The following is a 230,686-nucleotide window of genomic DNA, read 5'->3' on the forward strand; positions in this document are numbered from 1 at the left end:
TTGTCCAGCAGGTTGATGATCACCTGTTCGAGCCGGTCGGGATCGCCGACCACGAACGCCTCGTCGACCTCGATCTCGACGCTGAGGGTCACGCCGCGATCCTCCTGCAGGCGATGTACTGCATCCACGCTGTGTCGGGCCAGGGCGGCCAGGTCCAGGCGCTGCGGAGAGAGGGTGAGACGGCCGCTCTCGAGGCGGGCCAGGTCGAGGATCTCCTCGATCAGCCGCGACAGCCGCTGGCTCTCCAGCACTACCACTTCAAGGAAATGCACGCGCTTATCTTCGGGTAGGTCCTTGCCGTCGCGCAGGATCTCGGCAAAAGCCCGGATCGAGGTGAGCGGCGTGCGCAGCTCATGGCTGACCATGGCCACGAACTCGTCCTTGAGGCGATCGAGTTCGCGCAGCCGCTCGTTGGCCGCACGCAGCTCCTCGCCGATTCGGGCCAGCTCGTTGGACTTCTGCTCCAGGCGCCGGTTGTACTCCAGCGTCTGCGAGGTGGTATCGAGGATGCTGAGGATCGACTCCAGGTCCAGCGCCTCGCCGCGTACCACCGAGTTGATCAGTACCCGCGCCGAGGCGCTGCCCAGTGCGCCGGAGAGGGCCTGCTCGGCGCGGGCGATCAGTGCCGGGGGGGCAGGGTCCTCGTCGGCCAGGTGCACCTCCTGGTCGGCCAGGATGCGCGCCGTGGCGGCGGCACCCAGGTAGCGGTTGAGCAGGCTCTGCAGCTCGCCGCGGGTGGTCTGGCCACGCCACAGCGAGGTGTGCTGCAGGCTGGGGTTCATGGCTTCGGTGAACAGAGCCGCCTGGGTCTGCTCGACCGGGGTCTGGCGGGTGAACAATGAGACGCCAAGCAGCAGGCCGACATTGGCCAGCAGGCTCCACAGCAGGGCGTGGCTGTAGATGTCCCAGCCCTCCAACCCGAACAGCGCATAGGGCCGCAGCCAGGCGATGCCCCATGGACCCTGGGCCAGGAAGGCGGCGTCCAGCCAGCCGGACTGAGCGAAACCCGGCAGCAGCAGCGTGTAGACCCAGATGGCGAAGCCGGCCAACAGCCCCAGCGAAGCCCCAGCCCGGGTTGCGCCGCGCCAGTACATGCCGATCAGCAGGGCGGGGGCAAACTGGGAGGCGCCGACAAAGGAGACCAGGCCGATGGTCACCAGGCTGTAGGAGTCGCCGATCAGGGCGTGATAGAGATAGCCAAGCAGCAGGATCAACACGATCGCCACCCGGCGTATGCCCAGCAGCCAGCCGGCCAGCTCCCCTTGGGAACTGAGGTGCAGGCGCTTGGAGCGCAGCAGCAGCGGCATCACCAGCTGGTTGCTGACCATGGTCGAGAGCGCGATGGTTTCCACGATGACCATGCCGGTGGCCGCCGAGAGCCCGCCGATGAACACCAGCAGCGGGATGCCCTCGAGCCCTGCCGAAAGCGGCAGCGTCAGCACGAAGCTGTCCGGGTCGCTGTTGCCGACCGGCAGCAGCAGCCCGGCCATGGCGATGGGGATGACGAAGATATTGATGGCCACCAGGTAGAGCGGGAATAGCCAGCTGGCGCGGTTCAGGTGGCGCTCGTCGACGTTCTCGACCACCAGTACCTGAAACTGCCGCGGCAGGGTGAGAAATGCCAGGAAGGCCAGTACCAGCGTGCCCACCCAGCCGGTGGCGCCTCCCGGCACGGCGTCCAGCCCCAGCGCACCGCTCAGTTCGGGGGTGGCCGCGACCTGGCGGAACAGATCGAAGGGGCCGTTGAACAGCACGAAGACCACGAAGACGCCGACGGTCAGGAAGGCCAGCAGCTTGACCAGCGATTCGAAGGCGATCGCGGCGACCATGCCTTCATGGCGCTCGCTGGCGTCTAGGTGGCGGGTGCCGAACAGAATGATGAAGACGGCCAGCACCAGCGCCACCCAGAACGACTTGTCGACCCAGAAGCTCTCTTCGGCCAGGCGCAGCTCCGCCGCTTCGGGATAGTTGACCAGCACGGCATGGCTGAGGGTGATGGCCTTGAGCTGCAGGGCGATGTAGGGCGTGATGCCAATCAGCGCGATCAACGCCACCAGGGCGCCAAGGCTCGAGCTCTTGCCGTAGCGGGCGCTGATGAAGTCGGCAATGGAGGTGATGCGCTGGGCGCTGGCGATACGCACCATCTTGCGGATCATGAATGGGGCCATCAGCATGGCCAGGGTCGGTCCCAGGTAGATCAGCAGAAAGCTGGGGCCGAATTCGGCGGCACGACCGACGCTGCCATAGAAGGTCCAGGCCGTGCAGTAGACGGCGATGGAGAGGGCGTACACGGTGGGCGAGCCGATCACCGAGCGGCCGCGTTCCGCGCGGCGATCGCCCCAGGCGGCGATCACGAACAGTAGCGCCAGGTAGCCGAAGGCTACCGTCAGCACCACCGGATCGGTTCTCATGGCTCAGCCGTCCTCTCGCCAATGCTCCAGTAACCAGGCGGCAAGCCCCAACACCAGCCCCCAGGCGGCGAACAGGTAGAGCGGCAGCCAGGACAGCCCGCCGTTGGCGCGGTCGAAGACCAGCACCATTGGCGGCGTGAACAGCAGCAGCGCCAGGGCGACCAGGGCGACCAGCCGAGCCTGGCGGGTGGCCTCGTTCATGTGCAGGCGTCCTCCTTGTCGAAGGCGCTGGCCTGAAGCGCCAGGGCGCGCTCCAGGGTGTCGATGCCACGTGCCTCGAGCCGCGGCAGCAGTGCCAGCCACAGCTCGGCCGTCACCCGGGCGTCACCCAACGCCGTGTGGCGCGTGCCGGGAGGGAAGCTGAGGTCGTAGCGTTCCGCCAGGGTGTCGAGGTCGTGGCCGTCGAGACTCTCGTCCAGCGCGCGTGACAGCAGCAGGGTGTCCAGCACCGGCATGTCGAGGGTGACGCTGGCCCCGGGCGGCTGCAAGGCAAGGAGATCGAAGGCGGCATTGTGCGCCAGAATCACCGCATCGCCGATGTAGTCGCGAAAGCGCGGCAGGATCACCGGCAGCGGGGGGGCGCCCATCACATCGTCGTCGGTGAGCCCGTGGATGGCGGTGCTGGCCGGCGGGATCGGCTTGCCGGGATCGACGCGAACGTCGAACACCTCGCTGGCCAGCAGCCGGGCGTTGACGATGCGGCAGGCGCCGATGCTGATCACGGTATCGCCGCGGCGCAGCTCCAGCCCCGTGGTCTCGGTATCGAAGGCCACCACTTCCAGGGCGCGCAGCGGGCACCTGGCCAGTTCGGCGTCCGGCGGCGGCAGGTCGGCAATGCCGAAATCGTGGAATTCCGGGCGCGGCGGCAATGCTTCGCGCGGGGCGCCGACGCGTTCCACCGAAGGCAGCGGCAGGCGCAGCCGCGCGTGAATGCCGTCGGCATCGGCGAGGCTCCAGGTGTCGCTGGCATGCTGGCGCAGCAGGTCGCCGACCCGCGGAGACAGCGGCAGGGAGTCGAGCCGCCGCTCGCTCCAGGCGGCCAGCTCCCGCTGGGCCAGCGGCGTGCCGCGCCATACCAGGTCGAGGTAGACGCGGCGGTTGCCCAGCAGCATCTCGCCTTCGAAGGTGGTATGGCCGGTATGCTGACGCAGCTGTGCCAGCAGCGACTCCAGCAGTGCCAGCAGCGCCGGGGCGTCGCCCTTGAACCAGGCCGGCATGCCGATGGGCACGACCTGGAGCGGGTCGTCGCCCAGGCGCTCGTTGAGCGACTGCCAGAGATCGTTCGACCACAGCGGCACCAGCCGCTCGCCCTGCTGCTGCATGTCCTCGATCAGCCGACCGAGCCCCTCCAGCGCCTGGCCCAAGGCGCGGCTCTCCTCTTCGATCACCGTTTCCAGGCGGGCGCGTAGGGCATCGTCGCCGCGCCCCGCATGGCGGGCGCTGCCGAGCGCCTCGGCGGCGCTGCTCAGGCTGGCGCCATGGCGGCGCAGCGGCGGCAGGCGCTCGGCCAGCTCGGCGCGGGCGCCCATCTCGCTGTTCCAGGCGGCGGTGGCATCGGTCAGAGTCAGCAGCGTCTCCCCATTGCTGAGGGGGACGCGACGCAGCACCGCGTGCAGCCAGCGTTCGTCGCAGGGGATCAGCAGCTCGCGGGGCGAGCCGTCCTCAGGCAGCTGGCCGATGGCATCCTGTAGGCTGGTCACAGGCAGCAGGGTGTCCAGGCGTTTGCCCAGCCCGAGCCCGGGGTTCTCCTCGAACAGGCTCTCGGCAGCCTGGTTGAACAGCAGCAGCCGGCGGTGGTGGTCGCACAGCAGCAGCGGGGTGTCGAGCACTTGCAGCAGGGTTTCGAGCTCCTGGCGGATCCGGGCGGCGCTGCGGGCGCCTTCGGCATGAGCGGTAGCCAGGCGACGGCGATCGGAGCGCCACGCTTCGCGCACGCGCACCAGGTCGGGGCCCAGCCCGCGCAGCCAGCCTTCGGGGGGATAGTCGTCGCGGGCGTCGGGATTGGCCACCAGCCGGGCCAATTGGACCTGCAGGTGACGCAGCGGGGTGAACAGCATGCGCTCGAGTAGCAGGCCGCAGAGGAAGATCGTGCCGCCGCCGGAAAAGCAGCCCAGCCACAGCACCAGGCGGGGGAAACCCTGAGGCTGGAACAGACTATCGAGCCAGGCGGCGAAAATCGCGCCGCCCATGATGCTGATGCCGCTGAGCAGCAGCCAGAGGCCGATCAGCCGCTGGCGCTTGGGCAGCCTGCCCTTGTTCATCAGGCATCCTCGGCCAGCAGGCGCTTGACCTTCTCGACCAGGGCCTGGGTGGAAAACGGCTTGGTCACGTAGTCGTCGGCACCCAGCGCCAAGCCCTTCTCACGTTCGACCTCGCGCCCGTGGGCGGTGAGCATGATGATCGGCAGGTTCGCATGTCGCGGGTCCTGGCGCAGCTGTTCCAGTACGTCGAAACCGCTGATGCCGGGCAGGCTGATGTCGAGCAGGATCAGATCCGGTGGGGAATCCTCAACGCTGGTCAGCGCCCCCTCGCCGTCTTCCGCCGTGACCACGTCGAAGCCGGCTTGCTGCATCAGGAATTCCAGCGACAGCACGATGTTGGGTTCATCGTCCACCACCAGTACCTTGGCCATTCACCACTCCTTAACGAGCTACTTTTATGTGTTGTTAGCCTCAGTCTAGTGGGGGCGTGCAGGCCGGCAAAGACGACCTTGGCAGAAGATGAGAGCCGGCGGCGGCCGCAGTGACTCGCCGCCGCGGCTGCCACCGAGAGCGAGGCGCGTCAGCGACGCGGTTCGCCCTTGGTTTCGAGCGGCTTGATCTTGGGGCCCAGCGGGCCGAGCCATAGCCATACCTGCAGCACGACGAGCAGCGGCAAGAGCCACGCTGGGGCGCCGGTGGTGGAGGCCAGCACGTGGAAGATCATGTAGGCGGTGATGCCGGCCAGCAGGCCGACCAAGGGAAACATGAAGGGTCGGTTGTACCCGGGGCGGCGCGTCAGGCGAAACAGCGAGCCGGTGAAGGCGCCGAAAGTGGCAGCCATGGCCAGGGGAAGCAGGATCTCTTGCATCGACAATGTCGCTCTCGGGAAGGCGGGTACCTCAGCCTAACGCGACGCCGCCCGGCGGGCTTTAAGACCTTGGGTGCAGCCGCTGCGCGCACCTGAAGCGGGAAAACCGCCTGCATTGGGTCGGGTGACCCTCTTCGACTTTAGGCGTAATCGCATGTGTGGGCAGGGGCACGGGTTGGACTTCACCGGCCCGGCTGGCCATCCTAGCCGTGCGGCGCCACGCTTGCCGCACGATAACTCTCGCCAAAAAGGTGAGCGTACAAGAAGAAAACCATGTCCTTACCAAGGAGCTGACCTATGAGCGCCATTGTCTTGCTGCTGCTAGGTCTTGGCGGAATGGCGGCGGGGTACTTCCTGTATTCGCGCTTCATTGCCGACAAGATCTATCGTCTGGACCCTGACTTTCGAACCCCGGCGCACGAGTTCGAGGACGGCGTCGACTACGTGCCGACCAACCGTTTCGTGCTGTGGGGGCACCACTTCACCTCGGTGGCCGGGGCCGCGCCCATCGTCGGGCCTGCCATCGCAGTGATCTGGGGCTGGCTGCCCGCCTTCCTGTGGGTCGTGCTGGGCACCATCTTCTTCGCCGGGGTCCACGATTCCGGTGCCATCTGGGCCAGCGTGCGCAACAAGGCGAAATCGGTCGGCGCCCTGACCGGCGACGTGGTGGGCAAGCGCGCCCGCAGCATCTTCATGATCGTCATCTTCCTGGTGCTGCTGATGGTGAACGCGGTGTTCGCCGTGGTCATCGCCGGGCTGATGATGAATTTCTCCACCGCCGTGGTGCCGGTATGGGGCGCGATCCTGGTGGCGCTGATCATCGGTCAGCTGATTTATCGCCGCATCCTCAGCCTGCCGGTGGTGTCGATCCTCGGCGTGATCGCGCTCTATGGGCTTATCTTCATCGGCCCGTCGGTGCCGATCCAGATGCCCGCTGAAGTGGGCGCGCTCTCCGGCAACGCGGTATGGATCCTGATCCTGTTCGGCTATGCCGCCATCGCCTCGCTGCTGCCCGTCTGGGTGCTGCTGCAGCCGCGCGACTACATCAACGGCCTGCAGCTCTTCATCGGGCTGATCGTGCTCTATGGCGCCATCCTGTTCCTCAACCCGTCCCTGGTGGCCCCGGCGATCAACACCGACGTGCCGCCGGGCACGCCGTCGCTGCTGCCACTGCTGTTCGTCACCATCGCCTGCGGTGCCATTTCCGGTTTCCACGGTCTGGTCTCGTCGGGCACCACCTCCAAGCAGCTCAACAAGGAGACCGATGCGCGCTTCGTCGGCTACTTCGGTGCCGTAGGCGAGGGCATGCTGGCGCTGGCCGCCATCCTGGCCGCCACGGCGGGCTTCGCCACCTTCGCTGACTGGCAGGCCATGTACACTGCCTTCGGCCAGGGTGGGGTGAACGCCTTCGTCCAAGGCGGCGCCTACATGATCCACAACGGCCTGGGTCTCGATGAAGTGACCGCCGCCACGCTGCTCACGGTAATGGCCGCGCTGTTCGCCGGCACCACCATGGATACCGGCCTGCGCCTGCAGCGCTACATCTTCCAGGAGTGGGGCGAGATCTATCACCAGCCGTGGATGAAGAAGAGTGCACCGGCCACCCTGCTGGCGGTGGGCAGCTGCCTGCTGCTGGCCTTCGGCGCAGGCGGTGCGGGCGGCACCGGGGGAATGATCATCTGGCCGCTGTTCGGTACCACCAACCAGTTGCTGGCTGGCCTTACCCTGCTGGTGATCACCGTCATGCTGGTGCGCCTGCGTCGGCCGATGTGGTACACCCTGGCCCCGCTGTGCTTCCTCCTGGTGATGACCATTGCGGCCCTGCTGATCCAGCTGCGCTCCTTCTACGAACAGGGCAACTGGTTCCTGCTGATCCTCGACGTCGTGGTGCTGGTGGCGGCGATCCTGGTGGCCATGGAGTGCGCCTCGGCGCTCAAGCGGTCGCGCGCCGAGATGGCACGGCAGGAGTGACCGCACGGAGGCACGATGAAAGACGATCATGACAAGCGCCATGATCCTCGTCTCGAGCGGATGCGGGCCTGGCTTGGCCAGGCCCGCTTCTTTGCCGAGGAGGTCTACTCGGCGCGCTACCGTGGAGCGATCGCCCGGGCGCGACGCGACGAGGACGATCTGTTCATGCTGCTGGTGTTCTCAGAAATGATGGGCGTGCCCAACCCGGCGGCCTACTACACGCTGGAGCTGCAGCCGCTGCTGCTGGAACGCTTCCACGACTGGCACCGGCGCATGGGCATGGAACACTCTCCTCTCGACCACTTCCGGTGTTGCTGACCATGAACGAACTGCTGAACAAGCGCCTTCTGTGGGTGGGCGGCAAGGGCGGGGTGGGCAAGACTACGGTGTCGGCGGCGCTAGCGGTGCTGGCGGCGCGGCGCGGCCGCCGCGTGCTGGTGGTGTCCACGGACCCGGCCCACAGTCTGGGCGATGTGTTCGACCGCGAACTGGGTGATGCGCCCAGGCGCCTGCTGCCCAGCCTCGATGCCATGGAGATCGACCCGGACGCCGAGGTGGAGGCGCACCTGGCGCGTGTCACCGAACAGATGCGCCGCTTCGCCGCGCCCGAAATGATGAAGGAGCTGGAGCGCCAGATGCGCCTGACCCGGCAGTCGCCGGGTACCCAGGAAGCCGCGCTGCTGGAGCGTTTGGCCCGGCTCGTTACCGCCGATGACCTCGGCTATGACCTGATCATCTTCGATACCGCGCCCACCGGGCATACCCTTCGGCTGCTGACCCTGCCCGAGGCGATGGCGGCCTGGACCGATGGACTGCTGGCACACAACCGCCGCTCAGAGTCGCTGGGCAAGGTGCTGGGGCACCTGACTCCCAAGCGCGGGCGCGACGTGGCCACGCCTTTCGACGACCCCGAGGAGGACCCGCTGAGCGATCTCGATGATCGTACCCGCGAGGTGGCGCGTACGCTGCTGCAACGCCGCCGCCTGTTCCACCGCGCCCGGCGGCAGATTGAGAACGCCGAGACTACCGGCTTCCTGTTCGTGCTGACACCCGAGCGGCTGCCGATCCTCGAGACCGTGCGGGCAGTCGAGGCGCTCGAGGCAGTCAAAGTGCCGGTTGCCGGCACGCTGATCAATCGGGTCCTTCCCGAGGAGGCCGACGGCGAGTTCCTGCGTGCGCGGCGCGAGCAGGAGGCGACCTACCTGGCGCGCATCGACGCCGAGCTGGCCAGGTGGCCGCGGCCGCGGCTGCCCTGGTTGCCGACCGACGTGCAGGGCATCGAAGTGCTGGAGGAGCTGGCCACGCGGCTGGAGGCGCTGGGGTTCTAGCCGGCGCGCTCAGCCGGCAAGCAGCTCCAGGCGGCGGCTCTGCCAGTGCACCACGGCGGTACGCGAGAGCATCTTGCGTGCCAACTGCGGGTGCTCGCGATGTATCACCTCGGCGGCGAAGTCGGCCAGGAAGCGTGATTTCATCTCGGCGCGGGCACGGTCGACGCCGATCGTTTCGAACGGTGTCGAGGCCAGCAGCAGGAAGCCGTCGTCCGGAATCCGCCCGGCCTGCATGTTGGATGCGATGATTGCCGCGGCGGTGCCGATCGGCTGCGACAGGTCGGGGCTGTAGGGGCCAACGATCAGGGCGGTATTCGGCAGGTGCAGGAAGTCGAACCCGCGCCCGACGCAGATCACCCATTCACGGTGCTCCAGGTCGAGTTCGCGAGGTGTTCCGCGCAGCGCTTCCACGTGCGCCAGGTTGCCGATGAGCAAGGGCAGCAGGTCGCGGCGGATATCGGCCGGCATGTCGGGGCATAGGGTGGCGACGCGATGGTCCAGGCTGTCGGCGGCGCCTGGGTCGAGCGTGCTGAGGTCGAGGATGTCGCCACTGTCGCCGTGCAGCACCAGGGCATCCTGATCGGTTTCGAAGCCGCACACCAGCGGGTAGACGTGGCGCTGCTCGCGGCCGAAGATCCGCTCGGCCTGGTGGCGAATCTCGTGGGCGTGGGCCAGCGCAGCCTCGGCGTTGCAGGCGAAGCCAGCGCAGCCACGCCGGCGGTCGCCGCGCGAGAAGTGGTAGCTGATCAGCATTAGCACGCCGTGGCCGGTATGGATGGCCTGTTCGACCGCGTCGGTGAGGATCTCGCCCAGGTAGGGCCAGCCTAGGTGGAAGATGCCGCCAAGGTTGCGAAACGGCGTGATGATGCCGAGCGGCGTGCGGGTCGCGTGGGGCAGGTGGATGCGCCCGTCCATGCACTTCATGGCCAGGATGCGGGTCGGGTGGGCGGCCAGGTAGCGTTCGCGGGCCAGCCAGGCCGAGGGGCTGCAGAAGGTGTCGGCGTGCTCGCGCGACAGCGCCAGTAGCGCCTCGATCCGCTGTTCGATGGGGCGGTCGTGAAGTGACATGGGGGGCTCAAGTAGCGTTGTTATCGGGTTATCGTCACCGACTCGGGCGCGAGATGCAAAACGCCCTTGGTCGCACGAGTGGTTTTTCACGCCTTGGCCCACCCGATACGCCTCAACCGATGTCGACCTTTTCCTTGTACTCGCACAGATCCTCGATCACGCAGCTGCCGCAGCGCGGGCGGCGTGCCACGCAGGTGTAGCGGCCATGCAGGATCAGCCAGTGGTGGGCGTCGTGCAGAAACTCCTTCGGTACATGGCGCAGCAGTTTCTGTTCGACCTCGACCACGTTCTTGCCCGGGGCGATACGGGTGCGGTTGGAGACCCGAAAAATGTGCGTGTCCACCGCCATGGTGGGTTGCCCGAAGGCGGTGTTGAGGATCACGTTGGCCGTCTTGCGCCCCACGCCGGGGAGCGCCTCGAGTTCGGCGCGGGTGTCGGGTACCTCTCCGCCGTGCCGCTCGACCAGGATGCGGCAGGTCTTCATCAGGTTCTCGGCCTTGGTGTTGTACAGGCCGATGGTCTTGATGTGTCCCTTGAGCGCGTCGAGCCCTAGCTCGAGGATGGCCTGAGGGGTGTTGGCCACCGGAAACAGCCGTGCGGTCGCCTTGTTCACGCCCACATCGGTGGCCTGGGCCGAGAGCAGCACGGCGGTGAGCAGCTCGAAGGGGCTCTGCCAGTCCAGCTCGGTAGTGGGATGGGGGTTGTGTTCCCGCAGGCGGGCGAAGATTTCGTAGCGTTTCTGGGCGTTCATGCGGCATTCGCTTATCGCGGTTGGGTGGCCAGCAGGGCGTCGCGGGCCTCGGTGAGCAGGCGGGTCGCCTGGTCGAGCTGCGCCTCGGCCAGGTGCATGGCCTCGTCGTCCTGGCGGCGCTTGGCGCTGTCGTACTGCTGGCGCGCCCGCTTGAGCGCCTGCTCGGCGGCCTTCACCGCCATCTGGCGCTGCCGCTGCTCGCCGCCAGGGGCGGCGCTGCGCGAAGCCCGCGAGCGCTGCTGGATGGCACGGCGCTGTCGTTCGCGCTGCTTCTGCTGGGCTTCGCGTGCCAGCCGGGCCGTGCGCGCCGTGAACCGCTGGCGTGCAAGGCTGGCGCGCTGCCGCAGGTAGGCCTGACGCGCCGCATCGCTGTCGGCGGCCTGCCATGCGGGGTGCGGCAGCAGGTCGATACAGTCGACGGGGCAAGGGGCCACGCACAGCTCGCAGCCGGTGCACTCCTGAACGATCACCGTGTGCATGCGTTTGCTGGCGCCGAGGATGGCATCCACCGGGCAGGCCTGAATGCACTTGGTGCAGCCGATACATTCCGCCTCGCGGATCACCGCCACCAGCGGCAACTGGGCGGGCTGGGCGAGAGGCAGTAGCGACTGGCCGGTGAGTTCGGCCAGCTGGGCAAGGGTGGCCTCACCGCCAGGTGGGCAGCGGTTGATGGGCTCTCCGGCCGCGATGGCCTCGGCATAGGGGCGGCAGCCTGGATGCCCGCACTTGCCGCACTGGGTTTGGGGCAGCAGGGCGTCGATGGCATCGATCAGTGTCGGTTGACCCGTCACGAGTGCTCCTGTTGGGCGCGTGAGAAAGCGTCGGCCCGTGCCGACAGGCAGGCATTATACGTGCTGGCCCGGGGTGGGCCTACCTGGGTGGGTTGACCAATGCCGCTTCAGACTGCCTGGTCGGCTACCTCGTGGAATAAACACACCCGGTTGCGGCCGCTGTTCTTGGCCTGGTATAGCGCCTGGTCGGCGGCGCGCATGATTTCGCCGATATCGTCCAGAGTCTCCGGCACCCGTGAAGCGACGCCGATGCTGACGGTGACGCAGGCCCCGGTGAGCGATGCGGCATGGGGCAGCGCCAGGGCCTCGATGGCGTTCAGCAGCGCGGCGGCATGCTGCCTGGCGGCGTCGAGGGGGGTATCGGGCAGCAGTGCGCTGAACTCCTCGCCGCCGGTACGGGCCAGCAGGAAACCGTGCTGGCTCAGCTGCTGGTCCATGCATTTCGCCAGCTCGATCAGGCAGGCATCGCCGGCGGGGTGTCCGTAATGGTCGTTGTAGCGTTTGAAGTGGTCGATATCGATCATCATCACCGCCACCTCGCCTGGTGCCGGCTGGCGGCCAAGCAGGGTAGCGAAGCGCTCGTCGAACAGGCGGCGGTTGGCGATGCCGGTCAAGGGGTCGCGCTGGGTCAGCGTCAGCAGCTGGGCTGACTGCTGGCGCTGATGGCGCCACAGGTGCCGGAATTCGCGTGCCAGGGTGCCGATCTCGTCGCGGCGGGCAAGGAAACTGCTGGGCATGGTCTCGGCCTGGTCATGCTGTAGGCGCTGGGTGAAGCGTGAAAGCTGGCGAAGGGGCGAGAGGACGATGTGCTCAAGCAGCCACAGCACCAGCAGCAGGGTCACGATCAGCACGCCGCTGGTCCAGTAGAGTGCGAAGCGGAAGGTTTCGAGCGTGACCTGGTAGCGCTGTCGCGGCAGCACTGCCTCAATGCGAACGGCGCGGCTTGGCGGCAGGGCAGGCACATAGCGGCTGGCCTGCATCTGCATGGGTGATAGGCGTACCAGCTCTTTGTGGGGCCCAGTGGATGGCACGCCGGCCAACGTCAGGTCGATGCCGGTGGTGTTGCGCAACTGGTCGACCCAAGGCTCGGAGAGCGGGCGCACCATGGCCAGCCAGCCTGCGGAAGGGGCTTCTTCTCGGCTCTGGTAGATGGGTGAGAGCGCGGCCATAGCGAGGTTGGGGAGTACCAGCAGCCAAGTGTGCGAAACCGGCTCCACGCCGCTGCGAATATAAGCATCGAGAAACGAGACTGCCGGAGCGGCCCAGCCGCAGGATGACAAGGCGCCGGGACAGGATCGGAACTGGCCCGCTTCATCGTAGCCGACCACCCAGTAGGCGGCGTTCTGGTTATCCAGGAACAACATTGTCTGCAGCTCGAGGGTTTCGAGCGTGGCTTCGTAGAGGTTCGAGTCGACGTATTCCGGCCGCTCGCCGCGCACGAAGTCGTAGGTGTCGTCCCAGTGCGCCCAGTCTTCCACAAGGCGTCGCATATGGTTGAGTTCGCCGCCCAGGGCGCGCTCGACCCGGTCGAGTTCGCTGCTGGCGAAGGTTTCTTCGTCTTCCAGCAGGATGGGCATCACCTGGTAACGCGCGACCAGCACCAGTGCCAGCAGCGCCAGCAGCAGCACGCCAAGCAACGCCAGCAGGAAGCGCTGCCTCAGGGAAGCCAGAGTGGCAAGATTCATGTGTGTGGCATGCCTACGGCCGGGAGCGAAAGCCCAATATATGCTTTCTTCGACCGCAGGCGGCCAAACTTTAATCTAGCCCGGTTATTTGACTCGCTGGCCGGGCTCCGCGCCGGCATCCGGCGAGAGCAGGTAGATGCCGTCGCCGCTACCTGCCGCCAATACCATGCCTTCGGAAACCCCGAAGCGCATCTTGCGCGGGGCGAGGTTGGCGACCATCACCGTCAGTCGGCCTTCCAGGGCTTCTGGCGCGTAGGCGCTGCGAATGCCGGCAAAGACGTTGCGCGTCTCGCCGCCCAGGTCCAGCGTCAGCTGCAGCAGCTTGTCGGCGCCTTCAACATAGTCGGCCTTGGCAATGCGGGCGATGCGCAGGTCGACCTTGGCGAAGTCGTCGAAGGTGATCCCCTCGGCAATGGGGTCGTCGGCCAGCGGCCCCTTGGCGGCCTCTTTCAGCTTCTGCTCTTCCACCAGATCCTCCTTGGATGCCTCAATCATGGCATCGATCTTGTCGCGCTCCACCCTGGTCATCAGCGGCTTGAAGGGGGCGATGGGGTGGTCGAGCAGTACGCCATGGCGGCTCGACCAAGCGAGAGAATCCAGCGCCAGGAATGCCTGCGCCTGCTCGGCCATGGCCGGTACCACCGGGGCCAGGTAGACCATCAGCTGGCGGAACAGGTTGATGCCCACGGAGCAGATGTCGAGCACCTCCTGCTCTTGCCCTTCCTGCTTGGCCAGTGCCCAGGGCGCTTTGTCGGCGATGTAGGTGTTGGCCTCGTCGGCCAGTTCCATGATCTTGCGCACGGCGCGTCCGAATTCACGCGCCTCGAAGTCCTCGGCGATGCCGTCGCCGGTGGCGATGAAGCGTGCCACCAGCTCCGGCTCGGCGCAGTGGGCCGAGAGCCTGCCGTTGCCCAGCTTCTTGACGAAGCCGGCACAGCGGCTGGCGATATTGACTACCTTGCCTACCAGGTCGGCATTCACTCGGGCGGCGAAGTCGTCGAGGTTGAGGTCAAGGTCGTCGACCCGTGAGGTAAGCTTGGCGGCGAAGTAGTAGCGCAGGTACTCGGGGTTCAAGTGTTCGGCGTAGGTGGCGGCCTTGATGAAGGTGCCGCGGGACTTCGACATCTTGGCGCCGTTGACGGTGACGAAGCCGTGGCAGTTCACCGCGGTGGGGGTGCGGAAATCGGCGCCGTGCAGCATGGCCGGCCAGAACAGTGCATGGAAGTAGACGATGTCCTTGCCGATGAAGTGATAGACCTCGGCCTCCGAGTCCTTCTGCCAGAAGGCGTCGAAGTCTATCCCTGTGCGGTCGCATAAATTCTTGAAGCTGGCGAGGTAGCCGATGGGGGCGTCGAGCCACACGTAGAAATACTTGCCCGGGGCGTCGGGGATCTCGAAGCCGAAGTAGGGCGCGTCACGGGAGATATCCCACTCGTTGAGCCCAGACTCGAACCACTCCTGCAGCTTGTTGCCGATCTGGGTCTGGACGTGGCCGCCGCGGGTCCACTCGCGCAGGAAATCGGCGAAATCCGGCAGCTTGAAGAAATAGTGGGTGGAGCTGCGAACCTCGGGGGTGGCGCCGGAGATGGCCGACACCGGGTCGATCAGCTCTGCCGGGGTGTAGGTGGCGCCGCAGGCCTCACAGTTGTCGCCGTACTGGTCGGCGGCCTTGCACTTGGGGCAGGTGCCCTTGATGAAACGGTCGGCCAGGAACAGGCCCTTTACCGGGTCGTACATCTGCTCGATATCGCGGGTGGCGATATGGCCACGGTCGCGCAGTCGGGTGTAGATCAGCTCGCTGAAGTAGCGGTTCTCATCGGAGTGGGTCGAGTGATAGTTGTCGAAGGCGACGCCGAAGGTGGCGAAGTCGTCCTGGTGCTCCCGGGAGACGCGTTCGATCAACGCCTCCGAGCTGATCCCCTCCTGCTCGGCGCGCAGCATGATCGCGGTGCCGTGGGCGTCGTCGGCGCACACGTAATGGCATTCGTGGCCGCGACTCTTCTGGAAGCGCACCCAGATGTCGGTCTGAATGTACTCGAGCAGGTGGCCGAGGTGGATCGAGCCGTTGGCGTAGGGCAGGGCACTGGTGACCAGGATCTTGCGCGGGGCGCTTGCATTGTTCGACATATCGGCTCTGGAATTCCCAAGAAAATCAGACCCTCGATTGTAGCCCTGTTGGGCGGTGACTGCACCCGGTGCGGTCATGCCCGGCAGGCTGACGCTTGAGCTAGGCTGAAGCTAGAACGGTGAGACAGGGAGGCCGACTTGGATCCGATCTTTTTCGAGGCGTTTCCGGCGCTGCTGCGCACGCTGGTACTGGGGGTGCTGGGCTACGCGAGCCTGGTGTTTCTGCTGCGTATCTCAGGGCGACGTACCCTGTCGAAGATGAACGCCTTCGACCTGGTGGTGACGGTCGCGCTGGGTTCGGTACTGGCGACCGTCATGCTGAGTCAGGACGTGACCCTGGCGCAGGGGGTGCTGGCCTTCGCGCTGCTCGTCGGCATGCAGTACCTGGTCACCTGGATGAGCGTGCGCCAGCGCTGGGTACGCCAGCTGGTGACCGGCGAGCCGGCGCTGCTATTGCTGCGTGGGGAGTGCCTTCCCCAGGCGCTGCGCAAGGCAAGGGTGACCCCGGATGAGATACGCGCCGCCGTTCGTGCCGCCGGCATGGCCTCGCTGAACGACGTCGAGGCCGTGGTGCTGGAAACGGACGGGTCCTTCAGCGTGGTGGGGCAGGCGCCCAGTGGTGAGGCGCCCAGCCTGGAAGGCGTGAAGGTGCCTGGCGCCGGACAGGAGGCTTGGAGAAGCCACTGAAAGGTGGCGCTCGCCGGTGCCAGGACTCCCCCATTAAGGAAGGAAAAGCCAATGCATGGAAAGATGCGTGGAGGGAAGCCGCTAGGCAGGGTGCTGCATTCGCACCCCTGGCTGGTGCTGGCGGCAGGCCTGGCCGCGGTGATGGCTGGTGCCACGCTGGCGGATCGTGCACGGCGCTGGCGCCTGGTGCGGCAGGGCCACATCGCCAGACGGTACAGTGCCGGCGTGGAGCCAGTTCGTGCGGCTGCTGCTCAGCGGTCTCTTCGAGCACCCCGCCGTCTTCTGGCTGATGTTGCGCGACTACGTGCGCATGAATGTCGCCTTGGGGCCCGAGCTGCGGGGCATGATGGCGGATGCCATCGAAACGCGCCTGCCGGGCCTCACCCAGCCTGTCATGCTGGTACGCGGCGGCAGGGATCTTCTGGTGCCTGCCAAGTGGTTCTTGCGTGCCGCTCGCCTGACCGATGCGGCACAGGTGGTACAAATTCCTGGCCGGGGGCATGCCGTTCACTTCAGCGCGGCTGAACGGCTGGTGCAAGCCCTGCGTCCCTTCCTGCTTGAAGGGAAGTTGCCCAGCGGCACGGCTGGCAAGCTCAGCGGTGGCAACTAGACTGTTGGCAAGTGAAAAGACACAACGAAAGGAAGCCCCCACCGTCAGGGAGAGTCGCCATGGAACGTTCAGGCCGTATTGCCCCGCTGCATCCGTGCTGCGTCAACACAGATTCCAATACCCATTCCCTTCCCAATACCAACGCCATCCGCCCGGCATCGGCCCGCCTGCAGGGCACTGGCCGTGCCTGGCTGCTGGGCGCTTCCGCTGCCGTGCTGCTGGCGGGTGTCGGCCCGGCCCAGGCGCGTGAGCCGGCGGCTGAACAGCTGCTTGGCCATGAAGCGTCGGGCGAGGCTGCGTCGCTCGAACATCCCAGCGAGTATCTGCGGGTCAGCGAATTTCCTGGCGGGCTGGTGGACGCCGACCTGGCAACCTGGCAGGAGTACCTGCCCGACATTCAGGATATCGAGATACCCTCTTCGGCGGACGATTACCAACAGCCGGCACTGTTCTACGCCCCCGAAGGTGAGGAGGAGCGGCCGCTGCTGATGGTGCTGCACAGCTGGAGCACCGACTATCTGCAAAACATCGATATTCCGCTTGGACAGTTCGCCGCGGCCAACGACTGGGCGTTCATTCATCCCGATTTTCGCGGTGAAAACGACGGCCGGCCCGAGTCGACGGCCTCCGACCTGGTCATGTCCGATATGGAGGATGCCCTGGCCTATGCGCGCGAGCATGCCAACGTTGATGAATCGCGCATCTATCTGCTGGGCTATTCCGGCGGCGCCATGAACGCACTGCACCTGGCGAGTCGCAATCCCGACGTCTTCGCCGGGGTAGCCGCATGGGTGCCGGTCTACGATCTGGTTCGCTGGCACGAATGGAACGCCGAGCGCGGCGAAAAATATGCCGAGGAGATTGCCGAGGCCTGCAGCGGCGTGCCGGAAGAGGGCAGCGAGGCGCACGACGAGTGCGTGCAGCGCAGCCCCAAGGCGCATGTCCCCGACGTGGCCGGCCAGCTGCGCGTGCTGATCGCCCACGGCATCGACGACGATACCGTCCCCCCCAACCAGGCGCTGTGGGCGTTCAACGACCTGGTGGATGAGGGTGAACGGATTCCTGATGCTCAGATCGAGCAGCTGATGGAACAGGGCGAGATCCCGCAGGAGCTGCTCGAGCGTTCCACCCATGACGAACGGGAATTCCCCCTGTTCGACGAGGCCGAATCGCCGGTGCTGCTTTATATCCAGTCTGGCCCGGTGGAGCTCGTGCTGTTCGAAGGCGAGCATGAAATGCTCTATCGCCCTGGCCTGGAATGGCTGGCCCGGCAAGAGCGTGAGTAAGGATCAACACCCAGTTAAGGAAGAGAGATGAGCGACACGACCAAGGTTCGACGCCCACGCAATGTGGGCGTCCTGTTATTGGCGCTTGCTGCCCTGACGGCGGGCGGGGCGGCGCATGCCCAGCAGGCACCGCCCGCCAGCCCGGGCACCTGGGCGGAGGTGAGTGAACCGCTGGCCGGCCCCCCGCGCGTTATCGGTCCTTTCGATGGAGGCTGTATTGCAGGAGCCGAAGCGTTGCCACTGGAAGGAATCGGCTACCAGGCCGTGGATATCGAACGTAACCGCCACTATGGCCACCCGTCGCTGATTGCCTATATCGAGCGTCTTGGACTGCGCGTCAACGAGGCGGGCTTCGGGCCGATGCTGGTGGGTGACATGGCCCAGCCGCGCGGTGGCCCCATGCCCTACGGGCACGTGAGCCATCAGACCGGGCTGGATGTCGACATCTGGTTTCGGCTCGACCTGCCGTTCCTCGAACGCAGCGAGCGGGAAGAGCTGGAGCAGCCGATCCTGGTCGACCCGCGCACCCAGCGGCTGGATGAGCGGTGGACGGCTGAACACGCCGAGCTGATTCGGCTGGCGGCCGATGATCCGCGGGTGGCGCGCATCTTCGTCGACGGGGCGGTCAAGCGTGACCTTTGCGAGCGCGAATGGGACGACCGCTCCTGGCTGCGCCTGGTGCGCCCTTGGCACTCCCATGATGAGCATCTGCACGTGCGGCTGCGCTGTCCGCCCGACCAGCCGGAGTGCATCGACCAGCCCGCGCCGCCTCCCGGTGATGGCTGTAATGCCATTGCCGCCACGCCGCGCCCCGAGGTCTACCCCAGCCCGGGACGTTCGCTGCCGCCCGCCTGCCGGGCGATTCTCGAACAGTAGTCCAAACCGCTGCTGTCGGCTCGCTGCGCAAGACCGAGCCGGGAAAGATGCTCAGGGCCTGCCTCCGGCTTGAGCCACAAGAGACTGGCCTTTCAGGAACCTTTCGCGCCAGGCCCTCACCCGCTGGATGGGGTAGGGTTTGGCGCAAGCAATATGGGCTTCCATCAGGAAGTTCATGCGTGCTCCGCTGGGCTTGCCCGATACCACGGTGGCCAGCAGCAGTGTATCCAGCACTAGGCGCTGCTCCTCAGCGGATAACCGGGCAAGAGTCAGGCGGTGGCGGGGCCAGTCCACCTCCAGGTGCCGCTCCGCTGCGCCGGCCAGCGGCATCAGGCGAGACAGTAGATAGACGTGATTGGGATGCGCGTCCTGGTTGCGCATGAGCATCTCACCGACGGCATGCAGCAGGGCGTGGCGCGCATTGGCCCCTAGCGGTTGGCGCCTGGCCTCAAGATGGTCCATCCAGGCGTCGATGGCGTAGGGCCCTAGGGCCTGCTCCCAGGCCTTGTTCAGGATGCGCCAGGTGATGATGGCGTTCCAGGCGGCATACAGCGGCCCGGTGATCAGCGGCAGCACCCCGCGCAGGGCGACGCGACCCAGCACGCGACGTACCAACACCCGCAGCACGAAGGTGCTGACCCCGACCTTCATGCGATACATCACGGCCATGAGCGTGAGCTTCCAGCCGGCCATGTAGGCATAGGGGTCGATGCCGTAGATGCGATGGCGTGGGCTTGGAAACTCCAGGGCCACCCGAGCAAGGCCGCGCAGTATCAGGCCGGGGTGGGAGTCGCCGTGCAGCGGGGCCTCGGCGATGCGACTGATCGAGGCCACGCCACGCAAAGCATTCCAGTACAAAAACAGGATCTCCACCGTACTCACCACGCCTGCCACGGCGAAGAAGCCGATCCAGTAGGGCATCTGTTCCATCAGGGTCATGTCCTGCATCCCGTCCAGCATGCCCTGACGCATGAACCACTCCATGCCGCCGATGATGCCCCCCGATAGGATGCCGGCCAGCATGGCCCAGCCTACCGCTCGGCGCCGGACACGACGCAGCGCTTCGATCTCACGGGGCTGGCGCGGCCGCTTCGGCAACTGCTGCCGGGCATTGTGCTTGCGTAGAAAGCGGGCCGCCCACCGTTCCAGCAGGCTGGGATCGGGGGCGTAGTGTCGTTCCGGTGCGGCATCGGCCATGGTCATGACATTCCATTGTCCAGAGAGGTTGCCTTCAGGTTAGCGCTTCGGCCGGTGTCCGACGAACCGCAAGCGAAACGCTGTTTGAAAAACGTTGACGCTTCGGCTGGGCGAATGCTATTTAGCGCTACCGGCAATGTCTGCCGGAGCACCAAAACACTCTTGAGGGTACGTGAACATGGCTCTGCGCCGCTGTTTGCCCATTCTGCTGGTGGCCACCCTGGTGGCTGGCTGTGCCGGCAATACCACCATCGCTCCCCGCTACACGACCGAGAATCCGGATCTCCTGCGTATCGGTGGGGAACGCCCGTCCAACCCCGACGTGCGGACCGAGCCGTCCGGCTCCTTCTGCATCGAGGTGACCGAGCGCTGGAACGATCATGGCAAGACGCCAGACGGCCAGACGCTGTGGGCGAAGGACACCCTGCGCAAGGTCGTGCCCTGTAACTAAGTCATGCCTGCCACAAGCCATGCCTTGTAACACTATGAGGCCCGTCGCCAACCGTCGCGACGGGCCTTTTTGATGCGCATTGACCAGTTGCGCCGGATGGTGCTTGGCTCAGGCCGAGGTGTGGCGGGGCGGGGGCGTGCCGGCCTGCATCAGTCGATCCTCCTGGGGCAGACAGCGTGTCTGGGCGCCGGGAGTGAGGTAGGGACGAAGGATCGGCTCCATGCCCTTGAGTACCTGTACCGGCAGCGCCGAGGTGAAGCGGAAGCTGTCCGATTCGCTGCCTGGTACGAAGGCCGTCAGGGTGCCGAAATGGTCGTCGCCCAGGAAAAAGACGTAGGTAGCGGTGCGGTTTCTAGCCTTGGACTGAAGCACCTGGCCGCTGCGGGACAGGGTCTCGATACGATTGTTGCCGGTGCCGGTCTTGCCACCCATGGCCAGAGGGTCGCCATTTTCCAGCGTGAAGCTGCCCTGCAGGCGACGAGCGGTGCCGCCTTCCACCACTTGCGAGAGCGTTTCGCGTAGCACTGCCGCTACTTCGGGTGCCATTACCCGATAGCGCTGGTCGTCGGCGGGTAGCCAGTGCGTTTCGTAGGGGGTATCGACGGCGAAGTGAAGGGTATCGATGCGTAGGGTGGGCAGCCGCACGCCGTCGTTGAGGATGATGCCCACCAGCTCGGCCAGCGCTGCCGGGCGGTCGCCCGAGGAGCCGATGGCGGTGGCCAGAGAAGGCACCAGATGGTCGAACGGGTAGCCGAGGCGCTGCCAGCGCTGGTGCAGGTCGACGAAAGCTTCCACCTCCAGCATGGTACGGATGCGCACGTCGCGTGCGCTGCGATGGCGGGTCTTGAACAGCCAGCCGTAGACCTCCTGGCGCTGCTCGCGGCTGGCCGCGGTAGCCTCTGCCAGGCTGGCCTCCGGATGGTCGAGCAGGTAACCCACCAGCCACAGTTCCAGCGGATGCACCCGAGCCACATAGCCCTGATCCGACAGCGTCAGGGCTTCCGGGGCATAGCGTGCATACAGTGCTTCGAGCTGCCTCTCTTCGAGCCGGGTGCCTTCGGGGAGCCACGCGTGCAGGAAGGCTGCAAAGCTGTCCCGATCGGCTTCGGGGAACAGGTAGCGATGCACTGCCGCCAGTCGGGGGGCGGAAAGTCTCAACCCGCCGAGGAAGGCGGTGAGGCGCGCATCGCTGTCCTGTCCCTGGTACTTGCGCCAGAAGCGCTGCAGGAATACCTGGCTTTCGCGGTCGGCGAAACGCGCCAGGTACTCCTGGCGGCGCGGGTCGTGGTCGTTCTCCAGCAGGCTGCTGCGCGGTTCGCGCTGGTGGGTGCTGTAGCGCACCAGGTCGCGCATCAGGCGAATGAAGGGCAGGTTGAGCGACTCGCGCATCGCTTCCGAGAGGGTGGGGTTGCGGCCGTTGTCCTCGCGTCGAAAGTTATTGAAGGTGTGGCGCCCGCCGCCGGTGAAGAAGGCTTCGGCCGGACTGGCCGAATAGCGCCGTTCCATGGCGGCCTGCAGCAGTTCGTGAAGGCCGAGCTCGGGATTGGCCGCCAGTTGGCCGAGCACCCAGTGGCTGAGGGTGTCCTGCCGGTCGATCTCGACTTGGCGCAGGGCTTCGCCGGGCTGGCCGGCGTGGCGCTGGTAAAGCTCGGCGACCACTTCCAGGTAGGTGGCGAGCACCCGAAGCTTGGCGGTAGAGCCCAGCTCCAGCTTGCTGCCTTCGTTGATATCGAAGGGCTGGCCGGTGTTATCGGTCTGCACGCGCACGCGGAAGCCATCGTCGCTGCGCTCCAGTAGCGTGAAGCTGTAGCGCACGTCGGCGGTCTTATCGCCGCTCAGCAGCCGTTCGCCGAGCAGGCCAATCTCGGCGGCGAACTCGGGCTCGGCAAGGCGGTGCAGGTAGGCCGTGACCTCGCGCTGCAGGGCGCCGTTCAGCGTGGTGCGCGCCTGGAAATCGATGCGGTCCAGGTCATAGAGCGAGGTACCCAATAGCGTCGCCAGGCGCTGGCGCGCCATCTGCAGCCCCTTGTCCTGCTCGACGCGAAGCCGCACCGGGTCCTGACTGAAGTCGCGGAAGGTGAGGTGCTGGCGCAGCGCCGCCTGGCTGAGCGCCGGGCTGATCCAGCCGCTGTCGGCCATCAGGCGCAGGTAGCTGTCGGTGAGCCGTTCCAGCGCTGCTCGCCCTTCGGCCAGATACCATGAGGGGCGCCGCTGCGCGATCATCAGCGCCGTGATCTGGCGCAAGGCCAGCCCGGCGGCCTCCTGCTCGCCCGGCTTGTCGGAGTGCGCGGAGAGCGTCTGGTTGAGCTGGTTGAAATCACTGCCGAACCAGATCCACAGGCCATCGCCCAGGCCGTGCACCTCGCCGTAGCCGGGGGCGGCTGCCAGCGGCACGGTGTTGAGATACTGCAGCGCCACGTCCTGGCGGGCGGTCAGCGTTTGCGGGCCGTGCTGGTAGCTGCGCACGCTGGCCGAGACCATTTGGCGCAGTTTTTCCATGGGTGAATCGGTTCTTCCGCGGGGCGAATGGCGGTATTTCTCCATTTGCGTAGCCAGGGTGCTGCCACCAGATGACTGGCCGGGCATGTCGAGCGCGCGGCCCATTTGGGAGAAGGCCGCCTTGGTAAAGCGCGGCCAGTCCACGGCGGGGTTGGCGTAGGGTGTGCTCTCGTCCAGCAGATGGCGATTTTCGATGAACAGCAGGGTCTGGACAACCAGCGAAGGAATGGCGTCGAAGTGCGGATATTGCCGCTGAGGGTGGCGAAACTGGTAAAGCGTTTCGCCACGACATTCGTTCAGGGTAAGACCTGCCTGGGCCTTTTCTGCATAGGGAGCAAAGAAGCCCCGTTCGGTGAATTCCAAGAGCGGCCTGGAGAAGCGGGCCTGATGGGTGATGTCGTAACCGTTGTCCGTGAGGCGTTGTGCAAATTCGGGCAGGCGCGTATAGCCCAGCCGTTCGTCGAAGGGGCCATGGGTAGGAAAGTGAATACGGTCACTCTTGCCTGGGGCCAGGCGATAGCTCAGGGTGCTGGCGTAACGGGAAAGCTCCTGTGCCTGGAAGTGCGAGGTTCTGGCTTCGGCGACCAGCAGGGTGGCCAGGGTGACGCCAAAAAAAGCCAGCAGAATGGCCAGTGTGATGTACAGGTAGCGATGGGAACGCACGCGTGCGGGAGCCGGCGTCAGCCTAGGTTCCTGCAGGAAAGGGGAGCGATGCTCGCTCGATTCACCGTCCGCAAGCCATGCTATGTCCGTGTCACGGTGATGTGGCGGATGTTGCCTGCGTGACCCCATGCGTTACCCCCTACTGGCCGGTTGCAAGTCCCAGGAAACACGGGCGTCAGGTCTGCGCGTCTTCCACGGCAACGAAGTGGTGAGGCTGTTCGGTAGGCGCTCTTTGGCCCAAGGCGATGTTCGCTGGGCCAGCAGCTGTCACGTTTCGCTGTCGCTCACTTTTCGTTGTAGCTCACTAGAGCAAGGGGAGAAAGAGGATGGCCGAGTTATTTTTAAGGGCCGGTGGAGGGGGGCGGCGGCAGTGACTCCCGCCGTGAAGAGCCCATCGACTGAAAAGCACAATAGAAAGCAGTTGGACGTAGGGTAGTGTCCCCAGTAGAGGTTGTGGGCAGTAAGTGTGGCTTGTTTGGGTAATGATAGGGAAAATTGGATTAAAAAAAGCAAAATCCACTACGTGCTTTACCCTGAAACGGTCGGGCGTTTTACCGGCGCAGCGAAATGCCACCTTGCAAACGCAGCGCCGGGCACCTTCTGCGTACTCCTCGTCCTTAGTAGAGTGCCTGCTCTTCACTGACGACTTCTTTTAGTAACTCTAAAAACAAGCGGTCGGCTTCGGAATGCTCGGCGGGGTCCTCGGGAATGTGCACGCTGGTGGATTCGGAAATCTCGTTGGCGATGCGCGTCATGGCATCGTCGGCTCGGGCGTCGCCATAGTGTCGACGAGCGATGTCAAGGGAGCGCTCGAGGATCTGGGGCTCCTGCAGAAGCTTCTTGATGAACCCACGCAACTCATTAATTACTCTGGTTTTTTGAATTTCCGAGGCGGACATGGCGGTCTCCTTTTCGTATCGGCCGTGTCGTGTCAGAACCGACCATAGCATGTTTGTGTATGGGGCAAGAGCGCCCTTTGCTCAACCGCCCCCTCCAAGCGCCGAGTTGGCTGCGTTGAAATGGCGTCAGTCTTACAAAAAAGTCGCGTTCCTACTGTTGGACAAAGGATAAACTTCGGTTACGCTTACTTACATTCATGAGAGAGACTGTCCATGCTCACCCTTGAAGTGCAAGAGTTTGCTACTTGGTGTTTGGGGAAGTGCAGCAGTCATAACATGCATAAGTCTTGCTTATTTTAGTGAGTAAGAATCCAGCCTGCGGCCCTCTCCGAAGGCGTCGAAAAATAACAAGAAACGTCAATGACTCGCCGACACTGCTTTCGCCACGGGCACTGCGGGTGCGGCCTCATGTAAGGGAACCCCAATGAAACCTTCCGCCGAACCGTTTCGTGTCCATCGCTTGGCCAGGGCCGTAGCGGTGGGATCCACCTTGGCACTGCTCCCACTGTCTACTGCTCTTGCGCAAACCTTGCCGCCTGGCCTGGCGTCGCCGGGCTCCATCGACCTGCAGCAGGCAGTACGCCAGGCCATCACCACCAACCCCGAAGTGCTCGCCGCCTGGAGCGGGTTGAATGCCGCCGGGCATGACGTGGGCGTGGCGCGCGGCAATTACCTGCCGAGCCTCGATGCCGCGGCTGGTGTGGGCCGCGAGTGGCGTGAAGGTGACAACCGTGGCAGCTACAACACCGAGTTTGCCGAGCTGCGCTTGACCCAGATGCTCTACGATGGCTTCGCGACCCGCAGCGAGGTCGCGCGGCTCGATCGGGCCAAGCTGGTGCGCTACTACGAACTGCTCGGCGCCAGCGAGAGCATCGCACTGGAGGCGGTGCGGGCCTACCTGGACGTCAGCCGTTATCGTGAACTGGTGCGGCTGGCCCAGGATAATTATGCCGATCACCTTCGCGTGTTCACCCAGATCGAGGATCGGGTGCGCTCCGGAGCGGGGCGCGGGGTCGATCTCGAGCAGATCAGTGGTCGACTGGCACTGGCCGAGTCGAACCTGATGACCGAAGCCTCCAATCTGCACGATGTCACTGCTCGCTACCTGCGTATTGTCGGTACTCTGCCGGCCGAGAATCTGACGCCTGCGCCACCGCTGGATGACCGCCTGCCGCCTTCGGTCGCCGAAGCGGTCAATCTGGCCTTCCAGGGCAACCCGGACTTCCATGCGGCGATCGAGAACATCGAAGCCGCTCAGGCCCAGAAGAGCGGCACCCAATCCGCCTTCCAGCCACGCCTCGACCTGCGTGGTCGCACCGGCACCAGTAACAATGAAAATGGCTTCGATGATGTCGGGCGTCGCGACCGCCACAGCGTCGAGCTGGTCGCCAGCATGAACCTGTATCGCGGCGGCAGTGATCTCGCCTCTTTCCGGGCCGCCAGCGAGCGCGTGGAGCAGGCCGTCAACCAGCGTGACCTGGTCTGCCACAACGTGCGCCAGTCCACCCAGATCGCCTTCAACGATACGCGGCGCCTGCGCGAGCAGATCCGCTATCTCAATGAGCACCGCCAGTCCATCGATCGGGTGCGCGGGGCCTACCAGCAGCAGTTCGATATCGGCCAGCGCACGCTCCTCGACGTGCTCGACAGCGAGAACGAATTCTTCGAGGCGAGCCGGGCCTACGCCAATGCCCAGTACGATATCGCTCTGGCCGATGCCCGCACCCTGGCGGCCATGGGGCAACTGATGCAGACCCTGGGCGTGATGCGCGATGACATGCCATCGCTGGCGGAGCTGCGTAGCGACGGTGTGGCACTCGAGCCGAGCATGCTGTGCCCCGTATCAGGTCCGGAAGGCTTCACACTGGCCGACTTCACCCGTGGTATCAGCGCCCCGGCGCCTACGCGGGCTCCCGACGTGACGCTCTCTGCCGATGCGCTGTTTGCCGTCAACAGCGCGGAGCTTGGGCCCGATGCACGCCAGCAGCTGGCTCAACTATCCCAGCAGATTCGCGACCGAACCGACCTCGCGCGGGTCTTCATCGCCGGCCATGCCGACAGCTCAGGCAGCGATGCCATCAATGATCCGCTGTCCCAGCGTCGTGCCGACAGCGTAGGCGACTACCTGGCCGGGCAGGGCGTCGATCGTAGCCTGATCGAGACCCGTGGCTACGGCTCGCGCCAGCCGGTCGCCAGCAACAGCACGCCGGAAGGGCGCCGCCAGAACCGTCGTGTCGAGGTCACGCTCGAGCGTGTGGGTGAGAGCCTGGACATGAGCGCCTGGCCCGGCCTGCAGAGCCAGACGAATGGCGATGTACCCCAGCCGGCTGCTGCTAGCCCGTCCGAGGCATGGGCCGCTACACAGCCCTTTGCCGGGATCTACGCAGAAGTGCTGGCGGACGTGGTGCAGCAGCCTTTGGTGGCAAGTCAGGCAGAGCGTATCGCACCGGCGGGCACCTACCTGCAGGTCGTAGCCCTCAAGGATGCGCAGCGCGCCGAGAGTGTGGGGCATGAACTTAGCGACATGCTGGCTCAGCCGGCACGACTGGTCAGTACGCCGGGTCTGCATCGCGTGCAAATCGGTCCGATAGCTGACCAGCGGGAGCTCAGTGCACTGCGCCGCCAGCTGGAGCAGCTCGGTTATCCCGACAGCTATGCGGTGCAAGGGTAAACGTTGCGGTCGAGGCGAATCGCCGGGCCAAGGCTCGGATAAGCATGGCTGAAGGCCCGCCTGGTGAGTCACCGGGCGGGCGATATATCCGAGGTGACTGTGACGCAACAAGAAGTGCTCGATTCCGTGGCAGGCGCGGCTCGCTCGGCGGTTCGTGACGAATTGCTTGAGTGCCTGCAAACGATTGCCCTGGCACATGATCATGCTGTGACGGCCGAGACGCTGACTGCCGGGCTACCGCTCGAAGAGGGGCGTCTTACCCCCGGGGTATTTGCTCGAGCCGCATCGCGAGCCGGCATGACGGCTCGCATCGTCAAGAGTCGCCTGGTTCAGCTCAACCCAGCGCTGTTTCCGGTCGTGCTGCTGCTGGAACCCGGGCGTGCCTGCGTGCTCCAGGCGCTTGACCTCAAGGGGCGTCGTGCACAGGTGATCTTTCCGGAGCTGGGGGATGCCGTTTCGGAGGTCAGTCTCGATGGCCTGGCCGAAAGCTACAGCGGCCAGGCGATCTACGTGCGCCCACGTTTTCGCTTCGACGCCCGTGGCCCCGAGGTAGGCACGCAGCGGGCGCGGCACTGGTTCTGGGGGGTGATTCGGGAAAATCGCCGTCTCTATCGCGATGTCGTGGCAGGCTCGGTAGTGATCAACCTCTTCGCCGTGGCCATGCCGCTTTTCGTGCTCAATGTCTATGATCGCGTGGTGCCCAATCACGCTACCGAAACGCTGTGGATGCTCGCCGCCGGGATTTTTGTGGTGCTCTGCTTTGACCTGGCGCTGCGGCTGATGCGCAGCACCTTCGTTGATCTTGCCGCCAGCCGGGCCGACGTTAAGCTGTCGTCAACCCTCATGGGCCAGGTGCTAGGGTTGCGGATGGAGGCGCGGCCGGCCTCCACGGGCTCTTTCGCCTCGACGCTGCACTCCTTCGAGTCGGTGCGTGCCTTCATCGGCTCGGCAACCGTGGTGGCCCTGGTGGATCTGCCTTTCGTGCTGCTGTTTGCCGGTGTGATTGCACTGATCGGGGTGCCGCTAGTACTGCCTGTCGTGGGTGGAATCTGCATCGTGCTGCTTTATGCCCTGGCCGCCCAGGGCAAGATGCATGAGCTTTCCGAAACCACCTGGCGTGTCAGCGCGCAGCGTAACGCCACGTTGGTCGAATCGCTCTCGCACCTGGAAACGGTCAAGACGCTGCGGGCGGAGAGTCGACTGCAAAGCCAGTGGGAAAAGGCCACCGCCTTTCTGTCTCGCACCTCGGCCCAGATGCGGCTGGTCAGTGCCTCGGTGTCCAACGTTGCCATGTGGGCACAGCATACCGTTGCGGTGTGCGTCATCATCATAGGCGTCTACCTGATCATAGATGGCAACCTCACCCAGGGCGGGCTCATTGCCGCCTATATGCTCTCCTCGCGCGCCATGGCGCCGGTAAGCCAGGCGGCGGCCTTGCTAGCCCAGTATCACCAGTCGTCGACTGCACTGCAGTCGCTGGATGGCGTCATGCAGCGGCCGGTGGAGCGCCCTGAAGGCAAGTCCTTCATTAGCCGGCCCGTCGTGCGGGGCGAGATACGCTTCGACAAGGTATCGCTGCGCTACCCCGGTGAAGAGCGCGACGCTCTGCGTGAGGTATCGCTTTCCATCGCGCCGGGTGAAAAAGTGGCGCTGCTGGGGCGAGTCGGCTGTGGCAAGACCTCCCTGAACAAGCTGCTGCTGGGGCTCTATGCGCCCACTTCCGGAGCCGTAATGCTCGATGGCGTCGACCTGCGCCAGTTCGACCCGGTGCAGTTGCGTCGCCATATCGGCTACGTGCCCCAGGATGTCAGCCTGTTTTTCGGCTCTCTGCGCGACAACATCGTTGCCGGTGGCGGCAGCGATGGCGTCGATGACGATGCCCTGCTGCGTGCGATCAAACTCAGTGGGCTAGAGAGCCTGGTCAATGCGCACCCCCATGGCGTCGACCTGCAGGTGGGCGAGCGTGGGCAGATGCTTTCAGGTGGCCAGCGCCAGGCTGTCGCCATCGCACGGGCACTGGTCCATGACCCCCAAATCCTGCTGCTCGATGAGCCGACCAGCTCCATGGATCACGCCAGTGAAGAGAGCTTCAAGGCCAACCTGAAACAGTATGCCCATGGCAAGACCATGCTTGTGGTCACCCACCGAACCTCGCTGCTGTCGCTGGTGGATCGCATCATTGTGATTGATGGCGGCAAGGTGGTAGCCGACGGACCACGCGATCAGGTGGTGGACGCGCTGCGTAAAGGCCAGATCGGGAGGGCAGGCTGATGGCGATGCAACAAACCCCCACCCGCGGCAAGAGCGCCGAGCAGCAGGGATTCGAAGCGATTGGCCGGTTTTCGGACGTTGGAGGCAAAGCCTTCCGGCCCTTCATGGACCGGCTCTTCTCCACGCGGGTGACGGCGGCGCACCTCAATCGTGACTGGAGCAGCGATGCCGATTGGGCCAGGCTGCAGCAGGATCCGATTCGTGCCCGCCTGCTTCTTTATACCGTACTGATCGCCTTCTGTGCCCTGATTGCCTGGTCCTACTTTGCCTCGATCGATGAGGTGACTCGCGGCACCGGGCGAGTCATCCCCTCGAGCCAGCTGCAGCGCGTGCAGTCCTTTGACGGAGGCGTCGTGCAGGAAATACTCGTGCGCGAAGGTCAGCGGGTTGAAGCGGGCGAGGTGCTGATGCGCATCGATCCGACGCGCTTCGTGGCCACCTTCCGCGAAAACCGTGCCCAGGCGCTGGCACTGAAGGCCAGGGCCGAGCGATTGCGCGCGCTGATCTCGGATACCCCCTTCGAACCGAGCGATGAGCTGCGTACGGAAGCGCCGCAGATCGTGGCCCAGGAGCGCGAGCTCTACGAAAGCCGAAGGGAAGAGCTGCGCGAACAGGAAAGCATCCTGCGCGACCGCATACGCCAGCGCGAAGAGGAACTCAACGAAGCCAAGGCACGGCGTGATACCGCCCAGCGCGAGGCCAACATGGCCACCCAGGAGCTGAACCTGACGCGGCCGCTGCTGCAGTCGGGCGCGGTGTCCGAAGTCGATGTTCTGCGGCTGGAACGGGAGGTCTCGCGCGCCTCGGGTGAGCGGAACCAGGCGGCGGCGGCCGTGGCACGCCTCGAGGCCGCCGTGGAAGAGGCGCGAACCCAACTGCGCGAGCTCGGCGTCGAGCGTCGCAGCCAATGGCGCAACGACCTGGCGCTGACGCTTGGCGATCTCAATGCGCTCGATGAAACCAGTGCCGGCCTAGAGGACCGGGTGCGCCTGGCCGAGGTCCGCTCGCCGGTGGACGGCGTGGTGCAGCGCTTGAGCATCACCACCCTCGGCGGTGTGGTTCAGCCCGGCCAGGAAGTGGTGGATATCGTGCCCAGCGGTGACCAACTGCTGGTCGAAGCACGGATCGCCCCGCAGGACATCGCCTTCCTGCGCCCCGGGCAGCCGGCCACCATCAAACTCACGGCCTACGATTTCGCCATCTTTGGTGGTCTATCCGCCGAGCTCGACCATATCAGCGCCGATACGATTACGGACGACAACGACAACACCTTTTACCTGGTGCGCGTGCGCACGCTCGAAGGCGAGGGTCTGGGTGGCGAGATCCAGGTCATCCCGGGCATGACCGCACAGGTCGACATCATGACCGGCAAGCGCACCGTGATGCAGTTCCTGCTCAAACCCGTTCTGCGGGCCTGGAGCAACTCCATGGGGGAACGATAATGGCACACTGGTTTGTCAGTTCACGGCAAGGCGATGTCCCGCGCTGGCACAGCGCATTTCCCGATGGCCGGCGAACCGGCGCGGAGCAGGCTCGCACACGGGTTCAGCCTGGTGACCATGCCTGGATCATGACAGATTGCCCTGGGTGGTCGGCACTGGCTTCCTCCTTGGTCAGTCAGGGAGCGACTGTGCTGGTGCTGTCGATGGCGCCGAGCGAGCAGGAGGCGATGCTCGCCTTGCAATCGGGCGCGCGAGGCTATGCCCATGCGCTCTTGGCGCCCAATCTCCTGCAACAGGCTGCGCTGGTTACCGCCAACCAAGGCGTTTGGGTGCCGGCTGAGCTGCTGAATAGGGTGCTTGGCGCTACCTACAAAGGGCTAGGCGGAGCCGAGCGCGTATCGCAGGAACTTCTTTCCGAGCTGACGGAGCGCGAGCGTGCCGTGGCGATGGCCGTTGCCGAAGGGGTCAGCAACAAGGAAGTGGCGCGCCGACTGAATATCACCGAGCGTACCGTGAAGGCACATCTCGGCGCCGTTTTTCGCAAGACGGGCGTACGCGACCGCATGCAACTGCTGGTCAAGCTTGCCGTTCAGGATGAACGCATCGTCTGAAGCGGAGTGCCTTGGCCTTAGTAACCGGGCTTGTAACAGCTAAGCCCGGTGTGGCTTGCCTTGAGATCGAGTAGCCAACTTCTTGGTTCTCCTCATCACTCCTTTCGCCTCCAGTATTTCCTGCCTTCCTCCTCTGCCGTTATCCGGCTGTCCTTCGGTCCAATAGCTGTGTATCGAGATGTAACGTAGCGTAGAGATATCACCATCACCTCGCATGGCCTTTCCGATCGAAATTGGCCGGCACACATCCGAAAAGGGGCATCTCATGGCGATTGCAACCGTCATTTCCATCACCGGTCAGGCATGGGCCCGTGATGCGCAAGGCAATCTGCGCGAACTGCGCATCGGTGACACCCTTCAAGAGGGTGACGTGCTGGTCACATCGGAAGGTGGCAACGCGCAGCTGGATTTCGACGATGGCCTGGCGCCCACTCTGGTGGAAGCCGGTGAACAAGTTTCTCTGCCTTCTGAGCTGGGCACCGAGAGTGACCTCGATGCCTCCGATTTCGCCGCGCTGGATGACGACCTAGAAGCACTGCTCGCCGCGCTGGACGACGACACGATCGACCTGCTGGATATTCTTGATGCGACCGCCGCGGGTGCCGGCGGTGGCGGTGGTGCCGATGGCGGCCACAGCTTCGTGCGTCTGGCGCGAGTGGCCGAAGAGACCGACCCGCTGGCGTTCGATTATGGCCTGAATGACCTGGGTGGGGCGCCTGAGGAGGAGGGCGGCTTCTTCACGCTGACGGAAGATGAAGTACCCGAAGAGCCTGTTATCCCCGTAGTCATCGCGCCCACGGCCGAAAGCCTGCAGATTAGCCTTTCAGACGCCCTGGTGGGTAATTCTGGAGCGATTGTCAGCGGTACGCTTAACTTCAGCTTTGGCAATGGTGAAAATGGCAGTATTTCCTTTGCCAATATGGATGGTGTGGAAAGCCAAGTAGGCCAAGAAACTATCCTCTATGTATGGGATGCGTCGACCAATACGTTGACGGCTTTTTCCCCGGCACGCGAACTCGAACTCTTCACTATTCAAGTGAACCCAGCCACCGGCGCGTTCACCCTCACGCAGTTGAACAACTTGCTGCACGCAGCGGGGACGGACGAAGCGCTGGCAAGCCTTGTATATACCGTGACCAGCAGTAGTGGGACGGTGACAGGGGCATTTAGTATAAGTATTCTCGACGACGCCCCGATAGCGGCTGATGATGTAGCTAGCATCGCCGCCGGCGAATTCCTTATTGAGACTGGCACACTGCTCAACAACGACCAGCAGGGCGCCGATGGTGCTCGGGTGACCCAGGTGGCTGTTGGTGAAAATGCTCCGGTCGCTGTCCCTGAGAGCGGTATGGTCCAAGTCAACGGCCAGTACGGCGTGCTGACCATTGCCGCCGACGGCACATACAGCTACGCGCGCAATGCCGGCACCCCGGGCGGAGTGAGCGACAGCTTCACCTACACCCTGACCGACGCCGACGGAGACAGTGATACCGCGACGCTCACCATCGCCATCGGCAATGCCCCGGTCGCCATCGACAACCCGGTCGGGGCCGACGGCTTCCACGTGGTGGTCAACGAAGCCTGGCTGCCGAACGGTACCGCCACAGGTGGCGGTGAGTTGACCCAGAGTGGCAGCTTCACCATCAGCGCCCCGGATGGCGTGCAGACCCTGACCGTGGGTGGTGCGTTCATCGTCCAGAACGGCGTGGTGGCTGGCACCCTGCCGACCCTCACCACCGCGGGTGGCAACACGCTGCAAATCACCGGCTACAACGCCGCGACGGGCGTGGTCAGCTACAGTTACACCCTCAACAACGCCAAGGCTCACGATGCCGGAGAGGATGACCTGGAACAGAGCTTCGCCATCTTCGTCCAGGACCTGGACGGCAGCGAAGCCACCAGCGCCCTGACGGTACAGATCCTCGACGATGCTCCTATTGCCGCAGACGACAGTAACAGTTTGGCGGCCGGTGAATTCACGCTGGAAGAAGAAGGCAACCTACTCGCGAACGACCAGCAGGGCGCCGATGGTGCTCGGGTGACCCAGGTGGCCGTTGGTGAAAATGCTCCGGTCGCTGTCCCTGAGAGCGGTATGGTCCAAGTCAACGGCCAGTACGGCGTGCTGACCATTGCCGCCGACGGCACATACAGCTACGCGCGCAATGCCGGCACCCCGGGCGGAGTGAGCGACAGCTTCACCTACACCCTGACCGACGCCGACGGAGACAGTGATACCGCGACGCTCACCATCGCCATCGGCAATGCCCCGGTCGCCATCGACAACCCGGTCGGGGCCGACGGCTTCCACGTGGTGGTCAACGAAGCCTGGCTGCCGAACGGTACCGCCACAGGTGGCGGTGAGTTGACCCAGAGTGGTAGCTTCACCATCAGCGCCCCGGATGGCGTGCAGACCCTGACCGTGGGTGGTGCGTTCATCGTCCAGAACGGCGTGGTGGCTGGCACCCTGCCGACCCTCACCACCGCGGGTGGCAACACGCTGCAAATCACCGGCTACAACGCCGCGACGGGCGTGGTCAGCTACAGCTACACCCTCAACAACGCCAAGGCTCACGATGCCGGAGAGGATGACCTGGAACAGAGCTTCGCCATCTTCGTCCAGGACCTGGACGGCAGCGAAGCCACCAGCGCCCTGACGGTACAGATCCTCGACGACGCCCCGGTGGCGGTAGCCGACACGCTCGAGACTCCGGTGACCAGCGGCGACACCGCCACAGGCAACGTCAAGTCCAACGACAAGCTGGGCGCCGACAGCCGTGCCGAAGATGGCGCCGTGGTCGGTGTGGCCCTGGGCGACAGCGACGGCGAGCCGGTCAGCGGCGGTGTGGGCACGGCGATCGAGGGCACCTACGGCACCCTGACGCTGAACGCCAACGGCAGCTTCACCTACGTGGCCAAGCCCAATATCACCGGCACCGACGTGTTCACCTATACCATCGAGGATGCCGATGGCAGTCAGTCCACCACCACGCTGACCGTGGACGTGGTTGACGGCACTGTCGAGCCGGTCAACACCAATGCCGAGGTCTTCGAAGCCGGGCTGAGCGAAGGCACGGCCCCGGGTGACAGCAAGACCGCCACCGGCAGTCTCACCCTGGCGGAAGGCTGGAGTGCGGTAGCGGCCAGCGGCACCACCGCCAATGGCACCTACGTCATCAATGCCGACGGCACCTTCCGCTACACGCTGTCCACCTCGGCGGATCACAGCGAAGGTGATGTGACCGACGTCATCGAGTACACCACGACTGACGCGCTCGGCAACACCCAGACCAACACCCTGACGGTGACCATTGTCGACGACGCCCCGGTGGCGGTAGCCGACACGCTCGAGACTCCGGTGACCAGCGGCGACACCGCCACAGGCAACGTCAAGTCCAACGACAAGCTGGGCGCCGACAGCCGTGCCGAAGATGGCGCCGTGGTCGGTGTGGCCCTGGGCGACAGCGACGGCGAGCCGGTCAGCGGCGGTGTGGGCACGGCGATCGAGGGCACCTACGGCACCCTGACGCTGAACGCCAACGGCAGCTTCACCTACGTGGCCAAGCCCAATATCACCGGCACCGACGTGTTCACCTATACCATCGAGGATGCCGATGGCAGTCAGTCCACCACCACGCTGACCGTGGACGTGGTCGACGGCACTGTCGAGCCGGTCAACACCAATGCCGAGGTCTTCGAAGCCGGGCTGAGCGAAGGCACGGCCCCGGGTGACAGCAAGACCGCCACCGGCAGTCTCACCCTGGCGGAAGGCTGGAGTGCGGTAGCGGCCAGCGGCACCACCGCCAATGGCACCTACGTCATCAATGCCGACGGCACCTTCCGCTACACGCTGTCCACCTCGGCGGATCACAGCGAAGGTGATGTGACCGACGTCATCGAGTACACCACGACTGACGCGCTCGGCAACACCCAGACCAACACCCTGACGGTGACCATTGTCGACGACGCCCCGGTGGCGGTAGCCGACACGCTCGAGACTCCGGTGACCAGCGGCGACACCGCCACAGGCAACGTCAAGTCCAACGACAAGCTGGGCGCCGACAGCCGTGCCGAAGATGGCGCCGTGGTCGGTGTGGCCCTGGGCGACAGCGACGGCGAGCCGGTCAGCGGCGGTGTGGGCACGGCGATCGAGGGCACCTACGGCACCCTGACGCTGAACGCCAACGGCAGCTTCACCTACGTGGCCAAGCCCAATATCACCGGCACCGACGTGTTCACCTATACCATCGAGGATGCCGATGGCAGTCAGTCCACCACCACGCTGACCGTGGGCGTGGTCGACGGCACTGTCGAGCCGGTCAACACCAATGCCGAGGTCTTCGAAGCCGGGCTGAGCGAAGGCACGGCCCCGGGTGACAGCAAGACCGCCACCGGCAGTCTCACCCTGGCGGAAGGCTGGAGTGCGGTAGCGGCCAGCGGCACCACCGCCAATGGCACCTACGTCATCAATGCCGACGGCACCTTCCGCTACACGCTGTCCACCTCGGCGGATCACAGCGAAGGTGATGTGACCGACGTCATCGAGTACACCACGACTGACGCGCTCGGCAACACCCAGACCAACACCCTGACGGTGACCATTGTCGACGACGCCCCGGTGGCGGTAGCCGACACGCTCGAGACTCCGGTGACCAGCGGCGACACCGCCACAGGCAACGTCAAGTCCAACGACAAGCTGGGCGCCGACAGCCGTGCCGAAGATGGCGCCGTGGTCGGTGTGGCCCTGGGCGACAGCGACGGCGAGCCGGTCAGCGGCGGTGTGGGCACGGCGATCGAGGGCACCTACGGCACCCTGACGCTGAACGCCAACGGCAGCTTCACCTACGTGGCCAAGCCCAATATCACCGGCACCGACGTGTTCACCTATACCATCGAGGATGCCGATGGCAGTCAGTCCACCACCACGCTGACCGTGGACGTGGTTGACGGCACTGTCGAGCCGGTCAACACCAATGCCGAGGTCTTCGAAGCCGGGCTGAGCGAAGGCACGGCCCCGGGTGACAGCAAGACCGCCACCGGCAGTCTCACCCTGGCGGAAGGCTGGAGTGCGGTAGCGGCCAGCGGCACCACCGCCAATGGCACCTACGTCATCAATGCCGACGGCACCTTCCGCTACACGCTGTCCACCTCGGCGGATCACAGCGAAGGTGATGTGACCGACGTCATCGAGTACACCACGACTGACGCGCTCGGCAACACCCAGACCAACACCCTGACGGTGACCATTGTCGACGACGCCCCGGTGGCGGTAGCCGACACGCTCGAGACTCCGGTGACCAGCGGCGACACCGCCACAGGCAACGTCAAGTCCAACGACAAGCTGGGCGCCGACAGCCGTGCCGAAGATGGCGCCGTGGTCGGTGTGGCCCTGGGCGACAGCGACGGCGAGCCGGTCAGCGGCGGTGTGGGCACGGCGATCGAGGGCACCTACGGCACCCTGACGCTGAACGCCAACGGCAGCTTCACCTACGTGGCCAAGCCCAATATCACCGGCACCGACGTGTTCACCTATACCATCGAGGATGCCGATGGCAGTCAGTCCACCACCACGCTGACCGTGGACGTGGTTGACGGCACTGTCGAGCCGGTCAACACCAATGCCGAGGTCTTCGAAGCCGGGCTGAGCGAAGGCACGGCCCCGGGTGACAGCAAGACCGCCACCGGCAGTCTCACCCTGGCGGAAGGCTGGAGTGCGGTAGCGGCCAGCGGCACCACCGCCAATGGCACCTACGTCATCAATGCCGACGGCACCTTCCGCTACACGCTGTCCACCTCGGCGGATCACAGCGAAGGTGATGTGACCGACGTCATCGAGTACACCACGACTGACGCGCTCGGCAACACCCAGACCAACACCCTGACGGTGACCATTGTCGACGACGCACCAGTGCTGAATGTCACCAATGCCGTTGCGCTGAATGCAATAGGAGTCATCTTTTCCGGTACTCTTGCTGAAATCGGTGCCGACTTCGCTGGTAAGGTGACTCTTTCAGGTACACCGCCGGCTGGATTGACCTCTGGGGGCAATGCGGTAACTTACCAAGTGTCTTCTGAAGGCTCGGTACTGACGGCAAAGGCTGGCGGGCAGGTCGTGTTCACGCTCACCGCCCACCCGGAAGGGACCTACACCTACGAGCAGTTCCTACCTCTGGACCTTGCCATCCTCAGCTCTGATCTTCAGGGCTCATCAAAGGGCAGTGGTCCGCAGCCGGCTTACTACATCTACGAAGATGGGACCTTCGACGCGAATGCAACTGCCAAGGCGTGGTCAGTCAAGATCACTGGCAGCGGGAACGTAAACCCTAGTACGGTTGGTATGGGGATTGGAAACAACCTGTTCGAGACAGGTGAAAAAATGCGCCTGGACTTCGACAATGAGGGGGCCAGCGGTGCAGCCAATCTGGCCTACGTAGCCAAGATCGGCATCAACGGGCTGGAGGGTAGTGAAACGGTTCACTATGTAGCCAAACTGACCGACGGTACCCAGATCCCCGGCAAAGCCGAGGCTTCGTCGCTAGTGGACGGCAGCCTCTTCATTACAGCCCCCTCTGGGACATTCATCGACTACGTAGACCTAACAGCCGGTGCCAACACCTCGGTAAGGATCACCTCCATCTCCACCTTCACCCTCGATCAAGGAATGCCTAAAAACCTGGGATTTGGTTTTACGGCCACGGATGCGGATGGCGATAGCGTGAGCGGATCGCTGAACGTCACGGTGCAAAACAGCAGCCTGCTAATTGGTAATGCCGATGATAACGTCATCGCTGGCGGTGCCGGTTCGCAGACTTTGTGGGGCGGTGCCGGCAACGACATCCTTATCGGTGGTGCCGGAAACGACACCCTAATCGGGGGTGAAGGCGATGATGTCTTCCAGTGGAATCTGGGCGATCAAGGGACCAGTGATACCCCGGCCATCGACACCGTCAAGGACTTTAGTCTGGGTAACAACGTGCTGGACCTTGCCGACCTGTTGCAGAATGAAAGCATCGAGACCTTAGATCAGTACATCTTTGCAGCACAGGAGGGAGCTGACACGGTGCTATACATCAACCATGGGGGCAATATCGGCGTAAATGGCGACAACGCTACTCAGGTGATCGTGCTGGAGAACTACGTGATAGAAGAGGCAGTCGACTCCTCCGCCATCTTGGCCGAGCTGCTGGCCAGCAACCAGCTCAACATCGACCCGTAACGTTGCTTTTAGCAGATAGGTAGACCCACGCCCTGCCTGGCGACACCGGGCAGGGCGTTTGTTACTCTACGTAAAGTCCTTCCAGAGGCACTGCCATGTACATCAAGCGCAACGAATCGGGCCAGGTGATCCAAGCCAGCATAGAGAAGACAGAAGAGTGCGATGAGTTCGTGCCCCCCTGCACGCCTGACCTGCAGCAGTTTCTTGAAGTGAACAAGGAGATCGAGAACCTGGCCATCTCCCGCACGGACATGGCCTTTGTGCGCGTGCTGGAGGATGTCATCAACGTGCTGATGGACAAGGGAGTGATCAGCTTCACCGACCTGCCCGAGCCCGCGCAGCAGAAGCTACTCGAACGCCAGTCGCTGCGGCAGCGCATCAACCACGTGGGCTTGCTCTCGGATTCCGACGATGCCGGGATCATCTAACCTAAGGCAGCCATAGGCCGGGGCGGCCGACCTTTGGCTGTGGTTCTTGTCTGTCGTTCTATCCGCTGCGGTTGCTGTCGTCTTTCGCATCAGGGCTGGCGGAACCCTGCCGCACCCCCGGCCCCGTCACGCCATCCAAGCCCAGCTCGAACAGCGCCTTGGCGGCGTTGCGGTGTGCCACGCCTTCGGCAATGACCAGTATCCCAAGCGAGTGGGCCAGGGTGGCCATGCCGCGTAACAGGCTTTGCTGGTCGTTGCGCTGCTCGATGTCCTGGCTCAGCGCGGCGTCCACCTTCATGAAGCTAAGGCCTAGGTCCTGCAGCCCGGGCAGCTTGCCGAACTGGGGGCCCACATGCTCCAGGCCGACCTTGCAGCCCAGGCCAAGCAAGGCGTTGCACAACGTTTTCAGCGCCTGTGGCTGTTGCACGGCGACCGACTGCGGCAGCTCGAACCAGAGCCGCGGGGCCAGGTCCGGCCGTGCACGCAAGGTTGTCAATAGCTCTCCCATGAAGTGGCCGTCCTTGAGGGAATCGATCGACAGGTTGATGCCGACCGGCTTGCCGCTGATCGCCGTGTCGTTCAGGGCGGCTTTGGCGACGGCGAGGTCCAGCTGCGGGGTCAGTGAAAGGCGAGCCACCCATGGCAAGAACACGCCGGCGGGCTGCCACTCGCCTTTCAGGCGCAGGCGAGAGGGCACTTCGTGGTGAATCAGCTTGCCGGCGCTGTCCAACACGGGGTAATGGGCTAGAAAAACGCCTTCGTCCAAGGCCTGTTCAAGGGCTTGGCGCCACTCATCATGGCTGGTGAAGAGCACATTGGCGGCAGGTACCGCTACGATGCGCTGACCGGTAGCACCTTGCTGTTCCGCGGCGGCCAAGGCGCCGTCCAAGCTGGCCAACAGGTCGGCCCGACTGTCGCCCTGGGTATAGGCGCACAGGGCGGAAGGCAACGAGAGGTCATTGCCGAACTCATTGGCCAAGGCTTCCAGCGCCTGTTGCAGGTGCTTGCCCAGCGCGTCGAGGTCATGCTCGCGTGGCAGTATGAGGGCAAAGTCGCTGCCGTTCAGTCGTCCTACCTGCCCAAGGCCATGCTGCTTGGCGACTTGGGAAAGGCATTTTGCCAGCTGGGCCAGCAGGCTATCGGTCCTGCCATGGCCGAGCCGTTGGTTAACGTGGTTGAGCTGAGCTACGCGAACCATGGCAAGGGCGCCGCTGGCGTCATCGCCTTCGCGATTGAGATGCGCGTGCAGGCTGTCGAGGAAGGGGCCTCGAATCAGCGTGTCGGTGACCGGGTCGTGCTGCATGCGCCGGCGCAATTGGTCTAGCTTGTCGCTCTCTTCGCTGAGCATGTGGCGAACTGCCTCGGAAAGGCGGTTCATGGCCTGCACCACCTCGCGCAGTTCCAGCGTGCGCGGCTCATGTGCCACGGTAAAGCGGCGTTCGCCGATCGCCTGGGCCTGGCTGACCACGTCGCGCAGCGGGCGGCGTATGGTGCGCACAACCCAACTGGCCAGCAGCAGGCTGAGCACGCCGGCAAGGGCGAACCAGCCGGTTAGCTTCAGCGTGCTCTGCCAAAGCGAGCGGTAGGCAAAACTGTGTTGGCTGGCCAATTCCAGGGTACCGTACTGCTGCCAGCCATCCTGAACCACGGCCTGGCCGGGCGGCACCTCGAAGCGCACCAGGGAGACGAACCAGGCCGGGACGTCGTTGATATGATCGCCTGTGCTGCGCTGGGTGATGACCCGGCCGGCTGGGTCCCGGAGTTCAATCAGCCGGTAGTGGCCGGTATCGAACTGAGCGGCAAGCAGTAGCTCGATGATTACCGGGTCCTTCTCCATTTGGCTCATGGATAGGGCGAGGGCGTTGGCGTTGTCGCTGTTCTTGATACGAACTTCCTGCTCGATGTAGTGCCGGCTGGTAGTGACGCCGATCAGCAGGCTGCCGGCAAAGGCCAGCAGCAGCAGGGTGGCGATGGTCAGCCAGAGCTGCTTGATCAATGACATCGTGTGTTCCCCCGTTCCCCGAGACGTTGTCGCGTTATGGGTGTTGTCGGTTCTGGCTGCGTCATAGAAACCCCTGCTGCTGCATGCGTTCGATCACGCTGCGCCAGCGTGACAGCCTGGCCACCGGGTCGGCCCGCGACTGGCTGGTACCGCCGGCCCAGAGTCCTTCGCTGTTGAAGCTGAATACGGGGTCGAGGTCGGTCCGCTGGCTAGCGGGGGTGATTGAGGGCACCAGGTTGTCGAGTACCAGCGGTATCGCCGCGGGAGTCTCGTAATAGCCAAGCACCATGTGGGCCTGGGAGATCTGGCTGCGGCCTATTCGGGCGCGCACGTAGATCATGCGCAGTCTTGCGCCGGGTACGCCAAGCTCCTTGAGGCTTACGTATTTAGCGATGGAATAGTCCTCGCAGTCGCCCTGACGCTTGCCCATGGTCTCAAGTGGGGTTGCCCAGTGATCCTCGCGCCCCCAGTTGTCGATGTCGTCTACCCAGCGGATATGGCGATTGAAAAAGTCGTTGACCTCGCGAAGCTGCAGGTCGAGTGCGCTGCCAGTCAGTCGGTCAAGTAGGGCGAACCACTCATTGAGCAGCGCAAGCCCTTGGGCTCCGTACAGCCGCTGCATGCTGTCGCGCAGCCTGGCGCGGTCGATTCGCGCCTCCAGGGAAGGGGCAAGCCCGAGCCCACCGGCCAGCAGCATGGCTCCCAGGCCCGCCAGGAAGCGGCGGCGGCCGGGAGAAACGCCGGAGGAAAATGGGCGCGGGGGCATAGGAAACTCGAAGTGTTTCTAAATGTAAGCAAGCCTTTGCCGAGTATAGAGGAGGGCAGGCAAGGGAACGATATTTTTCATGCCAGAATAAGGGGCATTCTAGGGCAGGTGTTCGGTTCGTCTCAGCCCTTGCCGGGCCCTTGCCAGACTCGCAGCCGGCCGACCCAGGGCAGTGACAGGGAGCTCTCCCGTAGGTCGCGTGCGGCGCCGTCAAGGCTCTGCTGAGGGGGTAGAACACCCACATAGACGGAAATGTCGATGCGGTCGGCGAGGTAGTGAAGATCCACCGCTACGCGCTGCTGCCATGCCGGGCAAGCGTGCCAGGCATCATCGAGCATGGTCTCTACATCCTGGCGCAGCGGCAGGCCGGGGCGCAGGCTGTGCTCGGTTTCGCCGGCATCGTCTTCGGGGTCGATGTGGAAGGTAACCTCGGCCAGGTCAGTAAAGGCCTCGCGCAGCCGGCGACTCACGGCATTGCCGATTTCATGCGCCTCGGAGACCGTCAGCCTCGGGGCTACCACGATGTGCAGGTCAAGCACGTTCTGGCTCCCCAAGGAGCGGGTGCGCAGGTCATGCACGCTCTCCACGCCGGGCACCGACTCGGCCAATGCCTGCATGCGCGTGCGCTCGGCTTCCGGCAGGGCGGTGTCGATCAGCTCGCGGCTCGACTCCCACATCAGCCGCCACCCCACCTGGCCTACCATGATCCCCACCACGATGGCGGCCAGCGCATCCACCCAGCCGGCACCGAACTGGGCGGCTACCAGGCTCACCAGTACCACCACGGTCGAGAGCGCATCGGAGCGGGAGTGCCACGCATTGGCTTCCAGCAGGCGGGATTTCACCCGTCGCGCCACGCGAAGCGTATAGCGAAAGATCCACTCTTTGGCGACCAGCGCAACCACGGCCACGCCAATCGCCCAGGCGCCAGGGGCGACGAACGGTTCGCCGCCTATCAGGCGCATCAGGCTGGCCCAGGCAATGCCGCCAGCCACGAAGATCAGTACGCTGCCAAGCATCAGCGTGGCCAGGGTCTCGATACGCCCATGGCCGTAGGGATGGTTGCTGTCCGGCTCCTGGCGTCCGTAGTGGGTGGCCGCCACCACGAAGCCGTCGGTCACCAGGTCCGAGAAGGAGTGGATACCGTCGGCTACCAGCGCCGCCGAGCCTACCAGCAGGCCGGTCACCAGCTTGAGCAAGCCCACAATTAAGTCGATGACGGCGCCGATCAGCGTGACCTTGTGGGCCTCGCGTGTCTGTGCCCCGCGATCGAGCGGCAGATGGGCGTGCTGGCTCACGCATCCCCCAGGCTGCAATCGGCTAGGCGTTCCGCCTTGTTACGCACCGGGTTGGCATACTGGGCCAGCCACCAGGGGTGCAGTTCGGCCGGCACCTCTTTGAGGCGGGCCTGGAAGCGGGCGCGATCGGCGCTGCTTACCTGGCTCAGGTCCACCAGCTCGGGCGCATCGCCCAGTGCCTCCAAGGCAAGATAGTGGCTGGGGAACAGCTCATAGCCACCTATCACCTGGCGGTCGATCTCGGCGGCTACGGCCTCTGGCGTGTCGAAGCCAGGGCCGAGCGGCCTGCCGAAGCGCAGCTGGACACGCCCCTTGTGCCCGGTGATACCGGCGACGATCGACTGGATATCCTCGAACTTGCTCTTCTCGTAGCGCCCCTGGCTATGTATGGCATGCAGCTCGCGCGCCTTCTGCAGGTCGCAGGGGTCGTACTCGTAGCTGATCGATACCGGTACCAGCCGCAGTTCGGCGATTGCCTCGCCGATCGGTGCGGCGCGATCCTCGCGCCGGCGCGCCATGGTCAGCATCTTGATAATGGCCGTGTCGGTACGGTCGATGCCGTCCTTGGCACGGCCTTCGCGCTGCGCCATCCAGATCGAGTGCTGGTCTTCCACGATGGAGTGGCGAATGTAGTCGGAAAGGGTCTGGTAGGCGGCCAGCATGGCGCGCTTGCCGCGCAGCGCGCGCGGCACGATGAAGCTCTTGTTGAGCCGCATCAGGTCGGTCACATAGGGCTTCTTCAGCAAGTTGTCGCCGATGGCGATGCGCACCGTGTCGCGGCCTGCCAGGTGCAGGGCGTAGTTGACGAAAGCCGGGTCGAGCGAGATGTCGCGATGGTTGCCGATGAACAGGTAGGCGCCTTCCGGCGGCAGGTGCTCGAGGCCTTCCACGCGAAAGTCGTCGGTGGAGGTGCGAATCATGCGCTCCATGTAGTAGGCCACGCGCAGCTGGAAATCGCGCACGCCAGTCACATCGCGGGTCTGTCGCCGGATGGCATGGGAGGCCAGGCCGCGCGCCAGCCAGGGCAGCGAGCGGCTGAGGCGCGGCAGCCGATAGCGCGTCAAGGCGTCGAGCAGTTCGCGGTCGCTGGCCAGGCGGGCCAGTACATCGGCCACTTCACTGTCCTGGTAAGGACGAATGGCGGCCCAAGGGTCCGGCGCGGTAGGGCCGGCGGGGGTATCGGTCATCTGCGTATCTTGTTTGCCGGGGTCGTTCATGAGTGGCTCTGGGGTGTGCTCTGGGTGGCTTCGCCGCCCAGCCATTCGATCAGCTGTTCGATTTCTTCCGCCAGCGCCTGGGTCATCAGCATAAAGTCGGCCTCCAGCCGCACCAGCGCATCGCCATCGTCCTCGGTTTCATTGGCGGCGTCGATCAGGGCGTCGCTGAACCGCAGGGACTTGAGCGTCAGGTCGTCGTGCAGCACGTAGCCCAGGCGGCCCTCAACTTCGATGGCCAGGCGGCTGGCCTGTTTGCCGGCGGCAAGCAGCTGCTGGATCTCGTCGCTGTCCAGGTCGACCTGGCGAGCACGCAGCACGCCGTCGTCGCCCTTGGCCTTGAGCTCAACCTGGTCGCCCAGCTGCAGGCCGGGTGGGCGTGAACCCTCCTCGGCAAGCCATTGGGTCATGGCGCGCACCGGCAGCGTCTGGGCGGTCAGCGGCGTCACCTTGAGGCTGCCCAGGGTCTCGCGCAGCAGGTCGAGTGCCTCTTCGGCACGCTTGCGCGAGCTGGTGTTCACCGCGATTAGGTGGCGTCGGGTATCCCACCACAGGTCGACCTTCTGGCTGCGGATGAACGCCCGCGGCAGCAGCTCCTCGTAGATCTGCTCCTTGAGCTCCTGTTTCTCCTGGCGGCGTAGCTTGCGCCCCTCGCGGGCCTCGATCTCGGCACCGCGCTCTTCCAGCTCCTCGCGCACCACGCCGGCGGGCAGCAGCCGCTCCTGGCGTAGCAGGGTCATGAGCCGCTGGCCCTGTAGTTCGTGCAGCAGGGTGGTGGCGTTGCGACCGGCGGGAGGGCACCAGCCAACGCGCCTGGCCTCTTGGCTCGCCGGTGCTCGCGCCGCCTGCGCGGCCAGGGCCTCTTCGAGGTCGGCGGCTGCGATGGTGGCTGCGTCATGCAGGCGATAGAGATGCAAGTGCTTGAACCACATAGCGGGTACCCGGAGCAAAAAGGAGGCATATTATGGACAACGGCGATGGGCGGTTCCAGTGGCAAGCCGAAGCGCTGGCCAAAGATTCTGCGTAGATCAATTTTCATACCGCCATTTTCAAACCCCTGTTTGAATTTGGACAGGCGGGCCGCCTAGAATTCAGGGTTGCCGCATTGGCGGCCTTTAGGCGAGTCAACAAGGAGAGCTGCATGGATACCCGCTTGTCCCGTGTCACCCTGCGCGTGCGTGGCTACCACCTGGATGGTTACGGCCACGTTAACAATGCGCGCTACCTGGAGTTTCTGGAAGAGGGGCGCTGGGGCTATTTCGATGATCGTCCCGAGCTTGCCCGTTTCTTCGCCAGCGGTAATCCAGCCTTCGTGGCCGTCAACCTCAACATCAACTATCGGCTGGCGGCGGTGGCAGGCGACGACCTGGAAGTGCTGACGCACCTTGCCGAGGTGGGCAGCCGTAGCGCCCGCATGCACCAGGTGATCCGCCGCCTCAAGGATGGCAAGCCGGTTGTCGATGCCGACCTCACCTTCGTGCTGCTAGACGTCAAGGCCCAGCAGTCCCTGGTCATCGAAGGCGAGATTCGCGGTGCCCTGGAGCCACTGGTGCTGAGCGAAGGCTGAGAATGGCGGGGTGGGCGTCGTCGCTGCGGCCAGGCTCGCCCCCGAAGGGCGCCTTAGCGCCCTGGCGGCATGCATGGGCGGTGTCTCCTGCGGTGCCCTTGTGGGGTCCGCAGTGGTATCATGGCAGGCTGTAATGGCGCGCCATGAGGACGCGTTACCCCGCTGCTGTGCAAAGGATTCGACAACCCATGGGTGACATCGCCAGAGAGATTCTGCCAGTCAACATCGAGGACGAGCTCAAGCAGTCGTACCTTGATTATGCGATGAGCGTGATCATCGGGCGTGCGCTGCCCGACGTGCGCGACGGCCTCAAGCCGGTGCACCGGCGCGTGCTGTTCGCCATGAACGAACTCGGCAACGATTGGAACAAGCCCTACAAGAAGTCGGCCCGCGTGGTGGGCGATGTCATCGGTAAGTACCACCCCCACGGCGACAGCGCGGTCTACGACACCATCGTCCGCATGGCCCAGCACTTCTCCATGCGCCATGTGCTGGTCGACGGCCAGGGCAACTTCGGCTCCATCGACGGCGACAGCGCCGCGGCCATGCGTTACACCGAAGTGCGCATGGCGCGGCTCGCCCATGAACTGCTCGCCGACCTCGATAAGGACACCGTCGACTGGGTCGACAACTACGACGGCACCGAGCGTATCCCCGAGGTGCTGCCGACCCGCGTGCCCAACCTGCTGATCAACGGCTCCTCGGGCATCGCCGTGGGCATGGCCACCAATATCCCGCCGCACAACATGGGCGAGGTGATCGACGCCTGCCTGGCGCTGGTCGACGACTACACCCTTACCGTTGACGACCTGCTGGCCTACATCCCTGGCCCCGACTTTCCCACTGCCGGCATCATCAACGGCCGGGCCGGCATCCTCGAGGCTTACCGCACCGGCCGCGGGCGCATCTACGTGCGCGCTCGGCACACCATCGAGCACGACGACAAGAGCGGCCGCGACCATATCATCGTCACCGAACTGCCGTACCAGGTGAACAAGGCGCGGCTGATCGAGAAGATCGCCGAGCTGGTCAAGGAAAAGAAGATCGAGGGCATTGCCGAGCTGCGCGACGAGTCCGACAAGGATGGCCTGCGCGTGGTGATCGAGGTCAAGCGCGGCGAATCCGGCGAGGTGGTGGTCAACAACCTCTTCGCCCAGACCCAGCTGCAGAACGTTTTCGGCATCAACATGGTCGCCATCGAGAACGGCCAGCCGAAGATTCTCAACCTGAAAGAAGTGCTGGAAGCCTTCATCCGCCACCGCCGCGAAGTGGTCACCCGGCGCACGCTGTATGAATTGAAGAAAGCGCGCGAGCGCGGCCACATCCTCGAAGGCCTGGCCGTGGCCATCTCCAACATCGACGAGGTGATTGAGCTGATCAAGGCCTCGCCGAACGCCGCCGAAGCCAAGGAGAAGCTGCTGGCCAAGCAGTGGCAGCCCGGACAGGTCACCGCCATGCTCGAGCGTGCCGGCGCCACCTCATGCAAGCCCGAGGAGCTCGAAGAGGGCTTCGGCCTCAATACCACCGGCTCCGAATATCGGCTTTCGCCGGCCCAGGCCCAGGCCATCCTCGAATTGCGCTTGCATCGCCTGACCGGCCTCGAGACCGAGAAGCTGCTCGACGAATACCTGGCCATCCTGCAGAACATTGCCGAGCTGATGGCGATCCTTGCCTCCAGCGAGCGCCTGCTCGAGGTGATCCGCGAAGAGCTGATCGCCGTGCGCGACCAGTTCGGCGACCCACGCCGCACCGAGATCCAGGCCAGCCACCTGGACCTTTCCATCGAGGACCTGATCGCCGAGGAGGACATGGTGGTCACGGTGTCGCGCACCGGCTATGCCAAGACCCAGCCGCTCTCCGACTACCAGGCCCAGCGCCGTGGTGGTCGCGGCAAGTCGGCCACCGCCATGAAGGATGAGGACGTCATCGAGCACCTGCTGGTGGCCTCCACCCACGACACCGTGCTGCTGTTCTCCAACAAGGGCAAGGTGTACTGGCTCAAGGTCTACGAAATGCCGGCCGCCAGCCGTGGCTCCCGTGGCAAGCCGCTGGTCAACCTGCTGCCGCTGGACGAAGGCGAGGCGATCAACGCCATCCTGCCGGTGAAGGACTACAGCCCCGACTGCTACATCTTCTTTGCCACTGCCAAAGGCACGGTCAAGCGCACCAGCCTTGACCAGTTCTCGCGTCCGCGCAGCGTCGGCCTGATCGCCATCGACATCGAAGAGGACGACCGCCTGGTGGGCGCGGCCATTACCTCGGGCAACGACCACGTGATGCTGCTGTCCTCCAACGGCAAGGCGATCCGCTTCGAGGAGACCACCGTACGCGCCATGGGTCGCACCGCCCGCGGTGTGCGCGGCATGCGCCTGCTGGAAGGCGCCGAGGTGATCAGCCTGATCATCCCCCAGAGCCAGCAGATCGATGCCGACGCCGACAATGATATCGAAGGCGGGGAAGATGCCGTGCTGGAGAACGGCAACGGCGGCCAGATCTACATCCTCACCGCCTCCGAGAACGGCTACGGCAAGCGCACCCGGCTCGAGGAGTTCCCGCTGCGCGGTCGCGGCGGCCAGGGCGTCATCGCCATGCAGACCAGCGAGCGCAACGGCTCCCTGGTTGCCGCCATGCAGGTCTACTCCGCCGACGAGATGATGCTGATCACCGACCGCGGCACCTTGGTGCGTACCCGCGTCGATGAGGTCTCGATCACCTCGCGCAACACCCAGGGCGTGATGCTGATTCGCCTGGGCAACGACGAGACGCTGGTCAAGACCGTGCGCATCGACGAGCCCGAAGCCGAGAACGAAACCGAGGCGGAGGTCGAGCCTGGCAGCGGTGCCGAGAACGCCTCGGAAGATGCCCTGCAAGCCGAGCGCCAGGGCGGGCCGGATGTGGACAAGGGCGAAAGCCAGAACGACGAATAAGGCTAGCCACCAAGTCGAGCGATGAGCGCCGGGGGCAGGTCATAGCGAGGTCTTTTGCCAGGGCTGGCAAAAGTAGCGCCAGGGAAGGGGTCACAGCGCCCTCGCATGACGTGTCGACGGATCCGCTCATCGCTCATCGGTTCAGTAACCATGCTGGAGCTGAGACGGAACACCACGCTGATGACACGCCACTATAATTTCTGCGCCGGTCCCGCGGCGCTGCCCACCCCGGTACTGGAACGCGCCAGGGAAGAGCTGCTCGACTATCAGGGCCGTGGGCTCTCGGTCATGGAGATGAGCCACCGCTCGACCGAGTTCGTCGCCATCGCCGAGCAGGCCGAGGCCGACCTGCGCGAACTGCTCACCATCCCCGAGAACTACAAGGTGCTGTTCCTGCAGGGCGGGGCGAGCCTGCAGTTCTCCATGGTGCCGATGAACCTGCTGGGGCAGGGTGGCACCGCCAACTTCCTTTATACCGGTATCTGGGGCAAGAAGGCGCTGGCGGAAGCCAAGCAGCTAGGCTTCGCCGCGCACATGGCTGGCTCCAGCGAGCCCAGCGGCCATGCCGAAGTGCCGAGCCAGGCCGATATCGCGCTCTCGGCCGATGCCGCCTACCTGCACTACACCGCCAACGAGACCATCGGCGGGCTGGAGTTCGACTACATTCCCGAGGTTGGCGTGCCGCTGGTATGCGACTACTCCTCCAGTATCCTGGCCGAGCCGCTCGACGTGTCGCGCTTTGGTGTGATTTACGCCGGCGCCCAGAAGAACATCGGCCCTGCCGGCCTCACGCTGGTCATCGTGCGCGACGACCTGCTCGACCGCCGCTGCCAGCGCATCCCCAGCCTGTTCGACTATCAGGCCATGGCCGAGGCCGGCTCCATGGTGAACACGCCGCCCACCTACGCCTGGTACCTGGCGGGGCTGGTCTTCCAATGGCTTAAGCACGACATCGGCGGGCTCGACGCCATGGCCGCGATCAATGCGCGCAAGGCGGCCAGGCTGTATGCCGCCATCGATGCCAGCGACTTCTATTCCAACCCCATCGCGCCGCGCAACCGCTCGCGCATGAACGTGCCCTTCGTGCTGGCCGACGATCGCCTCGACAAGCCGTTCCTGGCCGAGGCCGAACAGGCCGGGCTGCTCAACCTTCAGGGGCACCGCAGCGTCGGCGGCATGCGGGCCAGCCTCTACAATGCCGTACCCGAAGCGGCGGTAGAGGCGCTGATCGACTTCATGGCCGACTTCGAAAAACGCAGGGGATAAACCCATGACCGATATCGCCAATCTCGATGCGCTGCGCGAACGTATCGATGCGCTGGACAGCGAGATATTGCGCCTGATCAGCGCGCGTGCCGAATGCGCCCAGCAGGTGGCCGAGGTCAAGACCCAGAGCGACCCCGGCGCCGTGTTCTACCGCCCCGAGCGCGAAGCGCAGGTGCTGCGCCGTATCATGGAGCTCAACACCGGCCCGCTGGACAGCGAGGAGATGGCGCGTCTGTTCCGCGAGATCATGTCCGCCTGCCTGGCCCTCGAACAGCCGGTCAAGGTGGCCTACCTGGGGCCGGAAGGCACCTTCACCCAGCAGGCGGCGCTCAAGCACTTCGGCGCCAGTGCCGTTAGCCTGCCCATGGCGGCCATCGACGAAGTGTTCCGCGAGGTCGAGGCGGGGGCGGTCAACTACGGCGTGGTGCCGGTCGAGAATTCGACGGAAGGCGTCATCAGCCACACCCTCGACTCCTTCATGGACTCCTCGATCCGTATCTGCGGCGAAGTGGTGCTACGCATTCACCACCACCTGCTGGTCTCCGAGTCGACCCTGCGTGACAAGGTCTCGCGCATCTACTCCCACCCGCAGTCCTTTGCCCAGTGCCGCAAGTGGCTCGACGCCCACTTCCCGCGCGCCGAGCGTGTGCCGGTTTCCTCCAACGCCGAGGCCGCCAAGATGATCAAGGGCGAGTGGCACAGCGCCGCCATCGCCGGCGACATGGCCGCCAAGCTGTATGGCCTCGAGAAGATTGCCGAGAAGATCGAGGATCGCCCCGACAACTCCACGCGATTCCTGATCATCGGCAACCAGCACGTGCCCATGTCCGGCGAGGACAAGACCTCGCTGGTGGTGGCCATGCGCAACCAGCCCGGCGCGCTGCATGACCTGCTCGAACCCTTCCATCGCCACCAGATCGACCTCACCCGCCTGGAGACGCGGCCTTCGCGCACCGGGGTGTGGAACTACGTGTTCTTTATCGACTTCAAGGGCCACATCGACGAGCCCCGGGTGGCGGCGGTACTCGAGGAGATACGCCTGCGTGCCTCCGAAATGAAGGTGCTCGGCTCCTACCCCCTGGGCGTGCTCTAGTCGTGGTGGAGCGCGGAATGGCAGAGGCGACGCCGAGCCGCATGACGGGCGGCTTGGTCGACGAGCCCAAGGTGCTCATCGTCGGCCTCGGGCTGATCGGCGGTTCGCTGGCGGCAGCGCTGCGTGCCGCCGGCTTCGGCCAGGGTGGCCACCCCGGAACGATCGTCGCCTGCGACCCCAGCGCCGATGAGATCGCCCGCGGCATCGACATGGGGCTGATCGACAGCGGCGCGACGCAGCTGGCCTCGCTGGTCGAAGGCGCCTCGCTGATCGTGCTGGCGGTGCCGGTGCTGGCCATGCAGAGCGTCATGAGCGAGCTTGCCGCGCTGCTGCCCGAGGCGCAGGTGAGCGGCGGCGCACCTCAGGTGGTGGTTACCGATGTCGGCAGCACCAAGGCCGCCGTGCGCGACTGTGCGCTGCGCGCCTTCGGGCGGTTGCCGTCCGGGCTGGTGCTGGGCCACCCCATCGCCGGCTCCGAAAAGAGCGGCGTGTCCGCTGCCAACCCCCGCCTCTACGTCGACCACAAGGTGATCCTCACCCCCACCAGCGAAACCTCCCCGGGCGCCCTGGCGCGGGTCACGGCACTGTGGCGCGCCTGCGGCGCCGAGGTGCTGGAGATGGACGTGGCGCGCCACGACCAGGTGTTGGCGCGCACCAGCCACCTGCCGCACCTGCTGGCGTTCTCCCTGGTCGATACCTTGGCACGCCAGGACGAACGGCTGGAGATCTTTCGCTACGCCGCCGGCGGCTTTCGCGACTTCACCCGCATTGCCGGCAGCGACCCAGTGATGTGGCGCGACATCTTCACCGCTAATCGCGAGGCGGTGCTGACGGCCCTGAACGACTTCGAGGCGGGGCTGGCGCGGCTGAAGCTTGCCGTGGAGCGGGGCGATAGCGACGCCATGCTCGCCATCTTCGACCGCGCCAGCCATGCTCGACACTACTTCGACTCCCTGCTGAATCAGACCAGTTATCAGGCGGAATACCAGATGCAACAACAAGGAAAGCTCACCTTCCGAGCCGCCCCCGGCGGACGCGTGGCCGGGCGCATTCGCGTGCCCGGCGACAAGTCGATCTCCCATCGTTCGATCATGCTGGGCGCACTTGCCGAAGGCGTGACCGAAGTGAAGGGCTTCCTGGAAGGGGAGGACAGCCTGGCCACCCTGCAGGCCTTCCGCGAGATGGGTGTGGCCATCGAAGGACCGCATCAAGGCCGTGTCATCGTGCATGGCGTCGGCATGCATGGGCTCAAGGCGCCGGCCGGGCCGCTCTACGTGGGCAACGCCGGCACCGCCATGCGCCTGTTCGCCGGGTTGCTGGCGGGCCAGGCCTTCGACAGCGAGCTGATCGGCGATGCCTCGCTGACCAAGCGCCCCATGGGCCGCGTGGCCGACCCCTTGCGCCTGATGGGCGCCAAGATCGACACCGCCGAAGGCGGGCGCCCGCCGCTGAAGATCCATGGCCGCCAGCCGCTCAAGGGCATCGACTACGACATGCCCATGGCCAGCGCCCAGGTGAAATCCTGTCTGCTGCTTGCCGGGCTCTACGCTGAAGGCGAGACCCGCGTGCGCGAACCGGCGCCGACCCGCGACCACACCGAGCGCATGCTCGCCGGTTTCGGCTACGAGGTGCACCGCGAAGGCGACACCTGCTGGCTCCGCGGCGGCGGCAAGCTTACCGCCGCGCCGATCGACGTGCCGTCGGACATCTCCTCGGCCACCTTCTTCCTGGTGGCGGCGGCGATCACCCCAGGCTCCAACCTGACGCTCGAGCACGTTGGCATCAATCCGACCCGCATCGGCGTGATCAACATCCTCAAACTGATGGGCGCCGACCTGTGGCTGGCCAACGAGCAGGAGGTGGGCGGTGAGCCAGTGGCCGACCTGCATATCCGCTACGCCCCGCTCAAGGGGATCGACATTCCCCTCGACCAGGTGCCCCTGGCGATCGACGAATTCCCCGCGCTGTTCATCGCTGCCGCCAACGCCACCGGCGTGACGCGCCTGCGCGGCGCCGAGGAGCTGCGGGTCAAGGAGTCCGACCGCATCCAGGCCATGGCCGACGGCCTGGCCGCCATCGGCGTGACGCATACCGTGGTCGAGGATGGCATCGACATCGTCGGCGCCGGCGACCGTGAGATTGCCTACGGCGGCGGTCGCATCGACAGCCTGGGCGATCACCGTATCGCCATGTCCTTCGTGGTGGCGGCGCTGCGTGCCGGCGAAGAGATCGTCATCGACGACTGTGCCAATGTGGCCACTTCGTTCCCCGGCTTCACCGAGCTCGCCCGTACGGTGGGGCTGATGGTCAACGAAGAGCGAGGAGGGAGCGCATCATGAAGGGCACGGCCCCGGTGCTGACCCTCGACGGCCCCGGCGGGGCCGGCAAGGGCACCATCAGCCGTCTGGTCGCCGAGCGCCTGGGCTGGCACCTGCTCGACAGCGGCGCGCTCTATCGCCTCACTGCCCTGGCGGCGCAGCGCCACGGCGTGGCGCTGGACGACGAGCCGGGGCTCGAGCGGCTCGCCTCCAGGCTCGATGTGGTCTTCGTAGCCGAAGAGCAGAGCACTAGGATTTTGCTCGAAGGCGATGACGTCAGCCGCGCGATCCGCACCGAGCAGATGGGCGATGCCGCCTCCCGGGTGGCGGCGCTCAACGGCGTGCGCCAGGGCCTGCTGCAGCGTCAGCGCGACTTTCGCCAGGCCCCCGGCCTGGTGGCCGACGGTCGTGACATGGGCACCGTGGTGTTCCCTGAAGCCGAACTCAAGGTGTTCCTCACCGCCAGCCCCGAGGAACGGGCGCGCAGGCGCCACCTCCAGTTGCAGCAGGCGGGGGTGGATGCTAGTCTATCGAGTCTTTTGAAGGAAATTCAGGCGCGCGATGCTCGCGACATGCAGCGCAGCGTGGCACCGCTCAAGCCGGCCGATGACGCCATCACGCTTGACACCACGAGCCTGAGCATACCGGAAGTGGTGGAACGGTTGACGGAGTGGCTGGCCCAGCGCGGCCTCGCCCCTGCGACTTGATCTCCCTTGCGGCCCCCTCGTTCGGATGTCATGGCATGGTCGGGCAACACCTCATACTTGCACTTGCAAGCCCGGCCAGGTCCAACCAGCGTTAACATCCGCGTGGGATTGGGTAAATAAGGCCCGCACTCGCTGGTGGTGCGGAGAAGGCGGCGACGCCTCAACACCGTTGATCACGTAGGAAAATCATGAGCGAAAGCTTTGCTGAACTGTTTGAGCAGTCACTTCAGGACATCAACATGGAGCCGGGCGCCATCGTCACGGCTACCGTCGTCGACATCGAAGGTGACTGGGTCACCGTCAATGCCGGCCTGAAGTCCGAAGGGCAGATTCCCGCGGCGCAGTTCCGCGACGACAATGGCGTGCTCAGCATCGCCATTGGCGATGAAGTCAGCGTTGCCCTGGAAGCCGTCGAAGACGGTTTCGGCGAGACCCGTCTGTCTCGCGAGAAGGCCAAGCGTGCCGAAGCGTGGAAGATTCTGGAAGCCGCCTTCGAGAAGGAAGAGATCGTCAAGGGCGTGATCAACGGCAAGGTCAAGGGCGGTTTCACCGTCGACATCGACTCCATCCGCGCCTTCCTCCCCGGTTCCCTGGTCGACGTGCGTCCGGTTCGCGATACCACGCACCTCGAGCACAAGGAACTCGACTTCAAGGTCATCAAGCTCGACCCGAAGCGCAACAACGTGGTGGTTTCCCGCCGCGCCGTGCTCGAAGCCGAGAACAGCGCCGAGCGTGAGGCCCTGCTCGCCACCCTGCAGGAAGGCCAGCAGATCATCGGTATCGTCAAGAATCTGACCGACTACGGCGCCTTCGTCGACCTGGGCGGCGTCGACGGCCTGCTGCACATCACCGACATGGCCTGGAAGCGCATCAAGCATCCCAGCGAGATCGTGGCCGTGGGCGACGAGATCAACGTGAAGGTGCTGAAGTTCGACCGCGAGCGCAACCGCGTCTCCCTGGGTCTGAAGCAGCTGGGCGAAGATCCGTGGGTCAACATCAAGGACCGCTACCCCGAGGGTACCGTGGTTCAGGCGCGCGTCACCAACCTCACCGACTACGGCTGCTTCGCCGAGCTGGAAGAGGGTGTCGAAGGCCTGGTTCACGTTTCCGAGATGGACTGGACCAACAAGAACATTCACCCGTCCAAGGTCGTCAACATCGGCGACGAAGTGGACGTGATGATTCTGGATATCGACGAAGAGCGTCGTCGTATCTCCCTGGGTATCAAGCAGTGCACCCCGAACCCGTGGGAAACCTTCAGCGGCCAGTACAACAAGGGCGATCGCGTCTCCGGCTCGATCAAGTCGATCACCGACTTCGGCATCTTCATCGGCCTGGAAGGCGGCATCGACGGCCTGGTTCACCTGTCCGACCTCTCCTGGTCCGAGACTGGCGAAGAAGCCGTGCGTCGCTTCAAGAAGGGTGACGAAGCCGAAGCCGTCATCCTCTCCATCGACCCGGAGCGCGAGCGCATTTCGCTTGGCATCAAGCAGCTCGACTCCGACCCGGTGGCCGAGTACCTGGCTGTCAACGACAAGGGCTCTATCGTCACCGGTCGTGTGATCGAAGTCGACGCCAAGGAAGCCCACGTCGAGCTGGCCACTGACGTCGTCGCCGTGCTCAAGGCGTCCGAGATCAGCGCCGACCGCGTCGAAGACGCGCGCAACGTGCTGAGCGAAGGCGACACCGTCGAGGCCCGCATCGTCAACGTCGATCGCAAGAACCGTGCGATCAACCTGTCGATCAAGGCCAAGGAGCAGGACGACACCCGTCAGAACCTGAAGAAGCTGCGCGAGCAGGAAGTCGAAACCGGTGGCCCGACCACCATCGGCGATCTGATCAAGCAGCAGATGGGTCAGGACTGATCGTCCTTCGGGCTCCGTTCGCGGAGCCCGATGAGCCAAGGCTCAAACAAGAACGCCGCCCTTCGGGGCGGCGTTCTTGCGTCTCGGGCTTCTATGCGGAGTAGAAGTCCAAGAATTTGACCGGCTGGGCCTCCTCGATCACCTCGGCCCACAGGTCGTATTCGTCGGCGTGGGTGATGCGGGCGCGTACCACGTCGCCGGGGCGCAGGGTGCGCTTGGAGTCGAGGAACACCATGCCGTCGATCTCCGGGGCATCGGCTTCGCTGCGGCCCACCGGGCCCTCCTCGTCGACCTCATCCACCAGCACCTCGATCTCGCGGCCGATCTTCTGCTCGAGGCGCGCGGCGGAGATCGCCTGCTGGTGCGCCATGAAGCGCTCCCAGCGCTCCTGCTTCACCTCGTCCGGCACCGGCTCCAGGCCCAGCTCGTTGGCCGGTGCGCCCTCCACCGGCGAGTACTGGAAGCAACCTACGCGGTCGAGCTGGGCTTCACTGAGCCAGTCGAGCAGGTACTGGAAGTCCTCTTCGGTCTCGCCGGGAAAGCCGACGATGAAAGTGGAGCGAATGGTCAGCTCGGGGCAGATCTCGCGCCAGCGCTGGATGCGGGCCAGGGTCTTGTCCTCGAAGGCCGGGCGCTTCATTGCCTTGAGCACCTTGGGGCTGGCGTGCTGGAAGGGGATATCCAGGTAGGGCAGGATCTTGCCTTCCGCCATCAGCGGGATCAGCTCGTCCACGTGGGGGTAGGGGTAGACGTAGTGCAGCCGCACGCGAATGCCCAGCTCGGCGAGCGCCTCGCACAGCTCGGTGAGGCGGGTCTTCACCTCGCGGCCGCGCCATTCGCTCGGCGCGTAGCGCAGGTCGACCCCATAGGCGCTGGTGTCCTGGGAGATGACCAGCAGCTCCTTCACGCCGGCCTTGGCCAGCCCCTCGGCTTCGCGCAGTACGTCGCCTACCGGCCGGCTGACCAGCTTGCCGCGCATGGAGGGGATGATGCAGAAGCTACAGCTGTGGTTGCAGCCTTCCGAGATCTTCAGGTAGGCGTAATGGCGGGGCGTCAGCTTGACCCCCTGGGGCGGCACCAGATCGATGTGCGGGTCGTGGGTAAAGTCGTACGGGGCGGCGGCATGTACGGCATTGACCACCTGCTCGTACTGCTGGGGCCCGGTGACTGCCAGCACGCTTGGATGCACGTTGCGAATTGCACTCTCGTCGACGCCCATACAGCCGGTGACGATGACCTTCCCATTCTCGGCGATTGCCTCGCCGATGGCATCCAGCGACTCGGCCTTGGCGCTATCAATGAAGCCGCAGGTATTGACCACCACCACGTCGGCGTCGTCGTAGCTGGGCACGACCTCGTAACCTTCGGTGCGCAGCTGAGTCAGGATACGCTCGGAATCTACCAGTGCCTTGGGGCAGCCCAGCGAGACGAAACCGACCTTGGGAGTGGACATGCAGAACCTCTTGGAAAATGCGAAGCCAGTGGGGGGCGCAAGCCCGGGCTGGCCCGAAAAGGGGCAGGGCGGTTACCCTGAAAGTCGAAGGCGAAATTTTAGCGCTGTCCACGAGCATAGGGAACCGCATGGCCACCATTGAACACAGTGCAATTCTCAAGGCGTCGCCCGAACGCGTCTTCGCCCTGCTGGAGCGCGTCGAAGAATTTGTCGACTATTCCGACCTGATCCAGGCGATCGAGCCGCTTGGCGACGAGCGCTACCGCTGGCATGTGCGCGCGGTGGGTATGGACTGGACCTTTGACGTGGCCGTTACCGAACGCACGGCGCCGCACACGCTGGCCTGGGAGTCGATCGAAGGCGTGCACAACCAGGGCTGCTATCGGTTGACCCCGGTGGAAGAGGGCACCGAGGTGTCGCTGACCCTGACCTATACCATCCGCAACCGCCTGGTGGAAAAGGCCGTGACCAAGGCTGCCCGGCCGCTGGTGAACAAGGTGAGCCGGCAGATCCTCGAGCGGGTCGAGGCCAGGCTGTAGCGTCAGGCTGTGCTGAAGTAGCGTGGAAAAAGGTCGTAAAAAAAGTTAGCGCCCTACCTGTTTCTTTGCCACGGCCAGGACTAGAATCTGCTTGACGAGGCCGCTCCGGTCTCGATCGAGGATAGGACCATGATCAAAGGGCTGATGTGGTGTCTGGCCGTGCTGTTCGCCCAGTTGGGGCTGTTGAAGTATGTGGATTTTCGCGTGGCGGCCATGCCGCGTCTGGAGGATTCGCCGCCTGTCGACCCGCCCTCGCACGAGGATGACGCAAGCCTGAATGCCTGAACCCCGCCGGCGGGGTGACCCGGCGCGCCCTCCATGGCAACATGGCCCTTCGCAAAAAGGGTCGGGTGGAGAGTCGATGGCAGAGGTTTCCTCGCTGCGCAGACGCTGGCGCTGGGTCGTCCTGGGGGCCAGCCTGGCCATGGCGGCCTATCTGTGGGTCTGGCACTCTCCTGATCTCAGCGCCTTTCGGCAGTGGGCCGAAGAGACCAGCCACCACCCCCTGGTGGTGACCAGCGTCATCCTGGTGATGGCAGTGACGCTGGCCATCGGCCTGCCCGGCAGCATCGGCCTATGGCTGATCGCGCCTTTCTATCCGCCCCACGTGGCTACGCCCATGCTGATCTTGGGCAGCGTGCTCGGTGCACTGGGTGCGTACCAGCTGGCGGCGCTGGCCGGCGACCGCTGGCAACCCAAGGGGCTGACCCGCAAGGTCATGCTCATGCTCGAAGCGCGCAGCGATCTTCTCACCCAGTGCGCACTGCGCGTATTGCCGGGCTTCCCCCATTCGGTGATCAATTTTGCTGCCGGCCTCCGGCGGCTGCCGCTGGGTACCTACCTACTGGCGGCCACGCTCGGGCTCGGCATCAAGTGGGCCGTCTATGCCAGCGCCATTTATAGCGGCCTGGACGCCATCGCCAACGATGAAAGCTTTCTCAGTGCCGATATCCTGCTGCCGCTGGTAGCGCTGACGCTGCTGCTGCTGCTGGGCTCCTGGATGCGACGCCGAGTGGAAGAGGAGCGCGAAGTCTAGCCTCGCGGCCCGTATTTGACCGGTTGGCAGGCTTGCCCGGTTCACCGGCGCCGACTTCCTGCCCCTTGCCGCCAGCACACCGCCTAGCGGGTCACCACCACGGGCAGCGGGATGCGCGCCAGCAGCTCCGGATCTTCCTCCAGCAAGTGGGCAAGCTCCTGACGTGTCAGCAGCAGGCCGCCAGCGTCGGCATGCAGTAGGGCGCGCTCGAGCTCGGCGGCATGCTGCCACGGCAAGGGCAGAGTGCCTTCGAACAGCACCGACATCCACCCGGGAAACGCCAATGCCGCATCAGGAAGCGGCTCGGCCGTACGAGCCGGTTGCGCAAGGCGGTGCAGCGGGCCGCGACGAAACGGGTGGCGCTCGTCCCACAGCAGTACCGTGCAAGGCGCCTCGAGGATCAAGCGGCGGCTGGTGGAGCCCAGGCGGGTTCCGTAGCGCTCGGTCGCACCGGCCTTGCCCAGCACCAGTACATCCGCCGAGGCGGTGCGGGCCAGGGCCTCGTTGACCACCTGGCCGCGGCCCACTTCTAGCCGGTGCGACAGGTCACGGCCGGCCACCGCCAGCTGCAGCGCCTGTTGCACACGCTGAAGCTGGCGCGCAATGACGCTTTCCAGCCGCTCCGCCGTGAGCGGGCGCGACAGGCCGGACTGGGCGCCGATCTCGCAGGAGAAGGGAAAGGCCGCGCAGCGCAGCAGGTCCAGATCTTCCACATAGACCGCCACCAGCTCGGCGCGGCGGCGGCAGGCCAGGTCCACGGCGGCGGCCAGTGCCGCCTGGCTGTGGCGCGAGCTGTCCAGCAGCGCCAGAACCCGCGACAGGGGTTCGCCCGGGGCGTCACTGCCGCCCTGCGCATCGGCGGGTGTTGCCGCGCCGCGCACGTCATCCTTTCGTCCGCTGTGCCTAGGCATCGCCGCGCTCCTCCGGTGCCTGGCCGCTGCGCCGGCTCGAGTCGCCATCTTGTCCGCGCTCGCCGTCCTCCTTCGCTTGCTCAGCCGCCCCTGCCTTGGCCGCGCGGTGGAAGGCCGCCAGGCGCTCGACCACCAAGGCATTGAGCGAGCCTGCAGGGTAGCGGCCCTCGGCATCGGCTTCGCCAAGGGGCATGCCGGTCAGCAGGGTCAGCGCCTCGTCCAGGTGGGCAATGGCATAGACGCGGAAGCGACCGGCCTCGATGGCATCGCGCACCTCGCGCTTGAGCATCAGGTGCTCCACGTTGGTGGCGGGCAGCAGCACGGCGTTGCCCTCCGTGTCGCCGCGTGCCTGGCAGATATCGAAGAAGCCCTCGATCTTCTCGTTCACGCCTCCCACCGCCTGTACGTTGCCGTGCTGGTCGATAGAGCCGGTGACGGCGAAGCGCTGGTCGATGCCGACCCGGGCGATGGCCGAGATCAAGGCGCATATCTCCGCCACCGAGGCGCTGTCGCCCTCAATGCCGCCGTAAGACTGCTCGAAGGCTAGGCTGGCGGAGAGCGAAAGCGGCGTGTCGGGGGCATAGCGGCTCGCCAGGCAGCGCGACAGGATCATCACCGCCTTGGAGTGAATGCGCCCGCCCAGCCGCGCCTCGCGTTCGATATCGACCACCTGGCCGGGCCCCGGGCGGGCGGTAGCGGTGATGCGGGTTGGCTGGCCGAAGGCGAAGTTGCCCAGGCTGAGCACCGACAGGCCGTTGACCTGACCGACTCGGTGCCCGCGGGTCTCGATCGCCACGGTGCCGCGGGCGATCAGCGCATGGCTGCGCTCGCGCAGGCGGTCGGCGCGCAGGCGCTGCTGGGCAATGGCCTTTTCGACGTGCGCCCGGGCGATGAGGCTGGCGCCGTCGCGGTCGGCCCAGTGGTCGGCCTCCTCGAGCAGGTCGCTCAGTGGGCGGCGGCGCGCCGTCAGCCTGGTCTGGTCGTCGGCCAGGCGGCTGGCGTGTTCAAGGGTGGCGGCCACGCCGCTGCGGTCGAGCGGGCGCAGCGAGGATTCCCGCGCCAGGGTGGCGACCATACGAGCGAACAGCGGCTGGTTGGCCGGGTTGCGCTCCAGTTCGTCTTCCAGGTCGGCCTGCACCTTGAACAGTTCGAGGAAGTCCGGATCCTGCTCGCACAGCAGGTAATAGAACATCCGCTCGCCCAGCAGCACCACCTTCAGATCCAGCGGAATGGGCTCGGGCTCCAGGGTCGTGGTGCTAATCAGGCCGTAGGCCTGCTCCAGCGACTCGGTGCGGATCTCGCCTGCCCGCAGTACCCGCTTCAGCGTTTCCCAGGCACCCGGCTGCATCAGCAGGCTGCGCACGTCCAGCACCAGGTAGCCGCCGTTGGCGCGGTGCAGCCCGCCGGCGCGGATCAGGCTGAAGTCGGTGAGCAGCGTACCGTTGTGCACGTGGTGCTCGATGCGCCCGACCAGGTGCTGGTGGCTAGGCAGGTCGAGGTAGACCACCGGGCCGCCCTCGCAGCCCAGGTTGTCGACGATCAGGTTGAGGTGGAAGCGGCTGAACACTGCTTCCGGCGGAATGTCGGGCTCCTCCTCCAGGAAGGCATCGACGTGCAGCACCAAGGCTTCACGTATCGCCTTAAGGTGGGCCATCACCTCGTCATGGTCGGAATAGCGCTCCTCCAGCTCTGCCAGCGGCGCGCCGATGGCCGCCTGGAGCATCTCCTCGTTCAGCGCCGTGACCTGTTCGCGCAGCTGCTTGGCCAGGCGCGGCATCTGGCGGATGGCCTGGGTGAGCTTGCGCTGCAGCACCTGCACGGTGCCTTCGATGCGCTCGCGTTCGTCCTGGGGCAGCTGCTCGAAGGCGTCCGGTGTCATCATCTTGTCGTCAGCGGTGGCCGGGGCGAAGGTGAAGCCATTGGGCGTGGAGAGCAGCAGGATGTCGTGCTCGCGGGCCTCGCGGCGCACCACTTCGATGGCGTCGCGCTGGCGCTCGCCCATGGCCTGCTTCAGCTCGTGCAGACGGTTCTGGTATTCGTCGCCTTCGAAGATCGCCGGAATGGCGGTGCGCAGCTCCTCGGCCAGCTGCTCGATGTCGGCGCGCAGCACCCGGCCCATGCCGGTAGGCAGCAACAGGTAGCGCGGCCGGCTGGGGTCGTCGAAGTTGTAGCGATAGGCGATGTCGGGCGGCGTTGGCTCGTCCCGCGAACGCTCGGTCAGGAAACGCCCTACCAGCTGATGCTTGCCATGGCCAGAGTCGCCCAGCACATAGAGGTTGAACCCCTCGCTGCGCATGGCGGTGCCGAAATCGAGCGCCTCGCGTGCCCGTGTATGGCCGCTGAGCATGTCCAGCGAGGCCAGCTCGCTGGTCACCTCGAAGTCGAAGGCGTCTTCCGGGCAGGCGCGATAGACCTGCGTCACGTTCAGGGGTGTCGGCACAGGGCCCTCCATCGTCTGCGGGTATGCTGCCAGGCGGCGCCAGGGGCGTGCGGCAGCCTTGTTCGCAGTATGGCGAACTCCCGGCGCCAATGCATGATGCATATCAAGCCCTTGGCGGATGCAGCGGCTCAGCGATAGCGGTAGATGCGCAGGCTCGGCAGGTAGGGCAGCGCTTCCAGCTTTTCGTCGCTGCGGCGTGCCCGGATACGTTGCTGGGGCGGGGCGGCTGGCGGCAGGTTGTGGTCGGGCAGGCGCCCGCGAGGCGCAGGCAGGAACAGCGGCAGCGCCACGTTCATGGCGCGGCGGGTGCGGCCATCTTCCAGCGGCTCGCAGTAGAACAGGTTGGCGCGCATCAGCGGTGCCTGGCTTTGCACCTGTGCCAGCGGCTCGCCGGAAGGCAGAGCGGCCAGCTTGCGTAGCTGGATGCGTACGTGCGGGGCGTCGCTGTCCAGCGCCAGCAGCTTCTGCTCCACCTCGCGCACCGTCAGCCGCTTGATCGAGCGGCCGCTGGCATACCAGGCCAGCCGCACCCGTGCCACCGGCGCTTCGGCCACGGGAATGGCGCGCCAGCACTGCTTGAGGTGCAGCCGGGCGAGGCCGCTGCCGCGCAGGTGGTCGTGCAGGTGGGGGTGGCGGAAGGGCAGCACCGCCTTGGCCTCGGCCAGCAGCGGCGGATAATCGGCCTTGATTTTGGCCAGCCGGTCGGCGAAGTCGGCCTTGGCGGCGTTCACCCTGGCCACTTCTTCAAGCAGAGCCGGAGTGGCGGCCACGAGCCCCACGTGGCTGCGGGTCACGCGGCCATCCTGGCCGTCGGCGTACCAGAAGTCGAGCAGGGCGCGGCGCAGCCATTCGGGGCTGGCCTCGGCCTGGAAGGCCCAGGCCTGGGCGGGCGAGGCGGCATACGCGTCCAGCAGGGCCTCGCTGCGCTCGATCAGCGCATCGAAGGCGGCTTCCAGTTCGGCCAGCAGCCGGTAGGTCGGCGCCGCGGGCTGGGTCACGGCCGGTGGTCTCGCTCGGCCCGGGCCAGCCACTCGTCGATGTTGGTCTCGTCGAGCGCCGGCTCGCCGGCAATACGGTGCGACTCATCGGCCCAGGCGCCCAGGTCGATCAGCTTGCAGCGTTCACTGCAGAAGGGGCGGTAGGGGTTCTGCTCGCTCCATGCCACTTTCTTGCGGCACTGCGGGCAGGCGACGGTCAGGGGGCGTTGATGATGTTGGCTCATGAATCCTTGTCGGTGGCTGGCTGTGCATCCATTCTAGCGCTCTGCCGCCATTTGCCGATAGCGCCGATCCCATTCGGCCACTTGGGCGGCAAGGTCATCCTCGCCACCGGTATTGTCGATGACGTCGTCGGCGCGGGCCAGGCGCTCGCTGCGCGGGACCTGGGCGGCGACGATGGCGCGGGCCTGGGCTTCGTCGACGTCATCGCGGGCGGCGGTGCGCTCGATCTGCAGGCTCTCCGGCACGTCGATCACCAGGCAGCGGTCGACCAGCTCGCTCTGGCCCGACTCGAACAGCAGCGGCGACACCAGCAGCACGTAGGGGGCGCCTTCGGCCTCTAGCCGTGCCAGGTGGGCAAGGATGCGCTGGCGAATGCGCGGGTGCGTCACGCCTTCCAACCAGCGCCGCTCGGCCTCGTCGGCGAACACGATCTCGCGCAGGGCGCGACGGTTCAGGCTGCCGTCTGCCAGCAGCACCCGCGGACCAAAGCGCTCGGCAATGTCGGCCAGCGCCGGCTCGCCGGGTTCGACCACTTCGCGGGCCACGTCATCGGCATCCACCCAGGGAATGCCGTGCGCCGCGAAAGCGCGTGCCACGGTGCTCTTGCCGGAAGCAATACCGCCGGTGACGCCTACGATCACAGCCATTCTCCCGTCTTGTTCAGAAAGTGAAGCCAAGGTAGGCCGCCATCAGCGGCTCGCCGACCAGCAGCGCAATCATGCCGGCGCTGGCCAGGAACGGGCCGAAGGGCATCGGCGCGCCGCGCAGGTGGGGCAGGGCGAGCTGCATGGCGATGCCGACGATGGCCCCCACGCCGGCGGAAACGATCAGCACCATCGGCAGGTAGGGCCAGCCCAGCCAGGCGCCCAGGGCTGCCAGCAGCTTGAAGTCGCCGTAGCCCATGCCCTCCTTGCCGGTCGCCAGCTTGAACAGCCAGTACACGCTCCACAGCGCAAGATAGCCTGCCATGGCGCCGATCACTGCGCCGGGTAGCATCAATGGCTGGAACAGCAGCTGGTAGAGCAGGCCGGCCCACAGCAGCGGCAGGGTGATGGCATCGGGCAGCAGCTGGGTGCGCAGGTCGATCACCGCCAGCGCCAGCAGTGCCAGGCAAGCGGCGTAGAGGAACAGGCTCTGCCAGCCGGCGCCGAACAGCGCCAGCACGGCCAGCGCCAGGCCGGCGCCGGCCAGCTCCACCAGCGGATACTGGGGGCTGATGCGCGCCTGACAGTGGGCGCAGCGGCCGCGTCGCTTCAGCCAGCCGACCACCGGCAGGTTGTCGTGCCAGGCAATAGGCGTTTCGCACCGCGGGCAGATCGACCGCGGCACCAGCAGGTTGAAGCGGGGCGACTCCTCCTCGGGGAGTTCGAGCGCCTCGCGGGCCTCGGCCCGCCAACCGTACATCAGCATCACCGGCAGGCGCACGATCACCACATTGAGAAAACTGCCCAGGCACAGGCCCAGCAGGGCCGCCAGCGGCCATATCGCCCCATTCACAGCACCGTGCCCAGCTCGAAGATCGGCAGGTACATCGACACCACCAGGCCGCCGACCAGTATCCCCAGCACCACGATGATCAGCGGTTCGAGCAGGGAAGTAAGGGCGTCGACCTTATTGTCGACCTCCTCCTCGTAGTAGTCGGCCACGCGGTTGAGCATGGCGTCCAGCGAGCCGGACTCCTCGCCGATGCCGACCATCTGCACCGCCAGCGCCGGAAAGCGCTCGGTCAGGCGCATGGCGAAGTGCAGCTGCTGGCCGGTGGCCACGTCTTCGCGGATCTGCCGCGAGGCACGCTCGTAGACCAGGTTGCCGGTGGCGCCGGCGGCGATGTCCAGCGCCTCCACCATGGGCACGCCGGCGCCGTAGGTGGTCGCCAGGGTGCGCGAATAGCGCGCCACCGCCGACTTGTCGAAGATATCGCCCAGCACCGGTAGCCTGAGCAGGAAGGCATGCACGCGATAGGCGAAGGCAGGGGAGCGCTTGATGCCCTGGCGCATCAGGTAGACGAACGCCACCAGTGCGCCGAGCCCCCACAGCCAGTACTGCTGGGCAAACTCGGAGAGCGCGATGGTCATGCGGGTCATCGCCGGCAGCTCGGCGCCAAAGCCGTGGAACAGGCTTTCGAACTGCGGCACCACCTTGATCAGCAGCAGTGCCGTCACGCCGATCCCCACCAGGATCACCGCGATGGGGTACCACAGCGCCTTCTTCACCCGGCCCTTCAGCGACTCCACCTTCTCCTTGTAGGTGGCAATACGATCGAGCATGCGGTCCAGCGAGCCGGAGCTCTCGCCGGCCTCCACCAGGTTGCAGAACAGGCTGTCGAAGTGCTCGGGGTGCTGGCGCAGCGCCTGGGAGAAGCTCGAACCCGCCGCCACCTCGTTCATCATCTGCTGCACCACCGCGCTCATGGCCGGCTTGCGTATGCTTTCGGCCACTACCTGGAAAGCCTGCAGCACCGGCACCCCGGCGCGGATCATGGTGGCCATCTGGCGGGCGAACAGCATCACGTCGCGGGGGCGAATGGTGCCCATGCCGCCGCCCAGTCCGCCTTTGCGGCGTACGTTCTTGACGATGATGTTCTGGTTGGCCAGCTCGCGCTCCACCTCGAACTTCTCGGCGGCGACCATCTCGCCGTTGACCAGGCGCCCGCCCGGCCCCTTCCCCGTCCAGCGCCAGCGGTGCAGTTTCAGCTTCCGAGGCGCTTTCGCCGTTCTGGTTGCCATAGGTTCCCTGCTGCGTGTCGTATCGTTATGGTAACGCGTCAATCTTTGGTGACGCGGTTGATCTCAGTCAAGCTGGTGACGCCCTGCATTACCTTGAGCAGGCCGCTGCGGCGCAGGTCCGGGTGGCCCTCCTGCCGCGCCAGGCGGTCGAAATCCATCGAATTGCCGTTGCGCATGATCAGCTGGCTCATGGCGCTGCTGATCGGCACCACTTCGTAGATCCCCGTGCGCCCCTTGTAGCCGTGGGTGCAGTGGCGGCAGCCCACCGCTTCGTACACCGTGGCGCTTTTCACCTCCTGCTCGGTGAAGCCTTCGGCCAGCAGCGCTTCGCGGGGGATCTCCGCTTCCTGCCGGCAGTGCTTGCACAGCCGCCGCGCCAGGCGCTGGGCGATGATCAGGCTCACCGAACTGGCGATGTTGAACGGCGGCACGCCCATGTTGGCCAGGCGGGTCAGGGTTTCCGCAGCGGAGTTGGTGTGCACGGTAGAGAGCACCAGGTGGCCGGTTTGCGCTGCCTTCACCGCAATCTCGGCGGTCTCCAGGTCGCGGATCTCGCCCACCATTACCACGTCCGGGTCCTGGCGCAGGAAGGCGCGCAGGGCGCTGGCGAAATCCAGCCCGATCTTGGGCAGCACGTTGACCTGGTTCACCCCCGGCACCTTGATCTCCACCGGGTCTTCGGCGGTGCAGATGTTGCGCTGCACCTCGTTGAGCAGGTTAAGCCCGGTGTAGAGCGTCACCGTCTTGCCGCTGCCGGTGGGGCCGGTCACCAGGATCATGCCCTGGGGGTGGCCCAGCACGTTCTCGTACAGGGCGCGCTGCTCTGGCGTGAAGCCCAGCGCATCGATGCCGATCTGCGCCGAGGTGGGGTCGAGGATTCGCAGCACGATCTTCTCGCCGTAAACCGTGGGCAGCGAGTTGACGCGAAAGTCGATGGAGCGCGACTTCGACACCCGCAGCTTGATGGCGCCGTCCTGGGGCAGGCGCCGCTCGGAGATGTCCAGCCGCGCCATCACCTTCAGCCGCGCGGCGATGCGGGTGCGCATGGCGAAGGGCGGCCGGGCGGCCTCGATCAGTATGCCGTCGACCCGCATGCGCACCCGGTAGCTGGTCTCGTAGGGCTCGAAGTGGATGTCCGAGGCGCCGCGGCGAATGGCGTCGAGCAGGATCTTGTTGACGAACTTGACGATGGGCGCGTCGTCGGCGCCGCTCTGGCTGAGTTCGGCGGCGCCTTCGTCGGCGATGTCGATGCCTTCGTCGAACTCCAGCTCGCTGACCGCGTCGTCGACTCCGGTCAGGCTGTCCATCATGCTGGTCTCGAACTGGGCCAGGTAGGCTTCCAGCACCGGCACCAGCTGGTCGACCGGGCACAGCACGGCGTCGATGCTCAGCCCGGTGGCGAACTGCAGCTCGTCGAGCAGCGCCAGGGTGGAGGGGTAGGGCACCGCCACGGTGAGGCGGTGGCTGCGCCGTACCAGCGGCACCACGCACAGCTTGCGCAGCAGCTTTTCCGGGTACTCCTTGGCCGGCGGCAGGCTGGCCAGGCGCAGCGCGTCGAGGTCGACCAGCGGCAGGCCGTACTCCCAGGCTGCGCACAGGGTGGCCTGGCGTGCGGTGGCCAGGCCCGAATCGATCACATGCTGCAGCAGGCTTACCTCGGCTTCGCCGGCCTCGCGCTCGGCGCGCTCGGCGGCAGCCCGGTTCAGCAGCCCGTACTCCACCAGGCGCCTGGCGAAGCCGCGCAGCCCCTCGGTGTTCACCGCCCGGCCTGATGCGGTAGCGGTGGCGTCCTGGTCAGCCCCGGCAGGGAGCGTGCGGTAATCGTTCATGGTGCCTCGCCGTTGAGCCGCAGGGTGGGAAAGGTCATCCCATTCTAGAACGTCGTCAGCCGGTGTCCTACCCATGTAATTCATGCGTCCTTTATATTAGTTATGGTGCATTTCATGCATTGTTACCGGTGCAACAGGTCAGTCAATAGTAGGTCACCCCTTGCACAGTGACTAACTGTAAATTAATGTAATTGTTAGGGGGCAACTCCGTTTAAACGCACGGGCCATGCCCGGCGGCAAGCAGCGGCGGCAATGCCGCCACGTGACGACGCCCGCCAAGGCATACGACCGCAACGGGCACAGCAGGGGAACCATGGCGATGAAGATGATGGAAGCAATGCGGCGCAAGCCGGCAGCGAAGCGCGGTCAGGGGGGCTTTACGCTGATCGAACTGTTGATCGTGGTGGCGATTATTGGAATTTTGGCGGCGATAGCGATTCCGCAGTATGGTAATTATCTTGATAAAGCTGCTGCAAATGCATGCCAAACAGATTTTCGTAATGCTACCACCGTAGCTAGAGCGAACGATGCGTTAAACGCAACTAGCACTGATCCCGATTATGCAAGCTTCACTTTTTCTGCTTGTTTTTCTGATGAAAGTGCAAGCACCGCTTTAAATTTCTCTACTGTCGAATCTGCTTTGTTAGGAACTGAGAGTTTGGAAGAAGCTCTCGATACGTTGACTGTTTACGACCAGCGTGGGAAAGCGGTTGCAACCGGCACTAACGCTCCCACTACCTAAAATTTGGACATGCTCTACTTGGCGGCCAAGAGAATTGGCCGCCTTTTTTTTAATTTTTGGCGAAACAAAGCACGCCCACGCATTCAGCATCCTCCCTGATAGGGATAGAGGACCCTTCATGCGCCCTGCCAAGGCTCGCCGCCATGACATGCCTCGCACGTCGGTGAATGGCATATTCTGATATGACTTTATCAACGGCTGCGTGTGCCGCGCCTTCCTGTGCGGTGCCGATAGCATCAGCGGGGCTGCCAGAATAGCCGCTCGTTGGGTCGCCTAGCGGCTGAAAAAGTCTTGTAAAGATGCGCTCTAAATGGATCTTAACATCAGCGCCTATCAAGCCATTTTCTAAAATTAATGTAACAACGCATTTGCGCGAGTGTCGCTTCAAGTGCTAGGCAGTGCACGGCGAAGTGGCAGTGCTCAATGCGGTCGCCTACGTTGTCCAAAACGCCTTCGGAGCAGCGTTATTCTGACGATGGTGAGGCCAGCAACGCCGTTTCACTTCGCCCGCCAAGCAGCCGCTTTTGCGCTACCGGCTTTTTTATCTTAGAACTTTCACGGGCGGCAGGGCACCGCAGGCGTTCGCCAACCCGCGACTCGGCGATGCGGTTTGAAGCCTTCCATCCCTCTGGTCGCCTTCAAATCGTGAGCATAGGCGGCGGGCAATAGGAGGCTGAATACATTCGCTACAGGCTTATTCCGGCTTGTCAGGTTTGTTTTAGTGCTTTGCTGGGAATTTTTAAAAAAAGTTGTTAAATCAATGGCATGTGGATAGTTTTCGTCGGCGATTTTATCCTTGAAGGGTTTTGTTATGTTGTCGGGAACTTCTGCGGAACACCCCGCCATACGACCTGGAGCGCAGCAAAATAATGCACCGACTAATTTGACGCTGCACCTTGAGTTGAACTAAAACTCACTACACGTATTGTCATTCGTTTGCTGTTGAGGTATTTATACCCCGCATCCTGTCATTTCTACATAGCAAGGAACCTGCCCATGTCTCTTCTCAGCGAATTCATGCAAAAGGAACAGCAGCTCAAGCAGCTGCAGGCGGAGATGGATCGCCTGCAGAACGACGAGCGGCTGAAGGCCGAGCTTGAGTTCAAGGACAAGCTCGAAGCCCTGATGCGCGAGTTCAACAAGAGCTCCGCCGATGTGATTAACCTGCTCGAGCCCCAGGGCGGCAGCAGGGCGGCCAGTTCCGCCAAGGCCCCGGCGGCGGCCGGTTCGCGCCGCAAGCGCAAGCTGAAGATCTACAAGAACCCCAACTCGGGCGAAGTGATTGAAACCCGCGGCGGCAACCACAAGACGCTGAAGGCGTGGAAAGACGAGTTCGGTTCCGACACCGTGGAAGATTGGCTGGTTCGCGTGGAGTCTTGATCCGGATTAAGCCGCTGGCGGGCAATGAAGAGTATTCGCCGCCGCGCAGAATCGCTATCCCCGCAACGATAAGGCCGGGCCCCGCAGGGCTCGGCCTTGTTGATGGAAAAAGCTTCGAGGGCGTGCGCTATTCCTGGAAGATCGGCACCTGCATTTCGATGCCTTTGGGGGTGTCGATCAGCGCTATCGCTTCGCCGGTGGTAAAGGCGTGCCGACTTGGCAGAACTTCACTGATCAAATGGTAGGCCGCGGTCGCTATCGTCGCCTCGTCGTCGATATGCGCGCAGGCATACTCCTGTGCCGGCAGTTCTACAACGCGAAACGCCCAGGGTATGGCCATGCCGCTGGCGGCTTCGGTGGTGATTTCGGTGCCGATATCGATCTTGTCGAGCCGGCACGGCAGCAGCATGTTATGCAGCAGGGCGACGGCAGGCGCTTGCCTTAATCGTTCAGGCAGGGCGTCGGCACCTTTCGTGGCATCCGCCCAGTGCTGCAGGGTAGGAAATAGCGCCATTGTCTTGTAATGATAAAGCCGCGATACCAACGCCTGACGCGCCGGCAGGCGGCGAATCAGGAAGCGGGGGGGATCGCTGGCGGGCAGGCGCTGGGCGTTGGCATATAGCTTGGCATGAAAGGCCCGTCGAAACTGCCGTGGGGTCAGCCCGTGCAGGCGCTGGAAGGCGCGGCTGAAGGCCGAATGGTTCAGGTAGCCGCAGCGCATGGCGATGGTGTGAATGGGGTAGGGCGTGAAGGCCAGCAGCTGGGCCGCCTTTTCCAGCCGCAGGGTGTCGCGGTAGGCGCTGGGCGACAGCCCGAAGCACTGCTTGAACCGGCGCCGCACCTGCGAGGTCGAATACCCAAGCCGGCCGGCGAGATCCTCTATTCCTTGCTGGCTGCCTAGCTGCTCTTGCAGCCAGACTTCCGCCCGCATCATCTCGTCATACATCGTTAGTCCCTTGTACTTGAGCCTGCAGCAGGGCGATGCCTGCTGTTCCTTTTTTATGCGCTGCGTGGAGGGGGCTTCGTAGGAGGCAAGTGCGGATGAAGCCGGCATGTGGGCTTCACCCCTGGGGCGTTTGAAGGCGCTAGCGCAGAGCTGCGTATTGCCTGTTACACTGCCTCTCTTGCCAATTCCCTGAAGACCGCTTCCTTCAGCCATGGCTGAAAATGGGCCTGTAGATTTGTGCGTTGCGGCACAGCAGCCAGTGTTGTTATGGTTTTTCTCGTTCTCTTTATGCGCTTTTGATAGAGGCAAAGGCAAGTTTGGTGAACAAGAGTGACCGTTTGTGCATATTTTGTTGCAATAACAAGAAATGAGAATAAATTAGATGCGTAATTCTCTTTACCCCATGCCCAAGGGAGAAGGGGTGTGCTTCGCTAACCAGGCCAATGGCGCTATACTCTGGCCGAGCCACTCTTCGAGTGTCGTCAGGCACTTGAGCATTTACGGAAGCCGATGAAACAGCAAAAATCCAATCGATCGATGGACGAGCGCGAAAAGCTGCGCAAGTTCCGCGAGCTCGACGACGCCTTTGCCGAAGCCCTGCGCGAATTGGAAAAGCCCAATTCGCGGCTTTCCATTCCCACCGGCCCGCCGGTGCGCAGCCTGGCCGAGCTGGAAGAGGAAGACGAGCAGCAGCGTCAGCGCCTGTTCGAGAAGCGCCTGATGTCGTTGATGCGCGAATACGCGCAGCCAAGTGAGAGCGTGGCCGTTCTGCTGCGCACCCTGCATTCCCTGGGTCGTATCGCTTGACCCCGCCATGACCTATTTGCTGGTGATGGGCGGCGTGATGCTGTCTGTCCTGTTCACCCTTGGCTGGCTGCTGTTCCGCCTGCTGCGGCTTGCCGGCGGCGCGCTGCCGGGCGGGCGACGCAGCTCGGTGCGCAAACCTGCCAAGGGGCGGGCCAAGGCGGCAAGGCCTGCCGCGAAATCGAAGGGCAAGGCGGCGGCCAAGGCCGCCAGCACCAGAGCTGCCCCTGCCAAGCTTACTGAGAAACCTCCCTGGCGGCTGACCCAACGGCTGGCGCAGTGGCATGCCGCTCTGCCGCTGGCGCTGGTGCTGTCGCTGATCTACCTGGCCGCACGCCTGGCGGAACACGGCATGAGCTTTCGCCCACCGCATACGGTGCCGGGGGGCTATCAAGTGTTGGTGGCCGGGCTTGGCTGGCTTGCCGCCTTGTTGATCGGGCTGGCGCTGGTGCAGCGTGTGGCGATGTGGCGCTGTCGTTGATGCGTTGAATAAGTGTCGAAAATCTCACTGCTACCAATGACTTAAGTGTTGCGAACCGCAATCACGATTTGTGACTGGAGCCATGCAGATGAGTGCCGTAGAATTGTTCGACTCCAATAACGATACATGCAGGGACCAGTCGAGCCAGGCTCGGCGGCGGATCGTGAAGGGGCGCCACAAATTGTTGGCTGCCGCAAGTCGTTTTGATCAATTCGCTTCCGTCCCCGGTATCGCTCAGGCTTACAGGGCAAGGGAACTGTCCGGCGAAAATCCCCGGGCGGTAGCGTGCCTGGAAGATGATCACAGGGCTGCCATCGTCGCCTCGAGATGAATGAGTTGCTCTCGCACCTATGTCTTATTTCCGCGTTGTTTGTGCCTTGTGGCCGTCTCGTTCCTGATCCAGTCGGGTATGAGATTTGTGCGCGCCTTCGCTTGTCGGATACCGTTCGCTCACAGTGTTGTCATCTTCTTCGTTCGAGACGTTAGTGTCTCGTCAGGGATCGCCTTGCGGCGCGTAATGCAGAGAAAGGGAATCGTATGAAGATCACCGTATTCGGAACCGGCTATGTGGGATTGGTGACTGGCACCTGCCTTGCCGATGTCGGACATGACGTCATGTGCATGGATGTGGATGCCGACAAGATCGCCCGGCTGAAAGAGGGCGAAGTGCCAATCTACGAGCCGGGTCTCGAACCCATGGTGAAGCAGAATACGGCAGCCGGGCGGCTGCGCTTCACTACCGACGCCGCCGAGGCAGTGGGCTTCGGTACGCTGCAGTTCATTGCCGTGGGCACCCCGCCCGATGAGGATGGCAGTGCCGATCTGCAGTACGTGGTTAGCGTGGCCAAGAGCATCGGCGAGCACATGCGCGACTACAAGGTGATCGTCAATAAGTCGACCGTGCCGGTGGGTACCGCCGACAAGGTACGTGAAACCGTCACGCAAGTGCTGCAGTCGCGCGCCGAGCAGGTCGACTTCGATGTGTGCTCCAACCCGGAGTTTCTCAAGGAAGGCGCTGCCATTGAAGATTTCACCCACGGTGCGCGCATCGTCGTGGGAACCGATTCCGAGCGCGTCAAAGACCTGATGCGCGACTGCTACGCCCCCTACAACCGCCTGCGCGACAAACTAATGTTCATGGACGTGCGTGCCGCCGAGCTGACCAAGTATGCCGCCAACGCCATGTTGGCCACCAAGATCAGCTTCATGAACGAGATCGCCAACCTGGCGGAAAAGCTGGGTGCCGACGTCGAGCAGGTGCGCCACGGTATCGGCTCGGACCCGCGTATCGGCTATCACTTCATCTATCCCGGCTGCGGCTACGGTGGCTCCTGCTTTCCCAAGGATGTTCAGGCGCTGGCCCGCACCGCTGCCCAGGTGGACTACCAGGCCGAACTGCTCAACGCCGTGGAAGCGGTGAACCACCGGCAGAAGCAGACCTTGTTCCGCAAGCTGGAGCAGGCGTTCGACGGCGATCTGAGCGGCAAGTGCATCGCCCTGTGGGGGCTCTCGTTCAAGCCTGAAACCGACGACATGCGTGACGCCCCCAGCCGCATGCTGATGGAAGCGCTATGGCAGGCGGGCGCCAAGGTACAGGCGTTCGACCCACAGGCGATGCGCGAGTGTCGGCGCATCTATGGCGACCGAGACGATCTGGTGCTGGTAGGCGACCGTATTCAAGCGGTGAAAGGCGCCGATGCGCTGGTGATCTGCACGGATTGGAAAGACTTCCGCGCCGTCGATTTCGAATGGCTGAAGCAACAGCTCTCCACCCCTGTCATCGTGGATGGGCGTAACCTGTTCGATCCGCAGCGGGTGAAGCAGGCTGGGCTGCTTTATTATGCCGTGGGGAGAGGGGATTCGCTGCGCTGAGGCGTGACCCGCCGGCCCGCCATGGGCTGGCCCGGGTTTAACGTGGCTAACCAAATAAAGACGATACCTTACCCGAGCTGCGTAGGCGGCTCGGGTAAGTCGTTAAAGGCCAATACGTTTCGAATAAGAACAACGCCACCATGAGCACGCCATTCCAGATTATTCATCACGGCGGCGGCAGCGGTGTTACCGGCAGCTGCCACCGACTTCAGATAGCGCCCGACCGAGCCCTGCTCATCGACTGCGGCATTTTTCAGGGGCAGGACGCCGAACAGCTCGACAGCCTGGCCCAGCACCAGGTGCGCTTCTCGGTGGAGGACATGCTGGCGTTGGTGGTTACCCACGTGCACATCGACCACATCGGCCGGCTGCCCTACCTGGTGGCGGCGGGCTACAAGGGGCCGATACTCTGCTCGGTGCCCTCGACGCGGCTGCTGCCGCTGGTGATCGAAGATGCGTTGAGGATCGGCTTCACCCACGACCGCGCGCTGATCGAACGCTTCCTGGCCGAAGTGCAAGAGCGGCTGGTGGCGCTGGACTACGCGACTTGGCATCCCCTGCTCGACGACGATCGCCACTGCATACGCATCAAGCTACAGCGCGCCGGGCACATTCTCGGCTCTGCCTACCTGGAAGTGGACACGCTGGACAAAGCTGCCGGCCGGCGCCAGCGCACCGTGTTTTCCGGCGACCTGGGCGCCCCCTTCGCACCGCTGCTGCCGGCGCCGAAAGCACCGTACCGCGCCGACGTGCTGGTGCTGGAAGCCACCTACGGCGACCGCAAGCATGAGGACAGGCGACAGCGCCGCAGCCGCCTGAAAGCGGCTATCGACAGGGCACTGGAAAACGGCGGCACCGTGGTGATCCCCGCCTTCAGCGTGGGGCGCACCCAGGAGCTGCTCTACGAACTGGAAGGGCTGATCCACGACGCCCGAGACGCACGCTGGCAAGACCTCGAGATCATCGTCGACTCGCCCCTGGCTGCCCGTTTCACCGAGGTGTACCGCGAACTCAAGCCCTACTGGGATGCCGAAGCCCACCGCCGGCTGCGCAGCGGCCGCCACCCGCTCAGCTTCGAGAACCTCTATACCGTTGACAGCCACGACGCCCACGAGCGCACCGTGAGCTACCTGAGCGATACCGGCAGGCCGGCCGTGGTGATTGCCGCCAGTGGCATGGTCAGCGGCGGCAGGGTAGTGAACTACCTGAAGCGCATGCTGGGCGACGAGCGCCACTGCGTGCTGTTCACCGGCTACCAGGCGCCCGGCACCCCCGGGCGCGACATCCAGCGCTTCGGCCCCCGCGGCGGCTGGGTGATGCTCGAAGGCCAACGCATCGACATTCGCGCCCGCGTGGAAACCGTGAATGGCTACTCCGCCCACGCCGACCAGCTCGACCTGCTCAACTTCGTGCGCCGCATGCGCTACCCGCCGCATGAAGTGCGCCTGGTGCATGGCGATGCCCACGCCCAGGCAGCGCTCAAGGCCACGCTGCTAGAATGGGCCGAAGGGGCAGGGCACGAGTTGGAAGTGACGCTGGGGGTTGAGCATCCAACACTGACGATCTTTGAACAGCAAACTAGTCCTGCCTTGGCAGGTGCATAACGATGATGCATGGCACGGCGCTTTTAGTATCCGAGATTTTAGCTGCGGTTTCTGCTTATCGTAGGCACTAACTCTGAACCGGCTCTGGCCTACTACTCCACTCAGGCGATTGCCAGCCGGACCAGCAAATTACAATTGAGCCGTAAACCGGCAGAAAAAGGCAAATCCTATTCTGCAAGCATAAACAAGACTTCTACAGCGAACCGAAGGGAAGTGTATCGCTCTGTGGCGCCTGCAATTCAAGCCGGCACCGACAATTTGTGCGACGCCTCCAGCCGCGTACGAATGAAAGCGCAGTGGATAGCCGGCGCCGAAGTGCAAGCCCGCGCCCGTTAGCCATGCGCGTCTTCCAGCGAATATAAAACAGTGAAACACCGATGACTTAATTTCTGCATCGAAAGGAAAAACTTTATTGCCCTGGACTTCGACTAGCTGAAACAGCAGCTTGTCCTGCCGATAGTCATAAGAACAGTTTCGACCTGTTGCGTATGAAAGAAGTGGGGCTGCTCAGATATGCCTTGGGTGAGGAGATTCGCTTAGTAAACAACATACAGCTAGCCGAGTCCCAAAACTGACTAATATACTATGATGCCCGAGCGCCCTTTCTGCTCGGGCACTTTATTATGCCTATGCGTTTGATTTGGTAGTTTTCGAGTTGATAACTCAGCCAAGGTTAGAGCTAAGCACTAAGATGAAATTTCTTATCACCAGCATTGCCGGCTTTATCGGCCACGCCATGGCCAAGCGCCTGAGCGGGCAAGGCCACGATCTGCTTCATCCATCTAGATCTCGGCGATCGAAAAAATGGCCACGCTGTTTAGCGAGAACGAATTCGATCGGGTGATCCACCGGGCTGCCCAGGCCGGTTGCGCGACTCGCTGGAAAGTTCTCACGTGTAGGCCGACTCCAACCTCATCGGCCATCTCGATCTGCTGGAGGGCAATCGACAGCGCAAGGTGGGGCAACTGGCGTTCGCCTCCACGAGCTCAGTATACGGCATGAACGCCAAGACGCCTTTCGCCACCAGCGATAGCATTATCCACCCCGTTAGCCTCTACGCAGCCACCAAGAAGGCCAACGAGCTAATGAGCCACCTACGCCCATCTCGACGGAGTACCGATGACGGGGCTGCGCTTCTTCACCGTTTACGGTCCCTGGGGGCGGCCTGGCATGGCCATCTTCAAGTTTTTCAGGGTGATGTTCGAGAGCAAGCCGATCCAGATGTACAAACATGGCGACATGTCGCGAGACTTCACCTATATCGACGACATCGTTGAGGGCATCGTGTGTATCGCCGACATGATTCCCTATCCCAACCCCGACCGTGCCGCCGCCATCTCCCGCCCCGGCCTTAGCACCGCCCCCCTACGCGCTCTGTAATACCAGCTACGGCGTCCCGGTCTCGCTGATGAGCTTCATTCGCGCGCTGATAAGCCAGCGGGCGCGAAGCTATCTGCGAATACCTGTCCATGCAGCCCTGCGACGTACCGCGCACCTGGGCCGACACCCAAGTGCTGCTCAAGGCCTCCGGCTGCCGTCCCAAGATCAAAATGCAGGTGGAAAAGAGCGTGAACCGCTTCGTGGCGTGGTATCGAAATTCTACTAGGTATAAACCACTCGGCATGGAACGCCTTGCCAGCACGTGTCAATTACCAGTATCAGTCACCATGGCGGCGGGGCGGAAGTCACCGGTAGCTGTCACCACCAGCAAATCGCCGAGCACCGTGTTCTGCTGGTGGATTGTGGCCTGTTCCTGGGTCAGGATGCCGAGCGCGTCGACAGCCTGGAGCAGCACACCGTGCGCTTCCTGGTGGACGACGTTCTGGCGCTAGTAATCATCCACGTACACCTCGACCGGCTGCCCTACCTGCTGGCGGCGGGCTATAAGGGGCCGAACGAACTGGAAGGGCTGATACACAACGCACGCCCCGCCCAGGGAAGTGCGGCTGGACACTGCGATGCCCATGCACAGGTCGCACTCAAGGCAGGCGGCTGGAATGGGCTGCAGGGACAGGGCATGAAGGACATGCGAGGAGTGTGATGCTGGGTGGCGACCACCTTTCCGAAGCGGCTGAAGGCAAGACTGTTTTAGCCACGGTGTGATAGGGAACCTACTCCTCTTACATACGCACCATGCCAGCTATATCTCTTTGAAAGAAACCTTATAAAGGAACGGCGATGAAGGTTACCGTATTCGGAACTGGCTACGTGGGCCTGGTACAGGGAGCCGTGCTGGCCGATGTTGGTCACCACGTAGTGTGCGTAGACGTGGATGCCAATAAGGTGGCGCGCCTGAAGCAGGGCGATATTCCTATCTACGAACCGGGGCTGGAACCGCTGGTAAAGGAGAACCATGCCGCCGGGCGGCTCCGCTTTACCACAGATGCTGCCGAAGGCATCAAGCACGGTCAGGTCCAGTTCATTGCCGTTGGCACCCCGCCGGACGAAGACGGCAGCGCCGATCTTAAGTACGTGCTGTCCGTGGCTGAAACCATTGCCCAGCACATGGAGTGTGACCTGGTCATTATCAACAAATCCACCGTGCCGGTTGGCACTGCCGACAAAGTGCGAGACAAGGTGGAGGGCGTGCTTGAGTCCCGTGGCCGCAAGGACCTGCGTTTCGACGTAGTCTCCAACCCCGAGTTTCTGAAAGAGGGCAGTGCGGTAAGCGACTGCCAACGGCCGGACCGCATCATCATTGGTACCGAGAGCCGCATCGCCGAAGATATGCTGCGCGAACTTTATGCCCCTTTCAGCCGCCAGCAAGACAAGATGATCGTCATGGACGTGCGCAGTGCCGAGCTGACCAAGTACGCCGCCAATTGCATGCTGGCCACCAAGATCAGCTTCATGAACGAAATGGCCAACCTGGCCGAGCGCCTCGGGGCGGATATCGAGATGGTGCGCCAGGGCATCGGCTCCGACCCGCGAATTGGCTACCACTTCATCTACCCCGGTGTGGGCTACGGCGGCTCCTGCTTCCCCAAGGACGTTCAGGCGCTGATCCGCACCGCCGGCGATATCGACTTCGACGCCAAGGTGCTCAAGGCCGTGGAAGCCCGTAACGAGGAACAGAAAACCACCCTGTTCCAGAAGATACACAAGCATTACCAGGGCAACCTGGCCGGCAAGACTTTCGCCATCTGGGGCCTGGCCTTCAAGCCCAACACCGACGATATGCGCGAAGCCCCCAGCCGCGTGCTGATGGAAGCCCTATGGCAAGCCGGCGCCAAGGTACAGGCCTATGACCCGGAAGCCATGGAAGAAACCCAGCGCATTTACGGCAACCGCGACGACCTCACCCTGTGCGGCACCAAGGAGGCCGCCCTGCGTGGCGCCGATGCTTTGGCGATCGTGACCGAATGGCAGAGCTTCCGCGCGCCGGATTTCGAGCTGATCAAGCAGCAGCTCACAGAACCGCTCATCTTCGACGGGCGCAACATGTTCGAGCCCCGCAGAATGGTGATCAAGGGTATCGGTTACCACTCCATTGGACGATAAGCAGCTCCCTTGATGCCATTTGAAGCGTTGTTCACGTTAGGAATCGTCGTATCTGTACTGATCGCCCTGGCCATGAGCCGGGTTGCCCCGGATACGATTCTCATGGCGGCTCTGGCCGTACTCATGATCTCTGGCATCCTGACCCCCGGCGAGGCCCTGGCCGGGTTCGGTAACCCCGGGGTCATGACCATTGCGGTGTTGTATGTCGTTGCTGCCGGACTGAAGGAGACCGGTGCCATCCAATGGCTGGCCCATCGCTTGCTCGGTCAGCCACAGCGGCTGCGCCAGGCTCAACTGCGCGTCTTGCTACCGGCATCGGTTTTGAGTGCCTTCATGAACAACACCACCGTGGTGGCCATGTTCATCCCCGCCGTTCAGGAGTGGGCGGGGCGCCTCAAGCTGCCGCCTTCCAAGTTGCTGCTGCCGCTCAGCTATGCCGCCATCATCGGCGGCACTTGCACGTTGATCGGCACTAGCACCAACTTGGTCGTGGATGGCCTGCTGCAAAGCGAGAAAGGAATTGGGCTCGCCATGTTTTCGCTCGCCTGGGTCGGCGTCCCTATCGTACTGATAGGTGGTACCTTTCTCTACCTTTTCGCCGACCGCCTGTTACCGAACCGGCAGGGCGTGCTGGAGCAACTGGAGCAGGCACGCGAATACTCGGTCGAGGTAGTGGTAGACGAGAAAGGCCCACTGGTAGGAAAGAGCATTGCCGATGCCGGGCTGCGCCATCTCAGCTTTGGCTACCTGGCGGATATTGAACGGCACGGACGCCTACTCACCGCTGTGCCGCCAAGTACCGAGTTGCAGGCAGGCGACATTCTCATATTCATCGGCGCGCCGGAGTGTGCCCGTGAATTGCGCCGTATCCATGGGCTGAAACCGGCAAGCGGCGACGTTCACAAGCTGGATATCGCTCACCATCAGCGCTGTCTGGTGGAAGCCGTCCTCGGGCCGGATTTCGGCGGGCTCAACCAGACGGTACGAGAGTCGCGCTTTCGCTCACGCTACCAGGCCGTCATTCTTTCAATTTCCCGCCATGGTAGGCGGTTGCCGGGCAAGCTTGGCGATATTCGCTTGCAGGTCGGCGATACGCTGCTGATCGAAACTGCACAAGACTTCGTCGACCAGTACCGCTACCGTAAGGACTTCCTCCTTGTCAGCGCGTTGAACGACTCCACCCCGCCCGATTTTCGCAGGGCTCCCGTGGCCATGGGAATTCTTGCCGCCATGGTGGCTGCAAGCGCTACGGGCCTGTTGAGCATTCTCGAGGCGGCACTGCTAGCCGGTGGTGGCATGCTGGTTACCCGCTGCGTGCCGGCGAGCAAAGCAAGACGCTACGTGGATCTCTCTGTGCTGGTGGTCATCGCATCCTCCTTTGCGCTGGGGGCTGCCATGACGAAGACAGGCGCCGCAGCGCAGGTCGCGCAGTGGCTGCTATTGATAGAGGATCTGGCGCCCTGGGCCGCGCTGGCGCTCGTTTACCTCATGACGGTGCTGTTCACCGAGCTGATCACCAACAATGCTGCGGCCGTACTGATGTTTCCCATCGCCGTGGCCGTTGCCGAGCAGCTCGGGGTAAGTTTCATGCCCTTCATCATCGCCATCATGTTTGCTGCCTCGGCCAGCTTCATGACCCCCCTGGGCTACCAGACCAATCTCATGGTTCTCGGCCCCGGTGGGTACCGCTTTACCGATTATTTGCGGCTAGGCGCCCCGTTGAGCCTGATCGTAGGTATCACGGCAGTGACGCTGATACCGTTGGTTTGGTCGTTCTGACTGCGAGCTACGAGCTATGAGCCAAAACCTTAGCGTCGAGAGTGTCGTAGGCCCGAAGCCCGAAGCCCGAAGCCCGAAGCCCGAAGGAGATACTTTTGACCGATTTCGTTACCGATGAGGTTCGCAGCCGGCTGATCGAGGGCGTTCATGCCGCAGGCCGTGAAGTGATCTCGATCTACGAGCGGGATTTCAATATCGAAACAAAGGATGACAGAAGCCCGCTTACCGAAGCAGATATGGCATCCCACCATGCTCTCGTCGAGTTACTGGAATCCCTAACCCCGGAGGTGCCGATTCTCTCTGAGGAGTCTGCGGAAATTCCTTATGCCAAGCGCACGGCCTGGCAGCGCTACTGGTTGATCGATCCGCTCGACGGCACCAAGGAGTTCATCAAGAAGAACGGCGAGTTCACCCTGAACGTAGCGCTGATCGAAGCGGGGGTGCCGGTCTTCGGCATCGTGCACGCACCGGTACTCGAGGCTACCTGGGTAGGCCAGCAAGGGCAGGGGGCATGGAAAAAGGAAAGCGGCGGGGCTTTGCAACCTATCCAAGTACGGCGCCTACCCGACCCTGAACAAGAAGCCTGGCAAGTGGTCGGCAGCCGCTCCCATGGCTCCAAGGAGTTCGAGGCGTTCCGCGCCGGGCTCCCAGCCCATGAATGCGTTTCCATGGGGAGTTCGCTCAAGCTTTGCCTCGTTGCCGAAGGCAAGGCCGATCTCTACCCGCGCCTGGCACCGACCAGCGAATGGGACACCGCAGCCGCCCAGGCGGTGGTCACCGCTGCCGGCGGCCAAGTATTGAATGCCCATACCCTGGAGCCGCTGCGCTGCAACCAGCAGGAGAGCGTGCTAAACCCGTTCTTCATCGTCTGCGGCCAGCGCGACGAGCGCTGGGAATCGGCCTTGAAGGCCAGCCTCTAATTCCGATTTATCACTAGGTTTTTTTCGATGCCTGAAATTTCACCCGAACGCCAGACCCACCTAAAACAACTCGAAGCCGAGTCGATCCACATCATCCGTGAGGTGTCGGCCGAGTTCCGCAACCCGGTGATGCTCTACTCCATCGGCAAGGACTCCTCGGTGATGCTGCATCTGGCGCGCAAGGCCTTCTTCCCCGGGCCGCCGCCGTTCCCGCTGATGCACATCAACACCACCTGGAAGTTCCGCGAGATGATCGCCTTCCGCGACCGCATGGCCGGTGAGGTGGGCATGGAGCTGATCGAGCACATCAACGAAGAGGGGCGTGCCGCCGGCATCAACCCCTTCGATCACGGTTCCAGCGGCTACACCGACGTGATGAAGACCCAGGCGCTCAAGCAGGCGCTGGACAAGTACGGCTTCGATGCCGCCTTTGGCGGTGCCCGCCGTGACGAAGAGGCCAGCCGCGCCAAGGAGCGGGTGTTCTCGTTCCGTGACAAGTATCATCGTTGGGATCCCAAGAGCCAGCGCCCCGAGCTGTGGAACCTGTACAACGCCCGGGTCAACAAGGGCGAGTCGATCCGCGCCTTCCCGCTCTCCAACTGGACCGAGCTGGACATCTGGCAGTACATCTACCTCGAGCAGATTCCCATCGTGCCGCTCTACTACGCCGCGCCGCGCCCGGTGGTGGAGCGCGACGGCATGCTGGTGATGGTCGACGACGAGCGCCTGCCGCTGGCCCCCGGCGAGGTGCCGGAGGAGCGCTGGGTGCGCTTCCGCACCCTGGGCTGCTACCCACTGACCGGTGCGGTGGAGTCGAAGGCCGACACCCTGCCCGAAATCATCCAGGAGATGCTGCTGACCCGCACCAGTGAGCGCAGCGGCCGGGCCATCGACCATGACCAGGCGGGCTCGATGGAGAAGAAAAAGCGCGAGGGGTACTTCTGATGGCACACCAATCCGCAATGATCGCCGAGGATATTGAGCAGTACCTCCGCGAGCACGAGAACAAGGACCTGCTGCGCTTCATCACCTGCGGCAGCGTGGATGACGGCAAGTCGACCCTGATCGGCCGGCTGCTGCACGACTCCAAGATGATCTACGAGGACCAACTGGCCGCCATTGCCAGGGACTCGAAAAAAGTCGGGACTACCGGGGAGGAGGTGGACCTGGCGCTGCTGGTCGACGGCCTGCAGTCGGAGCGCGAGCAGGGCATCACCATCGACGTGGCCTACCGCTTCTTCTCCACCGACAAGCGCAAGTTCATCATCGCCGACACCCCGGGGCACGAGCAGTACACCCGCAACATGGCCACCGGCGCCTCCACCGCCAACCTGGCGATCATCCTGATCGACGCTCGCTACGGCGTGCAGACCCAGACCCGGCGCCACAGCTTCATCGCCGACCTGCTGGGCATCCAGCACCTGATCGTGGCGGTGAACAAGATGGATCTGGTCGAATATTCCCAGGCACGCTTCGACGAGATTATCGAGGAATATCAGGCCGTTGCCGAGAAGCTCCACGCCCGCGACATTCGCTTCGTGCCCATGTCGGCCCTCAAGGGCGACAACGTCGTCAACACGAGCGAGGCCATGGGCTGGTACGATAAGCCGGCCTTGCTGGAGCTGCTGGAAGGCGTAGAGATCAGCCACGATCACAACCTGCGCGACCTGCGTTTCCCGGTACAGTACGTCAATCGCCCCAACCTCGATTTTCGCGGTTACTCCGGGACCCTGGCTGCCGGCATCGTTCACCGCGGCCAGGCCGTGCGGGCGTTGCCTTCCGGCAAGGTGTCCAAGGTGGAACGAATCGTCACCTTCGATGGCGACCTCGAAGCCGCCTACCCGGGGCAGGCGATTACCCTTACCCTGGAAGACGAGATCGACATCTCCCGCGGCGACTGGCTCGTGGCGGAAGAGGACAAGGTGCCGCTTGCCAATGGCTTCGAGGCAGACATCGTGTGGATGCACGAAGCCCCGCTGGAGCCAGGCAAGCTGTACGACCTAAAGCTTGCGACCCGCGCCGTGGCAGGCAAAATCACAGCGATCGACTATCAGGTCGATGTCAACACGCTTGAGCACCGCCACGCCGAGAATCTCGATCTCAATGCCATCGCGCGCTGCCATATCGAACTGACGGCGCCGGTGCCCGTCGACGACTATCGCACCAGCCCCGGTACCGGCTGCTTCATCATCATCGACCGCCTCAGCAACGTAACGGTTGGGGCGGGGATGATCCATCAGCCGCTGGATAGCGAACTGCCCTACGAATTTCGCGAGCACGACAGCAAGGCCAATGTGGTGTGGAACCGCACCAGCGTTACCCAAGCCATGCGCGAGCAGCTCAACGGTCATCAGGGCAAGTGCGTTTGGTTTACCGGCCTTTCAGGCTCGGGGAAATCGACCCTGGCCAATGCTCTGGAAGTGGAGCTGAACCGCCGTGGCTATCACACCATGCTGCTGGACGGCGACAACATCCGCCATGGCTTGTGCAAGGACCTCGGCATGAGCGAGGAAGACCGCGCCGAGAACATCCGCCGCGTGGGTGAAGTGGCAAGGTTATTCGCTGAGGCCGGCATCATCGTCATTACCGCATTCATCTCACCCTTCCGCAGCGACCGCGACGCCGCGCGGGCTCTATTCCAGAACGGCGATTTCATCGAGGTACATGTCGATACCCCGCTGGATATCTGTGAGCAGCGCGACCCCAAGGGGCTCTACCAGAAGGCACGCGAAGGCAAGATCAAGGACTTCACGGGGATTAACAGCCCCTACGAGGTGCCTAAATCAGCAGAACTGACGGTCAATACCGCAGAACTGAGCCAGCAGGAAGTCATCGGGCTGTTGCTTAAGCAGCTGTAATTCAGCTCTTGGCTCGCTAATTTCTCTCACTCTCTCAAACAAGCAGTCTTTTGCCTTCTATGCCCATCAAGACACTCTGCGTGTTCGGCACGCGCCCTGAAGCCATCAAGATGGCACCTCTTGCCCTTTCTCTCGCCGCCGATGATCGTTTCGATGCCAAGGTGTGCGTAACCGGGCAACACCGGGAAATGCTTGACCAAGTGCTGGAACTATTCGAGCTTGAGCCCGATCACGACCTGAACATCATGAAGCCGGGGCAGGACCTCACCGACGTAACCACGTCGATTCTGCAGGGCATGAAGAGTGTTCTCGCTGAAGAGAAGCCGGATATCGTGCTGGTGCATGGGGATACTTCCACCACGCTTTCCGCCACGTTGGCCGCCTACTATCAGCAAGTGCCTGTAGGGCATGTGGAAGCTGGCTTGCGTACCGGCAATCTCTATTCGCCTTGGCCGGAAGAGGCCAACCGAAAATTGACCGGCGCGCTGGCTGAGCTGCACTTCGCGCCTACCGAACGCTCCCGCCAAAATCTTCTCGAGGAGGGGGTGGAGCCAAGCAAGATATTCGTGACCGGTAACACTGTCATTGACGCACTGCTCGACGTGGTCAAGAAGCTCGAGAACAGTGCCTCTTTTCAAGAACGCTTTACCGAGCAGTTCGGCTTTCTGGATGCCAGCCGCAAGCTGATCCTGGTAACTGGGCATCGCCGTGAGAGTTTCGGCGGCGGGTTCGAGCGTATCTGCCAGGCACTGCATGATGTAGCGGCGCGCCACCCCGAGACTCAAATAGTTTATCCCGTGCACCTCAATCCCAATGTGCGGGAGCCGGTCAACCGGCTGCTCTCCGACATCGACAACGTTCACTTGATCGAGCCGCTGGACTACCTGCCGTTCGTCTACCTGATGAACCGCGCCCACCTGATCCTCACCGACTCCGGTGGCGTACAGGAAGAAGCGCCCTCCCTTGGCAAGCCGGTACTCGTCATGCGAGATACCACCGAGCGGCCGGAGGCGGTGGATGCTGGCACCGTCAAGCTGGTAGGCACCAATGTAGAGCGTATCGTTTCTGAAATGCATACCTTGCTCACGGACAAGGTCGCCTACGAAAAGATGAGCTACGCTCATAACCCCTACGGGGATGGTAAAGCGTGCCAACGCATTCTAAATGCCCTGGCAAATATAAAGTAAACCTTGAGCTCGAATAAATCTTCGCTTCTTTGCTTCTCTTGGATGGAACCATGAAATTCAACACCATTTCTGTCATTGGCTTGGGCTACATTGGCCTGCCGACTGCCGCCGTTATTGCTTCACGCCGTAAGAAGGTGATTGGCGTGGATGTCAATCAACACGCCGTAGAAACGATCAACCGCGGCGATATTCATATTGTCGAACCCGAGCTGGACATCATCGTGCATGCCGCAGTAAAGGAAGGCTACCTGCGCGCCACCACCGAGCCGGAGCCGGCGGACGCCTTCCTGATTGCCGTACCCACTCCCTTCAACGCCGAGAACGGTAATGGTCACGTGCCCGATCTCAGCTATATCGAAGCGGCAAGCAAGAACATTGCCCAGGTGCTGAAAAAAGGCGACTTGGTCATACTCGAATCTACCTCGCCGGTTGGGGCGACCGAGCAAATGGCGGCATGGCTGGCAGAAGCCAGGCCCGACCTCACCTTCCCCCAAACCTATGGGGAAGAATCGGATATTCGCGTAGCTCACTGCCCGGAGCGCGTACTTCCCGGCCATGTGGTTCGTGAGCTGGTTGAAAACGATCGGGTGATCGGCGGCATGACGGCCAAGTGCTCTGAAGCGGCTACGGCACTTTACAAAATCTTCGTGGAAGGGGAGTGCATTACCACTACGGCGCGTACTGCCGAAATGGCCAAGCTCACCGAGAACAGCTTCCGCGACGTGAACATTGCTTTCGCCAATGAGCTTTCCATCATCTGCGATAAGCTTGACATCAACGTGTGGGAACTGATTCGCCTGGCCAACCGGCATCCACGGGTCAACATTCTGCAGCCAGGACCTGGTGTGGGTGGCCACTGTATTGCAGTTGATCCTTGGTTCATCGTGAGCGAAACCCCGGAAGAAGCACGATTGATTCGTACCGCACGTGAAGTGAACGATGGCAAGCCTCAGTGGGTGATCGACAAAGTCAACGAGGCCGTAGGTAAGTTCCTGAGCCACCATCCTGAAAAGACCGCCAAGGACGTTACCATCGCTTGCTTCGGCTTGGCATTCAAGCCGGATATTGACGATCTGCGTGAAAGTCCAGCTCTGAAGATTGCTGAAGAAATAGAAAGAAATCATCCAGGTACAAATTTAGTTGTCGAGCCTAATGTTGAATCTCTCCCATGCGGAAAATTGATGAAATCTATGATCCTGAATCATGATGATGCCTTACAACAGGCCGACATTATTGTTCTTTTAGTCGACCATAAAGAATTTAAAAAAATAGAAATGTCTATAGTCGAAAGAGCTATTGTAATAGATACCCGTGGAGTTTTCGAGGGCCGTTAACTCTCTGAGTAGTCTTCAGCTCAAACGTTGCGTTTTTTATAATACTGATGGGAACTAAATATGAAGGGGAATGAGTTGGTTGAAAAGGGAGAGGAATGTCCAATAGTAGCAGGGTCTGGGTACATAAATGGCCTAGATGCAGATGAGGTTCGAAATATAAATTTGAGCGAGAAAAGAGTTGGGCTGTCAGTTGAAATAAAATCGGAAGAGGAGTTTGAGCTTGTTGCAGCATACCTTTTAGAGAAAAATTACATCTTTGCCGGCTTGGACCTAGGTGGAAAAGGAACAATATTTCTTCCGAAAGAAGTTGACGAAATATCAGATCTCAAGAATTTATGGAATGCTCAGAGGGATTTTTTGGCTAATGACAATCATTTAAAATATCAGGTAAGGTATCAAAAAAAATTAAAAAAGAAAGCGTACGATGAACTGAAGATGATTAAAAGGAGTCGTGCCTTTAAGGTGGCGACTCGAGCCTCGAGCGCATATAGGAAAATAAATAAAATCAATTCTTATCCCATATTAGTCCTTGGGAAAGCTAGTTCCATTTTTTCGTATTTTGTAGCGAAAAGGAAAATCAATAAATACAAGTCGTTTGTCGAAAAAATTCTTCCTCACTTAGAACATTACTCCACAGGTCGAGAAAAAGCCGATTTTATTGAGAAATGGATAGATGGGAAAAAGGAAAAATCAAGGAAAAAAGAACTTAGAGAATGTTACTGGCTCTTAAAAGAAAATCATCCTGAAGCCACATGCTATATTGGTTGGGCACTTTGGCGAAAAATACAAGAAGATCGCTATCTGGCTAATTCCGTTAGAGCCCAGCTAACATTTTTAGGGAAAATGTACGACTCAAGAGATTTTCTAGAAGAACTAGATAAATCAGATTTGAACGAGACTGGAAAGAAGTCTTCTTATAGAATAGATGATGAAATAGATAAGTTAGAAAAAGGCTTCTCTCTGCCAGCTAGAGCGACTCAAGCTGTATATCCTAAGGAAAAATCTGTAATTTATCTGCTCCATAATTCTTTACCATACAACTCGGGAGGGTATGCTACTCGAACGCATGGCCTTCTGAAAGGCATTAATAATATAAATGAATTTAACGTCTATGCTCTTTCTAGGCCGGGTTATCCTAGTGATCATCAAAAATATATTAGCCAAAAGCTACCCGAGACAATCCCTATCTATGATGTGGTTGATAATGTAACTTATTACCGTAGCGATCAAAAAGTAAGAAAAAGCAGTCTTACAATATCAGCGTACGTTAAAGTTTTTTCTGATCAAGTGAAAAAACTTTCTATAGAAAAGAGCGCAAGCGTAATACATGCAGCATCCAATTTCCCAAATGCATATGCAGCTATATTGGCAGCACGTGAGCTGGGCATTAAGTCTGTGTATGAAGTGCGAGGGTTGTGGGAAATCACTAGACTATCACGTCAGCCTGGGTGGGATGCAACGGAACAGTTTAAGTATATGGCTAAAATGGAGGCAAACGCATGCATAGAGGCAGATGCCGTAATCACAATCACCCATGCTTTGAAGAACCTCATGATTAGTAGGGGGGTTTCCGCTGAGAAAATTACAGTAGTGCCAAACTGCGTGCACACAGAATTATTCTCTCCCATTAGCAAGGACGAGAACTTAGCCAAAAAACTTGGCATCAGGATCGATGATGTTGTAATTGGCTATATTGGCTCAATAGTTAACTATGAAGGTCTGGATGATTTAATAGATGCAGTAAGGATTTTGTTGGAAAAAAAGGTTTCAGGATTCCGTGTGTTAATTGTCGGTGATGGAGCAGTTCTCCCTGAATTAAAAGAAAAAGTCAAAAAATTCAATCTTAATGGGGTGGTTGTTATTACAGGGCGTGTACCTCATAGTGAAGTTCAAAGCTATTACTCCTTGGTTGACATAGCACCGTTTCCAAGAAAGCCATATGATGTGTGTGAGATGGTATCGCCTTTAAAACCATTTGAGGCAATGGCGAGTTCAAAAGCAGTACTGGTCTCAAGTTGCGATGCACTTACAGAAATTGTTGAAGACCAAGTCACCGGACTAGTGTTCAAGAAGGGAAGTACAGAAGAGTTGGCAAAAAAATTAGAAGAAATGATAATGGATAGAGAGTTGAGAGAACAGCTAGGAAGTAACGCACGGCAGTGGGTTTGTGCTAATCGTGACTGGCGGAATGGCGCTGAAGTAGTTACAGACGTATATCAGCGGTTACTAACCTAGTTGTGGGAGAGAACTTAAGGCCATGTATGGGTGCGAAAAGTTGAATAAAGTCGAGCTTGTGCCAGTTGAATGTTTCCTCCATAGGATTTTTCCTCCTGGTGAGTATGAAGGGACTTGCAAAGATATTGTCAAGAATAGGGTTTTTAAACCTCGGAAAGACTGTGACGCAGTACATTTAAACTTTCCTATTGATTGGGAGGCAACGGAAAAAAAAGAAGATAGAAACTGGAGAATGCAGCTGCAAGGGTGGACTTTTTTTCACCCAATAATGAATTTTTTTGATACATATGATGATAAAAATGAATTGGTATCCTACTTTTTAGATGTTTTTTGCGATTGGTACAGTGCATACGGTAATGACCCATCCGATACTACAACAACACGTATGCCATCAAGCTACGCATGGTACGACATGTCGGTGGGGTTCAGAGCGCTCATCCTAGCGTTCTTTAAAAACAGAACAGATGTTTATGAGCTAAAGTTAAGTGAAAAGGAAGAGCTGCTATTATTAAAGTTGGCAGAGAAGCATGTTGCCAATTTAACTACTGAGGCTACGTTCTCTTTAAATAATCATGGGGTTTTTCAAATCCAAGGCCTAATGGGACTGCTTCATACTTTTCAACTTGGGGATAAGACTAATTATTCCTATGCCATGAGAAAAATGGAAGACTTAGTACAGTCCCAATTTGATGCCAATGGCATTCATCTAGAGCACTCCCCGCACTATCATTTTTATGTCCTGGCCACCTTTAATGCAGTAGTGAAATCTGGTTGGTATGGTGAAAGCAACATAATAATACCAAGATTACAGAAAGCAGAGGAAGCTAAGAAATGGCTTGTTGATCCTCTAAAGCGACCCTTATGCTTTGGTGACTCGATATTAACTGAACAAAAAACAGTTGAATTCCCGCAAGCATCGGGCGATTATCTGTTATCTGACTTTTCCTCAAGCGGTTATGCAATTATTCGTTCGCCATGGGACGAAGCGCCTGGTAAAGCTTCAATGCTTTCTCTATCAGCTGCCTATCATTCAAAATCACACAAGCATCGCGACTGTATGAGTTTTGAATGGTTTGATCATGGAAAGAAAATCATATGCGATAGTGGTAAATATGGCTATAGAAGCGATAAGTATAGAAATTATTTCTTAAGTAGCAGGGCTCATAACTCTGTCGAAATAGAAGGCTTTGACATATTAAAAATTAAACCGTATGGTTCAGCTGTCAAAGCTGTGGAAGCACAGGAATCTGGAATTTTCAAGATCACTGCCGGAATTGAATACCCTGCTATTAAATTCACGAGGGAACTTTATTTTAAACCCGGCGCGTGGGTGGTTGTTAAAGATAATTTGGATTTTGCAAGAGAAAGAGAGTTCACACAATGGTTTCACTTTAACAAAGATTATTCCATTAAAAAAGCTACTGGCAGCCATGTATGGCTTCTTGGAGAAAAGGATAATCAAGTTTATATTGATTGTCTGAATCAAAAAGTGCAGCCTGAAATATACTATGGTGATGAAGATGAAATGCAAGGTTTTTTATGTGAGAAAGACTATCAGTATACACCATCTATCGCACTCGGGTTTTCAGGAAATGCTAAAAAAAGTATAGTCACAACTGTGCTTTCCCTTGGAAAGGAAAAAAGAGAGGAAGCTTTAGACTTTGTTGCCCGAAAAATAGAGAAGCGATCCTCCTTATCAGGGATCATTAAGAAAGTCCCACCAGCTAATATAATAAAAAATATTCAGCACGAAACCTTTCTCCCGGCAGAGGAAATTAAATTAACCCAAGGGGAGCGAACATATTGTGTTTACGTAAGTGGGGTGCCACTATATTTTTACGCTAGGCTAAATAATAAGGGTAGAATTTTAATTCTCCTTCCCGGCGCCACCAATAGAAAAAAAGGTCATATCGATTTCCAAAGATATAGCTGGGCTAGTGATTTTGAAGAGCATGACGTCCTTTCTTTTTCTGATCCAACAATAAATGAAGAAAATAATTTGTCTATTGGTTGGTTCCAGAACACGCAAGAAAATTATGGCATAGATGCTTTAATTGATTTGATAAAACTAATTTTGGAAACAGGTGGGTATAAAGAAAAGAATATGGTGTTATTTGGCTCCTCAGCAGGAGGATTTGCAGCGCTAAAAGTTTCTAATGCTTTTCCTAGTGCAATAGCGATTGCCATTAACCCTCAGTTGTATTTATATAACTACACCCCTTCCCACTATACTTCCATGCTAAATTACAGCTATCAAAATTTAAGCGAAAAGGAAGTGCTAAGAAAGTTCAAAGACAGACTCATAGCAAAACTAGATTTTAATACGAGACAAGCGCCAGCTTTTTTATTTCAAAATATACATGATGAAGCTCACTTATACAGGCATTTGAAGCCAATGATCAAAGAGCTCGGAGATGGTGTTAATGAAGAGTCTTATGGCAGTAATAGTATTAATCAGTCCCTGTTGAATGTGATTTATTACGAAGACCAAGGGAGCGGACATTCACCGCCGGGCAAAGAGATGACAGTTCAAATGATCAATTCCGTTATAAAAAATAACATTCTGAGAGGCTGATAAAGTGTCTAATTTGATCGAATCTTTGCTTAGTGCAAAAAATATTAAGCCATTAATTATCTGTGGAGCGGCCAGGTCAGGGACGAGAATGATTACTGATCTGTTAAATGAGCATAAAAATATTGCCATTCAAGAAGAAATGCACGCTAAGACAATAGAAAAATACTTTGATTTTGTTGACGATGTACAATCAGTTTTTGATCACTATTCCGAAAGAAAGGGATACCGTCTGGATCAGTCGTGGATCTTTTCAAAAAGCATTTTGACCCATGCCTTTTTTGCATGCGCTAATAAGAAAGAAATGGAAGGATCGAAGAAAGAATTAAAATACCATGGGATTAAAACACCAGGGTATGAAAGATATATGCCATATTTTGAAAAACTTTTTTTAGATTCACCGCCGGTATATATATACTGCATGAGAGATGTAGCTAATGTATGGCGCTCATGGAAGTCAATGGGCTATTTGGATGATATTGCCGTATTTACTAGAAGATATGAAAGATCATTGCGGCAGGCAGTGAAAATAAAACAACAAGTAGGTACGCGATTTCTTGTGTTTGATTTAGATGCATTTATAGTTGCTGAAAAGAAAAGTGAATTCATTGAAAAAAATATTTTAAGGAAAATGGAGCTTCCTGTAGATGAAAATTACTGTGAGTCTGTAAACCAAACTCCAAACAGAAATTCAATAGTAAAAAGAGGCAAAAATTATGTGGCAGATGAATATCTTGAAAGAGAAGTAATCAGTCTGAAAGAAAATCAGAAGATACAAGCATATAAAGAGACTTTGCTTAAGGACATCTAGCGAAATTAAAATTACTATCAGAAAGATTTTCATGGAATCTATCGTCCACAGTGATGATATGTGAAGTTCACAATAGTGCCACCTCATCTGACTCTACAGTGATGGGTATTCGCCTGACATATGCTCCTGTGGGCTCCCTTTAGCTAAGAAGTGCTTTCTGCCGTTTTCTTTAGTTCCTTCTTCGTCATCTTAAGGAGCCTTTATTGAAGGCGGCAGGGATGTGATTCTCGTGCATATTTTTTCAATGAGGTCTTATTATTCGAAGCAGATTGAAGGATCGCTCGAGCGATATCTTGACTCTTAAACTTTATCTTTTACTTGGCCGCTTTAAATATGCTGACAATGTCAGGATCTATCGGAGATACCAGGTGCTCTCTTCTAAGGATAAGAAGTCATCTAAATTTAAAACAACCACTAAGTTTTTTAGGGTGAATTAATTGCTAAGCAATATGTTTTTGACTATGCGCTGGATTGCCTCAATCGGGAATAAATTTTTCCGTGTTGTACCTGGTGAAACACTGTTAATAATTTGTTCCACCTTGGTTTCCCAGGTTTCACTGTTATTGGCTTTCTTGTTGCCGCTTAAAATTGTTATCCTGTTGGGCTCAACTGGGATGCCGAGATATTTCCCAGATGCATTTTCATTAGTTGATAGGGATTTTTTGGTTGTAATCCTTAGTTTTTCTACTGTATTTTTTTATGTGCTTTATTTGTTGTCTGAGAAATTGGTTGACATATATGCTCGCCGAGGCGCTTTGGCTCTTCTTAAAAGAAGTCATAAAATTGCGCTTTTCGAAAATGACGAAGACGTAGCCAGTCGAAATTATCAGCGTTATTCGCGCAGTCTTGCTACAATCGTTTTTATATCTTTGATAGTGCTGGCTTTGTCTTATCTTTATTTTGAAATATCACTTTTTTTGTTTCTATACTCCATTCTGGCTTTTGTCCTGATTATCTTACTTAATTCGCATAATGAGAAAATCCACAATTCTCTTGCCGAGAGCCCTGGGCGTGTAATTGGGGTATTCGCCAGTGTAGGTTTCTTGCTTTCATTTTTTTTTATGGTCGGTCATTTCTTATTAGGGCAGCCACCAAGTCTTTTAGCTGCAATTATTTCAGTAATTCTAATACGTCAAGGGTGCTCTCGTGTTGCAAGCTTGGTCAATGATATAAAAGCGCTAAGCGCACAAAAATATAAACTAAATGCATTATTTTTCCATGGCCATATACTAGTTAAGGAAGCAAGAAAGCATGAGGTGTCTTTTTGGTCACTGCTGAAATCTCCTAAATGTGAGAGTTGGTTGAGAGAAGTTCTTCAAGAAACGCTGAGTGAAAAAATTCACAAACTAAAATCATCATGGGTTCAGTTAGGTGGTCAAGATATAATAGCACTTCACATTAAGAGCTATAATGTAGAAAATAGAAAAATAGCTGATCATTTATTAAAATTGTTCAATTCTAATAAAAGCTCGTTAGCTAGGCACGAAGCAACATTGCTTTCGGAATGTTCGGAGTTGCCTTCGATGCCTTTAATAAGAGTGGTTGAGGTGGAGGGCTTTCATTGCCATATTTATCATTGGGTTCCTTCAGAAAAAATCCTGAAAGAAAAAGTCAAATTAGCCAGATTGAAAATTCTTAGCTCCTTGATTTTGATTGATCCAGGAATAGCTTTGATTTCACAATATAAACGATCTCATCCTGTATTGTGGCATCGGCTGGATGAAAACATGATGGATCGTATTTGTACTGTTGCGGAGAAAGGAAAAAGTGAGGATCTTGAAAAAATAAAATTACTTTCTCGTCGTCGGCAAGATGTTGTGCAACGGTTGAAAAAATTACCTTTAGTAATAATCAATCCAGATCAAGGTCCAGATGATTTCCTTGAGGCTAGAGGTGGGAAAGTTATAACGATTAATTGGAGTCGGTGGTCGTTGGAACCTGTTGGGGCGGGCTGGTCTACACAACCTTCTCAAGCTAAGCGCTTAAGAGTTTCTTTTACAAAAGCGAAATCGGAGCGAAGAGGACTGGAAAAAGTTCGATTTGAGGACGTATATCTTGCAGCACTGGTTTATTCTTTCGAAAAATCATATGTACGACATGATTTTTTGAGTGCAATAAAACTAGTGCCGAGAATATTGAAATATCTTGAAGGAGAATCAGACGTATCTGAAGCTTCGTCTCGAGAATGCGAGGAAGGAAAAAATGAAAACTATATCCATGGTGGTATGGAATGAGTTTCTTAATGATGCTCGTGTTCTTAAAGAAGCACAGACACTCCAGTCAGCAGGCTATCAATTAATCGTTCATGCTTTACATACTCCAGGCGTTACTGAGGAGATCGAGATTTTAGCTTCAAATGTGCATGTTGTGCGGGTGGCACGCAGCCCCTTATGGAAGTTACGCAAGAGAAAGCGTCTCGAAGCTGAGCGAAATGCCGCCGAGAAGAGTGGACAAGCTAAATCGCAGCATCAGAAAGTTGCCGCTCCTCCTCCGGAAACCTTTGTACGCCAATTGCTCAAGTTAGTGGCTAGGTTATGGACTCATGCGGGCTTGGCCATTCAACTCGTACGTTCACGGCCCGATGCCATCCATGCTCATGACGTCAACGTGCTGCCCACTGCTTGGTTGGCGGCCAAGATCGCCCGTGTGCCCTTGGTGTACGACGCACACGAGATCAGCACCGACCGGGAAGGGTACCAGGCATTTCGAGGGCTGGTAGGCTGGCTGGAAAAGAAGCTGATGCCTAGAGCGGCAGGCACGATTACAACGACTGACGCGCGTGCCAAGTTTTTTGCGCGTGCCTATGGCATTCCGCGCCCGCTGGTGCTGCAGAATCGCCCGCGGCTGGTGAAAGTGGAGAATTCGAACCGCATTCGTGAGGAACTGGGGCTGGTTGAGCCTTGGCCGATCGTGCTCTACCAGGGCGGGCTACAGCCGGGCAGAGGGCTTCCTCGTTTGGTGGAGGCTGCTGCCAGTGTACCGAATGCCTATTTCGTGTTTATTGGGGGAGGCCGCCAGGCCGCTGAGTTGCACGAACTGACCGCCGAGTTGGGGTTGGAGGAGCGCGTGCGCTTCATTCCTACTGTTGCGCTCAGTGAATTGCCGTCTTATACCACCTCGGCGGATATCGGCGTGCAGCCTATCGAAAACACCTGCCTAAACCACTTCACTACCGATTCCAACAAGCTATTTGAGTACGTCATAGCAGGCTTGCCGGTTGTGGCTAGCCAGCTACCCGAGATCGGTAAGGTGGTGCGAAACCATGATCTGGGTTTGCTCGTACCCCCTGGCGACACAGCAGCCCTGGCGGATGCCATTCGGCGCTTGGTGGAGTCGGCGGAGCTGCGCGCTTACTACCGCGCCAAGGCAGAGCAGGCCGCTGAGTCGCTCAATTGGGAGGCCCAGGAGCAGGCATTGGTGGAGCTGTACGAGCGGATACTGCCTGTTTCTCGAGTTGCCAGGGAAGGGCGCTGAGCCTCGTGCGGTTGCTTCTGCTTGGGTTCTATTACCCGCCGGATATCAGCGCGGGGGCCTTTCGTACTGAGGCGCTGATAGGTGCGTTGGCTAATCGCTTGCCAGAGGGGGCGGAGCTGCATGTCATCACTACGATGCCTAGCCGGTACGTCACGCATGAATCCCCGCCACCTGAGGAGGAAACGCTCTTTTCCGGTAGCGTGAGGCTCACGCGGCTGCCTGTCTCGGGGGGAGGGCATGGTTTCGCTTCGCAGGCGCGAGCGTTCGCTTCCTATGCGGCTCAGGTGAGAAGGCTAACCAAGGGCGAAACGTACGACTTGGTTATCGCCACTTCATCGCGTTTGGCTACGGCCGTGCTGGGGCGATGGGTGGCCAGGCAATGCGGGGCCAAGCTATACCTGGACATACGCGATAACTTCGTTGCCAACCTTCCTTACGTACTGCTTGGTGGGGCGGGCAGGCTTCTGGCGCCTGGCTTTGGTTGGTTGGAGCGCTGGACACTACATCAGGCCGACCGTATCAACCTGGTATCGCGAGGGTTTGCGCCCTATTTCCAGGCTCGTTACCCGTCACGGCGCTTTACTTGGCACACCAACGGTATCGATCGTCCGTTCGTCGAGGCGGCCGAATCCGGCTTTTTCGAGCGTCGGAGCTGCCGCGGCAACGAGCCGTTGAAGGTGCTCTATGCCGGCAACTTGGGAGCTGGCCAGGGCATCGAACATGTATTGCCGAGCCTGGCGGAGCGGCTGAGCCAGCGGGTAGAGTTCACCGTCATCGGTGCCGGCGCGGGCCGAGCGGCACTGTGCCGCGCACTGGGGGAGCGCAGCATCAAGAACGTACAGGTGCTGGCACCTGTGCCGCGTAAGGCATTGCTCGAAGCCTACTGCGCTGCCGATGTGCTCTTTCTACACCTGAACACCTTGCCCTCACTGGAGAGCGTGCTGCCCTCCAAGCTGTTCGAGTATGCGGCAACGGGGCGCCCGATCTGGGCTGGCTTGGCGGGCTTTCCCGCTCGATTCGTCAGAGAAGAGATAGAGAACGCGACGGTTTTCGCCCCCGGCGATATCGAAGCTGCGGTCGCTGCACTGGAGCAACTTGAGTTACACTGCCGCCCCCGATGGACCTTCATGACGAAATGGCGGCGTGACAAGATCATGGATGAGATGGCCACCGAGATTTTGGCTCTGGTGACGAATGAAGCGTGAATATGAGCGCCGACACTCCCGGTGGTACGAGGTCGTATTGCTGGGCTGGGGTATACACTTACTGGTGGGGCTGCCGCTGGTTATCCTGTTGCCGTCGCTGGAGCGGTGGGGCTGGGGCTTCTGGGATTACTTACCCGATGTACGCATCAATACCATCATCGCCGTGGGGCTGGCTTTCATCGCCTCGACGCTGACGCTTAGGCGCCTAGCGAGTTTTCCCAGCGCGAAGCTGGCTGCTTACATCATGCCGACGGTTTCCATCGCCTTTCTGATCGCGGTGGCTCTGCTGTTTTTCACCCGGGAAGGATATACCAGGCAGGTGCTGTTCGGTGGCTATCTTGCTAGCCTGGTATGGTTCTACCTGGGGTATTCCTTTGGCCGGCGCTACCGTAAGCTCAAGCTGGCCTTGGTGCCGTTCGGTAACACCAAGCGTTTGTTGGGCACCGAGCGTATCGATCTGCGTATGCTGGAGGAACCCGATCTCCAGGGAATTCGCTTCGATGGCGTAGTGGCTGACTTACGCGCCGAAGACCTGCCGCCGGAATGGGAGAAATTCCTGGCCACCTGCACCTTGTGCCATATACCGGTTTACCACATTCGTCAGATCCATGAGTCGCTCTCGGGCAGGGTACAGATCGACAGCCTCTCCGAGAATGAGTTCGGTAGCTTGCTTCCTTCGCTCATGTATCTGCGCTTCAAGCGCTTGGTCGATACCGTGGGGGCGCTGCTGCTGCTGCCGGTGCTGTTGCCGATCATGCTGGTCGTGGCCGTGATTATCAAGCTGGACAGCCCCGGGCCGGTGTTCTTCATGCAGCCGCGGGTGGGTTACCGCGCCCGGCCTTTCCTGATGTACAAGTTTCGCAGCATGTATCACGACATGAGCGGAGAGGATTTCACCATCTCTGAGGGCGATCCGCGCATCACCCGGGTGGGCAAGGTGATCCGCAAGTACCGCATCGATGAGCTGCCGCAGATCTTCAATATCCTGAAGGGGGAGATGAGCTTCATTGGCCCGCGCCCGGAGTCGGCTTCGCTCTCCGAGTGGTACGAGGAGGACGTGCCGTTCTTTAGCTACCGCCATGTGGTGCGCCCTGGCATTACGGGTTGGGCTCAGGTGGAGCAGGGCTATGCTGCGGAAGTGCGGGGCATGACCAAGAAGCTGCAGTATGATTTTTACTATATCAAGCACGTATCGCTGTGGCTGGACGTGCTGATCACCCTCAAGACGGTGCGTATTCTATTTACCGGTTTTGGGGCGCGTTAGGTTGAAGTGCAGTAGGGTGCGGCATGGCATGCTGGCCGTGCGCATCGAGTCTGGTGTGGTAGGATTTCTGCGAGCGCCTGCGGGCGCTCGCTGCGTTGATGGCTCGCTCGAAAGCGGGGATGGGAGACTAAGAGAAGTGTTCACACGAAAGCGAGCGATCCTGATCAACCAGTGGGCGCTATTTCTGGTGCTGGCATTACTCATTGCCACACCGATCCGTAGCCATGCGGTGGTTGCGGTGCTGTTGCTCTATTCCATCGGCTACCTGATAGCCAACCGCCACACACTGACGGTCATCCCATTCGACTGGGTGGTAGTCGTTTTACTATTGCTGTATCTGCTTTCGCGAATACCCATCTTCTTGTTAGATGAGCAGCAGTCGCGCTACCTGGCGCCGGGCGCGCACATGGCTGCCTTGGTACCCATCTACCTGATGCTGCGCCACTTGCTGGTACTCAGCGACCTGCCAGCGTTCAGGCGCTACATGGAAGTCGGCCTGGTGTTGGGTTGCTTGGGTGCCCTGGGGGTTGCACTTTACCAAACCCAGGTCTTGGGCACCTATCGTGCTGATGGCTTCCTGTTCAGCATCAATCTGAGCTACCTCAGCTGTGCCATGGCTTTTTTGGCGGCCAGCCTGATTCGGGGAAGCGAACGCAAGAGATGGCTTCTGGCAGCCGCTGTGGCCGGTGCCGTTACCTGCATTCTTACCCTTGCCAGGGGGGGCATTTTAGCGATGCCCATCCTGCTGCTTCTGCTGCTGTACTTGAACCGTGACAAGATCGGCGGGAAGACAATCTCGGTGGGCATTGTCGGCATGTTGCTACTGGCATTGGGCAGCTACGCTACGTTGCCGAACGTGCAGAACCGTGTTGACTATACCGTGGCGGAAGTGACCAACCTGATGGATGGCAATATTGGCGCTGCGGTGTCGAGCGGGGGGCGCCTTCAGCTATGGACTGCTGCCTCTCACGCTTTCATGGCGCGTCCGCTGATCGGGCTTGGCTACGACGAGCGTGAAGCGCTGAATGCGGAGCTGGTGGAGCAAGGTGTGCTCACCGAGTGGGTGCTTGGTGTGAGCCGTGGGCATGCGCATAGCCAGTATTTCGAAATGGCCGCAACGGGCGGTGTGCTGGGGCTGTTGGCGTTGGTTGGGTATCTTGTGGTGCCAGGAATTTATTACTGGCGACTGACACATCGTGACAGAGAGAATACCTGGGCGCAGGCCGGCTTGGTATTCACGGCGGGATTCGCTTTGTACAACCTGACCGAAGCGGCGATTCATCACGAGATGATGACCACGTTCTATGCCTATGTGCAGGTGGGCTTCGTGGTGATGGCACGGTGCTATAAGAATCAACTCAACCAACCGGTCAGAAAATTTGAAGACTAAGACCACAATGCCGCGAGAACCTGGAATGCAAGAACTATTGCGAAGCCTGGCTAGTTAGGTAATTATGTTTATGGCTCTCAAAGTTGAAATTGGTTGAGTTTTTAGTTAGAGAGTAAGGGGCTAGGGATGCGCCCGGAGTAAGCTTGGGGTGTTAGCGTGCTTATGGGTAAATTCTTGTATTTTTGGTGAAAGGAATTCAATGAAAATTTTAATTATTTCACAAGAATTTCCACCCATTGTAGGCGGTGCTGGTATCGTCGCTGCCCAAAATGCAAAGATACTGGCGAAAAAAGGCCACTGCGTTACAGTAGTAACTCGAGAGGGGGGCGGGGGTAAACATAAGGATAGCGGGTACCAAGTCATCAAGGTGCGGGGCAGAGGGGTTAAGAAAGGGAAAGGAAAGCTCTGGCTTTTACATATGCTGCTGACATTAAGAAATCTTGATTTGGAAAGCTACGACTCCATCATTCTTAATGATATAGGTGCTGCGTTTGTTTTTATTTGCTTGTTAAAGCGAGAGGCTCTTTTTGATAAGACATCATACTACCTTCATGGTGACGAGGTAAAAAATATTATTGAAAATCCTAAAGGATATATGAAATTATTTGAGTTCAAGAAAAAACTTGTTGAGTTCATTCCGGTATGCAAAAACGTTATTGCTGTTAGTGACTACATGAAAATGTATTTTCTGAATTCAATCGGAAAGAATCTTCCCAAAGAAAAATTCGCTACAGTTTATGCTGGAGTGGATTCAGAAGTTTTTTTCCCCATCGCATCGGATTTATTTGATAAATATAAAAGAGAGGGTTTTACGGTTATCCTCTCAGCAAGCAGAATAATAAAAGAAAAAGGTTATGAAAAGAAACTTAACGTATTCAGAAGGGCAAGAAATGAAGGCCATAATCTCCTATGGATAGTTGCTGGCTCAGGAGATTACTTGAATAAGTTGAAAAAAGAAGCGGAAAAATATTGTCTAAGTGAATATATACTTTTTGTTGGGGAAATCCCAAGAAAAGATTTGAAATTTTACTATTCGAGCGCAGATTTATTCTGGCTACTTTCAGAAAGAGAAGAGTCATTTGGGCTAGTCTATCTTGAGGCACAGCTTTGTGGTTGCCCTGCTGTTGGTTACGCTAATTACGGTGTTGCGGAAGCTATTCAGGATGGGGTTACTGGATATTTAATTAAAAAATCGGAAGATTTTATAAATTTGTTAGATGGTGAAAAAAAACTAGATAAAGAGATGGTTGCAAAGGAAGCAAAAAAACTCTCATTGGATGTTCAGGTTGAAAAACTTCTTAGTTTATTAAGATGACAGTTTTAGAAATTTATATTTACATGAAGAACCTTCAATTTTGCTGTAATGGATACGGCCGTTGAATATTAAAAAGATTGCCAGTTTTTCATTAGGGCCTATATTGGGTGCCTTTATAGGTTTTATCACATTGCCAATGATAGCATGGTTTTTCTCTCAACAGGACATCGGGAGATTCTCTATATATCATGCCACCATAAGTTTCGGTACGATGCTTTTCAGCGTGGCCATGCACCAAGCTTATGTTAGAGAATATTACGAAAGTGAAGACAAAGGCCTTCTGCTAAAGTTATGCATTATTCCTGGCACTATCTCTTTCCTTACTTTCAGTGTCGTCATTATATTTTCACCATTTAGCCTATCGGCAATGATGTTTGGAGAAAAAATAATTGGACTGGACTGGCTAGTGCTAGGTGGGCTGTTGATATCGTTTTTAACAAATATTTTGACTCATGTCCTAAGGATGCAAGGAAGAGGGATGGTTTTTTCCATAACAGAAGCCTTGCCTAAAATAATACATTTAATGGCTGTTGCTTTAATTTTTTTAGTATTTAGTGGTTACAGCTATTATGATTTAATAGTCTCGAATTTTATTGCCCTATTCAGCACATTGATTTTTATATTGTATGCTGTGAAGGATGACATCAAAAAAGCGATTACCTCAGTGTATGATAATGAAAAGATGAAGTCTATGCTGATTTTTTCGTTACCTTTGGTTGTTGGTGGTCTTTCATATTGGGCGTTAACGACGCTGGACCGATTTTTCCTTCGCGCATTGTCTGGGTTTGATGAGCTTGGGTTATATGCAGTTACATTAAGCATTGCTTCTGCAGCCACCGTTCTCGCAACAATTTTTTCTACAATGTGGCACCCAATTGTCTATCGGTGGATGAGCGAAGGTATACAAATAGAGAAAATCCAATCTGTTATTGATTATACGCTAATTTCAGTATTGACTATTTGGTCTTTTGTTGGAATGTTTTCCTGGGTTATTAATTATTTACTTCCAAGTGAGTATTATGAAGCTAAATTTATTTTAGTGGCTTGTATTGCAATGCCCTTGTTGTATATGTTATCAGAAGCCACTGTGGTTGGTGTGGGTATAACTCGTCGTTCAGTTTTTTCTATGTTTGCGTCAGTTGCGGCGCTTACTGTGAATTTAGTCCTTAATTACCTCATGATACCAGAATATGGTGCTGCAGGTGCTGCCGTTGCATCTGCTCTGGCTTTCGCACTTTTTTTTGCTATTCGAACTGAGTCAAGCTGTTATGTGTGGAAATCTGTTAGAAGGAGAAAGATATATATATTGCTTTCGCTGTATTTAATAATCACGGTTATTTTCGCGCTCCAGATTTTTGAAGATAGAGGCTCGTTCGTTATTTTATGGGCGGCCATGCAATTACTTACACTTGGCTTGTATAGTGATCGAGCAAAACATGTTTTGAGCGTGATTAATGAAAGGTTTAAAATAAATTGATTGAGTTGGGTTTTTGGATTTTTAGTATTAAAATTTTTTGATTTCCGGTTTATCTGTAGTTTTGGAGAAAGGATATGTGTGGTATATCAGGATTCATAGATTGGAAAAATATCTCTGGGTTCGATTGCATTAAGGCCATGACCGATGTTCTTCATCACCGCGGGCCGGATGATGGCGGTTATTTTTATAAGCAATATCAGAGTGTCCATATTGGCTTGGGGCATCGCCGTCTCTCGATACTTGACCTTTCTTCCCATGGCCACCAGCCAATGGATCATCGACATTTAACGATTATCTATAACGGTGAGGTTTATAATTTCAAAGAAATAAGAGATGAGCTTGAGGAGCTGGGGTATGAGTTCGATTCCGGTTCGGATACAGAGGTCATACTGAAAGCATACCATTGCTGGGGCATCGAGATGGTGCACCGTCTCAACGGTATGTTTGCTCTAGCCATCCTCGATGCCGAAAGAAAAGAGCTAGTGCTGCTACGGGATCGTGCCGGCGTTAAACCTTTGTATTGGTACTATCATGATGGACTTTTCCTTTTTGCTAGTGAGCTAAAAAGCTTCCATCAGCATCCAGCCTTCAAGAAAGAGTTGTGTCATGATGGCTTGGCGCTTTTTCTGCAGTATGGTTACATCCCGCAACCTCACACCATCTTCAAACACACGCGAAAACTGAAAGCCGGAAACAGCTTGACGATCAAGCTTGATAAGCAGAACTTTGACGAGAAAAAATATTGGGATGTGCTGGATTTCTATCGTAAGCCCAAACTGAAAGTTACCGAAGAGGAAGCGCTATATGAAACGGAGCGCTTGCTCACCTCTGCATGCGAGTATCGCATGGTGGCGGATGTTCCTGTGGGGGTCTTCTTGAGTGGCGGCTACGACTCCTCAGCGGTAACGGCGCTGCTGCAATCCCGTCGGAGCGAAAAACTCAAGACGTTTGCCATTGGCTTCCATGAGGAAGCTTACAACGAGGCGCATCATGCGCGGCGTGTTGCTGAGCACCTGGGCACGGATCATACGGAATATTACTGCACTCATCAGGATGCACTGGACATCCTTCCTCGCTTGCCTGAAATATGGGATGAGCCTTTTGGCGATGCTTCCACCATACCCACTGTGCTGGTAAGCGAGCTGGCACGCAAGCAAGTAACAGTTTCCTTGAGTGCTGACGGTGGTGATGAAGTTTTTGGTGGGTATGATAAGTACATTTATGCCAAGAAGATGGAGTCTATTTTTGGCAGAGTCCCATTCAGAAACCAGTTTGGGCGTTTTTTCTCGAGCATCAAACCTAGCTCCATTCCTTTCCTAAGCCGTGATCCGAATTTTTCCAGGCGCTATGCGAAAGCAGCCTCGAGCTTGGAGGCCAAGCATTCTGCCGAGATGCTGGGTATTATCGGCAGTGCTTTTTTTCGTGCTGAAGTCGAAGAGCTGATTGCCAAGCCCTTCGTCCACTTAGCCACGGATTTTGAATCTTATGAGGGGCTGGACGAGCACAACGATCTGTATAATTCGCTCATGGCGGTGGATTATAAGACCTACCAGTTGGATGACATACTGGTGAAGGTGGATCGCGCGACTATGTCTTGCAGCTTGGAAGGGCGAGAGCCGCTGCTGGATTACAGAATAATCGAATATGTAGCCAGGCTCGATTCAAGCTTGAAGATAAGAGGTGACGAGAGAAAGTATCTCTTGAAGAAAATTACTCATCAGTATTTGCCGAAAGAAATGATGGATAGGCCTAAAATGGGCTTTGGCGTGCCTATTCTTGATTGGTTCAGGGAAGAGCTGAGAGATTACTTGTTGAGCTATCTGAGTGAGTGCCGCCTTGCGGAAGCAGGAATTTTCAACGTCAATAAAGTTATTGAGGTGAGAGATAAATATTTGAATGGCAAGAATGACGATGTCAGTAAGATCTGGTTCCTTCTTGTATTTGAAATGTGGAGAGAAAAGTGGATGTAAATGAAAAGAAAGTCACTTTTCTTATTACTGCACTAGAGGGAGGAGGGGCGGAGGCAGTATGCGTGAATGTGGCAAACGGCTTAGCCGAGCGGGGATGGGATGTCACTTTACTAGTGCTTCGCCTTGATAATGCTGCATATGCAGATCGTATTAACAAAAAGGTTAAACTTAAAACGATAAATGTTTCTTACGTTCGCCATGCTTTTTTTTCTTTATTGCAATATGTGAGAAATAATGATCTTCGCCAGGTCATTGTGTTTACGTATCAGCTTACGGTGATGATGGTTTTGGTGAGAGCTATAAGCTATCGACGCTTCAAGTTGGTAGCAAGAAATATCAATACTCTTTCTGAAGAGCTTGGGCGTGCTAAAGGGTTCTGGCGCAGGCATGTTGTGTCAAGGCTGGTTGATATTTTTTATTGCAAGGCTGACTATATTATCAATCAATGCCAAGGCATGCAGTTGGATCTCATTGAGAGATATGGTATAAGCCAGGAGCAGGCTCCTGTCATTTATAATAGTGTCAATCAACGCATTGAGGAATATGCAGCCACTCTGGACTGGGCCTCAATAGAAAAGCAAGATTACTTTCTTTGCGTTGGCCGTCTGGACGAACAGAAGGCATTTCATTACGCCATCGAGGCCTTTTCAAAGGTGGCCGAGAAGTCGCCCGAGCTGCGCTTGAAGATCGTGGGGCAAGGTCGCCTCGAAGCCCAGCTTCGAGACTTGGCGAAGGCCTATGGAGTCGAGGAGCGAGTCGACTTCGAGCAATTCCAGAAAGATATCGTTCCGTTCTACCTGGGAGCCAGGGCAACGTTGTTGACTTCCCTATACGAGGGCTTCCCCAACGTCTTGATAGAATCGATTACTCTGGGGACTCCCGTGATAGCCTTCGACTGCCCAAATGGACCGCGAGAAATCATAAATGAACAGAATGGTTTTCTAGTGGAATACCTTTCGGTAGATGGTTTGGTTTCTGCTATGAACCATATTGATGGTCGCTTTGATCCGGCATTGGTTCATCAATCAGCCTCTCGCTATGCGACCAAATATGCTCTCGACTCCTATGAAGAATTGTTGAAATAGACGGTGGCGTTTTCAGTGCGCTGTGCTGTTATGAATTTTAATTGAGTAAAGAGCGCTTGGCATGCATAAAGAAAAAACCGTGCTGTTTTTCCTGGCAGAGTTGAATGGCGGCGGCGCTGAAAAAGTAATGATTGCCATTGCTAATTATTTGGCGAATAGCGGTGTAAAAGTTATGTTCGTTATTGTGAAATCGGGTGGGCCTTATATGGAATTGCTCACGCCTAAAGTCGAGCTTCTGGAACTCAAGACAAACAGCAAACTAGTAGCAATATTTGAATTGAGGAAGCTGATTGGCGATATTTCTCCTTTTTGTGTCTTCTCTTCTATACTTGGGCCTTGTATTATTCTGGCTTTGGCTAATTTGTTGGCAGGCTCTGCATCCAAGCTGGTGCTGAGGGAGGCAAACACGCCAAGTGTTGAGGCCAGCAAGGGAAGCGTGAAGCAAAGGATAATGCGACGGATCTCAAGGCTTTTTTATCCAAGGGCCGATATGGTGATAGCTGTATCCAAGGCGGTAGAGAAAGATCTAAAAGAGTATTATGGGCACGCTCTTTCGTGCAAGACAATCTATAATCCGGTAAATATTGGCGAGATTCTTGAGCTGGCGTCTCAAGACCCCGTTATGGCATTGCCGTGGGGTGAAGAAGCGCCCATCCTCATCAGTGCGGGCAGGCTTTCAAAACAAAAGGATTATCTTACGCTCCTCCGTGCTTTTCATTCTGTGGCAAAAGTTAAAAACTGCAAGCTCATCATTCTTGGAGAGGGGGAGTTGCGTAGCGAACTGGAAAAAGCCGTAGAAGAATTGGGGCTCCAGCAGCATATTTGGTTGCCTGGTTTTGTCAGCAATCCTTTTCCTTATTTTAAGAAAGCTAGAGTGTTCGTCCTGTCTTCGCAATGGGAAGGGATGCCGAATGTCCTTATTCACGCGCTGGCAATGGGCTTGAAGATAGTTTCGACTGACTGTCCTTCAGGCCCAAGAGAAATTACCGATAATGGTCGGCTGGGGCGTTTAGTTGAGGTTGGTAATGTAGATGATATGGCAAATGCTATTGTCGACTGCCTGAGTGTGACAGAAAATTTCGAAAAATACGATTTTACTAATTACGTGGAAGAGAGTTTTTCCTCAGAAACTATACTTTCCGCTTATCGGGAAATTTTGACGACACCTTGAAGCCTGTCCCGATTGCTTGAACGGAAGTCTTATGCGTATTGTTATCGTAGGGTTGCGTGGAATACCTGATGTTCAGGGGGGAGTCGAGAGACACGTGGAAAAACTAGCCCCCCGGCTAGTGGAACTGGGCTGTGATGTGCATGTCATTGGCCGTCGTGCTTACCAGCCTGTTGATGTATTCCCCGCCTGGAAGGGCGTTATTTTGCATGCAGTTTGGACGCCAAAGAATAGATATCTCGAAGCGCCACTGCATACTTTTTTATCTGTTCTATATTCCGTAATTTTGCGGCCTCATGTAATTCATTTTCACGCTATCGGACCATCGTTATTCGTTCCATTTGCCCGCTTGCTCGGCTTCAGGGTAGTGGTAACCCATCACGGCCCAGACTATGAAAGGGCTAAGTGGGGTGGTATGGCAAAAAATATATTGAGATTGGGTGAGTATGCTGGTATGCGATACTCCAATGCTCGGATTTCCATATCCGAAACCATCTCGAATCTCGTGATGAAGAAATATAAAAAGAATTGTTTTTTGATACCCAATGGCGTCGAAGCACCAGCTTTCCGCAAAGATTCAGGTGTTCTGGAGGAATTCGGATTGGTCCCGAAAAAATATGTGCTAATGGTTTCCAGGTTTGTTCCGGAAAAAAATCACCACGATCTAATTAAGGCGTTCGATAAATTGAAATTGGCAGGATGGAAGTTGGTTTTTGTCGGTAGGGCAGATCATCAGGATAGCTATTCCAGTCGGCTTTTAAGTGAAAAAGCATCAAATCATGATATTATATTCACAGGGTTTAAAAGTGGAGATAATCTGGCAAACTTATACTATCACGCGGGCGTTTTCGTTTTGCCTTCCTCACATGAAGGCCTTCCCATAGCGCTATTGGAGGCGCTTAGCTTCGGCTTGCCGGTGGTCGCGAGCAACATTCCTGCTAACCTCGAAGTAGGCCTTCCAGAGGAACAATATTTTAAGCTGGGAGATAGTGAGGATCTTGCGGAAAAGATTCGCCTCATGGCGAATAGAAGTACTGATGACGACTTTAGAGAAAAGATATCTGCTGAGGTCATAAAAAGATATGACTGGGATGTGATTGCGGATAAAACAGTCGCCGTATATGAAAGTTTATGATAGTTTGATAAAATTTAAAAAGATATGGCGGAATGGCAATGTTCTTTACAAGCTCTGCTATATCATATGGTTCATTGGGCTGAGATTTTATTATGCGCCGTCCGTCCCTGTTCAGCAAGTATGAACCCTTCCAAATTCTCGGGCCTGTAGTGGATTTTTGGTGTGCCGTTCTGGCAGGTTCGTGCGTTTACTGGCTGAGATTCGGTCAGTGGCAGATGGTGGAACCGTACTGGCTCGCCCTGCTGGTCATTGCATTATTAGTAGTTTTGATCAACGGGCTTTATGGTTCCTATCAGGACTGGCGCTCCACCAGTTTTCCTCATGTGCTGTTACGCTTGCTGCTGGTTTGGCTGGGAATTGCGCTGGTGGTAATGTCAGTTTTGTTCCTTGCCCACGTGGCTGACCGTTATTCACGCCTGTGGATCGGTTTCACATTGCTTGGGTCGTTTCTGCTTTCAGTGGCAGCACGTGTGCTGGCGTACCAGATAGTCAAGGCGCTATATCGCCAAGGGCGCCTGAGGCGAGGTGTATTTCTGGTTGGGCCGCAAGGCCATGTGCTGGATGTGGGGAGGGACATGCGGCGCCATGCCTCTGAAGGGTTCAGCATCGAAGGGGTACATCGCCTGCGGGATACGCTGGACGAGGAGGCTTTGGAAGCCCTGATGAATCGCGTGGAGCGCTCCGGAGCCAAGGAGGTTTGGATTTGCGTGCCCCTGGAAAGGGGCCATGAAGCCCAGAGGATTTTTCGCGCCCTACAGCAGTTGATGATGGATGTGCGACTAGTCCCAGGGCTCAAGGACATGCGCTTGCTCAATCACCGTGCCAGCCAGGTTGCCGGGCGCTACGCGTTGGATCTCAGCGTTAGCCCCATGGCCGGTTTGGCGCCGGTGATCAAACGCCTTGAGGACATTGTGTTGGGAACGCTGATCGGGGTGTTGATCCTGCCGGTCTGCCTGGCGCTGGCGGTGGCGGTGAAGCTCAGCTCGCCGGGGCCCGTGCTGTTCAAGCAGTATCGAACGGGTATCAACGGGAAGCGCTTCAAGGTATACAAGTTTCGCTCGATGGCGATGCACGATGAGCCGGAAGGCCAGGTCACCCAGGCCAAGCGTGGCGATGAGCGAGTCACCTGGGTGGGGGCCTTTATGCGCCGTACTTCGCTGGATGAACTGCCGCAGTTCTACAACGTGCTGCAGGGGCGCATGTCGATCGTTGGTCCTCGCCCGCATGCGCTGGCTCACAACGAGCACTACCGGGAGTTGGTGGAATCCTATATGAGGCGCCACAAGGTGAAGCCGGGGATTACCGGCTGGGCGCAGGTTAACGGCCTGCGCGGGGAGACGGATACCCTCGAGAAGATGGAGCAGCGTGTCGAGCACGACCTGTGGTACATCGATAACTGGTCGCTCGGGCTGGACCTGAAGATCATCTTCTTGACCGTATTGAAGGGCTTCTCCGGCGCCAACGCCTACTGAAGGTAGGCTTTCTTGATTTGACTTCGGTCGATGGGCATCATGCCGCTCATTCCTTGACACCAGACAGGTAGGTCTTAGTGAACGTGACAATGGCCAGTCCCGCCAGCGGGGCCATGCGCAATTACACCAGCCTTGCTGCCTTTCTCCTCATGGCCATTGCCCTGGTGGTGCCCAGTGGATACTCGTTGGGGGCGGTCATGCTGTTGCTGGGCAGTACGGTCCTGCTGTTTGCTCGCAAGGGGCCGGCACTCGAGAGGCGTGATTGGTGGATCGTGGCCGTTCTCGTTGCCATTGCGCTGGTTTGGATCGCCGAGGCCTGGCTGGATGGCCAAGGGTCTCGCGGCATGGATAAGCCCATTCGCTTCATTCTGGCCGTGCCGGTGCTGATGCTGCTGTTGGCCTATCCTCCCCGGGCTGGGGCTTTGTGGGCCGGGTTGGCGGTTGGTGGGTTGCTGACCGGCAGTTGGGCGCTGTGGCAAAAAGCAGCCCTGGATGTGGAGCGAGCCTCCGGTTACACCTATGTGATCCAGTACGGCAATATCAGCATGCTGACTGGCATTCTGTGCCTGGCGGGCATGGGGTGGGCGGTGAAACAGCCGCGGCGGGGCATGTGGCTGGCGTTATTGCTTCTGGGGTGTGTCGGCGGTGTGCTGGGTTCGCTGCTGTCTGGAACCCGGGGCGGCTGGATTGGTATTCCAGTGGTGCTATGGGTGCTCTACCGTGGCTATGGCCGCGACTTGCCTCACCGATGGAAAGCCAGTGCGCTCTCGGCACTCTTGATCATCGGTGCTCTTGCCTATGCGCTACCCCAAACCGGCGTGCAGGCTCGTGCGGCAGAGGCCGTTGAAGACGTATACCTTTATTTTGTCGAGGATTATCGCCTTACCTCAGTGGGTGCCCGTTTTGACATGTGGCATGGTGCTTCACGCCTCATCGCCCAAAAGCCGGTATTTGGTTGGGGCACTAGTGGTTACCAGGAGGGCATGAGGGAGCTGGCGGAAAGAGGGGTGATCGACCACGTGACGGGCCAGTTTGGCCATGCTCACAACGAATTCATCGATGCCGCTGCCAAGCGCGGTATTTTCGGCTTGCTCGCGGTGTTGGCGCTGTACCTGGTACCAATGCGCCTGTTCGCTCGCCAGTTGAACGCGCCAGACCTTGAGCTGCGGGCCTTGGCGGTGGCCGGCGTGTTGCTGCCCGTTGCCTATTTTGACTTCGGACTGTCCCAGGTCTTTCTTGCCCATAACAGCGGCGTCATGGTGTATGCCTTCCTGCTGCCTGTCATTTGGGCGCTTTTCCGGCAGGCGGAGCGGAAGCAGAAGCAGGCTCTCTCGTGAACTGGGGCGATAAGATGAAGCACGCAAGGGCACGGAAGGATGCATGGCCATGACCCGGTTGATTCACCGCATACGTGCATGGCGGGATGACACGCGACGTTCCATCGTAAGCCGCTTGTTCGATGAACACAGGCCTGAGATTAAGAAGCTGGATGGACTCCGCCGGGTGCTGTTCGTGCGCTGGGACGCCAAGTGGGGCGATTCAGTGGTGTTCTCCTTCGTGCCTCGCGAGCTGCAGCAGTACGATATTTCAGTGGAAGTGATCGCCACCAGTGAGATGGCGCCGGTGTTTCGCGATCAGTTCGGGGCTGATGCCGTTCATGAGACGAAGAAGCGTGCCGGCTATGGCGAGATTCGGCGGCTGGCTAGAGAGATTGGCCAAGTCGACCTGGTGGTTTTCTTTAGCCACTTGGCCAACCACCGGGCCATTTTCCTGCTCAGCCAGTTGCAGGCGCGCCATGTAGCGGCACTGGACGACAGATTGGGCCTGGTTGACCTCAAGTTGGGGGAGGCAACGCGTGGCCAACATTTTGCCGATAAGTACGTTACGCTAATGAGCCGCTGTGGGTTCGAGAATGTGGATACGCGCTATATCGTGCCGCGTGATGTGGCCAGTGAGGCGCGGGTAGCGGCTTTTCTGCAGGAACGTCGCCCCTTTGTCTGTTTCAATGCATATAGCAAGGGCCGTGCCCGGAGTTTGACCTTGGAAACCAGCCAGCGCTTGGTCGGACTTCTACTGGAGCGGTTGCCCGGTCACGATGTATGTGTGCTTTCTGCACCTGGTAAACAGCAAGAGGTCGAGGCTTTGTGCCACGATACGGAGGCGCAGCGTCTTTTCTACCTTCCCGATACGCAAACCATCTATGACAACATTGCCCTGATCGCCAAAGCCGATGCGCTGGTTTCCGGCATTACCGCCACGGTGCACATGGCCGATGGCTTGGGTGTCCCTTCCTTTGTTTTGTTTCCCTACGACCCGGTTGATCGCGACGACTGGCATAGCCGCCATCCGCTCTCGATCAATATGCTGGCCGAGCCCAGCGATCCCCTGGATGTGAATCGGCTCGATTGGACTCTTGTTGAGAAGCAGCTCGATGCCTTTGTTCGGGCGCTGCCGCAGGCGCATGCCGCGGAGCCCGTGGCTCCGAGGGAGTGATGGCGTCTTGGGCTCAGGCTTGGGTAAGGGGGTGGAGTTTATGGATCAATTTGTCCAAGGCGTTGAGATATTGCGTTAGCGGCACCTCTCCAAGCGGCCCCTTGACCACTGCTACTTCATGAATGCTGGCGCGGGGCTGCCAGACTGGCTCCAGGCGGTGGTAGAGACCGAGCGTGGGCACGTCGTAAGCACTGGCGATGTGAATGGCTGCCGTGTTGGGAGAGATCAGCATCTTGGCGTGCTTGATCATGGTGGCACTGTGCAGAATGGTGGGCTGGCCGGGGTAGACGTGCACATAGGGGAACTCCGCTGCCAATGCCTCGGCTTTTCTGCGACCAGCAGGATCATAGGGGATCACGATGACGAGTCCCAGCGCGTGGTAAATGGCTGGAATCATTTCCCTGGCCTTGCTCAAAGCCACCTGGCGCTCGGCAATGCTGCCATCCAGGTTGAAGACCAGGTAAGGCCCTAGCGAATCCAGCCAAGGCTTGACCTCGTTCTCAACTGCTGGGGGGATAGGCAGCTCGAAGCGAGCGGCCACCTCGGCAACTCCTGCCTCTTGCATCAGGCGTGCCCAGTTCTGAGGCGGCGATGCATCGTGGTACTTTTCCGCCAGGCGATTGCAGTAAGGAGCGAAGAGCTTCATTCGTGAGCCGCTGAGCTGCAGGTTCATGCGTGCACGCAGCGTCCCGGTGAAGACGATCGCGGGCGTGGAGATCAATGCCGTGCCTTCTACGCACAGGTCGACCCGGCCGTGGCTCCTGCGAATCTCATGCGCCACCTGTCTCACCGCACGGTAGTCGCGATCATGGGCGACCGTGAACACTTCGATTCCTTCTTTCTTCAGCGCTTCGTATATCGGAGCGCTGCGCTGTGACGCCACGATGCCAAGCCACGTTGCGCCACGCGCCTGCAGGGCGCGTATGGCAGGGAAGATGCCCATACCATCGCCGATGGATTTGGGCATGAAGATGACTGCCGAACGAATCGTGCCCGGATCGAAGGGATCGGGCCGGTAGTCGTACCATCTTTCCAGCAGGTACCGGCCCACGCGTCTGCGGTTCATGAATTTCTTCCTGAAATTAAGCCGCTTCGTATGGGCAGCTTAGGCTTGCGATGCGCAGCAGAGTAAACCACGCCGGCCAGGGGGCTCAAGGGGCTGCCTGGCATGGGGCCTTCGCCTAGTTGCCGAATAGGCTTTAACTGACGTTTTTCGCCTGAAGCCAGTTCTGACCATGGGACCGAGTACGTTGAAAAATCGAACTATTTTTTTCGCGAACCTAGGGGCTGGCATGCTAGGTTAACGGCTTCCCAGAACCGTGCGGGCTGGGGCGTGTCGTAGCTGGAGTCACCATGAAAAGGGGAAGTGAGTGAACAACATTGTCGTATTGGCCTTTGCCAGGCTCGTGAAACTGCTGGCCAACGTGACCAAGCTGGCCGCCTACGCCTTTCACTTCCTTTTACCTAACAAGCGCTTCACTATTCCCGAGCGGGCCGCGCCGTGGTGGCCATCGAAGCGTGCGGCTGAGGCGACGGTACCGCGCATCTTGTGGCAGACCAACTTCACCGACAAGGCGACGCTGCCGGTCTACCTGAACTACCTGTTCAACCGCCTGATGGCGCCGGGCTTCGAGTATCGCTTCATGATCACCGAGGCCCGGGCAGTCTTTATCCAGGAAAATTTCTCGCCCGACATTTTCGAAGCTTACGCTCGTTTGCAGGTAGGCGCGGCCCAGGCCGATTTCTGGCGTGTGCTGGTGCTGCAGAAGCACGGCGGGGTTTACCTGGATATCGACGCCCATGCCGTATGGCCGCTGGCACGGATCGTCAAGCCCGAGATGGAAGAGCTGTTCGTTACCACCAAGCGGGGCGATATCAGCAACTACTTCATCGCCAGCAAACCGAACAATCCGCATCTCGCTTTGATCGTTCAGACCATACGCAACAATATCGAGGACGTGGCCGACAAGAATATCTTCGAGCTGACCGGCCCCGGGGTGTACAACAAGGTGCTGCCCCGGGCAGAGGTGCGCACCCGTTCCTACCGCTATACCTGCAACCAAGGCAACTTTACCAACGAGTATTTTCAGTACATTGACAAGCCCCAAGGTAAGTGGACCAAGGAGCAGCACCAAGTGGAAGTGGTACGTAAGCGAGAGACTGTTGAATAAAATTCAATATTTCCTGCTTTCTCGATGAGTTTTTGAGAAGGTTTGGCTTCGTATGCCGAAGTGTGACGATCCCCTGTTTTCTGCACACTGGCATTTGCGGCTTAGGAGGTGCAGAAGCCAGAGGGGCATGATGCTGCAAGGGCGACATCATTCATTGGTCGCAGCCCTGCAGTCCATCTTCGCAGTGAGTGGCCATGAACCGGCGCCGTATGACTGAGGCCCAAGTAACCGTGTCACGCTGTGTGCTGATAACTTTTTGAAAGTATTGGTTGTTTGTTGGGTTGTCTTCGCTCCTTGCCGAGCGAGTGGGGTATGCCTTCCAACCTGCTAGGTATTGGCCGCGCCGGTAAGACAGCGTTCAGACTTGCCTGTCTCGTCATGCGACTCAGGTGAAGAACATGTCACAAAACACCGGGACGGTCGGGCAGGCACCTTACGCGGAAGCTACGGCCTTCAAGCCCGTATCCTTGGTCCTCGGCCTCACCATCGGCCTTGGGGTATTTTTCCTGCTGCCCGATTCACTTGCACTAAACGCGCGCATCGTGGCGGGCATTGCCATGCTGATGGCCACTTGGTGGATGACGGAGGCAATACCCATTCCCGCCACGTCGCTGCTACCACTTGTGCTGTTTCCTTTCTTCGATATCGCCTCTGTAGGGGCCACGGCTTCGCCTTACGCGCACAGTATCGTCTTTCTGGTATTGGGCGGGGTACTGCTCGGATTGGCAACGCAGCGTTGGAACCTGCATCGCCGCTTTGCACTGCTTACCGTGGGTACCAAGCCGGCACAGATCGTCTTCGGCCTTATGTTCGCCAGCTGGTTCATCACCATGTGGGTCAGCAACACTGCCACCGCCGTGATCATGATGCCGATTGGCGGCTCCATCATCGCCTTGGTAGCGTCTTTGGGTAACGGCGACGATACGCCTAAGTTCTCGGCTGCGGTACTGCTCGGCATCGCTTACGCCATTACTATCGGTTCCATGGCGACACTGATCGGTCAGCCGCCTATGGCGCTGATGCGCGCCTATATGGAAGATACCTATGGACTCACCATCGGCTTCGGCCATTGGATGCTGATGGGCGTGCCGTTCTCCTTTACCATGTTGATGTTAGCCTGGGTCGTGCTCAACAAGCTGGTGTTCCGCTCAGAAGTCGACGACATCCATGGCGGGCGACACATGATCGAGACAGAGCTCAAGGCGATGGGACGGCTCACTGTGGAAGAGCGCCGCGTGCTCATGGTGTTTGCTGGTGCGGTGTTCTGCTGGGTATTCCTGCCGCTTATTGCCAGGATCACGGCCGTCCAGGAGGCGATGCCCTGGCTGTCGAATATCAATGACACCAGCGTGGCGATTCTTGCCGCCATCCTGATGTTCGTGATTCCTGCGTCGAAGGGTAGGGGCGCGCTGCTCGAGTGGACGGCCACCCGCGACGTTCCCTGGGGCGTGCTCATCCTCTTCGGTGGCGGCTTGACCCTCTCGGCCCAGTTCACCGCGACCGGTCTGAGCGCTTGGATCGGTGAGAGCGTCTCGGGAATGGCTGGGATGCCGCCTTTGCTAGTGCTGTCCGTCACGGCCATGGTCATCATTCTGCTCACCGAGCTGACCAGCAACACCGCGACGGCAGCGGCCTTCTTCCCGATCATGGGCGCCATTGCGGTCGGTCTGGGCATTGAGCCCTTTTTGATGACCATTGTGGTGACCTTCGCCGTCAGCTGTGCCTTCATGCTGCCGGTTGCCACGCCCTCCAACGCGGTGGCCTTTGCTACCGGCGATCTGCCGATCAAGCACATGATCCGTGCTGGCATCTGGCTCAATCTAATCGGTCTGCTGGTAATCATCGTGTCGCTCTACACCATTGTGCCGCTGGTGTTCGGCGTTGCGTTCTAAGCGATAACCGGCAGTCCTAGACGGCGCCCGCGTGGCGCCGTCTCCGTTTTTGTGACAGGTCAGGGCAAATCGCCGCTGCGGACCACGGCCTTGCGTTCGTCATTGAGCTGATGATCGGCTTTCGGACCAGCAAGTTAGCCAACCTCAGACTTCTTTGCAGAACTCTGGCTTGGCAGCAGCATATCTCCAGCAGGAAAGCCCTCCAGACGGGCGCTACACTCGTCGAAATACGCGAAGCGCCCCCAGGCCACTCGATCCCCCACCATATAAAGCCGACGCTTCGCACGACTCACGGCGACATTGACCAGATTCGGTCTTTCGGAGGCCCAGGCTTTGGCGCCGTTACGCGCCGGATCACCTCCCAATACCAGGATGACCACGTTGGCCTCACGTCCCTGTACGGTATGGATGGTGCCCGCGCGCAGTCCGGGATACTCCTTGGCGACGGTCTGCAAGTTCGACACCACGCTACGGAATGGGGAGATCAAGAAGATCTCCTCGGCGGCGACGTTTGCCTGCTGCAACTGCTGGATCAGCGCCCGAACCGCGTCACCCTCCGCCGGTATCCAGTGGCCGCGTGCGTCCCTGGCCGGAATGTTGATCCAGGCACTGGGGGGAAGGTCGAGCGGCTCATTGGACTTGCCGTGCACCATGGCATTGGCATAAGCGACGGCATTGGAAATCTCGAACATCGGACTGTCACAACGGCGATGCACCAGGAGGGGCATGCCGACCCAGGTATCGCCAATCCGACTACCGTGTGAGCTTGCCTGATCGGCGAGAGCCTGCACGGAAGTGAACCCGGGTAGCCAATCGGTGCTGACGTCATGGCTGGTCGCCAGCACGCCTTGGAGTCGATCCGGCACCGTGACGACCGGCTGAAGCTGGAGCGGATCGCCAACGACCAAGGCTCGCCGGGCGCGCCATAGGGCACCCGCGGCGGCCTGTGGCGTCGCTTGCCCAGCCTCATCAATCATCAGCCACCCAATGCTCTCACGGCCGAGATGCTGAAACTGCCGATGGAAGGAGGCAAACGTCGTGGAGACCACCGGCACCAGCAGGAACAGTGAAGCCCACAGGGATTGCGCCACTGGCGCCTCGAGGTCTGCCGGCGCCTCGCCTCGCAATAACTTCATCATCCCACGCAGGTTGTGCTGCAGAGGCTTGCCCGCGCCAAAGACAAAGGCGTCATGCAGATCCAGGGCGGCGATAAAGACCCTCATGCGCGCAGCATCCCATTCGGGATCGGCCCAGGGCGACAGTACCTCCTTCACCTGCGGTGGCTCACGCATATGCTTGAGCGTGACACAGTGGGCCTCGCCGAAGGTCGCCCGGTATTGCGCGACTACCTGGGTATAGCCCTGGTAAGCGGACTCGAGATTGGCCATCGACGAGACGCGCTCATCAATCGCTTTCTTCTGTCGGATGTGCCTCTTCTCGGCACTAACAAGCTGCTGCTTCGTTTCCCGGACACGTGCCAACTGATCGGGGATCGCAGCCGCCAGCGCCTCCTCACATAAGGACTCGCACGCCGCCAGGAGTTTCTCTTGTGCAGCAAACCAGGCTTGCTCACATTGTTTCAATGTCTGGTGAGCCTTGGCATAGTCCGCCTCGTGCTGGTCACGCAATGCCTCCCAGGCAACGACGCGCCTCGAGGTAAAAAGGCGATGCCACAGCTGGAGAGCTCGGGACGGGCGATGGTCGTTATGGTGGTTCCTGTTCCTCTCGGCGCGCTGTGCCTGCTTCTCGGCTTCCGCCCGCTGACGCTCGCGGACCTCAATGCGCATCGTCGCCTCGACTTGCTGGCGCTCACGCGCCTGGCGGACCTCCGCAAGCGCCTGCGCTTGTGCTTGCTGGGCCAGGGCGTAGGCATGGCGGCAACGTTCCAGCTCTGCCGCGATGTCGTCGTGTTCACCCTGTAAACGGCGAATCTGCTTGCGCAGCGCGTCGATCGACTTGGCTTCACGCTCCATCAAGGTTGCACGGTTGAATACGTGCTGGCGCTCGTGACGCAATCGCGCCTCCTCGGCCAGGGCGGCCTGGAAGGCGTGAACGGCTTCATTCCAAGGCAGAATGCCGCTTGGACGCTCGCCCTTGAGCGTGATATGGGCACGCCGATGCCCAGGTTCCTTAGGTGATTCGTTCCCCCAAAAGGCATCCGCGAAGGTGCGGCGATTCGCACTGCGGCCCAGGCAAGCCGCCAACAGTGACCACGCCTCCTGTCCCTCGGGCAGCAAGGTCGAGGCAATCTCGGTAAAGGGGCTCTCTCGCTGGGCCAGCCGCGCATCCACGTCCTCGAGGCGAGGGAATTCCAGCGTGATGTTCTCCACCGCGCCATTGTTACTCGAAGCGACAACGATCCCGAAGTCACTCAGCGAGGCGTCAAGGCGGCTGTATTTTTGCTTCCAGCCTGCGGTCGCCCAGGCGTCCACCAGCGGGGCGAATGCCGCGGCCGGCGTCGAAAACCTCGCCAACATCTCGGCGCGCTGAACAATGACCCCCGCCACGATATCTTTGAGCAGGGTGGTCTTGCCGGTACCGGGGGGGCCATTCACAGCCACCATCCCGCCTGCGCTCCCGCCCAGGGTGCGAAACGCATGATTGACCGCGAGCTGCTGACTGAAGACAAGGGGAAAGCGGCCTTTGCCAGGCCAGCGACCCTTGGGGTAGCGGGCAGGTTCCAACAGCTGCCAGGCCTGCCTGACGTCTTCGCGTAGATCGATCTGCTGCAGCGGACGTTGGCCCAGGTATTGCGCCAATGCCGACCCTATTTCCCGGCGTGATACCGCGGCCTGCACCTGCGCTAGATCGGTCAGGAAAAGACTGTTCAGCATTCCCAGCTCCGAACTCGCCAAAGCACTCACCGTTGCCGGTGGGGAAGGCTTGGGTTCGCGCGTGTCGGCCTCTTTGGGCGGCTCGACGATATCCTCAGGCAATGAGGAGGCAGCGCTGGGCGCCGGATTGTCTCTCGCGCTGCGTTGGCGCCGGCAATTCACACGACACCGGAGCGTGTTGAGCGCCTCAGTCGGCAAGTGGAGCCGATGAAAAAGCCAACCCAGGAAGTGATCCAGCAGCTCAGAGGTCAGTGGCTCCCCAGCAAGCTCTGCAGCGAAGCGCTCGCGGATCTCTGCATCCACTTCATTGAAGGCTTCTACCGTCAATGCCTCGCGGGGAAGGGTGGTCTTCCCGCTGGCTTGCAAGCGACGCAGCACGCCGTATGCCCAGGCAAAGGTCGGGATGACGAGGGAATCCGCAATGGCATAGCCCGCACTTGACACCTGGAATCCCAGCGAGGCCGTACCCTGCGGTTCGCGTTCGTCACGTACCACGGTGGGTACCTCGTCGCCCAGCCAATCCTCGATTTCGGCGCGTGCCGCGTTGACCAAGAGGGGACCGGCGTAAACCGCGTAGACCCACTCTTCGGCCGGCTCGCCCCGAGTGGCGTAACGGCGCGCACGGGTACCGTCTTTCACACGCAGGTCAACTGCATCGCACCGGTAAGCGCGATGGGGATGGCCGAGCTCCCAGGGCAGGGGATCGCTCGCGCGGATGTTGTACACCGGCTCCCTCACATCGCGCCCAGGATCTGCCTTGGGCACTGATGCCGGCGTCAGCCATTCCACTACTCGCCAAAATTGAAGGATATCGTGAGGTGCGTCCATTGAGTGCCAGCCGATCAGCTTTCTGGATGATCTGACAGCGTATCAGATCGCCCTTATATCTGTTCGAGATAGCACCACTATGCCCGCAGGCACCGATTGAACCGTACCGGGATTGCCGAGGCTACGGGCCAATCCATCGCATCACGTTCGGTTACCGCTGCCATGAAAGCTCCACTGTCGAAGAAAAAAGCCGGCGGGTCAGAGTTCGACTCCTCGCCGCCGGCAAGCCGAGAGAGCTTTTGGCTCCGCTGTGATGACGCCAAGGCGGCTAGGGCGCTGGACGCCTGGGCGTTTGTCTACAGGCTGTTTTCCAGCTCCGGAAGCGCCTCGAAGAGATCCGCCACCAGCCCGTAGTCCGCCACCTGGAAGATCGGCGCCTCCTCGTCCTTGTTGATGGCCACGATCACCTTGGCATCCTTCATGCCGGCCAGGTGCTGAATGGCCCCGCTGATGCCCACGGCGATGTAGAGCTCGGGCGCGACGATCTTGCCGGTCTGGCCCACCTGCATGTCGTTGGGCACGAAGCCGGCGTCCACCGCGGCGCGCGAGGCGCCGATGGCCGCGCCCAGCTTGTCGGCAATGCCGTCGAGCAGCGTGAAGTTCTCGCCGCTGCCCATGCCGCGGCCGCCGGAGATCACCACCCGGGCGGCGCCCAGCTCGGGGCGGTCGGACTTGGCCAGCACCTCCTTGAGGAAGGTGGACTGGGCGCTGTGAGCGACGAAGTCGACCGCCTCGACGGCACCGCCGCCCTGACCTTGTTGAGCGCCGACCGCATCGAAGCCGGTGGTGCGCACCGTGATCACCTTGAGAGGATCCTCGCTCTGCACCGTGGCGATGGCGTTGCCGGCGTAGATCGGGCGCTTGAAGGTGTCGGCATCGACCACGTCGACGATCTCGGAGATCTGGGCCACGTCGCGCAGGGCGGCCACGCGGGGCAGCACGTTCTTGCCGGTGGTGGAGGCAGCCGCCAGCAGGTGGGTGTAGTCACCGGCCAGCTCGTTGAGCAGCGCCGCGGTGGGCTCGGCCAGCAGGTGGGCGTAGGCGACGTGGTCGGCCACGCGCACCTTGCTCACGCCGTCCAGCCTGGCGGCGGCCTCGGCGATGGCGAAGACATCTCGGCCTGCCACCAGCACGTGGATCTCCCCGCCGCCGTGCTGGGCAATCTGCCGGGCGGCGGCCACCACATGGGCGGTGGCGCCGGCCAGGGTGCCGTCGTGATGTTCGGCCAGGATCAGAATGCTCATGCGACCACCTTCGCTTCGTTCTTCAGTTTGTCGACCAGCTCATCCACGGAGCCCACCTTGATGCCGCCCTGTCGCTCGGCCGGCGGCTCGACCTTGAGCAGCTTGACCTTGGAGGCCACCTCGACGCCGAGATCCGCCGGGGTCGTGACAGAGAGCGGCTTCTTCTTGGCCTTCATGATGTCCGGCAGCTTGGCGTAGCGCGGCTCGTTGAGGCGCAGGTCGGTGGTGACGATGGCGGGCAGGGTCAGCTCGACGGTCTGCAGGCCGCCGTCGACCTCGCGGGTTACGACCGCCTTCTCCCCCTCGACCCTCACCTGCGAAGCGAAGGTGCCCTGGGGCAGGTCGGTCAGCGCAGCGAGCATCTGGCCGGTCTGGTTGTTGTCGGTGTCGATGGCCTGCTTGCCGAGAATGACCAGGCCCGGCCGTTCTTCTTCGACCAGCCTGGCCAGCGCCTTGGCGACGCCCAGCGACTCGACGCGCTCGTCGGTCTCGACATGAATGGCCCGGTCGGCGCCCAGCGCCAGCGCAGTGCGCAGCTGCTCCTGAGCCGCCTTGGGGCCGACGGTGACGGCGATCACTTCGGAGGCGATGCCTGTTTCCTTCAGCCGCACCGCTTCTTCCACGGCGATCTCGCAGAAGGGGTTCAGGGCCATCTTGACGTTGGTGAGGTCGACGTCGGAGTGATCCGCCTTGACCCGGATCTTGACGTTGTAATCCAGCACGCGCTTGATCGCGACGAGCACTTTCATGACTGCTCCTCTTTCAGGCAGGGAGATGGGACTGTCGGGCAGGGATAGGCGTCAGGTGAGCGCATCAGAAACAGCATGGTCTCGACCATATGCATTCCTTTCTCCTTGATGGGACTGGTAGGGCTGGTCATGAGCCAGTGCCGGTAGAGTCCCGTTAACAGGTTCTGCATGATGTCGGCGGCGCTCCCGGGCGAAACGGTGGGGGACAGCTGCTGCCGTTGGGCTGCCCGCTGAAAACCGTCGAGCAGGGCCTGGCGAAGCTGCCCAGAGGAGTGGAGATGAAAGGCGTGGATATCCACTCCCTCGCAGTGGCTGCCGTTCAGGATAAAGATGCGATGCGCACGGCGGTTGCTGTCGATATCGAGCTCTTCCAAGCCAGCTCGGCACGCCTGTCGGATGGCTTCCAGCGGCATGGCAACCGGCTTGAGACGCTCATAGGTCGTCAGGTACCGCTGGAAGGGCAGGCGCGTTGTCTCGAGCAGCTCGCGGATCAGCGCTTCCTTGTTTTTGAAATGAAAGTAGAAGGCCCCACGAGTGACTCCGGCATGGCGAGAAATGCTCTCGAGCGTCGAGCGGGCGATGCCCTCTTTCAGAAATACCTCCTGGGCAGAGCGCAGCAGACGGTCTTTCGTGCAGGAGGCATCGCTACGGGTGTCCGGGTTCATCGCCGCATCCTTTTACATCTGTCAGAAAGCATCCGGGCGGGTCATGGCATCCATGCCGCCGTCGGCGTGGATCACCGCGCCATGGATGAAGCTGGCCAGGGGCGACTGGAGAAAGGCCACCAGCGAGGCGATCTCCTCGGGAATGCCGGCGCGTCCCATGGGGGCGACGAACTCGCGCACTGCCTTGCCGAAACGGGGGTCTTCCTTGGAAGCCTGGTGCAGAGGGGTTTCGACGGCGCCGGGAGCCACTACATTGAGCCGGATGCCCGCTTTGCCCCAGGCCGGTGACAAGCGCCGTGCCAGCCGGGTAACGGCGCACTTGGAGGCCGCGTAGACGGCCGACGGCTGGTCGAGCTCACGGGCCTGGACCCGGGCAGCCTCTTCGTCGCCGCCAACCAGGGTGTCCAACAGCGGCAGGGGCTTGCCCAGCACGTGGGTGGCGGCGACGGAACCGATGACCAGGGCGGCGGGGTGCTTGCCTTTGGCCAGCAGGTCCTGGAGCCCGTCGAGCAGTGCGACCACTGCAAAATGGTTCACGCTGACGATCAGGCCCGGGTCCGGGGCGGTCACGCCGACGCCGGCACAGCAGACCAGGCCGTCCAGGCCGTCCTTGCAGCGGTCGTGCAGTTCGTCGATGACGCGCTGACGCTCGTGGGGCTGGGAAAGATCGGCCTGAATCTCGCTGCCTTCCAGGTCGATGCCGATGATCCGATGGCCCTGGTCTTCCAGGGCCTGGCGGATGGCGCGACCGATTCCCGAGGCGCAGCCGGTGACAACGGTAGTGGGCATAGGACTCTCCATGAACAGAGGGGTGATGGACCATGTCTCGGGGTAATGGGAAAAGTGTGTCGTGCAGGACGAAGCGCGTCCTCGTCCAGCGGGACTAGGCCGTTCGCTGGGCCCTGTCGGGGGCGGGCTGCACGATCCGGATCACTCGCTCGGTGAGCAGCAGCGCAACGAGCGGCATCACGCAGCAGAGCAGCAGGGCGTAGCGCAGCGACTCGCTGCCGGCGTGCGGAGCGATGAGATCGCTGAGGGTGCCGACCGCCAGGGGCCCCACGCCGACGCCAAACAGGGTGACCGCGATGGTCTGGAAGGCTAGGGCGGTACTGCGGATCGAGCTGTCCACGAGCTGGGTCAGGTAGCTCAGGATGGGCCCCACCCACCAGACGGCAAAGAAGCCGTTCAGAGCGCACCACAACATCGCAGTGGGCACCGGCAGCGGGCCCAGTTGGATCAGCGTCTGAGGCGGCCAGAGCAGGTACAGCAGCATGCACAGCATGCCGATCGAGTGGCCCAGCTGGGGCAGGCGAAGCTGCCAGGCGGGGCCGTGGTGGCTGAAGCGGTCCGCCAGCCAGCCGCTGAAGAGCATGCCGATGGCAGCGGAGCCGCCGCCGATGAACCCGGCCAGCATGCCCGCTTCGCGCAGGCTGAGGCCGTGGCTGCGCACCAGGAAAGTGGCGTTCCACATGCCGTAGGCGTTGGCGCCCAGGGTGGTGACGGCGCTGGTGATGATCAGCAGGCGGTAGGCGGGGCGCGACCAGAGATCGGCAAGGCTCGCCCGGAGCCCCTGGAGGGGCAGGCTCAGCCGCGAGGCAACGTCATGGGCGCCGCGCTGAGGCTCGCCCACCAGGGAGGCAAGGACCAGGGCCAGCCCCATGGCAGGCAGGCCCACCAGCACGAAGGCGGTACGCCAGCCGTGCAGCCCGACCAGCCAGGCGCCGAGGCTCATGGCGACGATGGCCGCCAGGGTGGGCGCCGAGGTGAAGCAGCTGATTGCCAGCGCCCTCCGCTCGGGCGGGTAGAGGTCCGCGATCAGCGACAGGGAGGTGGCGGTCACCGGCGCCTCGAAGATGGCCACCAGCATGCGGGCCAGCACCAGGACGACGAAGCCGGTGGCCAGGCCCCCCAGCAGGGTGGCCACCCCCCAGCAGAGGGCACAGATCGCCAGCAGCCGCGTGCGCGGCATGCGGTCTGCGAGGCGCCCGGCCCACAGCCCCACGCTGGCATAGATCAGGGCAAAGGCCAGGCCGGTGACCAGCCCCATGGCGGTGTCACCGACCCCGAACTCCGCCTTGATGGGCTCGATCATGACCGCCAGGATCTGGCGGCCGATGAAGGTATCGATATAGAGCAGGGTCAGCAGCAGCAGCAGGCCGTGACGACGCCAGGCGACCGGAACGGCCATCCTAGCTGGCCTGCCGCTGGCGCTCGCGGGCCATGGAGAGGGCCGTATCCTCGATCATGTCCTCCTGGCCGCCGACGGTGCCGCGACGGCCTAGCTCGACCAGGATGTCGCGGGCCGGCACGCCGTACTTCTTCTCGGCGCGCTGGGCGAAGAGCAGGAAGGAGGAGTAGACGCCGGCATAGCCCAGGGTCAGCGCATCGCGGTCGACGCGGATCGGCTGGTCCATCAGCGGCACGACCCGGTCTTCGGCGACATCCATCAGCGCGAAGAGGTCCACGCCATGGCTGACCCCCATACGCTCCAGCACCGCCACGAAGACCTCCAGGGGCGTGTTGCCCGCGCCGGCGCCGAGGCCCGCCGCCGAGCCGTCGATGCGCGAGGCGCCGGCCTCGATGGCGGCCAGGGAGTTGGCGATGCCCATCCCCAGGTTGTGGTGGCCGTGGAAGCCGACTTCGGTCTCCGCGCTCAGCTCGGCGCGCAGCAGGCCGATCCGGGCGGTCACGTCGTCGGGCAGCATGTAGCCCGCCGAATCGGTGCAGTAGATGCAGTTGGCGCCATAGGCCTCCATCAGTTTGGCCTGTGCCAGCAGCTGCTCCGGCGTGATCATGTGCGCCATCATCAGAAAGCCGACCGTATCCAGGCCCTGCTTGCGGGCCAGGCCGATGTGCTGCTCCGAGACGTCGGCCTCGGTGCAGTGCGTGGCAATGCGCAGGGTCGTGACGCCGCAGTCCTGAGCCATGCGCAGGTGGTCGGTAGTGCCGATGCCCGGCAGCAGTAGCGCCGAGATCCGCGCCTGGGTCATGCGCGGCACCACGGCGCGCAGGTACTCCTCATCGCTGTGGGCGGGGAAGCCGTAGTTGAGCGAGGCGCCGCCCAGGCCGTCGCCGTGGGTCACTTCAATCAGCGGAATGCCGGCCTGGTCGAGGCCGGTGGCGATATCCACCATCTGGTCCAGGGAGATCTGGTGCTGCTTTGCATGCATGCCGTCACGCAGCGACATGTCATGCAGGATGATGTTCTTGCCTTGTAGGTTCATGAGGTCTCCTCAGGCATCAGCGGTGTGCAGGGAAAGAGTGCCGGCCAGCATCTCCTGGGCGAAGCTTTCTGCGGTGCGGGTGGCCGAGGCGGTCATGATGTCGAGGTTGCCGGCGTAGTGCGGCAGGAAGTCGCCCAGGCCCTCCACCTCGAGAAAAATCGAGACCTTGCGGCCGTCAAACACCGGGCCGTTCTTGAGCTGATAGCCGGGAACGTAGCGCTGCACCTCGGCGATCATCGCCTGCACCGAACGGGTAATGGCTTCCCGGTCGGGCTCTTCGGCGGTCAGGCAGTGGATGGTGTCGCGCATGATGATCGGCGGCTCGGCGGGGTTGATCACGATGATTGCCTTGCCCTGCCGGGCACCGCCGAGCTGCTCCACGGCCCCGGCGGTGGTGCGCGTGAACTCGTCGATGTTCTGGCGTGTGCCGGGCCCTACGGAGCGTGACGAGACGGTGGCGACGATCTCGCCGTACTCGACGGCCTGGACCCGGCTCACCGCGTGCACCATGGGGATGGTGGCCTGGCCCCCGCAGGTGACCAGGTTGACGTTGAGCCCCGGGGCTTTCAGCAGCTGCGGGAGGTTTACCGGCGGTATGCAGTAGGGGCCGATGGCTGCCGGCGTCAGGTCGATCATCAGCACGCCTTGCTCGTTGAGCAAACGGGAGTTTTCGGCGTGGGCGTAGGCCGAGGTGGCATCGAAGGCGATGCGAATGTCATCGGGCCCGATGTAAGGCAGCAGCCCCTCGATGCCCTCCGCGGTGGTCTTGAGGCCCAGCGCCTGGGCGCGCTTGAGTCCCTCGGAGTCGGCGTCGATACCGACCATCCAAACGGGCTCAAGCACCTCGCTGCGAAGCAGCTTGTACAACAGGTCGGTGCCGATATTGCCCGACCCGATCAGGGCACAGCGTATCTTGCTCATGGCGTTCTCTCGTCGTGTCGCGGGGTCAGCAGAAAGCGATATGGCTGCTGCCGAGGCCCTCGATGGTGAGTGCGAAGCGGTCGCCGGCGGTGACCGGCAGCAGGGGAGCCAGGGCGCCGGAGAGGATGAGGTCGCCGCGCCGCAGGGGGAGGCCGTAGGCCCCCAGGGTGTTGGCCAGCCAGGCGACCGCCTCGGCGGGGTGGCCCTGCACCGCGGCGCCGGAGCCTTCCGCCACCAGCGCATCGTTCTGGTGGATCGTCATGCGCACGCTGGCCAGGTCGAGCTCGCGTGGGGAGAGGCGTGACTCGCCGATGACGAAAACGCCGCAGGAAGCGTTGTCGGCTACGGTGTCCTGGATGCGGATCTGCCAGGCTTCGATGCGCGAGTCGACGATCTCGAAGCAGGGAGCCACCCACTCGGTGGCGGCCAGGACAGCGTCTCGGGTGACGCCCGATGTGGGCAGGTCATCGCTGAGCATGAAGGCGATCTCGCCCTCGGCTCGGGGCTGAATCAGGCCCGCCCGGGCAAGCGAGATGGTGCTGCCGTTGGCGTACAGCATGCGGTCGGTCAGGAACCCGAAGTCGGGCTGATGGACGTTGAGCATCTCCTGAACGGCGCGACTGGTGACGCCGATCTTCTTGCCGATCAAACGTTCCCCCTCCGCCTCCCGGGCGCGCAGCGCCTGGAGGGAGATGCGGTAGGCCTCATCGATGGTCAGGTCAGGATAGCGATCGGTCAGCGGAGGAAGGGTGTAGCCTCCCCGCAGGGCCCCGAGGAGCTCCTCGGCGATGGCGTGGGTACGGTTGTCGGTAATGATGGTCACGATGAGCTCCTCAGCCGGGCCAGACGCTGCTTTCGGCACCACCGTCTACCTCGAGCACCTTGCCGGTGACCCAGGCGGCGGCGGGCGACGCCAGATAGAGTGCGGCGGCGGCGATATCCTCAACGCTGCCGATGCGCTTGAGCGGGGTGTTCTCGGCCATGCCGGCCAGCATCTTTTCCGGCACCACGTTCTGCAGGGCCTGGGTCAGGATCGGCCCCGGGGCGATGGCGTTGATGCGAATGTCCGGGGCGAAGTCCTGGGCCAGCAGACGGGTCAGATGAGTGAGCGCAGCCTTGGCCGTGCCGTAGGCGCTGAAGTGCGGCTGGATATAACGGGCGGCGCCGGAGGTGATGTTGATCACGCTGCCGCCGCCGGCCTCGCGTAAGTGGGGCACGCAGAGCTGGGTCAGGGAGTAGGCCGAGGTCACGTTGAAGTGCAGCACGGCATCGAGTTCTTCCGGCGACATCTTGAGCGGATGGTTAGGACCGGCCCCACCGGCATTGTTCACCAGCTGCGTCAGCCTGCCCATGTCGGCGGCGGCACGCTGGATGAGTACACGGCGCTCCTCGTCGTTAGTCACATCGCAGCTAATGGCCAGGGCGCGGCGTCCCTGGGCACGAACCTCTTCGGCCACCTTTTCGACATCTTCGAGGGTGCGGGCCGCACAGACCACGTCTGCGCCGGCTTCGGCGTAGGCCAGGGCGATGGCGCGCCCGAGGCCTCGGCCGGCGCCGGTAACGATGGCTACCTGGCCATGCATGGAAAAACGCTCGAGGATCGAGGTCATGGGAGATACTCCTTAGACGTGGCCGATTCATCGGCGACCCACAGATCCGGCAGCCCTGGGTCGCTGTCGTTGATCAAGCGCTTGAGCAGGAGCTTGAGGATCTGGGCGTCGCTCTCGCCAAGCCGCTCGGTAAGCGTCTGCTCGACAGCCTTGGCGGCAGCGATCTGGTGTAGCGAGGCCTCGCGGCCATCAGCGGTCAGCCGGTAGCGGTCCACGCTGTCACGCGACTCAGCGGCGATGAGCCCGCGCTGCGTCAGGGCGTCGAGGTCCAGCCGGGTGACGGGGCTGCCCGTATAGCCGATGAAGGCGTTAAGCTCGGCCAGCGACTGCCGGTCGCGGATCAGCAGCACGGAGAGGATATAAAAGAGGTGATCGCTCAGTTCCGTGGCCTGCTGCGTCTCGCGCAGCTGGTAGAGCAGCTGGAAGTGGGCGCGACCCAGCAGGTAGCCGAGCAGGTCTTCGGTATAGACGCAATCGGGCGGCGGCACGACGCTGGTCAGGCGCGGTGGCTCGTGGGGCTTGCGCGTGGTGACCGCATACTGACCACCCTGGAAGACCAGCGGGGGGCGCTCGCTGCGATCGAAGGCGAGCACCTCGCCGACGAAGATGAGGTGGTCGCCGCCGTCGTGAACGAAGAGCGTTCGACATTGGAAGCGCGCGGCACACCCCTGCAGCAGCGGCGCCGGGGAGATTCCCTCGTCCAGCGCGAGACCGGCAAACTTATCCTCGCCGCGGGAAGCAAAGCGGTTCGATAGCGGTTCCTGCTCCAGGGCCAACACATGTACGTTCCAGTGCTGGGACTCCTTGAAGGTCGGCAGGCTGAAGGCAGATTTGGCCAGGCTCCACAGCACCATGGGGGGCGACATGGAGACCGAGTTGAAGCTGTTGGCGGTAATGCCGACGGGAGCGTCATCGTTGCCACGAGCCGTGATGATGGTAACGCCGGTCGTGAAGGTGCCCAAGGCGCTGCGAAAAGCGCGGGTATCGAAACTGGTCTGGCTCATGGGGGACTCCTGATGCGGCTAGTCATGGCAGTATCTGAGCCCCGTGACGGGGTCTCATCGTCTTTCCGGACTAACTGAGCTGCTAAGAGTCGTCCGCATGGACGTTGCCGGATCGCCAGTGGAAAGAAATGCTGAGCGCGTAGCCCTTGGTGCTGCTGACAACATAACTACAGGTACAGGAGCGTTCGGTATGACTGAGCAGGCCGTCGAAAGAGCACGACACGAGATGCAAGCGCCTCTGGCAACGCTGCGCCAGGCGGCGGATGGAGAAGGAGTGGCGCCTGCCGCCGAGCGCCGGCGGCGGCTGCAGCAGGTCATCGACATGCTGGTCGATAGCCATGCGCCGCTGGTGCAGGCGATGGACGAGGATTTCGGGGGACGCCCCGCGGAGCTCTCGCTTGCCAACGATATTCTCGGCTCGCTTTCCTCCCTCAAGCATGCCCGCGACCATTGCGCCGCCTGGATGCAACCTCAGCCGCGCCAGCCCTTTGCCCCCTACGAGCAGCTGGGCGCCGAGGCCTGGGTGCAGTACCAGCCCAAGGGGGTGGTCGGCATCATTGGTACTTGGAATGCCCCGCTTTATACCCTGCTGAGCCCGCTGGCCTGCGTGCTTGGTGCCGGCAACCGGGCCCTTCTTAAGCCTTCCGAGCTAGCGCCCCGCACGGCCGAGGTGCTGGTCGAGGCCTTTTCGCGCCACGTCGACCCTGACCTCGTCCAACTGGTGACCGGTGGGCCCGAGGTGGGCGCCGCCTTCGCAGGGCTGCCCCTGGACCACCTGGTCTTCACCGGCAGTACGGCGGTGGGGCGTAAGGTCATGGAAGCGGCCGCCCAGAACCTGGTGCCGGTGACCCTGGAACTCGGCGGAAAATCGCCGGCGGTGGTCGGGCGCAGTGCCGATCTGGCTACGGCGGCCTGGCGGCTGGCGCTGGCCAAGTCCGTCAATGCCGGTCAGCTGTGCATCAGCCCTGATCTCGTGCATGTGCCGCGGGAGCGGCTCGAGGAGTTTCTCGGCGCCTTCCAGGAGGCCTACGCCGGCTTCTACCCACGCGTTGCCGATAACACTCAGGCCGTGGCCATCATCAACGACCACCATCTGGCGCGCATCGAGTCGCTGGTGGAAGAGGCCCGCGGACTTGGCGCTCGCGTCGAGACGGTTCCCAACGAAGAGGTCGTGGCAGGCAGCCGCCGGCGCCCGCTCAGCCTGGTGGTCGCTCCCCCGCAGGCGTGCCGCATCCTTAGCGAGGAAATCTTTGGACCTGCCCTGGTGGTACTGCCCTATGACAGCCTGGAGGAGGTGATCGAGGGCATCAACGCCGGTGACCGGCCGCTGGCGCTCTACCACTTTGGCGAGGACGCCCAGGAGCGCCGCCGCCTGCTGGAGCAGACCCTGTCGGGGGGGGTGACCCTCGATGATGCCCTGATGCATGCCGCCATGCATGACGCTCCCTTCGGTGGCGTAGGGGCCTCCGGCATGGGGCGCTACCACGGCTGGGAAGGCTTCCAGGAGTTCAGCCACCCGCGCACCGTCTTCAAATCGCCGGCTCAGGACCCGCGCGCCGAGTGGGGCATGCTGCCGCCCTATGGCGGTCACCTGCGGGAGATGCTGCTGGCCCAGGTCACCCCGGAATAAACCAAGGAGAGAACCGTGGCCGACGGTCTGACGATTCATCGAAAGGATGGCGTGCTGAGCCTGGTCCTCAGCCGCCCCGAGCGCCTCAACGCTCTCGACAGCGCGCTCTATCATGCCCTGGCCGACGCCCTCGAAGCGGGTGATCGAGACATCGACATCCAGGCGATTCGGCTGACGGGGGAGGGAGGAAGCTTCTGCGCGGGCAACGACCTGCGGGACTTCCTCGACTATGACGGCAGCCCCGACGGGCTCGCGGGCCCCCGCCGCCTGCTATTGACCCTGGCCGGCCTCGAGACGCCACTGTTGGCAGGCGTGCAGGGCCACGCCGTCGGGATCGGCACCACCCTGCTGCTGCACTGCGACCAGGTGATCTGCTGCGAGGAGGCGAAGTTTCGCCTGCCCTTCACGCAGCTCGGTGTAGTACCGGAAGGAGGCAGCAGCAAGCTCTTGGTTGACTGGCTGGGGCACCCGCGCGCGTTTGACCTTCTGGTCATGGGAGAGAGCTGCGATGCCGCCACGGCTCGGCAGCTCGGGCTGGTGAACCGGGTGGTGGAACACGCGGCCCTGGAGCAGGCGCTCGACGAGCGCATCAGGACGGTTATGTCGCTGGATCCAAAGGCGGTGCGGCAGGCCAAGCGCCTGCTCAAGGGCCACGGACGCAGGGAGGCGCTTCAGCAGGCAATCGCCGAGGAGCTGGAGCACTTTGCTCGGCTGCTTGCGGGGGAAAGGGCGCAGCGCGCCATTCGGGCGCTGCTGGGCTGACTCTGTTGCGTAACGCAAGGCGCCCCGCCTGCTGGCGGGGCGCTTGTGGCGTGACGCTCTGCTTCGATTTACCAGGCCTTGCGAATCACCAGTGAGGCGTAGTCGCGGTCGGCCAGTCGGCGTTCCTTGACGGGATTATCCACCTCGACCCCACCCAGGTAGGTAAGGTAGCTGACGCCCACTTCCAGGCCGCTGCGATGGATAAAGTTGGCGCCTACACTCAGACGATGATCGCCTTCCCCGCCAACGCCTCCGGTCAGGGTGCGGCCGCTGAGCTGCCGCGAGTAGCTGATGGGAATTCCCAAGTCCCAACTCTCGGTGAACCCCGGATAGTCTAGAATTGCCGAGCCTTGGAAGGCGAAGCCGTGTCCAGTATAGAAAAGCTCGTCTGTTGTCGGCGCGACCGCTTCAGGCAGAGCATCGGTGCCCGGCAGCCGCCTTGACTCCACGTCCATGATATCCACATAAGAGAGCTCACCGATCAGGGTGACAGAGTCGGCGAAGGAAGTGCGCCCCACGTTATAGAAGGCGTTCAGGTTGGTCTGCATGATATCCGCCCGTGTCGGGCTGGGAATTGTATTGAAGCTCCCCTGCTGGTTCATGATCTGAGTGCTGACCAGCGTGGGGGCGCCCTTCTTGTAGGTCACTTCACCCGCGTAGGAGACATTGCCTCGTGACGTGGTAAAGGTGGCGCCATAGAGCTCGATATCGTCGAAGTAGCGAATGGCGTATTCGCCCTGACCGCCATTGGCCAACGGGTTGATTTCGGTAAGTGGGATGCGGTCATGGTAGTTGAGGTAGTAGAGGCCAAGTTCTGTGTTCATGCCCAGCCGATAGCGTGTACCGATGCCCCACTGGCCCTGCTTGTTGCCCGGCTCGATATCGCTGCCGCGCGGCGCGAAGGTACAGGCACCGTTGATGACCGGTCCCAGGCACTGGGCGCCGCGGCCGACGGCGCTGCTGGTACTGAGATAGCTGCCGGGTTCCGGGACTTGTGTTTCATGCCAGTCATATTGCCAATGGCCCAAGAAAGACCAGTTGTTGCCGGCCTGGAGCTGGAAAGAGATCTGGTCCTCGGGCAGCAGCTGGTCCTTGACCTCAGTGCCCGGCACACCGGTACGGGAGCCATCGGCGGGACCTTGGGCCATGGAGAGGCTCGGCATGAAGAGCGCCTCGCCCCAGGCCACCACGTGGCGGCCCGCGCGCAGGTTCAGAAAGGCGTTGTTGCCAAGTTCGAGATCGGTATAGCCGTAGAAATCCAGGAAGCGGGAGTAGCCACCGTGGTAGCGACGCGCCTCGGGAGTGAACTCTCCGGGTGGCGTGTCGTAGTTGGTCAGCTCGCTCTCGCTGGAAGTGGAGCGTCGGTAGACATCGTCGTAGAAAGTGCTGGCAGAAACCACCAGCCCCAGGTTGTCACGACGGGTATGGGTTTCCAGCAGCAGGCTTGCACGGTTGGCGGTCAGATCGCCTCTGGCAAAATTTTCGTTGCCTTCATTGCCAGGGCCGCGCAGTCGGTTATCACGGCTCTGAGTGCGCGCGGATAGCGAATAGCTGGTGGTTGCCTTCCAGTCGAGGGTGGCATCGGCCGGAAGGTTGATGGTGTTACTAGCCGCAGCACTTGATGATACGGCTGCTGTGATAATAGCAGCCGCTATCGGCGTCACCTTGGTGAGGGGAGGGCTGACGTTGAGTGGTCTCATGTTAGTCTCTTCTCTTGGTATTATTATGGTTATTATCAGTGGCTGAGACGGCGCAGGGCTGCCGGTGTGAACATATCCGGATTCAGGTCGCCCTTGTTGAGCTCAGCCGCTCGATCGAGATCCTGAAACAGGTTGAGAGCGATATAACCCCCGGTGGTGAAGTCGTGATAGAAGCTGGTGCCGGCGTGCCAGGCACTGGTGCTGGGCGAGTAGTAGTAGTTGACGAAGGCATGCTGGACAAGCTCGCCGCGGCGATCGTAGTAGTCGCTGATCACGCCGTGCCAGGTATCCTCATCGATATAGAGGGTGCGCTTGCCATATTTGTGGCGATATTCATTCTTAAGCGTCCCTTCAATCACCCAGACGCGGCGCAGCTCATAGCGCATGTGATCGGGGTTGGCGTGCCCAGGAGTAAGTAGGCTATCGTAGCTGACTCGGTTCGAGTGAATGCGGTAGGCATTGGCAGGGATATAGATCTCTTTCTTCCCGATCAGCTCCCAGTTATATCGGTGAGGAGAGCCATTCATCAGGCGATCCTGGTCAATGGTGATCTTCCCCGATGTCCCGGCATATGGCGTATCAAAACCATACTCGGGAACTTGGCGTACGCGGCGAGTGCCGGGGTTATAGCTCCAGGCAAGGCGGTCGTCGGTAAAGTTGATCGGCTCCGAGCTGACCGTCACGTTACCACGATTGCGAGCCGGAAGCTGGGTGCCGGTTCGCGAGTAGGCCATGACCCCGTTGGTCCCTTCACCGACCGGGGTTCCCATATTGTCGGGATGGGTCGTGACGTTGAGATTCAGGTTTTCCACCCGCCCCCAGCTAATATTGCCGTTGGAGCTGACATCCGCGATATCCCGCTGCCAGTTTGACTCGGTGAAGGCGCGATAGGGGTTATTATGGTTGGCCAACACTTCCATGGCATTGGAGGGAATGGGGAAGGGGATGGCGCCGTTGTATCCGGTAAAGCCCATACCCCCATCGATCAGCTCGGCCTCCAGTGCGTTTTTCTTGGCGATCTCGCATACCTGATCGGGATAGCGGAAGTCTCGTCTGCCTTCGTAGACGGGGATCTGGAAGGTTCCCGAATAGCGCTCCAGCATCGCTTTCTGACCTGCCGTCAGGTTGTCGGCATGGTCGCGCCAGTTCTGACCATCAATGACAAAAATTGGGCGGTCATCGGGGTAGGGGTCAACGGGGTGTTGTCCCACATGCTTCTGATAATTGACGTGAGGCGGTGTTCCCAGCCATTTTCCTGAGAAAGGAGGAATAGTGCCTTCCGCGTTGCCCGAGGCTTCGGCACCAACGCAGGTCAGGTCGTTGCCGAGACGGGCGGCGTCCTGTGGTGTAACGGCGCCCTGGACCGGTGTTGTTAGCAGTATCAAAAACGAGCTGGTGCCGATAATCGTAGGTATTGTTTTCATGCTGCCTCCGAGCTATTTGAGTAACGAAAGTGCGCGCTGCAGTTGTCATGCCTCATTGGAAAATCTAGGAGGCATTTATTCCGGGTGAATCGTCTGATTGAACTAGGCGCGTGTCTGTCGATGGTTATTGGCTATAGGCCGTGGCCCCCTTGGGCACGTAGACACCGTCGGACTGCTCGGTAAACTCCCGGGACATGGAGCGCGGGTTATAAAACTGCTTGTACCAGATACGGGCTTTCATGAAGGGGCCGTCGCTGGGAATAAAGAGCCCATTCAGGCAGGGGGCCTTGTTCATCCAGACCTCAAAGTCCTGCATGAAGGCGTGAAGGCTAGCCTGCTGAAACTGGCGCGCTGCGATGACGTCCTGGGTGTTGACCTCGCGATTGCCACCCGGTGACTTAACCAGCAGCGCGTGCCAGACCTTGATGGAGCCATCCTCTATCGGGGTGTGGGTGATCATCAAAATGGCATCGTGCATGCCGGTCATGTTGCTGATGAGTACGCCTGGCCCATGGTAGGTCGTGATGGTGTGGAGGATCGGCTGACCGCCGTGCTCGTCGACCAGCGTACGGTGCGGGCCGCACTGACGCTGAGTGGCCAGGTGGCCGTCGAATTCATTTTCGTAGCGCTCCACGGTGGAGCCGTGGATGGGCCCTAGGTGGCCGTAATCGCAGATGTTGTCGATGACTTCCTGGGGGTGCTGATTCAGCGTGCCAAGATCATCGAACTGCCATCGCACCCAACTTGACTGATCCCATTCGTCGAGAGCCGGGGCGCTCCACTCCGGCTCGCCGCCCTCGGGGTCGTGCCAGATCCAGATGGCGCCGAGGCTCTCCACCACGGGCCACGACTTGACACAGGCGGTCTTCGGAATAGGGCCTTCATGGTAGGGAATGTCATCGCACTGGCCATCGGGACCAAAGCGCCAAGCGTGGTAGGGACAGCGAATGCTGTCGCCCTCGATATTGGTGCCATGGCCGTCGATGATCACGTAGGAGGTATCGTTGCGTGCGGCCAGGTGGGTCTTCATATGGGGACAGTAGGCATCCAGCAGCACGATCCTGCCGGTTTCCTGTCCGCGATAGAGCGCAAAGTCCTTGCCGAAGAAGCGCAGCGCAAGCGGCTTGTGGCTGTTGACCTCTTCCGAAGTGGCGATCATGAACCACCCCCGTGGGAAGGTGAATTCGCCGAGCCGGTACTCCTGAGATGTCGCCATATTCTTGTCCTCTGGTGTGGGCGTGTCGGTTCGATTCTCGGGAAGCCGCTTATAGGGGGCATACCCTATTTGGACGATGGGGCTGTGATGGGGCATCGTCCTTTTGGACGTATTGAGGGCGTTGTCCGCTGACTAGATTGGGCACAAGCGCCGACCGCCGTCGTTGCGGTCTGCAGCAGATTGGCCAAGCAGGAGGTGGAGCATGGTGGCGGCAGAAGCGGCAGTGCGCAGGGAGCGGCGTCGTAAGGAGCGAGCGGCTCTGGAATTCCCTCTGGTCAGGCCCGAGTCGGCGATGGCTCCGGTGGAGGTGGTCGACGGAATCCTATGGGCGCGGCTGCCCATGCCAATGGCGCTGGATCATGTCAACGTTTACCTGCTGAGAGACACGGACGGTTGGTGGCTGGTTGACACCGGGCTGAACCTGGCGGAAACCCGCGGCATCTGGGAGTCGTTGGCCGCACAGACGCTGGACGGGCTGCCCTTCAAGGCGCTGATCTGCACCCACTTTCATTACGATCATACGGGACTGGCCAGTTGGCTGATGGAGCGCTTCGATGTGCCTCTGTATATGAGCCACGGAGAATTCTTTGCGATGCGCGGCCTGGGTGGCGTCGGGAATGAGGCTCAGCGACGGCAGATGCAGGCCTATTTTCGCGCTGGCGGCTTTGCCGACGAGCAGAGCGAGGCGCTGCTGGCCGCCTTCGGCCGTGACCGCTTCATGCCTCAGCATCCCACCAGTTTCCGCAGGCTGCGCGACGGCCATCTCCTTGAGATCGGAGGGCGCGAGTGGCGGCTCATCGCGGGAGAAGGGCACTCGCCGGAACATCTCTGCCTCTACTGCGAGCAGGAGGCGTTGCTGATCGCCGGCGACCAGCTGCTACCGGAGATCAGCCCGAACATCCTGGTGAGCGACGTGGAGCCTGAGGCGGACCCGCTGAGTGGCTGGTTCAGCTCCCTCGAGCGCTTGAGCGAACTTGAGGCAGAGACGCTGGTGCTGCCGTCCCACGGCCAGCCGTTTCGCGGCTTGCCGGCACGCATCGAACAGCTCCAGGCGCACCATCATCGGCACCTCGAGCACCTGATGGCGATGGGGCACGCCGGTGATGGCTTCAGCGTGGTGGAGGCCATGTGGCAGCTCTTCCCCCGCGAGCTGCCCCCCACCGAGCAGTTTCTCGCCTTCGGTGAGACGCTGGCGCACTTGAACTGGCTATCCCGGCGGGGGCTGCTGTGCCGGGAGCTTGGGGAGGGCGGCGTCTACCGGTACTCTGGCGGGGAGGGTGAGCTGCCCGCCCTGGCACCCAAGGGGTGATACAGAACAACACGACAACAAACAGGAGCGATACGATGATGGATGGGGCGACTCACACTGCGATACAGCAGCGGTTGCTGGCCGATGCCAGCCCCTTTGCGCTGGACTCAATGACGCTGAACGGTCACCGGCTGGCTATCTATCGTCATGCACCGGAGACCCTGCTGCAGGTGCTGGAGGAGGCGCGCGGTCATGGCGATGCCCCCTTTATCAAGTACCTCGATCGCCTTTGGACCTTTGCCGATTTCACGCGTGGCGTCGATTCCCTGGCGGCCTGGCTACTGGCGCAAGGAGTCGAGGCCGGGGATCGCGTGGCCATTGCCATGCGCAATCGCCCCGAGTGGGCGGTAGCCTTCATGGCAGCGGTGCGGGTCGGGGCCTTGCCTGCCCCCCTGAACAGCTTTGGCCAGGGCGACGAACTGCGCCAGGCGCTGGCCTACCTGGAGCCTGCGGTGCTGTGCTGTGACCGCGAGCGCCTCGACCGGCTGGCCGGTCAGACCGGCGTGCCCGGCTGCCGTCTGGTGGTGGCCGGCAACGACGAGGGCCTGCCTCTGGGCGAGGCCACCCGCTTCGAATCGGCGCTTTCGGCCTGGCCCGAGCCTCGGCTTCCGGAGGTGAGGGTCGATCCTGATTCTCCGGCGCTGATCCTGTTCACCTCGGGAGCGACGTCGCGCCCCAAGGGAGTGGTCTCGAGCCATCGCGCCGTGGGTCAGGCGCTGTTCAATATCGACTTCATCGGCGCTCTGTCGGGGATGACGTCGCCCAAGGCCGTCAAGCGGATCGAAGCACAGCGCCGCCCTTCGGTTACCCTGACCGCGGTGCCGCTGTTCCATGTGAGCGGGCTGCATGCTCAGCTGTTGACCGCTATGCGACACGGCCGGCAGCTGATCTTCATGCATCGCTGGAGCGCCGTCGATGCGCTGGCGTTGATGCGCAGCGAAGGCGTCACCCAGTTCAACGGGGCGCCCTCCATGGTGCGCCAGCTGGTAGTGGCGGCCGAGGAGCGCGATGACGATATCCTGGAGGGGCTCTGGGGCATGGGGTTCGGCGGCTCGGGCGTGCCGGACTCGCTGCTGGACAAGGTGCTGTCGCGCTTCCCGGAGCAGATGATCGGCATCGGCTTCGGCATGACCGAAACCAACGGCGCTGTCAGCGCGGTGTCTGGCGAGCTGTTCCGCGGGCGGCCCCGCAGCTCCGGCCCGCTGTCGCCCCTTTTCGATGTGCAAATCCTGGCGCCGGACGGTGAAGCGCTGCCAGCGGGTGAAGTGGGTGAAGTCTGTGTGCGGGGCGTGACCCTGATGCAGGGGTACTGGCGAGAGCCCGAGGCAACGGCTGGTGCGCTGGAGCAGGGCTGGCTGAGGACCGGCGATCTCGGCTATCTCGACGCCGAGGGTTTCCTGTTCATCGTGGATCGCCTCAAGGATGTGATCGTGCGCAGCGGGGAGAACATCGCCCCGGCGGAGATTGAGTCCTGCCTGACTGCCCACCCGGCGGTGGCCGAGGCCGCGGTGTTCGGTATTCCCGATGAAGAGACCGGTGAGGCGGTGGCGGCCTTGGTCGCGCTGAGGGAGGGCCAGTGGGTGGAGGAGTCGGAGCTGCAGGCCCATGTGCGCCACCACCTGGCCGGCTACAAGGTGCCGTCGGCCATCCGCATCAGGCACGATGCCCTGCTGCGGAACCCTGCCGGCAAGCTGCTCAAGAAGCATCTGCGCGAAGACTTTCTGCAGGACACCGCCCAGCTGCAATAGCCGGCATGCACCGTAGTCCACTTTGACGATGATGGGAGGCCCAAGGCCTCCCATCATGCGTTGTAGTGGCTGCTTTGACCCTGCGTGCCGCCGCGTTGGCCGCAGAAGGAGCTGGCTTGACAATGACAATGCCGGGAGACAGGTGGATGACCTCTTACGCGCAACCCGTGGAGTCCTTCGATGTCGTCGTGGTGGGCTCCGGAGCCGGGGCCATGACGGCGGCACTCTTCGCTGCCGAAAGCGGGATGAAGACCCTGATCGTCGAGAAGAGCGACAGGTATGGCGGCACCTCGGCCCTGTCGGGAGGCGGAATCTGGATCCCCTGCAACTCCCACCTCAAGCGCAAGGGGGGCAGCGACAGTCGCGACCAGGCGCTGACCTACCTGCGCGCGGCCACCCGGGGGGAAATCGAGGAGGAGCGCCTGGAGGCCTATCTCGACCTGGCGCCGAAGATGATCGACGAGCTGGAGCGAATCAGCCATGTGCGCTATGCGGTGGCCGAGAAGTATCCCGACTACTACCCGCACCTGCCCGGGGCCCTGGCGGGCGGGCGCACCCTGGACCCTGAGCTTTTCGATACCAGCCGGCTCGGCGAGGAGCTGGAACACCTGCGCGAGGCGTCGCCCTCGACGCTGCTGATGGGGCGCATCGCCTGGACGGCCCGGGACGCCCATCGCGCTATGGCCCGGGAGCGGGGCTGGCGCGTGATGCTGCTGTGGCTGATGCTGCGCTATAAGCTCGACTTCAAATGGCGACGGCGCTCCAGGCGTGATCGTCGGGCCGGGCTGGGCAGTGCTCTGGTGGCCTCCCTGCGACGCTCTCTGATGGATCGAGACGTACCGCTTTGGCTCAACACCGAGATGCGCGAATTGGTGCAGAGCGATGGCCGCGTTACGGGTATCGTGGTCGTGCGGGAGGGGCGCGAGTGCCTCATCGAGGCCCGTCACGGGGTAATACTGGCCTCCGGCGGCTTCGAGCAGAATCCGGCCCTTCGAGCGCGCTACCTGCCGGCGCCCAGTGACCGGGCCTGGAGTGCGACGCCGCCAGGTAACAACACGGGAGCCGCTCTGGTCGCTGGCCAGGCCCTTGGCGCCGCCACCGAGGGGCTAGAGCGTGCCTGGTGGGCGCCGACCATCAGTGTGGTAGGGGAGGACAAGGCGCGCGGCGTCTTTGCCGAGCGCGCCTTCCCGGGTGCTATCGTTGTCAACGGGCGAGGCGAGCGCTTTGTCAATGAGGCGGCACCCTACCTGGAGTTCGTCGAGGCGATGTATGCCGACAACGCCAGGACCGAGGGTAAGAGCATCCCCGCCTGGGTGATCTTCGACGGCCATTTCCGCTTTCACTACGCCATGGGGCCGCTGATGCCGGCCCAGATCAAGCCCGACAGCCGCCTGCCCCGCGAGTGGCGTGACCGGGTCTATTGGAAGGCAGAGAGCCTGACGGCCTTGGCCCAGAGCATCGGGGTGGACCCCGAAGGCCTGACCCGCACCGTCGCACGGGTCAATCGCTTTGCCCGCGACGGCAAGGACGAGGAGTTCGATCGCGGTGGCAACGTCTTCGACCGCTACTACGGTGATACCAACGTCGCCCCCAACCCCTGTCTGGCGCCTCTGGCCAAGCCACCTTACTACGCCATGCGCCTGGATGCCGGCGATATCGGTACCAAGGGGGGGCTCAAGACCGATGGCAGCGCCCGCGTGCTGAACGAGGCAGGTGAGGTGATCCCCGGGCTCTATGCCATTGGCAACTGCTCGGCGGCGGTGATGGGTCCTTCCTACCCCGGCGCTGGCTCGACCCTGGGGCCGGCCATGACCTTCGGCTATGCGGCGGCGCTGGACCTCGCGACGCAGCATCGGAGGGCCTCGGCATGAGTCAGCGTTTCGAAGGCAAGGTGACGCTGGTGACCGGTGGCGCCAGCGGGATTGGCCTCGCCGTTGCTCGTGGGGTGGTGGAGGAGGGCGGTTGGGTGGTGCTGGCCGACCTGGACGCCGAGGGAGTCGAGAAGGCGCAGGCCGAGCTGGGGCCCCAGGCCAGCGGCATGGTCTTCGACGTTGCAGACGAACAGGGCTGGCGTGACGCCATGGCGTGCGTGGAGAGCCGCCATGGACGCCTCGACGCCCTGATCAACAACGCCGGCGTGCTGGCAGAGGGCAGCATCGAGGAGACCGACCTGGCCACCTGGCAGCGTCTGATGCGGATCAACGCCGACAGCGTCTTTCTGGGTTGTCACCACGCCCTGCCGCTGCTCAAGCGCCAGGGGGGCGCCATCGTCAACCTCTCCTCCATTGCCGCCATCGGCGGCAAGGAGGACTATGCCGCCTACAGCGCCTCCAAGGGTGCCATTGCGGCACTGACGCGCTCCATCGCCAGCCACTGCCGCCGCGAGCGCTACCGGGTGCGCTGCAACTCGGTGCATCCCGACGGCGTGATGACGCCGATGACCGCGGCAACCTACCCTGCAGGCGTCGTGCCCGCTGACTACACCATCCGCCAGGATCCCATGCATCGTCTCTGTCTGCCCGAGGACGTGGCTTCGGGGATCCTGTTCCTGGCCAGCGACGATGCTCAGGCCATCAACGGGATCGAGCTACGCATCGACAGCGGCCAGTTCGTGATGAGTATCTGAGGCCAGGAGGTGAGAGTGAAAGCGGAAACGTCGATCATGGCGCCGAAAACCATACCGGCGCTGCTGTTGCACGCGGCGCGCCGTCATGCCGGTATTGCGGCCCTGGAAGAGGCCGGCGAGCGCATTGACTATGCCGAACTGCCAGGCCGGGTTGCCAGTGTGGCCCGGGCGCTGCTGGCGGTCGGGGTCGAGCCCGGCGACCGGGTGGCGATCTGGGCGCCCAACGAAGTGCGGTGGGTGCTCGCTGCCCTGGCCATTCACTCAGTGGGTGCGGTGCTGGTGCCTCTCAATACCCGCATGAAGGGTCGTGAGGCGAGCGATATTCTGTCGCGCAGCGGGGCCCGGCTGCTGTTTCAGGCGGGAGACTTCCTGGGCCAGGACTATGTGGCGCTGCTCGATGGGCTTATCCCCTCGAGCTTGACGCATCGGGTGCTGGTCAGCGAGCGAGACGCCCCCGGCCAGGAAGGGCTGATGGCGTGGGAGGCCTTCCTCGACGGCGGGCGCAATGTGCCTGAAGAGGCGGTTGCCCTGCGAGCCGCGGCGGTAAGGCCCGAGGATCTCAGCGACCTGCTCTTCACTTCCGGAACCACTGGCCAGCCCAAGGGCGTGATGAGCGAGCATGGCCAGAACCTGCGCGCTTTCGGCGAGTACAGCCGCATCATCGGCCTGAGACCCGGCGACCGCTATCTGGTCATCAATCCCTTCTTCCATGCCTTCGGCTACAAGGCGGGCTGGCTCTCCTGCCTGCTCGCCGGCGCGACCATCCTGCCCCAGGCGGTGTTCGATGCCGCCGAGGTGCTGGAGCGCATCCAGCGAGAACGCATCAGCGTGCTGCCGGGCCCTCCCACGCTCTACCTGTCGCTGCTCTCCGACCCGCGCCTCGCTGCGGCGGACCTCAGCAGTCTGCGCGTGGCGGTGACCGGCTCCTCGAGCATTCCGCCAGTGCTGGTCCGGCGCATGCGCGACGAGCTCGGGTTCGAGGTGGTCACCACTGCCTACGGGTTGACCGAGTGCGGGGGGCTGGCCACCATTTGCGACCCCGGGGAGGATGCCGAGACCATCGCCCATACCAGCGGGCGCGCCATTCCCGGTACCGAGGTTTCGATTCGCGACACCGCGGGCAGGCCCCTGTCGGGTGGCGAGAGCGGCGAGGTCTGCCTGCGCGGTTTTCATGTGATGCGCGGCTATTTCGACAGCCCCGACGCCACCGCCGAGGCTATCGATAGCGACGGCTGGCTGCACACCGGTGACGTGGGCTCCCTGGATGAGCGCGGCAACCTGCGAATCACCGGCCGGCTCAAGGATATGTTCATCGTCGGGGGCTTCAACTGCTATCCGGCCGAGATCGAAGCCATGCTGCTGGAACACCCCGAGGTCGCCCAGTGTGCCGTGATCGGCGTGCCGGACGAGCGGATGGGCGAGGTGGGCTGCGCCTTCATCGTGCCCCGGGGTGACGAGGCCCCGGGGGCGGAGGCGCTGATCGCCTGGTCCCGGGAGCGGATGGCCAACTACAAGGTGCCGCGACATGTGAGAGTGGTCGAGCGCCTTCCGGTTAATGCTTCCAACAAGGTCATGAAGCCTGCCCTGCAGGAGATGTATCGCAGCATTTGAGGTAATCCTTGGTACTTTTGTACTGTCATGCCTGCCTTACGGCAGGCTTTTTTTCTTGTCTTGCCTGCCTTGGGCTACGCGTTTCGCCACCTAGCCCGTCAGGCAGCTGCATGCCTGTTGCCAGTTCTGGTGTTCGATCGTCCATACGGACGACGTCGCCGGTGTCAGCCTGTCGTTAGAGTCTGAGGGCAATTTAATCTACCAGGCTTGAGGGCTGTCCGATGTTCAGCGTAATAGCCTGACACTGGCGAGCGATCCCCCTATGGCGTCAACCTATAACAATCTGAGAGAGGCCTGGGGCAGCAAGTCAACCAGCCCCTGGGTCAGCTTTATTGCTCTCTTGTTTGCGACTTTTGTCACCATCGAGGCCGCAGCATTTCAGGCGCCGGTCTTGCCAAGTGTGACGGCCCATTTCGATATTCCGGTCAATCTGGCTGCTCTGATCCTGATCGCCTACTTTATTGCAGTGGCCGTCTTTGCGCCGATGATGGGCCGGCTGGGAGACCAGTACGGCCGGCGGCGTATGGTTGTCATCGGCCTGGTTGTCTTTGGCGTTTCTGAATTCATGGCCGCCTGGGCGCCTGGCTTTGGGTTCTTCCTGGTGGCTCGCTTCCTGCAGGGGCTGGGCGTGGCCTGCATTTTCCCCGCGGTGTTCAGCTATGTGAATCACCTTTTTCCCGAAGAGAAGCGCGGTACGGCGCTGGGGGTGATGATGTTCATCATGACCCTAGGGGCGGCGACAGGCGGCTTGCTGGGTGGGCTTCTGATCGATGCCTTCGGCTGGCCGAGTGTCTATATCATTAGCGGTATTCTGGCCTTTCTCGGTCTTTTGCCGCTGTTGATTTGGGTTCCAGAAAATCGGGGGGAGGCCGCCTCCGGAAAGTTTGACGGCCTTGGTGCTGTCATGCTGTTCATCACCATTGCCGCTCTGCTGTCGCTGCCCACCTGGGCGGCTAATTTTGGTCGCGCCTCGTGGGTTACCTGGGCTGTGGTGGTAACGGGTATTATCAGCCTGCTGCTGTTATGGCGTCACAGCGGGCGGCACGCAGCGCCTATTCTTGATGTCAGCCTTCTCAAGAATCGGCACTTTGCGGTTCCCAGCGCCATCTACTGGATCCAGATGTTGATGAATAGCGGCATCGTCTATTCATTGGCCTTCTTTATCAATAATCGTCCCGGTGGGTCTGCCTCTCAGTTCGGCATGGTCACACTTGCGCTGTTCGGCTGTACCATGCTGGCTTCCCCGGTTGCCGGCAAGCTTATCGATCGCTTTGAACCCAAATTGATTTCCATTTTTTCATTGCTGGGTAGCCTCCTGGCGATGATGTATTTCGTGCGTATGGAGGTCAATGTGCCTTTGGCAGCTGTGCTTGTCATGGCAGGTTTTATTGGCGTCATGCTGGCCTCCAACAGCACCGCCATGATGAAGTTGGCCCTGGGCGCGGTCCCACCCCATAAGTCCGGGTCAGGGGCTGGCCTGTTCAGCATGCTGCGAGATCTTGGATTGCCGACGGGCTCGTCCTTTGCGCTGGCTATCTTTGGCCTTTCTTCGTCTCTGCATACGCGACGCGTCGTCGAAGAGGCCGCCGATAACATGCAGCTGAGCGAGAGCCTCTCTGCAGAGTTATTCGCGGTGTCGGGTGCCCATTCTGCCGAGCTGAGCGCCGAGCTGACGGCTGCTCTACTCGCCACCGGTAATGAAATCGACCAGGTACTGGAAGCGATCAATGTCGCCTCGCTGGGCGGGGCGATCACCAATGTAGGCTACCTCATGCTGGGCATGTTGGTCCTGGCGCTGGCGCTGACGCCCTGGCTGGCCAGGCGCAGGGATATCCAGGCGATATCGGGCTGACATCCTGGCCTTTAGGCCTTATGGAGCAAGAGCGACGCCGGCAGGATGTTTCTGAACGAGTGTGGCCTTGTACGCTGCGGCGGTAAGGTAGAAAACGAGAAGCACCGCCCGACCCTAGTCCTGTTGCGGTATGCCCGGATTCACAAAAGACGCAACGATTGAGGCATCTGATAACGGGAGGGTGTCCGATGGAGTTTAGCCTGACGGACGAGCAGACGATGATCCGCGACTCCGCCGAGAGCCTGCTGGCCGATCTGTCCGATTCTGCCGCGGTGCGGGCGGCCATGCAGAGCGAGGTGGGGCATGACCCCGCCGTGTGGCGCACGGTAGCCGAGGAGCTGGCCTGGCCGGCGCTGGCGGTACCGGAAGCCCATGGGGGGCTGGGGCTCGGGCCCGTGGAGCTGGCGCTGCTGATGGAGCAGATGGGGCGACGCCTGTTTTGTGCCCCTTTCCTGGCCAGTGCCTGCCTGGCAACCCTGGCGCTGCGCTGTGTCGGCGAGAACGCTGCACAGCAGCGGTGGCTGACGGAGATGGCATCCGGGCGGCGGGTCGCTACCCTGGCCTTCGGTAGCGCTCAGCCCTGGGGGCCAGAGACGCTCTCGGTCGTGGCCACGCCCACGGCGGGGGGGTATCGGCTCGATGGCGAGTGTCGCCAGGTGCTCGAGCTGCAGGCTGCGGACCTGGTGCTGGTGGCGGCGCGGCTGCCCGGTAGTCACGATGCCCGGGGCGTCTGCCTGTTTGCCGTGGAGGCCGACGCTGACGGCGTCACGCGCACGCCGCTGCCGACCCTGGATCAGACTCGGCGGCTGGGCCGGCTGGACCTGGCCGGTGTCGACGTTGCCGCGGCTGCCCGGGTCGGGGCCGAGGGCGAGGCCTGGGCCGGGCTCGAGCAGTGCCTGCGGGTCGGCGCCATCATGCTGGCCGCCGAGCAGCTGGGAGGCGCCCAGGCGTGCTTGGATATGAGCGTTGCCTATACCCTCGAGCGCCACCAGTTCGGTCGTCCCATTGCCGGCTTCCAGGCCATCAAGCACCGCGCCGCGGAGATGATGCTGGCCGTCGAGCGTGCTCGCTCGGCGGTCTACTATGCGGCCTGCGTTGCCGCTGAGGCGCTCGATCCCGAGGGTGATTCTGCGGTAGCGGCCGAGCTTCCCCTGGCTTCCTCGCTGGCCAAGTCCGAGGCCTCAGAGACCTATTTCCACTGTGCCGCTGAAGCGATCCAGCTGCATGGCGGCGTCGGCTTTACCTGGGAGTACGACCCCCACCTCTATCTCAAGCGTGCCCGGGCCGGCGAGGGCTATCTCGGCACACCCGCCTGGCATCGCGAGCAGATGGCCCGTGAGCTGTTGGGAGAGACATCATGAAGATCGGTTTCAGCCGTGACGACGAAGCCTTTCGTCACGAGATCGCAGGCTGGCTCGAGGCCAACCTCAAGGGTGAGTTTGCCGCGCTGCGCTTTCGCGGCGGCCCCGGCGATGAGCACGCCTTCCCCGAAGAGCGCAAGGCCTGGGAACGCCACCTCGCCGAGGGTGGCTGGACCTGCGTGGGCTGGGCAACGGAGCACGGTGGGCGGGGCCTGTCGATCAGCCAGCAGGTGATCTTCCACGAGGAGTATGCCCGCGCCGGCGGCCCCGGGCGAATGGGCCACATCGGCGAAGGACTTGCTGGCCCTACCATTGCCGCCTTCGGTAGCGAAGCTCAACGTCGCCGCTTCCTGCCCGGCATCGTCGAGGGGCGTGAGTTCTGGTGTCAGGGCTATTCGGAGCCCGGGGCAGGCTCCGACCTGGCCAACATCCGTACACGTGCCAGCCTGGACGAGTCCTCGGGACAGTGGGTTCTCAACGGCCAGAAGGTCTGGACGTCCCTGGCCCACGAGTCGGACTGGTGCTTCGTCATCGCTCGCACCGACCCCCAGAGCCGGGGCCGGGAGGGGCTCGCCTTCTTGCTGGTGCCGATGGACCAGCCGGGCATCACGGTGCGCCCCATCGAGCAGCTTACCGGCACCTCGGAGTTCAACGAGGTGTTCTTCGATGATGCCGTGACCGCGGCCGACAATATCCTCGGCGCGCCTGGCGACGGCTGGCGTATCGCCATGGCGTTGCTCGGCTTCGAGCGTGGCGTCTCGACCCTGGGCCAGCAGATGCAGTTTCGCAACGAGCTCGAGTGGCTGATGGCGCGGGCACGCGAGAACGGCAGCGGACGTGATCCGCTGATCAGGCAGCGGCTGGCCCAGGCCTGGAGCGGCTTGACCATCATGCGCTACAACGCCCTGCGCATGCTGTCGGGCCCCCAGGACGGCAGCCTCAGGCCCGAGGCGCTGATCTACAAGCTGGACTGGTCGAGCTGGCATGTGGCCTTGGGCAAGCTGGCCATGGATATCCTCGGCGAGGAGGCGGAGATCCTGGAGGGGGCGCCCTATGCGCTGGGGCGCCTGCAGTCGCTGTTCCTGTTCAGCCGCGCCGACACCATCTACGGCGGTACCAGCGAGATCCAGCGCAATATCATTGCCGAGCGGGCCCTGGGCATGCCCAAGGAGCCGCGGCCGGCCTGAGCTTGGCCGGGTGAGTCGGCATCATTAGAACGCCGCTGGCCGTGGGTTCCCACGTCCAGCGGCGTTTCAGTTGGTGAGCGATTTCAGTTGCCGGGCCGGGTAATGACGATCGGGCCGGGCGGCGGCAGCTCCCTTGCGCCCCTGGCCGGCTAGCCCGCCGCCGGCTGGCGATTGAGCCGAGGGTCGCCGGGGGCCTTCAGCACGCAGGAGGTGCCGCCCTCGGTGTACATCATGGCTACGCAGCGGTTGCAGTGGGTGCAGCCGCTCTGATGGTCCGCACCCCGGCACACCGCGGCCACGAAGTCCGGGTCGTGAATCAGCACTCGCCCCAGGGCGACGGCCTCGAAGCCTTCTCCCAGGACCTGGTGGACATTGGCGGCGCTGTTTACGCCGCCCAGGTAGGCCAGGGGCAGCGATACCGCCTGGCGCACCCGACGGGCCTTCTCGAGCAGGTAGAGTTCGCGAAAGGGCACCTCGCGCTGAAAGCGCTGCTGCAGGAACATGGCCGCCTTCATGAGCGGATTGGTGACCACGGCACGGTTCTCGGCCGGAAACGAGGAGCCGAACATGGTGGTGATCGACTCGGCGTTGAGGCCGGCGCTGAGCACCAGCATATGGGCTCCCTCGCGCTCCAGCAGGCGGGCAATGGCGACTCCCTCTTCGGTGCGATTCCCGCCCCGACAGCCGTCGGTCATGCTGTACTTGCAGATCACCGCCATCTCGTCGCCCACCGCGTCGAGCACGCGTCGCAGCACGCGCAGGGGAAAGCGCGCGCGGCCTTCGATATCGCCTCCGTACGCATCGCGCCGCTGATTATAGAGTGGCGAGAGGAACTGGCTGAGCAGGTAGCCGTGCCCCATATGGATCTCCACCGCATCGAACCCGGCGCGCCTGGCCAGGCGCGCCGCCTTGGCAAATTGGGCGGCGACCGCCTCCATCTCCTGCTCGCCCATGGCGCGCTTGAGCAGTTGGCCGCTCATCATGCCGATCTTGTTCACGCCGCCGCTGGCCGACCAGGGGCGGCCGTGTCCGCGCACGAAGGTGAAGCAGCCGCCGTGGGTGATCTGGGCAGAAGCCGCGCCCCCCTGCCGGTGCACCGCCTCGGTCAGCGCCTGGAGGTGGGGCAGGGCCGTCTCGTTCAGCACGATCTGGTCATTCAGGGTGGTGCCGGCCGCACTCACGGCGCAGTAGGCGAGGGTGGTGAGGCCGGCGCCGCCGGCGGCGACCGCCTCGTGAAAGCGCACCAACTGGCGCGTCGGCAGCCCCTGACGAGACATGCCCTCGTTGGTGGCGGCCTTGATCAGCCGGTTGCGAAGAGTCAGCGGGCCAATGCGCAGTGGCGTAGAGGGGTGGCGCATAATCAGGCTCCTCCCTGGGTGGCCGGCTCGAGATGAGTATCGGCAGTGGCTGCAGCCTGGCGCTCGTGGCGGCCCACGCCCAGCCAGTAGGCCAAGGCGGGCAGCACGAAAATGGCGCCCAGCACGTTGACCAGGAACATGAAGGCAAGCAGGACGCCCATGTCGGCCTGGAACTTCAGCGACGACATGGCCCAGGTGGCCACGCCGATCGACATGGTCAGGGCGGTGAAAGCCGCGGCGGTGCCGCGCTGCTTCAGCGCCTGATAGTAGGCCTCGCGCAGCGGCAGGTTGTCACGCCGCAATATGCTCTGCAGGCGCTCGTAGATATAGACCCCGTAGTCGACCCCGACGCCTACGCCAAGCGGAATGACCGGCAGCGTGGAGACCTTGAGTCCGATGCCCAGTAGCGACATCAGGGCGTTGCAGAGGATGGAGACGACGGTCAGCGGTACCAGCACGCACAGGACCCCGCGCCAGGAGCGGAAGGTCAGCCAGCAGAGCAGGGCGATGGCGGCAAAGATCGACACCAGCATCCGGGTTTCCGAGCGCTCTACGGCCTCGTTGGTGGCCGCGGTGACCCCGGCATTGCCGCCGGCCAGCCGGAAGGTGATCCCGGGGGTGCTGTCCTGGTCGATGAAGCGCTGGGCCTCGCCGACCACATGCTTGAGCGTGGCGTTCTCCTGATCCTCCAGGTAGACCATCAGGTTGATGGTTTCGCACATGGGGGTGTTGAGTCCGTTCTCCGGATTGGCCGCATGGCCTCCAGCCCGCAGGGACATCTCCGAGCGCTGAAGCGTCTGCCAGCGCGGATTGGCCTCGTTGTTGCCGGCAACGTGGAGCTTGGCGAGCCCCGCCACCGTGCTGACCGACTCGACGCCCTCGACGCCGCGCATGCGGTGGTCGAAGCGGTCCACGGCGTTCATGATCGCCCAGTTGAGGCAGGCCTCGTGCTGACCGTCCGTTTCGGCGTAGATGGAGAGCACGTTCATGCCGATGGAGTACTCCTGCATGATCCTGGCGTTATCCAGGTTGTAGCGTGAGTCGGGCCGGAGTTCGGGGACGCCGTCGCCGATGTCGCCGACCACCAGCTTCTGCGACTGGTAGGTGCCGGCGGCCAGCAGCACCAGCATGACCGCCAGGCTCAGCAGCGCAGGACCCGGCGTTGCCAGGCGTGAGACCGGCCACCAGAGGCGATGGCGATGCTGGATGGCCGCGCCGCCGAGAGTCAGGCGGTCGGTCTTGAGGTAGGAGAGAATGATTGGCATGAAGATAATGTTGGAGAAGATCATCAGGCCGATGCCCAGGCAGGCGGTGACCCCCAGCTCATGAAGCATGGGGATGTCGATCATCATGATGACCAGGAAGCCGAAGACATTGGTTAGGAGTGCCACGCTGCCCGGAATCGCCAGCTTGCGGAAGGCATTTTCCGCTGACGCTGCCGCGGTCAGGCCGCTGGCCACCTCCTGTTTCCAGGCGTTGATCATCTGGACGGCGTGGGAGACCGACATGGAAAAGAGCAGGAAGGGCACCAGCATCGACATGGGATCGATGCCGTATCCCATCAGTGGCAGGATGCCGAGCAGCCAGATGACCGGCAGGATGGCCACGAAGATGGCGAAGGCCGTGAGGCGCAGCGAGCGAGAGTAGGCCCAGAGCAGCAGGGTGGTGATCACGAACGCGATGGCGAAGAAGGTCAGCACCGTGCCGAGCCCATCCATGATGTCGCCGAGCACCTTGGGAAACCCGACGATATGCACCTCGATCTTATCGTTTTCTAGCTGCTGGCGGATGCTCTCAAGATGTTCCGCCACGGCGGCATAGTCGGTGCGCTCGCCGGTGGCGGGGTCGAACTCCAGCAGCTCGGCCTGAACCATGGCGGCGCCCTGGTCATTGGCCACCAGGTTGCCGATCTGCCCAGACTTCGCAACGTTACTGCGCACCTGCGCCAGATCCTCCTCACTGCCGGTGAAGCGTGAGGGAATCACCTCCCCCCCCATGAACCCGTACTCGGTTACTTCCACGTAGCGGGTCTCGGGGGTGAAGAGCGAGCGAACCGTGGTGCGGTTGACGCCCGGGGTGAAGTAGACCTCGTCGGTGGCCTGGCGTAGGCGCTCCATGAACGCCGGATTGAAGATATCGCCGTCGCCCTGCCACTCCAGGCTCACCATGATGCGGTTGGAGCCGGTGAAGTTCTCGGAGTGCTGGTGATAGGCCTCCATGAATTCGTGGTTCTGGGGCAGCAGTTTGGTGAGGCCGGCATCGAAGCGGGCCTGGGTGGCCGACCAGGCGAGTAGTACCGTGGCCAGCAGCAGCAGCAGCCCGATTACGGTTCTGGCCTGGATCAGCCTTGGGGCAATGAAATCTACCAGCCTGGGAATCGCGGTCTGGATCAGGTTGATCATGAGGAAGCTCCTGCGTCAGAAAGCTGAGCCAGCGGAGTGGCGTCGACCCGGTGGAGCAGGCCGCGGCTGGTGGTCAGCCACCATTCGCCGGCGGGATCCAGGTAGATGTCCGTCAGGGTGGCGCTGCCGCCGCTGTGTAGCAGCTCGAAGGTGTTGCCGCGATCAGAGGTGGCCAGCAGGATGCCCCCCTGGCCGCCAATGACCAGGGTGTCGGCGTTAAGTCTCAGGTGGGCATGCAACGAGATGGGGGCGTCTAGCTGGATTCGTTCCCAGTGGCGGCCATGGTCCTGGGTCACGAAGAGGTTGCCGCGCATCCCGTAGGCCACCCAGCGCCCGCCGTGCAGATGGCTGATGCCGTATAGGGAGCCCTCGTAGAATTCGGGCAGCACTTCCCAGTTCATGCCTCTGTTACTGGAGCGAATGACGGTACCGGCCTCGCCTACGATCATCCAGTGGCGCTGGTCCTGGCTGCTGGCAATGGCATTGAGGTGCCAGTCGGTGTCTTCCGGGGCCGGCTCCTGTTCCCAGGTGAGCCCTTCGTCGGTGGAGCGAAGCACCAGGCCGAAGGCGCCAATGGCGAGCCAGTCCCCCGAGGGCAGCCTGGCCAGGTCCATGAGGGGCTCCCCGAACGCTTCATCGAAGGCGACTTCCTGCCAGTGCTCACCGCCGTCGGTGGTGCGCAGCACCCAGCCCTCGTGGCCGATGGCGAGCCCCAGGCTGCCCTCCTCGGCGAAGACCATTCGCGTGATCAGCGCATGGCGCTGGGTATCGATCTTCGTCAGGCGCCAAGTGCTGCCTTGGTCGTCGGACATCATGATCTTGCCGAGCTCGCCCGCGGTCACCAGTCCCGCTGAGGTGCGCGTGATGCCGGTAAGCAGCATCTCCTCGATGGGAAGCGTCGTCGATTCCAGGGGCGTGGGCGTGCGCGGTGAGAACGCGTATAGCGCCGCCGTCGCCACCAGCAGCGTAGTGAACAGGCCGACCAGTGATCGCATGGGGCTCATCTCCTTGGCTGGAGTGGGTTGTTATTGGCTGTCCCGATTATTCGCGAGCCGGTGTCGACCACATCGTCCAAACGGTCTAGTGGGACGCGCGGCGGCGGCGCTAGTCCGTATTGACGATGAGGGGCGGCGGGGCGAGTGAAAGGCTTGCTGGCAGGAGCACTTCCCGTGCTCATCGCAAGCCAAGACAGGAGAGACAAAATGGGCGTGATCTTCGATGAGGCGGGGGCCCCGACCGCTGGTAGCGAGGCCTGGATGACCCCCGATGCGGTGGCGCTGCTGGAGCGCGTCGAAGCGTTGGTGCCGACGTTGGCGGAGCGTGCCGCCGACGCTGAGCGTGTCGGCAAGGTGCCCGTGGAAACGGTACGCGAGATGCAGCAGGCCGGCGTGTTCCGCGTACTGCAGCCCCGCCGCTGGGGGGGCTATGAGCTGGATCCGCGAGTCTTCTACCGTGTACAGATGGCCCTGGCACGAGGGTGCATGTCGACCGCCTGGATCTACGGGGTGATCGGCGTGCATAACTGGCAGCTGCCGCTTTTCCCCGAGCAGGCCCAACGTGACGTCTGGGGGGAGGAGGGCGAACGCAGTGATACTCTGATTGCCTCCACCTATATGCCGGTCGGCAAGGCGGAGCCGGTGGAGGGCGGCTATCGCTTCTCCGGTCGCTGGGGTTTCTCCAGCGGCGTGGAGCACTGCCAGTGGATCTTCCTGGGCGGCCTGCTACCCCGCGAGGATGGCGGCGAGGGGCTTGAGCACACCACTTTCCTGCTGCCGCGGGAAGACTTCGAGATCGTCGAGAACTGGGACGTGCATGGCCTGCGCGCGACCGGCAGTCACGATATCGTGGTCAAGGATGCCTTCGTGCCGGCCCACCGTACCCAGCGCACCAACAACCACAGCGACAACGGCTGCCCTGGGCGAGCCCTCAATGAGGGCTGGCTCTATCGCATTCCGTTCACTCAAGTCTTCCAGCGGGCCGTCTCCACTGCCTGTATCGGCGCCCTGGACGGTGCCATTGCCGAGTTTCGCCAGCGTGCGGCCGCGCATGTGGGCAAGCACGGCGCCAAGACGGCGGAAGATCCCAATGCGCAGATGGCCGTGGCCCAGGCGATGCTCCGCAGTGACGAGCTTAAGCTGGTGCTGATGCGCAACTTCCAGCAGATCGTTGACCACGCGCACCAGGGGACCCAGATGGAGGTCGAGGATCGCCTGCTTCAGCGCGCCCAGTCGGCGCTGGTGGCCAAGACCTGCGCCGCCCATGTGGATGAGCTGCTGCGCGCCTGTGCGGCGTCGGGGCTCTACCGCAGCAATCCCATCGAGCGAATCGTGCGCGACATTCATCAGGCACGGGGGCACATCGCCAATAACACCGACGCCTACGCGCGGTCGTTCGGGGCGGTGATGCTTGGCCTTCCCAACGCCGATCCCTACATCTGAAGACGCTGGAGGGGTACATGGACGCTTCACGCTACCACTCCCTGCGCGTGCGCGAGGTCATCAACGAAACCCCCGATGCCTGCTCGATCTGGCTGGAGGTACCCGGGGCTCAGCGGAACGCCTTCGCCTACCGCCCCGGCCAGTTCCTGACGGTGCGGCTGCCGGCAGAGAGCGAGGCGATCCAGCGCTGCTACTCCCTCTCTAGCACGCCCGGCCTGGATGGCGATCTCAGGATCACCGTGAAGCGGGTGCCTGGCGGGCTGGGCTCCAACTGGATCTGCGATGCGCTGGCGCCGGGGGAGCGTCTGCAGAGCCTGGCGCCGGCGGGGCGCTTCGTCGCTGATACTCCCGAGGGCGACTTCCTGCTCTTCGCCGGCGGCAGCGGCATCACGCCGGTGCTGTCGATCCTGCGCGCCGTACTGGCCGAAGGGCACGGCCGTGTCTGTCTGGTCTTTGCCAATCGCGACGAGCGCTCGGTCATCTTCGCCGACCTGCTGCGCGAGCTGCAGGGGCAGTACCCGGAGCGGCTGCAGGTGATCCATCTGCTCGACTCCGTGCAGGGGCCGCCGCGTCGAGAGCAGCTGATGTGGCTGGCCAGGCCCTGGTGGCATGCGCAGGTCTTCATCTGCGGTCCTGGTCCTTTTATGGCGGCGGTGGAGGAGGCCATGAGCGCCCTGGGCGTACCGCCCGAGCGGGTGCGCCTCGAGCGCTTTCTTTCGCCGCCGAGTCGCCCGGCTGCCCTGGAGTCGGCGACGCCAGCGTCTTCGTCAGCGGCGGAGGCCGTCACCTCAACCGAGCCGGCCGCCAGCGAGGGGGAGAGCGAGGTCAGCGTGACCTTGAACGGAGAGACGCTGCGGTTCCAGTGCCGCGCCGACGAGACGCTGATCGAGGCGGCTGAACGACAAGGCATCCTGCTGCCCAGCGCCTGCCAGTCCGGTATGTGCGCCACCTGCATGTGCCGGGTCGAGGAGGGCAAGGTGCTGCTGCTGCACAACGACGTGCTCGATGAGCGTGACCTGGCCCGGGGCATGACGCTGAGCTGCCAAGCCCAGCCGGCCAGTCCGCGACTGGTGCTGAGGTTTCTCTAGTCCTTGCGGACGATGGCGCGGCGCGGAGAGTTCGACAGGGTGATGGGACAGGCAATCGCTAACTGAGATGGTGGAGGATACGGCATGAGCGGCAAGGTGCAGGACAAGGTGGCCTTCGTGACAGGAGGTGGTAGCGGCATCGGCGAGGCGACCGCAAAATTGCTGGCCCGGGAAGGCGCCAGGGTAGTGATTTGTGGGCGGCGCGAGGCGCCGCTGCAGGGCGTGGTCGAGGCGATCCGCGCCGAAGGCGGTCAGGCCGAGGCTGTGGTGGCCGATGTCAGCGATGAAGCAGCACTCGTCGCGGCCCTGGAACAGACCGCCAAGCGTCACGGCAGCCTGGATATCCTGGTCAATAATGCCATGGCCTTTACCTGGGGGCCGCTGGTGGAGATGAGCACCGCAGAGTGGCATCAGAATTTTGCGGCCACGGTGGATGGCACCTTCTGGGCGACCCGCACGGCCCTGCGGCTGATGAAGGGCCGCGGCGGCGCGATCGTCAACCTGGCTTCGATCTGTGGCGAGCTGGGCACCGCCGGCATGTCGGGCTACTCCGCCTCGAAGGCAGCGGTCATCAACTTCTCCCGGGCGGCCGCCGCCGAGGGCGCGGCCGATGGCGTCCGGGTCAACGTGGTGGTGCCGGCGGTAGTCGAGACGCCGGCCACCGCCGGCATGCTGGCCGACGAGGCCAGCCGTCGCAGCACCGAGAAGCTGATCCCCATGGGGCGCGTCGGGCGCCCCGAGGAACTGGCCGAAGCGGTGCTCTTTCTGGCCAGCGAGTCGGCTTCCTACATCACCGGTGCCACCCTGCCCGTCGACGGTGGGCGCAGCGCCGTGCTGATCACGGCCATGGACTAGCTGGAGGCTTGGCATGAGCGAAGTGCAAGAACATAGCGGGCAGGTGGCGGCCCAGGTGGATGTCCTGCTGACACCGACGCGCCTTGGGGCGCTGGAACTCGCCAACCGCATCGTGATGGCGCCGATGACGCGCAATCGTGCCGCGGCAGACGGCGTGCCCACACAGATGATGGCCGATCACTATGCGGCCCGCGCCGAGGCGGGGCTGATCGTGGCCGAGGGCACCTGGCCTTGTGCCGAGGGCCAGGCCTACTGTCGTCAGCCGGGGATCGTCACCGCAGAGCAGGTTGCCGGGTGGCGCAGGGTGACCGATGCCGTTCACCGCCGCGGAGGGCGCATCGTGCTGCAGATCATGCATGCTGGACGTATCGGGAGCCGCCATGTCAAGGGGCCGGGCGTTGCGACCCTAGGGCCCAGCGATGAAGCCGCTCGAGGGGAGGTCTTCACCGACGAGAGCGGCATGCAGCCCTTCGATACGCCGCGAGCCATGACCACCGCCGAGGTGGTCGAGGCGGTGGCCATACACGGCCGCGCCGCGCGGCTCGCCAGGGAAGCCGGCTTCGACGGCGTGGAGCTGCACGGCACCAGTGGCTATCTGCCGATGCAGTTTCTTTGTGCGCGCACCAACCGACGCGATGACGCCTACGGTGGCAACATCGCGAATCGCGTGCGCTTCGTGGTTGAGTGCCTCGAGGCCATGAGCGCCGAGATCGGCGCCGACCGGGTGGGGCTGCGCCTCAATCCCGGCAACACCTATAACGACGTGAGCGACGTCGAGTCGGTGGAGACCCATCGCGAGCTGCTGCGTCGGGTGGCGCCGCTGGGACTGGCCTATCTGCACATGATGCGCTCCCCGCTCGAGGACCTGGATGCCTTTGCCCTGGCGCGGGCCTCCTTCCAAGGGCCGCTGGTGCTCAACAACGGCTTTTCCCCCGAAAGCGCCGCCGAGGCGGTGGCCTCCGGCGAGGGGGAGGCGGTCTCCTTTGCGCGCCACTTCATCGCCAACCCCGACCTGGTCGAAAAGGTTCGCCGCGGTGAGGCGCCCTGTGCGTTTGACAGGAAGATTCTTTATACGCCTGGCCCCGAGGGCTATGTGGAAGCCTGAGTGCTGCGATTCAGGCCAGCTTAAGAAGTATACGTTGGTGGTATACATTCGGTTGGCCACAGTCGCTAAGTTAACGCAAACCCTCCACTTCCAACGATAACGAAAGCGGCCCTCTCGGGGGCCGCCTAGGGGGCGCCAAGAGTATGACCACCCTGGATCTGGATACCTACGATAAGCTGGTATCGAGCCTCTACGAGGCAGCCCATGAGACTGAGCATTGGCGCACGGCGCTCGACATCGTCAAAGAGCTGTTTGCGGCCAACTTCGTCACCCTGATCCTGCGGGTGCCCTCTCAGGATGAGACCGGCCTGATGGTGGCCGTAGGTCGCGTCCAAGGTCGTGAACTCGGTGACGCTAGCGTCAGTTACTTCCCCTATCAGCACCAGACTACCCCTTTCTCGAACTTATCGGCCAACAAGGTATTTACCGTTGAGGACGTCATGAGCGAAGGGGAGTGGCGGCAGAGCAGCTACCGGAAACACTGGTGCGCTCCGAGCGGGGTGTACCATCTGCTGGGCGCCGACATCGAGACCCCTGATGCAGGTCGGCTGCGCTTTCGTATCACCCGCGATGAGAGCTCACCGGGCTTTGGTACGGAGGAGCGGGCCTTGTGCGAACGCATCATTCCCCATCTGCGACGTGCCCTGGCGCTGCACAACCAGCTTGATCGCACTGCCTCGATGAGCGCCCTCTACTGCCAAGCGGTAGAGAAACTCTCCCTTGGCATGATTCTGGTCGACGAGAGCGGCCTAGTCATCGATCAGAACCTGGCGGCGCGGCACCTGATCGAGATCGAAGATGGGCTCAAGGTCGTCGGCGGGCGCCTGGAAGCCTTCTACCCCAGCGACAACAAGGAGCTGCGCCGGTTGATTCGCCAGGCCTTCAGCCAAGCCGAAACTGAGACCGGGGGGGTGGGCTTTCCCGAGGCCATGTCGCTGACTCGTCCTTCTGGGGAGGTCAACCTGGGCGTGGTGGTGGAGCCCATCGCACGCACCGCCTGGGCCGATGGCAAGGGGCAGCCAGCCGCCGCGGTCTATATCCGCGACGCGGTGGGGCGCTCCCAGGCCAGCAGCGAAGTGGCCAAGAAGCTCTTCGGCCTGACGCCCGCCGAGACGCAGCTCTCCCTGCAGCTGGCCAACGGCCTGTCTCTTGAGGAGGCGGCCGAAGAGCTGGGCATTCGCCGCAATACGGCACGCGCTCACCTGCGCTCGATTTTTTCCAAGACCGGCGTCAGACGCCAGACTGAACTGGTTAGACTTTTTCTCAACAGCGTGGCGCCGTTGGGCGGCGGACTTGGTAGCGAGCTGGACTCCTTGGCCAGCTAGTCCGACTGAAGGATGCTCCTTTTCGCAGCAGAGCCCAGCATGGTGGTGATGCCAGCCAAGAAGAGAATCTCATGAGCCGCAGAGTCGCTTTTATTACCGGTGCCAGTCGCGGAATCGGGCGCGCCACGGCGCTTGCCTTTGCAAGGGCCGGCTTCGACCTGGTGATTACCGGACGTACCCAGGTGGAGGGCCAGCTGCACGAGCACGCGCTGTCCCGTGCCGACGGCACACCGCTCCCGGGAAGCCTGGCCGAAACCGCCCAGGCGCTGAAAGAGTGCGGCGCCGAAGTGCTGGCGCTGCCCATGGACCTTTTGGACAGCGCTTCGGTAGAGGCGTCGGCGCAGCAGGCGCTGGCCCACTTTGGCCGCGTGGATGTGCTGATCAACAATGCCATCTACCAGGGGCGCGACCTCAACGCGCCCTTCATGGCGCTTACGGCAGAGACCCTGACCCGCGTCGCCCAGGGCTACCTGATCGCCCCGGTGCTGCTGACGCAGGCGCTGCTGCCGGCCATGCTGTCCCGGAGCGGCGGCGTGGTGATCAACATCACCTCTGGCGCCGGAGAGAAGGATCCGCCGCTGCCGGCCGATAAGGGCGGCTGGGGCTATGCCTATGGTGCCGGCAAGGCGGCCGTCTCGCGGCTCTCGGGGGTGCTGGCGCGGGAGTTCGGGGATCAGGGCATCCGGGCCTACACGGTCAACCCTGGCGTGGTGGCCACGGAGGCGCTGCAGGCTACCCTGGGGGAGGATGGCGAGCTGGCCCGTCGCTACGGCGCGGTATCGCCGGCGCTGCCGGCGGCGGTGCTGCTGTGGCTGGCCACCGCGCCTGAAGCCGAGTCGCTACAGTATCGCACCCTGGATGCCCAGCCCCTTGCCCGTGAGCGTGGCCTGTTCGCGGAGAGGGAGGCCGGCTAGCAGGGCGGGGCTTCGCGATCAAATCAAGAAGCGCAAGAGGGTGTGAAGAACCCAAATGAAGGGCCCGCTCAACGAGTGGGCCCTTACCATTGACGTTTTTGCACAGCCAGTGGCTTCAGGCGGTCAGGCTGCCACCGTTGAGGGCGTGGACCTGCCCGGTGACCCAGCTCGCTTGCTCCGAGGCCAGGTAAGCGACCCCGGCGCCCACGTCGTGGGGAGAGCCCGCCCGGGCCACCGCGCAGGATTTCCTCGCGATCGCCTCGGCGCCCTGCCAGTTGTTCATCGTACCCAGCGAGACGGCGTTGACGGTGACGCCCTGGCGGCCGGTCTCCGCAGCAAGTTGCCGGATGAAGCCGACGGCGCCGGCCTTGGAGGCGGCGTAGGCGGCGATTCCCATGGGCACGCCGGCCCGCCAGGACTCTGAGGTAATCGCGATGATCCGCCCCCAGCCCTGCTCCAGCATGCCGGGCAGCACCGCCTGGCAGCCGTGCATCAGGCCGTAGAGGTTGAGGTCGATATAGGCCTTCCACTCCTCCGGCGCGCTCTCCATGAAGCGGCCATAGGTCATGCCGCCCACCGGGACGCCGGCATTGGCGACAAAGATGTCGATGCCTCCCCAGCTCGCCTGAACGCCGGCGACCATCTCGTGAAGCTGTGCAGGGTCGGTGATGTCCGCCGGAGCGGCGAGGGCGTCATGGCCCTCGTTGACCAGGCATTCGGCCGCCTCGCGCGCGCGCTCGGGCAGTGCGTCGTTGACGGCCACCCGGGCACCCTGGCGGGCCAGGGCGCGGGCTATGCCAAGCCCCATGCCGCGTCCGGCGCCGGTCACCAGGGCGCGCTTGCCGGTGAGCGTGAAGAGTGGTTGAAACATGTCGACCTCCTTGAGCGGTGGGCAGGCGGGCGGCGTTCAGCGCCCGGTGAACTGAGGGCGGCGCTTCTCCAGAAAGGCCAGCATGCCTTCCCGCTGATCTTGGGAGGCGAACATCAGTGCGTTGGCCTTGCGCTCGATGGCCAGGGCGCTTTCGAGGGGGGCATCGAGGCCGGCGAGGATCACCTCCTTGATCTGCTCGGCCGCCAGCGGCGAGAGCTCGGCGATCTGCGCCGCCACTTCCAGAGCGCGGGGCGCCACCTGCTCATCGGGCACCAGCTCGCTGACCAGGCCGGCCACCCATGCCTCGTGGGCCGTGATGGGGCGCCCGGTCAGCGCCATCTGCATGGCCTTGGCCTTGCCTACCGCTCTGACCAGCCGCTGAGTGCCGCCGATGCCCGGCATGATGCCGATGCGAATTTCCGGCTGGCAGAAGCTGGCCCCCTCGCCGGCAATGAGCACATCGGCCAGCATCGCCAGCTCGCAGCCGCCGCCGAAGGCGTAGCCGTTGATCGCTGCGACCACCGGCTTCGGGCAGTGCTGAATCGGCGCCCAGAGCCTTTCGGTATGACGGCGGTGAATCTCGATCGGGTCGGCCTCGATCATGCTGCGAATATCGCCGCCGGCGGCGAACACGCGGTCACCGCCGGTGAGCACGATGCAGCGGGCCCGCTCGTCCTCGCCCAGTTCGCGGAAATAGGCGGAGAGCCGCGTCTGCAGTTCGAGGCTAAGAGCGTTGGTGGCCTCGGGACGGTGCAGGGTCAGCCTTGCCACGCCCTCGGCCGGCCAGTCCAGCAGAACCGGCGGCGCTGTCTCATCTGTTGCTGTCATGGACGTCACTCTCGAACTGGGGGTCTGGGAAATGGTCGCCCTCGCCGCGGATGTCGCCATCGTCCGTTCAGACGAAGTGGCCGATGAGCCGTGCTCTCTAGACTGGCGTCATGGTGTCAGAGGCAAGCGAGGAGAGCCGGATGCAGCCAGTCAGATCATCAATGCCCGATTACTCGGGGCGCGTGGTGCTGGTCACAGGGGGGACCCGAGGCGTCGGGGCGGGTATCGCCCGCTGTTTCCTGGAGGCGGGGGCCGACGTGGTGGTGTGTGGACGCCGGGCGCCCGGCCAGCTGCCGGAAGCCGATGGTCGTCGCGCCGACTTTCTCGAGGCAGACGTGCGCGATCGGGACTCCCAGCAGGACATGTTCGAGCGCATCGCATCACGCTACGGGCGTCTGGACGTGCTGATCAACAACGCCGGGGGCAGCCCTGCGGCGGAGGCGGACGAGGCCTCGCCGCGCTTCCACGAGAGCATCCTGCGCCTCAACCTCATCGCGCCCCTGGAGCTGGCCCAGCATGCCAACCGGATGATGCAGCGCCAGCCGGAAGGAGGCTGCATCGTCTTTATCGGCAGCATCAGCGCCCTGCGCGCTTCCCCGGGCACTGCCGCCTACGGTGCGGCCAAGGCGGGCGTGCTGTCGCTGGTGCAATCGCTGGCGGTGGAGTGGGCTCCCAAGGTGCGCGTCGTCGCCGTCAGCCCCGGACTGGTGCAGACCGAGCAGTCCCATCTGCACTACGGCGACGAAGCGGGCATCGCACGGGTCGCCGAGACCATTCCGGCGGGCCGGCTGGCCGCGCCGGAGGATATCGGCCGCGCCTGCTGCTTCATCGCTTCGCCGCTGGCGAGCTATGCCAGCGGCTGCAACCTGCTGCTTCACGGCGGCGGCGAGCGTCCCGCCTTTCTCTCCGCCAGCAGCGCCGCCCCCTAACCCTTTCGCGGCTGCCGCAGGGTAGCCGGACATGCAGGAGACCCAACCCGTGGCTGAACAAGAGTGGATATCCGAAGTGCGTGCCCTGGTGGGGCGTGAATATGGACGCGTCTACGCCTGGGATCGCGTCAATGCGCCGATGATTCGCCAATGGTGCGAGGCGATGGGGGTCGACAACCCCCTCTATACCGACGAGGCCTATGCGCTGACCACCGAGCATGAAGGCATCGTGGCCCCTCCCGCCATGCTGCAGGCCTGGTGCCTGGAGGGCATGCACCAGAACAATTACCCGCCCGGCTCCACCGACGAGAACCCCTACGAGGCGCTCAAGCTCCTGGAGGCGCAGGGGTTTGCCTCGGTGGTGGCGGTCAACTCGGACCTGAGCTTCGAGCGCTATGTGCGTCTGGGTGAAAGGCTCTACTACACCACTCGGCTCGACTCGGTCAGCGAGGAGAAAAGCACGGGTCTTGGCACCGGCTACTTCGTCACCCTGGTGATGCGCTTCTTTGCAGAGGCACCCGGCGGCGACGAGCCGGTGGGGCAGCTGATGTTTCGTGTCTTCAAGTTCCGGCCGGTCCAGGTGGCCAAGGCCAAGCCGGCCCGGGTCGAAGACGTGCCTGCCAGCGTGCCGCGCCCGCGTCCCGGCATCAGCGACGACACTCGCTTCTTCTGGGAGGGGTGCCAGGTCGGCGAGCTGCGCATCCAGCGCTGCAGCGCCTGCGGCGAGCTTCAGCACCCTCCCGGCCCCGCCTGCAGCCACTGTCAGTCACTCGACCTGAGCTACGAGACGGTCAGCGGACAGGGGCATCTCTACTCCTTCGTCATCATGCACTATCCCGAAGTGCCGCCCTTCGCCTACCCGAACCCCATCGGCCTGGTGGAGCTGGACGAGGGCGTGCGCCTGGCCGCTGGCCTTGTCGACGTGGACCCCGACCGCCTGGAGATCGGGCAGCGTCTCGAGGTGGTCTTCAATACCTTTGATGGCGACCTGGTACTCCCCCAGTTTCGCCCGGCAAGTGCTTGAGGAGGCGGCATGGATTTCACGATGAGCGAAGAGCAGCAGGCCATCGCCGAGATGGCGCGGGGGCTGTTCGGTGACCACTCCCATGACGAGGCCTTGCAGCGCTTCGATGCGTCCGGTGAGCCCTGGCTGGTGCCGCTCTGGGAGGCCTGCATCGAGACCGGGCTTCACTCCCTGCTGATTCCCGACGCCCAGGGGGGCAGCGGGCTTGGCATGACGGAGCTGATGCTGGTGCTGCAGGCCCAGGGGGAATCGCTTGGCCCGGTGCCGCTGTGGCGTCACCAGCTGGCCGCCACTCTGCTGGCAACATTCGGCGACAGCGCCGAGGCGCCGCTGGTGGAGGCGGCGGCGGCCGGCCACCGGCTGCTCACTCTGGGCAGCATTGATGCCGTTGTCGCGCAGCGGCCCTGTCTCTTGGCCCAGCCTCACCCGGATGGCTGGACGCTGGCCGGCACCCTGGCAGCGGTGCCTTACGCCGAGCAGGCGGCGCTGGTCATCGTGCCGCTGGCCCTGCCGGACGGCATGCGGCTGGCCTGGCTGGACCCCGCAAGCGCCGGAGTGACGCGACGCGGGGGCGTCATGGCCCAGGGCGAACCGGTGTGCGACCTCGGGTGTGACGGCGTGGTGATCGGCCACTCGCAGCTGCTGCCGGAGCCGGCGCTGACCTGGCTGCGTCCGCGCGCGGTAGCGGCCCTGGCGGCGCTGCAGCTGGGCGTAAGTGAGGCCCAACTGCGCCATACCGTGACCTATGTCACCGAGCGGTGCCAGTTCGATCAGCCCATCGGCAGCTTCCAGGCGGTCCAGATGAGCATGGCCGATGCGCGCATCGACCTGGAGACGCTGCGCTCGACGCTCTGGCAGCTCTGCTACCGCCTGGATGCCGGGCTCGCCTGCGAGGCCGAGGCGGCCAGCGTAGCCTGGCTCGCCTGTGAGGCGGGGCATCGCATCGGCCATCGCGCCCAGCACGTGCACGGCGGCATTGGCGTCGACATTACCTATCCGATTCATCGCTACCTCTACTGGAGCCGCGTGCTGGGCAGTGAGCTGGGCGGCGGCAGCGCCGTGCTCGACGCCCTGGGGCAGTGGCTGGCTGAACATGACACTCTGGGATGGAAATATGACCTCGAAGAACATGCGGCATCTTGACGATGTGACAGTGGGTGAGTCGCTGCCCGAGCTGTCGATTCCCATCACCGTGACGCTGATCGCCGGCGGCGCGGTGGCCACCCGCGACTACTTTCCCGGCCACCACGACAAGGACGCGGCCCAGGCGCTGGGTTCGCCCCATGTCTTCATGAACATCCTGACCACCAGCGGTTTGGCGCAGCGCTTCGTGGAAGAGTGGGCCGGCCCCGGGGCGCGTTTTCTCGACCTCAAGATCAAGCTGGGCGCGCCCAACTACCCCGGTGACACCATGGTGTTCAGCGGAGAGGTGAGCGCCGTGGACAGCGCCGCGCGCAGCGTTGACGTGAGCTTCAAGGGCAAAAACTCCATGGGCAGCCACGTGACTGGAACGGCAACCTTGCAGCTGCCCCTCGACGAGGAGAGACGAGCATGACGGATCAGTCGATTGCCGGCCGCGCCGCCATCGTGGGGCTCGGCGCCACGGAGTTTTCCAAGAACTCGGGACGCACCGAGCTGCGCCTGGCCATGGAGGCGACCCTGGCGGCCCTGGCCGATGCGGGCATCGACCCGGCAGAGGTAGACGGCTTCAGCAGCTACAGTGTCGATAAAGTGCCCGAGTATGAGATCGCGCGGCTGCTGGGATGTCGCGAGGTGCGCTTCTTCTCCCAGGTGCCCCACGGCGGTGGCGCCGCCTGCGGCCCGATCATGCACGCCGCCATGGCCGTGGCCACCGGGATGGCGACTACGGTGGTGGTTTACCGCTCCCTGAACGAGCGCTCCTGGTACCGCTTCGGCAGTGGCAGCTACGGCTTCGGCGATACCCCCATCTTCGACAACGTCAACTACGGCTGGTACATGCCTCACGGCTTCCACACCCCGGCGGCCTGGGTGGGCATGTTCGCCCGCCGATACATGCACGCCTACGGGGCCACCTCCGAAGACTTCGGCCGGGTGGCGGTGGCGGCGCGGGACTTTGCCGCCACCAACCCGGAGGCCTTCTTCTACCAGAAGCCCATCACCCTGGAGGAGCATCAGGCGTCGCGCTGGATCTGCGAGCCGCTGCACCTGCTCGACTGCTGCCAGGAGTCCGACGGGGCCGTGGCGATGGTGATTACGCGCCGCGACCGGGCGCGGGATCTTACCGACCGCCCGGTGGTGATCAAGGCGGGTGCCCAGGGCATGGCCGAGGGCCAGCAGAGCATGACCTCCTTCTATCGGCAGGAGATCACCGGGCTGCCGGAGCTCGGCGTCGTGGCGCGCGCTCTTTATGGCCAGTCGGGACTCGCCCCGGAGGCCATTCAGACGGCGGTGCTCTACGACCACTTCACGCCCTTCGTGCTGCCTCAGCTTGAGGAGTTCGGCTTCGCACCACGCGGCGAGGCGAAGGAGTTCGTGCGCGCTGGCCACCACGCCCGGGGAGGCCGGCTGCCCATCAATACCCATGGCGGGCAGATCGGCGAGGCCTACATCCACGGCATGAACGGCGTGGCCGAAGCGGTGCGCCAGGTGCGCGGCACTGCGGTCAACCAGGTGGAGAGCGTGGAGAATGTGCTGGTCACGGCGGGCACCGGTGTGCCGACCAGCGGCCTGATTCTGGGCAGAGAGTGAGGTGACGACATGTTTGTGGATTTGACACCTGAGCAGCAGGCGCTACGACTGCGGGTACGCGACTATTTTGCTCAGCTGATGACACCGGAGCTTCGACAGCGGCTGCGCGGCCAGGAGGGCGGCGAGGAGTATCGCCGGGTGGTGCGCCAGATCGGCCAGGATGGCTGGCTGGCGGTGGGATGGCCCAAGGAGTACGGCGGCCAGGGGTTTCAGGCCACCGAGCAGCTGATCTTCTTCGAGGAGGCCAATATCGTCGGTGCGCCACTGCCCTTCGTGACCATCAGCACGGTGGGGCCGGCGCTCATGGAGTTCGGCACCGAGGAGCAGAAGGCGCGCTTCCTGCCCGGCATCGCCGCGGGCGAGATTCACTTCGCCATCGGCTACTCGGAGCCCGAGGCCGGCTCCGACCTGGCCAACCTGAAGACCTCGGCGCGCCTGCAGGACGACACCTTCGTGGTCAACGGCAACAAGCTTTGGACCTCGGGAGCGGAGAACGCCGACTATATCTGGCTGGCCGCCCGTACGGACCCTGACCGCGCTCGCCACAAGGGTATCTCGATCCTGATCGTGGACACCCGGGACCCCGGCTTCTCCAGCACCGTCATCCCCACCTGCAGCAATCCCACGGCTGCCTCCTACTATGACGACGTCAGGGTGCCCAAGGAGAATCTGGTGGGAGAGCTGCACGGCGGATGGCGGCTCGTCACCTCCCAGCTCAACCATGAGCGCCTGGGGCTGGGCTCCTGGTCGGACAAGGTGGTGGGGCTGTTCCGGCGCGTCTACCTCTGGGCGAGGACCCCGGACGAGCGCGGGCGGCGTCCCATCGAGCAGCCCTGGGTGCAGCGGGCCCTGGCCGAGTGCTATGCGCGGCTGGAGGCGATGCGCCTGATCAATTTCCGGATCGCCGCCGATCTGGATCGCGGCGTGATGGACGTGGCTCTGGCCTCGATCACCAAGGTGTACGGCTCCGAGTCGGCGGTCGAGATCCTGCGCCGCCTGGTCGAGGTGATGGGGCGCAGCGCCCTGGTGCGCGACGGCAGCCCTGCCGCGGTGCTCATGGGGGACCTGGAGTACGAGGTGCGTGCTTCTGTGACCCTGACCTTCGGCGGTGGCACCAACGAGATCCAGCGCGAGCTGATCGCCCAGTTCGGGCTGGGCCTACCGCGCCGACGCTAGTCGCAGGACTCTCTTGCCAAGCGAAGCCCGGGCCTGTGACCGGGTGGACCATTCTGGCAACAGTAGGGTGGTGAACAATGGAGACATCCCATGAGTGACTACTCACCCGCCCGGCCTTGTCGTCTCGCCGATGTACCCCACTGGGATATCGAGACGGATGTGGCTGTCGTGGGGTTCGGTGCCGCAGGCAGCTGTGCTGCTATCGAAGCGCGACAGGCCGGGGCTGAGGTCGACGTGTTCGAGATTGCCGCGAAAGGCGGGGGCAGCGCGTCCTGGTCTGGCGGCGAGGTCTATGTGGGCGGTAGTGGCGGCACTTCCGTACAGCTGGAGGCGGGTTTCACCGACGCCACCGATGACTTCGAGCGTTATTTGCTGATGGCCGGGGGGCCTGCGGCAGATGCGGAGCGGGTCGCGCTCTATGCCAAGCATGGCGTGGAGCATTTCGAATGGCTCAAGGCGCAAGGCGTGCCTTTTAAAGGGACTTACCTGCCGGGCAAATGGATCGAGCCCACGACCGACGACACGCTGCTGTGGTCGGGCAGCGAACAGGCCTGGCCATTTTGCAGGCACGCCGCTCCGGCGCCTCGGGGGCACACCGTCCAGTACACGGGCTGGGGTGGGGGCAAGGTGCTGATGGAGCGCCTCTGTGGCCGAGCCGAGGCACTAGGTGCCCGGGTACATTATGGTGCCCGCACGCTGTGCCTGATCGTCGATGATAGCGGTGCAGTGCGAGGCGTGGTGGTGCGCCTGGATGGCAAGGCATGGTGTGTTTCCGCTCGCCGCGGGGTGATCCTGTGCGCAGGGGGGTTTATCGCCAACCAGGAAATGGTCAAGCGTTTCGCTCCCCAGGCGTTGGACTGCAAGCAGCAGGTCACCGGTGGCAACGACAACGGTTCCGGTATCCGCATGGGCATCAGCGTGGGCGCGGCGACGCTGAACATGCAGGAGTTCTTCGCGACCCTGCCGTTTTTCCCGCCAGCCTCTCTGGTCAAAGGCATTTTCATCAACAGTCGTGGACAGCGCTTCATCAATGAGGACGCCTATCATGGCCGCGTCGCCCACTATGTGCTTCGCCAGCCGCAAGGCCGGGCCTGGCTGCTGGTAGACAACGCCATCTTCGGGCGGCCAGTCATCGAGCCAGATATAGCCATCGCCGCAGTAGGGGAGTCCTGGGAAGAAGTCGAGCAGGAGCTGGGGCTGCCGGAAGGCGCACTGCAGCATTGCGTGGAGGAGTTCAATCGTTATGCCGCCAAGGGGGAAGACCCCTATTTCCACAAGGGGGCCGAGTGGCTGCGCCCGCTCAGCGAGCCCCCCTTTGCAGCGATCGCCTATTCGCCCGAAGACACGAACTTCCACGCTTTCACCCTGGGGGGATTGGCGACCTTGCCCAGTGGCGAGGTGCTGGATGCGGATGGCGAGCCGATTGTCGGGCTCTACGCGGCCGGGCGCACGGCCTGCGGGCTGCCACGCTGGGGCGAAGGGTACAGCTCAGGGCTGTCTCTGGGGGACTCCACCTTTTTTGGCCGTCATGCGGGGCGCACGTCGGCCCAGCGCAACTCGGCTCAGGCGATCGAGGCGCCGACTTCAGGCTGGCAGCCAGCGAGTGGCTAGGCCCGTCAGCGGAGCATCGTTCATCCAGACGACGTGGCGCTCGTTTGAGGCATTTAGGGTAGTGGTAAGTGACGAGATAAAGGCAGACCCATGAACGATAAAGATAAAGCTGCGTTTCGCCAGCAGGTTAGGGAGTGGCTCGAAGCCAACTGCCCGGCGTCGATGCGCACGCCCATGGCGGAGCACGAGATGGTCTGGGGGGGCAGCCAGGTCGAGTTCGTCAGCCAGGATCAGCGGCTGTGGTTCGAGCGGATGCGCGATCGGGGCTGGTTCTGCCCCGACTGGCCCAGCGAGTATGGCGGCGGCGGGCTGAGCGCCGAGCAGACGGCGGTGCTGGAGGCCGAGATGCGCCGGCTGCGCTGCCGGCCGCCCCAGATCAACCTGGGCATCTGGATGCTGGGGCCGCTGCTGCTCGAGCACGGCAGCGAGGAGCAGAAGCAGCGCCTGCTGCCCCCCATGGCTCGCGGCGAGGTGCGCTGGTGCCAGGGGTTCAGCGAGCCCAACGCCGGCTCCGATCTGGCCAGCCTGCGCACCCGGGCACGCCTCGAGGGCGATGACTTCGTGGTGGAGGGCACCAAGATATGGACCTCCTACGGTGACAAGTCCGACTGGATGTACGCCCTGGTGAGGACAGATCCCGACGCGCCCAAGCACCAGGGTATCAGCCTGCTGCTCATCGACATGCACGCCGAGGGAGTCTCGACGGCCCCCATCGACCTGATCGGCGGCAAGTCCTCCTTCTGCCAGGTGTTCTTCGACGGCGTCAGAGTGCCCAGGGAGAACCTGGTGGGCGAGCTCAATGGGGGCTGGGCCCTGGCCAAGCGCCTGCTGCAGCACGAGCGGCGCGCCATGTCCAAGTTCGGCGAGATCAGCCTGCCGACCCACTTCGACCTGCTGTCGCTGCTTCGCGACTACCTGCCCGAGCCTCAGGATCGCGCCGAGCAGGCGCTGCACCTGCGCGCCATTCGCTGCCGGATGGAGGAGCACGCCTTCGAACTGACCCAGCGGCGCATGGCCGAGGAGATGCACGCCGGCCAGGATGCCTCGGATTTGATGGTCATCATGAAGCTGGTGCACAGCGAGCAGGAGAAGGAGAAGTTCGAGGTGCTGCTGGACGTGCTGGGTTTGCGTGCCCTGGGCTGGGAGGAGTCGAGCTTTACCGACCAGGAGCTGGCGCTGACCCGGGCCTGGCTCGGCAGCTTCGCCCAGACCATCGCCGGCGGCTCGTCAGAGGTGCAGCTCAACGTGATTGCCAAGCGGGTCCTCGGGCTTCCCGAGGCGGGCAGAGGAGAGGCGAAATGAGTCTGGCATACGACGATGAACAGCGGCTGCTGGCCGATACGGCGCGGGACTTCCTGGCCGAGCGCAGCCCGGTGGTCGCCCAGCGGGCGCTGCGCGACCGGCGGGACCCGCTCGGCTTCGAGCCGGCGCTGTGGCAGGAGATGGTCGAGCTGGGATGGAGTGCGGTGCCCTTCGGTGAGGTCCACGGCGGGCTCGATTTCGGCTATCAGGGCCTGGGCGTTATCTGCGAAGCCATGGGGCGCCAGCTGAGCCCGGCGCCGCTGCTCTCCTCGGTGGTGCTGTGCGGCAGCCTGCTGGAAGGGCTGGACGATCCTGCCCGAGCTGCCGACCTGCTGCCTCCCTTGATCGCCGGCGAGTGGCGCCCGGCGCTGGCACTGGAGGAGGGGCGCCATCACCAAGTGCTGCCGCGCACCTGCCGCGCTCGCGGTACGCCGGAGGGGTTTCGTCTCGATGGCGAGAAGAGCTGGGTGGTGGACGGCATGGGAGCCGACGCCTATCTGGTCACGGCACTGATGGAGGAGGGCGACCCGGCGCTCTTCCTGGTGCCGGCGGAGAGCGCCGGCCTGAGCGTCGAAGGCCTGACGCTGGTGGATTCGCGCAACGGTGCCAGGCTGCGCCTCGAGCAGGTGCTGCTTGGGCGTGAGCAGCTGCTGGCCAGGGGAGAGAGATGCGGCGCGCTGCTCGAGACGGCCCTGGATCGCGCTCGTGCCTGCCTGGCCGCCGAGCTGCTCGGCGCCAGCGAGGCGCTGTTCGAGATGACCTTGGAGTATCTCAAGACGCGCCGCCAGTTCGATGTGCCCATCGGCAGCTTCCAGGCTCTGCAGCACCGCTGTGCCTGGCTGCACGTCGAGCTGGCGCTGGCCCGCAGCACCGTCATGGCGGCCTTGGAAGCGGTGGATCAGGAGAGCGCCGAGCGTGCCCGCCTGGTCAGTCTGGCCAAGTGGAAGATGGGCGCCGTGGCCGAGCGGGTCAGCCGCGAGGCGGTGCAGCTGCACGGCGGCATCGGCGTGACCGATGAGCTCGATGTGGGCCTCTACCTCAAGCGTATTCGAGTCGCCCAGGCCTGCCTCGGCGACGGCGACTACCACCTCGACCGCTATGCCAGCACGGTGGCGGCCGAGGTCTGACGGCGTGTTTCGCTGTTAGTCCGTATGGACCATGTGGCGCTGGAAGTGGAGCGCTACAACGGAAGACAGGGCGCGGTACGGCTTGACCCGCCCTGTTATCCATCAGCCAAACGGGGAGACAACAATGCATAAATCCCGTGATTCGTTTCCGCCACGCCACGCCACCCCCCGCGCGCGGAAGCCAGCCTATCTTCTGACCGCGCTGGCTCTGGCGCTAGGGCTGGGGCTTTTGACTTCCTGGTCCAGTCAGCAGTCGATGCCTCAGGCGCCGCCCCAGGCGGTGTCGCCAGGGCCGCTGCCGAGCCTGGGGGTAAGCGATCTGTTTCGTCACTGAGCCAGAGCGGTCGAGGCAACCATCGAGGCAACCATCGCGGCAACAAGACAGAGAGCCCGCCATTCCGGCGGGCTCTCTACTGCTGTTTTCCACTCTGCAGGAAAGCGGCCGGACGCCGCTATAGGCTGCGCCCGGCCAGCATGCCAGCGCGAATGGCGCCCTCGATATAACCCAGACGCTCGCCGTCGCCGATGGCGGTGATCGGCAGATCGGGAAGCGTGTCCGCCAGCGCTCGGGCGAGGGTGTCATCGGGCCTGGCGCCTGACGCCAGGATCACCGAGTCGCAGGGCAGCGCCTGGATGTCGCCCACGGCGTCGCGCACCTGGACGCTCTCTGCGGTGATGCGCTCCGCGGTGCGCTCGGTCAGTAGCTCCACCCCGGCCTGGCGAAGCTCGTGGAGCACGCGCCAACGCCTTGGAATGGAAAACTCGGCGCCGAGGTCGCCACCGGCTTCCACCACGCTGACGCGACGGCCGCGATGGGCCAGGAACTCGGCTAGCTCCAGGCCGACCAATCCGCCGCCGAGAATCACCACGCGCTTGCCCAGCGGCATCCAGAGCTTGGAGAGCTTCTGCAGGGCGGCGGCGCTGCCGGTCACGCCGGAGAGACCGCCTGCCTTGAGCATCATGCGCTGGGAGAGGTTGAGTTTGCGCCGGGCGACATCCTCGCCTTCTCCGGTCAGCAGCCGGCGCAGCTCATCGCCGGACCAGACGTGGGCCTGGTCGGCGCCGGTGATCGCCGGTGCATCGCGGTTGGCGCCCACGGCCAGGATGAGGTGATCGGGCGCCAGCGCCTGGATCAGGGCGGGGGTCGCTTCGACCCCCAGGTGCACCTCGACGGGCAGCCGCTCGACCTCATGGCGCAGTTGATCGACCAGCGGGCCGTTCGGGGAGTAGGCCAGGGAGGCGAAGAACAGGGTGCCGCCCAGCCGTGGTCCGCGCTCAAGCAGTGTGACCCGATGACCGCGCAGCGCGGCCACGCGTGCCGCCTCCAGACCGGCGGGGCCACCGCCCACCACCACCAGATGGCGCTTCGTGGCGGTGGGCTCGAGGCGCAGCTCATGGTCATGCCCGACCATGGGATTCACGGCGCAGCGGATACGCTGGTTGAGGAAGATCTGGCTGACGCAGACATAGCAGTAGATGCAGGGGCGAATCGCCTCGCGACGCCCCTCGGCCAGCTTGCGCGGCAGCTCGGGGTCGGCCAGCAGGGGGCGGGCCATGGCGACGAAGTCGCACTGACCCCGGGCAATGGCCTGCTCCGAGTCCTCCGGCGACAGCCGGCCGGCGGTGATCACCGGGATGCCCAGCCGCTTGCGGAAGGCTGAGGCCCAGTCGAGAAAGGCGCCGGGTGTCTGGACCAGCGGGGCCTCGGTGAACTCATGCCCCTCCTTGAGGGTGGCATAGGCCGAAACGCTCACTGCATCGAGGCCCGCGGCCTCGGCCATGGCAGCGACTTCGAGGCTCTCCTTGAGGTCGATGCCGCCTTCGGTATGCAGCTCCTTGGCATCCAGCCGCATCCAGATCGGGTAGTCGGTGCCAACTCGCTGGCGGACCGCGCCTATGATCTCCAGCAGCAGTCGTGCGCGGTTCTCGAGGCTGCCACCGTAGGCGTCCTCGCGACGGTTGTAGTAGGGGGAGAGGAAGCCAGCGATCAGGTAGCTGTGACCGGCGTGAAGCTCGACGCCGTCGAAGCCGGCGCGCTTGGCGCGCTCGGCCGCATCGGCGAAGCCTGACACCAGGCTGTCGATGTCGGCCTGCTCCATGACCCGGATCTTGGGCTGGCCGCTCTGCCGGCTCTTGCTGGAGCTGATGAAGCGCCCCAGCTCCTCCTGGGTCAGGCTGGCCATCATGGCGGTGCTGCCGCGGGGCGGCAGGGAGGGAACCCAGAGCTCGCGCCCTTCGGTCAGGTCGCGAATCGCCGTCTTGCCGGCGTGCTGAAGCTGAATGGCGATGCGCGCTCCGTGGTGATGAACGCGCTCGACCAGGCGCGTCAGTCCGGGCAGGAAGTCATCGTGCGAGAGCCCGACCTGCCAGGGTTCCGCCGTGCCGTGGGGGTGGGCGATGGCGCCGACTCCCATGGTCAAGAGGCCCGCGCCGCCGCGGGCACGGGCCTCGTAGAAGGCCTGGATGCGCTCCCCGCAGCTGCCGTCCTCCTCGGCCAGGTTGGTGCCCATGGGGGCCTGAACAATACGGTTCTTGAGCGCCAGCGATCCGATGCGCCCCGGCGACAGCAGCGCGGCGTAATCCGACATGGAACCTCCCGGTCAGCCGTGGGCGAGAAAGTCGAGACAGGTGCGGTTGAAGAGCTCGCGATGCTCCACCTGCACCCAGTGGCCGCAGCGGTTGAGCATCAGGAAGCGAGCCTTCGGGGCGCCGGCCAGGATCTTGTCGGCTCCGCCCGGTGGATTGAAGAGGTCGTTGGTGCCCCAGAAGCCGAGGATCGGGCATTGGATCTCGTTCAGGCGTTCGGTCATGTCGGGGACCAGCATGGTGGAGAAGAGGTTGGCGGGCTGGGTGACGGCGACCGCGGCGCGCTCCGCGAGAAGCGACTCCTCCAGCCCCGAGGCGTCGTAGAGCTGCAGGCTCATCACCTGGCGCATTTCCTCGACGCCCATGGGCCCCCGGCCGTAGATCTCCACCATACGGCGGATGCCTTCCATTTCGAAGTAGGTTTCCCGCGCCTCCACGCCGCCGGGGGCCATCAGGATCAGTCGCTCGACCCGCTGCGGCTGCTCCAGCGTCATGCCAAGGGCGATGGCGCCGCCGAGCGAGTTGCCAAGCAGGGTGACGCGGGGCAGATCCAGGGCGTCCACGAAGCCGCGCAGGGCCGCGACGAAGAAGGCCAGGTCATAGTCGACGTTGTCGGGCTTGTCCGAACGGCCGAAGCCCGGCAGGTCGAGCACCAGGTTGCGGTAGCCGGCCGCCACGAAGACCGGCACGTTGCCCTTGAAGTTGCTGTAGCCGCTTGCACCCGGGCCGCTGCCGTGCAGCCAGATGACTGCCGGGCCGCTGCCTTCATCCAGGTAGTGAAGACGCAGCCCGCTGGGGAGCTCGACATAGTGGCCTTCCGGCAGCGGCAGGTTCTGTTCCGACATCCCGTTGTTCTCCTTGGGTCCTGGGGTTCAGGTGATGCTCCGGCAGGCTTGGCCGGGGAGCATCGTCCGTTCAGACCACACGGGAATATCGTCAGAAATAGTCTCGATGGACGATTACGCGACCTGCCGCCCTGCGGATCATGCGCTACATGGGGCGGGGTCTCTTTCCCGCCATTCCTGAAAGATGACAGGCGTCAGGAGGCAGCATGCGGCATCAGGACAAGGTAGTGGTCATTACCGGGGCTGGCCAGGGAATGGGGCGCGCCATGGCACAGCGCTTTGCGGCGGAGGGGGCTCGGGTGGCGGCCCTGGATCTGCAGGAGGCGGCGGCCCGGGATGTGGCCGCACAGCTCGGCGACAGGGCGCTGGGGCTTGGCTGCGACGTGGCCGATGCCGCATCGGTGCGGGCGGCCTTCGAGGCAATCCAGCAGGCTTTCGGCCGCGTGGATGTGCTGGTCAACAGTGCAGGCACCGGTGCTATGGACAGTTTCCCGGAGGTGCCGGACGAGAACTGGGCGCGCGTCATCGGGGTGAACCTGACCGGCACCTTCCTCTGCTGCCGCGAAGCGGTGCGGCTGATGCAGAAGGGCAGCCAGGGTGGCGTGCTGATCAACGTCTCCAGTACGGCGATTGCCACCGGCGAAGGCCCCGCCCACTACTGTGCCACCAAGGCCGGCGTGGTGGGGCTGACGCGCAGCATCGCCCGGGAGCTGGCGCCCCAGGGCATCCGTGCCAACGTGCTGGTGCCGGGACCCACCAACACCCCGATGATGGCGGATATTCCCGATGAGTGGCGCGACCAGATGATCGCTGCGATTCCGCTGGGCCGCATGGCCGAGCCGGAGGATCTGGCGGGTGTGGCCTCCTTCCTGGCCAGCGATGATGCGGCCTACATGACCGGCCAGAACGTGTCCGTCAACGGCGGCATGGCGTTCCTGTGAAGGGGTAGAACATGCAGACAGCTTCGCTGGAGCGGCGCCTGGATCGGCTCGAGTCTATCGAGGAGATCCGCCAACTGGTGGCCAAGTACGCCATCTCCCTTGACATGCGCGACCTGGATGCACACGTCAATCTGTTCGCTCCGGACATCCGGGTCGGGCGCGAGCGGCGTGGGCGCGGGCACCTTAAGGCCTGGGTGGACACGACGCTGCGCGATCAGTTCACCGGCACCTCCCACCACCTTGGTCAGCATCTCATCGAGTTTACCGACCCCGACCATGCGGTAGGGGTGGTCTATTCCAAGAACGAGCATGAGACCGGCCCCGAGTGGGTGATCATGCAGATGCTCTACTGGGATGACTACGAGCGTATCGACGGGCGCTGGTGCTTCCGGCGTCGTCTTCCCTGCTACTGGTACGCCAGCGATCTGAACCGGCCGCCCATCGGCGACCTCAAGATGCGCTGGCCGGGCCGGGAGCCCTACGAGGGCACCTTCCATGATCTCTTCCCCTCATGGAAAGAGTTCTGGGGCCAGCGCCCCGACAAGGAGACGCTGCCCGAGGTGGCGGCGCCGGCTCCGCTGGAGCGCTTTTTGATCACGCTGCGACGCGATACGCCGGCGCCGCGCATACGCGTGCGCTAGGCCATGGACGAACAATAACGAGCAATTAGAGGACACTTCATGAACCTTGACAGTGACCTGATGCCGTCGCGCACGGGGCATGGCCCGCTGCCAAGCCTGGCGGAGACCCAGGCCAGGCTGAATGAGCGTGCGGCCGCCGTGACGCTGACTCCCGATCTGCCCTACACCCTGGCCGATCGGCTGGAGGAGCAGGCGGAGCGATATGGCGATCGCCCCTTCCTGTATTACCAGGCGCAGTGCTACCGCTATGGCGACATCAATGCCTGGGCCAACCAGGTGGCCAACGTCATGGCCGCGCGCGGCGTTAGGGCCGGCGATGTCTGTGCGCTGGCCATGGAGAACCGTCCAGCCTTCTATGCCGCCTGGTTCGGTCTGGTCAAGTTGGGCGCCGTGGTGGCCTTCATCAATACCCAGATCCGCGGCGTGCCGCTGGTACATGCGCTCTCGACTACGGGAGCGGCCCATGCCATCGTCGGTGAGGAGTGCCTGGAGAACTTTCAGGCCACCGAGGAGCTGCCCTCACTGCCGCTGTGGCTGGTCGAGGACGACGAGCTCGCGGTTTGCCCGCCGCGGGTGCTGCCCTGGCAGCCCCTGGGCGAGGCCATCGCCGCCGCGGAGGTGACGCCCCCACCGGCCGTTCAGAGGGCGGGGATTCGCACCGCAGATCGCACCCTCTTGATCTTTACCTCGGGTACCACCGGCCTGCCCAAGGCGGCGATCTACAGCCATCTGCGCTGGCTCACCTCCGGGGATGTGATGGTGCCCACCGTCAGGGCCACCAAGGAGGATGTCTTCTACTGCTGTCTGCCGCTCTATCACGGTGCAGCTGCCACCTCGGTGACCTCTACGGCCCTCAGGGCGGGGGCGGCCATCGTGCTGCGGCGAAAGTTCAGCGTCAGTGCCTTCTGGTCGGATATCGAGCGCCACGGGGTCACCGTCTGCCAGTATATCGGTGAGATCTGCCGCTATCTGCTCAACCACGACAGCCAGCCGGTCCGCCATTCGTTGCGCTGCATGCTGGGGGCGGGGCTTTCCGCCGAGATCTGGCAGCGCTGGGTCGAGCGCTTCGGCGAGATGCGTATCCTCGAAGGGTGGGGCTCCACCGAAGCCAATACCAGCCTGATCAACGTCGACAACCGGGTGGGCTCCTGCGGTCGGGTGCCTGACTGGAATCGCACCAACTTCCGCCTGGTGCGCTTCGACGTGGAGACCGAGCGGCACCTGCGCGATAAAGAAGGCTTCTGCATGCTTTGCCAGCCTGGCGAGGTGGGCGAGGGGCTGGGCATGATCCAGTATGACGAGAACACCCCGGTGGCCCCCTTCGAGGGCTACACCTCGGCAGAGGCCACCGAGCAGAAGATCCTGCGCAATGTCTTTCGGCATGGCGACGCCTTCTGGCGCTCCGGTGACCTGCTGCGCTACGACGAGGATTGCTATTTCTACTTTGTCGATCGTATCGGTGACACCTTCCGCTGGAAGAGCGAGAACGTCTCCACCCAGGAAGTGGCCAACGCCCTGGATGACCTGCCCGGCATGGAGTCGCTCAATATCTACGGCGTGACGGTGCCGGGCTTCGAGGGGCGTGCCGGCATGGCCGCCATCGTGATGCAGCCGGGACAGGCGTTTGATCCCGAGGCTTTCTATGCGCTGACCGCCGAGCGCCTGCCCGGCTATGCCGCGCCGCAGTTCGTGCGTGTCTCGGCCAGCGCCGACATGACCAGCACCTTCAAACTGCGCAAGGTGGACCTGCAGCGCCAAGGCTACTGCCCTGAGCTGTGCGGTGAGCCGATCTACCTGCGTGACGACGCCGAGGGGCGTTACGTTCCCTGGTCAGAAGCGCGGCTCGAGAAGCTGGGCCTCCCCGCCTTTCGCCCCTGAGCGGGGCGTCACCCTCCATTACCGCAACGAGGAAAGATGATGACGGGACTGTCAGGCAAGGCGGCCATCGTGGGGGCCGCCCAGTATCGGCCCGAAAAGTATCAGACCGCGCCGCAGATGTTCCATCTGGAGCAGGTCGCCGACCTGGCCGGTCGCGCCCTGCGCGATGCCGGCCTGCGTCGGGAGGATCTGGACGGGCTGGTGATCAACGGCCCTCACTTCCACGAGGCCTCGGTCTTCGTGCCGGCCATGGCCGCCGAATATCTCGGCATCGAGGTCAACTTCGCCGAGGTGGTGGACCTGGGCGGCTGCACGCCGGTCGGCATGGTGTGGCGTGCAGCCGCGGCCATAGAGATGGGGCTGTGTCAGGCGGTGCTCTGCGTGCTGCCGGCGCGCATGGCGCCCTTTGGACCCGACGAGGACCCGGCCTGGATGGCCCGGGCCATGCGCTTCGGCGGCCACAGCACCGCCTTCGGTGCACCGGAGGCGGAGTTCGACCTGCCTTACGGCCACATGGGCCAGAACACCGGCTACGCCATGATTGCCCAGCGCTATGCGGCCCGCTACGGCTATGATCCCAAGGCCATGGCCAAGATTGCGGTGGATCAGCGCACCAATGCCCTGGCCAACCCCGAGGCGATCTTCCACGGCCAACCGCTCAGCGTCGAGGATGTCCTGGCCAGCCGGAAGGTGGCCGATCCGTTGCACGTGCTCGAGATCGTCATGCCCGTGGCCGGCGGGGCGGCGGTGATTGTCGCCTCCAAGGAGCTGGCCGCCCGGGCGAAGCACCGCCCGGCCTTCGTTACCGGCTTCGGCGAGCGGCTTGCCTTCAAGTCGCCCTCCTACGCCGAGGAGATGACCGAGACTCCCATCGCCCACGCCGCCCGCCAGGCCTTCGCCATGTCCGGCACCCGGCCAGGCGACATGGACGTGGCCCAGATCTACGATTGCTACACCATCACGGTGCTGCTCAGCCTCGAGGATGCGGGCTTCTGCGGCAAGGGGGAGGGGATGGCCTTCGTGCGCGAGCACGATCTTACCTGGAAAGGCAATTTCCCCCTCAATACCCACGGCGGCCAGCTCAGCTTCGGGCAGGCCGCGGCGGCGGGTGGCATGTCCCAGGTGATCGAGGCCTACACCCAGATTGCCGGCCGGGCCGGCGAGCGTCAGCTGTCGCGCTGCGACCAGGCCTTCGTGTCGGGAACGGGTGGCGTGATGAGTGAGCAGGGCGCACTGATTCTTCAGGGGAGTTGAGAGCATGGACTACAAACCGCTACCCGTGGCAACCGAGATCAGCCGGCCCTTCTGGGAGGGGTTGAAGGAAGGCCGCCTGCTGCTGCAGAGCTGCGATGCCTGCCACGCCTGGGTCTTCTACCCGCGCCGCCACTGCACTCACTGCCTCTCGCCCGAGCTGAGCTGGAAGGAGGCGTCGGGCGAGGCGACCCTCTACAGCTATACCCTGGCGCGCATTCCCACCCTGCCCGAGTTCGCCGACGAGTCGCCCCAGGTGCTGGCAGTGGTGGAGCTGGCTGAAGGGGTGCGCATGAACACCACCCTGGTCGGCCTTGCCGAGGAGGAGATCGAGGTGGGCATGGCCCTTCAGCCGAGCTTCTGTCGGATCAGTGCCCGCGGCGACACCTTGCTGCGCTTTACCCGCCCGGGCGGGGAGCGCGAGCGTGACGAGACGCCGGTGATGGAAAGGGATGAGCAGGGTCGCCGCCGGGTACCCTTCGATGACGCCGCGGCCGTCGCCTGCCTGGTCAGTGACGCGTTCAGCGACTGGAGCGCGCCGCTCCTGATCGACCAGCCGCTGGTGGACCGCTTTGCCGAGCTCTCAGGCGATGACTACTGGATCCATACCGACCCCGAGCGGGCCGCCCGGGAGAGCCCCTATGGCACCACCATCGCCCATGGTGCCCTGGTACAGGTGCTGCAGTCGCGGCTGACGCTGCCCCTGAATTTCGTCATCGAGGGCTTTTCGACGGTGGTCAACTACGGCTCCGATCGCCTGCGTTTCCCCGCGCCGGTCCCGGTGGGGACGAGCGTGCACGCACGCGCTCGGGTCAAGGAGGCCGGCGTTACCCGCAAGGGCACCAAGGTGGTGCTCGAAGTGCACACCCATGTGATAGGCGAGGAGCGCCCCTCGGTCATCAATGATCTGGTGATCTTCTACCGCTAGCGGCGTTACCTCTCGATGCTGCTACATGCGGTAAGCCTTTGTCGCCGGCAGGATTCCTGCTCGGCGACTTTTTTTATTCGCCGGATGGTGGCGGGCGGCTGGTTAGTCTCAACGGACGATGATGGTGGGCTGACGGCTTGCGGATACTGGGTCCATACACTGACGAGTGAGGAGTCCGCAAGATGGAAATTCGCAGCCTGGCCTATGTTGTGGCCCAGAGCGACAACCTGACCGAGTGGCGTGAGTACGCCGAGTATGTCCTGGGCATGATGGTTCATGAGGCCCCCGGGGAGGGGCTTTATTTGAAGATGGACGAGCGTCCCCACCGCATGCTGGTGGTGTCAGGTCGCGATAAGCGCTATGTCGCCTCCGGCTGGGAGCTGGCCAGCGAACGCGAATTCCAGGCGGCGCTGGCTGAGCTCGAAGCGAAGAACGTACCCTTCGAGCTCGGCGACGAGGCGCTCTGCGACCAGCGTGGTTACCAGGCGGTGGCAATCTGCCGTGACCCCTCAGGCAATCGTCATGAGTTGGTCTGGGGGCATCGCTCCGACCTGCTGCCCTTCATTTCGCCACAGGGTGTGCCGCGCTTCGTGACCGGCGACATGGGCCTGGGGCATACGGTGCTGCCTGCTCACAACTTTGACGAGACCCTGGCCTTCGTTCGCGACGTGCTGGGCTTCGAGCACTCCGACATCTTCAACTTCCGCCCCGACCCCTCGGTACCGCCAGTGCGCATTCACTTCATGCACTGCCGCAATCGTCGCCACCACAGCCTGGCGCTGGCCGCCTTCCCCGTGGAGAGCGGTTGCGTTCACGTCATGGTGGAGGTGGACGACATGACCGAGGTGGGGCGCGCCGACGATCGTCGCCGCGAGCACGGCGTCGCGCTCTCCGCGACCCTGGGCGAGCACCTCAACGACCGCATGACCTCCTTCTACATGAAGACCCCGTCCGGCTTCGATCTGGAGTTCGGCCACGGTGGGCTGCAGGTGGACTGGGCCGAGCACAGCGTCTTCGAGTTCACCCGGGTCAGCATCTGGGGGCACGACTTTTCTGTGGGCCAGCAGGGGAGTGAGCAATGAACAAGCAAATGACGGCGGCCGAGGCAGTCGGCCAGCTCGAGGATGGCATGACCATCGGCTTCGGCGGCTGGGGCCCCCGGCGCAAGCCCATGGCCCTGGTGCGCGAGATCCTGCGCAGCGACCTAAAGGACCTGACCGTGGTGTCCTACGGCGGGCCCGAGGTCGGCATGCTGTGTGCGGCCGGCAAGGTGAAGAAGCTGATCTACGGTTTCGCCACCCTGGACGCCATCCCCCTGGAGCCCTGGTACCGCAAGGCGCGCCAGGCCGGCGAGCTGGAGCTGATGGAGCTCGACGAGGGGATGTTCCAGTGGGGGCTGCGAGCCGCCGGCATGCGCCTGCCCTTTCTGCCCACCCGCTGCGGCATCGGCACCGACGTGCTGACCCACAACCCCGAACTCAAGCTGGTCCGCTCTCCCTATGACGACGGCGAGACCCTGGTGGCTATGCCGGCGCTCAACCTCGACGCCGCCTTCGTCCACGTCAACGTTGCCGACCGTCTGGGCAACACCTTGATCCAAGGACGCGACCCCTATTTCGACCATCTTTTTGCGCGTGCCGCCGATCGCTGCTTCGTCTCTGCCGAGCGCATCGAGGAGCGTCTCGCGCTGTCACCGGAGCAGGCCCGTGACAACACCTTCGAGCGCTACCTGGTCAGCGGCGTGATCGAGGCGCCCTTGGGGGCGCATCCCACCAGCTGTGACCCGGACTACGGCTGGGACCTGGAGCACCTCAAGCGCTATGTCGCCAGCGCCAGCGATGAGGGTGGCTGGCAGGCCTATCACGATGCCTTCATCGCCCCGGGCGAGGCCGCCTATCAGGACGCCAACGGCGGCGGCGGTGCGATCGGTCGTCTGCCGCGACCGATATTTTAAGGAGAGAGGCGATGAGCAAGAGTACCGATTTTACCCTGGCCGAACTGATGATCGTGGCGGCCGCGGAGGCCTGGCGTGGCGACGGCGAGCTGATCGCCTCGGGGCTCGGGGTGATCCCCCGCCTGGGCGCCAGCCTGGCCAAGCTGACCCATACGCCGGAGCTGCTCATGACCGACAGCGAGGCGCTGCTGGTGGAGACGCCGATTCCGCTTGGGCCTCGGGAGGCGGAGCCGAGCTATGCCGGCTACCTGCCCTTTGAGCGCATGTTCGAGTGCGTGGCCGGCGGGCGTCGCCACGCCATGATCGGGCCCACCCAGATCGACCGCTTCGGCCAGACCAACCTCTCCTGCATCGGCGACTACGAGCGACCCAAGGTGGCCATGCTGGGCGTGCGCGGCCTGCCTGGCAACAGCATCAACCACATCAACTCCTTCTTCGTGCCCGCCCATACCCGAAGGGTCTTCGTCGAAGGTGAGGTCGATATGGTCTCCGGGGCCGGCTACCACCCGTCCCGGTACGCCGAGGGGATGCGCCGCGACCTGCTGGAGATACGTCATATCGTCACCGACCTCTGCGTCCTGGACTTCGAGGGCCCGGACCACGCCATTCGCGTGCGCTCTCTGCACCCCGGCGTGACCTTCGACGAGGTACAGGACAACACCGGCTTCCCGCTGGAAAAGGCGCCGAACCTCGCTGAGACGCCCGCCCCGAGCGCCGAGCAGCTGGCGCTGATCGAACGCCTCGATCCCCACAACCTGCGTGCCAAGGCCCTCAAGGGCAATCCGCCGGGACGCCGCCAGACAGCCTGAGGAGGTCACCATGTCCCATGACGATATCCGCGTCGAGCGGGCCGACGAGTCGCGCTACGAGACCGACGAGCCGGTGCGCTACGGCGTCGAGGGGAGAGTGGCAACCCTGACCCTCAACCGTCCCGAGTTCAACAACGCCCAGAACTCCCAGATGACCTATGCCCTGGACGCGGCCTTCCGGCGTGCGGTGGACGACCCAGAGGTCAAGGTCATCGTGCTGTGCGGCGCCGGCCGCCACTTCTCGGCGGGTCACGACATCGGCACGCCGGGACGCGATATCAATCGCGCCTTCGAACGCCGCCACCTGTGGTGGGATCACACCGACAAGCCCGGCGGCGAATACCTCTATGTGCGCGAGCAGGAGGTCTATCTCAACATGTGTCGGCGCTGGCGGGAGATCCCCAAGCCGGTGATCGCCAAGGTGCACGGCGCCTGCGTGGCCGGTGGACTGATGCTGGCCTGGGTCTGCGATCTGATCATCGCCAGCGACGACGCCTTCTTCCAGGATCCGGTGGTACGCATGGGCATTCCCGGCGTGGAGTACTTCGCCCATCCCTACGAGATGGCCCCGCGCCTGGCCAAGGAGTTTCTCTTTCTGGGCGAGCGGGTCGGCGCCGAGCGGGCCTGGCAGATGGGAATGGTCAACCGGGTGGTGAGCCGCGACGCGCTGGACGCCACCGTGACCGATATCGCCTCGCGCATCGCCGCTCAGCCGCGCATGGGGCTGGCGCTGACCAAGCAGGTGATCAACCACATCGAGGACTTGCAGGGCAAGCGCAGCGGGATGGAGGCGGCCTTCGCCTGGCACCACTTCGCCCATGTGCACAACGAGCAGGTCTCCGGTGACCTGCTGGGCGGCTTCGATGCCAAGGGCATGGCGAGGGAGAACAAGGCGGCGGCCGGGGAGGGCTCATGAGCCTGCCTGCCACCCCCCTGACCGAGCGGCTGGGCTGTCGCTATCCGATCGTGCAGACCGCCATGGGCTGGGTCTCGGATGCCGGCCTGGTGGCGGCCACCACCCGCGCCGGCGGCTTCGGCTTCCTGGCGGGGGCCACCATCGCCCCCGAGTCCCTGGAGGCTGAGATCCTCAAGGTGATCGAGCTCACCGGCAGCCGCCGCTTCGGCCTCAACTTCCACATGTTCCAGGCCAACGCCGCCGACTGCGTGGCGCTGGCCATTCGCCACCGCCTCGCCGCGGTGAGCTACGGCCGCGGCCCCGACGCGTCCACGGTCGCCCGCCTCAAGGAGGCGGGGGTGCTGTGCATTCCCACCGTGGGGGCCCTCAAGCACGCCATCAAGGCGGAGGCCATGGGCGCCGACATGATCACCATCCAGGGCAGCGAGGGCGGCGGCCATACCGGCAGCGTGCCCTCCACCATCCTGCTGCCTCAGGTGCTCGACAGTGTGAAGGTGCCGGTGATCGCCGCCGGCGGCTTTTCCACCGGGCGCGGCCTGGCCGCGGCCCTGGCCGCCGGGGCGGCGGGCATCGCCATGGGTACGCGTTTCCTGATGACCCGCGACTCCCCGACCCCCGCCGCCACCCTGGAGCGCTATCTGGCGGTGGAGGATCCGGCGCATATCAAGGTGTCGCTTGCCGTGGACGGCATGCGCCACCGCATGATCGACAACGCCTTCATCCGCCGCCTGGAAGAGGCCGGCCCCCTGCGGCGTCTGCTGATCGCCTTGGGCAGCGCCCGGCGCTGGCAGCGGGAGACCGGCATGACCCACCGCCAGGCGCTGGGCATCCTGCGCCGCGCCCTGCGCGAAGACCCCGCGGCCCTGGCCCAGACGGTGATGGCCGCCAACCAGCCGGTGCTGCTGCAGCACTCCATGGTCGAGGGCCGGGCCGAGGCGGGCATCCTGCCCAGCGGCCAGGTGGCCGCGGCCATCGACCGCCTGGTCAGCGTGGAAGAGCTGATCGCAACCATCGTCAACGACGCCGAACGCTGTCTCGCCCGCCTCTTCCCGGCGCGCCAGGAGACGGCAGAGGGTTCGACTACCACGGAGGTGAATTGAAATGAGTGCCTTTCAGACCCGACTCGAGGCCCATATCGCCGAGGTGGTCATCGACCGGCCGCCGGTCAATGCCCTCGACAGCACCGAGTGGCACGCCCTGGCCGCCGAGATCGACCGGCTCGGCGCCGACCCTGAGGTGCGTGTCATCGTGCTGCGCGCCGAGGGGCGCGGCTTCTGCGCCGGCGTCGACATCAAGGAGCTGGACCGCCATCCGGAGCGCATCGTGGCGGTCAACGCCGGCAACTATGCCACCTTTCGGGCCATCCACCGCTCGCCGGTGCCGGTCATCGTAGCGGTGCACGGCTATGTGCTGGGCGGCGGCATCGGCATGACCGGTGCCGCCGACATCGTGGTGGCGTCGCGCTGCGCCAGCTTTGCGCTGCCCGAGGTGGACCGCGGTGCCATGGGCGGCGGCGCCCACCTGCAGCGCCTCTTCCCGGTTCAGAAGGTGCGCTACCTCTTCTTCACCGGCGAGGCGATCTCCGCCGAGGAAGCGAGCCGCTATGGCTTTATCGAGCGCCTGGTGGAGAAGTCCGAGCTTGCCGCTACCGCCCGCGAGATCGCTGCCGCCATCGCCGCCAAGAGCCCGGCGATGATCCGTATCGCCAAGGAGGCGCTTAATGGCATCGAAGATGGCAACCTGGAGGATAAGTATCGCTGGGAGCAGGGGTTCACCCTGCAGGCCTACACCTCGCCCGATTCTGCCGAGACCCGCCGCGCCTTCGTCGAGAAGCGCGAGGCCACCTTCTGAGGAGCCGTCATGGAGCTGTCCTATACCCCTAAACAGCAGGCCTTCCGGTGCGAGGTGCGGGCCTGGCTGGCCGAGAACGTGCCGACCGAGCCGCTGGCGAGCTACGACACCCGCGAAGGCTTCGAACAGCATCGCGAGTGGGAGCGCCGTCTCTTCGACAATCGCCTCTCCATGGTCATGTGGCCGGAGCACCTCGGCGGGCGCGGCTGCGACCTGATCGACTGGCTGATCTTCGAAGAGGAGTACTTCGCCGCCGAGGCGCCCCAGCGCATCAACCAGAACGGCCAGCTGTTGCTGGGCCCCACCCTGATGGAGTTCGGCACCGAGGCCCAGAAGTGTCGCTTCCTGCCGCCCATGGCCTCCAGCGAGGAGATGTGGGCCCAGGGCTGGTCGGAGCCCAACGCCGGCTCCGACATGGCCGCCATTGGCAGCAAGGCGATCCGCGACGGCGACCACTATGTGATCAATGGCCAAAAGACCTGGTCCACCCGCGCCAGCTTCGCCGACTGGGTTTTCGGCCTCTTCCGCAGCGATCCCGAATCGAGTCGGCATCGCGGCTTGAGCTATCTGCTGGTGCCCCTGGACGCCGAAGGGGTGACGATCCGCCCGATTCGCGCCCTCAACGGCAAGGAGGCCTTCGCTGAGATCTTCTTCGACAACGTGCGGGTGCCGGTAGAGAACCGAATCGGTGAGGAGGGTGCCGGCTGGCAGGTGGCCATGGCCACCGCAGGCTTCGAGCGCGGCCTGCTGCTGCGCTCGCCGGCTCGCTATCAGCAGGCGGCCCGCCGTCTGGTAGAGCTTTACCACCGCCATCCCGAACAGGCCCGACGTGACCCTGCCTTGCGCGATGCAGTCTGCGAAGCCTGGGCCGGCGCCGAGGCCTATGCGCTCTCCGCTTATTACACCGTTGGGCGCCTGGCCCGGGGTGAGAAGATTGGCGCCGAGGCAAGCATCAACAAGATCGTCTGGTCGGAGCTTGATCTCAAGCTGCACGAGACCGCCATGCGACTGCTGGGCCCTCGGGGTGAACTGCTGGCCCAGGCGCCCGAGATCGGCGAGGAATCACGCTGGCTGGAGGGTTTCCTGTTCGCCCAGGCGGGCACCCTTTATGCCGGGGCCAACGAGATTCAGCGCAACATCATCGCCGAGCGCATGCTCGGCCTGCCCAAGTCCTGAGGTCTGCCATGGATTTTACCTTTACCGACGACCAGCTGGCCTTTCGTGAAGCGATCAGCCGCTTCCTCATGGTGGAGGCGGCCCCCGAGGTGCTCCGCGAGATCTGGGAGACCGATGCCGGCCGCTCACCTGACCTGCGCGGTAAGATGGCCGAGCAGGGACTCACGGCGCTCTCCGTCCCCGAGTCGGCGGGCGGCATGGGCATGGGCGATGTTGCCTGGTCGCTGATGACCCAGGAGTTGGGCTACTACGGTATTCCGGACTCCCTGGCGGATACCGCCTACGTCGCCTGCGGTCTGCTCTGCGCGCTGCCCGAGGAGGTACGTGACCGCCAGGGTTGGCTCGAAGGCATCGCCGAGGGCGGTCTGCGTATCGCCATCGGTGACCCGGTCAACCCGTTGGTGGCCGATGCGCACCTGGCCGACCTGCTGCTGATGGCCCACGAGGATGAGCTTCACCTGGTGCCTCGTGCCCTGGTGGACGTGGAGGCCAACCCCAGCATCGATGCCTCGCGGCGGCTGATGCGGGTCATGTGGGAACCGACCTCGGCGACCCGGGTGGTGTCCCGCGAGGCAGGCCAGGCGCTGTGGGCTCAGACCGTGAATCGTGGCGCGCAGTCGGTGGCGGGTCAGCTGCTGGGGTTGGCCCAGCGAATGCTCGACCTCTCGGTGGACTATGTGGCCCAGCGCCGCCAGTTCGGCAAGCCGCTGGGTGCTTTCCAGGCGGTCAAGCATCAGCTGGCTGACGTGGCCGGCAAGATCGAGTTCGCCAAGCCGCTGCTCTACCGCGCCGCTCACTCCCTGGAAACCCGGGACCCCGATGCCTCGCTGCACGTTTCCCAGGCCAAGCTGGCCTGCGGCGAGGCGGCCTGGCTGGCGGCCCGCAACGGCATTCAGGTGCATGGCGCCATGGGCTACACCTGGGAAGTCGACCTGCAGATGTTCATGAAGCGTGCCTGGGCGTTGGATGCCGCCTGGGGCGACCGCGGCTTCCATAAGGCGCGCATCGCCGACGCCATTCTTGCCGAGGGCGCTGCGCTGGGCCCCGGCCACACCTTCAGGGAGGCCCCATGAGCGAGGCTTACATCGTAGATGCCCTGCGCACGCCCACCGGACGACGCAAGGGAGGGCTCGCCGAGGTGCACGCCATCGACCTGGGCGCGGCGGCGCTGGAGGCGCTGGTGGCCCGTAACGGCGTACCCGCCGCCGAGTATGACGACGTCATCTTCGGCTGCGTGGACACCATCGGCTCCCAGGCGGGGGATATCGCCCGTACCAGCTGGCTGGCGGCCGGGCTGCCGCTAAATGTGCCGGGCACCACCGTGGATCGGCAGTGCGGCTCTTCCCAGCAGGCGCTGCACTTCGCCGCCCAGGCGGTGATGAGCGGCACCCAGGATGTGGTGGCGGTGGGAGGCGTGCAGACCATGACGCAGATCCCCATCTCGTCGGCCATGCTGGCTGGCCAGCCGCTGGGCTTTCCGGACCCTTTCTCGGGCAGCCGCGGCTGGCGGGCACGCTTCGGCGATGCCCCGGTCAACCAGTTCTATGCCGCCCAGCGTATTGCCGACCACTGGGGCTTCTCCCGGACCCAGATGGAGGCCTTCGCCCTGGAGAGCCATCGCCGCGCTCTGGCGGCCAGGGAGGCGGGGCTTTTCAAGGCCGAGATCGTCCCCGTCGCCGGCGTCGAGCACGACGAGACGCCCCGCGATACCACCCTTGAGAAGATGGCCGAGCTGGAGCCGGTGGATCCGACCTACCCGTCGATCACCGCGGCGGTCTCCAGCCAGACCGCCGATGCGGCAGCGGCGCTACTGGTGGTCTCCGAGCGGGCCCTGAAACGCTATGGCCTGACGCCCCGGGCGCGCATCCACCACCTGAGCGTGCTGGGCGATGATCCTATCTGGCACCTGCGTGCGCCAATTCCCGCCACCCAGGCGGCACTGAAGAAGAGCGGGCTCTCCCTGGCCGAGATCGACCGGGTGGAGATCAACGAGGCCTTCGCCTCGGTGGTCATGGCCTGGCTGGCCGAGACCGGCTACGACCCCGAGCGCACCAACGTCAACGGCGGTGCCATCGCCCTTGGCCACCCCCTCGGGGCCACCGGCGCGCGGCTGATGACCAGCCTGCTTCACGAACTCGAGCGCAGCGGCGGCCGCTTCGGCCTGCAGACCATGTGTGAGGGCGGCGGTCAGGCCAACGTGACCATCATCGAACGACTCTGAGGAGAGAGCATGGGAATCTGCGATCAGCGTAGCGTCATCATCACCGGTGCCGGCGGCGGATTGGGGCGGGCCTATGCCCTGGCGTTCGCCGCCGAGGGCGCCCGGGTCTGCGTCAACGACATCCAGCGGGAGGCGGCTGAGGCGGTGGCCGCCGAGATCCGCGAGCAGGGCGGCGAGGCGATCGCTGTTATCGACGACATCACCAGCCTCGCCGGGGCCGAACGCATCGTCGCCGCCGCGGTGGAGGCCTTCGGCGACGTCCAGGTGCTGGTCAACAATGCCGGGGTGCTGCGCGACAAGATGTTCGTGGGCCTCGACGAGGCCGACTGGGACCTGGTGGTGCAGGTGCACCTCAAGGGCCACTTCTGCCTGGCCAACGTGCTGGCGCGGCGCTGGCGGGAGCAGGCCAAGGCCGGGCGGAAGGTCGAAGCGCGCATCATCAATACCAGCTCCGGCGCCGGCCTTCAGGGCTCCATCGGCCAGGCCAACTACTCGGCGGCCAAGGGGGGCGTGGCGGCGCTGACGCTGGTCCAGGCCGCCGAGCTGGCGCGCTACGGGGTGACCGCCAACGCTCTGGCCCCGGCGGCCCGTACCGCCATGACCGAGAGCGCCATGCCCGAGGTGGTCAAGGCCCCCGAGGACGGAGGCTTCGACGCCTGGGCCCCGGACAACGTCGCCCCCCTGGTGGTGTGGCTGGGCAGCAGCGCCTCCGAGGGGGTGACCGGCCAGGTCTTCGAGAGCCAGGGCGGGCGGCTGTCGGTGTGCGATGGCTGGCGTACCGGCCCCGAGGAGGACCAGGGCCGGCGGCTGACGCCCGAGGAAGCGGGGGAGACGATCCACCGCCTGATGAACCGCGCCGAGCCGGCCCAGAAGGTATGGGGAAGCTGAGATGAGCGACGAGACCGGAAGCCGCTTCGACCCGCGGCGGCGTGACCTGCTCAAGGCCGGCGCCGGGCTGGGGCTGCTGGCCCTGGGCGGCGGGGTGAGTCTGGCGAGCGCAGCTGGCGCCAGCTCGCGCCTGCCGCTGCCCGAATATGAGCAGTGGGATGCGCTGGAGATCGCCCGGCGCATTCGCGTGGGCGATATTACCGCGAGCGAGGCGCTGGAGGCATCGCTGGCCCGTGCCGAGGCACGCCAGGCCATCAACGCCTTTGCCTTGACGCATCACGAGATGGCCCAGGAGGAGGCGCGGCGACTGTCGGCGCTCGGGCAGCGTGAGCGGGAGCATCTGGCCGACCAGGCCCCGCTGGCGGGCGTGCCCTTTGCCCTCAAGGATCTCGGCGTTGCGCTCGAGGGAACTCGGACCACCCACGGCTGCGCCTTCTTCCGAGATGCCGACCCCGCCAAGCAGGACTCCACCTTGGTGGCGCGCTATCGCGCCGCCGGGCTCAATATCTTCGCCAAGACGACGACGCCGGAGTTCGGCCAGACCGCTACCACCGAGTCGCGCCTCTATGGCGATACGCGAAACCCCTGGAACCTGTCGCTGAGCAGCGGCGGCTCCTCGGGGGGCGCCTCGGCGGCGGTGGCGGCGGGTATCCTGCCGGTGGCCCACGCCAGCGATGGCGGCGGCTCGATTCGTATTCCCGCCTCCGCCTGTGGCCTGTTCGGGCTCAAGCCCAGCCGCGGCCGGGTGCCCATGGGGCCCGAGCACCTGGAAGGGTGGATGGGGCTGGCGGCGCACCACGTCATCAGCCGCACCGTGCGCGACAGCGCCTGGCTGCTGGCGCTGACCCAGGGCCCCGAGCCGGGCAGCCGCAGCGTGCCACCCACGGACGATCCGCTGGCAGGACTGGAGCGCGAACCGCGCAGGTTGCGCATCGCCCTTCTGGAGCAGAACCCCTTCGGCCAGCCGGTGCACCCGGACTGTCTGGCCGCGGCCCGCCGCGCGGCCGAGCTGTGCGAAGCGCTGGGGCATCGGGTGGAGGCGGCGACGCTTGAACTGCCCGTCGAGCGAATCTTCGCTGGCATGGGAGTGGCCACCGGGACCGGCCTGCTCTACAGCGTGCGGCAGCGCGAAAGGGCGCTGGGGCGCCAGGCCCGGGAGGCGGAGTTCGAGCCGATCAACTGGCGTACCCTGCAGCACGCCGCTGACTTCAGCGCCGCTCAGGTCTTCGAGGCACGAGCCGCCTTTGACGAGGCCGGTCGGCAGGTGGATCTGCTCCTGGCAGAGTATGACCTGCTGCTGTCGCCGGTGACCGCCGCGCCGGCGCCGCCCCTCGGGGCGCTCTCCCTGGACCAGCCGTACGACGACTATGTCGCCGCGGCGATGCAGGCCTCGCCGTTCACCTCGATCTTCAACATGAGCGGTCATCCTGCCATGTCGGTGCCGCTCTACTGGCGCGAGAACGGTCAGCCGATCGGTGCCCAGTTCGTCGGTCGCTATGCCGAGGAATCGCGGCTGATCGGCCTGGCCGCACGGCTGGAAGAGGCCGCTCCATGGCGCCAGCGCTGGCCGGATCTGGTCACCAACGCCTGACCGACGTCCGTTGCATCACTCGCAGGCCCCCGTTCGGTGTCACCGGCGGGGGCCTTGCGCTTGGGGCGAGACGTCCATTTTGACGATGCCGCCTCCCGGGCCGGCCCCTATAAGAGGAGAGGTGAATCCGACCGAGGTAGCCAACGTGACTCAAGTACCCGCCTATGTGCCCGGCCATCAGCTGTTGTCCGGGAAGTCCGTGCTCATCACCGCCGCCGCCGGCGCCGGCATCGGCTTTGCCGCCGCGCGCCGCTGCATCGAGGAGGGGTGTCGCGCGCTGATGATCTCCGATATCCATCCCCGTCGCCTCGAGGAGGCCGTGGAGCGCCTCAAGGCCGAGACCGGCCTCGAGCGTGTCTACGGCCAGCTCTGCAACGTCACCGTGGAGGCCGAGGTGCAGGCCCTGGTGGCCGCGGCCGAGGAGAGCCTGGAGGGCGTCGACGTGCTGATCAATAACGCCGGGCTCGGTGGCCAGCGCCGCTTGGTGGAGATGAGCGACGAGGAGTGGCAGTCGGTGCTCGACGTGACCCTCACCGGCACCTTCCGCATGATCCGGGCGATGCTGCCCACCATGCAGGCCCGCGGGCGCGGGGTGATCGTCAATAACGCCTCGGTGCTTGGCTGGCGGGCCCAGAAGGAGCAGGCCCACTATGCTGCCGCCAAGGCTGGGGTCATGGCCCTGACCCGCTGCAGTGCCCTTGAGGCGGCCGAGCACGGGGTGCGCATCAACGCCGTCTCGCCTTCTATCGCCCTGCACGAGCACCTCAAGAAGAGCGCCAGCCCCGACCTGCTGGAGTCGCTTGCGTCGCGCGAGGCCTTCGGGCGTGCCGCCGAGGTGTGGGAGGTGGCTAACGTGATGATCTTCCTGGCTAGCGATTACGCCTCCTACATGGCTGGTGAGGTGGTGTCGGTGAGTTCCCAGCGCGCCTGAGGAGGCCCCATGAGCATGACCTTCACGACCCCCGAGGCGCTGCTGGCCGCCGAGGGCCTCGAGCTTGGCGTCACCGACTGGATGACCATCGACCAGGTGCGCATCGACCGCTTCGCCGATGCCACCGACGATCACCAGTGGATTCACGTGGACCCGGAGCGAGCCGCCGAGGGCCCCTTCGGGCGCTGCATCGCCCACGGCTACCTGACCCTCTCCCTGGCCAACTGCTTCCTGCCTCAGCTGATTACCGTCGACAACTTGGCCATGGGCGTCAACGTGGGCTGCGATCGGGTGCGCTTCCCGGCGCCGGTGCCGGTCGGTGCCCGCATCCGCGGGCGCGGCGAGATCCTGCGCGTGGAGCCCAAGGGCGAGGCCATGCAGTCCACGGTGCGCATCACTATCGAGATCGAGGACAGCGACCGCCCCGGCTGCGTGGTGGACACCATCAGCCGCTACACCTTTACCAACCCGACCCCCGAGGAGCCGTCATGAACCCCCAGGATGCCGTTATCGTTTCCACCGCCCGCACGCCGCTGACCAAGGCGTTTCGCGGCGCCTTCAACGACACCGAAGCCCCGGTGCTCGGCGGCCATGTGGTGCGCGCTGTGCTTCAGCGCGCCGGCGTCGAGCCTGAGGCCGTCCAGGACGTGGTCATGGGCGCCGCCGTTCAGCAGGGCACCCAGGCCTACAATATCGGGCGCCTTTGCGCCTATACCGCCGGCCTGCCGGCGAGCGTTCCGGGCATGGCCCTGGACCGTATGTGCGCCTCGGGGCTGATGAGCATCGCCACGGTTGCCAAGAGCATCATGGCCGGCGAGCTCTCGGTGGCGGTGGCCGGTGGCGTGGAATCGATCTCGCTGACCCAGACCAAGCACAAGAATAGCTATCGCGCCCAGTCCGAGGCGGTCAAGGCGGTGGTGCCGGCGGCCTATATCCCGATGATCGAGACCGCTGAGCTGGTCGCCAGCCGCTATGGGGTCTCTCGGGAGGCCCAGGATGCCTATGCGCTGCTGAGCCAGCAGCGTACCGCCGCGGCCCAGCGCGAGGGGCGCTTCGATGCGGAGATCGTTCCCCTCGAGGCCGATCAGCTGCTCTTCGACAAGGATCGCCAGCCGGCGGGCCACCGGCGTGTGACCGCCGATCGCGATGACTGCAACCGGCCCGACACCACCGCCGAGAGCCTGGCCGCCCTGGAGCCTGTCTGGAAGGGGGGGAGCTGGGTCGAGCAGGGCGGCTGCGTGACCGCCGGCAACGCCTCCCAGCTCTCCGATGGCGCCTCGGCCTCGCTGCTGATGAGTCGCGCCGAGGCCGGGCGTCGAGGCCTGTCGCCCCTGGGTACCTACCGCGGCTCGGTAGTCACCGGCTGCGCTCCCGAGGAGATGGGCATCGGGCCGGTGCAGGCCATCCCCACACTGCTCGAGCGCTTCGGCCTGACGGTGGGCGATATCGGCCTGTGGGAGATCAACGAGGCCTTCGCCAGCCAGGTGGTCTACTGTCGCGATCGGCTGGGCATCCCCGACGAACGGCTCAATGTCAACGGCGGCGCCATCGCCATCGGCCACCCCTTCGGTATGACCGGGGCCCGCATGGTAGGCCATGCCCTGCTCGAGGCGCGGCGGCGCGGTGAGCGCTTCGCCGTGGTCTCCATGTGCATTGGGGGGGGCATGGGGGCGGCGGGCCTGTTCGAGATCGAGTGAGCCAGGGATAGTCACTACCATGACAAGGCCCGCCTATGGCGGGCCTTGTCATGACTGCGCTGACTGTTCTGATCGCAGCGCACGCCGTGACGGCACGGCGCTGCGGATCACCTGGGGCAGCTATTATGGGGCAGCGGGGGCTGGCGTATAGCTGGGACGCTGGAAACGGATCCAGGGGAGTAGCAGGATGGCGGCCGCGAGAGGAACGGCGAAGGTCAGGAAGGCGATGTGATAGCTACCGGTCAAGTCTCTCAGCAGGCCTGCCAGCACCGGAGAGACCAGGCTAAACAGCATCAGCAGCGGATTCATCATGCCCATGACGCGCCCATAATCGAGCAGCCCGAAGGTGTGCGCCAGCAGGGCGCCCCATACGGGGATCATGCCGCCGCCACCGATGCCCACCATGATGCTGCCGATCTGCAGCATTCTGGGGCTGGGGTGACCCAGGAAGCTGAGCATACCCAGCACCACCAGCCCCATCAGCAGCCCCAGCGCGACCCGCAGGTCCAGGCGATCGGCCAGGGCACCGAAGAGCAGCGTGCCCGGAATCGCCATGATGGCCACCAGTGACATCAACTGGGCGGCCTGGCTGGCGCTGGCGCCCTGGTCGGTAGCGAAGGCGGCGAGGTTGCTTACCGTTGCCGTGAACACCGCGAAGAGGATGCCGACGCACAGGGCGATCATCCAGAAATTGCGATCGCCCAGCACGGCCCCGTAAGAGTCGTAGCGCCGTGTAGCCTTCGCTTTGCTGGTTGATTCAATTGGCGCAGGAGGCGTCTCGGGACGGTCCCGTGTTAGCAGCAGCACGACCGGCAGACCGCTTATGAGCACGACGCTAGCCAGTAGCCGAAGGGCCAGTCGCCACTCGTGGAGCTCGATGAGCCACTGAATCAGCGGCGGAAAGCAGAAACCGCCGAAGGAGGTGCCGGCGCCAGCGATGCCCAGCGCCAAGCCGCGACGACTGGAAAACCAGCGTGATAGAAGGGTTGAGGCTGCCAGCGGTCCCAGGATGGCATAGCCGATGGACATCAGCAGGGCATAGATGAGAGGCACCTGCCACATGGCACCGCTGAAGGAGAGCAGCGTATACCCGAGGGCGATGGCAATGACCCCCGTGGCCATCAGCCACTTGAGAGAGCCGCGGTCCATGGTGCGTCCAAGCCAGGGCGACAGCAAGCCGGCCGACAGCGTCATGACGGCAACGCCCAGCATCAGCAGGGTGCGGCTGGGCTGGAAGGCTTCGGCCAGCGGGAGAGTCACGACCCCATAGGCATAGAGCAGAGAACCGATGCCTATAGCTTGAATCCAGAAAGCGACAAACACTTGCAGCCAGGGGTTACTGTGTCTCATTTTATGTAACCTTTTGTTATAGAAGCTGGATTCCGTCTGGTGGTGGCCATGGACTAGAGGAGGTAGTCGTAGTTCAAACCATTCAATAGGGTCGCAGCGTGATGCATGTACTGGTAGACAGACTCGTCAAAGGTCTACCGTTGCACATCGTCTGCTAGGACTATGCACCATCTAGATTGTCGAAGGCCCCGGCACTGTATGGAAGAAGTTTCTAGGAATCCAAGGAGTGAACTGTACCGAGATTCCCGTGGCTCCAACCTTGAGCGGATGGTTCTTTGATCAGGTCATCGCCACGACGACTCTGGACCGGCTGCTGCATCACTCGACCAGGTGGCACATCAAAGGCGAGAGCTACCGACTGAAGAACAAACGTCGAGCCGGATGGGTGCCTACACTGACGGCGAAGGAGGACGAGACCTCACACGCCCCTGATTCTGTTCCGATGAAAGAGCCCTGATAAAAACCGGACAACCTGAATGGTCGAAATCCGGACAACCTTCAGTGCCGTTGTCCACCAATGGGGTTGAGCATCGCTCGCTTCCCGTTCCCTGCGCACTTTGTGGTGGCAAAAAAACGCGTGGAACCAGGGATGGTGGCATTTCTCACCCCAGGAGCCCCGCCGTTGGTGAGTTCCTGACTTTTTTCGTCAGGAATTTGCGCTAGCTCAGGCAAACTACTCGAAGCGTGAGTGGAAGTGATGAAATGTAAAATTCTTTGCGGCATGATGAATCTCGTATGACAAACAGGAGAAACGCCATGCTTACTACGCAAGACCTTGAAATGGGCTGTGAAGTGCTGAGCCACTGGATCTCCCAGGCACTTGCCCAGCAGGCCGCAATCGACGCGCTGGCAAACTACATTTGCTGACGCTAGGCCCAAGGACCACGGAGGGTCCCGTTACCTTTCGGTTTCTGTGCTGCTGTATTGACTAGCTCTGACCCCGCCCTTCACCTTACCTGCCGTTGCTTCCGACCTCCACACGTGTTCAGATTTTGTCGAAGTGCTTGTCATTTCGTCCTCCTGCGCTGATTTCTCCTTGCCATTACCCTTTTTCTCCTTCGTGCGGCTGAGTTGTATACTGTAAGCTTGCACATTGCGGCTGCTGGGCTTCAGATGCGGGTTGACGGATGGCTGCCCATCGGCAGTGCCGGTACCCTATTGGAAGGTTGATAAAGATCAAGTCACCTGGCGATGGGTTTGGTGGCTTGTTGGCTTGCATTGCGTTACGCTTCTCACCTTCAAGCAATCTGTACAGCTTTTGTAGAAATGTGGCGTGGGCAGCGCAGCCAATGCGCACGCTGCCAGAAGGACTTACGGCATGACAAACAAAGAACGGGTGGATGAGGGCGAGTTGTCGCCGCTTTGGCAGGCCATCGCCACAGAGCGTCCCGTCAAGATCCTGAGCCAAGAGCTCAAGCATTTCTATACGGCGGTTGAGCAGAGTCCACTCGCCACGGGTATCACTGACCCCAGTGGTCGCTTGTTGTACGTGAACCAGCGCTTTGTCGAGGTGACGGGGTATTCCCGCGAGGAGCTGCTGGGCCGCACCTCGGCACTCATCAAGTCCGGCAAGACACCCGAACAAACTTACCAGTCGATGTGGCTATCCTTGCGTGCCGGCCAGGCGTGGCGCGGCGAGCTGCTTAACCGCCGCAAGAATGGTGAAGAGTACTGGGAGTACGAATTGATCACCCCCATTTTGGACGCGCAGGGAAAGATCACCAGCTTTGTCACCGTCAAGCAGGACATCACCGAGCGCAAGCGGCAGGAAGATCAGCTTCGCCTGATGGCCACGGCCTTTGAGACGGGGCAGGCGACGCTGATCACGGACGCCCAGATGCGTATCGAGCAGGTCAATCGTGCCTTTACGCTGATCACCGGATATCGAGCGGAAGAGGTGATGGGCCAGACGCCGCGCATGTTCAAGTCGGGCCAGCATGACAAGGCGTTCTACGACAAGCTTTGGCAGTCGCTGGAAGCGCAAGGGCACTGGCAGGGCGAGATCTGGAACCGCAACAAGAAAGGCAACATCTACCCGGTATGGCAGTCGATTACTGCGGTACGGGGTGATGACGGGGCAGTGCGCCATTATGTATCTGTCTTCCATGACATCGCCGAGCGCAAGAGCGTTGAGCAGACCCTGGCGCACGAGGCGACGCGCGATCATTTGACCGGGGCTGCCAATCGGCGTGCCTTTGATCGGGCGCTGATCACGGCGGTACGCAGCGCCAACGAAGAGGGAGGTGATTTTGCCCTGCTGTTGCTTGATATCGACCATTTCAAGGCGGTCAATGACAATTACGGGCACGATGTTGGCGATAGCATTCTGCATGCCTTGACCCTGCTGGTGCAGCAGAGCCTGCGTAAGAGCGACCTTCTGGCTCGCTGGGGGGGAGAAGAGTTCACCCTTCTGCTGCCGGGAACGCCGTTGGAGGGTGCCTGTCAGCTGGCGGAGCGGCTGCGCTGCGATATTGCCCAGGCCACCATGCCGGGTCCCAAGGTGACGGTCAGCATCGGCCTGACCGCCTATCGCCAGGGTGACAGTGCGCGCGACCTGCTGGCCCGCGCCGATGCCGCCCTTTACGACGCCAAACACAAGGGCCGCAATCGTGTTGAGGTTCGCTCAGATAGCACGGGCAGTGCCAAGCACCAGGCAGCAATAATTGCCAACTTACTCAATCGACCTCGCTTCATTGACGAATATTCCGGCGTGGCCCAGCGAGTACAGCTGACTCGCCTGCTGGAAGAGGCGCTGACGCTGGCCACCCAGCGCAAGAGTTCACTGACGGTCTGTACGCTGGATATCGACCACTTCAAGAATGTCAATGAGCGCCTCGGCCAGGCACGGGCAGACCGTTTGATCCTTTCGCTGGCGCAGCGAATCAATCGCCATCTCGGTCGAGAAGATACCATCGTGCGCACGGGCGGGGACGAGTTCGTGCTGCTGCTGCACGACATTGCCGACGACTCCCTGCTGGAAGAGCTTTTGCGTGTCATTCGCGAACCTTTCGTGATTGGCGAGCGTTCAATCGCCGTGACGGCTAGCCTGGGCGTCGCCAGCTTTCCTACCGACAACGTCGAAGCGGAAGGGCTTCTGCGTCATGCGCAGCTGGCCATGTACCGGGCCAAGCAGGGAGGGCGCAACGCCATCCATCGCTTCGACCCCGGCCTTGACCAGCAGATGCAGCAGTGCCAGGCCAGGCGGCGGCGTTTCGAGCAGGCCATCGCGCGCAACGAACTCTGCCTGCACTACCAGCCGCAGGTGGATATGCAAACCGCCGAGGTGGTGGGCTTCGAAGCCCTGGTGCGCTGGCAGCATCCCGAGCAGGGCCTGCTGCCGCCGGCTGACTTCCTGCCGCTCCTGGAAGGAACCTGGCTGGAGCAGGCCTTGGGAGAGTGGGTACTGCAGGCGGTGATGAAGCAGTTGGCGATGTGGCAGGGCGAGGGGAGCCAGCTGCCGGTGAGCGTCAATATCAGCCCTTCGCACCTGCTGTCGCCGCAGTTTATTTCGCACCTTACCGGCCTTCTGGCCAGCATGCCTGCGGTTTTGCCAGCTCGCTTGAAGCTTGAGGTGGTGGAAACGGCAGCCATGCACGATATAGCGGCTGCGCTGGAGGTGATTTCGCAGTGCCAGGCCATGGGGGTGCAAGTGGCCATCGATGATTTCGGCACGGGCTTCTCTTCGCTGACCTACCTTCGCCAGCTGCCGGTTGACCTGATCAAGGTCGACAAGAGTTTTGTCAGGGATATGCTCAGCGATACCAGCGACCGGGCCATTGTCGAGAGCGTCATCTTCATGGCCAAACGATTCGATCGGGACCTGCTCGCGGAAGGGGTGGAAAGCCTGGAGCATGCCACGGAGCTGTTGAGCCTGGGGTGTCGCCTGGCGCAGGGCTATGGTATTGCCAAGCCCATGCCCGCCAGTGCGCTGCAGGGGTGGTTGAGCGAATGGCCAACGCGGCATGAATGGCAAGGATTGGCGGTTTGCTAATCGGTAGGCCGCTTACCTTGGCTGCGCGAACACCTGTGTCCAGAAAGGGGAGTAAGGCGATTCGGGTGCTTCGTAAGCGGCCGAGCCCATCTCGGTGAAGTCTTGGTTCATGATGTTTGCGCAGTGCCCGGAGCTATCCAGCCAGCCCTCCATAACCGAATCCACATCGCGCTGCCCGGCGGCAATGTTCTCTCCCACCGCCATCCACTCATACCCGGCATCGCTCACGCGGGATGCCACACCCTGCTCGTCCATGCCAGCGTGGCCGAAAAACTCCTCCTCGGCCATCTCCCGGGAATGGCCGAGAGCCGCTTCGGCCAACTGGCAGCTCCACGCGAGCGGTGCCGCTGCCTCATGGGTATCTTCACCACACTGGCGAGCTTCGCTGCGGGCTTCATTTACACGGTCGAGCATGTCTTGCTGGCTGGGTTCGAGCTCGCACTCCATAGCAACAGTCAGCTGCGGCAGAGCTAGGCAAGCCAATGATAGGCAGACTGAAGCCACCTTTCCTAGGTTATCCCTATCTCTTGCCTCAGTCTTGTTCATCGGGGCCTCGACTGGTTGATGGGTGGTGACTGACCTGCCGGTGCCTGGGGTCGTTTCCCGTGCTTTCGGATGTCATCGTAGACTAAGCCAATACCTTTTCCAGCAACACGCGCTGTCGCGGTACCAGGCCTGCCTTCAAGCCCTGCGGACGAAACACACGATTCAAAGCGGCAAGCGTGATAAATCTAGATAGTGAGCGGCATATGCGGGACCGCTGTGCAACATGATGCTCACCTAAAGGCAGGAGACGGAATTCTAAGCAGTATGTAGCTCATATAAATTTTTTCAATCGAGTGAGCAGTTTGCTCTCAAATTGGAAGCATTGCCGATTGCTTGTCTTGCCTATGCGCATAATTAGTCTTCGCACAACGGGCCTGGGCTCACACTCAAAATCCCGTGCTCCTGATTTTTGGCTCAGGCCAGCAAGACGCTTGATAGCACAACAAAACGAGAGCCGCTGGACCCCATAGGGAACCTTACCGTCTGTAAGCCAGCCAAAACGAAAAACCGCCGCTCGGCATGATCCGTAAGCGGCGGTTTTTACTGTGTTTAATGGTCGGAGCGACAGGATTCGAACCTGCGACCTCTGCAACCCCATTGCAGCGCGCTACCAAGCTGCGCCACGCTCCGACTTTGTTGGCATCGCATCATGACAGGGTGGGGCTTGTCATGCTGTTGCGCTGCGATGCATGTTCCGGTGGCTAGGAGGTGAACCCCTGGAGCCCCGCGAACGAGGCGTATACTAGCGTGTTGGCCGGCAAATGAAAAGCCCCTTTTATGCTTTTCTTTCAACTGCTTGACAACTTGGGGCCGGTTGGGGTTGCGAGTGCTGCGATGAAGTGCCCTGCTGCGTCCCGTCTCATGTGGCGGGCAGTTACAAGCTACATGAGTAAGGGAAGCGGGGGAGAAGGTCGGTATGCCGCCGTGCTAGGTCGCCAAATACAGGCTTGCGATGCGGGCCTGCATTTGGCGCTTATGTTGATAGGAAGCGGGTCGGCACTGCTACAGCTCTTCCCAGATTCGCTTGCGGATGTCATGCGTCAAGGTGGCTACCTGCTTGAGTCGCTCCATCTGCTGGTCGGCGACCTCATTGGCAATCTCCTGATAACAGGCGTTCAGCTTGCTCGGATCCCCTTTGTGGGTTTCATAGCACTGGCTGAGCTGACGGCTGGATTCCGCGAGGGCAGAGAGAAACTTTGCCTCCTGCTGCATTAGCTGTGCCAGGTTTTCAATCCAGGCCAGCTGCAGGCGTGACATGGGCGTGGCGCTGTGTATCCACTGTTGCGCCCACCATTCCAGCATGGGGTTGGAAACGTCAAAGGCCTGACTGAAGCCCGTTGGCGTTGTATGGTTGGTAGCCATGGCTAAGCTCCGAGCCCTCTAGAGGGCGGTCAATGAAAAAGCTCCTGACTCCAGTGTAGCCCAGCCTGAGCGGGGCTTCGCGCGTATCTGCTGCGCTGCAGTATGAAATTGGCTGGTCCTTTCGGAGCGCCGTTGAGCTGGCTGGGTGCGGCTGTGCCATGCTGGGTGGGACAGGCTAAGGGGGTGGACAATGTGGGGAGTGATCAAGTCGGTGCTGGCAGCGTTTCTCGGCGTCCAGAGAGATGAGCAGCGACGCAGTGATTTCGAGACAGGCAATCCGCTGGCCTTCATCCTGGTGGGTATCGTGCTCGCGTTGGTGCTGGTCGGCGTGATTGCCTGGGTGGCCATCACGGTGGCCGGATAGCGCATTTTGCAGCAGTGTTGCGTTGACGGGCGCGTTAGCCAAAAGGCGGGTGGCTCGGCAGTGTATTTCCTGAACCTGCTTCTATACTTCCTGCAGTAGCGGCTAATGTTCCTGAATACGGGATCCCGCCCCTGACAGACGGGATGCCGCTGACGACGACAACTACAAAAGATGGGGAGGCGTCGATGCGCACTCTGCTCGCATGGTTGGCAGGGGTGTTGGCCCTTGTCGGCTCGGGCCAGGTGGCTCTGGCTAGCGGCTGGAACATGCCGGTTGGGGTTACCGACCTCAGTAGAGAGATCTACAACCTTCACATGGCCATATTCTGGATCTGTGTCGTAATCGGCGTGATCGTCTTTGGGGTCATGTTCTATTCGCTGTTCCGCTATCGCCACTCCAAGGGGGCAAAAGCCGCCAATTTCCACGAAAACACTACCGTCGAGGTGTTCTGGACGGCCATTCCGCTACTGATTCTGATTGGCATGGCAGTACCTGCCACCGCAACGCTGAAGAAGATTTACGACCCTTCCGATGCCGAGCTCGATGTGATGGTGACCGGCCAGCAGTGGCGCTGGCGCTATGAGTATCTCGGTGAGGATGTTGCTTTCAACTCCAACCTGGCGACACCGCGCGCTCAGATCCGTGGCGACGAGGCCCGCAGCGAGCACTATCTGCTGGAAGTCGATGAGCCTCTCGTCCTGCCGATCAACCGTAAGGTCCGCTTTCTCTTCACTTCCGATGACGTGATCCATGCCTGGTGGGTGCCGGCACTGGCGGTCAAGCAGGATACCGTGCCTGGCTTCATCACCGAAAACTGGGTAAGGATCAACGAACCCGGAATCTACCGCGGTCAGTGCGCCGAGCTGTGTGGCGTGGACCACGGCTTTATGCCGGTTGTCGTCCACGCGGTGGAGGAGGATGAGTTCGACGCCTGGCTGGCTGAGCGCAAGGAGATGGCGACCCAGGAGGCCATGGGGGTCGATCGCGAGTGGGAGCTGGCCGAACTGATGGAGCGGGGCGAAGCCGTGTACGGCAGCATCTGCGCGTCCTGTCACCAGCCCGAAGGCCAAGGGGCGCCGCCGGCCTTTCCTGCCCTGGCCGGCAACGAGCGTATGGTCGCGGACATCGAATGGCACAAGGATGTCGTGATCAACGGCGTCTCGGGTACGGCGATGCCTTCCTTCCGCACTACGCTCAACCCTGTGGAGCTTGCGGCGGTCATCACCTATACGCGGAATGCCTGGGGCAACGATGCCGGGGATTCTGTACAGCCCGCTGAAATCGCCGAACGCCTGCAACGCTGAAAGAGGCCACGGCGCCATGCGTCGTGGCCACCCTGACAAGCAGCGCCATAACAAGATAATGAAAGGGAGTAGTCCGATGGCCCCCAAGGTACCTCCTCAACCTACCTTTGAGCAGAGCAGCACCGCTGCGGAAGCCGGGCATGGACACGCCCACGAGGCTCCGCCCCGAGGCATCCTGCGATGGCTGCTGACCACCAACCACAAGGAAATTGGTACTCTTTATCTAATTTTCTCGCTGGTCATGTTCTTCATCGGTGGGATCTTTGCCCTGGTGGTGCGTCTGGAGCTGTTCCAGCCGGGCTTGCAGTTCGTCAACCCGGAATTCTTCAATCAGATGACCACCATGCATGGCCTGATCATGGTCTTCGCCGCGGTTATGCCGGCGTTCACGGGGCTGGCGAATTGGATGATTCCGCTGCAGATCGGGGCGCCTGACATGGCCTTGCCGCGGCTCAATAACTTCAGCTTCTGGCTACTACCCATCGCCTTCGGATTGCTTCTTTCCACGCTGTTCATGCCGGGCGGTGGGCCCAACTTCGGCTGGACGTTCTACGCGCCACTTTCCACCACCTATGCACCGCCTTCCACTACCTTCTTCATTCTTGCGCTGCACCTTGCCGGGATCAGTTCGATCCTGGGTGCCATCAATATCATCGCCACCATCCTCAACATGCGTGCTCCCGGCATGCGCATGATGGACATGCCGCTGTTCGTGTGGACCTGGCTGATCACCTCCTTCCTGCTGATCGCGGTGATGCCGGTGCTGGCCGGCGTGATCACCATGATGCTGATGGACATCAATTTCGGTACCAGCTTCTTCAATGCCGCAGGCGGCGGGGACCCGGTGCTGTTCCAGCATCTGTTCTGGTTCTTCGGCCACCCCGAGGTCTATATCATGATCCTGCCGGCCTTCGGGATCGTGTCGGCGATCATTCCGGCTTTCGCCCGCAAGCGCCTGTTCGGTTATGCCTCCATGGTCTATGCCACGGCAGCCATTGCGGTGCTGTCGTTCCTGGTCTGGGGGCACCATATGTTCGTGGTCGGCATGCCGCTGGCCGGGCAGCTGTTCTTCATGTACGCCACCATGCTGATCGCGGTGCCTACCGGGGTGAAGGTGTTCAACTGGGTCACCACGCTGTTTCGCGGATCGATCAGCTTCGAACCGCCCATGCTGTTTGCCCTGGCCTTCGTTGTGCTGTTCACCATTGGCGGCTTTTCGGGGCTGATGCTGGCCATCGCCCCGGCCGATTTTCAGTATCACGATACCTATTTCGTGGTGGCGCACTTCCACTATGTGCTAGTGCCTGGAGCCATCTTCTCCATCATGGCCGGGGTCTATTACTGGCTGCCTAAATGGACCGGTCACTATCCTAACGTCCGCCTGGCCCAATGGCATTTTTGGCTGTCGGTGATCGGGGTCAATCTAACCTTCTTCCCCATGCACTTCGCGGGGCTGGCTGGCATGCCACGGCGTATTCCCGACTACGCGCTGCAGTTCGCTGACTTCAACCTGGTCTCCTCCCTTGGCGCCTTCATGTTCGGCTTTTCCCAACTGCTCTTCGTTGCGGTGATCATCCTGTGTGTTCGGGGGGGGCAGAAGGCGCCGGCCCAGGCCTGGGGGGAGTTCGCCGATGACCTTGAGTGGAGCGTGCCGAGCCCGGCGCCGCTGCATACCTTCGAGACCCCACCGAACTTTCAGCGCCCGGCGCATTGAGCTGAAGCGTACAGTGCCGGCCTGAAGGAAGGAGGAAGGTGATGCGTGACAACGAGACAGCAGAGCAGCAGCAGGGAGTGCGCCGTACGGTGTGGCGCAGTGTGGCCGCCTTGGTGGGCATGTTTGCCTTCGCGTTTGCCTTGGTGCCGCTCTACGATGTGTTCTGTCGGGTGACCGGCATCAACGGCAAGGTAGACACGCGGGCCCAGGCGCTGCTGCACCAGGAGGTAGACGAATCGCGCCTGGTCACCGTGCAGTTCATCACGCGCAACGGCTCCGGCTTGCCCTGGCGGCTCGAGGTGGAAACGCGCCAGGTGAGATTGCATCCAGGGCAGACCTCCGAGGTCGCGTTTACCTTCAGCAACCAGAGCAATGGTGAGAGCTGGGGGCGTGCAGTACCCAGCGTATCGCCCTCTACCGCCACCCGCCACGTGCGCAAGTCGTCCTGCTTCTGTTTCGAAGAGCAGCGCCTGGAAGCGGGTGAGCGCCTTGAACTGCCGCTGGTGTTCCAGCTGGCTCGCGACCTCCCGCCCGAGGTCAATACCGTGACGCTGGTCTACACCCTGTATCCCATCGAGGGCGCGAAGGCGCCGCTGCAGGCCGGTGCCAAGCGCGATGAAGGAGGTGAGGCATGAGTGGTGGCAGCTATTATGTTCCTGCAACGAGCAAATGGCCGGTGCTGGGCTCGCTGGCCCTGGGGGTAATGATGATCGGCACCGGTATGGTGCTGGTCCATGATCGAGGCACTCCTGTCATGATGCTGGGCCTGGCGGGGGTCATCACCGTCATGGCGCTGTGGTTTCGCGATGTGGTTAACGAGTCGCGCGAGGGGCTTTACGATGCCCAGATGGACCGCTCCTTCCGCTGGGGCATGGGCTGGTTCATCTTTTCCGAGGTGATGTTCTTCGCCGCCTTCTTCGGGGCGCTGTTCTATGTACGAACCTTCGCCGTTCCCTGGCTGGCCGGAGAAGGCACCAAGGGTGCCACGGCGTTGCTGTGGCCAGAATTTATCGCTCACTGGCCGCTGCTCAGCCCGCCCGATGCTTCCATTGCCGGGCCAGCTCAGGTCTTCAGCCCCTGGCACTTGCCGCTGGTCAATACCCTGATCCTGGTGTCTTCCAGCATCACCCTGACGGTGGCCCATGAAGCGCTGAAGGAGGGGCATCGCCGGGTTTGCCGCAACTGGTTGGCAGGCACAGTGCTGCTGGGGCTCTGCTTTATCGTGATCCAAGGGGTTGAATACTACGAGGCGTACGCACACTACGGCATCACCTTGCAGGCGGGTATCTACGGCGCTACGTTTTTTATTCTCACCGGCTTCCACGGGGTGCATGTCATCGTTGGCACGCTGATCCTGATCGTGATGCTGGTCAGGGTGATGCGCCACCATTTCACGCCGCAGGAGCACTTCGGCTTCGAGGCGTCCTGCTGGTATTGGCATTTCGTCGATGTGGTATGGGTCGGCCTGTTCCTGTTCGTCTATGTCTTCTAGGCTGAAGCGGCGAAGCTGCGCTGGGGCCTCAGGTGGGCCCCAGTTGCCCGGAAACAAAACCGAAGAAAAGTAGCGCAAGCAGCAAGGCAGCGAGTGCCACGCGGATCTTGAGCGATACCAGCAGGCGGCGTGACTGAGGATCGTCACGCAGAAGGAAACCAGCACCGGCAGCCAGGCTGACCAGCATGGCCACGAACACGGTCGCAATCAGGATCTTCAACAGCATGCGTCACTCCATCAAGGGGCAGGGGGTAGGGCACACGCCACCGGCGACACGCTTGCCGAGCTGGCGCCTGGGCCTCTGGTATCTGTTTTGGCTGCTGCTCGTCGCCTTGGGCCTGGCTCTTGGACTATGGCAGTGGGAGCGTGCCGACGACAAGCGTGACTACCTCACGCAGCTGGACGAGGCGCCCACGCTGGAAGCGCCTGCCGAGTTCCCTCCCGAAGGTGCGCGCCTGACGCTGCGAGGAGAGTATCTTCCCGAGCACACCCTCTTTCTCGATAACCGCACCCATGATGGCCGCTTGGGCGTGGCGGCCTTGACCCCGCTGCGCACAGAGGATGGGCGCGTCTGGCTGGTGCAGCGTGGCTTCTTGGCAACCGGGCCGAGCCGTGCCATGCCGCGGGTCGACACCCCGGAGGGCGTGGTGACGCTCTACGGCCGCTGGCAGAGGGCAGGCAGCCTGGCACCGCTCTTCGGTCCCAACCAGGAGGGGAGGCGGTTGCAGCGCATCGAACTCGAGGCTTGGCCGGAGCTCGAATTTGCCCATTCGGGCTGGCTTCATCTCGAGGTGGGGCCGGGTTTTCTCGAGAGCTGGTGGGAGCCCAGCGTGGTTCCGCCTAGCCGCCATTTGGGCTATGCGGTCCAGTGGTGGGGGCTGGCGCTGGCCGCCCTTGTGGTCATGCTGCTTGGTGGTAGACGGCTGCGAGCCGATGTCGAGCATTCCGTTTTGTAATGACGAGGAGGGGCCATGCACGCCACGACACCCATGCGCCACCAGCGATTGAAGCTGCTGGCCTTGCTTGCCATTTTTGCCCTGCCCATGATCAGCGCCTGGGTCATGGTGCAGTGGCGCATCGGCATTCCCGAACAACGTACCGCCCATGGCGAGCTGGGCCCGGATGCGCCGCAGCTGGAACACTGGCCCTTGGCCGGCACGCCGGTTCGGATCGAGGAGGGCGACTGGATCCTGGCGTTCGATTGCAGCCAGGAGTGTGGTGCCATGGCCGACCGGTGGTGGCGCCTGCATCGCGCGCTGGGGCGCGAGGCGCCGAGGCTAAGCCGGCTGCGCATCGGTGGCGATGCGGCGGCATTGCCGGGTGAAGCGGTAGCCCAGTGGAGGTCGCTGCCTGCCTGGCACGCGCCGGGCCAGATCTGGGTGCTGGACCCTCAAGGCCGTGCGGTACTGACCTATGGCGCGGAGGTGGAGCCGCGAGCGGTGCTGGACGACATCAACCATTTGCTACGCAGGAATCCGGATACGCGTATCACGCCTCTGCGTGAGATCAGCCAGCGCTGAAAGCGTGCGTTCGCAACTCACGCACGGTACATCCATGATGGAGGTGCAAGTCCCGGTGACAAAGGAAGGATCCCTACCAATGAATGCGACTGAGCATGAGCCAAGGGTGCGATTGCTGCTGATGCTGAGCCTGGCAGGCGTGGTCTTCACCACGCTGGTGATACTGGTCGGCGTGTGGACGCGCCTGGTGGACGCCGGCCTTGGTTGCCCGGACTGGCCGGGCTGTTACGGCAGATTGGTGGTTCCCGATGCCGAGCGCGCCCTGGCTCACTCGCCGGATGCCCCGCTGGAAAGCTTCAAGGCGTGGGTCGAAATGATTCATCGTTATGTGGCGTCGGCGCTTGGGCTGCTGGTGATTGCGCTGCTGCTCTTGGGCATGCCGCTGAGGCGCCAGGCCGGCTATCCGTGGCGGCTGAGCCTGGCGCTGCTGGGCGTGATTCTGCTGCAGGGTGCCTTCGGTGCCTTCACGGTGACCCTCAAGCTGTGGCCTCAGGTCGTGACGCTCCACCTCCTCGGCGGCCTATCCGTGCTGCTGCTGTTTCTTTGGCTGCACCTGGCGCTGCGGCGGTTTTCGACCGGGGCGGCGAAGTCCATTCGGGGGCGTCGACGCCTGTCCCCGCTATGGGGGCTCGCCATCGGCATGCTGCTGCTGCAGGTGGCGCTGGGCGGCTGGGTGTCGAGCAACTATGCCGGTATCGCCTGTCAGGGCTTCCCTACCTGTAACGGCCAGTGGTGGCCGGAGATGGACTGGAGCGAAGGCTTCCACCTGACCCAGACGGTAGGACCCAACTACCTGCACGGGCAGCTGCACGCTGATGCACGGACCGCTATTCACCAAGGGCATCGGATCGGGGCGCTGCTGCTGGGCCTTGCATTGGTTATGTTGGCGATGCGGTATTGGCAGGAGGCGCACATGCGGCCCTGGTTAGGCGGGCTGGTTATCGCTTACGGTATCCAGCTCGGCCTGGGCATCGCCAACGTGCTGCTGTGGCTGCCGCTATGGCTGGCCCTGCTGCATACCGCCGGTGCAGTAGCGCTGGTGCTGCTGTTGGCCCTGGCCGTTTGGCACTGGCGCGAAACGCTGCCTCAGGCAATTGGTTCCAAACGATGTGACAAGGAGTGGGCACATGTCTAATGCGGTCTTGAAGCGCGCGCAGGGAAAGCGCAGCGTGCTGGCACTATGGGACCGTCAGGCCGGCGACTGGACCTGGCAGGATCTGCTGACGCTATGCAAGCCTCGTGTGGTGGTTGTGATGCTGGCCTGTGCCCTGGTGGGCATGGCGCTGGCGACCCCCGCACTGCCCGACCCGGCAACGGTGGTGTTCGGCCTGGCGGGCATCGGCATGGCAGCCGGGGGTGCGGCGGCGTTCAATCACGTGGTCGACCGACGCCTCGATGCGCTGATGCTGCGAACCTCGCAGCGCCCGCTGGCCACGCAGCGCATGCCCACCGCGCTGGCACTTGGCTGGGCCACGCTGCTGTCGGTGCTGGGTATTGCGCTGCTGATGTGGCAGGTCAACCTGCTCACGGCCTGGCTAACCCTGGGCTCGCTGATCGGCTATGCGCTGATCTACACCGCCTTTCTCAAGCGGGCCACGCCGCAGAACATCGTGATAGGCGGAGTGGCTGGGGCGGCACCGCCGCTGCTTGGTTGGACTGCCGTCACAGGCCATCTGGGCCCAGAGCCGCTGCTACTGCTGTTGATCGTCTTTGCTTGGACGCCGCCGCACTTCTGGGCGCTGGCCATTCATAAGCGCGATGAATATGCCCGTGCCGGTGTGCCGATGCTGCCCGTAACGCATGGGGAAGCCTTCACCCGCCTGCAGATTTGGCTGTATGGCTGGCTTACCGTAGCCATCACCCTGATGCCCTTCGTCATTGGCATGAGCGGGGCGGTCTACCTGCTGGGGGTCCTGGCGCTCAACGCCCGCTTCATGTACTGGAACTGGAAAGTATGGCGTGGCGTCGATCCCCAGGCGCCGTTGGCGGCCTTCTGGTTTTCGATCCGCTATATCTTGGGTGTCTTTGGCGTGCTGCTGCTCGATCACTACGCTGCGCTGTGGGTCGTTTAGCCAGATGGGTCGTTTAGCAGGTAGGTCGTTTAGGCCGGAAGATCGTCTTGCGAGGTTAGTCGTCTTGCTGGGTAGGTGTGCGCACCCCGGGCACCTGGCCTTCGCCAGGTGCCCGAAGGCGTGCTACCAGAGCAGAAGGATCAGGTAGTAGGCCATCACGGTAACGACGGCCGTGCTGATCAGGTTAAGGGCGAAGCCTGCGCGCATCATGGCTTGGATCGTCATGTGCCCGGTGCCGAAGACGATGGCGTTGGGCGGGGTGGCGACCGGCATCATGAAGGCGCAGCTGGCGGCGATGGCGGCAGGCACCGTGATCAGCAGCGGCGACACGCCCTGCGACATGGCCAGTGCTCCCAGCAGCGGAAGGAAGGCTGCTGCCGTGGCGGTATTGGAGGTGATCTCGGTAAGGAAGATGATCACCAGCACCACGATGGCGACCATGGCCAACAGTGGGAATACGCCAAACACACCAAGCTGCTCGGCGATCCATTCGGCCAGGCCGGAGCGACTGATCGAGCCAGCCAGGGCCAGGCCGCCGCCAAACAGCAGCAGGATTCCCCACGGAAGCTTCTGGGCTTCTTGCCATACCATCAGTCGCTCGCCCTGGCCGCGCCCGCTGGGCACCAGAAACAGGGCGATGCCGGCGGCAATGGCGATGCTTGTGTCAGACAGCCAGCCTAACCCCAGGTCATTGAGCAGGGGGCGTATCACCCAGGCGATGGCCGCTGCGAGGAAGATCACCCCCACCCGCAGCTCCGGGGAGCTCATCTTGCCAAGCTTGGTCAGTTCATCCCGCACCAGGTTGCCCCCGCCGCTCTCACCGCCGCTTTGCACATTGAAGCCGCGGCGTGTCAGCCACCACCAGGCGCCCACCATCATGACGGTGCTGATGGGCAGGCCGATCAGCATCCATTGGGCAAAGCCGATATCGATGCCGCGCTCTTCGGCCAGGTAGCCTGCCAGCAGGGCATTGGGCGGCGTGCCGATCAGCGTTGCCACGCCGCCGATGCTCGCCGAGTAGGCAATAGCCAGCAGCAGGGCGGTGGCATAGCGCTTCAGCTCGCTTGGGTCGCTGTCGCCGAGCAGGTTGATCACGGACATGCCGATGGGCAACATCATGATGGCCGTGGCGGTGTTGGACACCCACATGCTGAGAAAGCCGGTGGCGATCATGAAGCCGGCGATCTGCCGGCGGGGCTGGTGGCCCACCACGCGGAGCACATGCAGTGCGATGCGTTTATGCAGGTTCCAGTACTGCATGGCGATACCGAGCAGGAACCCGCCGAGGAACAGGTAGATGATCGGGTTGGCATAGCTCGATGCGGCCTGATCCATGGTGCCGATGCCCAAGGCAGGGACCATCACCAGCGGCAGCAGGGAGGTGACCGGAATGGGCATGGCTTCGGTCGACCACCAGGTGGCCATCAGCAGCGCCATGCCGACACAGGCCCAGGCGGGGTCTGACATGCCGCTGGGTGCGGGCAGGACAAGGGTCATCACCACCCAGAGTGGACCAAGCCACAGCCCGATCTGGGCGGCTCGCGAAGGACCGGGTGTCCGTTCCGGTGTGTCGCGTTGCGTTTCCATGAGTTCTCCAGGGTCGCATAGGGGAAATGTGCCGGGAGCACGGCGCGCGATTCTACTTAAGTTGGCGTTATACTTCAGTAGTAATAAGTGTAACCCCTTGAAGGAGAGGCTGAATGCCGCTCAACCTGACGTTCATCGAAGCGTTGCGATCGCTGTGCGAGACTGCAGGCCGTGAGATTCTGGCGGTACGCCGCCGTGACTCGGGCTGGCTGGCAAAGGACGACGGCAGTCCTGTGACGCAGGCCGACCTGGCGGCGCAGCGCTGCCTCGTCGAGGGGCTGCCGGCATTGCTCGATCTGCCGTTGCTCAGCGAGGAGGCGAGACTGCCCGCCTGGGCGCTACGGCAACAGTGGCAGCGCTATTGGCTGGTGGACCCGCTCGATGGCACGCGGGAGTTCATCGAAGGGTATGAGGATTTCACTGTCAACGTGGCGCTGATCGAGGAGGGGCGCGTGGTGCTGGGTCTGGTGCATGCACCGGCCTTGGGGAGTACCTGGGGCGGTGGCGTGGGGCTGGGTGCCTGGTGCTGGCGCGACAACCGACGGCGTGAGATATGCGTCAGCCCGGGGTGGCCCCTACGTATTCTTGCCAGTCGTGCGCACCTTGATGCGCAGACCCAGGAGTGGATTGCAGGCTATCCGGACGCCCTGCTCGAGCGCTGCGGCAGTTCGGTGAAATTTTGTCGCATTGCCGAGGGCGAGGCCGATCTCTACCCCCGCTTCGGGCCGACCTGCGAATGGGACACCGCAGCGGGCCAGGGAGTGCTGGAAGGGGCCGGCGGGGTGGTGCTGGATATCGCCACCCAGCAGCCCGTGCGCTACAACCGCGGCGAGAGCCTGGTCAATGGCCCGTTCCTGGCCTGCAGCGCCGGTAGTCTGAGCGTGCCGCCAGGTTCGGCATGCCCTTGAACCACGCCACGTCACGCCACGTGGTGCCCCGCCTGGCTTGCGTTACAATGCAGGCCACAGCCAAGAGTAAGGGAGCTCCATGACGACCACCACAGCACTGATTCTGCTAGCGGTAGGCTTGGCCATCATTGCCGGCCTGAGCGCATACGCCTATACGCTCTGGCGAGAGGTGAAGCGACGCGAGGCCTTCCGCGAGGCCGAGCTGCGCCGCGCGCATGAGAACTGTTTGTCCAACCTTGAAATCGTCGCGTCGTCGCTGTTGCAGGAGCAGGTTGAGGTGACTGAGGGCTCGTGGCGCTGCAAGATGCTGCTTGAAATCCTCGACCCCAGCTTACTGGATAGGCCGGCATTCCAGCCCTTTGGTGAAGTCTATGCCCGTACTCGCCACCTGCACACCCACTCGGCGCGCAAGTCACTGACGCCGCGAGAACGCATGCGCGAAGACCGCGAACGCCTGCAGGTGGAGGACGAGTGGCGCGAGGCCGTGCTGAAGGCGGCGGAGCAGGTGATGATCTTCCGCAAGAACTGGCCGAAAAGCCTCCATTGAGGGCGGGGTTGCTTGCAGGCTTTTTGGTCGGTTTGCCATTGTACGAAATTCGTACAATGCGAGGTGATTGCAGCACAAAACGAATTCCGGCAAGCTAAACAGCGGCTTGCCGAGTCATGTTGGGCATGGCTGTATGGCTGACGGTGGCACACGGAAACTGCGGCCAGGTTTTCTCCCTGGCCAAATCCGGCCTACACTGTGAGCCGTTGGGTCAATGAGTGTCCTGACCTTCGGTGCCCACGATGGCGTCCGAAAACGAAAAAAGAAGGAGTCTTTAAAATGAAAAGATCGACGACTGGCTTACTCTTGGGATCTGCGTTGGTCATCGGCCTGTCCGGCTGTGCGACCAACTTCCAGCAAGGTGGTGAACGTGCCGGTGGTGGTGCCACGGCCGGTGCCGGCGCCGGCGGCAATGCCTGGTACCAGCAGCCGGTAGTCTGCGGTATCGCCGGCGGCCTGATCGGCGGCAGCATTGGCTATGCCGTCAGCGGCAGCTCCGATGAGGATCAGGGTATCGCCGTCGGTGGTGCCACTGGTGCCTCCATCGGCGCTCTGCTGTGTGCCGACCGTACACCGGCCCCGGCCCCGGTCGTGCAGCAGGAGCCAGAGCCGATGCCCGAGCCCACTCCGCCGCCGCCCCCGCCGCAGTTCGAGCCGGTAGTGCTCAGCAGCGAAGTCACATTCGCCTTCGATTCCGCGGAGATTCGACCGGGCGCCCACCAGACGCTGAACCAGGTGGCCAATACCCTGCGCGAAAACTCCGACCTGCGTGTACGCATCGAAGGGCACACCGACTCCGTGGGCTCGCCGCAATACAACGTTGGCTTGTCCCAGCGTCGCGCTGACTCCGTCAAGTCGTATCTGGTATCTCAGGGCATCGCCGAGCAGCGGATGACCACTCGCGGCTTCGGTGAAGAGCGCCCGGTAGCGACCAACGACACTGACGAGGGCCGTGCCCAGAACCGTCGTGTTGAGATCGTCAACTGGGATTGATCTTCGCTGCAGGTAGCGAGGATAGGCTGTCCCGGTTCGCTCTAGCAACGAGCTGGTGATAAGCAGAAGGGCGCCTTCGGGCGCCCTTGTTGCGTTCATACGCCAGGGCCGCGACGGCAGGCCGGCCGCCTCGGATCGTGAAGGTGTCAGGAATATTGGGACTCGACATTAGCCTTGGTCGTGTGCCTTCTGCTACGCTACGCGGCTGCCGTGACGCACGGCGGGGCGCGATGTGCGCACCCGTATCGCCCAGAGTAGTGGGTGGGCCGTGAGGGTCCGGTTTTCCTAGCCTTTATCATCGCTATCAATCGCGACACGTGATCCCTGGTATGGATCACCACTGCGCAAAGGACGCTTTAATGCCCATCGTGACCCTGCCTGACGGCAGTCAGAGAACCTTCGACAAACCGCTTTCCGTGATGCAGCTTGCTGAGTCCATCGGCCCCGGCCTGGCCAAGGCCTGCGTGGCGGGCAAGATCGACGGCGTGCTGGTGGATGCTGCCGATGTCATCGATCATGATGCCAGCGTAGCCATCATCACCGCTCGTGACCCGGAAGGCCTCGAGATCATTCGCCACTCCTGTGCCCATTTGATCGGGCATGCCGTCAAGCAGCTCTATCCCGATGCCAAGATGGCCATCGGGCCTGTCATCGACGACGGCTTCTATTATGACATCGACTTCGGTCGCTCCATCACGCCGGACGATCTCGCCGCCATCGAAGCACGCATGCAGGCGCTGATCGAGACGGAATACGACGTGGTGCGTGAATACGTCGAGCGCGACCGGGCGCTGCAGGCTTTCGTGGAGCGCGACGAGCCCTACAAGCAGGAAATCGTCAGCGCCATCCCGGAAGGGGAAACGATTCGCCTGTATTACCACAAGGAATACACCGACATGTGCCGCGGGCCGCATGTGCCCAATACCCGGCACCTGAAGGCCTTCAAACTGACCAAGCTGGCCGGTGCCTACTGGCGCGGCGATGCCAGCAAGCCGATGCTGACGCGGATCTACGGCACCGCCTGGGGCGACAAGAAGCAGCTCAAGGCGCACCTACAGCGCCTAGAGGAAGCTGAAAAGCGCGACCATCGCAAGCTGGCCAAGCGCATGAATCTCTTTCATCTCCAGGAAGAGGCGCCCGGCATGGTGTTCTGGCATCCCAACGGCTGGACCATGTACCAGGCATTGGAGCAGTACATGCGCCGGGTCCAGTACGCGCACGGCTACCAAGAGATCCGTACGCCGCAGGTCGTTGACCTGTCGCTGTGGAAGAAGTCGGGGCACTGGGGGCACTACAGTGACCTGATGTTCACCACCGAATCGGAGAAGCGCGAGTATGCGGTCAAGCCGATGAACTGCCCCTGCCATGTGCAGGTGTTCAACCAGGGGCTCAAAAGCTACCGTGATCTGCCGCTGCGTCTGGCCGAGTTCGGCAGCTGCCACCGCAACGAGCCGTCCGGTTCGCTGCATGGCCTCATGCGCGTACGCGGCTTCACCCAGGATGATGCGCACATCTTCTGTACCGAGAAGCAGATCCAGAGCGAAGCCGAGGCCTTCATTGCTCTGACGCTCAAGGTCTACAAGGAGCTGGGCTTCGACAATGTGGAGCTCAAGCTCTCGACTCGCCCCGAAGACTTCATGGGCGAGGCAGCGCTTTGGGATCGCGCTGAAGAGGGGCTCGAGGCCGCGCTTGATGCCACCGGCCTCGAGTGGGAGCTGCAGCCGGGTGAAGGGGCGTTCTACGGACCCAAGATCGAGTTCGCCCTGCGCGACTGCCTCAACCGCGTATGGCAGTGCGGTACCCTGCAGCTCGACTTCAACCTGCCGGGCCGGCTCGGCGCACAGTACGTCGACGAAGATGGCGAGCGCAAGACGCCGGTCATGCTGCATCGGGCCATTCTCGGCTCCTTTGAGCGTTTCCTTGGCATACTGATCGAGCACTATGCCGGCGCCATGCCGCTGTGGCTGGCGCCTGAGCAGGCGGTGATACTGAATATCACCGATGCACAGCGCGATTATGCGCTCGATCTGGAGCAGCGCCTGCAGAAAATCGGCCTTCGCGTCAAGGCGGACTTGAGGAACGAGAAGATCGGCTTTAAAATCCGCGAACATACGTTGCAGAAGATTCCCTATCTCCTGGTTGTCGGAGATAAGGAAGTCGAAGCCGACTCGGTTGCCGTGCGCACGCGCACCGGCGAAAACCTGGGTACCATGACCGTTGATGCCTTCATTGAGCGGGTGCGGTCCGAGGGTTGGTAGCCGCAGGTTGGTAAAGACAGGTTGGTAACGACATCGTCAATTACCGGAACGGAGACGGAACGATCAAGCGAAGCAGCCAGCGCGCACGTCCGCAGGACAAGCGCCCCCCAATGAACGAGCGGATAACCGAGGATCAGGTTCGCCTGATCGACAGCGACGGCGAGCAGCTGGGTGTCGTACCCACCAGCGAAGCGCTCGAGCGTGCCGAAGCGGCCGGTCTAGACCTCGTCCAGATTTCCAATGCCGATCCGATCGTCTGCAAGATCATGGATTACGGCAAGTTCGTCTTCGAGCAGAAGAAGCAGAAGGCAGCTCAGAAGAAGAAGACGAAGCAGATTCAGGTCAAGGAAGTCAAATTCCGGCCTGGCACCGACGAGGGCGACTATCAGGTCAAGCTGAAGAACCTGATCCGCTTCCTCGAAGGTGGCGACAAGGGCAAGGTCACGCTGCGGTTCCGCGGACGTGAAATGGCGCACCAGGACATCGGCCGCAAGCTGATGGAGCGGATCGCTGCGGATCTCGAGGAGATCGGGACCGTGGAGGCCTTCCCCAAGATGGAAGGGCGTCAGATGATCATGATCATCGCCCCCAAGAAGAAGTGATCCGAAGGCCAGCCAAACGGGTGGTCGGTGCAAGCCGGCCATCGGCCCCGGATTTTCTGAAAAATCTCGAGCGGAGTTAGACTCATGCCGAAAATCAAGAGCAACAGCGGCGCTGCCAAGCGCTTCAAGAAGACGGCTAACGGCTTCAAGCACAAGCAGTCGTTCCGTAGCCACATCCTGACCAAGAAGTCGACCAAGCGGAAGCGTCACCTGCGTGGTACGAAGCTTATCCATGACGCCGACAAGGCCCTGATTCAGCGCATGCTGCCGAATCTGTAAGCCTTAGACCTCAGGTCGCCCATTTCAACGTCAGGAGAAAGCCATGACTCGTGTCAAGCGTGGTGTCGTCGCACGTCGTCGTCACAAGAAGATTCTTAAGCTGGCCAAGGGCTACTATGGTGCCCGTTCGCGCGTTTTCCGCGTCGCCAAGCAGGCCGTCATCAAGGCGGGTCAGTATGCCTACCGCGACCGTCGTCAGCGCAAGCGTCAGTTCCGCGCGCTGTGGATCCAGCGGATCAATGCCGCGGCTCGTCAGCACGGCCTGTCCTACAGCCGTTTTGTCGGTGGGCTGAAGAAGGCAGGCATCGAGATCGACCGCAAGGTGCTGGCCGACCTGGCCGTGCACGAAAAGGCCGCCTTTGCTGTCATCGCCGAGAAGGCCAAGGCTGCCCAGTAAGTGACATCGACCGATGGCGAGGCGCCGGCAGCTGCCGACGCGCAATGATGCCAGACCGTCGCAGGGGAAGAGCAGCCGCTCTTCCCCTGTTTTTTTATGCGACTAGCCCCTACTATCTAGCGATTATTCAGCCAAGATCAACGACTTCGGAGCTCAACGGATGGACCATCTACCCACACTGGTCGCCGAGGCCCGCACTGCCATGCAAGCCGCAGACAGCATTGCGGCACTCGATGAGCTGCGCGTGCGCTACCTCGGCAAGAAGGGGGAGATTACTGCCCTGCTCAAGGGGTTGGGCAAGCTACCGGCGAGCGAACGGCCGGCGGCGGGTGAGCGGATTAACGAGGCCAAGCAGACGCTCGCCACCGAGCTCGACGAGCGGCGCCAGGCGCTGTCTAGCGCAGCCCTCGAGGCTAAGCTGGCCGCCGAGCGCATCGACGTCACGCTGCCCGGGCGGGGGCAGGCCAACGGTGGGCTCCACCCGGTGATGCGCACCCTTGAGCGCATCGAAGGGCTCTTTACCCGGATCGGCTATCAGGTGGCAGTTGGCCCAGAAATCGAAGACGACTACCACAACTTCGAGGCGCTCAATATTCCCGCGCACCATCCGGCGCGGGGCATGGCTGATACCTTTTACTTCGATGCCACACGCCTGCTGCGTACCCATACCTCCCCGGTGCAGGTGCGCACGATGAAGGAGCAGGAGCCGCCCATTCGCATTGTCTGTCCCGGCCGGGTGTATCGTAGCGACTCCGACCTGACCCATACGCCGATGTTCCACCAGGTCGAGGGACTATTGGTCGACGAAGACGTCAGCTTCGCCGACCTCAAGGGCACCATCGAAGACTTCCTGCACGCCTTCTTCGAGCGTGACGATCTCTCGGTGCGTTTCCGCCCCTCCTATTTCCCGTTTACCGAACCCTCTGCCGAGGTCGATATCCAGTGTGTGATGTGCTCGGGCGAGGGTTGCCGGGTCTGTTCTCACAGCGGCTGGCTGGAGGTCATGGGCTGCGGCATGGTGCACCCGGACGTGTTCCGCCATTCGGGCATCGACGCCGAACGCTACAAGGGCTTCGCCTTCGGCATGGGCGCTGAACGCCTGGCGATGCTGCGCTATGGGGTGAATGACCTGCGCATGTTCTTCGATAACGACCTGCGCTTCCTGCGGCAGTTCGCGTGAACGTGCGGCGCTATATCAACTTCGGCAGAACACAGGATGAGTCATGAAATTTTCCGAACAGTGGCTGCGTGAGTGGGTTTCGCCGCAGCTAGGCGCCCAGGGCCTCGCCGATCAGATCACCATGGCGGGTCTGGAGGTTGACGCCGTGCAGCCGGTGGCTGCTGCGTTCAGCGGAGTGGTGGTGGCCGAGGTGGTGAGCAAGCAGCAGCACCCCGATGCCGACAAGCTCAACGTGTGCCAGGTCAACGATGGTGGTGCCGAGTTGGTTCAGGTGGTGTGCGGTGCGCCTAACGTGGCGGTGGGGCAGAAAGTGCCTTTCGCCCGCGTCGGTGCCGTGCTGCCTGGCGACGTTAAGACTACTGATTTCAAGATCAAGAAGGCCAAGCTGCGGGGGGTCGAATCGCGAGGCATGATCTGTTCTGCCTCCGAACTGGGTCTTGCCGAAGAGACCTCGGAAGGCATTCTCGTGCTGCCGGGCGAGGCGCCCGCAGGCGAGGACTTTCGCCACTGGATGGGACTGGACGATCACACCATCGAGGTAGACTTGACGCCCAACCGCGGCGACTGCCTCAGCCTGAAGGGCCTGGCTCGTGAAGTCGGTGTGCTCAATCGCCTGCCGGTGGCAGGGCCGTCTATTTCGCCGGTGACTGCGACTCACGACGAGACCTTCCCGGTGCGTGTCGAGGACGGCGAGCGCTGCCCGCGCTATATCGGCCGGCTGATCAAAAGCGTGAATGTCGCGGCGCAGACCCCGCTGTGGATGGTGGAACGACTGCGCCGCAGCGGGCTTCGCGCCATTGATCCGGTGGTCGACATCACCAACTACGTGATGCTCGAGCTGGGTCAGCCGCTGCACGCCTTCGATCGGGCGAACCTGCACGGTGCCGTGATCGTGCGCCTGGCCCGCGAAGGCGAGCGCCTGGTGCTGCTCGACGGCCAGGAAATTACCCTCAACGGCTCCACCTTGGTGATCGCCGACGAGCGTGGTCCGCTTGCCATCGCCGGTGTGATGGGCGGTGAGCACTCGGGTGTCAATGAAGCCACGCGCGATATCTTCCTCGAATCGGCGTTCTTCTCTCCGCTGGCCGTGGCGGGCCAGGCGCGCTCCTACGGCCTGCATACCGACGCCTCGCATCGCTTCGAGCGAGGCGTGGACCCGAATCTGGCACCGCAAGCGGTGGAGCGGGCCACGGCGCTGCTGCTCGAGATCACCGGCGGCGAGCCGGGCCCCCTGGTCGAGGTGACAAGCGATGCGCACCTGCCGGCCGATCGCCAGGTGACACTACGCGAACGGCGCCTGGAGCAGGCGCTCAGCAAGTCGCTGCCCGGCGAGGAGGTGCAGGAGATCCTCGAGCGGCTGGGCATGACGGTAAAGGCCGATGCCAGCGGCTGGCACGTGCAGGTTCCCAGCTGGCGCTTCGATATCACTATCGAAGAGGACCTGATCGAGGAGGTGGCCCGGATACACGGCTACAACCGACTGCCGGTGCGACGTCCGGCGGCGCGCCTGGCACTGCGCCCAGATCATGAGGCGCGTACGCCGCTGGGCAGGCTGCGTCGACAGATGGCCTCGCGGGGGTATCAGGAAGCCGTCACCTACAGCTTCGTGGCACCGGAATTGCAGCAGGCGCTGCTGCCCGATGCCATATCGCCGCGGCTGGCCAATCCCATTTCCAGCGATCTTTCCGTCATGCGCGCCAGCCTGTTTCCGGGCCTGGTGAGAGCGCTTGAGTACAACCTCAACCGCCAGCAGAACCGGGTTCGCCTGTTCGAGACGGGCCTGGTGTTCCGGGGTGACCTGGATGATCTGCAGCAGATCCCGATGTTTGGTGCCCTGGCGTGTGGTTCACGACAGCCGGAAGGCTGGGCTGGCGGGCGTGACAACGTCGACTTCTTCGACCTTAAAGGCGATGTCGAGAGTCTTTTGGCCTTGGGCGGCGAGAGGGAGGCATGGCGCTTCGAAGCCGCCGAGAATCCGTCGCTACATCCTGGCCAGAGCGCGCGGCTGCTGTATCGCGGGGAGCCGGTTGGCTGGATCGGTGCGCTGCATCCGCGCGTCACGGCCGAGCTAGGGATTCGGGCAGAAGCGTATGTGTTCGAGGTGCGCCAGGATGCGCTGGTGCATGGTAGCCTGCCGGAATTCGCGCCGCTGTCGCGCTACCCGGAAGTGCGCCGCGACCTGGCGTTCCTGCTGGCGGAACAGCAGCCGGTGCAGGCGCTGCTCGACTGCGTGCGCAAGCAGGCAGGGCAGTGGCTGGAAGAGCTGAGCCTATTTGATGTCTACCAGGGCAAGGGGGTGAAGGAAGGCTACAAGAGTGTCGCCCTGGGCTTGACCTGGCAGCATCCTTCGCGCACGCTAAATGACGAGGAAATCAATCAGTTGGTCGATGCCATTGTCGCTGAATCCCATCAGCACCTCGGCGCGGAACTGCGCGGTTAACCTGGCGTCCCGGAGCATGTGTGGATGACGGGGGCTGCGGTTCTCGCCGCGGCGCCCGTTTCCGGGCCGCCACCTCAAGGCTGATGGTGAAGGCGGCGGGCTGGACCGCCACTCTGAAGGAGTAGACATGGGAGCGTTGACCAAGGCGGAACTGGCCGAGCACCTTCACGCCGAGTTGGGACTGACCAAGCGGGAAGCCAAGGCGATGGTGGAGGCCTTCTTCGAGGAGATCCGCGCCTGCCTGCGTGAAAACGAGCAGGTAAAGCTGTCCGGTTTCGGCAATTTCGATTTGCGCGACAAGCGCGAGCGCCCTGGGCGAAACCCCAAGACCGGGGAGGAAATACCCATCTCGGCGCGCCGGGTGGTGACGTTCCGACCAGGGCAGAAGCTCAAGAGCCAGGTGGAGCGCTACGAGGGCCCGCTTACCCATTGAGGCGCAGCCATCGGCACGGAGGTCATCCGAGCGGATGGCCTCTTGTGAGCGCGCGAACAGGGTGCGGATACTCGACGTGCAACGGGATCGACAGCGTACGAAGGCAGGTGAGTGACGGTTTGCCGTCAGATGCCGCCGCCGCGCTCAAGCGCCCAGGTGATGATCACCTTCAGGATATAGCCGAGGACACCGGCGCCCAGCACAATGAAGAGCATCAGGGTGCCGAAGCGTCCGGCCTGGGATTTTTTGGCAAGATCCCAGATGATGAAGCCCATGAACAGGATCAGACCGCTGATCATGATTGGGGTGATCCAGGTCTCGAAGGTATGCAGCATGTCACCTCCTTGGTAAAGACCAACGATTATACTCGGGCTTTGCCTAGCCTGCACCCCGACCGCTCCTTCCGCCACGACCTGCGCAGGCTGATTTTTTTCCGGCGGGCGTGGTAATATCCTACAAAATTACTCAGTTATTATTCCCCGACATGCCTATGCTCAAAATTTTCGTTGGAACCATGTATGGTGGTGCCCTGGATGTCGCCGAGCAGGTAAAACCTCTCTTCGAAACAGTGGGTTATGAAGTGGCCGTGCTGGAGCAGCCGACCCTGGCGGACCTGACCGATGTCATGCCGGACCTGGCGCTGTTCTGTGTCTCGACCACAGGCAGCGGCGACTTCCCTGGTAATTTTGTGCCCTTCGCGCGTGAGCTGGACGAGCGCTGCCCATCGCTTACGTCGCTGCGGTACGGCGTAATTGCGCTAGGCGACAGCTCCTATGGCGACACCTTCTGCGGAGCCGGGCGGCGGCTCGATGAAATGCTGCAGGGCCTGGGCGCGCAGCGGATCGGCGAGCGGCTCGAAGTCGATGCCATGGAAACTTTTATGGCCGACGATGCTGCGCTGCCCTGGGTAGAAGCCTGGATCGCTACCCACGACCTGAAGGTGGGCGCATGAACGGCACGCCAACGGCGGAGCGGCTTAGCCTGATGCTGGGTCTGATCGTACTGATGCTGGCTACGGTGCCGCGCTACCTGGCGGGCGACCACGGTAACCGCTTGTCGCTGATCCTGCTGGCGCTTGGCGTCGTGGCCGTGGTTGCCGTGCTCAATTGGCGGCTGCTGCCGGTAGCCGAGCGTAGCCGCTTGCCGGCACTGGTCGGGCGCTTCGGCCTGGCGTTGGTGGCAGGACTGGCGCTGATGAGCGGCTGGCACGCCCTGTTCACCGCCTGGATCAGCTGGCAGCTGTTGCTTGCTCACGGCGCGACGCTGGGACTGCTGCTGCATGCGGTATGGCTATGGTGGCGTCCGCTGCCCGGTGAGGCCTGACGCGGCGCTACGATGGCCCCTTGCACTAAGGACACCATGTCAACACCCGGTAGTGCCGAACCGGCCTCTGCCGGGTGTTCTTGCGGGCGCTCCGCGTTTAAGCAAGGCGCGTTAGCTCAAACCAGGCGGTAGCAGGGAACGTACTCCCGTCCCGGTAGCTTCATTCGCCCTTGGGCGACGAAAGAGCCCAGCAGTTCGTCGAGACGGCGCATCAGCTCGGTTTCGGCGTGCAGCAGGAAGGGCCCATTGGCCTCGATGGCACGCAGCCCCTGTTCCTTGACGTTGCCGGCAACAATACCCGAAAAGGCCCGACGCAGGTTGGCCGCAAGCTCGTGTACCGGCTGGTTGCGATGCAGGGCGAGATTGGCCATGGCCTCGTGCGTGGGCTCGAAGGTTTCCTGAAAATTCCGAGCAATGGTCAGGCGCCAGTTGTAGTGGAAAGCGTCCTGGTGCACCCGGCGAAACTCGGTGACGGCATCGATCCCTTTGCGCATGGTGCGGGCAACAGCTATCGGGTCATCGACAACGATGGTGTACTTGCTACGAACCGCTTCTCCCAGGGTATAGACAAGGAATTCGTCGATTCGCTGGAAATAGTCGGCGGCACTGGCCGGGCCGGTAAAGATCAGCGGCATTTCCATGTCAGCGTTGTCGGGATGCAGCAGAATACCGAGCAGATAGAGGATCTCTTCTGCCGTGCCGACCCCGCCCGGGAACACGACGATGCCATGGCCAATGCGAATGAAGGCCTCCAGACGCTTTTCGATGTCCGGCATGACCACCAGCTCATTCACCAACGGATTGGGTGCTTCGGCGGCAATGATGCCGGGTTCGGAGATGCCCAGGTAACGCCCGTCGGGGATGCGCTGCTTCGCGTGCGCCAGGTTTGCTCCCTTCATGGGGCCTTTCATGGCACCCGGGCCGCAGCCCGTGCAGATGTCCAGCTCACGCAGGCCCAGGTGGTAGCCGACGTCCTTGGTGTACTCGTACTCCTCGCGGGCGATGGAGTGGCCGCCCCAGCACACCACGATGCTCGGATCGCGCCCCGGGTGCAGGGTGCCCGCCTTGCGCAGGATGTGGAACACGGCATTGGTGGTGCCTTCGCCCGTGCTGAGGTCGAAGCGTGCGTGGTGCTGGATCTCGTTATAGACGTAAACGATGTCGCGCAGCACCGAGGACAGGTGCTCGCGAATGCCGCGGATCATCTTGCCGTCGACAAAGGCCTGCGCCGGTGCGTTGGTCAGCTTGAGGCGGATGCCGCGATCCTGCTGGATCACCTCGATGTCGAAGTCGTGATAGGTTTCCAGCAGTACCAGGCTGTCGTCGGTCATGCTGCCTGAGCTGAGCACGGCGAGGGCGCAGCGCCGCAGCAGGTCATGCAAACCTGCCTTGGAGGTGTCCCGCAGGCGGTTCACTTCGTGCTGGGAGAGTACTTCCAGGCTGCGAAGGGGAGAGATGGTGCTGGATATGGTGTCAGGCATGTAACTGTCCTTGTCGTTGTCGCTAGGGTTATCAGGATGCTAACACGCTGATAGCTCTGGCGCAGCGCTGCGCCGGGGCAGTGGGACTGGTAGAATGGGCACATCAGGTTACGGCCAGCCGAACAAGCGACGCGCCATGTTCAACGCCCAGTACTTTCGTACTTTCATCACTTTGGTCGAGACCGGCAGCTTCACACGCACGGCTGAACGTCTGGAGATGACGCAGCCCGGTGTCAGCCAGCATGTGCGCAAGCTGGAACAGTATCTCGACAAGTCGCTGCTCGAGCGCCAGGGTCGCCGCTTCACCCTGACCGAAGCCGGCCGCCGGGCCTACGATTACGGGCTGCGCCTCTTTTCCGACCACGAACAGTTCCGCCATTCGTTGGATGACGAGGCGCTCGATACCGGCGAGTGCCGTATCGCCTCGCCGGGTAGCGTAGGGCTCATGTTCTATCCTTACATCCTGGGCCAGCAGCAGATGTCCCCGGGGCTTACTGTCAGCTATAGCTTCGCCTTCAGTCATGAGATCGTTGCCGACGTGCTGACCGGGCGACATGACCTGGGCATCGTCACCGAGCCGATTCGCCATGCTGAACTCGACTGCCGCCTCTGGCACCAGGAACCCCTGTGCTTGGTGGTGCCGGCCGATTTTGCCGGGACCACGCTAAGCGAGCTGATGGGGCTCGGCTTCATCAACTATTCCGACGGCGTCAGCCATGCCGGTACGCTGCTGCGCAGTAATTTTCCGGACGAGTTTCGTTCGATGAGCCAGTTTCGCCGCCAGGGTTTCACCAACGAGGTCGCCATGGTGCTGGACGCGGTGGCCCGCGGTCTTGGGTTCACGGTGGTTTCGCGGCTGGTTCTGGAAACTTCGCCCTGGCAGCGCCAGGTCAAGGAGCTCGATCTTCCAGTCACTGAGCATGAAACCTTGCATCTGGTCAGTCGCTCGGGATCGCGGGTGCCGCGTCGCTATGAGCGCCTACTGGAGGGGTTCCGCGAGCAACGCATGCGAGAGCGGTTTGGCCATGGTGAGATGGTGTCACCGCTGGATTCCTTTCTATCCGATTGTTAGCCCCGGCCCGTGACCAGGCTAGCAGAACGGCCCGCCGATCGCTCGGCGGGCCGTTCTGCTTGGCAGCTTCAGACGGCGACGTGTCAGTCGCGATACTCATCGATGCTTGGGCAGGAGCAGATCAGCTGACGGTCGCCGAACACGTTGTCGACGCGATTGACTGCCGGCCAGTACTTGGCTGCCTTGACGGCCTCGGAGGGGAAGGCGGCAAGTTCTCGTGAATAGGGCCGTTCCCAGGTGTCGTCCAGCAGGTCGGCCTGGGTGTGCGGCGCATTCACCAGCGGGTTGTTGTCGAGCGGCCAGTCGCCACGCTCGACGCAGGCGATTTCCTCGCGAATGGCGATCATCGCGTCGCAGAAGCGATCGATTTCATAGCGCGATTCTGATTCCGTGGGCTCCACCATCAGGGTTCCAGGCACCGGGAATGACATGGTGGGAGCGTGGAAGCCGTAGTCCATCAGGCGCTTAGCGATATCTTCCTCGCTGATGCCGGACGCTGCCTTGAGCGGGCGAATGTCGATGATGCACTCGTGTGCCACGGTGCCGTTCACGCCCCGGTAGAGGACCGGGTAGTGGGCCTCGAGGCGCTTGGCCACGTAGTTGGCGTTGAGGATGGCCAGCTCGGTGGCTTGCTGCAGGCCGCGTGCCCCCATCATCTTGATATACGCCCAGGAAATGGGCAGGATCGCGGCCGACCCGAAGGCGGCGGCGGATACGGCGCCGCACTCTTCACGCACGCCGGCGATGGGTGTGACCACATGGTTCGAAACGAATGGCGCGAGGTGCGCCTTCACGCCAATCGGACCCATGCCGGGACCGCCGCCGCCGTGGGGAATGCAGAAGGTCTTGTGCAGGTTGAGGTGACTGACGTCGCCGCCGAAGTCGCCGGGACGGGAGAGGCCAACCTGGGCGTTCATGTTGGCACCGTCGATGTACACCTGGCCGCCGTGCTGATGCACGATGGAACACGCCTCGCGCACGCCTTCTTCGAACACCCCATGAGTGGAAGGGTAGGTGAGCATGATCGCCGACAGGCGCTCGCTGTGCTGGGCCGCCTTGGTCCGCAGGTCGTCAAGGTCGATGTTGCCGTGGCTGTCACACTCCACCACGACCACCTTCATCTGGACCATGGCAGCCGAAGCGGGGTTGGTGCCGTGCGCGGAACTGGGGATCAGGCAGACATCGCGATGGCCTTCGCCTTGCGCGGCCTGGTAGCGACGAATGGCCACCAGGCCGGCATATTCCCCTTGGGCGCCGGAGTTGGGCTGCATCGAGATATGGTCGTAGCCGGTGACCTCGACCAGAAAGGCCGCCAGCTCGTCGATCATCTGCTTGTAGCCCACGGCCTGGTCCTGCGGCACGAAGGGGTGCAGCTGGCCGAACTCGGGCCAGGTGATTGGAATCATCTCGCTGGTGGCGTTGAGCTTCATGGTGCACGAACCCAGCGGAATCATGGCGTGGGTCAGTGACAGATCCTTGTTTTCCAGGCGCTTGAGGTAGCGCAGCATCTCGGTTTCACTGCGATAGCGCTGGAAGGTCGGGTGGCTCAGGAAGCCCGAAGTACGCTGGCAAGCCGCCGGGATGCCGCTGATGCCCCCCGAAGTCACCTGCTCATCCAGTGTCGTGACCGAAAGGCCGTGTTCCTCGCCGATCAGCACGTCGAACAGCACGTCGAGATCATGGGCGGTAGTGGTCTCGTCGAGACTCACGCCGATATCGCCGTCGGCAAAGTAGCGCAGGTTGATCTCATGGGTCAGGGCGCGGCCATGGATCTTGCCGGCATCGACGCCGGTGAGGCGCAGGGTGTCGAACCAGCTGTCGTGCGCCAGCGCTACGCCCCTGGACTTCAGCCCTTCAGCCAGCAGCGTGGTCAGGCGGTGAATGCGGTTGGCAATGGTGCGCAGCCCCTCGGCGCCGTGATAGACGGCATAGAAACCGGCCATGTTGGCCAGCAGTGCCTGGGCAGTACAGATGTTCGAGGTGGCCTTTTCGCGGCGAATATGTTGCTCGCGGGTCTGCATCGCCATACGCAGCGCGGTGGTGCCTCGGGCATCCTTGGACACGCCGATGATGCGACCGGGGATGGAGCGCTTGAGCGCATCGGTGGTGGCGAAGTAGGCGGCGTGCGGGCCGCCGTAGCCCATGGGAACGCCGAATCGCTGCGTGTTGCCGACTACGATGTCAGCGCCGAGGGCACCCGGCTCCTTGAGCAGCACCAGACTCATGATATCGGCGGCCACGCAGGTCATGATGTTGCGTTCGCGCGCCGCCGTCAGCAGCGAGGCCAGGTCGTGGATGCGGCCGCTTTCACCCGGGTATTGCAGCAGTGCGCCGAACACGTCGTGGTCGGCCAGGGTCTCGGCAGGCCCGGTGACCAGCTCGAAGCCGAAGAAGTGAGCGCGCGTACGTACTACATCCAGCGTCTGGGGCAGCACGTCGTCGGCCACGAAGAAGGTGTTGCTCTTCGATTTCTTGTTGGCGCGCTGACACAGCGCCATGGCCTCGGCGGCGGCGGTGGCTTCGTCGAGCAGCGATGCATTGGCCAGCTCCATGCCGGTCAGATCCATGACCATCTGCTGGAAGTTCAGCAGCCCCTCCAGGCGGCCCTGGGCGATTTCGGGCTGATAGGGAGTGTAGGCGGTATACCAGCCTGGATTCTCCAGCACGTTGCGCTGGATGACTGCGGGTACGTGGGTGTTGTAGTAGCCCTGACCGATATAGGTCTTGAAGATCTTGTTCTGCTTGGCCAGGCGCTTTAGGTAGTCGAGCGCTTCGGCTTCGGTGCGCGGCGCGTCGAGCTGCAGCGGGCGGCCGAGGCGAATGTCGGCGGGCACCGTGCGCTCGATCAGTGTCTCGAGGCTGTCCATGTCCAGCGCCGCCAGCATGGCGGCAACATCTGCGGCTCCGGGGCCGTTGTGGCGACGGATGAAGGCGTCATGGTCGGCCAGTTCGGCCAGGCGGCGAGTGTCGATAGCCATGGAATAACCTGTCAGTAGTACCGTGAAGAAACCCCGGCCGGAAGGCCGGGGTGGGGAGAGGGTCGGTTCAAGCGTCGCTGTCGACAACGGCCTGATAGGCGTCGGCGTCGAGCAGCGTCTCGAGGCTGCCTGCATCGGCCAGGCGGACCTTCATGATCCAGCCGCCTTCATAGGGTGAGGCGTTGACCGTTTCCGGCGTCTCTTCCAGCGCTTCGTTCACTTCGACGATTTCGCCGTCGAGGGGGGCGTACAGGTCCGAGGCGGCCTTGACTGATTCGATGACACCGAATTCATCGCCCTTGGCGAGCGTAGTGCCTACCGAGGGCAGTTCGACGAAGACCACGTCGCCAAGCGCTTGCTGGGCATGGTCGGTGATGCCGATGGTGACGGTGCCGTCGCCGTTGTCCAGCACCCACTCGTGGCTTTCGTTGTAGCGAAGATTGGCTGGAATCGAGCTCATGGTGTTTTCCTATACGAAAAGGTTTTCTGAACGCAGGCATGCTAACGCCAATGGACGTATTTGGCGAGTCCGTCGGCGCATTCTCATGGCGTGTTTTATGCTCTTGCCTGAGGGAGTTTGCTGCGCAATGCGGCGCTGATACCGCGTACACGCGGCAACCCCTGCCGGTCGACAGCCTGCGCCGGGGTCACTACGCTGTCAGTTTAGCGGGTCCGCCTCATTGCCGATACTGCTTTGGCTAGGCTAGCAAAAAAGCCGTTCTTGGAGAAAATAGGGTAAACTTGTTTCCAATAAGAAACGGAGGTGGAGTGGCTCCCCCTAGGACGGCATAAGAAGGGATCGGCGAGAACATGGGGGCCTACTTTCCGCTGGGTGGTCTTGGCTTGGTGTTTTCCGCTATGGTACGCCGGTTTGTTCTGCCATATGTGCGAGCGTTTCGAAGTGCAGTCGACGATCGTTCTGCCGTGGTGGGCAATGGTGTGCCCTGCTGTCGAGCGGCTATCCCGGGGGCGGCGCACCGTTGGCAAGCCTGACAACAACTCCGTACAACAGAGGGATACGTAAGTGGAAACGTTGACATCGATATTCAACGCCATCAATGGCGTGGTGTGGGGCCCCTTGATGCTCATCCTGCTACTTGGGGTGGGCGTCTATCTGCAGGTCGGCTTGAAACTGATGCCTATCCGTAAGCTGGGCACCGGCTTCCGGCTGATGTGGGAGGGACGCGACGCCAAGCCGGTACCCGGCGAGAAACGCAAGGCTGAGGAGGAAGGGGAAATCTCTCCCTTCAATGCGCTGATGACGGCCCTTTCGGCCACCATCGGGACCGGCAATATTGCCGGCGTGGCCACTGCCATCGCGCTGGGCGGGCCCGGGGCGGTGTTCTGGATGTGGATCACCGCCCTGGTCGGCATGGCGACCAAATTTGCCGAGGCGGTGCTGGCGGTGCGCTATCGGGAAACCGATAGCACCGGTTTTCATGTCGGCGGCCCGATGTTCTACATCAAGAATGGCCTGGGACGTAAGTGGCTGTGGCTCGGCGGGGCGTTCGCCTTCTTTGGCGCCGTGGCGGCCTTCGGTATCGGCAACACCGTACAGTCCAACTCGGTAGCCGATGCCCTCGACTCCACCTTCGGCATCCCCCACTGGCTGACCGGCGTGGTGATCATGGTGCTGGCCGGGGCGGTGATTCTTGGCGGCATCAAGCGTATCGCCAAGGTGGCTGGCAAGCTGGTGCCGATCATGGGGATCGCCTACGTGATCGCCGGCCTGCTGGTGCTGATCGTCAATGCCGGTCAGATCGGCGAGGCATTCGGGATGATCTTCTACTATGCCTTCAATCCGCATGCCGCGGTGGGTGGTTTCGCCGGTGCCGCTGTGATGGCGGCGATTCGATTCGGCGTGGCACGCGGCATCTTCTCCAACGAGGCAGGCCTTGGTAGTGCGCCGATCGCCCACGCCGCCGCCAAGACCAAGAATCCGGTGCGCCAGGGCATGATCGCCATGCTGGGCACCTTCATCGACACCATCATCATTTGCACCATCACCGCACTGGTCATTCTGACCTCTACGGTGTGGGTAGAGGGCGAGGCGGGCGCATCGTTGACGGCGCTCTCCTTCGA

General features: G+C 62.4%; 185 protein-coding genes, 1 tRNA gene and 2 pseudogenes (2 of these 188 cut by a window edge). 128 read left to right on the top strand and 60 right to left on the bottom strand.

Annotated elements, in window-relative coordinates:
* The 5 genes from ACT7B3_RS07385 to ACT7B3_RS07405 form a co-directional block, all read right to left on the bottom strand.
* Positions 1-2,411, bottom strand: the 5' portion of a protein-coding gene (locus tag ACT7B3_RS07385) for an ATP-binding protein (RefSeq protein ID WP_445157429.1). The gene continues 322 nt to the left of window position 1, outside the view; 2,411 of the gene's 2,733 nt are visible here — the first part of the coding sequence; it begins with the start codon at positions 2,409-2,411; its stop codon lies off the left edge, out of view.
* 3 nt (positions 2,412-2,414) lie between these two features.
* Complete coding sequence (locus ACT7B3_RS07390) at positions 2,415-2,612, bottom strand: hypothetical protein (RefSeq protein WP_444677854.1); 198 nt, start codon at positions 2,610-2,612, stop codon at positions 2,415-2,417.
* Positions 2,609-4,672 (bottom strand): exonuclease domain-containing protein, encoded by a 2,064-nt coding sequence (locus ACT7B3_RS07395; protein WP_445157430.1) that lies wholly within the window; start codon positions 4,670-4,672, stop codon positions 2,609-2,611. Before ACT7B3_RS07395 ends, ACT7B3_RS07390 begins: the two co-directional genes overlap by 4 nt.
* The gene (locus ACT7B3_RS07400; RefSeq protein ID WP_444677853.1) at positions 4,672-5,043 is read right to left on the bottom strand and encodes a response regulator transcription factor; all 372 of its coding nucleotides are present in this window, start codon (positions 5,041-5,043) and stop codon (positions 4,672-4,674) included. Before ACT7B3_RS07400 ends, ACT7B3_RS07395 begins: the two co-directional genes overlap by 1 nt.
* 149 nt (positions 5,044-5,192) lie before the next feature.
* Complete coding sequence (locus ACT7B3_RS07405) at positions 5,193-5,480, bottom strand: hypothetical protein (protein WP_445157431.1); 288 nt, start codon at positions 5,478-5,480, stop codon at positions 5,193-5,195.
* A gap of 297 nt (positions 5,481-5,777) precedes the next feature.
* On the opposite strand from ACT7B3_RS07405, the gene ACT7B3_RS07410 reads away from it, so the two are divergent.
* Genes ACT7B3_RS07410 through ACT7B3_RS07420 form a run of 3 tightly spaced genes read left to right on the top strand, consistent with a single transcriptional unit; the run spans position 5,778 to position 8,779 of the window.
* On the top strand, positions 5,778-7,451 hold the full coding sequence (locus tag ACT7B3_RS07410; RefSeq protein WP_445157432.1) for a carbon starvation CstA family protein: 1,674 nt from the start codon (positions 5,778-5,780) through the stop codon (positions 7,449-7,451).
* A gap of 15 nt (positions 7,452-7,466) precedes the next feature.
* The gene (locus ACT7B3_RS07415; protein WP_444677851.1) at positions 7,467-7,769 is read left to right on the top strand and encodes a cory-CC-star protein; all 303 of its coding nucleotides are present in this window, start codon (positions 7,467-7,469) and stop codon (positions 7,767-7,769) included.
* 2 nt (positions 7,770-7,771) lie between these two features.
* A complete protein-coding gene (locus ACT7B3_RS07420) occupies positions 7,772-8,779 on the top strand; it encodes an ArsA family ATPase (RefSeq protein WP_444677850.1) in 1,008 nt (335 codons plus the stop codon).
* A 9-nt stretch (positions 8,780-8,788) separates the two neighbouring features.
* Here ACT7B3_RS07420 and ACT7B3_RS07425 read toward each other — a convergent pair whose 3' ends face one another.
* The 5 genes from ACT7B3_RS07425 to metG all read right to left on the bottom strand — a co-directional run bounded on the left by ACT7B3_RS07425 (position 8,789) and on the right by metG (position 15,201).
* Positions 8,789-9,847 (bottom strand): hypothetical protein, encoded by a 1,059-nt coding sequence (locus tag ACT7B3_RS07425; protein ID WP_444677849.1) that lies wholly within the window; start codon positions 9,845-9,847, stop codon positions 8,789-8,791.
* A 112-nt stretch (positions 9,848-9,959) separates the two neighbouring features.
* Positions 9,960-10,598 (bottom strand): endonuclease III, encoded by a 639-nt coding sequence (nth, locus tag ACT7B3_RS07430; RefSeq protein ID WP_445157433.1) that lies wholly within the window; start codon positions 10,596-10,598, stop codon positions 9,960-9,962.
* Between the two features lie 11 nt (positions 10,599-10,609).
* A complete protein-coding gene (locus ACT7B3_RS07435; RefSeq protein WP_445157434.1) occupies positions 10,610-11,389 on the bottom strand; it encodes an RnfABCDGE type electron transport complex subunit B in 780 nt (259 codons plus the stop codon).
* 107 nt (positions 11,390-11,496) lie between these two features.
* Positions 11,497-13,074, bottom strand: coding sequence for a diguanylate cyclase domain-containing protein (locus ACT7B3_RS07440; protein ID WP_445157435.1), 1,578 nt, complete (start codon positions 13,072-13,074; stop codon positions 11,497-11,499).
* 84 nt (positions 13,075-13,158) lie between these two features.
* Positions 13,159-15,201 carry a methionine--tRNA ligase gene (metG, locus tag ACT7B3_RS07445; RefSeq protein ID WP_445157436.1) on the bottom strand — a complete coding sequence of 681 codons (2,043 nt, stop codon included), beginning with the start codon at positions 15,199-15,201 and terminating at the stop codon, positions 13,159-13,161.
* Positions 15,202-15,339: 138 nt separating this feature from the next.
* Here metG and ACT7B3_RS07450 point away from each other — a divergent pair, with 138 nt between their 5' ends.
* From ACT7B3_RS07450 to mepA, 4 genes are all read left to right on the top strand, one after another.
* Positions 15,340-15,888, top strand: a complete 549-nt coding sequence (locus ACT7B3_RS07450; RefSeq protein WP_444677846.1) for a DUF421 domain-containing protein — start codon at positions 15,340-15,342, stop codon at positions 15,886-15,888.
* Positions 15,889-16,126: 238 nt separating this feature from the next.
* Positions 16,127-16,498 carry an alpha/beta fold hydrolase gene (locus ACT7B3_RS07455; RefSeq protein WP_445157437.1) on the top strand — a complete coding sequence of 124 codons (372 nt, stop codon included), beginning with the start codon at positions 16,127-16,129 and terminating at the stop codon, positions 16,496-16,498.
* A 59-nt stretch (positions 16,499-16,557) separates the two neighbouring features.
* On the top strand, positions 16,558-17,784 hold the full coding sequence (locus tag ACT7B3_RS07460; RefSeq protein WP_445157438.1) for an alpha/beta hydrolase family protein: 1,227 nt from the start codon (positions 16,558-16,560) through the stop codon (positions 17,782-17,784).
* Positions 17,785-17,811: 27 nt separating this feature from the next.
* Positions 17,812-18,660 carry a penicillin-insensitive murein endopeptidase gene (gene mepA, locus ACT7B3_RS07465; protein ID WP_445157439.1) on the top strand — a complete coding sequence of 283 codons (849 nt, stop codon included), beginning with the start codon at positions 17,812-17,814 and terminating at the stop codon, positions 18,658-18,660.
* Between the two features lie 51 nt (positions 18,661-18,711).
* On the opposite strand, the gene ACT7B3_RS07470 is transcribed toward mepA, so the two are convergent.
* Positions 18,712-19,863 carry an LBF_2804 family protein gene (locus ACT7B3_RS07470; RefSeq protein WP_445157440.1) on the bottom strand — a complete coding sequence of 384 codons (1,152 nt, stop codon included), beginning with the start codon at positions 19,861-19,863 and terminating at the stop codon, positions 18,712-18,714.
* 172 nt (positions 19,864-20,035) lie between these two features.
* On the opposite strand from ACT7B3_RS07470, the gene ACT7B3_RS07475 reads away from it, so the two are divergent.
* Positions 20,036-20,308 (top strand): hypothetical protein, encoded by a 273-nt coding sequence (locus tag ACT7B3_RS07475; RefSeq protein WP_444679343.1) that lies wholly within the window; start codon positions 20,036-20,038, stop codon positions 20,306-20,308.
* Positions 20,309-20,416: 108 nt separating this feature from the next.
* Here ACT7B3_RS07475 and ACT7B3_RS07480 read toward each other — a convergent pair whose 3' ends face one another.
* Positions 20,417-23,470, bottom strand: coding sequence for a transglycosylase domain-containing protein (locus ACT7B3_RS07480; protein ID WP_445157441.1), 3,054 nt, complete (start codon positions 23,468-23,470; stop codon positions 20,417-20,419).
* Between the two features lie 617 nt (positions 23,471-24,087).
* A complete protein-coding gene (locus ACT7B3_RS07485; RefSeq protein ID WP_445157442.1) occupies positions 24,088-24,369 on the bottom strand; it encodes a hypothetical protein in 282 nt (93 codons plus the stop codon).
* A 490-nt stretch (positions 24,370-24,859) separates the two neighbouring features.
* Between ACT7B3_RS07485 and ACT7B3_RS07490 the strand changes: the two genes are divergently transcribed.
* The 6 genes from ACT7B3_RS07490 (at position 24,860) to ACT7B3_RS07515 (ending at position 39,005) form a co-directional block, all read left to right on the top strand.
* Positions 24,860-27,040 carry a TolC family outer membrane protein gene (locus tag ACT7B3_RS07490; RefSeq protein ID WP_445157443.1) on the top strand — a complete coding sequence of 727 codons (2,181 nt, stop codon included), beginning with the start codon at positions 24,860-24,862 and terminating at the stop codon, positions 27,038-27,040.
* A gap of 99 nt (positions 27,041-27,139) precedes the next feature.
* Positions 27,140-29,311, top strand: coding sequence for a type I secretion system permease/ATPase (locus ACT7B3_RS07495; protein WP_445157444.1), 2,172 nt, complete (start codon positions 27,140-27,142; stop codon positions 29,309-29,311).
* Positions 29,311-30,753 carry an HlyD family type I secretion periplasmic adaptor subunit gene (locus tag ACT7B3_RS07500; protein WP_444677836.1) on the top strand — a complete coding sequence of 481 codons (1,443 nt, stop codon included), beginning with the start codon at positions 29,311-29,313 and terminating at the stop codon, positions 30,751-30,753. The genes ACT7B3_RS07495 and ACT7B3_RS07500 overlap by 1 nt, the downstream gene beginning before the upstream one ends.
* A gap of 188 nt (positions 30,754-30,941) precedes the next feature.
* Positions 30,942-31,364 (top strand): LuxR C-terminal-related transcriptional regulator, encoded by a 423-nt coding sequence (locus ACT7B3_RS07505; protein WP_445157445.1) that lies wholly within the window; start codon positions 30,942-30,944, stop codon positions 31,362-31,364.
* A gap of 265 nt (positions 31,365-31,629) precedes the next feature.
* The gene (locus ACT7B3_RS07510; protein ID WP_445157446.1) at positions 31,630-38,577 is read left to right on the top strand and encodes a retention module-containing protein; all 6,948 of its coding nucleotides are present in this window, start codon (positions 31,630-31,632) and stop codon (positions 38,575-38,577) included.
* 95 nt (positions 38,578-38,672) lie between these two features.
* Positions 38,673-39,005, top strand: a complete 333-nt coding sequence (locus ACT7B3_RS07515) for a tryptophan synthase subunit beta like protein (RefSeq protein ID WP_445157447.1) — start codon at positions 38,673-38,675, stop codon at positions 39,003-39,005.
* 58 nt (positions 39,006-39,063) lie between these two features.
* Here the strand turns inward: ACT7B3_RS07515 and ACT7B3_RS07520 are convergent, their stop codons facing one another.
* The 5 genes from ACT7B3_RS07520 to ACT7B3_RS07540 all read right to left on the bottom strand — a co-directional run bounded on the left by ACT7B3_RS07520 (position 39,064) and on the right by ACT7B3_RS07540 (position 45,217).
* On the bottom strand, positions 39,064-41,007 hold the full coding sequence (locus tag ACT7B3_RS07520; protein ID WP_445157448.1) for an EAL domain-containing protein: 1,944 nt from the start codon (positions 41,005-41,007) through the stop codon (positions 39,064-39,066).
* A 61-nt stretch (positions 41,008-41,068) separates the two neighbouring features.
* On the bottom strand, positions 41,069-41,773 hold the full coding sequence (locus tag ACT7B3_RS07525) for a transglutaminase-like cysteine peptidase (protein WP_444677831.1): 705 nt from the start codon (positions 41,771-41,773) through the stop codon (positions 41,069-41,071).
* Positions 41,774-41,895: 122 nt separating this feature from the next.
* The gene (locus ACT7B3_RS07530) at positions 41,896-43,071 is read right to left on the bottom strand and encodes a cation diffusion facilitator family transporter (RefSeq protein WP_445157449.1); all 1,176 of its coding nucleotides are present in this window, start codon (positions 43,069-43,071) and stop codon (positions 41,896-41,898) included.
* A complete protein-coding gene (locus tag ACT7B3_RS07535; protein WP_445157450.1) occupies positions 43,068-44,258 on the bottom strand; it encodes a 1-acyl-sn-glycerol-3-phosphate acyltransferase in 1,191 nt (396 codons plus the stop codon). Before ACT7B3_RS07535 ends, ACT7B3_RS07530 begins: the two co-directional genes overlap by 4 nt.
* 26 nt (positions 44,259-44,284) lie before the next feature.
* Positions 44,285-45,217, bottom strand: coding sequence for a recombination-associated protein RdgC (locus ACT7B3_RS07540; protein ID WP_445157451.1), 933 nt, complete (start codon positions 45,215-45,217; stop codon positions 44,285-44,287).
* 209 nt (positions 45,218-45,426) lie between these two features.
* Here ACT7B3_RS07540 and ACT7B3_RS07545 point away from each other — a divergent pair, with 209 nt between their 5' ends.
* The 7 genes from ACT7B3_RS07545 (at position 45,427) to rpsA (ending at position 56,028) form a co-directional block, all read left to right on the top strand.
* Positions 45,427-45,852, top strand: coding sequence for an acyl-CoA thioesterase (locus ACT7B3_RS07545; RefSeq protein WP_444677827.1), 426 nt, complete (start codon positions 45,427-45,429; stop codon positions 45,850-45,852).
* Between the two features lie 188 nt (positions 45,853-46,040).
* A complete protein-coding gene (gyrA, locus tag ACT7B3_RS07550; protein ID WP_444677826.1) occupies positions 46,041-48,779 on the top strand; it encodes a DNA gyrase subunit A in 2,739 nt (912 codons plus the stop codon).
* 180 nt (positions 48,780-48,959) lie between these two features.
* Complete coding sequence (gene serC / locus ACT7B3_RS07555; protein ID WP_444677825.1) at positions 48,960-50,045, top strand: 3-phosphoserine/phosphohydroxythreonine transaminase; 1,086 nt, start codon at positions 48,960-48,962, stop codon at positions 50,043-50,045.
* Between the two features lie 4 nt (positions 50,046-50,049).
* Positions 50,050-51,138, top strand: a complete 1,089-nt coding sequence (gene pheA, locus ACT7B3_RS07560) for a prephenate dehydratase (protein ID WP_445157452.1) — start codon at positions 50,050-50,052, stop codon at positions 51,136-51,138.
* A gap of 17 nt (positions 51,139-51,155) precedes the next feature.
* The gene (locus ACT7B3_RS07565; RefSeq protein ID WP_445157453.1) at positions 51,156-53,477 is read left to right on the top strand and encodes a bifunctional prephenate dehydrogenase/3-phosphoshikimate 1-carboxyvinyltransferase; all 2,322 of its coding nucleotides are present in this window, start codon (positions 51,156-51,158) and stop codon (positions 53,475-53,477) included.
* Positions 53,474-54,163 carry a (d)CMP kinase gene (gene cmk, locus ACT7B3_RS07570; protein ID WP_445157454.1) on the top strand — a complete coding sequence of 230 codons (690 nt, stop codon included), beginning with the start codon at positions 53,474-53,476 and terminating at the stop codon, positions 54,161-54,163. The genes ACT7B3_RS07565 and cmk overlap by 4 nt, the downstream gene beginning before the upstream one ends.
* 188 nt (positions 54,164-54,351) lie before the next feature.
* Entirely contained in the window at positions 54,352-56,028 is a 1,677-nt protein-coding gene (gene rpsA, locus ACT7B3_RS07575; RefSeq protein WP_445157455.1) for a 30S ribosomal protein S1, read from the top strand.
* 91 nt (positions 56,029-56,119) lie between these two features.
* Here rpsA and rimO read toward each other — a convergent pair whose 3' ends face one another.
* Entirely contained in the window at positions 56,120-57,481 is a 1,362-nt protein-coding gene (gene rimO / locus ACT7B3_RS07580; protein ID WP_445157456.1) for a 30S ribosomal protein S12 methylthiotransferase RimO, read from the bottom strand.
* A 128-nt stretch (positions 57,482-57,609) separates the two neighbouring features.
* Between rimO and ACT7B3_RS07585 the strand changes: the two genes are divergently transcribed.
* From ACT7B3_RS07585 to ACT7B3_RS07595, 3 genes are all read left to right on the top strand, one after another.
* On the top strand, positions 57,610-58,020 hold the full coding sequence (locus tag ACT7B3_RS07585) for an SRPBCC family protein (protein WP_444677824.1): 411 nt from the start codon (positions 57,610-57,612) through the stop codon (positions 58,018-58,020).
* Positions 58,021-58,149: 129 nt separating this feature from the next.
* The gene (locus ACT7B3_RS07590) at positions 58,150-58,305 is read left to right on the top strand and encodes a hypothetical protein (RefSeq protein ID WP_445157457.1); all 156 of its coding nucleotides are present in this window, start codon (positions 58,150-58,152) and stop codon (positions 58,303-58,305) included.
* A 76-nt stretch (positions 58,306-58,381) separates the two neighbouring features.
* A complete protein-coding gene (locus ACT7B3_RS07595; RefSeq protein ID WP_445157458.1) occupies positions 58,382-59,056 on the top strand; it encodes a TVP38/TMEM64 family protein in 675 nt (224 codons plus the stop codon).
* 83 nt (positions 59,057-59,139) lie between these two features.
* On the opposite strand, the gene ACT7B3_RS07600 is transcribed toward ACT7B3_RS07595, so the two are convergent.
* The 8 genes from ACT7B3_RS07600 to pilB form a co-directional block, all read right to left on the bottom strand.
* Positions 59,140-59,967: a universal stress protein gene (locus ACT7B3_RS07600; protein ID WP_445157459.1), complete on the bottom strand. Its 828-nt coding sequence runs from the start codon at positions 59,965-59,967 to the stop codon at positions 59,140-59,142.
* Positions 59,960-62,407, bottom strand: a complete 2,448-nt coding sequence (locus ACT7B3_RS07605; protein WP_445157460.1) for a Lon protease family protein — start codon at positions 62,405-62,407, stop codon at positions 59,960-59,962. Before ACT7B3_RS07605 ends, ACT7B3_RS07600 begins: the two co-directional genes overlap by 8 nt.
* 128 nt (positions 62,408-62,535) lie before the next feature.
* Entirely contained in the window at positions 62,536-63,405 is an 870-nt protein-coding gene (locus ACT7B3_RS07610) for a DNA replication terminus site-binding protein (RefSeq protein WP_445157461.1), read from the bottom strand.
* A complete protein-coding gene (gene yacG, locus ACT7B3_RS07615) occupies positions 63,402-63,629 on the bottom strand; it encodes a DNA gyrase inhibitor YacG (RefSeq protein WP_445157462.1) in 228 nt (75 codons plus the stop codon). Before yacG ends, ACT7B3_RS07610 begins: the two co-directional genes overlap by 4 nt.
* A 33-nt stretch (positions 63,630-63,662) precedes the next feature.
* Complete coding sequence (coaE, locus tag ACT7B3_RS07620) at positions 63,663-64,274, bottom strand: dephospho-CoA kinase (protein ID WP_445157463.1); 612 nt, start codon at positions 64,272-64,274, stop codon at positions 63,663-63,665.
* A 13-nt stretch (positions 64,275-64,287) separates the two neighbouring features.
* Complete coding sequence (locus tag ACT7B3_RS07625) at positions 64,288-65,124, bottom strand: prepilin peptidase (RefSeq protein WP_445157464.1); 837 nt, start codon at positions 65,122-65,124, stop codon at positions 64,288-64,290.
* A complete protein-coding gene (locus ACT7B3_RS07630) occupies positions 65,121-66,353 on the bottom strand; it encodes a type II secretion system F family protein (RefSeq protein ID WP_445157465.1) in 1,233 nt (410 codons plus the stop codon). The genes ACT7B3_RS07625 and ACT7B3_RS07630 overlap by 4 nt, the downstream gene beginning before the upstream one ends.
* A 38-nt stretch (positions 66,354-66,391) precedes the next feature.
* On the bottom strand, positions 66,392-68,182 hold the full coding sequence (pilB, locus tag ACT7B3_RS07635) for a type IV-A pilus assembly ATPase PilB (protein WP_445157466.1): 1,791 nt from the start codon (positions 68,180-68,182) through the stop codon (positions 66,392-66,394).
* A gap of 313 nt (positions 68,183-68,495) precedes the next feature.
* On the opposite strand from pilB, the gene ACT7B3_RS07640 reads away from it, so the two are divergent.
* Positions 68,496-68,924 (top strand): type II secretion system protein, encoded by a 429-nt coding sequence (locus ACT7B3_RS07640; protein ID WP_445157467.1) that lies wholly within the window; start codon positions 68,496-68,498, stop codon positions 68,922-68,924.
* Between the two features lie 996 nt (positions 68,925-69,920).
* A complete protein-coding gene (locus ACT7B3_RS07645; RefSeq protein WP_445157468.1) occupies positions 69,921-70,304 on the top strand; it encodes a histone-like nucleoid-structuring protein, MvaT/MvaU family in 384 nt (127 codons plus the stop codon).
* Positions 70,305-70,431: 127 nt separating this feature from the next.
* On the opposite strand, the gene ACT7B3_RS07650 is transcribed toward ACT7B3_RS07645, so the two are convergent.
* A complete protein-coding gene (locus ACT7B3_RS07650; protein WP_445157469.1) occupies positions 70,432-71,250 on the bottom strand; it encodes a helix-turn-helix transcriptional regulator in 819 nt (272 codons plus the stop codon).
* Between the two features lie 510 nt (positions 71,251-71,760).
* On the opposite strand from ACT7B3_RS07650, the gene ACT7B3_RS07655 reads away from it, so the two are divergent.
* From ACT7B3_RS07655 to ACT7B3_RS07805, 31 genes and pseudogenes are all read left to right on the top strand, one after another.
* Entirely contained in the window at positions 71,761-72,057 is a 297-nt protein-coding gene (locus tag ACT7B3_RS07655; RefSeq protein ID WP_445157470.1) for a hypothetical protein, read from the top strand.
* 7 nt (positions 72,058-72,064) lie between these two features.
* Positions 72,065-72,535: a hypothetical protein gene (locus tag ACT7B3_RS07660; RefSeq protein WP_445157471.1), complete on the top strand. Its 471-nt coding sequence runs from the start codon at positions 72,065-72,067 to the stop codon at positions 72,533-72,535.
* Positions 72,536-73,072: 537 nt separating this feature from the next.
* A complete protein-coding gene (locus ACT7B3_RS07665; protein ID WP_445157472.1) occupies positions 73,073-74,407 on the top strand; it encodes a UDP-glucose dehydrogenase family protein in 1,335 nt (444 codons plus the stop codon).
* Between the two features lie 140 nt (positions 74,408-74,547).
* Positions 74,548-76,011 (top strand): MBL fold metallo-hydrolase RNA specificity domain-containing protein, encoded by a 1,464-nt coding sequence (locus tag ACT7B3_RS07670; protein ID WP_445157473.1) that lies wholly within the window; start codon positions 74,548-74,550, stop codon positions 76,009-76,011.
* A gap of 956 nt (positions 76,012-76,967) precedes the next feature.
* Positions 76,968-77,039, top strand: a pseudogene (locus ACT7B3_RS07675) (hypothetical protein); the annotation flags it as partial.
* A gap of 91 nt (positions 77,040-77,130) precedes the next feature.
* Positions 77,131-77,391, top strand: a complete 261-nt coding sequence (locus tag ACT7B3_RS07680) for an NAD-dependent epimerase/dehydratase family protein (RefSeq protein WP_445157474.1) — start codon at positions 77,131-77,133, stop codon at positions 77,389-77,391.
* Between the two features lie 262 nt (positions 77,392-77,653).
* Positions 77,654-78,052, top strand: coding sequence for a hypothetical protein (locus tag ACT7B3_RS07685; protein ID WP_445157475.1), 399 nt, complete (start codon positions 77,654-77,656; stop codon positions 78,050-78,052).
* Between the two features lie 137 nt (positions 78,053-78,189).
* Complete coding sequence (locus ACT7B3_RS07690; RefSeq protein ID WP_445157476.1) at positions 78,190-79,512, top strand: UDP-glucose dehydrogenase family protein; 1,323 nt, start codon at positions 78,190-78,192, stop codon at positions 79,510-79,512.
* Positions 79,513-79,524: 12 nt separating this feature from the next.
* The gene (locus ACT7B3_RS07695; protein ID WP_445157477.1) at positions 79,525-81,291 is read left to right on the top strand and encodes an SLC13 family permease; all 1,767 of its coding nucleotides are present in this window, start codon (positions 79,525-79,527) and stop codon (positions 81,289-81,291) included.
* Positions 81,292-81,386: 95 nt separating this feature from the next.
* Positions 81,387-82,211 carry a 3'(2'),5'-bisphosphate nucleotidase CysQ gene (gene cysQ / locus ACT7B3_RS07700; protein WP_445157478.1) on the top strand — a complete coding sequence of 275 codons (825 nt, stop codon included), beginning with the start codon at positions 81,387-81,389 and terminating at the stop codon, positions 82,209-82,211.
* A gap of 27 nt (positions 82,212-82,238) precedes the next feature.
* Positions 82,239-83,156 carry a sulfate adenylyltransferase subunit CysD gene (cysD, locus tag ACT7B3_RS07705; RefSeq protein ID WP_445157479.1) on the top strand — a complete coding sequence of 306 codons (918 nt, stop codon included), beginning with the start codon at positions 82,239-82,241 and terminating at the stop codon, positions 83,154-83,156.
* Positions 83,156-85,069, top strand: coding sequence for a sulfate adenylyltransferase subunit CysN (gene cysN / locus ACT7B3_RS07710; RefSeq protein ID WP_445157480.1), 1,914 nt, complete (start codon positions 83,156-83,158; stop codon positions 85,067-85,069). The genes cysD and cysN overlap by 1 nt, the downstream gene beginning before the upstream one ends.
* 65 nt (positions 85,070-85,134) lie before the next feature.
* Positions 85,135-86,256: a non-hydrolyzing UDP-N-acetylglucosamine 2-epimerase gene (gene wecB, locus ACT7B3_RS07715; protein ID WP_445158856.1), complete on the top strand. Its 1,122-nt coding sequence runs from the start codon at positions 85,135-85,137 to the stop codon at positions 86,254-86,256.
* Between the two features lie 50 nt (positions 86,257-86,306).
* Complete coding sequence (gene wecC, locus ACT7B3_RS07720; RefSeq protein WP_445157481.1) at positions 86,307-87,590, top strand: UDP-N-acetyl-D-mannosamine dehydrogenase; 1,284 nt, start codon at positions 86,307-86,309, stop codon at positions 87,588-87,590.
* Between the two features lie 60 nt (positions 87,591-87,650).
* A complete protein-coding gene (locus ACT7B3_RS07725) occupies positions 87,651-89,825 on the top strand; it encodes a glycosyltransferase family 4 protein (protein ID WP_445157482.1) in 2,175 nt (724 codons plus the stop codon).
* A 40-nt stretch (positions 89,826-89,865) separates the two neighbouring features.
* On the top strand, positions 89,866-92,400 hold the full coding sequence (locus tag ACT7B3_RS07730) for a heparinase II/III domain-containing protein (protein WP_445157483.1): 2,535 nt from the start codon (positions 89,866-89,868) through the stop codon (positions 92,398-92,400).
* A gap of 4 nt (positions 92,401-92,404) precedes the next feature.
* Entirely contained in the window at positions 92,405-93,208 is an 804-nt protein-coding gene (locus ACT7B3_RS07735) for a sulfotransferase (protein WP_445157484.1), read from the top strand.
* 461 nt (positions 93,209-93,669) lie between these two features.
* Positions 93,670-95,442, top strand: coding sequence for a hypothetical protein (locus tag ACT7B3_RS07740; RefSeq protein WP_445157485.1), 1,773 nt, complete (start codon positions 93,670-93,672; stop codon positions 95,440-95,442).
* Complete coding sequence (locus tag ACT7B3_RS07745) at positions 95,411-96,682, top strand: glycosyltransferase family 4 protein (RefSeq protein WP_445157486.1); 1,272 nt, start codon at positions 95,411-95,413, stop codon at positions 96,680-96,682. The genes ACT7B3_RS07740 and ACT7B3_RS07745 overlap by 32 nt, the downstream gene beginning before the upstream one ends.
* 5 nt (positions 96,683-96,687) lie before the next feature.
* A complete protein-coding gene (locus tag ACT7B3_RS07750; RefSeq protein WP_445157487.1) occupies positions 96,688-97,887 on the top strand; it encodes a glycosyltransferase family 4 protein in 1,200 nt (399 codons plus the stop codon).
* Positions 97,877-99,151, top strand: coding sequence for an exopolysaccharide biosynthesis polyprenyl glycosylphosphotransferase (locus ACT7B3_RS07755; protein WP_445157488.1), 1,275 nt, complete (start codon positions 97,877-97,879; stop codon positions 99,149-99,151). The genes ACT7B3_RS07750 and ACT7B3_RS07755 overlap by 11 nt, the downstream gene beginning before the upstream one ends.
* Positions 99,152-99,179: 28 nt before the next feature.
* Positions 99,180-100,541: an O-antigen ligase family protein gene (locus tag ACT7B3_RS07760; RefSeq protein ID WP_445157489.1), complete on the top strand. Its 1,362-nt coding sequence runs from the start codon at positions 99,180-99,182 to the stop codon at positions 100,539-100,541.
* A 199-nt stretch (positions 100,542-100,740) separates the two neighbouring features.
* Positions 100,741-101,856 (top strand): glycosyltransferase family 4 protein, encoded by a 1,116-nt coding sequence (locus ACT7B3_RS07765; protein ID WP_445157490.1) that lies wholly within the window; start codon positions 100,741-100,743, stop codon positions 101,854-101,856.
* A gap of 61 nt (positions 101,857-101,917) precedes the next feature.
* A complete protein-coding gene (locus ACT7B3_RS07770; protein WP_445157491.1) occupies positions 101,918-103,333 on the top strand; it encodes a lipopolysaccharide biosynthesis protein in 1,416 nt (471 codons plus the stop codon).
* 74 nt (positions 103,334-103,407) lie between these two features.
* The gene (gene asnB, locus ACT7B3_RS07775; RefSeq protein ID WP_445157492.1) at positions 103,408-105,303 is read left to right on the top strand and encodes an asparagine synthase (glutamine-hydrolyzing); all 1,896 of its coding nucleotides are present in this window, start codon (positions 103,408-103,410) and stop codon (positions 105,301-105,303) included.
* Positions 105,294-106,388 (top strand): glycosyltransferase, encoded by a 1,095-nt coding sequence (locus ACT7B3_RS07780; RefSeq protein ID WP_445157493.1) that lies wholly within the window; start codon positions 105,294-105,296, stop codon positions 106,386-106,388. Before asnB ends, ACT7B3_RS07780 begins: the two co-directional genes overlap by 10 nt.
* A gap of 61 nt (positions 106,389-106,449) precedes the next feature.
* Positions 106,450-107,559 carry a glycosyltransferase gene (locus ACT7B3_RS07785; protein ID WP_445157494.1) on the top strand — a complete coding sequence of 370 codons (1,110 nt, stop codon included), beginning with the start codon at positions 106,450-106,452 and terminating at the stop codon, positions 107,557-107,559.
* Between the two features lie 31 nt (positions 107,560-107,590).
* Positions 107,591-108,691, top strand: coding sequence for a glycosyltransferase family 4 protein (locus ACT7B3_RS07790; RefSeq protein WP_445157495.1), 1,101 nt, complete (start codon positions 107,591-107,593; stop codon positions 108,689-108,691).
* A 92-nt stretch (positions 108,692-108,783) separates the two neighbouring features.
* Entirely contained in the window at positions 108,784-110,163 is a 1,380-nt protein-coding gene (locus ACT7B3_RS07795; RefSeq protein ID WP_445157496.1) for an undecaprenyl-phosphate glucose phosphotransferase, read from the top strand.
* 113 nt (positions 110,164-110,276) lie between these two features.
* The gene (locus ACT7B3_RS07800) at positions 110,277-111,500 is read left to right on the top strand and encodes an O-antigen ligase family protein (protein ID WP_445157497.1); all 1,224 of its coding nucleotides are present in this window, start codon (positions 110,277-110,279) and stop codon (positions 111,498-111,500) included.
* A 43-nt stretch (positions 111,501-111,543) separates the two neighbouring features.
* Complete coding sequence (locus ACT7B3_RS07805; protein ID WP_445157498.1) at positions 111,544-112,656, top strand: glycosyltransferase family 9 protein; 1,113 nt, start codon at positions 111,544-111,546, stop codon at positions 112,654-112,656.
* Between the two features lie 13 nt (positions 112,657-112,669).
* Here ACT7B3_RS07805 and ACT7B3_RS07810 read toward each other — a convergent pair whose 3' ends face one another.
* Positions 112,670-113,722 carry a glycosyltransferase family 9 protein gene (locus tag ACT7B3_RS07810; protein WP_445157499.1) on the bottom strand — a complete coding sequence of 351 codons (1,053 nt, stop codon included), beginning with the start codon at positions 113,720-113,722 and terminating at the stop codon, positions 112,670-112,672.
* Positions 113,723-114,026: 304 nt separating this feature from the next.
* On the opposite strand from ACT7B3_RS07810, the gene ACT7B3_RS07815 reads away from it, so the two are divergent.
* Both ACT7B3_RS07815 and ACT7B3_RS07820 read left to right on the top strand, forming a co-directional pair.
* Positions 114,027-114,827, top strand: coding sequence for a glycosyltransferase family 32 protein (locus ACT7B3_RS07815; RefSeq protein ID WP_445157500.1), 801 nt, complete (start codon positions 114,027-114,029; stop codon positions 114,825-114,827).
* 398 nt (positions 114,828-115,225) lie between these two features.
* Positions 115,226-116,719, top strand: a complete 1,494-nt coding sequence (locus ACT7B3_RS07820) for an SLC13 family permease (RefSeq protein ID WP_445157501.1) — start codon at positions 115,226-115,228, stop codon at positions 116,717-116,719.
* Positions 116,720-116,853: 134 nt separating this feature from the next.
* Here the strand turns inward: ACT7B3_RS07820 and ACT7B3_RS07825 are convergent, their stop codons facing one another.
* From ACT7B3_RS07825 to ACT7B3_RS07875, 11 genes are all read right to left on the bottom strand, one after another.
* Positions 116,854-120,279 (bottom strand): AAA domain-containing protein, encoded by a 3,426-nt coding sequence (locus ACT7B3_RS07825; RefSeq protein ID WP_445157502.1) that lies wholly within the window; start codon positions 120,277-120,279, stop codon positions 116,854-116,856.
* Positions 120,280-120,677: 398 nt separating this feature from the next.
* Positions 120,678-121,625 carry an electron transfer flavoprotein subunit alpha/FixB family protein gene (locus ACT7B3_RS07830; protein ID WP_445157503.1) on the bottom strand — a complete coding sequence of 316 codons (948 nt, stop codon included), beginning with the start codon at positions 121,623-121,625 and terminating at the stop codon, positions 120,678-120,680.
* Entirely contained in the window at positions 121,622-122,374 is a 753-nt protein-coding gene (locus tag ACT7B3_RS07835) for an electron transfer flavoprotein subunit beta/FixA family protein (RefSeq protein ID WP_445157504.1), read from the bottom strand. The genes ACT7B3_RS07830 and ACT7B3_RS07835 overlap by 4 nt, the downstream gene beginning before the upstream one ends.
* Positions 122,371-123,039 carry a TetR family transcriptional regulator gene (locus tag ACT7B3_RS07840; RefSeq protein WP_445157505.1) on the bottom strand — a complete coding sequence of 223 codons (669 nt, stop codon included), beginning with the start codon at positions 123,037-123,039 and terminating at the stop codon, positions 122,371-122,373. Before ACT7B3_RS07840 ends, ACT7B3_RS07835 begins: the two co-directional genes overlap by 4 nt.
* A gap of 21 nt (positions 123,040-123,060) precedes the next feature.
* On the bottom strand, positions 123,061-123,828 hold the full coding sequence (locus tag ACT7B3_RS07845) for an SDR family oxidoreductase (RefSeq protein WP_445157506.1): 768 nt from the start codon (positions 123,826-123,828) through the stop codon (positions 123,061-123,063).
* A gap of 94 nt (positions 123,829-123,922) precedes the next feature.
* Positions 123,923-125,227 (bottom strand): spinster family MFS transporter, encoded by a 1,305-nt coding sequence (locus ACT7B3_RS07850; protein WP_445157507.1) that lies wholly within the window; start codon positions 125,225-125,227, stop codon positions 123,923-123,925.
* Between the two features lies 1 nt (position 125,228).
* Positions 125,229-126,263, bottom strand: a complete 1,035-nt coding sequence (gene dmpG, locus ACT7B3_RS07855) for a 4-hydroxy-2-oxovalerate aldolase (RefSeq protein ID WP_445157508.1) — start codon at positions 126,261-126,263, stop codon at positions 125,229-125,231.
* Between the two features lie 9 nt (positions 126,264-126,272).
* Complete coding sequence (locus ACT7B3_RS07860; RefSeq protein ID WP_445157509.1) at positions 126,273-127,184, bottom strand: acetaldehyde dehydrogenase (acetylating); 912 nt, start codon at positions 127,182-127,184, stop codon at positions 126,273-126,275.
* A 25-nt stretch (positions 127,185-127,209) separates the two neighbouring features.
* Entirely contained in the window at positions 127,210-128,007 is a 798-nt protein-coding gene (locus tag ACT7B3_RS07865) for a fumarylacetoacetate hydrolase family protein (RefSeq protein WP_445157510.1), read from the bottom strand.
* Between the two features lie 10 nt (positions 128,008-128,017).
* Entirely contained in the window at positions 128,018-128,794 is a 777-nt protein-coding gene (locus ACT7B3_RS07870; protein ID WP_445157511.1) for a glucose 1-dehydrogenase, read from the bottom strand.
* Positions 128,791-129,798: a flavin reductase gene (locus ACT7B3_RS07875; protein WP_445157512.1), complete on the bottom strand. Its 1,008-nt coding sequence runs from the start codon at positions 129,796-129,798 to the stop codon at positions 128,791-128,793. The genes ACT7B3_RS07870 and ACT7B3_RS07875 overlap by 4 nt, the downstream gene beginning before the upstream one ends.
* Before the next feature lie 226 nt (positions 129,799-130,024).
* Here ACT7B3_RS07875 and ACT7B3_RS07880 point away from each other — a divergent pair, with 226 nt between their 5' ends.
* Together ACT7B3_RS07880 and ACT7B3_RS07885 are read left to right on the top strand one after the other, a co-directional pair.
* Positions 130,025-131,428 carry a coniferyl aldehyde dehydrogenase gene (locus ACT7B3_RS07880; RefSeq protein WP_445157513.1) on the top strand — a complete coding sequence of 468 codons (1,404 nt, stop codon included), beginning with the start codon at positions 130,025-130,027 and terminating at the stop codon, positions 131,426-131,428.
* Positions 131,429-131,443: 15 nt separating this feature from the next.
* Positions 131,444-132,190 (top strand): enoyl-CoA hydratase/isomerase family protein, encoded by a 747-nt coding sequence (locus tag ACT7B3_RS07885; RefSeq protein WP_445157514.1) that lies wholly within the window; start codon positions 131,444-131,446, stop codon positions 132,188-132,190.
* A gap of 68 nt (positions 132,191-132,258) precedes the next feature.
* On the opposite strand, the gene ACT7B3_RS07890 is transcribed toward ACT7B3_RS07885, so the two are convergent.
* The 3 genes from ACT7B3_RS07890 to ACT7B3_RS07900 all read right to left on the bottom strand — a co-directional run bounded on the left by ACT7B3_RS07890 (position 132,259) and on the right by ACT7B3_RS07900 (position 136,530).
* Positions 132,259-133,890, bottom strand: a complete 1,632-nt coding sequence (locus tag ACT7B3_RS07890) for a DUF1302 domain-containing protein (RefSeq protein WP_445157515.1) — start codon at positions 133,888-133,890, stop codon at positions 132,259-132,261.
* A 35-nt stretch (positions 133,891-133,925) separates the two neighbouring features.
* Entirely contained in the window at positions 133,926-135,314 is a 1,389-nt protein-coding gene (locus tag ACT7B3_RS07895) for a DUF1329 domain-containing protein (protein ID WP_445157516.1), read from the bottom strand.
* 124 nt (positions 135,315-135,438) lie between these two features.
* Positions 135,439-136,530 (bottom strand): Rieske 2Fe-2S domain-containing protein, encoded by a 1,092-nt coding sequence (locus ACT7B3_RS07900; protein WP_445157517.1) that lies wholly within the window; start codon positions 136,528-136,530, stop codon positions 135,439-135,441.
* A 202-nt stretch (positions 136,531-136,732) separates the two neighbouring features.
* Here ACT7B3_RS07900 and ACT7B3_RS07905 point away from each other — a divergent pair, with 202 nt between their 5' ends.
* The 8 genes from ACT7B3_RS07905 (at position 136,733) to ACT7B3_RS07940 (ending at position 148,224) form a co-directional block, all read left to right on the top strand.
* Positions 136,733-137,839, top strand: a complete 1,107-nt coding sequence (locus ACT7B3_RS07905; protein ID WP_445157518.1) for an MBL fold metallo-hydrolase — start codon at positions 136,733-136,735, stop codon at positions 137,837-137,839.
* A gap of 35 nt (positions 137,840-137,874) precedes the next feature.
* Positions 137,875-139,587, top strand: a complete 1,713-nt coding sequence (locus ACT7B3_RS07910) for a class I adenylate-forming enzyme family protein (protein ID WP_445157519.1) — start codon at positions 137,875-137,877, stop codon at positions 139,585-139,587.
* Between the two features lie 146 nt (positions 139,588-139,733).
* The gene (locus ACT7B3_RS07915) at positions 139,734-141,458 is read left to right on the top strand and encodes an FAD-binding protein (RefSeq protein WP_445157520.1); all 1,725 of its coding nucleotides are present in this window, start codon (positions 139,734-139,736) and stop codon (positions 141,456-141,458) included.
* A complete protein-coding gene (locus ACT7B3_RS07920; protein ID WP_445157521.1) occupies positions 141,455-142,213 on the top strand; it encodes an SDR family oxidoreductase in 759 nt (252 codons plus the stop codon). Before ACT7B3_RS07915 ends, ACT7B3_RS07920 begins: the two co-directional genes overlap by 4 nt.
* A 36-nt stretch (positions 142,214-142,249) precedes the next feature.
* Complete coding sequence (locus ACT7B3_RS07925; protein WP_445157522.1) at positions 142,250-143,824, top strand: FadD3 family acyl-CoA ligase; 1,575 nt, start codon at positions 142,250-142,252, stop codon at positions 143,822-143,824.
* A 262-nt stretch (positions 143,825-144,086) separates the two neighbouring features.
* Positions 144,087-145,676: an MFS transporter gene (locus tag ACT7B3_RS07930; RefSeq protein WP_445157523.1), complete on the top strand. Its 1,590-nt coding sequence runs from the start codon at positions 144,087-144,089 to the stop codon at positions 145,674-145,676.
* A gap of 188 nt (positions 145,677-145,864) precedes the next feature.
* Positions 145,865-147,037: an acyl-CoA dehydrogenase family protein gene (locus tag ACT7B3_RS07935; RefSeq protein WP_445157524.1), complete on the top strand. Its 1,173-nt coding sequence runs from the start codon at positions 145,865-145,867 to the stop codon at positions 147,035-147,037.
* Entirely contained in the window at positions 147,034-148,224 is a 1,191-nt protein-coding gene (locus ACT7B3_RS07940) for an acyl-CoA dehydrogenase family protein (RefSeq protein ID WP_445157525.1), read from the top strand. The genes ACT7B3_RS07935 and ACT7B3_RS07940 overlap by 4 nt, the downstream gene beginning before the upstream one ends.
* Positions 148,225-148,373: 149 nt before the next feature.
* On the opposite strand, the gene ACT7B3_RS07945 is transcribed toward ACT7B3_RS07940, so the two are convergent.
* From ACT7B3_RS07945 to ACT7B3_RS07955, 3 genes are read right to left on the bottom strand one after another with little or no spacing between them, the layout of a single operon-like run.
* Entirely contained in the window at positions 148,374-149,582 is a 1,209-nt protein-coding gene (locus ACT7B3_RS07945; RefSeq protein ID WP_445157526.1) for an NADH:flavin oxidoreductase, read from the bottom strand.
* A gap of 2 nt (positions 149,583-149,584) precedes the next feature.
* Positions 149,585-151,984, bottom strand: coding sequence for an efflux RND transporter permease subunit (locus ACT7B3_RS07950; protein ID WP_445157527.1), 2,400 nt, complete (start codon positions 151,982-151,984; stop codon positions 149,585-149,587).
* Positions 151,981-152,979 carry a WD40/YVTN/BNR-like repeat-containing protein gene (locus ACT7B3_RS07955; RefSeq protein WP_445157528.1) on the bottom strand — a complete coding sequence of 333 codons (999 nt, stop codon included), beginning with the start codon at positions 152,977-152,979 and terminating at the stop codon, positions 151,981-151,983. Before ACT7B3_RS07955 ends, ACT7B3_RS07950 begins: the two co-directional genes overlap by 4 nt.
* Positions 152,980-153,186: 207 nt before the next feature.
* On the opposite strand from ACT7B3_RS07955, the gene ACT7B3_RS07960 reads away from it, so the two are divergent.
* The 6 genes from ACT7B3_RS07960 to ACT7B3_RS07985 all read left to right on the top strand — a co-directional run bounded on the left by ACT7B3_RS07960 (position 153,187) and on the right by ACT7B3_RS07985 (position 159,709).
* Entirely contained in the window at positions 153,187-154,422 is a 1,236-nt protein-coding gene (locus ACT7B3_RS07960; RefSeq protein WP_445157529.1) for an acyl-CoA dehydrogenase family protein, read from the top strand.
* A gap of 17 nt (positions 154,423-154,439) precedes the next feature.
* On the top strand, positions 154,440-155,510 hold the full coding sequence (locus ACT7B3_RS07965) for a 2Fe-2S iron-sulfur cluster-binding protein (RefSeq protein ID WP_445157530.1): 1,071 nt from the start codon (positions 154,440-154,442) through the stop codon (positions 155,508-155,510).
* Positions 155,511-155,594: 84 nt separating this feature from the next.
* A complete protein-coding gene (locus ACT7B3_RS07970) occupies positions 155,595-156,365 on the top strand; it encodes an SDR family NAD(P)-dependent oxidoreductase (RefSeq protein WP_445157531.1) in 771 nt (256 codons plus the stop codon).
* Positions 156,366-156,378: 13 nt separating this feature from the next.
* Positions 156,379-157,470: an alkene reductase gene (locus ACT7B3_RS07975; RefSeq protein WP_445157532.1), complete on the top strand. Its 1,092-nt coding sequence runs from the start codon at positions 156,379-156,381 to the stop codon at positions 157,468-157,470.
* A 143-nt stretch (positions 157,471-157,613) separates the two neighbouring features.
* A complete protein-coding gene (locus tag ACT7B3_RS07980; protein ID WP_445157533.1) occupies positions 157,614-158,795 on the top strand; it encodes a helix-turn-helix transcriptional regulator in 1,182 nt (393 codons plus the stop codon).
* Positions 158,796-158,866: 71 nt separating this feature from the next.
* Positions 158,867-159,709 (top strand): SDR family NAD(P)-dependent oxidoreductase, encoded by an 843-nt coding sequence (locus tag ACT7B3_RS07985; RefSeq protein ID WP_445157534.1) that lies wholly within the window; start codon positions 158,867-158,869, stop codon positions 159,707-159,709.
* A 115-nt stretch (positions 159,710-159,824) separates the two neighbouring features.
* Here the strand turns inward: ACT7B3_RS07985 and ACT7B3_RS07990 are convergent, their stop codons facing one another.
* Positions 159,825-160,580, bottom strand: coding sequence for an SDR family NAD(P)-dependent oxidoreductase (locus tag ACT7B3_RS07990; protein WP_445157535.1), 756 nt, complete (start codon positions 160,578-160,580; stop codon positions 159,825-159,827).
* Positions 160,581-160,616: 36 nt separating this feature from the next.
* Positions 160,617-161,408, bottom strand: coding sequence for an enoyl-CoA hydratase (locus tag ACT7B3_RS07995; RefSeq protein WP_445157536.1), 792 nt, complete (start codon positions 161,406-161,408; stop codon positions 160,617-160,619).
* 140 nt (positions 161,409-161,548) lie between these two features.
* Between ACT7B3_RS07995 and ACT7B3_RS08000 the strand changes: the two genes are divergently transcribed.
* From ACT7B3_RS08000 to ACT7B3_RS08040, 9 genes are all read left to right on the top strand, one after another.
* Positions 161,549-162,337 carry an SDR family oxidoreductase gene (locus tag ACT7B3_RS08000; RefSeq protein WP_445157537.1) on the top strand — a complete coding sequence of 263 codons (789 nt, stop codon included), beginning with the start codon at positions 161,549-161,551 and terminating at the stop codon, positions 162,335-162,337.
* A gap of 49 nt (positions 162,338-162,386) precedes the next feature.
* Positions 162,387-163,361: a bifunctional MaoC family dehydratase N-terminal/OB-fold nucleic acid binding domain-containing protein gene (locus ACT7B3_RS08005; RefSeq protein WP_445157538.1), complete on the top strand. Its 975-nt coding sequence runs from the start codon at positions 162,387-162,389 to the stop codon at positions 163,359-163,361.
* 9 nt (positions 163,362-163,370) lie between these two features.
* Entirely contained in the window at positions 163,371-164,504 is a 1,134-nt protein-coding gene (locus tag ACT7B3_RS08010; RefSeq protein WP_445157539.1) for an acyl-CoA dehydrogenase family protein, read from the top strand.
* Positions 164,476-164,916, top strand: a complete 441-nt coding sequence (locus ACT7B3_RS08015; protein ID WP_445157540.1) for a MaoC family dehydratase — start codon at positions 164,476-164,478, stop codon at positions 164,914-164,916. The genes ACT7B3_RS08010 and ACT7B3_RS08015 overlap by 29 nt, the downstream gene beginning before the upstream one ends.
* The gene (locus tag ACT7B3_RS08020; protein ID WP_445157541.1) at positions 164,913-166,091 is read left to right on the top strand and encodes a lipid-transfer protein; all 1,179 of its coding nucleotides are present in this window, start codon (positions 164,913-164,915) and stop codon (positions 166,089-166,091) included. Before ACT7B3_RS08015 ends, ACT7B3_RS08020 begins: the two co-directional genes overlap by 4 nt.
* Before the next feature lie 9 nt (positions 166,092-166,100).
* Positions 166,101-167,267, top strand: a complete 1,167-nt coding sequence (locus ACT7B3_RS08025; RefSeq protein ID WP_445157542.1) for an acyl-CoA dehydrogenase family protein — start codon at positions 166,101-166,103, stop codon at positions 167,265-167,267.
* Between the two features lie 90 nt (positions 167,268-167,357).
* On the top strand, positions 167,358-168,878 hold the full coding sequence (locus ACT7B3_RS08030; protein ID WP_445157543.1) for an FAD-dependent oxidoreductase: 1,521 nt from the start codon (positions 167,358-167,360) through the stop codon (positions 168,876-168,878).
* A 90-nt stretch (positions 168,879-168,968) separates the two neighbouring features.
* On the top strand, positions 168,969-170,180 hold the full coding sequence (locus ACT7B3_RS08035) for an acyl-CoA dehydrogenase family protein (RefSeq protein WP_445157544.1): 1,212 nt from the start codon (positions 168,969-168,971) through the stop codon (positions 170,178-170,180).
* Positions 170,177-171,307: an acyl-CoA dehydrogenase family protein gene (locus tag ACT7B3_RS08040; protein ID WP_445157545.1), complete on the top strand. Its 1,131-nt coding sequence runs from the start codon at positions 170,177-170,179 to the stop codon at positions 171,305-171,307. The genes ACT7B3_RS08035 and ACT7B3_RS08040 overlap by 4 nt, the downstream gene beginning before the upstream one ends.
* Positions 171,308-171,759: 452 nt before the next feature.
* Here ACT7B3_RS08040 and ACT7B3_RS08045 read toward each other — a convergent pair whose 3' ends face one another.
* Positions 171,760-173,895, bottom strand: a complete 2,136-nt coding sequence (locus ACT7B3_RS08045; RefSeq protein WP_445157546.1) for an FAD-dependent oxidoreductase — start codon at positions 173,893-173,895, stop codon at positions 171,760-171,762.
* 12 nt (positions 173,896-173,907) lie between these two features.
* The gene (locus tag ACT7B3_RS08050; protein ID WP_445157547.1) at positions 173,908-174,738 is read right to left on the bottom strand and encodes an alpha/beta fold hydrolase; all 831 of its coding nucleotides are present in this window, start codon (positions 174,736-174,738) and stop codon (positions 173,908-173,910) included.
* Positions 174,739-174,944: 206 nt separating this feature from the next.
* Here ACT7B3_RS08050 and ACT7B3_RS08055 point away from each other — a divergent pair, with 206 nt between their 5' ends.
* From ACT7B3_RS08055 to ACT7B3_RS08145, 19 genes are all read left to right on the top strand, one after another.
* Entirely contained in the window at positions 174,945-175,679 is a 735-nt protein-coding gene (locus tag ACT7B3_RS08055) for an SDR family NAD(P)-dependent oxidoreductase (protein ID WP_445157548.1), read from the top strand.
* Between the two features lie 11 nt (positions 175,680-175,690).
* Positions 175,691-176,320 (top strand): nuclear transport factor 2 family protein, encoded by a 630-nt coding sequence (locus ACT7B3_RS08060; RefSeq protein ID WP_445157549.1) that lies wholly within the window; start codon positions 175,691-175,693, stop codon positions 176,318-176,320.
* Positions 176,321-176,359: 39 nt separating this feature from the next.
* Positions 176,360-178,198, top strand: coding sequence for a long-chain-acyl-CoA synthetase (locus ACT7B3_RS08065; protein WP_445157550.1), 1,839 nt, complete (start codon positions 176,360-176,362; stop codon positions 178,196-178,198).
* Between the two features lie 39 nt (positions 178,199-178,237).
* Positions 178,238-179,452 (top strand): thiolase family protein, encoded by a 1,215-nt coding sequence (locus ACT7B3_RS08070; protein ID WP_445157551.1) that lies wholly within the window; start codon positions 178,238-178,240, stop codon positions 179,450-179,452.
* A 4-nt stretch (positions 179,453-179,456) separates the two neighbouring features.
* Positions 179,457-180,377 carry a bifunctional OB-fold nucleic acid binding domain-containing protein/MaoC family dehydratase gene (locus ACT7B3_RS08075; protein ID WP_445157552.1) on the top strand — a complete coding sequence of 307 codons (921 nt, stop codon included), beginning with the start codon at positions 179,457-179,459 and terminating at the stop codon, positions 180,375-180,377.
* 182 nt (positions 180,378-180,559) lie between these two features.
* Positions 180,560-181,459, top strand: coding sequence for a VOC family protein (locus ACT7B3_RS08080; protein ID WP_445157553.1), 900 nt, complete (start codon positions 180,560-180,562; stop codon positions 181,457-181,459).
* Complete coding sequence (locus ACT7B3_RS08085) at positions 181,456-182,331, top strand: CoA transferase subunit A (RefSeq protein WP_445157554.1); 876 nt, start codon at positions 181,456-181,458, stop codon at positions 182,329-182,331. The genes ACT7B3_RS08080 and ACT7B3_RS08085 overlap by 4 nt, the downstream gene beginning before the upstream one ends.
* An 11-nt stretch (positions 182,332-182,342) precedes the next feature.
* The gene (locus ACT7B3_RS08090; RefSeq protein ID WP_445157555.1) at positions 182,343-183,140 is read left to right on the top strand and encodes a CoA-transferase subunit beta; all 798 of its coding nucleotides are present in this window, start codon (positions 182,343-182,345) and stop codon (positions 183,138-183,140) included.
* A 10-nt stretch (positions 183,141-183,150) separates the two neighbouring features.
* Positions 183,151-184,056, top strand: a complete 906-nt coding sequence (locus ACT7B3_RS08095) for an enoyl-CoA hydratase (protein ID WP_445157556.1) — start codon at positions 183,151-183,153, stop codon at positions 184,054-184,056.
* Positions 184,053-185,156: an NAD(P)H-dependent flavin oxidoreductase gene (locus tag ACT7B3_RS08100; RefSeq protein ID WP_445157557.1), complete on the top strand. Its 1,104-nt coding sequence runs from the start codon at positions 184,053-184,055 to the stop codon at positions 185,154-185,156. The genes ACT7B3_RS08095 and ACT7B3_RS08100 overlap by 4 nt, the downstream gene beginning before the upstream one ends.
* 1 nt (position 185,157) lies before the next feature.
* Positions 185,158-185,907 (top strand): enoyl-CoA hydratase family protein, encoded by a 750-nt coding sequence (locus tag ACT7B3_RS08105; protein ID WP_445157558.1) that lies wholly within the window; start codon positions 185,158-185,160, stop codon positions 185,905-185,907.
* A gap of 9 nt (positions 185,908-185,916) precedes the next feature.
* The gene (locus tag ACT7B3_RS08110; RefSeq protein ID WP_445157559.1) at positions 185,917-187,083 is read left to right on the top strand and encodes an acyl-CoA dehydrogenase family protein; all 1,167 of its coding nucleotides are present in this window, start codon (positions 185,917-185,919) and stop codon (positions 187,081-187,083) included.
* Between the two features lie 8 nt (positions 187,084-187,091).
* The gene (locus tag ACT7B3_RS08115) at positions 187,092-188,156 is read left to right on the top strand and encodes an acyl-CoA dehydrogenase family protein (protein ID WP_445157560.1); all 1,065 of its coding nucleotides are present in this window, start codon (positions 187,092-187,094) and stop codon (positions 188,154-188,156) included.
* On the top strand, positions 188,153-189,304 hold the full coding sequence (locus ACT7B3_RS08120) for an acetyl-CoA C-acetyltransferase (protein WP_445157561.1): 1,152 nt from the start codon (positions 188,153-188,155) through the stop codon (positions 189,302-189,304). The genes ACT7B3_RS08115 and ACT7B3_RS08120 overlap by 4 nt, the downstream gene beginning before the upstream one ends.
* 9 nt (positions 189,305-189,313) lie before the next feature.
* The gene (locus ACT7B3_RS08125; RefSeq protein WP_445157562.1) at positions 189,314-190,192 is read left to right on the top strand and encodes an SDR family oxidoreductase; all 879 of its coding nucleotides are present in this window, start codon (positions 189,314-189,316) and stop codon (positions 190,190-190,192) included.
* A gap of 1 nt (position 190,193) precedes the next feature.
* Positions 190,194-191,783, top strand: coding sequence for an amidase (locus ACT7B3_RS08130; protein WP_445157563.1), 1,590 nt, complete (start codon positions 190,194-190,196; stop codon positions 191,781-191,783).
* Positions 191,784-191,928: 145 nt separating this feature from the next.
* Entirely contained in the window at positions 191,929-192,714 is a 786-nt protein-coding gene (locus tag ACT7B3_RS08135) for an SDR family oxidoreductase (protein WP_445157564.1), read from the top strand.
* Positions 192,715-192,723: 9 nt separating this feature from the next.
* The gene (locus ACT7B3_RS08140) at positions 192,724-193,206 is read left to right on the top strand and encodes a MaoC family dehydratase (protein ID WP_445157565.1); all 483 of its coding nucleotides are present in this window, start codon (positions 192,724-192,726) and stop codon (positions 193,204-193,206) included.
* The gene (locus ACT7B3_RS08145) at positions 193,203-194,411 is read left to right on the top strand and encodes a thiolase family protein (protein WP_445157566.1); all 1,209 of its coding nucleotides are present in this window, start codon (positions 193,203-193,205) and stop codon (positions 194,409-194,411) included. The genes ACT7B3_RS08140 and ACT7B3_RS08145 overlap by 4 nt, the downstream gene beginning before the upstream one ends.
* Positions 194,412-194,534: 123 nt before the next feature.
* Here ACT7B3_RS08145 and ACT7B3_RS08150 read toward each other — a convergent pair whose 3' ends face one another.
* A complete protein-coding gene (locus ACT7B3_RS08150; RefSeq protein WP_445157567.1) occupies positions 194,535-195,761 on the bottom strand; it encodes an MFS transporter in 1,227 nt (408 codons plus the stop codon).
* Positions 195,762-196,032: 271 nt separating this feature from the next.
* Between ACT7B3_RS08150 and ACT7B3_RS08155 the strand changes: the two are divergent.
* Positions 196,033-196,143: pseudogene (locus tag ACT7B3_RS08155) on the top strand (ATP-binding protein); the annotation flags it as partial.
* A gap of 891 nt (positions 196,144-197,034) precedes the next feature.
* Positions 197,035-199,752: a sensor domain-containing protein gene (locus ACT7B3_RS08160; RefSeq protein WP_445157568.1), complete on the top strand. Its 2,718-nt coding sequence runs from the start codon at positions 197,035-197,037 to the stop codon at positions 199,750-199,752.
* A gap of 12 nt (positions 199,753-199,764) precedes the next feature.
* Here the strand turns inward: ACT7B3_RS08160 and ACT7B3_RS08165 are convergent, their stop codons facing one another.
* From ACT7B3_RS08165 to ACT7B3_RS08175, 3 genes are all read right to left on the bottom strand, one after another.
* On the bottom strand, positions 199,765-200,298 hold the full coding sequence (locus tag ACT7B3_RS08165) for a CAP domain-containing protein (protein ID WP_445157569.1): 534 nt from the start codon (positions 200,296-200,298) through the stop codon (positions 199,765-199,767).
* A gap of 553 nt (positions 200,299-200,851) precedes the next feature.
* Positions 200,852-200,928, bottom strand: a tRNA-Pro gene (locus ACT7B3_RS08170).
* Positions 200,929-201,300: 372 nt separating this feature from the next.
* The gene (locus ACT7B3_RS08175) at positions 201,301-201,660 is read right to left on the bottom strand and encodes a hypothetical protein (RefSeq protein WP_445157570.1); all 360 of its coding nucleotides are present in this window, start codon (positions 201,658-201,660) and stop codon (positions 201,301-201,303) included.
* 190 nt (positions 201,661-201,850) lie between these two features.
* Here ACT7B3_RS08175 and ACT7B3_RS08180 point away from each other — a divergent pair, with 190 nt between their 5' ends.
* The 5 genes from ACT7B3_RS08180 to ACT7B3_RS08200 all read left to right on the top strand — a co-directional run bounded on the left by ACT7B3_RS08180 (position 201,851) and on the right by ACT7B3_RS08200 (position 206,534).
* Positions 201,851-202,024 (top strand): DUF2970 domain-containing protein, encoded by a 174-nt coding sequence (locus tag ACT7B3_RS08180; RefSeq protein WP_444677775.1) that lies wholly within the window; start codon positions 201,851-201,853, stop codon positions 202,022-202,024.
* A 185-nt stretch (positions 202,025-202,209) separates the two neighbouring features.
* Positions 202,210-203,328: a cytochrome c oxidase subunit II gene (coxB, locus tag ACT7B3_RS08185; RefSeq protein ID WP_445158857.1), complete on the top strand. Its 1,119-nt coding sequence runs from the start codon at positions 202,210-202,212 to the stop codon at positions 203,326-203,328.
* A gap of 76 nt (positions 203,329-203,404) precedes the next feature.
* A complete protein-coding gene (gene ctaD, locus ACT7B3_RS08190; protein ID WP_445157571.1) occupies positions 203,405-205,042 on the top strand; it encodes a cytochrome c oxidase subunit I in 1,638 nt (545 codons plus the stop codon).
* Between the two features lie 41 nt (positions 205,043-205,083).
* Positions 205,084-205,677, top strand: coding sequence for a cytochrome c oxidase assembly protein (locus ACT7B3_RS08195; RefSeq protein ID WP_444677774.1), 594 nt, complete (start codon positions 205,084-205,086; stop codon positions 205,675-205,677).
* Complete coding sequence (locus ACT7B3_RS08200) at positions 205,674-206,534, top strand: cytochrome c oxidase subunit 3 (RefSeq protein WP_444677773.1); 861 nt, start codon at positions 205,674-205,676, stop codon at positions 206,532-206,534. The genes ACT7B3_RS08195 and ACT7B3_RS08200 overlap by 4 nt, the downstream gene beginning before the upstream one ends.
* Positions 206,535-206,562: 28 nt before the next feature.
* Here the strand turns inward: ACT7B3_RS08200 and ACT7B3_RS08205 are convergent, their stop codons facing one another.
* Positions 206,563-206,760: a DUF2909 family protein gene (locus ACT7B3_RS08205; RefSeq protein ID WP_444677772.1), complete on the bottom strand. Its 198-nt coding sequence runs from the start codon at positions 206,758-206,760 to the stop codon at positions 206,563-206,565.
* Here ACT7B3_RS08205 and ACT7B3_RS08210 point away from each other — a divergent pair.
* From ACT7B3_RS08210 to cyoE, 4 genes are all read left to right on the top strand, one after another.
* Positions 206,759-207,490, top strand: coding sequence for an SURF1 family protein (locus ACT7B3_RS08210; RefSeq protein WP_445157572.1), 732 nt, complete (start codon positions 206,759-206,761; stop codon positions 207,488-207,490). The genes ACT7B3_RS08205 and ACT7B3_RS08210 overlap by 2 nt on opposite strands.
* A 15-nt stretch (positions 207,491-207,505) precedes the next feature.
* Complete coding sequence (locus ACT7B3_RS08215) at positions 207,506-208,054, top strand: hypothetical protein (RefSeq protein ID WP_445157573.1); 549 nt, start codon at positions 207,506-207,508, stop codon at positions 208,052-208,054.
* Positions 208,055-208,133: 79 nt separating this feature from the next.
* Positions 208,134-209,189 carry a COX15/CtaA family protein gene (locus ACT7B3_RS08220; protein ID WP_444677768.1) on the top strand — a complete coding sequence of 352 codons (1,056 nt, stop codon included), beginning with the start codon at positions 208,134-208,136 and terminating at the stop codon, positions 209,187-209,189.
* Positions 209,182-210,126: a heme o synthase gene (gene cyoE, locus ACT7B3_RS08225; RefSeq protein ID WP_445157574.1), complete on the top strand. Its 945-nt coding sequence runs from the start codon at positions 209,182-209,184 to the stop codon at positions 210,124-210,126. Before ACT7B3_RS08220 ends, cyoE begins: the two co-directional genes overlap by 8 nt.
* A 123-nt stretch (positions 210,127-210,249) precedes the next feature.
* Here the strand turns inward: cyoE and ACT7B3_RS08230 are convergent, their stop codons facing one another.
* Complete coding sequence (locus ACT7B3_RS08230) at positions 210,250-211,713, bottom strand: SLC13 family permease (protein ID WP_444677767.1); 1,464 nt, start codon at positions 211,711-211,713, stop codon at positions 210,250-210,252.
* Positions 211,714-211,826: 113 nt separating this feature from the next.
* On the opposite strand from ACT7B3_RS08230, the gene cysQ (ACT7B3_RS08235) reads away from it, so the two are divergent.
* The 10 genes from cysQ (ACT7B3_RS08235) (at position 211,827) to ACT7B3_RS08280 (ending at position 221,750) form a co-directional block, all read left to right on the top strand.
* The gene (cysQ, locus tag ACT7B3_RS08235) at positions 211,827-212,621 is read left to right on the top strand and encodes a 3'(2'),5'-bisphosphate nucleotidase CysQ (protein WP_444677766.1); all 795 of its coding nucleotides are present in this window, start codon (positions 211,827-211,829) and stop codon (positions 212,619-212,621) included.
* A gap of 79 nt (positions 212,622-212,700) precedes the next feature.
* Positions 212,701-213,168: a DUF2489 domain-containing protein gene (locus ACT7B3_RS08240; protein ID WP_444677765.1), complete on the top strand. Its 468-nt coding sequence runs from the start codon at positions 212,701-212,703 to the stop codon at positions 213,166-213,168.
* A gap of 306 nt (positions 213,169-213,474) precedes the next feature.
* Entirely contained in the window at positions 213,475-214,161 is a 687-nt protein-coding gene (locus ACT7B3_RS08245) for an OmpA family protein (RefSeq protein ID WP_445157575.1), read from the top strand.
* 359 nt (positions 214,162-214,520) lie between these two features.
* Positions 214,521-216,419: a threonine--tRNA ligase gene (gene thrS / locus ACT7B3_RS08250; protein WP_444677763.1), complete on the top strand. Its 1,899-nt coding sequence runs from the start codon at positions 214,521-214,523 to the stop codon at positions 216,417-216,419.
* Positions 216,420-216,481: 62 nt separating this feature from the next.
* A complete protein-coding gene (gene infC, locus ACT7B3_RS08255) occupies positions 216,482-217,021 on the top strand; it encodes a translation initiation factor IF-3 (RefSeq protein ID WP_445158858.1) in 540 nt (179 codons plus the stop codon).
* An 84-nt stretch (positions 217,022-217,105) separates the two neighbouring features.
* A complete protein-coding gene (rpmI, locus tag ACT7B3_RS08260; RefSeq protein WP_010628692.1) occupies positions 217,106-217,300 on the top strand; it encodes a 50S ribosomal protein L35 in 195 nt (64 codons plus the stop codon).
* Between the two features lie 43 nt (positions 217,301-217,343).
* Positions 217,344-217,697 carry a 50S ribosomal protein L20 gene (rplT, locus tag ACT7B3_RS08265; RefSeq protein ID WP_444677761.1) on the top strand — a complete coding sequence of 118 codons (354 nt, stop codon included), beginning with the start codon at positions 217,344-217,346 and terminating at the stop codon, positions 217,695-217,697.
* A gap of 160 nt (positions 217,698-217,857) precedes the next feature.
* Entirely contained in the window at positions 217,858-218,877 is a 1,020-nt protein-coding gene (gene pheS, locus ACT7B3_RS08270; protein ID WP_445157576.1) for a phenylalanine--tRNA ligase subunit alpha, read from the top strand.
* 43 nt (positions 218,878-218,920) lie between these two features.
* Complete coding sequence (pheT, locus tag ACT7B3_RS08275; protein WP_445157577.1) at positions 218,921-221,317, top strand: phenylalanine--tRNA ligase subunit beta; 2,397 nt, start codon at positions 218,921-218,923, stop codon at positions 221,315-221,317.
* Between the two features lie 100 nt (positions 221,318-221,417).
* A complete protein-coding gene (locus ACT7B3_RS08280) occupies positions 221,418-221,750 on the top strand; it encodes an integration host factor subunit alpha (protein ID WP_444679339.1) in 333 nt (110 codons plus the stop codon).
* 125 nt (positions 221,751-221,875) lie between these two features.
* Here the strand turns inward: ACT7B3_RS08280 and ACT7B3_RS08285 are convergent, their stop codons facing one another.
* Positions 221,876-222,085 carry a DUF2788 domain-containing protein gene (locus ACT7B3_RS08285; RefSeq protein ID WP_444677760.1) on the bottom strand — a complete coding sequence of 70 codons (210 nt, stop codon included), beginning with the start codon at positions 222,083-222,085 and terminating at the stop codon, positions 221,876-221,878.
* Positions 222,086-222,234: 149 nt separating this feature from the next.
* On the opposite strand from ACT7B3_RS08285, the gene ACT7B3_RS08290 reads away from it, so the two are divergent.
* Both ACT7B3_RS08290 and ACT7B3_RS08295 read left to right on the top strand, forming a co-directional pair.
* The gene (locus tag ACT7B3_RS08290; protein ID WP_444679338.1) at positions 222,235-222,702 is read left to right on the top strand and encodes a flavodoxin; all 468 of its coding nucleotides are present in this window, start codon (positions 222,235-222,237) and stop codon (positions 222,700-222,702) included.
* Positions 222,699-223,073, top strand: coding sequence for a hypothetical protein (locus ACT7B3_RS08295; protein ID WP_444677759.1), 375 nt, complete (start codon positions 222,699-222,701; stop codon positions 223,071-223,073). Before ACT7B3_RS08290 ends, ACT7B3_RS08295 begins: the two co-directional genes overlap by 4 nt.
* Before the next feature lie 116 nt (positions 223,074-223,189).
* On the opposite strand, the gene ppnN is transcribed toward ACT7B3_RS08295, so the two are convergent.
* A complete protein-coding gene (ppnN, locus tag ACT7B3_RS08300) occupies positions 223,190-224,554 on the bottom strand; it encodes a nucleotide 5'-monophosphate nucleosidase PpnN (protein ID WP_445157578.1) in 1,365 nt (454 codons plus the stop codon).
* A 136-nt stretch (positions 224,555-224,690) separates the two neighbouring features.
* Here ppnN and ACT7B3_RS08305 point away from each other — a divergent pair, with 136 nt between their 5' ends.
* The gene (locus ACT7B3_RS08305; protein ID WP_445158859.1) at positions 224,691-225,626 is read left to right on the top strand and encodes a LysR family transcriptional regulator; all 936 of its coding nucleotides are present in this window, start codon (positions 224,691-224,693) and stop codon (positions 225,624-225,626) included.
* An 83-nt stretch (positions 225,627-225,709) separates the two neighbouring features.
* Here the strand turns inward: ACT7B3_RS08305 and gcvP are convergent, their stop codons facing one another.
* Both gcvP and gcvH read right to left on the bottom strand, forming a co-directional pair.
* Complete coding sequence (gcvP, locus tag ACT7B3_RS08310) at positions 225,710-228,604, bottom strand: aminomethyl-transferring glycine dehydrogenase (protein ID WP_445157579.1); 2,895 nt, start codon at positions 228,602-228,604, stop codon at positions 225,710-225,712.
* A 67-nt stretch (positions 228,605-228,671) separates the two neighbouring features.
* Complete coding sequence (gcvH, locus tag ACT7B3_RS08315) at positions 228,672-229,064, bottom strand: glycine cleavage system protein GcvH (RefSeq protein ID WP_445157580.1); 393 nt, start codon at positions 229,062-229,064, stop codon at positions 228,672-228,674.
* A 564-nt stretch (positions 229,065-229,628) separates the two neighbouring features.
* On the opposite strand from gcvH, the gene ACT7B3_RS08320 reads away from it, so the two are divergent.
* A protein-coding gene (locus tag ACT7B3_RS08320) for an alanine/glycine:cation symporter family protein (RefSeq protein WP_444677756.1) crosses the window boundary here: on the top strand, positions 229,629-230,686 show its 5' portion. Its footprint extends 349 nt past the window's final position; 1,058 of the gene's 1,407 nt are visible here — the first part of the coding sequence; its start codon is at positions 229,629-229,631; its stop codon lies beyond the right edge, outside the window.

This window comes from Halomonas sp. E14, assembly GCF_052568415.1.

What these genes read in the sequence shown, in the direction of transcription:
- ACT7B3_RS07390 (WP_444677854.1), bottom strand. Translation starts at nt 2,612, where the DNA reads ATGAACGAGGCCACCCGCCAGGCTCGGCTGGTCGCCCTGGTCGCCCTG.
- ACT7B3_RS07395 (WP_445157430.1), bottom strand. Translation starts at nt 4,672, where the DNA reads ATGAACAAGGGCAGGCTGCCCAAGCGCCAGCGGCTGATCGGCCTCTGG.
- ACT7B3_RS07400 (WP_444677853.1), bottom strand. Translation starts at nt 5,043, where the DNA reads ATGGCCAAGGTACTGGTGGTGGACGATGAACCCAACATCGTGCTGTCG.
- ACT7B3_RS07405 (WP_445157431.1), bottom strand. Translation starts at nt 5,480, where the DNA reads ATGCAAGAGATCCTGCTTCCCCTGGCCATGGCTGCCACTTTCGGCGCC.
- ACT7B3_RS07410 (WP_445157432.1), top strand. Translation starts at nt 5,778, where the DNA reads ATGAGCGCCATTGTCTTGCTGCTGCTAGGTCTTGGCGGAATGGCGGCG.
- ACT7B3_RS07415 (WP_444677851.1), top strand. Translation starts at nt 7,467, where the DNA reads ATGAAAGACGATCATGACAAGCGCCATGATCCTCGTCTCGAGCGGATG.
- ACT7B3_RS07420 (WP_444677850.1), top strand. Translation starts at nt 7,772, where the DNA reads ATGAACGAACTGCTGAACAAGCGCCTTCTGTGGGTGGGCGGCAAGGGC.
- ACT7B3_RS07425 (WP_444677849.1), bottom strand. Translation starts at nt 9,847, where the DNA reads ATGTCACTTCACGACCGCCCCATCGAACAGCGGATCGAGGCGCTACTG.
- nth (WP_445157433.1), bottom strand. Translation starts at nt 10,598, where the DNA reads ATGAACGCCCAGAAACGCTACGAAATCTTCGCCCGCCTGCGGGAACAC.
- ACT7B3_RS07440 (WP_445157435.1), bottom strand. Translation starts at nt 13,074, where the DNA reads ATGAATCTTGCCACTCTGGCTTCCCTGAGGCAGCGCTTCCTGCTGGCG.
- metG (WP_445157436.1), bottom strand. Translation starts at nt 15,201, where the DNA reads ATGTCGAACAATGCAAGCGCCCCGCGCAAGATCCTGGTCACCAGTGCC.
- ACT7B3_RS07460 (WP_445157438.1), top strand. Translation starts at nt 16,558, where the DNA reads ATGGAACGTTCAGGCCGTATTGCCCCGCTGCATCCGTGCTGCGTCAAC.
- mepA (WP_445157439.1), top strand. Translation starts at nt 17,812, where the DNA reads ATGAGCGACACGACCAAGGTTCGACGCCCACGCAATGTGGGCGTCCTG.
- ACT7B3_RS07470 (WP_445157440.1), bottom strand. Translation starts at nt 19,863, where the DNA reads ATGACCATGGCCGATGCCGCACCGGAACGACACTACGCCCCCGATCCC.
- ACT7B3_RS07475 (WP_444679343.1), top strand. Translation starts at nt 20,036, where the DNA reads ATGGCTCTGCGCCGCTGTTTGCCCATTCTGCTGGTGGCCACCCTGGTG.
- ACT7B3_RS07485 (WP_445157442.1), bottom strand. Translation starts at nt 24,369, where the DNA reads ATGTCCGCCTCGGAAATTCAAAAAACCAGAGTAATTAATGAGTTGCGT.
- ACT7B3_RS07500 (WP_444677836.1), top strand. Translation starts at nt 29,311, where the DNA reads ATGGCGATGCAACAAACCCCCACCCGCGGCAAGAGCGCCGAGCAGCAG.
- ACT7B3_RS07510 (WP_445157446.1), top strand. Translation starts at nt 31,630, where the DNA reads ATGGCGATTGCAACCGTCATTTCCATCACCGGTCAGGCATGGGCCCGT.
- ACT7B3_RS07515 (WP_445157447.1), top strand. Translation starts at nt 38,673, where the DNA reads ATGTACATCAAGCGCAACGAATCGGGCCAGGTGATCCAAGCCAGCATA.
- ACT7B3_RS07520 (WP_445157448.1), bottom strand. Translation starts at nt 41,007, where the DNA reads ATGTCATTGATCAAGCAGCTCTGGCTGACCATCGCCACCCTGCTGCTG.
- ACT7B3_RS07525 (WP_444677831.1), bottom strand. Translation starts at nt 41,773, where the DNA reads ATGCCCCCGCGCCCATTTTCCTCCGGCGTTTCTCCCGGCCGCCGCCGC.
- ACT7B3_RS07535 (WP_445157450.1), bottom strand. Translation starts at nt 44,258, where the DNA reads ATGACCGATACCCCCGCCGGCCCTACCGCGCCGGACCCTTGGGCCGCC.
- ACT7B3_RS07540 (WP_445157451.1), bottom strand. Translation starts at nt 45,217, where the DNA reads ATGTGGTTCAAGCACTTGCATCTCTATCGCCTGCATGACGCAGCCACC.
- ACT7B3_RS07545 (WP_444677827.1), top strand. Translation starts at nt 45,427, where the DNA reads ATGGATACCCGCTTGTCCCGTGTCACCCTGCGCGTGCGTGGCTACCAC.
- gyrA (WP_444677826.1), top strand. Translation starts at nt 46,041, where the DNA reads ATGGGTGACATCGCCAGAGAGATTCTGCCAGTCAACATCGAGGACGAG.
- serC (WP_444677825.1), top strand. Translation starts at nt 48,960, where the DNA reads ATGACACGCCACTATAATTTCTGCGCCGGTCCCGCGGCGCTGCCCACC.
- pheA (WP_445157452.1), top strand. Translation starts at nt 50,050, where the DNA reads ATGACCGATATCGCCAATCTCGATGCGCTGCGCGAACGTATCGATGCG.
- ACT7B3_RS07565 (WP_445157453.1), top strand. Translation starts at nt 51,156, where the DNA reads ATGGCAGAGGCGACGCCGAGCCGCATGACGGGCGGCTTGGTCGACGAG.
- cmk (WP_445157454.1), top strand. Translation starts at nt 53,474, where the DNA reads ATGAAGGGCACGGCCCCGGTGCTGACCCTCGACGGCCCCGGCGGGGCC.
- rpsA (WP_445157455.1), top strand. Translation starts at nt 54,352, where the DNA reads ATGAGCGAAAGCTTTGCTGAACTGTTTGAGCAGTCACTTCAGGACATC.
- rimO (WP_445157456.1), bottom strand. Translation starts at nt 57,481, where the DNA reads ATGTCCACTCCCAAGGTCGGTTTCGTCTCGCTGGGCTGCCCCAAGGCA.
- ACT7B3_RS07585 (WP_444677824.1), top strand. Translation starts at nt 57,610, where the DNA reads ATGGCCACCATTGAACACAGTGCAATTCTCAAGGCGTCGCCCGAACGC.
- ACT7B3_RS07590 (WP_445157457.1), top strand. Translation starts at nt 58,150, where the DNA reads ATGATCAAAGGGCTGATGTGGTGTCTGGCCGTGCTGTTCGCCCAGTTG.
- ACT7B3_RS07595 (WP_445157458.1), top strand. Translation starts at nt 58,382, where the DNA reads ATGGCAGAGGTTTCCTCGCTGCGCAGACGCTGGCGCTGGGTCGTCCTG.
- ACT7B3_RS07600 (WP_445157459.1), bottom strand. Translation starts at nt 59,967, where the DNA reads ATGCCTAGGCACAGCGGACGAAAGGATGACGTGCGCGGCGCGGCAACA.
- yacG (WP_445157462.1), bottom strand. Translation starts at nt 63,629, where the DNA reads ATGAGCCAACATCATCAACGCCCCCTGACCGTCGCCTGCCCGCAGTGC.
- coaE (WP_445157463.1), bottom strand. Translation starts at nt 64,274, where the DNA reads ATGGCTGTGATCGTAGGCGTCACCGGCGGTATTGCTTCCGGCAAGAGC.
- ACT7B3_RS07630 (WP_445157465.1), bottom strand. Translation starts at nt 66,353, where the DNA reads ATGGCAACCAGAACGGCGAAAGCGCCTCGGAAGCTGAAACTGCACCGC.
- pilB (WP_445157466.1), bottom strand. Translation starts at nt 68,182, where the DNA reads ATGAACGATTACCGCACGCTCCCTGCCGGGGCTGACCAGGACGCCACC.
- ACT7B3_RS07640 (WP_445157467.1), top strand. Translation starts at nt 68,496, where the DNA reads ATGGCGATGAAGATGATGGAAGCAATGCGGCGCAAGCCGGCAGCGAAG.
- ACT7B3_RS07645 (WP_445157468.1), top strand. Translation starts at nt 69,921, where the DNA reads ATGTCTCTTCTCAGCGAATTCATGCAAAAGGAACAGCAGCTCAAGCAG.
- ACT7B3_RS07650 (WP_445157469.1), bottom strand. Translation starts at nt 71,250, where the DNA reads ATGTATGACGAGATGATGCGGGCGGAAGTCTGGCTGCAAGAGCAGCTA.
- ACT7B3_RS07655 (WP_445157470.1), top strand. Translation starts at nt 71,761, where the DNA reads ATGAAACAGCAAAAATCCAATCGATCGATGGACGAGCGCGAAAAGCTG.
- ACT7B3_RS07660 (WP_445157471.1), top strand. Translation starts at nt 72,065, where the DNA reads ATGACCTATTTGCTGGTGATGGGCGGCGTGATGCTGTCTGTCCTGTTC.
- ACT7B3_RS07665 (WP_445157472.1), top strand. Translation starts at nt 73,073, where the DNA reads ATGAAGATCACCGTATTCGGAACCGGCTATGTGGGATTGGTGACTGGC.
- ACT7B3_RS07670 (WP_445157473.1), top strand. Translation starts at nt 74,548, where the DNA reads ATGAGCACGCCATTCCAGATTATTCATCACGGCGGCGGCAGCGGTGTT.
- ACT7B3_RS07680 (WP_445157474.1), top strand. Translation starts at nt 77,131, where the DNA reads ATGACGGGGCTGCGCTTCTTCACCGTTTACGGTCCCTGGGGGCGGCCT.
- ACT7B3_RS07690 (WP_445157476.1), top strand. Translation starts at nt 78,190, where the DNA reads ATGAAGGTTACCGTATTCGGAACTGGCTACGTGGGCCTGGTACAGGGA.
- ACT7B3_RS07695 (WP_445157477.1), top strand. Translation starts at nt 79,525, where the DNA reads ATGCCATTTGAAGCGTTGTTCACGTTAGGAATCGTCGTATCTGTACTG.
- cysD (WP_445157479.1), top strand. Translation starts at nt 82,239, where the DNA reads ATGCCTGAAATTTCACCCGAACGCCAGACCCACCTAAAACAACTCGAA.
- cysN (WP_445157480.1), top strand. Translation starts at nt 83,156, where the DNA reads ATGGCACACCAATCCGCAATGATCGCCGAGGATATTGAGCAGTACCTC.
- wecC (WP_445157481.1), top strand. Translation starts at nt 86,307, where the DNA reads ATGAAATTCAACACCATTTCTGTCATTGGCTTGGGCTACATTGGCCTG.
- ACT7B3_RS07725 (WP_445157482.1), top strand. Translation starts at nt 87,651, where the DNA reads ATGAAGGGGAATGAGTTGGTTGAAAAGGGAGAGGAATGTCCAATAGTA.
- ACT7B3_RS07740 (WP_445157485.1), top strand. Translation starts at nt 93,670, where the DNA reads ATGCGCTGGATTGCCTCAATCGGGAATAAATTTTTCCGTGTTGTACCT.
- ACT7B3_RS07745 (WP_445157486.1), top strand. Translation starts at nt 95,411, where the DNA reads ATGAAAACTATATCCATGGTGGTATGGAATGAGTTTCTTAATGATGCT.
- ACT7B3_RS07755 (WP_445157488.1), top strand. Translation starts at nt 97,877, where the DNA reads ATGAAGCGTGAATATGAGCGCCGACACTCCCGGTGGTACGAGGTCGTA.
- ACT7B3_RS07760 (WP_445157489.1), top strand. Translation starts at nt 99,180, where the DNA reads ATGCTGGCCGTGCGCATCGAGTCTGGTGTGGTAGGATTTCTGCGAGCG.
- ACT7B3_RS07765 (WP_445157490.1), top strand. Translation starts at nt 100,741, where the DNA reads ATGAAAATTTTAATTATTTCACAAGAATTTCCACCCATTGTAGGCGGT.
- asnB (WP_445157492.1), top strand. Translation starts at nt 103,408, where the DNA reads ATGTGTGGTATATCAGGATTCATAGATTGGAAAAATATCTCTGGGTTC.
- ACT7B3_RS07785 (WP_445157494.1), top strand. Translation starts at nt 106,450, where the DNA reads ATGCATAAAGAAAAAACCGTGCTGTTTTTCCTGGCAGAGTTGAATGGC.
- ACT7B3_RS07790 (WP_445157495.1), top strand. Translation starts at nt 107,591, where the DNA reads ATGCGTATTGTTATCGTAGGGTTGCGTGGAATACCTGATGTTCAGGGG.
- ACT7B3_RS07795 (WP_445157496.1), top strand. Translation starts at nt 108,784, where the DNA reads ATGCGCCGTCCGTCCCTGTTCAGCAAGTATGAACCCTTCCAAATTCTC.
- ACT7B3_RS07800 (WP_445157497.1), top strand. Translation starts at nt 110,277, where the DNA reads ATGCGCAATTACACCAGCCTTGCTGCCTTTCTCCTCATGGCCATTGCC.
- ACT7B3_RS07805 (WP_445157498.1), top strand. Translation starts at nt 111,544, where the DNA reads ATGGCCATGACCCGGTTGATTCACCGCATACGTGCATGGCGGGATGAC.
- ACT7B3_RS07810 (WP_445157499.1), bottom strand. Translation starts at nt 113,722, where the DNA reads ATGAACCGCAGACGCGTGGGCCGGTACCTGCTGGAAAGATGGTACGAC.
- ACT7B3_RS07820 (WP_445157501.1), top strand. Translation starts at nt 115,226, where the DNA reads ATGTCACAAAACACCGGGACGGTCGGGCAGGCACCTTACGCGGAAGCT.
- ACT7B3_RS07830 (WP_445157503.1), bottom strand. Translation starts at nt 121,625, where the DNA reads ATGAGCATTCTGATCCTGGCCGAACATCACGACGGCACCCTGGCCGGC.
- ACT7B3_RS07835 (WP_445157504.1), bottom strand. Translation starts at nt 122,374, where the DNA reads ATGAAAGTGCTCGTCGCGATCAAGCGCGTGCTGGATTACAACGTCAAG.
- ACT7B3_RS07840 (WP_445157505.1), bottom strand. Translation starts at nt 123,039, where the DNA reads ATGAACCCGGACACCCGTAGCGATGCCTCCTGCACGAAAGACCGTCTG.
- ACT7B3_RS07845 (WP_445157506.1), bottom strand. Translation starts at nt 123,828, where the DNA reads ATGCCCACTACCGTTGTCACCGGCTGCGCCTCGGGAATCGGTCGCGCC.
- ACT7B3_RS07850 (WP_445157507.1), bottom strand. Translation starts at nt 125,227, where the DNA reads ATGGCCGTTCCGGTCGCCTGGCGTCGTCACGGCCTGCTGCTGCTGCTG.
- dmpG (WP_445157508.1), bottom strand. Translation starts at nt 126,263, where the DNA reads ATGAACCTACAAGGCAAGAACATCATCCTGCATGACATGTCGCTGCGT.
- ACT7B3_RS07860 (WP_445157509.1), bottom strand. Translation starts at nt 127,184, where the DNA reads ATGAGCAAGATACGCTGTGCCCTGATCGGGTCGGGCAATATCGGCACC.
- ACT7B3_RS07870 (WP_445157511.1), bottom strand. Translation starts at nt 128,794, where the DNA reads ATGACCTCGATCCTCGAGCGTTTTTCCATGCATGGCCAGGTAGCCATC.
- ACT7B3_RS07875 (WP_445157512.1), bottom strand. Translation starts at nt 129,798, where the DNA reads ATGAGCCAGACCAGTTTCGATACCCGCGCTTTTCGCAGCGCCTTGGGC.
- ACT7B3_RS07880 (WP_445157513.1), top strand. Translation starts at nt 130,025, where the DNA reads ATGCAAGCGCCTCTGGCAACGCTGCGCCAGGCGGCGGATGGAGAAGGA.
- ACT7B3_RS07890 (WP_445157515.1), bottom strand. Translation starts at nt 133,890, where the DNA reads ATGAGACCACTCAACGTCAGCCCTCCCCTCACCAAGGTGACGCCGATA.
- ACT7B3_RS07895 (WP_445157516.1), bottom strand. Translation starts at nt 135,314, where the DNA reads ATGAAAACAATACCTACGATTATCGGCACCAGCTCGTTTTTGATACTG.
- ACT7B3_RS07900 (WP_445157517.1), bottom strand. Translation starts at nt 136,530, where the DNA reads ATGGCGACATCTCAGGAGTACCGGCTCGGCGAATTCACCTTCCCACGG.
- ACT7B3_RS07905 (WP_445157518.1), top strand. Translation starts at nt 136,733, where the DNA reads ATGGTGGCGGCAGAAGCGGCAGTGCGCAGGGAGCGGCGTCGTAAGGAG.
- ACT7B3_RS07910 (WP_445157519.1), top strand. Translation starts at nt 137,875, where the DNA reads ATGATGGATGGGGCGACTCACACTGCGATACAGCAGCGGTTGCTGGCC.
- ACT7B3_RS07915 (WP_445157520.1), top strand. Translation starts at nt 139,734, where the DNA reads ATGACCTCTTACGCGCAACCCGTGGAGTCCTTCGATGTCGTCGTGGTG.
- ACT7B3_RS07920 (WP_445157521.1), top strand. Translation starts at nt 141,455, where the DNA reads ATGAGTCAGCGTTTCGAAGGCAAGGTGACGCTGGTGACCGGTGGCGCC.
- ACT7B3_RS07925 (WP_445157522.1), top strand. Translation starts at nt 142,250, where the DNA reads ATGGCGCCGAAAACCATACCGGCGCTGCTGTTGCACGCGGCGCGCCGT.
- ACT7B3_RS07930 (WP_445157523.1), top strand. Translation starts at nt 144,087, where the DNA reads ATGGCGTCAACCTATAACAATCTGAGAGAGGCCTGGGGCAGCAAGTCA.
- ACT7B3_RS07935 (WP_445157524.1), top strand. Translation starts at nt 145,865, where the DNA reads ATGGAGTTTAGCCTGACGGACGAGCAGACGATGATCCGCGACTCCGCC.
- ACT7B3_RS07940 (WP_445157525.1), top strand. Translation starts at nt 147,034, where the DNA reads ATGAAGATCGGTTTCAGCCGTGACGACGAAGCCTTTCGTCACGAGATC.
- ACT7B3_RS07945 (WP_445157526.1), bottom strand. Translation starts at nt 149,582, where the DNA reads ATGCGCCACCCCTCTACGCCACTGCGCATTGGCCCGCTGACTCTTCGC.
- ACT7B3_RS07950 (WP_445157527.1), bottom strand. Translation starts at nt 151,984, where the DNA reads ATGATCAACCTGATCCAGACCGCGATTCCCAGGCTGGTAGATTTCATT.
- ACT7B3_RS07955 (WP_445157528.1), bottom strand. Translation starts at nt 152,979, where the DNA reads ATGCGATCACTGGTCGGCCTGTTCACTACGCTGCTGGTGGCGACGGCG.
- ACT7B3_RS07960 (WP_445157529.1), top strand. Translation starts at nt 153,187, where the DNA reads ATGGGCGTGATCTTCGATGAGGCGGGGGCCCCGACCGCTGGTAGCGAG.
- ACT7B3_RS07965 (WP_445157530.1), top strand. Translation starts at nt 154,440, where the DNA reads ATGGACGCTTCACGCTACCACTCCCTGCGCGTGCGCGAGGTCATCAAC.
- ACT7B3_RS07970 (WP_445157531.1), top strand. Translation starts at nt 155,595, where the DNA reads ATGAGCGGCAAGGTGCAGGACAAGGTGGCCTTCGTGACAGGAGGTGGT.
- ACT7B3_RS07975 (WP_445157532.1), top strand. Translation starts at nt 156,379, where the DNA reads ATGAGCGAAGTGCAAGAACATAGCGGGCAGGTGGCGGCCCAGGTGGAT.
- ACT7B3_RS07980 (WP_445157533.1), top strand. Translation starts at nt 157,614, where the DNA reads ATGACCACCCTGGATCTGGATACCTACGATAAGCTGGTATCGAGCCTC.
- ACT7B3_RS07985 (WP_445157534.1), top strand. Translation starts at nt 158,867, where the DNA reads ATGAGCCGCAGAGTCGCTTTTATTACCGGTGCCAGTCGCGGAATCGGG.
- ACT7B3_RS07990 (WP_445157535.1), bottom strand. Translation starts at nt 160,580, where the DNA reads ATGTTTCAACCACTCTTCACGCTCACCGGCAAGCGCGCCCTGGTGACC.
- ACT7B3_RS07995 (WP_445157536.1), bottom strand. Translation starts at nt 161,408, where the DNA reads ATGACAGCAACAGATGAGACAGCGCCGCCGGTTCTGCTGGACTGGCCG.
- ACT7B3_RS08000 (WP_445157537.1), top strand. Translation starts at nt 161,549, where the DNA reads ATGCAGCCAGTCAGATCATCAATGCCCGATTACTCGGGGCGCGTGGTG.
- ACT7B3_RS08010 (WP_445157539.1), top strand. Translation starts at nt 163,371, where the DNA reads ATGGATTTCACGATGAGCGAAGAGCAGCAGGCCATCGCCGAGATGGCG.
- ACT7B3_RS08015 (WP_445157540.1), top strand. Translation starts at nt 164,476, where the DNA reads ATGACCTCGAAGAACATGCGGCATCTTGACGATGTGACAGTGGGTGAG.
- ACT7B3_RS08020 (WP_445157541.1), top strand. Translation starts at nt 164,913, where the DNA reads ATGACGGATCAGTCGATTGCCGGCCGCGCCGCCATCGTGGGGCTCGGC.
- ACT7B3_RS08025 (WP_445157542.1), top strand. Translation starts at nt 166,101, where the DNA reads ATGTTTGTGGATTTGACACCTGAGCAGCAGGCGCTACGACTGCGGGTA.
- ACT7B3_RS08030 (WP_445157543.1), top strand. Translation starts at nt 167,358, where the DNA reads ATGAGTGACTACTCACCCGCCCGGCCTTGTCGTCTCGCCGATGTACCC.
- ACT7B3_RS08035 (WP_445157544.1), top strand. Translation starts at nt 168,969, where the DNA reads ATGAACGATAAAGATAAAGCTGCGTTTCGCCAGCAGGTTAGGGAGTGG.
- ACT7B3_RS08040 (WP_445157545.1), top strand. Translation starts at nt 170,177, where the DNA reads ATGAGTCTGGCATACGACGATGAACAGCGGCTGCTGGCCGATACGGCG.
- ACT7B3_RS08045 (WP_445157546.1), bottom strand. Translation starts at nt 173,895, where the DNA reads ATGTCGGATTACGCCGCGCTGCTGTCGCCGGGGCGCATCGGATCGCTG.
- ACT7B3_RS08050 (WP_445157547.1), bottom strand. Translation starts at nt 174,738, where the DNA reads ATGTCGGAACAGAACCTGCCGCTGCCGGAAGGCCACTATGTCGAGCTC.
- ACT7B3_RS08055 (WP_445157548.1), top strand. Translation starts at nt 174,945, where the DNA reads ATGCGGCATCAGGACAAGGTAGTGGTCATTACCGGGGCTGGCCAGGGA.
- ACT7B3_RS08060 (WP_445157549.1), top strand. Translation starts at nt 175,691, where the DNA reads ATGCAGACAGCTTCGCTGGAGCGGCGCCTGGATCGGCTCGAGTCTATC.
- ACT7B3_RS08065 (WP_445157550.1), top strand. Translation starts at nt 176,360, where the DNA reads ATGAACCTTGACAGTGACCTGATGCCGTCGCGCACGGGGCATGGCCCG.
- ACT7B3_RS08070 (WP_445157551.1), top strand. Translation starts at nt 178,238, where the DNA reads ATGACGGGACTGTCAGGCAAGGCGGCCATCGTGGGGGCCGCCCAGTAT.
- ACT7B3_RS08075 (WP_445157552.1), top strand. Translation starts at nt 179,457, where the DNA reads ATGGACTACAAACCGCTACCCGTGGCAACCGAGATCAGCCGGCCCTTC.
- ACT7B3_RS08080 (WP_445157553.1), top strand. Translation starts at nt 180,560, where the DNA reads ATGGAAATTCGCAGCCTGGCCTATGTTGTGGCCCAGAGCGACAACCTG.
- ACT7B3_RS08085 (WP_445157554.1), top strand. Translation starts at nt 181,456, where the DNA reads ATGAACAAGCAAATGACGGCGGCCGAGGCAGTCGGCCAGCTCGAGGAT.
- ACT7B3_RS08090 (WP_445157555.1), top strand. Translation starts at nt 182,343, where the DNA reads ATGAGCAAGAGTACCGATTTTACCCTGGCCGAACTGATGATCGTGGCG.
- ACT7B3_RS08095 (WP_445157556.1), top strand. Translation starts at nt 183,151, where the DNA reads ATGTCCCATGACGATATCCGCGTCGAGCGGGCCGACGAGTCGCGCTAC.
- ACT7B3_RS08100 (WP_445157557.1), top strand. Translation starts at nt 184,053, where the DNA reads ATGAGCCTGCCTGCCACCCCCCTGACCGAGCGGCTGGGCTGTCGCTAT.
- ACT7B3_RS08105 (WP_445157558.1), top strand. Translation starts at nt 185,158, where the DNA reads ATGAGTGCCTTTCAGACCCGACTCGAGGCCCATATCGCCGAGGTGGTC.
- ACT7B3_RS08110 (WP_445157559.1), top strand. Translation starts at nt 185,917, where the DNA reads ATGGAGCTGTCCTATACCCCTAAACAGCAGGCCTTCCGGTGCGAGGTG.
- ACT7B3_RS08115 (WP_445157560.1), top strand. Translation starts at nt 187,092, where the DNA reads ATGGATTTTACCTTTACCGACGACCAGCTGGCCTTTCGTGAAGCGATC.
- ACT7B3_RS08120 (WP_445157561.1), top strand. Translation starts at nt 188,153, where the DNA reads ATGAGCGAGGCTTACATCGTAGATGCCCTGCGCACGCCCACCGGACGA.
- ACT7B3_RS08125 (WP_445157562.1), top strand. Translation starts at nt 189,314, where the DNA reads ATGGGAATCTGCGATCAGCGTAGCGTCATCATCACCGGTGCCGGCGGC.
- ACT7B3_RS08130 (WP_445157563.1), top strand. Translation starts at nt 190,194, where the DNA reads ATGAGCGACGAGACCGGAAGCCGCTTCGACCCGCGGCGGCGTGACCTG.
- ACT7B3_RS08140 (WP_445157565.1), top strand. Translation starts at nt 192,724, where the DNA reads ATGAGCATGACCTTCACGACCCCCGAGGCGCTGCTGGCCGCCGAGGGC.
- ACT7B3_RS08145 (WP_445157566.1), top strand. Translation starts at nt 193,203, where the DNA reads ATGAACCCCCAGGATGCCGTTATCGTTTCCACCGCCCGCACGCCGCTG.
- ACT7B3_RS08150 (WP_445157567.1), bottom strand. Translation starts at nt 195,761, where the DNA reads ATGAGACACAGTAACCCCTGGCTGCAAGTGTTTGTCGCTTTCTGGATT.
- ACT7B3_RS08165 (WP_445157569.1), bottom strand. Translation starts at nt 200,298, where the DNA reads ATGAACAAGACTGAGGCAAGAGATAGGGATAACCTAGGAAAGGTGGCT.
- ACT7B3_RS08175 (WP_445157570.1), bottom strand. Translation starts at nt 201,660, where the DNA reads ATGGCTACCAACCATACAACGCCAACGGGCTTCAGTCAGGCCTTTGAC.
- ACT7B3_RS08180 (WP_444677775.1), top strand. Translation starts at nt 201,851, where the DNA reads ATGTGGGGAGTGATCAAGTCGGTGCTGGCAGCGTTTCTCGGCGTCCAG.
- coxB (WP_445158857.1), top strand. Translation starts at nt 202,210, where the DNA reads ATGCGCACTCTGCTCGCATGGTTGGCAGGGGTGTTGGCCCTTGTCGGC.
- ctaD (WP_445157571.1), top strand. Translation starts at nt 203,405, where the DNA reads ATGGCCCCCAAGGTACCTCCTCAACCTACCTTTGAGCAGAGCAGCACC.
- ACT7B3_RS08195 (WP_444677774.1), top strand. Translation starts at nt 205,084, where the DNA reads ATGCGTGACAACGAGACAGCAGAGCAGCAGCAGGGAGTGCGCCGTACG.
- ACT7B3_RS08200 (WP_444677773.1), top strand. Translation starts at nt 205,674, where the DNA reads ATGAGTGGTGGCAGCTATTATGTTCCTGCAACGAGCAAATGGCCGGTG.
- ACT7B3_RS08210 (WP_445157572.1), top strand. Translation starts at nt 206,759, where the DNA reads ATGCGTCACTCCATCAAGGGGCAGGGGGTAGGGCACACGCCACCGGCG.
- ACT7B3_RS08205 (WP_444677772.1), bottom strand. Translation starts at nt 206,760, where the DNA reads ATGCTGTTGAAGATCCTGATTGCGACCGTGTTCGTGGCCATGCTGGTC.
- ACT7B3_RS08215 (WP_445157573.1), top strand. Translation starts at nt 207,506, where the DNA reads ATGCACGCCACGACACCCATGCGCCACCAGCGATTGAAGCTGCTGGCC.
- ACT7B3_RS08220 (WP_444677768.1), top strand. Translation starts at nt 208,134, where the DNA reads ATGAATGCGACTGAGCATGAGCCAAGGGTGCGATTGCTGCTGATGCTG.
- cyoE (WP_445157574.1), top strand. Translation starts at nt 209,182, where the DNA reads ATGTCTAATGCGGTCTTGAAGCGCGCGCAGGGAAAGCGCAGCGTGCTG.
- ACT7B3_RS08230 (WP_444677767.1), bottom strand. Translation starts at nt 211,713, where the DNA reads ATGGAAACGCAACGCGACACACCGGAACGGACACCCGGTCCTTCGCGA.
- cysQ (WP_444677766.1), top strand. Translation starts at nt 211,827, where the DNA reads ATGCCGCTCAACCTGACGTTCATCGAAGCGTTGCGATCGCTGTGCGAG.
- ACT7B3_RS08240 (WP_444677765.1), top strand. Translation starts at nt 212,701, where the DNA reads ATGACGACCACCACAGCACTGATTCTGCTAGCGGTAGGCTTGGCCATC.
- thrS (WP_444677763.1), top strand. Translation starts at nt 214,521, where the DNA reads ATGCCCATCGTGACCCTGCCTGACGGCAGTCAGAGAACCTTCGACAAA.
- rpmI (WP_010628692.1), top strand. Translation starts at nt 217,106, where the DNA reads ATGCCGAAAATCAAGAGCAACAGCGGCGCTGCCAAGCGCTTCAAGAAG.
- rplT (WP_444677761.1), top strand. Translation starts at nt 217,344, where the DNA reads ATGACTCGTGTCAAGCGTGGTGTCGTCGCACGTCGTCGTCACAAGAAG.
- pheS (WP_445157576.1), top strand. Translation starts at nt 217,858, where the DNA reads ATGGACCATCTACCCACACTGGTCGCCGAGGCCCGCACTGCCATGCAA.
- pheT (WP_445157577.1), top strand. Translation starts at nt 218,921, where the DNA reads ATGAAATTTTCCGAACAGTGGCTGCGTGAGTGGGTTTCGCCGCAGCTA.
- ACT7B3_RS08285 (WP_444677760.1), bottom strand. Translation starts at nt 222,085, where the DNA reads ATGCTGCATACCTTCGAGACCTGGATCACCCCAATCATGATCAGCGGT.
- ACT7B3_RS08290 (WP_444679338.1), top strand. Translation starts at nt 222,235, where the DNA reads ATGCCTATGCTCAAAATTTTCGTTGGAACCATGTATGGTGGTGCCCTG.
- ACT7B3_RS08295 (WP_444677759.1), top strand. Translation starts at nt 222,699, where the DNA reads ATGAACGGCACGCCAACGGCGGAGCGGCTTAGCCTGATGCTGGGTCTG.
- ppnN (WP_445157578.1), bottom strand. Translation starts at nt 224,554, where the DNA reads ATGCCTGACACCATATCCAGCACCATCTCTCCCCTTCGCAGCCTGGAA.
- ACT7B3_RS08305 (WP_445158859.1), top strand. Translation starts at nt 224,691, where the DNA reads ATGTTCAACGCCCAGTACTTTCGTACTTTCATCACTTTGGTCGAGACC.
- gcvP (WP_445157579.1), bottom strand. Translation starts at nt 228,604, where the DNA reads ATGGCTATCGACACTCGCCGCCTGGCCGAACTGGCCGACCATGACGCC.
- gcvH (WP_445157580.1), bottom strand. Translation starts at nt 229,064, where the DNA reads ATGAGCTCGATTCCAGCCAATCTTCGCTACAACGAAAGCCACGAGTGG.